General features: G+C 54.7%; 214 protein-coding genes, 12 tRNA genes and 1 riboswitch (2 of these 227 cut by a window edge). Of the genes, 121 read left to right on the top strand and 105 right to left on the bottom strand.

Going from position 1 to position 230686, the window contains the following annotated elements:
* Positions 1-55 carry the 3' portion of a flagellin gene (locus DFO56_RS02055; protein ID WP_020457171.1) on the top strand. Its footprint begins 851 nt before the window's first position, so 55 of the gene's 906 nt are visible here — the last part of the coding sequence; its start codon lies beyond the left edge, outside the window; the stop codon is at positions 53-55.
* Between the two features lie 289 nt (positions 56-344).
* Here the strand turns inward: DFO56_RS02055 and DFO56_RS02060 are convergent, their stop codons facing one another.
* The 3 genes from DFO56_RS02060 to DFO56_RS02070 form a co-directional block, all read right to left on the bottom strand.
* Entirely contained in the window at positions 345-956 is a 612-nt protein-coding gene (locus DFO56_RS02060) for a protein phosphatase CheZ (protein WP_045506523.1), read from the bottom strand.
* 248 nt (positions 957-1204) lie between these two features.
* On the bottom strand, positions 1205-2311 hold the full coding sequence (locus DFO56_RS02065) for a PQQ-dependent sugar dehydrogenase (RefSeq protein WP_045506520.1): 1107 nt from the start codon (positions 2309-2311) through the stop codon (positions 1205-1207).
* A gap of 177 nt (positions 2312-2488) precedes the next feature.
* On the bottom strand, positions 2489-2872 hold the full coding sequence (locus DFO56_RS02070; protein WP_045506517.1) for a biofilm formation regulator BssR: 384 nt from the start codon (positions 2870-2872) through the stop codon (positions 2489-2491).
* A gap of 431 nt (positions 2873-3303) precedes the next feature.
* Between DFO56_RS02070 and DFO56_RS02075 the strand changes: the two genes are divergently transcribed.
* Genes DFO56_RS02075 through DFO56_RS02085 form a run of 3 tightly spaced genes read left to right on the top strand, consistent with a single transcriptional unit; the run spans position 3304 to position 4730 of the window.
* Positions 3304-3927: a glutathione S-transferase family protein gene (locus DFO56_RS02075; protein ID WP_044489818.1), complete on the top strand. Its 624-nt coding sequence runs from the start codon at positions 3304-3306 to the stop codon at positions 3925-3927.
* Positions 3914-4312 carry an SH3 domain-containing protein gene (locus tag DFO56_RS02080; protein ID WP_233500362.1) on the top strand — a complete coding sequence of 133 codons (399 nt, stop codon included), beginning with the start codon at positions 3914-3916 and terminating at the stop codon, positions 4310-4312. Before DFO56_RS02075 ends, DFO56_RS02080 begins: the two co-directional genes overlap by 14 nt.
* Entirely contained in the window at positions 4293-4730 is a 438-nt protein-coding gene (locus tag DFO56_RS02085; RefSeq protein ID WP_045506511.1) for an NUDIX domain-containing protein, read from the top strand. Before DFO56_RS02080 ends, DFO56_RS02085 begins: the two co-directional genes overlap by 20 nt.
* Before the next feature lie 10 nt (positions 4731-4740).
* On the opposite strand, the gene DFO56_RS02090 is transcribed toward DFO56_RS02085, so the two are convergent.
* Positions 4741-5010, bottom strand: coding sequence for a hypothetical protein (locus DFO56_RS02090; RefSeq protein WP_045506508.1), 270 nt, complete (start codon positions 5008-5010; stop codon positions 4741-4743).
* A 117-nt stretch (positions 5011-5127) separates the two neighbouring features.
* Positions 5128-5601, bottom strand: coding sequence for a GNAT family N-acetyltransferase (locus DFO56_RS02095; RefSeq protein ID WP_045506505.1), 474 nt, complete (start codon positions 5599-5601; stop codon positions 5128-5130).
* Between the two features lie 206 nt (positions 5602-5807).
* Here DFO56_RS02095 and DFO56_RS02100 point away from each other — a divergent pair, with 206 nt between their 5' ends.
* Complete coding sequence (locus tag DFO56_RS02100; RefSeq protein WP_045506502.1) at positions 5808-6065, top strand: hypothetical protein; 258 nt, start codon at positions 5808-5810, stop codon at positions 6063-6065.
* Positions 6066-6094: 29 nt separating this feature from the next.
* Here the strand turns inward: DFO56_RS02100 and DFO56_RS02105 are convergent, their stop codons facing one another.
* On the bottom strand, positions 6095-7063 hold the full coding sequence (locus tag DFO56_RS02105) for an alpha/beta hydrolase (RefSeq protein ID WP_082071742.1): 969 nt from the start codon (positions 7061-7063) through the stop codon (positions 6095-6097).
* Positions 7064-7265: 202 nt separating this feature from the next.
* Between DFO56_RS02105 and DFO56_RS02110 the strand changes: the two genes are divergently transcribed.
* Together DFO56_RS02110 and DFO56_RS02115 are read left to right on the top strand one after the other, a co-directional pair.
* On the top strand, positions 7266-8300 hold the full coding sequence (locus tag DFO56_RS02110) for a serine protease (protein WP_233500363.1): 1035 nt from the start codon (positions 7266-7268) through the stop codon (positions 8298-8300).
* Positions 8301-8312: 12 nt separating this feature from the next.
* Complete coding sequence (locus DFO56_RS02115) at positions 8313-9173, top strand: hypothetical protein (RefSeq protein WP_045506496.1); 861 nt, start codon at positions 8313-8315, stop codon at positions 9171-9173.
* Positions 9174-9260: 87 nt separating this feature from the next.
* On the opposite strand, the gene DFO56_RS02120 is transcribed toward DFO56_RS02115, so the two are convergent.
* Entirely contained in the window at positions 9261-10220 is a 960-nt protein-coding gene (locus DFO56_RS02120) for a helix-turn-helix domain-containing GNAT family N-acetyltransferase (protein ID WP_114413821.1), read from the bottom strand.
* 450 nt (positions 10221-10670) lie between these two features.
* Between DFO56_RS02120 and rimO the strand changes: the two genes are divergently transcribed.
* Positions 10671-11996, top strand: a complete 1326-nt coding sequence (rimO, locus tag DFO56_RS02125; RefSeq protein ID WP_020457158.1) for a 30S ribosomal protein S12 methylthiotransferase RimO — start codon at positions 10671-10673, stop codon at positions 11994-11996.
* Positions 11997-12033: 37 nt separating this feature from the next.
* Here rimO and gsiD read toward each other — a convergent pair whose 3' ends face one another.
* From gsiD to iaaA, 5 genes are read right to left on the bottom strand one after another with little or no spacing between them, the layout of a single operon-like run.
* Positions 12034-12945 (bottom strand): glutathione ABC transporter permease GsiD, encoded by a 912-nt coding sequence (gsiD, locus tag DFO56_RS02130; protein ID WP_020457157.1) that lies wholly within the window; start codon positions 12943-12945, stop codon positions 12034-12036.
* A 2-nt stretch (positions 12946-12947) separates the two neighbouring features.
* Positions 12948-13868 carry a glutathione ABC transporter permease GsiC gene (gene gsiC / locus DFO56_RS02135; protein ID WP_020457156.1) on the bottom strand — a complete coding sequence of 307 codons (921 nt, stop codon included), beginning with the start codon at positions 13866-13868 and terminating at the stop codon, positions 12948-12950.
* 45 nt (positions 13869-13913) lie between these two features.
* Complete coding sequence (gene gsiB / locus DFO56_RS02140; RefSeq protein WP_045506492.1) at positions 13914-15455, bottom strand: glutathione ABC transporter substrate-binding protein GsiB; 1542 nt, start codon at positions 15453-15455, stop codon at positions 13914-13916.
* A gap of 33 nt (positions 15456-15488) precedes the next feature.
* On the bottom strand, positions 15489-17348 hold the full coding sequence (gene gsiA, locus DFO56_RS02145) for a glutathione ABC transporter ATP-binding protein GsiA (protein WP_170956354.1): 1860 nt from the start codon (positions 17346-17348) through the stop codon (positions 15489-15491).
* Positions 17349-17367: 19 nt separating this feature from the next.
* The gene (iaaA, locus tag DFO56_RS02150; protein WP_020457153.1) at positions 17368-18309 is read right to left on the bottom strand and encodes a beta-aspartyl-peptidase; all 942 of its coding nucleotides are present in this window, start codon (positions 18307-18309) and stop codon (positions 17368-17370) included.
* A 163-nt stretch (positions 18310-18472) separates the two neighbouring features.
* Between iaaA and moeA the strand changes: the two genes are divergently transcribed.
* From moeA to DFO56_RS02185, 6 genes are all read left to right on the top strand, one after another.
* Positions 18473-19705, top strand: coding sequence for a molybdopterin molybdotransferase MoeA (gene moeA, locus DFO56_RS02155; protein WP_045506485.1), 1233 nt, complete (start codon positions 18473-18475; stop codon positions 19703-19705).
* A gap of 2 nt (positions 19706-19707) precedes the next feature.
* Positions 19708-20460: a molybdopterin-synthase adenylyltransferase MoeB gene (gene moeB / locus DFO56_RS02160; RefSeq protein WP_045506482.1), complete on the top strand. Its 753-nt coding sequence runs from the start codon at positions 19708-19710 to the stop codon at positions 20458-20460.
* A gap of 122 nt (positions 20461-20582) precedes the next feature.
* On the top strand, positions 20583-21482 hold the full coding sequence (locus tag DFO56_RS02165; RefSeq protein ID WP_045506479.1) for a glycyl-radical enzyme activating protein: 900 nt from the start codon (positions 20583-20585) through the stop codon (positions 21480-21482).
* A 4-nt stretch (positions 21483-21486) separates the two neighbouring features.
* Complete coding sequence (locus tag DFO56_RS02170) at positions 21487-23919, top strand: formate C-acetyltransferase/glycerol dehydratase family glycyl radical enzyme (RefSeq protein WP_045506476.1); 2433 nt, start codon at positions 21487-21489, stop codon at positions 23917-23919.
* 456 nt (positions 23920-24375) lie between these two features.
* Entirely contained in the window at positions 24376-25191 is an 816-nt protein-coding gene (locus tag DFO56_RS02180) for a Cof-type HAD-IIB family hydrolase (RefSeq protein ID WP_045506473.1), read from the top strand.
* A gap of 153 nt (positions 25192-25344) precedes the next feature.
* Positions 25345-26604 (top strand): DUF1479 domain-containing protein, encoded by a 1260-nt coding sequence (locus DFO56_RS02185; RefSeq protein ID WP_045506470.1) that lies wholly within the window; start codon positions 25345-25347, stop codon positions 26602-26604.
* Here DFO56_RS02185 and DFO56_RS02190 read toward each other — a convergent pair.
* Complete coding sequence (locus tag DFO56_RS02190) at positions 26601-27674, bottom strand: LacI family DNA-binding transcriptional regulator (RefSeq protein ID WP_020457146.1); 1074 nt, start codon at positions 27672-27674, stop codon at positions 26601-26603. The genes DFO56_RS02185 and DFO56_RS02190 overlap by 4 nt on opposite strands.
* A gap of 298 nt (positions 27675-27972) precedes the next feature.
* On the opposite strand from DFO56_RS02190, the gene DFO56_RS02195 reads away from it, so the two are divergent.
* Both DFO56_RS02195 and DFO56_RS02200 read left to right on the top strand, forming a co-directional pair.
* Positions 27973-29274: an MFS transporter gene (locus DFO56_RS02195; protein ID WP_020457145.1), complete on the top strand. Its 1302-nt coding sequence runs from the start codon at positions 27973-27975 to the stop codon at positions 29272-29274.
* A gap of 15 nt (positions 29275-29289) precedes the next feature.
* A complete protein-coding gene (locus tag DFO56_RS02200) occupies positions 29290-31656 on the top strand; it encodes a TIM-barrel domain-containing protein (RefSeq protein ID WP_045506468.1) in 2367 nt (788 codons plus the stop codon).
* Between the two features lie 159 nt (positions 31657-31815).
* On the opposite strand, the gene DFO56_RS02205 is transcribed toward DFO56_RS02200, so the two are convergent.
* Positions 31816-33408: an ABC-F family ATPase gene (locus tag DFO56_RS02205; protein WP_020457143.1), complete on the bottom strand. Its 1593-nt coding sequence runs from the start codon at positions 33406-33408 to the stop codon at positions 31816-31818.
* A gap of 208 nt (positions 33409-33616) precedes the next feature.
* Between DFO56_RS02205 and ldtB the strand changes: the two genes are divergently transcribed.
* A complete protein-coding gene (gene ldtB / locus DFO56_RS02210; RefSeq protein WP_017456038.1) occupies positions 33617-34537 on the top strand; it encodes a L,D-transpeptidase in 921 nt (306 codons plus the stop codon).
* Positions 34538-34583: 46 nt separating this feature from the next.
* On the opposite strand, the gene DFO56_RS02215 is transcribed toward ldtB, so the two are convergent.
* From DFO56_RS02215 to mntR, 9 genes are all read right to left on the bottom strand, one after another.
* Positions 34584-35300 carry a GntR family transcriptional regulator gene (locus DFO56_RS02215; RefSeq protein WP_017456037.1) on the bottom strand — a complete coding sequence of 239 codons (717 nt, stop codon included), beginning with the start codon at positions 35298-35300 and terminating at the stop codon, positions 34584-34586.
* A 15-nt stretch (positions 35301-35315) separates the two neighbouring features.
* Entirely contained in the window at positions 35316-36635 is a 1320-nt protein-coding gene (locus DFO56_RS02220; RefSeq protein WP_045506465.1) for a PTS sugar transporter subunit IIC, read from the bottom strand.
* A gap of 24 nt (positions 36636-36659) precedes the next feature.
* A complete protein-coding gene (locus DFO56_RS02225; RefSeq protein ID WP_045506462.1) occupies positions 36660-38036 on the bottom strand; it encodes a glycoside hydrolase family 1 protein in 1377 nt (458 codons plus the stop codon).
* Between the two features lie 153 nt (positions 38037-38189).
* On the bottom strand, positions 38190-39236 hold the full coding sequence (locus DFO56_RS02230) for an aldo/keto reductase (protein ID WP_045506460.1): 1047 nt from the start codon (positions 39234-39236) through the stop codon (positions 38190-38192).
* 101 nt (positions 39237-39337) lie between these two features.
* A complete protein-coding gene (locus tag DFO56_RS02235; RefSeq protein ID WP_020457138.1) occupies positions 39338-40861 on the bottom strand; it encodes an efflux transporter outer membrane subunit in 1524 nt (507 codons plus the stop codon).
* Between the two features lies 1 nt (position 40862).
* On the bottom strand, positions 40863-42434 hold the full coding sequence (locus DFO56_RS02240) for a DHA2 family efflux MFS transporter permease subunit (protein WP_020457137.1): 1572 nt from the start codon (positions 42432-42434) through the stop codon (positions 40863-40865).
* On the bottom strand, positions 42431-43528 hold the full coding sequence (locus DFO56_RS02245; protein WP_017456031.1) for an HlyD family secretion protein: 1098 nt from the start codon (positions 43526-43528) through the stop codon (positions 42431-42433). Before DFO56_RS02245 ends, DFO56_RS02240 begins: the two co-directional genes overlap by 4 nt.
* Before the next feature lie 101 nt (positions 43529-43629).
* On the bottom strand, positions 43630-44739 hold the full coding sequence (locus DFO56_RS02250) for an anion transporter (protein ID WP_045506455.1): 1110 nt from the start codon (positions 44737-44739) through the stop codon (positions 43630-43632).
* A complete protein-coding gene (gene mntR, locus DFO56_RS02255) occupies positions 44736-45206 on the bottom strand; it encodes a manganese-binding transcriptional regulator MntR (RefSeq protein ID WP_045506452.1) in 471 nt (156 codons plus the stop codon). Before mntR ends, DFO56_RS02250 begins: the two co-directional genes overlap by 4 nt.
* Before the next feature lie 188 nt (positions 45207-45394).
* Between mntR and mntS the strand changes: the two genes are divergently transcribed.
* Both mntS and DFO56_RS02265 read left to right on the top strand, forming a co-directional pair.
* Positions 45395-45526 (top strand): manganase accumulation protein MntS, encoded by a 132-nt coding sequence (gene mntS, locus DFO56_RS02260; protein ID WP_045506449.1) that lies wholly within the window; start codon positions 45395-45397, stop codon positions 45524-45526.
* Positions 45527-45807: 281 nt separating this feature from the next.
* Complete coding sequence (locus DFO56_RS02265) at positions 45808-47397, top strand: phosphoethanolamine transferase (RefSeq protein WP_020457132.1); 1590 nt, start codon at positions 45808-45810, stop codon at positions 47395-47397.
* Positions 47398-47464: 67 nt separating this feature from the next.
* On the opposite strand, the gene ompX is transcribed toward DFO56_RS02265, so the two are convergent.
* The gene (gene ompX / locus DFO56_RS02270; protein ID WP_020457131.1) at positions 47465-47977 is read right to left on the bottom strand and encodes an outer membrane protein OmpX; all 513 of its coding nucleotides are present in this window, start codon (positions 47975-47977) and stop codon (positions 47465-47467) included.
* A gap of 363 nt (positions 47978-48340) precedes the next feature.
* Between ompX and rhtA the strand changes: the two genes are divergently transcribed.
* The 6 genes from rhtA to ybiO all read left to right on the top strand — a co-directional run bounded on the left by rhtA (position 48341) and on the right by ybiO (position 54954).
* Positions 48341-49228: a threonine/homoserine exporter RhtA gene (gene rhtA / locus DFO56_RS02275; RefSeq protein ID WP_020457130.1), complete on the top strand. Its 888-nt coding sequence runs from the start codon at positions 48341-48343 to the stop codon at positions 49226-49228.
* Between the two features lie 297 nt (positions 49229-49525).
* Entirely contained in the window at positions 49526-50029 is a 504-nt protein-coding gene (gene dps / locus DFO56_RS02280; protein WP_020457129.1) for a DNA starvation/stationary phase protection protein Dps, read from the top strand.
* Between the two features lie 361 nt (positions 50030-50390).
* Entirely contained in the window at positions 50391-51137 is a 747-nt protein-coding gene (gene glnH, locus DFO56_RS02290) for a glutamine ABC transporter substrate-binding protein GlnH (protein WP_020457128.1), read from the top strand.
* Positions 51138-51222: 85 nt separating this feature from the next.
* Positions 51223-51882 carry a glutamine ABC transporter permease GlnP gene (gene glnP / locus DFO56_RS02295; protein ID WP_017456022.1) on the top strand — a complete coding sequence of 220 codons (660 nt, stop codon included), beginning with the start codon at positions 51223-51225 and terminating at the stop codon, positions 51880-51882.
* Positions 51879-52601 (top strand): glutamine ABC transporter ATP-binding protein GlnQ, encoded by a 723-nt coding sequence (glnQ, locus tag DFO56_RS02300; protein WP_017456021.1) that lies wholly within the window; start codon positions 51879-51881, stop codon positions 52599-52601. Before glnP ends, glnQ begins: the two co-directional genes overlap by 4 nt.
* 115 nt (positions 52602-52716) lie before the next feature.
* Positions 52717-54954 (top strand): mechanosensitive channel protein, encoded by a 2238-nt coding sequence (gene ybiO / locus DFO56_RS02305; RefSeq protein WP_045506441.1) that lies wholly within the window; start codon positions 52717-52719, stop codon positions 54952-54954.
* Here ybiO and rlmF read toward each other — a convergent pair.
* Positions 54944-55879 (bottom strand): 23S rRNA (adenine(1618)-N(6))-methyltransferase RlmF, encoded by a 936-nt coding sequence (rlmF, locus tag DFO56_RS02310; protein WP_045506438.1) that lies wholly within the window; start codon positions 55877-55879, stop codon positions 54944-54946. The genes ybiO and rlmF overlap by 11 nt on opposite strands.
* A gap of 98 nt (positions 55880-55977) precedes the next feature.
* Between rlmF and DFO56_RS02315 the strand changes: the two genes are divergently transcribed.
* The 3 genes from DFO56_RS02315 (at position 55978) to ybiJ (ending at position 57503) form a co-directional block, all read left to right on the top strand.
* On the top strand, positions 55978-56592 hold the full coding sequence (locus tag DFO56_RS02315; protein WP_045506435.1) for a flavin reductase family protein: 615 nt from the start codon (positions 55978-55980) through the stop codon (positions 56590-56592).
* Between the two features lie 98 nt (positions 56593-56690).
* Positions 56691-56957 (top strand): DksA/TraR family C4-type zinc finger protein, encoded by a 267-nt coding sequence (locus tag DFO56_RS02320; protein ID WP_020457124.1) that lies wholly within the window; start codon positions 56691-56693, stop codon positions 56955-56957.
* 285 nt (positions 56958-57242) lie between these two features.
* Positions 57243-57503 carry a DUF1471 family protein YbiJ gene (gene ybiJ, locus DFO56_RS02325; protein ID WP_045506432.1) on the top strand — a complete coding sequence of 87 codons (261 nt, stop codon included), beginning with the start codon at positions 57243-57245 and terminating at the stop codon, positions 57501-57503.
* A 113-nt stretch (positions 57504-57616) separates the two neighbouring features.
* On the opposite strand, the gene ybiB is transcribed toward ybiJ, so the two are convergent.
* Both ybiB and dinG read right to left on the bottom strand, forming a co-directional pair.
* Positions 57617-58579: a DNA-binding protein YbiB gene (ybiB, locus tag DFO56_RS02330; RefSeq protein ID WP_045506429.1), complete on the bottom strand. Its 963-nt coding sequence runs from the start codon at positions 58577-58579 to the stop codon at positions 57617-57619.
* 25 nt (positions 58580-58604) lie between these two features.
* Positions 58605-60758 carry an ATP-dependent DNA helicase DinG gene (dinG, locus tag DFO56_RS02335; protein WP_045506426.1) on the bottom strand — a complete coding sequence of 718 codons (2154 nt, stop codon included), beginning with the start codon at positions 60756-60758 and terminating at the stop codon, positions 58605-58607.
* 331 nt (positions 60759-61089) lie between these two features.
* Between dinG and licT the strand changes: the two genes are divergently transcribed.
* From licT to DFO56_RS02365, 5 genes are all read left to right on the top strand, one after another.
* The gene (gene licT / locus DFO56_RS02345; RefSeq protein WP_020457119.1) at positions 61090-61929 is read left to right on the top strand and encodes a BglG family transcription antiterminator LicT; all 840 of its coding nucleotides are present in this window, start codon (positions 61090-61092) and stop codon (positions 61927-61929) included.
* 160 nt (positions 61930-62089) lie between these two features.
* A complete protein-coding gene (locus tag DFO56_RS02350; protein ID WP_114413823.1) occupies positions 62090-63928 on the top strand; it encodes a beta-glucoside-specific PTS transporter subunit IIABC in 1839 nt (612 codons plus the stop codon).
* A gap of 11 nt (positions 63929-63939) precedes the next feature.
* The gene (locus DFO56_RS02355) at positions 63940-65412 is read left to right on the top strand and encodes a glycoside hydrolase family 1 protein (RefSeq protein WP_045514066.1); all 1473 of its coding nucleotides are present in this window, start codon (positions 63940-63942) and stop codon (positions 65410-65412) included.
* 9 nt (positions 65413-65421) lie between these two features.
* Positions 65422-66813, top strand: coding sequence for a glycoside hydrolase family 1 protein (locus tag DFO56_RS02360; RefSeq protein ID WP_045514063.1), 1392 nt, complete (start codon positions 65422-65424; stop codon positions 66811-66813).
* 65 nt (positions 66814-66878) lie between these two features.
* On the top strand, positions 66879-67832 hold the full coding sequence (locus DFO56_RS02365) for an alpha/beta hydrolase (protein WP_045514060.1): 954 nt from the start codon (positions 66879-66881) through the stop codon (positions 67830-67832).
* On the opposite strand, the gene rhlE is transcribed toward DFO56_RS02365, so the two are convergent.
* On the bottom strand, positions 67833-69308 hold the full coding sequence (rhlE, locus tag DFO56_RS02370) for an ATP-dependent RNA helicase RhlE (RefSeq protein WP_020457114.1): 1476 nt from the start codon (positions 69306-69308) through the stop codon (positions 67833-67835).
* Positions 69309-69543: 235 nt separating this feature from the next.
* Here rhlE and cecR point away from each other — a divergent pair, with 235 nt between their 5' ends.
* The 5 genes from cecR to DFO56_RS02395 are packed head-to-tail and all read left to right on the top strand — an operon-like array spanning position 69544 to position 75184.
* Positions 69544-70218 (top strand): transcriptional regulator CecR, encoded by a 675-nt coding sequence (gene cecR / locus DFO56_RS02375; protein ID WP_045514057.1) that lies wholly within the window; start codon positions 69544-69546, stop codon positions 70216-70218.
* Complete coding sequence (gene hlyD / locus DFO56_RS02380) at positions 70218-71213, top strand: secretion protein HlyD (RefSeq protein WP_020457112.1); 996 nt, start codon at positions 70218-70220, stop codon at positions 71211-71213. The genes cecR and hlyD overlap by 1 nt, the downstream gene beginning before the upstream one ends.
* Positions 71206-72945 (top strand): ATP-binding cassette domain-containing protein, encoded by a 1740-nt coding sequence (locus DFO56_RS02385; RefSeq protein WP_045514054.1) that lies wholly within the window; start codon positions 71206-71208, stop codon positions 72943-72945. The genes hlyD and DFO56_RS02385 overlap by 8 nt, the downstream gene beginning before the upstream one ends.
* Entirely contained in the window at positions 72935-74068 is a 1134-nt protein-coding gene (locus DFO56_RS02390; protein WP_045514051.1) for an ABC transporter permease, read from the top strand. The genes DFO56_RS02385 and DFO56_RS02390 overlap by 11 nt, the downstream gene beginning before the upstream one ends.
* Positions 74069-74077: 9 nt before the next feature.
* Positions 74078-75184 carry an ABC transporter permease gene (locus DFO56_RS02395; RefSeq protein WP_045514049.1) on the top strand — a complete coding sequence of 369 codons (1107 nt, stop codon included), beginning with the start codon at positions 74078-74080 and terminating at the stop codon, positions 75182-75184.
* A 52-nt stretch (positions 75185-75236) separates the two neighbouring features.
* Here the strand turns inward: DFO56_RS02395 and DFO56_RS02400 are convergent, their stop codons facing one another.
* Positions 75237-75674 carry a YbhQ family protein gene (locus DFO56_RS02400; RefSeq protein ID WP_020457108.1) on the bottom strand — a complete coding sequence of 146 codons (438 nt, stop codon included), beginning with the start codon at positions 75672-75674 and terminating at the stop codon, positions 75237-75239.
* A 132-nt stretch (positions 75675-75806) separates the two neighbouring features.
* Here DFO56_RS02400 and DFO56_RS02405 point away from each other — a divergent pair, with 132 nt between their 5' ends.
* From DFO56_RS02405 to DFO56_RS02415, 3 genes are read left to right on the top strand one after another with little or no spacing between them, the layout of a single operon-like run.
* On the top strand, positions 75807-76568 hold the full coding sequence (locus DFO56_RS02405) for an endonuclease/exonuclease/phosphatase family protein (RefSeq protein WP_020457107.1): 762 nt from the start codon (positions 75807-75809) through the stop codon (positions 76566-76568).
* Positions 76565-77809: a cardiolipin synthase ClsB gene (gene clsB / locus DFO56_RS02410; RefSeq protein WP_020457106.1), complete on the top strand. Its 1245-nt coding sequence runs from the start codon at positions 76565-76567 to the stop codon at positions 77807-77809. The genes DFO56_RS02405 and clsB overlap by 4 nt, the downstream gene beginning before the upstream one ends.
* Positions 77806-78774: a lysylphosphatidylglycerol synthase domain-containing protein gene (locus DFO56_RS02415; protein WP_045514047.1), complete on the top strand. Its 969-nt coding sequence runs from the start codon at positions 77806-77808 to the stop codon at positions 78772-78774. Before clsB ends, DFO56_RS02415 begins: the two co-directional genes overlap by 4 nt.
* Positions 78775-78778: 4 nt before the next feature.
* On the opposite strand, the gene DFO56_RS02420 is transcribed toward DFO56_RS02415, so the two are convergent.
* The 7 genes from DFO56_RS02420 to moaA all read right to left on the bottom strand — a co-directional run bounded on the left by DFO56_RS02420 (position 78779) and on the right by moaA (position 83021).
* Entirely contained in the window at positions 78779-79480 is a 702-nt protein-coding gene (locus DFO56_RS02420; RefSeq protein WP_045514044.1) for a Bax inhibitor-1 family protein, read from the bottom strand.
* Positions 79481-79555: 75 nt separating this feature from the next.
* Positions 79556-80263 (bottom strand): Bax inhibitor-1/YccA family protein, encoded by a 708-nt coding sequence (locus tag DFO56_RS02425; protein WP_017455996.1) that lies wholly within the window; start codon positions 80261-80263, stop codon positions 79556-79558.
* 57 nt (positions 80264-80320) lie between these two features.
* Complete coding sequence (gene moaE, locus DFO56_RS02430) at positions 80321-80773, bottom strand: molybdopterin synthase catalytic subunit MoaE (protein ID WP_020457103.1); 453 nt, start codon at positions 80771-80773, stop codon at positions 80321-80323.
* A gap of 1 nt (position 80774) precedes the next feature.
* Complete coding sequence (gene moaD / locus DFO56_RS02435; RefSeq protein WP_045514041.1) at positions 80775-81020, bottom strand: molybdopterin synthase sulfur carrier subunit; 246 nt, start codon at positions 81018-81020, stop codon at positions 80775-80777.
* On the bottom strand, positions 81013-81498 hold the full coding sequence (gene moaC / locus DFO56_RS02440) for a cyclic pyranopterin monophosphate synthase MoaC (protein ID WP_045514037.1): 486 nt from the start codon (positions 81496-81498) through the stop codon (positions 81013-81015). Before moaC ends, moaD begins: the two co-directional genes overlap by 8 nt.
* Positions 81499-81501: 3 nt before the next feature.
* Positions 81502-82014, bottom strand: a complete 513-nt coding sequence (gene moaB / locus DFO56_RS02445) for a molybdenum cofactor biosynthesis protein B (RefSeq protein WP_045514033.1) — start codon at positions 82012-82014, stop codon at positions 81502-81504.
* 17 nt (positions 82015-82031) lie between these two features.
* Positions 82032-83021 (bottom strand): GTP 3',8-cyclase MoaA, encoded by a 990-nt coding sequence (gene moaA, locus DFO56_RS02450; RefSeq protein ID WP_045514030.1) that lies wholly within the window; start codon positions 83019-83021, stop codon positions 82032-82034.
* Positions 83009-83154: riboswitch (molybdenum cofactor riboswitch) on the bottom strand. (Overlaps the previous gene by 13 nt.)
* A 226-nt stretch (positions 83155-83380) precedes the next feature.
* Between moaA and yvcK the strand changes: the two genes are divergently transcribed.
* The 4 genes from yvcK to pmrB all read left to right on the top strand — a co-directional run bounded on the left by yvcK (position 83381) and on the right by pmrB (position 87799).
* Positions 83381-84289, top strand: coding sequence for a uridine diphosphate-N-acetylglucosamine-binding protein YvcK (gene yvcK / locus DFO56_RS02455; RefSeq protein WP_020457099.1), 909 nt, complete (start codon positions 83381-83383; stop codon positions 84287-84289).
* A gap of 109 nt (positions 84290-84398) precedes the next feature.
* Complete coding sequence (eptA, locus tag DFO56_RS02460; protein ID WP_045514027.1) at positions 84399-86042, top strand: phosphoethanolamine transferase EptA; 1644 nt, start codon at positions 84399-84401, stop codon at positions 86040-86042.
* Positions 86039-86710, top strand: a complete 672-nt coding sequence (pmrA, locus tag DFO56_RS02465; protein ID WP_020457097.1) for a two-component system response regulator PmrA — start codon at positions 86039-86041, stop codon at positions 86708-86710. The genes eptA and pmrA overlap by 4 nt, the downstream gene beginning before the upstream one ends.
* Positions 86711-86713: 3 nt before the next feature.
* A complete protein-coding gene (gene pmrB, locus DFO56_RS02470) occupies positions 86714-87799 on the top strand; it encodes a two-component system sensor histidine kinase PmrB (protein ID WP_045514024.1) in 1086 nt (361 codons plus the stop codon).
* Positions 87800-88012: 213 nt separating this feature from the next.
* Here pmrB and uvrB read toward each other — a convergent pair whose 3' ends face one another.
* Positions 88013-90034: an excinuclease ABC subunit UvrB gene (gene uvrB / locus DFO56_RS02475; protein WP_020457094.1), complete on the bottom strand. Its 2022-nt coding sequence runs from the start codon at positions 90032-90034 to the stop codon at positions 88013-88015.
* A 752-nt stretch (positions 90035-90786) separates the two neighbouring features.
* On the opposite strand from uvrB, the gene DFO56_RS02485 reads away from it, so the two are divergent.
* Complete coding sequence (locus DFO56_RS02485; RefSeq protein ID WP_044489598.1) at positions 90787-91509, top strand: ABC transporter ATP-binding protein; 723 nt, start codon at positions 90787-90789, stop codon at positions 91507-91509.
* On the opposite strand, the gene bioD is transcribed toward DFO56_RS02485, so the two are convergent.
* Genes bioD through bioB form a run of 4 tightly spaced genes read right to left on the bottom strand, consistent with a single transcriptional unit; the run spans position 91451 to position 95093 of the window.
* Entirely contained in the window at positions 91451-92173 is a 723-nt protein-coding gene (gene bioD / locus DFO56_RS02490) for a dethiobiotin synthase (RefSeq protein ID WP_045514021.1), read from the bottom strand. The genes DFO56_RS02485 and bioD overlap by 59 nt on opposite strands.
* Entirely contained in the window at positions 92166-92915 is a 750-nt protein-coding gene (bioC, locus tag DFO56_RS02495) for a malonyl-ACP O-methyltransferase BioC (RefSeq protein ID WP_045514017.1), read from the bottom strand. Before bioC ends, bioD begins: the two co-directional genes overlap by 8 nt.
* Positions 92902-94056, bottom strand: coding sequence for an 8-amino-7-oxononanoate synthase (bioF, locus tag DFO56_RS02500; RefSeq protein ID WP_045514015.1), 1155 nt, complete (start codon positions 94054-94056; stop codon positions 92902-92904). Before bioF ends, bioC begins: the two co-directional genes overlap by 14 nt.
* Positions 94053-95093: a biotin synthase BioB gene (gene bioB / locus DFO56_RS02505; protein WP_045514012.1), complete on the bottom strand. Its 1041-nt coding sequence runs from the start codon at positions 95091-95093 to the stop codon at positions 94053-94055. Before bioB ends, bioF begins: the two co-directional genes overlap by 4 nt.
* Positions 95094-95179: 86 nt before the next feature.
* Between bioB and bioA the strand changes: the two genes are divergently transcribed.
* From bioA to DFO56_RS02520, 3 genes are all read left to right on the top strand, one after another.
* Positions 95180-96466: an adenosylmethionine--8-amino-7-oxononanoate transaminase gene (gene bioA / locus DFO56_RS02510; protein WP_045514009.1), complete on the top strand. Its 1287-nt coding sequence runs from the start codon at positions 95180-95182 to the stop codon at positions 96464-96466.
* Positions 96467-96524: 58 nt separating this feature from the next.
* The gene (locus DFO56_RS02515) at positions 96525-97001 is read left to right on the top strand and encodes a kinase inhibitor (protein WP_045514006.1); all 477 of its coding nucleotides are present in this window, start codon (positions 96525-96527) and stop codon (positions 96999-97001) included.
* 113 nt (positions 97002-97114) lie between these two features.
* Entirely contained in the window at positions 97115-98398 is a 1284-nt protein-coding gene (locus DFO56_RS02520; protein WP_045514004.1) for a putative acyl-CoA thioester hydrolase, read from the top strand.
* Between the two features lie 61 nt (positions 98399-98459).
* On the opposite strand, the gene pgl is transcribed toward DFO56_RS02520, so the two are convergent.
* Positions 98460-99455 carry a 6-phosphogluconolactonase gene (gene pgl, locus DFO56_RS02525; RefSeq protein WP_020457085.1) on the bottom strand — a complete coding sequence of 332 codons (996 nt, stop codon included), beginning with the start codon at positions 99453-99455 and terminating at the stop codon, positions 98460-98462.
* A 156-nt stretch (positions 99456-99611) separates the two neighbouring features.
* On the opposite strand from pgl, the gene DFO56_RS02530 reads away from it, so the two are divergent.
* Positions 99612-100430 (top strand): pyridoxal phosphatase, encoded by an 819-nt coding sequence (locus DFO56_RS02530; RefSeq protein WP_045514001.1) that lies wholly within the window; start codon positions 99612-99614, stop codon positions 100428-100430.
* A gap of 110 nt (positions 100431-100540) precedes the next feature.
* Here DFO56_RS02530 and modC read toward each other — a convergent pair whose 3' ends face one another.
* The 4 genes from modC to DFO56_RS02550 all read right to left on the bottom strand — a co-directional run bounded on the left by modC (position 100541) and on the right by DFO56_RS02550 (position 103396).
* The gene (gene modC / locus DFO56_RS02535; RefSeq protein WP_045513997.1) at positions 100541-101599 is read right to left on the bottom strand and encodes a molybdenum ABC transporter ATP-binding protein ModC; all 1059 of its coding nucleotides are present in this window, start codon (positions 101597-101599) and stop codon (positions 100541-100543) included.
* A gap of 3 nt (positions 101600-101602) precedes the next feature.
* Positions 101603-102292, bottom strand: coding sequence for a molybdate ABC transporter permease subunit (gene modB / locus DFO56_RS02540; RefSeq protein WP_020457082.1), 690 nt, complete (start codon positions 102290-102292; stop codon positions 101603-101605).
* Entirely contained in the window at positions 102292-103065 is a 774-nt protein-coding gene (gene modA / locus DFO56_RS02545; RefSeq protein WP_045513994.1) for a molybdate ABC transporter substrate-binding protein, read from the bottom strand. The genes modB and modA overlap by 1 nt, the downstream gene beginning before the upstream one ends.
* Positions 103066-103246: 181 nt before the next feature.
* Entirely contained in the window at positions 103247-103396 is a 150-nt protein-coding gene (locus tag DFO56_RS02550) for an AcrZ family multidrug efflux pump-associated protein (RefSeq protein ID WP_017455971.1), read from the bottom strand.
* 164 nt (positions 103397-103560) lie between these two features.
* Between DFO56_RS02550 and modE the strand changes: the two genes are divergently transcribed.
* The 9 genes from modE (at position 103561) to gpmA (ending at position 113117) form a co-directional block, all read left to right on the top strand.
* Positions 103561-104349 carry a molybdenum-dependent transcriptional regulator gene (modE, locus tag DFO56_RS02555; protein WP_045513991.1) on the top strand — a complete coding sequence of 263 codons (789 nt, stop codon included), beginning with the start codon at positions 103561-103563 and terminating at the stop codon, positions 104347-104349.
* A 67-nt stretch (positions 104350-104416) separates the two neighbouring features.
* Positions 104417-105886, top strand: coding sequence for a molybdate ABC transporter ATP-binding protein ModF (gene modF, locus DFO56_RS02560; RefSeq protein WP_045513988.1), 1470 nt, complete (start codon positions 104417-104419; stop codon positions 105884-105886).
* A 175-nt stretch (positions 105887-106061) separates the two neighbouring features.
* The gene (locus DFO56_RS02565; RefSeq protein WP_045513985.1) at positions 106062-106982 is read left to right on the top strand and encodes a DUF2167 domain-containing protein; all 921 of its coding nucleotides are present in this window, start codon (positions 106062-106064) and stop codon (positions 106980-106982) included.
* A gap of 3 nt (positions 106983-106985) precedes the next feature.
* Complete coding sequence (locus tag DFO56_RS02570) at positions 106986-107681, top strand: site-2 protease family protein (protein ID WP_233500364.1); 696 nt, start codon at positions 106986-106988, stop codon at positions 107679-107681.
* A 217-nt stretch (positions 107682-107898) separates the two neighbouring features.
* The gene (gene galE, locus DFO56_RS02575) at positions 107899-108915 is read left to right on the top strand and encodes a UDP-glucose 4-epimerase GalE (protein WP_020457076.1); all 1017 of its coding nucleotides are present in this window, start codon (positions 107899-107901) and stop codon (positions 108913-108915) included.
* A gap of 10 nt (positions 108916-108925) precedes the next feature.
* Entirely contained in the window at positions 108926-109972 is a 1047-nt protein-coding gene (gene galT / locus DFO56_RS02580; RefSeq protein WP_045513981.1) for a galactose-1-phosphate uridylyltransferase, read from the top strand.
* 2 nt (positions 109973-109974) lie between these two features.
* Positions 109975-111123 (top strand): galactokinase, encoded by a 1149-nt coding sequence (galK, locus tag DFO56_RS02585; protein ID WP_045513978.1) that lies wholly within the window; start codon positions 109975-109977, stop codon positions 111121-111123.
* The gene (gene galM, locus DFO56_RS02590; protein WP_020457073.1) at positions 111117-112157 is read left to right on the top strand and encodes a galactose-1-epimerase; all 1041 of its coding nucleotides are present in this window, start codon (positions 111117-111119) and stop codon (positions 112155-112157) included. The genes galK and galM overlap by 7 nt, the downstream gene beginning before the upstream one ends.
* A 207-nt stretch (positions 112158-112364) precedes the next feature.
* Positions 112365-113117 (top strand): 2,3-diphosphoglycerate-dependent phosphoglycerate mutase, encoded by a 753-nt coding sequence (gene gpmA, locus DFO56_RS02595; protein ID WP_020457072.1) that lies wholly within the window; start codon positions 112365-112367, stop codon positions 113115-113117.
* 56 nt (positions 113118-113173) lie between these two features.
* Here gpmA and aroG read toward each other — a convergent pair whose 3' ends face one another.
* Positions 113174-114226, bottom strand: coding sequence for a 3-deoxy-7-phosphoheptulonate synthase AroG (aroG, locus tag DFO56_RS02600; RefSeq protein WP_045513975.1), 1053 nt, complete (start codon positions 114224-114226; stop codon positions 113174-113176).
* 318 nt (positions 114227-114544) lie between these two features.
* On the opposite strand from aroG, the gene DFO56_RS02605 reads away from it, so the two are divergent.
* Together DFO56_RS02605 and zitB are read left to right on the top strand one after the other, a co-directional pair.
* Positions 114545-114922, top strand: a complete 378-nt coding sequence (locus tag DFO56_RS02605; RefSeq protein ID WP_045513972.1) for a protein YbgS — start codon at positions 114545-114547, stop codon at positions 114920-114922.
* 127 nt (positions 114923-115049) lie between these two features.
* Positions 115050-115982, top strand: a complete 933-nt coding sequence (zitB, locus tag DFO56_RS02610) for a CDF family zinc transporter ZitB (RefSeq protein WP_045513969.1) — start codon at positions 115050-115052, stop codon at positions 115980-115982.
* On the opposite strand, the gene pnuC is transcribed toward zitB, so the two are convergent.
* The 19 genes from pnuC to DFO56_RS02705 all read right to left on the bottom strand — a co-directional run bounded on the left by pnuC (position 115979) and on the right by DFO56_RS02705 (position 129688).
* Positions 115979-116698, bottom strand: a complete 720-nt coding sequence (pnuC, locus tag DFO56_RS02615) for a nicotinamide riboside transporter PnuC (RefSeq protein ID WP_045513967.1) — start codon at positions 116696-116698, stop codon at positions 115979-115981. The genes zitB and pnuC overlap by 4 nt on opposite strands.
* A 38-nt stretch (positions 116699-116736) precedes the next feature.
* The gene (nadA, locus tag DFO56_RS02620) at positions 116737-117780 is read right to left on the bottom strand and encodes a quinolinate synthase NadA (RefSeq protein ID WP_045514069.1); all 1044 of its coding nucleotides are present in this window, start codon (positions 117778-117780) and stop codon (positions 116737-116739) included.
* A gap of 396 nt (positions 117781-118176) precedes the next feature.
* Positions 118177-118252: transfer RNA gene (locus DFO56_RS02625), tRNA-Lys, on the bottom strand.
* A 49-nt stretch (positions 118253-118301) separates the two neighbouring features.
* Positions 118302-118377 (bottom strand) — tRNA-Lys (locus DFO56_RS02630).
* Positions 118378-118515: 138 nt separating this feature from the next.
* Positions 118516-118591, bottom strand: a tRNA-Lys gene (locus tag DFO56_RS02635).
* Positions 118592-118594: 3 nt separating this feature from the next.
* Positions 118595-118670, bottom strand: a tRNA-Val gene (locus tag DFO56_RS02640).
* Between the two features lie 26 nt (positions 118671-118696).
* A tRNA-Lys gene (locus tag DFO56_RS02645) sits at positions 118697-118772 on the bottom strand.
* 163 nt (positions 118773-118935) lie between these two features.
* Complete coding sequence (gene cpoB, locus DFO56_RS02650) at positions 118936-119742, bottom strand: cell division protein CpoB (protein ID WP_020457066.1); 807 nt, start codon at positions 119740-119742, stop codon at positions 118936-118938.
* A 9-nt stretch (positions 119743-119751) separates the two neighbouring features.
* Positions 119752-120264, bottom strand: coding sequence for a peptidoglycan-associated lipoprotein Pal (gene pal / locus DFO56_RS02655; RefSeq protein WP_017455955.1), 513 nt, complete (start codon positions 120262-120264; stop codon positions 119752-119754).
* 33 nt (positions 120265-120297) lie between these two features.
* Positions 120298-121590, bottom strand: a complete 1293-nt coding sequence (tolB, locus tag DFO56_RS02660) for a Tol-Pal system beta propeller repeat protein TolB (protein WP_020457065.1) — start codon at positions 121588-121590, stop codon at positions 120298-120300.
* A 127-nt stretch (positions 121591-121717) separates the two neighbouring features.
* Positions 121718-122983: a cell envelope integrity protein TolA gene (tolA, locus tag DFO56_RS02665; protein ID WP_045509048.1), complete on the bottom strand. Its 1266-nt coding sequence runs from the start codon at positions 122981-122983 to the stop codon at positions 121718-121720.
* A gap of 39 nt (positions 122984-123022) precedes the next feature.
* On the bottom strand, positions 123023-123451 hold the full coding sequence (tolR, locus tag DFO56_RS02670) for a colicin uptake protein TolR (protein WP_020457063.1): 429 nt from the start codon (positions 123449-123451) through the stop codon (positions 123023-123025).
* Between the two features lie 3 nt (positions 123452-123454).
* Positions 123455-124147 carry a Tol-Pal system protein TolQ gene (gene tolQ / locus DFO56_RS02675; protein WP_044489595.1) on the bottom strand — a complete coding sequence of 231 codons (693 nt, stop codon included), beginning with the start codon at positions 124145-124147 and terminating at the stop codon, positions 123455-123457.
* The gene (ybgC, locus tag DFO56_RS02680) at positions 124144-124548 is read right to left on the bottom strand and encodes a tol-pal system-associated acyl-CoA thioesterase (RefSeq protein ID WP_020457061.1); all 405 of its coding nucleotides are present in this window, start codon (positions 124546-124548) and stop codon (positions 124144-124146) included. The genes tolQ and ybgC overlap by 4 nt, the downstream gene beginning before the upstream one ends.
* 148 nt (positions 124549-124696) lie before the next feature.
* Entirely contained in the window at positions 124697-124990 is a 294-nt protein-coding gene (gene ybgE, locus DFO56_RS02685) for a cyd operon protein YbgE (protein WP_020457060.1), read from the bottom strand.
* On the bottom strand, positions 124990-125103 hold the full coding sequence (cydX, locus tag DFO56_RS02690) for a cytochrome bd-I oxidase subunit CydX (protein WP_004100325.1): 114 nt from the start codon (positions 125101-125103) through the stop codon (positions 124990-124992). The genes ybgE and cydX overlap by 1 nt, the downstream gene beginning before the upstream one ends.
* 14 nt (positions 125104-125117) lie before the next feature.
* Complete coding sequence (cydB, locus tag DFO56_RS02695; RefSeq protein ID WP_020457059.1) at positions 125118-126257, bottom strand: cytochrome d ubiquinol oxidase subunit II; 1140 nt, start codon at positions 126255-126257, stop codon at positions 125118-125120.
* A 15-nt stretch (positions 126258-126272) separates the two neighbouring features.
* Positions 126273-127841, bottom strand: coding sequence for a cytochrome ubiquinol oxidase subunit I (gene cydA / locus DFO56_RS02700; RefSeq protein WP_020457058.1), 1569 nt, complete (start codon positions 127839-127841; stop codon positions 126273-126275).
* Between the two features lie 650 nt (positions 127842-128491).
* The gene (locus DFO56_RS02705) at positions 128492-129688 is read right to left on the bottom strand and encodes an MFS transporter (RefSeq protein WP_045509046.1); all 1197 of its coding nucleotides are present in this window, start codon (positions 129686-129688) and stop codon (positions 128492-128494) included.
* 88 nt (positions 129689-129776) lie between these two features.
* Here DFO56_RS02705 and DFO56_RS02710 point away from each other — a divergent pair, with 88 nt between their 5' ends.
* Complete coding sequence (locus DFO56_RS02710; RefSeq protein WP_045509045.1) at positions 129777-130214, top strand: helix-turn-helix domain-containing protein; 438 nt, start codon at positions 129777-129779, stop codon at positions 130212-130214.
* A gap of 73 nt (positions 130215-130287) precedes the next feature.
* On the opposite strand, the gene sucD is transcribed toward DFO56_RS02710, so the two are convergent.
* The 8 genes from sucD to sdhC form a co-directional block, all read right to left on the bottom strand.
* The gene (gene sucD, locus DFO56_RS02715) at positions 130288-131157 is read right to left on the bottom strand and encodes a succinate--CoA ligase subunit alpha (protein ID WP_020457055.1); all 870 of its coding nucleotides are present in this window, start codon (positions 131155-131157) and stop codon (positions 130288-130290) included.
* Positions 131157-132323 (bottom strand): ADP-forming succinate--CoA ligase subunit beta, encoded by a 1167-nt coding sequence (sucC, locus tag DFO56_RS02720; RefSeq protein ID WP_017455943.1) that lies wholly within the window; start codon positions 132321-132323, stop codon positions 131157-131159. The genes sucD and sucC overlap by 1 nt, the downstream gene beginning before the upstream one ends.
* Positions 132324-132426: 103 nt before the next feature.
* Positions 132427-133647 (bottom strand): 2-oxoglutarate dehydrogenase complex dihydrolipoyllysine-residue succinyltransferase, encoded by a 1221-nt coding sequence (gene odhB, locus DFO56_RS02725; protein WP_020457054.1) that lies wholly within the window; start codon positions 133645-133647, stop codon positions 132427-132429.
* 14 nt (positions 133648-133661) lie between these two features.
* Complete coding sequence (gene sucA / locus DFO56_RS02730; protein ID WP_045509043.1) at positions 133662-136469, bottom strand: 2-oxoglutarate dehydrogenase E1 component; 2808 nt, start codon at positions 136467-136469, stop codon at positions 133662-133664.
* Between the two features lie 376 nt (positions 136470-136845).
* The gene (locus tag DFO56_RS02740; RefSeq protein ID WP_017455940.1) at positions 136846-137562 is read right to left on the bottom strand and encodes a succinate dehydrogenase iron-sulfur subunit; all 717 of its coding nucleotides are present in this window, start codon (positions 137560-137562) and stop codon (positions 136846-136848) included.
* Positions 137563-137577: 15 nt separating this feature from the next.
* Positions 137578-139344: a succinate dehydrogenase flavoprotein subunit gene (sdhA, locus tag DFO56_RS02745; RefSeq protein ID WP_020457052.1), complete on the bottom strand. Its 1767-nt coding sequence runs from the start codon at positions 139342-139344 to the stop codon at positions 137578-137580.
* Positions 139344-139691, bottom strand: coding sequence for a succinate dehydrogenase membrane anchor subunit (gene sdhD, locus DFO56_RS02750; RefSeq protein ID WP_020457051.1), 348 nt, complete (start codon positions 139689-139691; stop codon positions 139344-139346). Before sdhD ends, sdhA begins: the two co-directional genes overlap by 1 nt.
* A complete protein-coding gene (gene sdhC, locus DFO56_RS02755; protein ID WP_017455937.1) occupies positions 139685-140089 on the bottom strand; it encodes a succinate dehydrogenase cytochrome b556 subunit in 405 nt (134 codons plus the stop codon). Before sdhC ends, sdhD begins: the two co-directional genes overlap by 7 nt.
* Positions 140090-140726: 637 nt before the next feature.
* On the opposite strand from sdhC, the gene DFO56_RS02765 reads away from it, so the two are divergent.
* Positions 140727-142013: a citrate synthase gene (locus DFO56_RS02765; RefSeq protein ID WP_017455936.1), complete on the top strand. Its 1287-nt coding sequence runs from the start codon at positions 140727-140729 to the stop codon at positions 142011-142013.
* A 46-nt stretch (positions 142014-142059) separates the two neighbouring features.
* On the opposite strand, the gene nei is transcribed toward DFO56_RS02765, so the two are convergent.
* From nei to DFO56_RS02805, 8 genes are read right to left on the bottom strand one after another with little or no spacing between them, the layout of a single operon-like run.
* On the bottom strand, positions 142060-142851 hold the full coding sequence (gene nei / locus DFO56_RS02770; RefSeq protein ID WP_045509041.1) for an endonuclease VIII: 792 nt from the start codon (positions 142849-142851) through the stop codon (positions 142060-142062).
* 14 nt (positions 142852-142865) lie between these two features.
* Positions 142866-143603 carry a 5-oxoprolinase subunit PxpA gene (gene pxpA, locus DFO56_RS02775; RefSeq protein WP_045509039.1) on the bottom strand — a complete coding sequence of 246 codons (738 nt, stop codon included), beginning with the start codon at positions 143601-143603 and terminating at the stop codon, positions 142866-142868.
* Positions 143593-144525 carry a 5-oxoprolinase subunit PxpC gene (gene pxpC, locus DFO56_RS02780; protein WP_045509037.1) on the bottom strand — a complete coding sequence of 311 codons (933 nt, stop codon included), beginning with the start codon at positions 144523-144525 and terminating at the stop codon, positions 143593-143595. Before pxpC ends, pxpA begins: the two co-directional genes overlap by 11 nt.
* Entirely contained in the window at positions 144519-145175 is a 657-nt protein-coding gene (gene pxpB / locus DFO56_RS02785) for a 5-oxoprolinase subunit PxpB (protein WP_045509034.1), read from the bottom strand. The genes pxpC and pxpB overlap by 7 nt, the downstream gene beginning before the upstream one ends.
* 11 nt (positions 145176-145186) lie before the next feature.
* On the bottom strand, positions 145187-145930 hold the full coding sequence (locus tag DFO56_RS02790; RefSeq protein WP_045509031.1) for a type 2 GTP cyclohydrolase I: 744 nt from the start codon (positions 145928-145930) through the stop codon (positions 145187-145189).
* Between the two features lie 10 nt (positions 145931-145940).
* The gene (gene phrB, locus DFO56_RS02795; RefSeq protein ID WP_045509028.1) at positions 145941-147353 is read right to left on the bottom strand and encodes a deoxyribodipyrimidine photo-lyase; all 1413 of its coding nucleotides are present in this window, start codon (positions 147351-147353) and stop codon (positions 145941-145943) included.
* 16 nt (positions 147354-147369) lie between these two features.
* A complete protein-coding gene (locus DFO56_RS25070) occupies positions 147370-147798 on the bottom strand; it encodes a DUF1722 domain-containing protein (protein WP_072051628.1) in 429 nt (142 codons plus the stop codon).
* A gap of 40 nt (positions 147799-147838) precedes the next feature.
* The gene (locus tag DFO56_RS02805) at positions 147839-148045 is read right to left on the bottom strand and encodes a YbfA family protein (protein ID WP_017455929.1); all 207 of its coding nucleotides are present in this window, start codon (positions 148043-148045) and stop codon (positions 147839-147841) included.
* A 415-nt stretch (positions 148046-148460) separates the two neighbouring features.
* Here DFO56_RS02805 and kdpF point away from each other — a divergent pair, with 415 nt between their 5' ends.
* From kdpF to DFO56_RS02840, 7 genes are read left to right on the top strand one after another with little or no spacing between them, the layout of a single operon-like run.
* Complete coding sequence (gene kdpF / locus DFO56_RS02810; RefSeq protein WP_020457044.1) at positions 148461-148550, top strand: K(+)-transporting ATPase subunit F; 90 nt, start codon at positions 148461-148463, stop codon at positions 148548-148550.
* Positions 148550-150226 (top strand): potassium-transporting ATPase subunit KdpA, encoded by a 1677-nt coding sequence (gene kdpA, locus DFO56_RS02815; RefSeq protein ID WP_045509025.1) that lies wholly within the window; start codon positions 148550-148552, stop codon positions 150224-150226. The genes kdpF and kdpA overlap by 1 nt, the downstream gene beginning before the upstream one ends.
* Positions 150227-150246: 20 nt before the next feature.
* Positions 150247-152295, top strand: coding sequence for a potassium-transporting ATPase subunit KdpB (gene kdpB, locus DFO56_RS02820; RefSeq protein ID WP_020457042.1), 2049 nt, complete (start codon positions 150247-150249; stop codon positions 152293-152295).
* A gap of 13 nt (positions 152296-152308) precedes the next feature.
* Positions 152309-152884, top strand: a complete 576-nt coding sequence (gene kdpC, locus DFO56_RS02825) for a potassium-transporting ATPase subunit KdpC (protein ID WP_045509022.1) — start codon at positions 152309-152311, stop codon at positions 152882-152884.
* 3 nt (positions 152885-152887) lie between these two features.
* A complete protein-coding gene (gene kdpD, locus DFO56_RS02830; protein WP_020457040.1) occupies positions 152888-155575 on the top strand; it encodes a two-component system sensor histidine kinase KdpD in 2688 nt (895 codons plus the stop codon).
* A complete protein-coding gene (kdpE, locus tag DFO56_RS02835) occupies positions 155572-156249 on the top strand; it encodes a two-component system response regulator KdpE (protein ID WP_045509019.1) in 678 nt (225 codons plus the stop codon). Before kdpD ends, kdpE begins: the two co-directional genes overlap by 4 nt.
* 33 nt (positions 156250-156282) lie before the next feature.
* Positions 156283-156711: an EamA family transporter gene (locus DFO56_RS02840; protein WP_017455922.1), complete on the top strand. Its 429-nt coding sequence runs from the start codon at positions 156283-156285 to the stop codon at positions 156709-156711.
* Positions 156712-156746: 35 nt separating this feature from the next.
* Here DFO56_RS02840 and DFO56_RS02845 read toward each other — a convergent pair whose 3' ends face one another.
* From DFO56_RS02845 to seqA, 3 genes are all read right to left on the bottom strand, one after another.
* Complete coding sequence (locus tag DFO56_RS02845) at positions 156747-159593, bottom strand: RHS repeat protein (protein WP_052679795.1); 2847 nt, start codon at positions 159591-159593, stop codon at positions 156747-156749.
* Between the two features lie 208 nt (positions 159594-159801).
* A complete protein-coding gene (pgm, locus tag DFO56_RS02850) occupies positions 159802-161442 on the bottom strand; it encodes a phosphoglucomutase (alpha-D-glucose-1,6-bisphosphate-dependent) (protein ID WP_020457036.1) in 1641 nt (546 codons plus the stop codon).
* 24 nt (positions 161443-161466) lie between these two features.
* Entirely contained in the window at positions 161467-162024 is a 558-nt protein-coding gene (seqA, locus tag DFO56_RS02855; RefSeq protein WP_045509016.1) for a replication initiation negative regulator SeqA, read from the bottom strand.
* A gap of 182 nt (positions 162025-162206) precedes the next feature.
* Here seqA and ybfF point away from each other — a divergent pair, with 182 nt between their 5' ends.
* The 4 genes from ybfF to fur all read left to right on the top strand — a co-directional run bounded on the left by ybfF (position 162207) and on the right by fur (position 164826).
* Complete coding sequence (ybfF, locus tag DFO56_RS02860; protein ID WP_045509066.1) at positions 162207-162980, top strand: esterase; 774 nt, start codon at positions 162207-162209, stop codon at positions 162978-162980.
* A gap of 132 nt (positions 162981-163112) precedes the next feature.
* The gene (ybfE, locus tag DFO56_RS02865) at positions 163113-163394 is read left to right on the top strand and encodes a LexA regulated protein (RefSeq protein WP_017455918.1); all 282 of its coding nucleotides are present in this window, start codon (positions 163113-163115) and stop codon (positions 163392-163394) included.
* 163 nt (positions 163395-163557) lie between these two features.
* Positions 163558-164088 (top strand): flavodoxin FldA, encoded by a 531-nt coding sequence (fldA, locus tag DFO56_RS02870; RefSeq protein ID WP_170956365.1) that lies wholly within the window; start codon positions 163558-163560, stop codon positions 164086-164088.
* A 291-nt stretch (positions 164089-164379) separates the two neighbouring features.
* Positions 164380-164826: a ferric iron uptake transcriptional regulator gene (gene fur, locus DFO56_RS02875; RefSeq protein WP_007373881.1), complete on the top strand. Its 447-nt coding sequence runs from the start codon at positions 164380-164382 to the stop codon at positions 164824-164826.
* 116 nt (positions 164827-164942) lie between these two features.
* Here the strand turns inward: fur and DFO56_RS02880 are convergent, their stop codons facing one another.
* The 5 genes from DFO56_RS02880 to nagE all read right to left on the bottom strand — a co-directional run bounded on the left by DFO56_RS02880 (position 164943) and on the right by nagE (position 173804).
* A complete protein-coding gene (locus DFO56_RS02880) occupies positions 164943-167597 on the bottom strand; it encodes a beta-N-acetylhexosaminidase (protein ID WP_045509011.1) in 2655 nt (884 codons plus the stop codon).
* A gap of 45 nt (positions 167598-167642) precedes the next feature.
* A complete protein-coding gene (gene chiP, locus DFO56_RS02885; protein ID WP_020457031.1) occupies positions 167643-169040 on the bottom strand; it encodes a chitoporin in 1398 nt (465 codons plus the stop codon).
* A gap of 448 nt (positions 169041-169488) precedes the next feature.
* Positions 169489-171156, bottom strand: coding sequence for a glutamine--tRNA ligase (gene glnS, locus DFO56_RS02890; protein ID WP_045509008.1), 1668 nt, complete (start codon positions 171154-171156; stop codon positions 169489-169491).
* 83 nt (positions 171157-171239) lie between these two features.
* Positions 171240-171671: a membrane lipoprotein lipid attachment site-containing protein gene (locus DFO56_RS02895; protein ID WP_045509005.1), complete on the bottom strand. Its 432-nt coding sequence runs from the start codon at positions 171669-171671 to the stop codon at positions 171240-171242.
* Between the two features lie 114 nt (positions 171672-171785).
* Positions 171786-173804, bottom strand: a complete 2019-nt coding sequence (gene nagE / locus DFO56_RS02900; protein WP_072051627.1) for an N-acetylglucosamine-specific PTS transporter subunit IIBC — start codon at positions 173802-173804, stop codon at positions 171786-171788.
* 331 nt (positions 173805-174135) lie between these two features.
* Between nagE and nagB the strand changes: the two genes are divergently transcribed.
* The 13 genes from nagB (at position 174136) to DFO56_RS02965 (ending at position 181730) form a co-directional block, all read left to right on the top strand.
* Positions 174136-174936 (top strand): glucosamine-6-phosphate deaminase, encoded by an 801-nt coding sequence (nagB, locus tag DFO56_RS02905; RefSeq protein ID WP_017455911.1) that lies wholly within the window; start codon positions 174136-174138, stop codon positions 174934-174936.
* 63 nt (positions 174937-174999) lie between these two features.
* Positions 175000-176148, top strand: a complete 1149-nt coding sequence (gene nagA, locus DFO56_RS02910; protein WP_045509002.1) for an N-acetylglucosamine-6-phosphate deacetylase — start codon at positions 175000-175002, stop codon at positions 176146-176148.
* A 9-nt stretch (positions 176149-176157) separates the two neighbouring features.
* Positions 176158-177378 (top strand): N-acetylglucosamine repressor, encoded by a 1221-nt coding sequence (locus DFO56_RS02915; protein ID WP_045508999.1) that lies wholly within the window; start codon positions 176158-176160, stop codon positions 177376-177378.
* Positions 177379-177420: 42 nt separating this feature from the next.
* Positions 177421-178173, top strand: coding sequence for an HAD-IIA family hydrolase (locus tag DFO56_RS02920; RefSeq protein ID WP_020457025.1), 753 nt, complete (start codon positions 177421-177423; stop codon positions 178171-178173).
* A gap of 256 nt (positions 178174-178429) precedes the next feature.
* On the top strand, positions 178430-180094 hold the full coding sequence (gene asnB / locus DFO56_RS02925) for an asparagine synthase B (RefSeq protein ID WP_045508996.1): 1665 nt from the start codon (positions 178430-178432) through the stop codon (positions 180092-180094).
* A gap of 218 nt (positions 180095-180312) precedes the next feature.
* A tRNA-Met gene (locus DFO56_RS02930) sits at positions 180313-180389 on the top strand.
* Positions 180390-180397: 8 nt separating this feature from the next.
* Positions 180398-180482: transfer RNA gene (locus DFO56_RS02935), tRNA-Leu, on the top strand.
* Between the two features lie 23 nt (positions 180483-180505).
* Positions 180506-180580, top strand: a tRNA-Gln gene (locus tag DFO56_RS02940).
* Between the two features lie 35 nt (positions 180581-180615).
* A tRNA-Gln gene (locus DFO56_RS02945) sits at positions 180616-180690 on the top strand.
* A 28-nt stretch (positions 180691-180718) separates the two neighbouring features.
* Positions 180719-180795, top strand: a tRNA-Met gene (locus tag DFO56_RS02950).
* A 45-nt stretch (positions 180796-180840) separates the two neighbouring features.
* Positions 180841-180915: transfer RNA gene (locus DFO56_RS02955), tRNA-Gln, on the top strand.
* A gap of 33 nt (positions 180916-180948) precedes the next feature.
* Positions 180949-181023, top strand: a tRNA-Gln gene (locus DFO56_RS02960).
* 119 nt (positions 181024-181142) lie between these two features.
* Positions 181143-181730: a hypothetical protein gene (locus tag DFO56_RS02965; RefSeq protein WP_045508994.1), complete on the top strand. Its 588-nt coding sequence runs from the start codon at positions 181143-181145 to the stop codon at positions 181728-181730.
* A gap of 29 nt (positions 181731-181759) precedes the next feature.
* Here DFO56_RS02965 and ubiF read toward each other — a convergent pair whose 3' ends face one another.
* The gene (gene ubiF, locus DFO56_RS02970) at positions 181760-182935 is read right to left on the bottom strand and encodes a 3-demethoxyubiquinol 3-hydroxylase (protein ID WP_045508992.1); all 1176 of its coding nucleotides are present in this window, start codon (positions 182933-182935) and stop codon (positions 181760-181762) included.
* Between the two features lie 171 nt (positions 182936-183106).
* Between ubiF and miaB the strand changes: the two genes are divergently transcribed.
* The 9 genes from miaB (at position 183107) to gltL (ending at position 192325) form a co-directional block, all read left to right on the top strand.
* Complete coding sequence (gene miaB / locus DFO56_RS02975; RefSeq protein WP_020457022.1) at positions 183107-184531, top strand: tRNA (N6-isopentenyl adenosine(37)-C2)-methylthiotransferase MiaB; 1425 nt, start codon at positions 183107-183109, stop codon at positions 184529-184531.
* A gap of 142 nt (positions 184532-184673) precedes the next feature.
* The gene (locus tag DFO56_RS02980) at positions 184674-185720 is read left to right on the top strand and encodes a PhoH family protein (RefSeq protein ID WP_045508990.1); all 1047 of its coding nucleotides are present in this window, start codon (positions 184674-184676) and stop codon (positions 185718-185720) included.
* A complete protein-coding gene (gene ybeY / locus DFO56_RS02985; protein WP_045508988.1) occupies positions 185717-186184 on the top strand; it encodes an rRNA maturation RNase YbeY in 468 nt (155 codons plus the stop codon). Before DFO56_RS02980 ends, ybeY begins: the two co-directional genes overlap by 4 nt.
* Before the next feature lie 105 nt (positions 186185-186289).
* Positions 186290-187168 carry a CNNM family magnesium/cobalt transport protein CorC gene (gene corC / locus DFO56_RS02990; RefSeq protein WP_044489811.1) on the top strand — a complete coding sequence of 293 codons (879 nt, stop codon included), beginning with the start codon at positions 186290-186292 and terminating at the stop codon, positions 187166-187168.
* Between the two features lie 5 nt (positions 187169-187173).
* Positions 187174-188712 (top strand): apolipoprotein N-acyltransferase, encoded by a 1539-nt coding sequence (gene lnt / locus DFO56_RS02995; protein ID WP_045508983.1) that lies wholly within the window; start codon positions 187174-187176, stop codon positions 188710-188712.
* A gap of 385 nt (positions 188713-189097) precedes the next feature.
* Positions 189098-190024 (top strand): amino acid ABC transporter substrate-binding protein, encoded by a 927-nt coding sequence (locus DFO56_RS03005; RefSeq protein WP_017455899.1) that lies wholly within the window; start codon positions 189098-189100, stop codon positions 190022-190024.
* 158 nt (positions 190025-190182) lie between these two features.
* Positions 190183-190923 carry an amino acid ABC transporter permease gene (locus DFO56_RS03010; RefSeq protein ID WP_020457017.1) on the top strand — a complete coding sequence of 247 codons (741 nt, stop codon included), beginning with the start codon at positions 190183-190185 and terminating at the stop codon, positions 190921-190923.
* Between the two features lie 2 nt (positions 190924-190925).
* Positions 190926-191600, top strand: a complete 675-nt coding sequence (gene gltK, locus DFO56_RS03015) for a glutamate/aspartate ABC transporter permease GltK (RefSeq protein WP_020457016.1) — start codon at positions 190926-190928, stop codon at positions 191598-191600.
* Complete coding sequence (gene gltL / locus DFO56_RS03020) at positions 191600-192325, top strand: glutamate/aspartate ABC transporter ATP-binding protein GltL (RefSeq protein ID WP_020457015.1); 726 nt, start codon at positions 191600-191602, stop codon at positions 192323-192325. Before gltK ends, gltL begins: the two co-directional genes overlap by 1 nt.
* Positions 192326-192364: 39 nt before the next feature.
* Here the strand turns inward: gltL and DFO56_RS03025 are convergent, their stop codons facing one another.
* Positions 192365-192847, bottom strand: coding sequence for a zinc ribbon-containing protein (locus tag DFO56_RS03025; RefSeq protein WP_020457014.1), 483 nt, complete (start codon positions 192845-192847; stop codon positions 192365-192367).
* Between the two features lie 235 nt (positions 192848-193082).
* On the opposite strand from DFO56_RS03025, the gene leuS reads away from it, so the two are divergent.
* The 4 genes from leuS to nadD are packed head-to-tail and all read left to right on the top strand — an operon-like array spanning position 193083 to position 197917.
* On the top strand, positions 193083-195665 hold the full coding sequence (gene leuS, locus DFO56_RS03030; RefSeq protein WP_114413825.1) for a leucine--tRNA ligase: 2583 nt from the start codon (positions 193083-193085) through the stop codon (positions 195663-195665).
* A 14-nt stretch (positions 195666-195679) separates the two neighbouring features.
* Positions 195680-196243 (top strand): LPS assembly lipoprotein LptE, encoded by a 564-nt coding sequence (gene lptE, locus DFO56_RS03035; protein ID WP_045508977.1) that lies wholly within the window; start codon positions 195680-195682, stop codon positions 196241-196243.
* Positions 196243-197274: a DNA polymerase III subunit delta gene (holA, locus tag DFO56_RS03040; protein ID WP_020457011.1), complete on the top strand. Its 1032-nt coding sequence runs from the start codon at positions 196243-196245 to the stop codon at positions 197272-197274. Before lptE ends, holA begins: the two co-directional genes overlap by 1 nt.
* 1 nt (position 197275) lies before the next feature.
* Positions 197276-197917, top strand: a complete 642-nt coding sequence (gene nadD / locus DFO56_RS03045; protein WP_114413831.1) for a nicotinate-nucleotide adenylyltransferase — start codon at positions 197276-197278, stop codon at positions 197915-197917.
* Here nadD and cobD read toward each other — a convergent pair.
* Positions 197892-198986 (bottom strand): threonine-phosphate decarboxylase CobD, encoded by a 1095-nt coding sequence (gene cobD, locus DFO56_RS03050; RefSeq protein WP_045508971.1) that lies wholly within the window; start codon positions 198984-198986, stop codon positions 197892-197894. The two genes, nadD and cobD, sit on opposite strands and share 26 nt — an antisense overlap.
* A gap of 99 nt (positions 198987-199085) precedes the next feature.
* Here cobD and DFO56_RS03055 point away from each other — a divergent pair, with 99 nt between their 5' ends.
* From DFO56_RS03055 to lipA, 11 genes are all read left to right on the top strand, one after another.
* Positions 199086-199703 carry an adenosylcobalamin/alpha-ribazole phosphatase gene (locus DFO56_RS03055; protein WP_045509062.1) on the top strand — a complete coding sequence of 206 codons (618 nt, stop codon included), beginning with the start codon at positions 199086-199088 and terminating at the stop codon, positions 199701-199703.
* A 242-nt stretch (positions 199704-199945) separates the two neighbouring features.
* Positions 199946-200263, top strand: a complete 318-nt coding sequence (gene rsfS / locus DFO56_RS03060) for a ribosome silencing factor (RefSeq protein WP_017455887.1) — start codon at positions 199946-199948, stop codon at positions 200261-200263.
* A gap of 3 nt (positions 200264-200266) precedes the next feature.
* Positions 200267-200734 carry a 23S rRNA (pseudouridine(1915)-N(3))-methyltransferase RlmH gene (gene rlmH, locus DFO56_RS03065; RefSeq protein WP_017455886.1) on the top strand — a complete coding sequence of 156 codons (468 nt, stop codon included), beginning with the start codon at positions 200267-200269 and terminating at the stop codon, positions 200732-200734.
* 29 nt (positions 200735-200763) lie between these two features.
* Positions 200764-202665 carry a peptidoglycan DD-transpeptidase MrdA gene (mrdA, locus tag DFO56_RS03070; protein ID WP_020457006.1) on the top strand — a complete coding sequence of 634 codons (1902 nt, stop codon included), beginning with the start codon at positions 200764-200766 and terminating at the stop codon, positions 202663-202665.
* 1 nt (position 202666) lies between these two features.
* The gene (gene mrdB / locus DFO56_RS03075; RefSeq protein ID WP_020457005.1) at positions 202667-203779 is read left to right on the top strand and encodes a peptidoglycan glycosyltransferase MrdB; all 1113 of its coding nucleotides are present in this window, start codon (positions 202667-202669) and stop codon (positions 203777-203779) included.
* 10 nt (positions 203780-203789) lie between these two features.
* Positions 203790-204983, top strand: a complete 1194-nt coding sequence (rlpA, locus tag DFO56_RS03080) for an endolytic peptidoglycan transglycosylase RlpA (RefSeq protein ID WP_045508968.1) — start codon at positions 203790-203792, stop codon at positions 204981-204983.
* A gap of 138 nt (positions 204984-205121) precedes the next feature.
* Entirely contained in the window at positions 205122-206333 is a 1212-nt protein-coding gene (gene dacA, locus DFO56_RS03085) for a D-alanyl-D-alanine carboxypeptidase DacA (RefSeq protein WP_020457003.1), read from the top strand.
* 104 nt (positions 206334-206437) lie between these two features.
* Positions 206438-206701 carry a DUF493 family protein YbeD gene (ybeD, locus tag DFO56_RS03090; protein WP_017455881.1) on the top strand — a complete coding sequence of 88 codons (264 nt, stop codon included), beginning with the start codon at positions 206438-206440 and terminating at the stop codon, positions 206699-206701.
* Positions 206702-206789: 88 nt separating this feature from the next.
* Entirely contained in the window at positions 206790-207431 is a 642-nt protein-coding gene (lipB, locus tag DFO56_RS03095) for a lipoyl(octanoyl) transferase LipB (RefSeq protein WP_045508965.1), read from the top strand.
* A 304-nt stretch (positions 207432-207735) separates the two neighbouring features.
* Positions 207736-208689, top strand: coding sequence for a YbeF family transcriptional regulator (locus tag DFO56_RS03100; RefSeq protein WP_045508962.1), 954 nt, complete (start codon positions 207736-207738; stop codon positions 208687-208689).
* Between the two features lie 210 nt (positions 208690-208899).
* Entirely contained in the window at positions 208900-209865 is a 966-nt protein-coding gene (gene lipA, locus DFO56_RS03105; RefSeq protein WP_020457001.1) for a lipoyl synthase, read from the top strand.
* Between the two features lie 69 nt (positions 209866-209934).
* Here the strand turns inward: lipA and tatE are convergent, their stop codons facing one another.
* Positions 209935-210129, bottom strand: coding sequence for a twin-arginine translocase subunit TatE (gene tatE / locus DFO56_RS03110; RefSeq protein WP_017455877.1), 195 nt, complete (start codon positions 210127-210129; stop codon positions 209935-209937).
* 127 nt (positions 210130-210256) lie between these two features.
* A complete protein-coding gene (locus DFO56_RS03115; RefSeq protein WP_045508961.1) occupies positions 210257-211045 on the bottom strand; it encodes a deaminated glutathione amidase in 789 nt (262 codons plus the stop codon).
* An 89-nt stretch (positions 211046-211134) separates the two neighbouring features.
* Here DFO56_RS03115 and crcB point away from each other — a divergent pair, with 89 nt between their 5' ends.
* Positions 211135-211518 (top strand): fluoride efflux transporter CrcB, encoded by a 384-nt coding sequence (gene crcB / locus DFO56_RS03120; RefSeq protein ID WP_045508959.1) that lies wholly within the window; start codon positions 211135-211137, stop codon positions 211516-211518.
* Between the two features lie 62 nt (positions 211519-211580).
* Here the strand turns inward: crcB and cspE are convergent, their stop codons facing one another.
* The 7 genes from cspE to DFO56_RS03155 all read right to left on the bottom strand — a co-directional run bounded on the left by cspE (position 211581) and on the right by DFO56_RS03155 (position 219372).
* Positions 211581-211790 (bottom strand): transcription antiterminator/RNA stability regulator CspE, encoded by a 210-nt coding sequence (gene cspE, locus DFO56_RS03125; protein ID WP_007373839.1) that lies wholly within the window; start codon positions 211788-211790, stop codon positions 211581-211583.
* Between the two features lie 192 nt (positions 211791-211982).
* Positions 211983-212516, bottom strand: coding sequence for a lipid IV(A) palmitoyltransferase PagP (pagP, locus tag DFO56_RS03130; RefSeq protein ID WP_370447791.1), 534 nt, complete (start codon positions 212514-212516; stop codon positions 211983-211985).
* Positions 212517-212716: 200 nt separating this feature from the next.
* A complete protein-coding gene (locus DFO56_RS03135; protein ID WP_045508954.1) occupies positions 212717-215836 on the bottom strand; it encodes an efflux RND transporter permease subunit in 3120 nt (1039 codons plus the stop codon).
* Entirely contained in the window at positions 215833-217290 is a 1458-nt protein-coding gene (locus DFO56_RS03140) for an efflux RND transporter periplasmic adaptor subunit (protein ID WP_045508951.1), read from the bottom strand. Before DFO56_RS03140 ends, DFO56_RS03135 begins: the two co-directional genes overlap by 4 nt.
* Entirely contained in the window at positions 217290-218543 is a 1254-nt protein-coding gene (locus DFO56_RS03145) for a TolC family protein (RefSeq protein WP_045508948.1), read from the bottom strand. Before DFO56_RS03145 ends, DFO56_RS03140 begins: the two co-directional genes overlap by 1 nt.
* 12 nt (positions 218544-218555) lie before the next feature.
* A complete protein-coding gene (locus tag DFO56_RS03150) occupies positions 218556-218906 on the bottom strand; it encodes a copper-binding protein (protein WP_233500366.1) in 351 nt (116 codons plus the stop codon).
* A gap of 55 nt (positions 218907-218961) precedes the next feature.
* Complete coding sequence (locus DFO56_RS03155; RefSeq protein ID WP_044489809.1) at positions 218962-219372, bottom strand: hypothetical protein; 411 nt, start codon at positions 219370-219372, stop codon at positions 218962-218964.
* 346 nt (positions 219373-219718) lie between these two features.
* On the opposite strand from DFO56_RS03155, the gene dcuC reads away from it, so the two are divergent.
* The 4 genes from dcuC to uspG all read left to right on the top strand — a co-directional run bounded on the left by dcuC (position 219719) and on the right by uspG (position 223123).
* A complete protein-coding gene (gene dcuC / locus DFO56_RS03160; RefSeq protein WP_045508942.1) occupies positions 219719-221095 on the top strand; it encodes an anaerobic C4-dicarboxylate transporter DcuC in 1377 nt (458 codons plus the stop codon).
* Between the two features lie 97 nt (positions 221096-221192).
* Positions 221193-221996, top strand: coding sequence for a ribonuclease I (gene rna, locus DFO56_RS03165; RefSeq protein WP_045508939.1), 804 nt, complete (start codon positions 221193-221195; stop codon positions 221994-221996).
* Positions 221997-222134: 138 nt separating this feature from the next.
* A complete protein-coding gene (gene rnk, locus DFO56_RS03170; protein ID WP_017455866.1) occupies positions 222135-222545 on the top strand; it encodes a nucleoside diphosphate kinase regulator in 411 nt (136 codons plus the stop codon).
* 149 nt (positions 222546-222694) lie between these two features.
* Positions 222695-223123: a universal stress protein UspG gene (uspG, locus tag DFO56_RS03175; protein WP_017455865.1), complete on the top strand. Its 429-nt coding sequence runs from the start codon at positions 222695-222697 to the stop codon at positions 223121-223123.
* 80 nt (positions 223124-223203) lie between these two features.
* Here uspG and ahpF read toward each other — a convergent pair whose 3' ends face one another.
* Both ahpF and ahpC read right to left on the bottom strand, forming a co-directional pair.
* Entirely contained in the window at positions 223204-224769 is a 1566-nt protein-coding gene (gene ahpF, locus DFO56_RS03180) for an alkyl hydroperoxide reductase subunit F (protein WP_045508936.1), read from the bottom strand.
* Positions 224770-225010: 241 nt separating this feature from the next.
* Positions 225011-225574, bottom strand: coding sequence for an alkyl hydroperoxide reductase subunit C (ahpC, locus tag DFO56_RS03185; RefSeq protein WP_002894394.1), 564 nt, complete (start codon positions 225572-225574; stop codon positions 225011-225013).
* 367 nt (positions 225575-225941) lie between these two features.
* On the opposite strand from ahpC, the gene dsbG reads away from it, so the two are divergent.
* Positions 225942-226688 (top strand): thiol:disulfide interchange protein DsbG, encoded by a 747-nt coding sequence (gene dsbG, locus DFO56_RS03190; RefSeq protein ID WP_020456990.1) that lies wholly within the window; start codon positions 225942-225944, stop codon positions 226686-226688.
* Between the two features lie 40 nt (positions 226689-226728).
* Here dsbG and DFO56_RS03195 read toward each other — a convergent pair whose 3' ends face one another.
* Positions 226729-227889 carry a pyridoxal phosphate-dependent aminotransferase gene (locus tag DFO56_RS03195; RefSeq protein ID WP_045508933.1) on the bottom strand — a complete coding sequence of 387 codons (1161 nt, stop codon included), beginning with the start codon at positions 227887-227889 and terminating at the stop codon, positions 226729-226731.
* Positions 227890-228005: 116 nt separating this feature from the next.
* Between DFO56_RS03195 and DFO56_RS03200 the strand changes: the two genes are divergently transcribed.
* The 4 genes from DFO56_RS03200 to DFO56_RS03215 all read left to right on the top strand — a co-directional run.
* Positions 228006-228620, top strand: a complete 615-nt coding sequence (locus DFO56_RS03200; protein ID WP_045508930.1) for a methylthioribulose 1-phosphate dehydratase — start codon at positions 228006-228008, stop codon at positions 228618-228620.
* Positions 228617-229306 (top strand): acireductone synthase, encoded by a 690-nt coding sequence (gene mtnC, locus DFO56_RS03205; RefSeq protein WP_045508928.1) that lies wholly within the window; start codon positions 228617-228619, stop codon positions 229304-229306. Before DFO56_RS03200 ends, mtnC begins: the two co-directional genes overlap by 4 nt.
* A complete protein-coding gene (locus tag DFO56_RS03210) occupies positions 229303-229845 on the top strand; it encodes an acireductone dioxygenase (RefSeq protein WP_045508926.1) in 543 nt (180 codons plus the stop codon). Before mtnC ends, DFO56_RS03210 begins: the two co-directional genes overlap by 4 nt.
* 567 nt (positions 229846-230412) lie before the next feature.
* Positions 230413-230686: the start of a DUF1349 domain-containing protein gene (locus DFO56_RS03215; protein ID WP_045508924.1), read on the top strand. The gene runs 299 nt beyond the window's last position; 274 of the gene's 573 nt are visible here — the first part of the coding sequence; the start codon lies at positions 230413-230415; its stop codon lies beyond the right edge, outside the window.

Raw genomic sequence — 230686 nt, forward strand, 5'->3', positions numbered from 1 at the left:
CGTACTGGCGCAGGCTAACCAGGTTCCGCAGACCATGCTGTCCCTGCTGCGTTAAGTTGTGTGAAATCCGCTTACCTCCTTCAGAGCGGATTTCAAAGATGTCATTCCTTGACTAACACCCGCTTTGTCATGAGGGCGGGCTTCATTGAGCATAACGAATTTATTTTTCTTTTTTATCCCGCATATGTTGATGGCATTGCGGGATTTTTTTATTTAAAGGCGTGCGTTTGTTATGCGAGATAAACAGCCAAAAAAAGTGAATGCAATAGAATTGCATTCACCAAAATAACAATTAGAGGATATCAATAAGCACAACAACGAGGGTGAAGCACTAACAAAATAAATTATAGACCAAGGCTATTCAGCAATTCGTCAATATCTTGCTCGGCTGCCTGCGGGGCTGTCGGATCAGCGCTGGCTTGCTTGATTGTCGCGCGCCCTTCTCGCGGTACGTTTTCTAACAGCACGTTCAGGAATTCTTTCTCAATATTTTCCAGCAACGCCATCATGCGCACAATAATCCGCGCCGTGGTATCCGGGAAATCTTGCGCCATCATAATTTCCCGCAGCCAGGATTTGCTGGCTTCGGTGCGCGTCGGCACAGAGCCCAGCCAATCATGCGTGGCGCGGGCAAGCGCCATCGTCTCATCGATACTTGCGGCTTCATTATGTTGCTGCCATTGCGAAAGCAGCTGGCTGGCTTGCTGGCTCAGTTGCTCCTGCAGGGGTTGTGTCAGTTCGATATAGGTGAGCGTCTTACCCGACGCCTGCGCCGTAAGATCGACTACATATTGCAAACGACTGCGCGCGTCAGGGATGGAGTTAGCCAGTTCAGCAATGGTGATATCGTGGCCTAATTCACGCAGGCTGCTTCTTAACATGCGGGTGACGTTACCAATGCGGGAAATCAATTCATAAATATCCGTCGACGTACCCGAAATACCTTGATGATGCATTATTACCTCTCCTTTAACGCATACTCTAAGATATTCAGTTATCGGCAATCGCTGCTGGCACTTAAATAAAAAAGAGCCACATAACCAAACGCTATAAAAATAAAAAATTCGGCATTTGTTTATTTAAAAATAATTAGATGAAAACGTTTATAGGAAAATAAAATATAGCTTTTATCTGTTAACGCCAGAACGGAAAATACCTACGACTAATACGCAGAATGAAGAAAGGGGAATATCCCCTTTCTGCTTCAGGAGGCCGGGCTAACTTTCCACAACGCGCCGTCGGATTCATCGGTCAGAACATAGAGATAACCGTCCGGCCCAACGCGAACATCGCGAATACGCTGCCCGCGATCGCCGAGAATACGGCCATCTTCCGTCACCTTGCCACCCTGCACGCTCATGACGATGACATTTTTATCTTTCAGCGCGCCGATAAACAGTTTGTTTTTCCACTGCGGGAAAACGTCAGCGTTGTAAAACGCCATACCGCTGACCGCCGGGGATCGTTTCCAGTAAAAGATCGGCTGCTCGGTTCCGGCGACAATCTCCCCTTTCGCTTCCGGGATCTTCAGCCCGCTGTAGTTGATACCCCAGGTGGCAATTGGCCAGCCGTAATTTTTACCCTTTTGCGGAATGTTGATCTCATCGCCGCCGCGCGGGCCATGCTCGTTGAGCCACAACGCGTTACTCCACGGGTTGATTGCCATTCCCTGCGGATTGCGAATACCGTAAGACCAGATTTCCGCTCGTGCCCCCGCTTTACCGGCAAACGGGTTATCCTGCGGCACCTTGCCCTGGTCCGTCAGCCGCACCAGCTTGCCCTGTAATTTATCCAGATCCTGCGCCGTCGAGCGCTGGTTATTCTCGCCGAGCGCAATCCATAAATAGCCTTTACCATCAAACACCAGCCGACCGCCAAAATGGTTACCGGTAGAGAGTTTCGGCTGCTGGCGAAACACCGTCCGGAAATCGTCGAGGCGTTTAAAATCCTCGCTAAGACGGCCATACCCGACCGCCGTTCCGGCTTTATCATCCTGACCGGCCTCGGCGTAGCTCAGCCACACCCGGCGCGACTGGGCAAAATCCGGTGCCAGCGCCACATCCAGCAAGCCCCCCTGCCCGTGCGCCCAGACTTCGGGAACGCCAGTAATCGGGTCGGAAATGCCCTTATCTTGTTGCCATAAACGCAGTTGCCCGCCGCGCAGGGTAATCAACATGCCGTGATTATCAGGCAGAAACGCCAGCGCCCAGGGGTGATCGAGTTTGGTTTGCAATACATCGACTTTCACCGCAGCAGGTGCGGCGCACACCGAGAGGGAGAGAAACAGAAAAAGCAGCGGGATCTGGCGCATACGGCGCTCCTTTATGCAGTTTTTTATTCTGATGAAGGGTAGACCGCGCAGCGCGGGCAGAAGCGACTTTTACATTGCCTATACACAACCGCATGCGCAGCGCGGGTGTTGCAGTAAAACCGGCGGAGCAACGTCGAGGAGGCAGGCGCAGAAAGGGGGAGTTTCCTCCCCCTGGTATCAGGCTTCTTCGAGCGGTGAATGCTCGTTCAGATACTGAATGCAGTAATTAAGCACATTCAGCGAACGTTCCAGCTTGTCGACATTCACCGAAATATAGGTGGGACAATCCTGTCGCCCGCTCATCAGACAAACAGCTGCTGAGGAGAGCGCTTCCTCGGCGCGGTATATCGCACTACGTGAGTCGCGATCCGGCATTTCGTTTAACCGTTCGCCTTTATCGCGGATCTCCAGCGCCAGGACAAAGAAGCGTTCACGCAGACGATCATTTTCGCTGACCGACATATACCCTTTCGCTTTTCGCATCTGGATATAGGCCGCAAGGTCACTTCGGGCAGCAATCAACTTCGTCAGCAGACGACGCGCAAGTTCATCAACGGTCATACATCTTCCCCCCTTGTCAGCCAGTGTAGGATCATAGTATGGTCGCTTTTTGAACAAAAGCATGCGTCCGGTCAATATTTAATTTTATCTGCCGGACCTTTACATTTCACTTAAAGTAAGCCACGCCAGCCAACCACCGTGATCGGTGATGTCCCGCGCCTCCAGCAATCCATAATTTTCACAAATGAATCAGTTAACTCGCTCTATCTCACCCGCCGCTCACTGATCCAGACTGACCCCATCACGCCCCCGCACGACTGTTCTCACCCTTACGCGTCTGCCGCCATGCATTACGCTTTATCCCGGGTGTTTGCCGCCCGCTAATATCATGAGTGACCGCGATGCGCTGGCACGCATCTGCCGGTGGTCAGAAAGCATTTGTCTGGTGTATTGTTTTTAAACGATTAATTACACGAATGGACACCTGCAACATGCTTAAAATTCTTGGCAAAACGACATCGATCAATGTGCGAAAAGTACTCTGGACCTGTGAAGAAGCCGGGCTGGATTATGTGCAGGAAGATTACGGCAGCGGTTTTGCCTCCACCGAAACGGATGAATTCCGCGCCATGAACCCTAACGCGATGGTGCCGGTACTGATAGACGACGGTTTTGTATTGTGGGAATCCAACTCGATTTGCCGTTATCTGGTGCGTAAAGCCGGGCGTGAGGATTTGCTTCCCAGTGAGCCGCAAGCCTGCGCCAACGTTGAACACTGGATGGACTGGCAGGCCACCGAGTTCAACAACGCCTGGCGTTATGTCTTCCCGGCGCTGGCACGCAAGAACCCGGACTTTAACGACCCGAAAGCCATCGCAGCAGGCATCAAAGAGTGGAATCACTGCATCGGCATTCTGGAGCAGCAATTGCAGCGCACCGGAGCATTCGCCGCAGGTGACACCTTTACGCTGGCGGATGTGGTGCTGGGGCTGTCGGTCAACCGCTGGAAGATGACGCCATTCGACCACCCGCCGGTTCCTGCCATTGACGCCTGGTTCGCGCGGTTAAACCAGCGCCCGGCATTTCTGCGCCACGGCAATAATGGCATGGTGTAAAGCGATGCCATCCCAGGCGAAAGTTATCCGCGATTACACGTCGGCGTATCCCGATCCGATTGCGGTCGGCAAAGGCGAACGCGTACTGATAAGTCATTGCGATTTGCAGTGGCGCGGCTGGGTGTGGGTGACGTTAGCCTCAGGAAAAAGTGGTTGGGCGCCGCAGCAGCTTTTCGCACCGCTGAGTGCGTATGAAGGAACAGCGCTTGATGACTATTGCGCCCATGAACTCACCGTGCGTGTCGGGGAAACGCTCACGCTTATCAAGGCGCTTAATGGTTGGTACTTCGCGCGAAAAACGGATGGAGAACAGGGTTGGGTGCCGCAGGAGCATATCAGGCTGAAGGATAAACAGAGGGAAGAAAATGACAAGAGAGCGCTATAACCTGTCGGTTGCGGTATTTGTATTGCTGCGAAAAGAGAAGCAGATTTGCATGCTTAAACGCACCGGAACAGGCTGGATGGACGGTTGCTATAGCTTACCCGCCGGTGGTCTGGAGCAGTACGAAACGCTGGGGGCAGCAGCGGCACGGGAAGCCAACGAGGAGACGGGCGTGGTAATCGCACCGGATGATCTTCAGCTGGCGCATACGCTGCACGTCTGGACAGAGAATCGCTCGTGGATGGGCCACTTTTTCAGTTGCACACGCTGGCAGGGCGAGCCGTTTATCGCCGAGCCGGAGAAACATGGCGATTTATGCTGGTACGCCATTGACGATTTACCTGAAAACACGATTGGCTATGTCAAACAGGCGATTGCGCAGATCGCCGCCGGGCAACCCTATTCAGAATACGGATGGTAAAACGCGGCACTCAGCGCCCGATTTTAGCCCGTAGCACTTTAACGCTGCGGGCTAAAAACCAGGCGATAACCAGCACAATTGTCACCAGCATTATGGTGCCTGGTGGATCCATGCCCCATTCGTAGGTATCGGTAATCATGTGGTGTCGCCAGAGCAGATCAAACAGCCAGTCCGATGACCATTGCCAGAACTGGTTAACCGGCTTGATGACAGCGCTAATAAAAAAGGCGAGCACCACATACAGCAGCCCCGCCAGAATCTTAATGATTGCCCTGCGCATCGTTTTTCCCTTTCCGGTGTTAGTAAACCGGCCGTTTTTACCAGCGCGGGAACGGCATAGCAATGGCAACACGGTGTTAACCGCATTGTCCATTTTTACCGCGATGGTGCAGGCGCGCTACTCTTTAGTCGGGTTATTCCTGCTCTTGTAGATATCCGGGCGGGCAATCGTCCACGTGTAATCGGGCCGGTTAACAGGTTCATAACCCGCCTGCGCGTACAGCCAGGGCGCGGTGGAAGTAAAGAGAACAATCCGGCGAAGTTTTTCAAAAACCGGATGCGCATGGCAGCAGGCGATTAACCATTTTCCCAGTTTTTGCCCCTGATACGCTTCCAGCACATACACATCACACAGGTAGGCGAAAGTGGCGTAATCGGTCACTAACCGGGCAAAACCTATCTGCGCATCACCATGAAACAGACCGAAATTAAGGCTATTTTGCACGGAGATCGCCACCGTTTCCCGGTCAATCCCCACCGCCCATGTTGATCGCGTCAGATAACGGTGGATCGCTGCAATATCCTGCTTTTCGGCGTCGGTTGTTACCAGGTAATTCTCTTTGCGCCATTCCTGAACGTCGAAACTTGCCATAACCCTGCCTTTATCACGTGAGGAAAACGTTCAAATTAGCATGAATTTTGCGCACCGGTGAGCGCGAGAAAAGACGAAAACCAGGGGCTTTTTTACCGGGCAAGCGAAGCGCATAGTAATAATTTATATCGTGCAGGGGTAAACGAACGTTGCCCGATGCCGATAACATAGCTGCCACCAACCGCTTCATTTACAAGGAAGATGTCATGAAAACCTATGTGTTCTACTCCAGTGACATTGCCGTGAATGTCTATGAGAAAAAAACCTTGTCCGCCGAAGAAGTGCGGCAGCTTAAAGCTGATGGCTTTCACAAAATGCCATTTGAAACCCAGGCGGAAGACGAAGCGCAGGCAATTGATCTCATGCTGGCGCATTTCAAAGAGAACCTGGAAGCGCTCGAAGAGTTCACCAAAGACTGGTGTATTCCCGCCACCATTTTCGACGCGATTTATGCATTGAGCTAAACCGCTGAAGGCCGCATTCGCGGCCTTTTTTACTCTGCTTCAGAAAGCGTCTCACCGGACACATGCAACAGCGCCGAGTGCATCGAGGCGGCAAACATCGCGCCGTGCGTCAGGCCGGGATAAAGCCGGTAAGTCGCCGGTATGCCTCTGCTACGCAGGCATGAAACCGTCTGGCTTAGGGCAGCTAACACGTCCGAGGTGGCGTTTTCGTCCTGCGTTTTTCTGTCGCCGTCGCCTTCCATAAACCACACTGATTTCTGGCGGCTCTGCGCTGTGTTGACACGCTCAAGTGCGCTCAGTAGTGCAGCGTTATTACGATCCAGCGAAGGGACGGCTGAGTAGAATGTGTGAAAGAAATCGGACGACAGAAAACTCTCCAGCACGAACAGTCCCCCGTAAGAGTGCCCCCACAGCGCCCGCTTTTGCGGGTCGATAGCGAGATCTTTTTCAGCCTGCGGGGCAATGGTCTGCTCCAGTAACCTGTGGAAAACCGCGCTACCACCACCGGTTCTGCCGCGCAGATTCTGCGGGCTACTTTGCGTTGCGGGCGTGTAGTCATACGCTCTGGCGGTTAACTCAAACGGCAGATCGGTCTGATAGCCAATCGCCACCAGCACGGGCGGATCGCGCTGCGACAGTTTTTGCAACAGCTCATCGGATAACCGGTCCATCACCGCGTTGCCATCCAGCAGATAGAGCACCGGATAACCACTGGCGGGCGGCTTTTTATTCGGGATGGCGGTCCACACTTTGTAATGGCGCTTGCCGTCGGCGGAATCAAAAGTATTAACAGTGAAATGATAAAACGCAGAGCCTTTATCGGCGATATTCGGCCCCAACGGCGTCATGTCCGGGCGAGCATAACTGTTCGCCGCGCAGAGCAACAGCAGGAGTGCCGCCAACTGGCGAGTCACTGCGCCAGGGGTCGAAAAACCGCCTGCGTTAAACGAGCTTAACCGCAGGAATATGAAGCCATTTTTAAATGAACGCGTGAACATTATCCTTCCCTGGTACAAGAAATTCATAACGAAGTTAATGCGAATCATTATTAATTGCAACCAAAAGGGCCGTTGTTGCGATTTCGCCTGATAACGGCAACAGGCTTCTTATCTGGAAACAAAAATCATACTTTCGTATGAGAAAACTTTGCACCGCAGCGTCTGATAATTCAGTCATACTCCTGCCTTCTGGATCGTTACCATGCGAGCGATACTCCCACTTCTGTTGCTCATGTTATGTAGCATTATCAATCAGGTGGGTGCGCGTGAAACTGCCATCGTCAGCAATGACGGGTTAAATATTGAGCAACTCCAGACCGATGATTTACTGAAAAAGCACCCGTTTGATAAGGGAATAAAATCAGCGGAACATGAATCAACACTGTTCAAACTGACCATCCGCAACATGCAGCAGGAGGGTATCAACCAATACCCCACGCGTAACGAAGACAACAAAATCGTCATGGAGAAACTGCATTTACCGCCAGGCAGCATTGCGGAAAATACGCCTGACTGTAATTCGGCAACGGTGAATTATTATCGTACCTATGGTGATAAAGAATCGGCGCAGTCGGTTATCAGCCGCTGTCAAAAAAAGCTGGAAAAGAATAACGTTGAGACATTTCCCTATGCCGCCAAATTTATTCCTTCGGTTGTTTATCTGCGTTCGTCATTAGAAGCGTGCAGCGGCTTTTTAATCAATAACACCACCGTTGTCACCGCGGCGCATTGTAATGTTGATACGGCTTATTTTAGTAACGGCGAATCGAGAAAAGTCAGTAAACAGAATGGCAAAGTGTGTTTTCAAACCGAGGGCAGTTATTGTGATTATGCTGTTTTAACGGTTGATAAAGTAAATATTGCCTCGCCTCCTGTTCAGTGGCAACAAGCCGACGTTAATGATGAATTATGGATACCGGGCGTTGCTATTTCTTCCCCTGATAAGATCCCCGACAATTATCAGGCCGCTAATATGGCAGCAACCGATAACCAACAAAATAAAAGCTGCAAGGTGGTTTATATCAATGATAACTGTCTTATTCATTTGTGTACGGTGCTCCAGGGCTTTTCCGGTGCGCCCATCGTCAATGTGACGAAAAGCAAAACGGAAAATAGCGTGGTTATAAGTGGCATCCATATTTCATCGGAACAAACTCTTAGTAAAAACATGTGCAAATTGAACATCGAAAAATTACTGGCTAATTACGCTGTACCGAAATCAAAACTGCCCTTTTAAGAGGTGACCCGTATGCCTGGCAAAAAAACATTCTTATTGATCAGCTCCCTTCTGGCAGGGTGTACAAGTGAGCATACAAACACCGTCAGCTATAACCCGCAAACAATAAAGGAGGGCGGAATTGAAGAGATGCGCGCGTTTATATCGGGAGATCCCTGCCCTGCGGCGTTGAATGAGGACAGAGGTTCTCCTGAAGCCGCCGCGCTATTATTAGCGGTGGCTACGCCGATCCTGAGTGAAACCCTTAAATATGGTTTTTCGCTTATATCAAAAGTTGGCAGCAATATAGCGAAGCCCTACCCGTTAAATGCCTATATTTATCCGAGTAAAACCACGCTAATTTCTAACGCGCAATGTTTAACGCTGGTTTATGGTCAGTTCGGCGGTACAGGAAAAAATAATCTGACAACGCCCGGATTACCCTATCAATATTACAATACGCCACTTCTGGCCGGGCAATTAACCAGCGTTCTCGGTTTTGCTATGCAAATTAAAATCCAGCGTAGCGAAGAGCGATTATCGTTTGTTCCGTATTCTCTTTTTTACCCCAAACAACTGCGGCCATACGGCATGAATAATCATCACGGATTAACCGTGGCGATAGATTTTGGCGGTAATGATGCCACGATCGAGTTTGATAAAGTATATGTCGGGCGTTATTACAACCAACAAGCAGTGATAACGCATGGCAAAACCATTGAGCTGGCAAAAGTGACGCCGTATACCCTGAAAATTACCGTCACGGAGGGGCCAGACAATGAAACGCTCGCCGGGCTGCTGCAAGCGGTGTCATCAAGTGATGTCGTGGCAGCGCAGCAGCAGATCCTTAAAACGTATATTGATAAAAAAATCGCCGAAAAAACGGCAAAATAAAGCGCGGGTGTAGCGGTTAATAGCCAGCCTTATCGGGAGACAAAAGGCTGTAAGCTCTGCTCCAGCCAAGCTCATAGCGCAACGGATTTAACGCTGCGCAATTTCCCCGCAGCGGGTAAATTGCTGCTCCAGCATTGTGCTTCCCCACTGTTCGCCCTGCCACTCTTTGCTCAGGGTGAAACCGAAAGATTCATAAAGGGCGCGCGCGGCGTTCAGCCCGCTGAATGTCCAGAGCTGCACCGCAGAAAACTGTTGTTCATCGCAAAACTGCATCGCTTTGGCGAGCAGTTGACGTCCCATGCCGGTGCCACGGCATTCATCATCAAGAATAAACCAGCGCAGATGCGCCTCGTTATTGCCTAAATCTTCCCCGTCAATGGCCACCGAGCCGACGATTTTGCCCTGATAAACCGCGAGCCAGATGTTATTACGCGCATTCTCCAGACGTCCGGCGAATTCGGCCAGGCCCGCAGCCACTTTGCTTTCAAAAAAATAACCGAAACCATAATGTTGCGAATAGTAGCTGGCGTGCATTTCGCTGATACGGCCAATCATTCCCGGCAGATAACCGGTGACGATTTCTGGCTTTTCACGGCCAGGACGCGGTGCGCCCTGGCGGCAGGCTTCAAGCGCGGTGGCATAGGCCGACAAGCCGCGAGCAACCGCCTCCTGTTCGGCAGCAGTCAGATGTTGCAGCGCCTCGCGCACACGCATCGCACCGTAATTGTTAATGCGCGCGACGCTCGCTTTGCCCTGCGCGGTCAACTGTAGCGTTTTATAGCGCGCATCCGCAGCCGAGGGTACGTCCTGCAATTCACCGGCGGCGATAAGCCGGCTCAGCATACGGCTGACGCTTGATTTCTCCAGCCCCAGGATCTGCACCAGCTGCGCTGCCGTCATCGCCCCCTGTTTTTCCACTTCCAGCAGAGTATGGACGGCGGAAGGAGAATAATCCGTCGCCGCAAGCGTGCTGTTCATAAAGCCCAGCTCACGCACCATCCGCCGTGATGCGGAACGGATATCGTTGATCAGTTGGTCAGCGGCCACGTTGTTTCCTCAGAGGGGAGTAGATAGTTGTGCAATACAACCATCAACAAACCAGGCTGTCAACATAGCTTTTATAGGGTCAAAAGCGCTATGACCGGACACGCGACACTACGTGTTACTACCCGGTTTCAAGAAGACTAATCCCGACGCCTGATTTTGCAGGCGCAGGGCACATATAAAGCGTAACACTACAAGCGACAAGGGTTTACAGCTAACTTACTGAATAGATTGATATTACTGGAAGCGTGCTCGCAAATCCCGATGCGGTAACACAGGAGCCGTTGATGGGGTTTCAACCCGTATTGCCGCGTCAGCTACACCTTTCCCGCCCAAAAGCCGCATGTTGCTGCTCAGAATTCCCTGCGCTCCCCCTTAATTACCCTATAAATCCAGGCGAGAGCCCTGTACAATCCCTGCCCTAAGATCCTATAACTGATTAATTTTTGAACTATGAGCAATGTGAACCTGCAGCCGAAAATCGGCTTTGTCTCTCTTGGCTGCCCAAAAAACCTGGTGGATTCCGAACGGATTCTCACCGAACTGCGCACCGAAGGTTATGACGTGGTGCCAAGCTATGACAACGCTGACATGGTTATCGTCAATACCTGCGGTTTTATCGACAGCGCGGTGCAAGAGTCGCTGGAAGCCATCGGCGAAGCGCTGAATGAAAACGGCAAAGTCATTGTGACCGGCTGCCTGGGCGCAAAAGAGGATCAGATCCGCGAAGTGCACCCGAAAGTGCTGGAGATCACCGGGCCGCACAGCTATGAGCAAGTACTGGAACATGTTCATCACTATGTGCCGAAACCAAAGCACAATCCGTTCCTGAGCCTCGTGCCGGAACAGGGCGTCAAACTGACGCCGCGCCACTACGCTTACCTGAAAATTTCCGAAGGTTGTAACCACCGCTGCACGTTCTGCATTATTCCGTCGATGCGTGGCGATCTGGTAAGCCGCCCGATTGGCGAGGTGTTAGCCGAAGCCAAACGTCTCGTCGATGCCGGTGTGAAAGAGCTGCTGGTGATCTCGCAGGACACCTCCGCTTACGGCGTGGATGTAAAACACCGCATGGGCTTTCACAACGGCGAGCCGGTGAAAACCAGCATGGTTGGCCTGTGTGAGCAACTGGCGAAACTCGGTGTCTGGACGCGTCTGCACTACGTTTACCCGTACCCGCACGTGGATGATGTCATTCCGCTGATGGCGGAAGGCAAGATCCTGCCGTATCTGGATATCCCGTTGCAGCACGCCAGCCCGCGCATTCTCAAGCTGATGAAGCGCCCCGGCGCGGTCGACAGGCAACTGGCGCGCATTAAGCAGTGGCGTGAAATCTGCCCGGAACTGACGCTGCGTTCCACCTTTATCGTCGGTTTCCCTGGCGAAACTGAAGAAGATTTCCAGATGCTGCTCGATTTCCTCCAGGAAGCGCGTCTGGATCGCGTCGGCTGCTTTAAATACAGCCCGGTAGAAGGCGCAACCGCCAACGAACTGGCCGATCAGGTGCCGGAAGAGGTGAAAGAGGAGCGCTGGAACCGCTTTATGCAACTGCAACAGCAGATCTCCGCCGAGCGCTTGCAGGAAAAAATCGGCCGCGAAATTCTGGTGATCATCGATGAAGTGGACGAAGAAGGCGCGATTGGCCGCAGCATGGCGGACGCTCCGGAAATCGACGGCGCGGTGTACCTGAACGGCGAAACCGGGGTTAAACCGGGCGACGTTGTCCGCGTGAAAGTGGAAAACGCCGACGAATACGATCTGTGGGGCTCCCGCGTTTAAGCCTTCCTTCCCTCTCCTCATACGGAGAGGGAACCTCCTATCCCTTAATCTTCGGGTCCAGCGCGTCGCGCAGGCCATCACCCAGCAGGTTAAACGCCAGCACCGTCAGAAAAATCGCCAGCGAAGGGAACAGCGCCACATGCGGCGCAATCACCATATCCGCACGCGCTTCATTGAGCATCGCGCCCCACTCCGGGGTGGGCGGCTGCGCGCCCAGGCCTAAAAATGAGAGGCTGGCGGCTGAGATAATCGACGTGCCGATACGCATGGTGAAATAGACCACAATCGACGATACCGTGCCCGGCAGAATATGGTGAAACAGGATCACCGCATCGCTGGCCCCGATGCTGCGCGCGGATTCGATAAAGGTTTGTTGCTTGAGCACCAGCGTGTTACCGCGCACCAGACGGGCAAACGCCGGCACGGAGAACACCGCCACGGCGATGATCACGTTCGCCATGCCGCTGCCCATCACCGCCACCACCGCAATCGCCAGCAGAATGCCGGGAAACGCGAACAGCACATCACAGATGCGCATAATCAGGCGATCCCACCAGCCTTCGTAGTAACCCGCCAGCAATCCCAGCACCGTACCGATGAGCGCGCCAATCAGCACCGCAAAAAGACCGGCGGCAAGCGAAATCTGCGCGCCGACCAGCACACGGCTTAAAATGTCGCGCCCCAGCGAATCGACGCCGAACCAGTGCACCAGCGACGGCCCTTCATTAAGCCGGTCATAGTCAAAATAGTTTTCCGCATCGAACGGGGCTATCCACGGGGCGACAATCGCCAACAGGATCAGCAGCAGCACAAAAATCCCGGCGGCCATCGCCAGCGGCTGGCGGCAAAAACGCCGCCAGAATTCATGCCACGGCGTGCGCACATGCCCCGGTTTGACTACGGGCATGGCGTTTAGCACCGCCTGTCGACGCCAGTTTAATAATCGCATCCTTACTTGTACCTGATCGTGGGATTAAGGGCGGCGTAGAGCACATCCACCACTAAGTTGATAAGAATAAACTCCAGCGAGAAGAGCAGTACCTCGGCCTGAATCACCGGGTAATCGCGCATCTCCACCGAGTCCACCAGCAAACGGCCCAGCCCTGGCCAGTTGAAGACTTTCTCCACCACAATGGAGCCGCCGAGCAAAAAGCCGAATTGCAGCCCCATCATGGTGACCACCGGGATGAGCGCATTGCGCAGACCATGTTTGAGAATAACCCAGCGCTCGCTTACGCCTTTGGCACGCGCGGTACGCATGTAGTCCTCGTTGAGCACGTCCACGAACGAGGCGCGGGTAAAACGCGCCATCACCGCCGCCACTGCCGCACCGAGCGTTAACGACGGCAAAATATAGTGTTGCCAGCTGTCGGCACCCACGGTCGGCAGCCAGCCGAGTTCAACCGAGAAGATCTGCATCAGCAACATACCGAGTGCAAACGCCGGGAATGACATGCCCGTTACCGCCAGCGCCATCCCCAGATGATCCGGCCAGCGGTTGCGCCATACGGCGGCGGCAATTCCCGCGCCAAGCCCAAACAGCATCGCCCAGCACATACTGGTGATAGTCAGCAGCAGCGTCGGCATAAAGCGGCTGGCGATTTCCTCCACCACCGGGCGGCGCGAGGCCATCGAGATACCAAAATCGCCTTGCAGCACATTGCCGATGTAGTGCCAGAACTGCCGCCACAGCGGTTGATCCAGCCCAAGCTGTTGGCGCACCAGCTCAATGACCTGCGCGTCGGCTTCCGGCCCGGCAATCAACCGCGCCGGATCGCCCGGCAGCAAGTGGACAAACAGAAACACCAGCACCGCCACAATCAGTAGCGTCGGGATCAGGCCCAGCAAGCGTTTAATAATATAATTTTGCATTGTGCGTTCCCTCACGCCTCCTTTTGCTCTGCGAGGTGGAGTGAGTTATTTCACCAAATCCGCGTTATCAAAACTGAACCCGGTATCGGGCATAATGTAGAAACCGGTGAGCTTCTTGTTATGTGCTGAAACCAGCTTTTCCACCACCAGCGGCACCCATGGCGACTCCTGCCAGATGAGATCCTGCGCCTGTTTGTACAACTGCTCTTTCTCCGCGGCATCCGTGGTTTTTAACGCCTCGGCCAGGTCTTTATCCACCTGCGGGTTGCTGTAAAACGCGGTGTTGAACTGCGTTGGCGGCCAGTTCCATGAGGCGAACAGCGGCGACAGCGCCCAGTCAGCTTCGCCGGTCGAGGCCGACCAGCCGGTATAGAACATGCGCACGCCGCTCTGCGCCTGCGCTTTGGCTTCCACTTCCGCTGCGCGCTGCCCGGCGTCCATCGCCGTCACCTGCACTCTAATGCCCACCTGCGCCAGTTGCTGCTGGGTAAACTGTAATACTTTCTGCGCGGTGCTGTGGTTATGAGACGACCACAAAGTGGTGCTGAACCCCTGCGGATAACCGGCCTCTTTTAGCAGTTCGCGGGCTTTTGCCGGATCGTACGGCCAGGGTTGATAGGCCTGGGAATAGGCAATAGTTGGCGGTACAACGCCGGTGGCGGGCGTCGCGAAACCGGCGAACGCCACTTTCACCAGGGCCGGGCGGTTGATAGCGTAGTTGATCGCCTCGCGCACTTTCGGGTTATCGAACGGTTTTTGCGTGACATTCATGCTGATGTAACGCTGCATAATCGACGGGCTGGCGACCAGCTCCAGCTTGCTGTTTCTTTTCAGCACTTCCGCCTGCTCGTAAGGGATGGGGAAGGCAAACTGCGCTTCGCCGGTTTGCAGCATCGCCGCGCGGGTGTTGTTGTCTACCACCGGCCGCCAGGTAATGGAGTCCAGCTTGGGTAAACCTTGCTGCCAGTACCCGGCGAATCTCTTCACTTTTACGTAATCGGTCTGGTTCCACGCTTCCAGTTCATACGGGCCGGTGCCGACCGGGTGAAAACCAATGTCGTTGCCATATTTTTGCAGCGCCGCCGGAGAAATCATGGCCGTTGCCGGGTGGGCGAGGATATTGATAAACGCGGAAAAAGGCTGCTTGAGGGTGATTTTTACCGTGTAGGCATCCACCACATCGGTTCTGGCGATATTTTTATACAGGTTATAGCGCTTCAGGCTGTTGCGCGGGTTGCTGGCGCGGTCGAGGTTCGCTTTTACCGCAGCGGCGTCAAAGTCCGTACCATCCTGGAACTTTACCCCGTGGCGCAAGTTGACGGTATAGACCATGCCGTCAGCGGAAACGCTGTAGCTTTCTGCCAGCACGTATTCCAGCTGCATATCTTTATCAAGGCCAAATAGCCCCTGATAGAACGATTTCGCCACCGCCTGCGACAGCGTGTCGTTGGCATCATACGGGTCAAGGGTAGTGAAATTGGATCCCACCGCGACAACCACATCCTTCGCCGCAACGGCCGGGATGGCGGTCAGCGCAAACATCACGCTGGCGAGTCCCCGCCAGTGCCGTGAAATGAATTGTGTCATGTTGCTCTCCTGAAGAACCCTGCCAGTGCTCAGTTAAAAACGGGATTGCGTGCTGCCGGGCGTCGAGCGGGCAACAAAATGCCCCGGCCCCACATTCTGCAACTGCACGCGTTGCATTGACTCGCCGCGTTTGCGGATATTGCTGGGCATGTCATCAGACAACAACACACGCTGCGCGTGATGGTGCGCAGGGTCGGCAACCGGCACCGCCGACATTAACTTACGTGTATACGGATGCTGCGGGTTTTCAAACACCGCCTGCCGTGGGCCGATCTCAACAATTTGCCCAAGGTACATCACCGCGACGCGGTGGCTGATGCGTTCTACCACCGCCATATCATGCGAGATAAACAGAAACGCAATGCCCATCTCACGCTGCAAATCGAGCAGTAAATTGATGATTTGCGCGCGGATCGAGACATCCAGCGCCGAAACAGATTCGTCCGCCACCACCACGCGCGGGTTGAGCGCCAGCGCCCGGGCGATGCAGATGCGCTGGCGCTGCCCGCCGGAAAACTCATGCGGGTAGCGCCAGGCATGTTCCGGCTTCAGGCCGACGCGCTCCAGCAGCCACTCCACGCGCTGCCGCCCCTCTTCTTCACCCAATAAATTGTGCACCCGCAGCGGTTCGATAATGGAATCGCCAACGGTCTGGCGCGGGTCCAGCGAGGCGTACGGATCCTGAAAAATAAACTGAATATCGCGGCGGATGCGTTTCATTTTGCTATCCGGCAGCGTATCAATGCGCTCGCCGTTAAAGGTGATAGAACCGCTCTGGTGCTCCACCAGCCGCAGCAGCGCGCGCCCGGTGGTGGATTTACCGCTGCCGGATTCGCCCACCAGCGACAGCGTTTCGCCAGGCCAGAGATCAAAACTCACCCCTTCCACAGCGTGCACCTCTTTGGTGACGCGATTAAGAATACCGCTGCGCAGCGGGAAGCGCGCCACCAGATCGCGCACCTGCAAAATCGGCTCGCCCGGCACGACTGTATCCTGCTCAATTTCCGCTTCCTGATGCGCCGGGTTTTTCGGTGAGATCAGCGGAAAACGGCGCGGCAGCGTGCTGCCGTGCATCGCCCCCAGTTTGGGCACCGCCGCCAGCAGCGCTTTGGTATACGGATGCTGCGGGTGGTTGAAAATCTGCTCAACGCTGCCGGTTTCTACCGCTTCGCCCTGGTTCATCACCAGTACGCGGTCGGCAACATCAGCGACCACGCCCATATCGTGCGTGATGAAAATCACCCCCATCGACATCTCTTTTTGCAGCACGGCGATGAGTTGCAGGATCTGCGCCTGGATCGTGACATCCAGCGCGGTGGTCGGTTCGTCGGCAATCAGCACCGCCGGGCGACAGGAGAGCGCCATGGCAATCATCACGCGCTGACGCATGCCGCCGGAAAGCTGATGTGGAAAGCTGGATAAAATCGACTGCGATTCCGGGATGCGCACCAGATCGAGCATACGCCGCGCTTCAATCATGGCGTCTTCGCGCCCCAGCTTCTGGTGCAGGCGAATTGACTCGGCGATCTGCTCGCCCACCGGAAACACCGGGTTGAGCGAGGTCATCGGCTCCTGAAAAATCATCGCGATATCCGCGCCGCGCACGCTGCGCATCTGCGATGCGCTCAGCCGGGTAAGCTCCACATTCTGCCGGTTACGCCGGGTCAGACGCATATGATCGCAGCTCACTTCGCCGCCCGCCTGCTCAATCAGGCGCAGCAACGCGAGCGCGGTAACCGATTTACCGGAGCCGGATTCGCCGACAATCGCCAGCGTTTCGCCGCGTTTAAGGGAAAAGGAGAGATGGCGAACCGCCGGGACGAGTTGCTTGTCATGGCTGAAAGCGACGTTCAGATTACTGACATCCAGCACCATGTTCGCGTCGGTTTCCATCCGCGCAACCCTACTCGCATTATTCACGATAAATGCCCACGCTTGGCGCATCGCCCGCGTAACCCCACGCGCGATACATCCCTTCACTGTTGAACGGCAACGCCACGTTACCTTCGCGATCAACCGCAATCAGCCCACCGCTACCGCCCAGCGCCGGCAGTTTTTCCATCACCACGGCGTCGCAGGCTTCCTGCAAACTCAAACCGCCGTACTCCATCAGCGCGGCGATGTCGTAAGCCGCCAGCGCGCGGATAAATACTTCGCCGGTTCCGGTGCAGGAGACCGCCACGTTGGCGTTATTGGCATAGCAACCTGCGCCGGGCAGTGGGCTGTCGCCCACGCGACCCGGTAATTTATTGGTCATGCCGCCGGTCGATGTCGCAGCCGCCAGGTTGCCCTGCTTATCCAGCGCCACCGCCCCCACGGTGCCAAATTTTTTGCTCTCATCGAGCGGCGCACCGCCATGATCCAGCACTGTGTTCCCGGCGTCGCGCGCTTCCATCAATTGTGCAAAGCGTTCCGGGGTGGAAAACAGGCTCGGCGATACCGCCTCCATACCGTGGGAAAAGGCAAACTTTTCCGCCCCTTCGCCAATCATGAAAACGTGCGGGCTGTGCTCCATCACCAGACGCGCCGCCAGTACCGGATTGCGCAAGCGGCTGACGCCCGCCACCGCGCCCGCTTGCAGTGTGTTGCCGTCCATCACGCAGGCATCCAGCTCATGGGTTTCATCGCGGGTAAATACCGCGCCGATACCGGCGTTAAATAAGGGACACTCCTCCAGCAGCCGCACCGCTTCCGTTACCACATCCAGCGCGCTTACGCCCGATTCCAGCATGCGCTGTCCGGTTTCGATAATTGACGAAAGTACATGTACGTAACGTTGCTCTTTTTCCGGGCTCATCTGCGCACGGCCGATAGCACCCGCACCGCCGTGTATTGCGATTACCGCTTTAACCATTTGTGCCGCCTGAATTTCTCTGCGCCTGGAGGGATTTCTGAATATAGAAAGTCGTTACAACGATGTAAAGCAATGTCATTACAATGGGGTAGGCGTAAGGCATGTTGAGGCCTTCTCTTTTCTGCCATAATGGCCGCTTCATCGCGTTGACTGGATATTAACTATGGAATCATCAAACGGCCTGATCTCGCTCGATACGGCCCTGTCACAGATGCTGTCACGCATTTCACCGCTGACTGAAAGCGAAACCCTGCCGCTGGTGGCCTGCTTTGGCCGCGTGGTGGCGCAAGATATTATCTCTCCGCTGAACGTACCGGGTTTTGATAACTCGGCGATGGACGGCTACGCCGTGCGGCTGGCGGAGGTACAAAGTGGTAACGCCCTGCCGGTGGCGGGTAAAGCGTTTGCCGGGCAGCCCTTCGACGGCGAGTGGCCTGCCGGCACCTGTATACGCATTATGACCGGTGCGCCGATCCCCGCCGGGTGCGATGCGGTAGTGATGCAGGAACAGACCGAACAGACCGACGCCGGTATTTGTTTTACCGCCGAGGTGCGGGCCAATCAGAATATCCGCCGCGCGGGCGAAGATATTCGACAAGGTGCCAGCGTTTTTGCGGCGGGCACAAAACTGACCGCCGCCGAGCTGCCGGTCATTGCCTCGCTGGGCATTGCCGATGTCAGTGTGCTGCGCAAAGTGCGCGTGGCGCTGTTTTCCACCGGCGACGAACTGCAACTGCCAGGCCAGCCGCTGGCTGACGGGCAAATCTACGATACCAACCGCCTATCCGTTCACCTGATGCTGAGCCAGCTCGGTTATGAGGTGATTAACCTTGGCATCGTGCCGGATGACCCGCAGAAGCTGCGCGACACCTTTATTGCTGCCGACAGCCAGGCCGATGTGGTGCTGAGCTCCGGCGGCGTGTCGGTGGGCGAAGCCGATTACACCAAAACTATTCTTGATGAACTGGGCGAAATCGCATTCTGGAAACTGGCGATCAAGCCGGGTAAACCGTTCGCCTTCGGTAAGCTCAAAAACAGCTGGTTCTGCGGCCTGCCGGGCAACCCGGTTTCCGCAACGCTCACCTTTTATCAGCTGGTACAACCGCTGCTGGCGAAACTTGCCGGTAACACCGCCGATACGCAGCCGCTGCGTTTTCGCGCCCGTGCGGCGGAGCGCCTGAAAAAGTCGCCGGGGCGTCTCGATTTTCAGCGTGGCGTGTTAAGCCGTGGCGACGATGGCACGCTGGAAGTGCGCAGCACCGGGCACCAGGGTTCACATATTTTCAGCTCCTTTAGCCAGGGCAACTGCTTTGTGGTGCTGGAGCGCGAACGTGGCAATGTCGAAGCCGGTGAATGGGTGGATGTCGAGATGTTTAACCATCTCTTCGGAGGCTAAAGATGGCTGAAGCACTCAGCGACGCGGAGATGATGCGCTATAACCGGCAGATTATTTTGCGCGGTTTTGATTTCGATGGCCAGGAGCGGTTAAAAGCCGCTCGCGTACTGGTGGTCGGGCTCGGCGGCCTCGGCTGCGCCGCCGCACAATATCTGGCCGCGGCAGGCATCGGGCAGATGACGCTGCTCGATTTTGATACCGTGGCGCTCTCCAACCTGCAACGCCAGACGCTGCACAGCGACGCGGATATCGGCGTGGCAAAAGTGGACTCGGCGCGCGAATCGTTACTGCGCATCAACCCCAATGTGCACTACACCGCCATCAACGCCCTGCTTGATGATACGGCGCTGTTCACACAGATTGCCGCACATGACCTGGTGCTGGATTGCACCGATAACGTCGCGATTCGTAACCAGCTCAACGCGGGCTGTTTCCAGCATCGCGTGCCGCTGGTTTCCGGTGCGGCCATTCGCATGGAAGGCCAGATCAGCGTCTTTACCTGGGGCGAAAACGACCCGTGCTATCGCTGTCTGAGCCGCTTGTTCGGCGATAATGCGCTGACCTGTGTCGAAGCGGGTGTCATGGCGCCGCTGGTCGGGGTGATTGGTTCGTTGCAGGCGATGGAAGCCATCAAAGTGCTGGCGCATTACGGTACGCCGGCGGCGGGAAAAATCGTGATGTACGATGCGATGACCTGCCAGTTCCGTGAAATGAAACTGCTGCGCAATTCTGCCTGCGAAGTCTGCGGGCGTTAATCTCCCTTTATTTTCCGGATGGCGCAACGTCATCCGGCATCGCGATAAAAGGTCAACTCTCGTCACGGAAACTTTCATTCGAAAGTAATTTAATCTCCATATGAAATAAATGGAGATAAAAAATGATCTTCAACATCCAGCGCTATTCCACTCATGACGGCCCGGGCATTCGCACTGTCGTGTTCCTGAAAGGCTGCTCGTTAAGCTGCCGCTGGTGCCAGAACCCGGAGAGCCGCAGCCGCACGCGGGATCTGCTATTTGACAACCGTCTGTGCCTTGCCGGGTGTGATTTATGCCAGCACGCCGCGCCAAAGGTGATCGAACGTGCGGTAAACGGTTTGGTTATTCATCGCGAAAAACTTGATGATAGACAGCTGGATGCGCTCACTGGTTGCTGCCCGACCGAGGCGCTGAGTGTCTGCGGTGAGACGCCAGATGTGGGCGATATTATGGCTACCGTTTTGCGCGATAAACCCTTTTATGACCGCAGCGGCGGCGGCATCACCCTTTCCGGCGGCGAGCCGTTTATGAACCCGCAACTGGCGCAGCAACTGCTCCAGAGCAGCCATCAGCACGGCATTCATACGGCAGTGGAAACCTGCCTGCATGTGCCGTGGCGCTATCTCGAACCGTCCCTGCCCTTTGTTGATCTGTTTCTCGCCGATTTAAAACATGTCGATGATGCCACGTTTCGCCAGTGGACCGGCGGCTCGGCAAAACGTGTGCTGGATAACCTGAAACGGCTGGCACAGGCGGGGAAAAAGCTCACCATTCGCGTGCCGCTGATCCCCGGTTTTAATGCCGATAAAGACGCCATAAGCGCCATTACCGCCTTCGCCGCCGATGAGCTGAACGTCAGCGACATTCATTTTTTGCCTTACCACACGCTGGGCATGAACAAGTATCACCTGCTCGGCGAACCCTACACCGCCCCAGAGAAGCCGCTCGACGCCCCGCAACTGCTGGCGTTTGCACAGGATTGTGCCCAGCACAAAGGGCTGACGGCGACATTACGAGGATAGAACCATGACCACGCTGCAACTCAACACCCTGACCGATCGTATAAATGCCCATAAAACCGCGCTGGTGCATATTGTGAAGCCACCGGTTTGCACCGAGCGCGCCCGGCATTACACCCAGGTTTACCAGCAGAACATGGACAAACCGCTGCCGGTACGCCGCGCGCTGGCGCTGGCGCATCACCTGGCCGAGCGTACCATCTGGATCAAGCATGACGAGCTGATTATCGGCAACCAGGCAAGCGAAGTGCGCGCTGCGCCGATCTTCCCCGAATACACCGTTTCGTGGATCGAAAAAGAGATCGATGAGCTCGCCGACCGCCCCGGCGCTGGCTTTGCGGTTAGCGAAGAGAACAAACGCGTGCTGCATGAGATCTGCCCGTGGTGGCGCGGTCAGACGGTGCAGGATCGCTGTTACGGTATGTTTACTGACGAACAAAAAGCGCTGCTGGAAACCGGCATTATCAAAGCCGAAGGCAATATGACTTCTGGCGACGCGCACCTGGCGGTGAACTTCCCACTGCTGCTGGAGCTTGGTCTTGACGGGTTGCGCCACAAAGTGGATGAACGCCGGACGCGCATCAACCTGACGGTGCTCGACGACCTGCATGGCGATCAATTCTTAAAAGCGATTGATATTGTGCTGGAAGCCGTCAGCCTGCATATCGAACGTTTTGCCGGGCTGGCGCGCCAGATGGCCGCGGAAGAGACGCGGCAAAACCGCCGCGATGAACTGCTGGCGATAGTGGAAAACTGCCTGATTATCGCCCACGAACCACCGCGCACCTTCTGGCAGGCGTTGCAGCTCTGCTACTTTATCCAGCTGATTTTGCAGATTGAATCCAACGGGCATTCGGTCTCTTTCGGACGCATGGATCAGTATCTGTATCCGTACTATCGCCGCGATGTTGAATTGCAGCAGTCATTGCCGCGCGAACAGGCCATTGAGCTGCTGCACAGTTGCTGGCTGAAACTGCTGGAAGTGAACAAAATTCGCTCCGGCTCGCATTCGAAAGCCTCGGCGGGCAGCCCGCTCTATCAGAACGTCACCATCGGCGGTCAACAGTGGCATAACGGTGAAGCGCGCGACGCGGTTAACCCGCTCTCTTACGCGATTCTGGAATCCTGCGGACGCCTGCGTTCCACTCAGCCGAACCTGAGCGTGCGTTACCACGCTGGCATGAGCAACGACTTCCTCGACGCCTGCGTGCAGGTTATTCGCTGCGGCTTTGGCATGCCCGCGTTCAATAACGATGAAATTGTCATCCCAGAATTTATCAAACTCGGCGTTGAGACCGCCGACGCCTACGACTATGCGGCCATTGGCTGCATTGAAACCGCCGTTGGCGGCAAATGGGGCTACCGCTGCACCGGCATGAGCTTTATCAACTTCGCCCGCGTGATGCTGGCGGCACTGGAAGGCGGACGCGACGCCACCAGCGGCAAAATCTTTCTGCCGCAGATCCAGGCGCTGTCGGCGGGTAATTTCCACGGCTTCGAGGAGGTGATGCAGGCGTGGGATCGGCAGATCCGTTATTACACCCGTAAATCCATTGAGATTGAGTATGTGGTCGACACCATGCTGGAAGAGAACGTGCCGGATATTCTCTGCTCCGCGCTGGTCGATGACTGCATCGAACGGGCGAAAAGCATTAAACAAGGTGGCGCGAAATATGACTGGGTGTCCGGTTTACAGGTGGGGATTGCCAATCTGGGTAACAGCCTCGCGGCGGTGAAAAAGCTGGTCTTTGACCAGGGTGTTATCGGGCAACAACAACTGGCGCAGGCACTGGCAGAAGATTTTGACGGCCTGACGCACGAACAGTTGCGCCAGCGGCTGGTCAACAGCGCGCCGAAATACGGCAACGATGATGACAGCGTGGATACGCTGCTGGTACGTGCTTATCAAACCTATATCGATGAGCTGAAGCAGTATCACAACCCGCGTTACGGTCGCGGCCCGATCGGTGGCAATTATTACGCCGGAACTTCGTCCATTTCCGCTAACGTGCCGTTTGGCGCAGCGACGATGGCGACACCGGATGGCCGCAAAGCGCATACGCCGCTGGCGGAGGGCGCAAGCCCGGCGTCCGGCACCGATCATCTGGGGCCGACGGCGGTGATAAGCTCGGTGGGTAAATTGCCGGTGGAGGCGATTCTCGGCGGGGTGTTGCTGAACCAGAAACTGAATCCGTCGACGCTGGAAAACGAGAGCGATAAGCAAAAGCTGATGGTGCTGCTGCGCACCTTCTTTGAGGTGCATAAAGGCTGGCATATTCAGTACAACATCGTGTCGCGCGAAACGCTGCTGGAGGCGAAGAAACACCCGGATCAGTATCGCGATTTGGTGGTGCGCGTCGCCGGTTATTCGGCGTTCTTTACCGCCCTGTCGCCAGATGCGCAGGACGACATTATCGCCCGTACTGAACATACCTTATAAGGTGGCGACCGGATGACCGTTATTCGTTATTAACTAACAGCCGCCTTTTGTCCGTTACTATCTGATGTTTAACCTATGGATTTCGGATTGCAGGAAGGCGGCAAGGCGGTAAGTCCCCGGGAGCTTACACAAGTAAGTGACCGGGGCGCGCCGCCGCAGCCAACACACCTGCAGTTCGAAAGACGACGGTTAAACGAACTTACAGCAGTCAGTGTCCGGCCGCACCGCCGCAGCCAACGCCCCTGCGCTTCGAAAGACGACGGGTAAACGAGCTTACATCTGTAGGTGGCCGGCCGAACCGCCGCAGACAACGCACCTGCGCTTCGAAAGACGGCGGGTAAACATCTACCCTGAGAAAAGACGACAGGTTTACTTTCGAATGAAATAAAATTTGTGCTTCCCCTCACATTATCTCTAGAATGTTTCTCGTCGCAGTTACATTCAGGAGTTCTATGTATGACCGTCAAAGTTATCGTTACCGATATGGACGGAACCTTCCTTGATGACGCCAAGCAGTACGATCGCACACGATTTATGGCGCAATTCGAGCAGCTTCGTCAGCGGAATATTGAGTTTATTGTCGCCAGCGGCAATCAGTATTACCAGCTGATCTCCTTCTTCCCGGAGCTGAAAGAGACCATTTCGTTCGTCGCGGAAAACGGCGCGCTGGTGTATGAGCACGGTCAACAGTTGTTCCACGGTGAGCTGACCCGCCACGAAGCGCAGGTGGTGATTGGCGAACTGTTAAAAGACAGCAGCCTCAACTTTGTTGCCTGCGGACTGGAAAGCGCGTACGTAAGCGAAAACGCTCCGGCAGAGTTCGTCGATCTGATGTCGAAACACTATTACCGCTTAAAGCCGGTACGCGATTTTCAGCACATTGACGATACCCTGTTCAAGTTTTCGTTGAACTTGCCGGACAGCGACATCCCGCAATTGATCGACGCTCTGCATGTCTCGCTTGACGGCATCATGAAGCCGGTCACCAGCGGCTTTGGTTTTGTCGATTTGATAATCCCTGGTCTGCATAAAGCCAACGGCATTACGCGCCTGCTTAAACGCTGGGGCATCTCACCGCAACAGTGCGTCACCATTGGCGACAGCGGTAACGACGCGGAAATGCTGCGTATGACCGATTTCTCGTTCGCCATGGGCAACGCCAGCGACGCCATTAAAGCCATTGCCCGTCATCAGACCGATGACAATAACCACCACGGCGCCCTGAATGTGATTCAGGCCGTGCTTGATAACACCGCGCCATTCAATCGCTGAACCTCTGCCGGAGCGCCCGCTCCGGCCCTTCCTGTGGCTAATTTTCCGCTTTGTGCTCCGCATCAAGTTTTTAAACTTGCATTAACTTCTTTTTAACTTATTTTATCACTTGTAAGTTAAATAACTTTCGAATGAAAGAATGAGGGGTTCAACATGGCTTTTACCAGTGAAACACTGCCCACCGATCACAAAGCATCGATTCGTCAGATGAAACAGGAATTGCGCGCGCAGATCGGCGATGTACAGCAGGTGTTTAACCGCCTGAGCGAACAGATTGCCGCCCGCGTAGCGGATATCAATGCCCTTAAAGCACAAGGCAAATCCGTGTGGCCACAAATTGCCTACAGCGACATTGCGCAAGGCAAGGTTAGCGAGGCGCAGCGGGCGCTTATCAAGCAACGCGGTTGTGCGGTCATTAAGAGGCATTTCCCGCGTGAGCAGGCGCTGGGCTGGGATCGCTCAATGCTGGATTACCTCGACCAGAACCATTTTGATGAGGTGTACAAAGGGCCTGGTGACAGCTTCTTTGGCACGCTGGAGGCCTCGCGCCCGGAAATCTACCCTATTTACTGGTCGCAGGCGCAGATGCAGGCGCGCCAGAGCGAGGAAATGGCCGCCGTGCAATCCTTCCTCAACCGCCTGTGGCGCTTCGAAAGTGAAGGCCAGCAATGGTTTGATCCGGATGTGAGCGTCATCTACCCGGATCGCATTCGCCGCCGTCCGCCGGGAACCACCTCGAAAGGCCTCGGCGCGCATACGGATTCCGGTGCGCTGGAGCGCTGGCTGCTCCCCGCTTACCAGCGTGTGTTTGCCAGCGTGTTTAGCGGCAAATTTGAGGAATATGACCCTTGGAATGCGGCGCACCGCACCGAGGTGGAAGAGTACACGGTGGATAACACCACCAAATGTTCGGTGTTCCGCACCTTCCAGGGCTGGACAGCGTTGTCGGACATGATCCCCGGACAAGGGTTGCTGCACGTGGTGCCGATCCCGGAAGCGATGGCATATATTCTGCTGCGCCCGCTGCTGGATGATGTTCCGGAAGATGAGCTGTGCGGCGTGGCGCCAGGGCGTGTATTACCGGTCTCGGAGAAGTGGCATCCGCTGCTGATGGAAGCCCTGAGCAGCATTCCGGCGCTGGAAGCCGGGGATTCCGTATGGTGGCACTGCGATGTGATCCACTCGGTTGCGCCGGTGGAAAACCAGCAAGGCTGGGGCAATGTGATGTACATTCCCGCCGCGCCGCTGTGCGCGAAAAATCTCGCGTATGCGCGCAAAGTGAAGGTCGCGCTGGAACAAGGTGCTTCGCCGGGCGATTTTCCGCGTGAGAACTACGAAAGCGACTGGTCAGGCCGCTTTACGCTGGACGACCTGAATATTCATGGTAAGCGCGCGCTGGGTATGGACGTTTAGACGTCATACAACCCTTCACGCTCCACGGCGGTACGTTGTTGCCCGGGACGTATCCGCCGTACCGATTCGCGCACCGCAAGCGTACCGTTGAGTAACAGCGAACCGGTGGTGGCCTGCGGGCGGATCAACCGCTGTTGCAGCAGGTGTACCGCCTCCACGCCAAGTTCATCACGCGGGACATGCACCGCGGTGAGCGGCACATCCTGAATCGCCGCCAGATTAAAGGCGTCAATGCTCATCACCGAGACATCCTGCGGCACGCGCAGCCCACGCTGCTGGAGCGCATGAACCGTGCCTTCCGCCATAAAATCGCCCCCGACGAGAAAGGCGGTAGGCGGTGATTTATGCGCCGGATCATCAAGCCACTCCCCTACCCGCATCCCCGCTTCTTTGGCACTAAAACTGGGAACGGTGATCAGATCCCGCTTACTTTGGAAACGCAGATTGCGCCGCTGCCAGGCCTCTTTGATGCCCGCCAGGCGCAGATCCATCGTGTAGCGACGCAGGCACATCACATTCACCACCTCGCGGTGGCCCATATCAAACAGATAATTTGCAGCAAACTCGCCGATCGTGCGGTGATCCGGCGCGATGGAAGGCAAACGCATACGCCCGTCACGGCAGTTGATTAACACGCAGGGTTTACCCATATCCGCCGCCAGGTCATGAATATGGGGATCATCAATGCCCAGCAGGATCGCCGCCTGGGTTTCCGCTGCGTTCATGCGCGCGAGAAATTCATTGGCGTCGCTGTCCAGCTCTTCCAGCGCGCAGTAGCGCAGCCGCACTTCATGGGGTGACAACGCTTTGTTAATGCTCTGGATCACCCGGTAGTAGAAGATATCGGAACGCTCATCAAAGGCCCGCTGCGGTGCGAAAACAATCAGGTTATTCAGCAACAGCCGCCCGGCGGCAATCCCCTCCATCACCCCCAGCTCACGCGCGCAGGCCAGCACTGCTGTGCGCGCTTTTTCACTGGTATTGGCTTTACCTGCCAGCACGCGGGAAACCGTGCTGGTCGACAGATTCGTACGCAGGGCAATTTCGGTGATTTTGAGCTTTTTATCCATTCTGTGATCTTGCTCCGTTTCCGAAATGGGAAAATTTTCATGAATCGAAAAGCCTGATATTCATGGCGTCAATACAAGTTTGCCGCATGTCGTCGCTGATTGATGAGAATCCTTGCACAAAATCCACTTTAGCTGCCGATTTTTCTCGCCTAACGTAAACGTGTCATACAACTTCCATACTAGTTGTAGGAACAATAACCAAAAAAATGCAGATAAATCATCATGCAAACCTGTGCGGTATAACAACTCCGCAAGAGTTTGCCCCGACTTCCCTACAAGAAGATATGCGGAGAAAAGAATGAGCCAGGGGATCAACAATGAAATGGCGGCCAGCAAGAGCCGCCGGATAGTCAAAAAATTACGCTGGTGGATGTTGGTGCTGTTTTTATTCGGCGTCACGGTGAACTACATCACCCGAAACTCGCTGGGGATTCTGGCACCGGAATTAAAAACCAGCCTCGGCATCACCACCGAACAATACTCATGGATTGTCGGCGCGTTTCAGCTGGCTTACACCATTTTCCAGCCGCTGTGTGGCTGGCTGATTGACGTGATTGGCCTGAAAGTTGGCTTTATGGTGTGCGCCATCATCTGGGCGCTGGCCTGTATTTTCCACGCTGGCGCAGGCAGTTGGGTACATCTGGCGATTTTGCGTTTCACCATGGGCGCATCGGAAGCGGCGGCTACACCGGCGAACGCCAAAACTATCGGCGAATGGTTCCCGAAATCAGAACGCCCGGTGGCTGCCGGTTGGGCGGGCGTTGGCTTCTCGATTGGTGCCATGCTGGCTCCGCCGATTATCTACTTCGCTCACGCCTCATTTGGCTGGCAGGGCGCGTTTATGTTTACCGGTGTGCTGGCGCTGCTGTGGGTGATTTTGTGGTGGGCGTTTTACCATAACCCGGACAAACACCCGAACCTCAGTAAAGACGAGCTGACCTTTATTCAGCAGGATAATGAACCACCCGCGGTCAAACTGCCCTTCTTTACCGCTCTGAAAACTGTCTCGAAAAACAAACGCTTTTACGGTATCGCCATCCCGGCGTTTATGGCAGAACCGGCCTGGGCGGTGCTGAGCTTCTGGGTGCCGCTCTATCTGGCGAAAGAACACGGTATGGATCTGAAACAGATCGCCATGTTCGCCTGGCTGCCGTTCCTCGCCGCCGATCTCGGCAGCGTCGCCAGCGGTTACCTGACCAAACTCTATACCCGCTGGTTTGGCTGCTCCCGCGTGAACTCGGTGGTTGCCAGCTCGGTGACCGGCGCATTTTTGATGATTTCGCTCGCCATTGTCGCGATTACCCGCGATCCATACATCACCATTGTGCTGATTTCGATTGGCGGTTTTGGCCATCAGATCATCTCCTGCATGTTGAGCGCGCTGGTGGTGGAATCCTTCGATAAAGGCCAGATGGCAACAGTAAATGGCATGCGCGGCTCGGCGGCGTGGATCGCCAGCTTCCTCTTCTCACTGCTGATTGGCGTCACCGCCGACAAAATTGGTTTCAACCCGCTGTTTATTGCCATGGGTTTCTTTGACCTGATTGGCGCTTGTTTCCTGGTGGCATTTATTGCTGAACGACGCGCAAAACGCGCCTGATTGTGGATGTCTGATATGAAAACCCTGAAGAACTGGACGTTACAAAACCAGGCCGCTCACCATGTTGAGCTGCTGGTAGACGGGCAACACACCCTGTGCCTGTATGTGCTGGAAGAGAACCTGTTCCGTGTGCTGCTCAAGCGTAAAGGCGAGCTGGCGCTGGACAGAACCTGGAGCATTGCGCCGAAAGATGATGTGCCGTGGGAAGGCCGCTCGCGCGACGATCTGTCGGGTTTTAGCCTGCCGCACTGGTCGCTGGCGCAACAGCACGAGACATTAACCATTGAGAGCACAAAACTGCGCGTCACAGTGCACCAGCCGCTGTGGCTGGAGTGGCACTACCGTAACGACGCGGGTGAGTGGCAATGGCTGGCGAGCGATCGTCCGACCAGCGCGTATCTGGTTAACGCCCATGGCGACGGCGTGGCGCACTATCTCAGCCGTAAAAAAGAGGAGCGTTTCTACGGCCTCGGCGAGAAGACAGGTAATCTGCAACGCAATGGTCAACGCTATGAGATGCGCAACCTTGATGCGATGGGCTATAACGCTGCCAGCACCGACCCGCTGTACAAGCATATTCCGTTTACCCTCACCCGCCGCGACGATATCAGCTACGGGCTGTTTTATGACAACCTCAGCAGTTGCTGGCTGGATCTGGGTAACGAGATCGATAACTATCACACCGCCTATCGCCGCTGGCAGGCGGAAGCGGGCGATATTGATTACTACATTTTTACCGGCGCGCGTGCGCTGGATGTTACCAAAGCGTTTGTGCGCCTCACCGGGAAAACGCTGTTCGGCCCGAAATGGAGCCTCGGTTATAGTGGCTCAACCATGCATTACACCGATGCGCCGGATGCGCAAAACCAGCTGATGAATTTTATTCGTCTGTGCGAAGAACACGCGATTCCGTGCGATTCGTTCCAGCTCTCATCCGGCTACACCTCGATTAACGGCAAGCGCTATGTCTTTAACTGGAACTACGACAAAGTGCCGCAGCCGAAGGTGATGAGCCAGGCGTTCCACGATGCGGGACTGAAACTGGCGGCGAATATCAAACCCTGTCTGTTGCAGGATCACCCGCGGTATAGCGAAGTGGCGGAGCGCGGTCTGTTTATTCGCGATTCCGAAACCGATGCGCCGGAACGTTCCAGTTTCTGGGATGACGAAGGCTCACACCTCGACTTTACCAACCCGCAGACTGTCACCTGGTGGCAGGAAGGCGTCACCACGCAACTGCTGGAGATGGGCATCGATTCGACCTGGAACGATAACAACGAGTTTGAAGTGTGGGACGGCGAAGCGCGCTGCCACGGTTTTGGCCAGCAAATTGCCATCAAACATATTCGCCCGGTGATGCCGCTGCTTATGATGCGAGCGTCGATGGAAGCGCAGCAGCGGTTTGCTCCGCAAAAGCGCCCGTACCTGATCTCCCGTTCCGGCTGCGCCGGGATGCAGCGTTATGTGCAAACCTGGAGCGGTGATAACCGTACCAACTGGGACACGTTGCGCTACAACATCCGCATGGGCGTGGGCATGAGTATGTCCGGTTTGTATAACGTGGGCCACGATGTCGGCGGTTTTTCCGGCGATAAACCGGATGCGGAGCTGTTTGTGCGTTGGGTGCAAAACGGGGTGATGCACCCGCGTTTCACCATTCATTCATGGAACGACGATCACACGGTGAATGAGCCGTGGATGTATCCGGCGATCACACCGTCGATCCGCAGCGCAATTGAGCTGCGCTACCGCCTGCTACCTTATCTCTACACGCTGCTGTGGCAGGCACATGCTGACGATGAACCGATGCTGCGCCCGACGTTCCTCGATCACGAACATGACGAGCAGACGTTCGAAGAGTGCGACGACTTCCTGCTTGGCCGCGATCTTCTGGTGGCAAGCGTCGTCGAACCCGGCCAGCGCGAGCGCGTCGTCTGGCTGCCAGCCAACAATAGCGGCTGGTACGATTTTTACACCGGTTGCTGGTATGCGCCTGGCCAGTGGGTGACGCTGGATGCGCCGCTGGAAACGCTGCCGCTGCTGGTGCGTGCCGGTGCCGGTCTGCCGCTTAGCGATCGCATCAGGCATGTTGATGCCAAAGCGGATACCACGCGTGAGCTACACCTGTTCCCGGTGAAGGGGCCCGGGCGTTCACGCGGCCTGCTGTTTGAGGATGATGGTGAGTCCTGGGGCTATAAAGAGGGCAACGCGCTGTGGCTGGAGTGGGAAATGGTTTGCTCGGGCAGCACCATTGATTTGCAGGTACATACGCGCGGCGACTATCGCCCGGCCTGGCAGGCGCTAAAAGTGACGCTACCTGCGGGTGAAAACCGCCAGTTGTTAATTAATGGCGTTGCGGCCAGCGAGTGGACGTTTGCTTAATGTGAAAAGCCCGGAAGCCATGTGCTTACCGGGTTTGCTTCACTTATTTACCTGAGTATTTCACAGCAAATCTGCGTATCTCCGGGGACTTACACAAGTCAGTGACCGGGGGGTGAAGGTGCAGCCAACACACCTGTCGCGTGAAAGACGACGGTAAATTTATTCGATACCTTTACTGCGCAAATAATCCTCATAATTCCCGGAGAAATCCACCACGCGCTGCGGCGTAATCTCAATCACGCGGGTTGCCAGCGAACTAACAAACTCACGGTCGTGGGAAACGAAGATCAATGTGCCCTGATACATCTCCAGCGCCATGTTCAGCGATTCGATGGATTCCATATCCAGGTGGTTAGTCGGTTCGTCCATAACGAGGATGTTCGGTTTTTGCATCATCAGCTTGCCGAACAGCATGCGACCTTTTTCCCCCCCGGAGAGCACTTTCGCCGGTTTCTTGATATCGTCCTGGCTGAACAGCAGACGACCGAGGATGCTGCGCACCGCTTGTTCGTCATCGCCTTCCTGTTTCCACTGGCTCATCCAGTCGAAAACGGTCAGATCGTTATCAAAGTCTTCGGCGTGATCCTGCGCGTAGTAACCGATTTGCGCGTTTTCAGACCACTTAACGGTGCCGTTATCGGGCTCAAGCTCGCCCACCAGCGTTTTCAGCATGGTGGATTTACCCACGCCGTTCGCACCCAGAATGGCGATTTTCTCACCCACTTCCAGCAGCAGATTGAAGTTCTTAAACAGCGGGCCTTCATCAAAACCTTTGCTAAGCGCTTCCACTTCCAGCGCGTTACGGAACAATTTCTTGTCCTGTTCGAAGCGGATAAACGGGTTCTGACGACTGGAGGCCTTAACCTCTTCCAGTTTGATTTTGTCGATCTGACGTGCGCGGGACGTCGCCTGGCGAGATTTAGAGGCGTTCGCGCTAAAGCGGCTGACGAACGATTGCAGATCGGCGATCTGCGCTTTTTTCTTGGCGTTATCCGCCAGCAGACGTTCACGCGCCTGCGTTGCCGCCGTCATGTATTCGTCGTAGTTGCCGGGGTAAACACGCAGCTCGCCGTAATCGAGATCCGCCATGTGCGTACAGACCATGTTAAGGAAGTGGCGGTCGTGCGAAATGATGATCATGGTGCTGTCGCGTTCGTTCAGCACCTGCTCCAGCCAGCGAATGGTGTCGATGTCCAGGTTGTTGGTCGGTTCATCGAGCAGCAGAATGTCCGGGTTGGCAAACAGCGCCTGCGCCAGTAACACACGCAGTTTCCAGCCGGGAGCGATTTCGCTCATCGGACCGTAATGCTGCTCAACCGGAATACCGACGCCGAGCAGCAGTTCGCCCGCACGCGCTTCCGCCGAGTAGCCGTCCATTTCGCCGTACTGCACTTCGAGGTCGGCCACTTTGTAGCCGTCCTCTTCGCTCATTTCCGCGAGGCCATAAATACGGTCGCGTTCCTGTTTCACTTCCCACAATTCCGCATGGCCCATGATCACCGTGTCGAGCACGCTGAACTCTTCAAAGGCAAACTGATCCTGGCGCAGCTTACCGATGCGCTCATTCGGATCGAGAGAGACGTTACCCAGCGTCGGCTCTAAATCGCCGCCGAGGATTTTCATAAAGGTGGATTTACCACTCCCGTTAGCCCCGATCAGGCCGTAACGGTTGCCGCCGCCAAATTTGACGGAGATATTTTCGAACAGCGGCTTGCTGCCGAATTGCATGGTGACGTTGCTGGTGACTAACACAGAGGTATCCTGAAATATGTGACAAACACCCTATTATGCCACAATTCCGAATTAGATTCCTGCCTGGCGTCAGGCCACTAAACTGCAAGCAAAGGGAAAAAAGTGTGATTTCGTACACATCTGAATTCCCTGGACGGTGGAATGCACATATAATGCGCTTCCTGCATTCTCAACCCAACGGCCAGTGTGGCAATAAGTCTTGCATAAGATGAACATGAAATTAACAACCCTTTTAGCGGCGGCGTTTGCTGTCGTGGGATTTTGCAAAAGCGCGTCTGCTGTTACATATCCGCTGCCGACTGATGGCAGTCGTTTGATCGGTCAGAACCAGGTCGTCACTATTCCGGAAGGCAATAACCAGCCGCTGGAATATTTTGCGGCTGAATATCAAATGGGTCTGTCCAACATGCTGGAAGCAAACCCAGGCATTGATGCCTACCTGCCGAAAGGCGGCACTGTGATGAATGTTCCACAGCAGCTGATCCTGCCGGATACGGTTCACGAAGGGATCGTGATCAACAGTGCGGAAATGCGCCTCTACTACTATCCGAAAGGCACCAACACGGTGATCGTGCTGCCAATCGGTATCGGCCAGTTGGGTAAAGACACCCCGATTGCCTGGACCACCAAAGTAGAACGTAAAAAAGCCGGTCCGACCTGGACGCCGACGGCGAAAATGCACGCGGAATATGCAGCGATGGGTCAACCGCTGCCGCCGGTTGTACCGGCTGGCCCGGATAACCCGATGGGTCTGTACGCGCTCTATATCGGCCGCCTGTACGCCATTCACGGCACCAACGCTAACTTCGGTATCGGCCTGCGCGTGAGCCACGGCTGTGTGCGTCTGCGCAACGACGACATCAAATTCCTGTTCGAAAACGTGCCGGTCGGTACGCGCGTACAGTTTATTGATGAGCCGGTAAAAGCGACCACCGAGCCGGATGGCAGCCGCTACATCGAAGTTCACAACCCGCTGTCCACCACCGAAGCGCAGTTCACCGGTGGTGAGATTGTGCCGATTGCGCTGACCAAAGCGGTGCAGGCCGTGACCAACCAGTCTGATGTTGATTCAAACGTGGTTGATCAGGCAATTCAGAACCGTTCCGGTATGCCGGTTCGTCTGAACTGATTACGGTTGATAGCATAAAAAAGCGGAGCAATGGCTCCGCTTTTTTTTACCCGTGATTCACCACAATAATGCCACCGTGATCGTAACGGTAATGACAATGGGCATATTCCAGCGGCGTGCCATCCTCCAGATAAATCACCTGCTCCACTTCCAGCACCGGATCGGTCTCTTCGCAATTCAGATACTGTTTATCTTCCGCCCAGGGTTTTAAGGCGCGCACAATGCGGTATGAACCCATAATCTTCAGCGCCAGATCGTCCTGCACATAGCGAAACACGGAGCTTTCCAGATGACCGCGGTTTAACCCCGGCACCAGGTTTACCGGCATCAGCGTAAACTCCAGCGACATCGGTTCACCTTCCAGCAACCGCAGGCGAATGAAGTCATACACCGGGTCATCCGGCCCCACCAGCAGCGAGGCCTGCTCCTTTTCCGTGGGGAAACGCAACTCGAAGCGGATGATTTTACTGGTCACTTCGCCGACGTTTTCCCAGGTTTTGGTCGCGCCAAAATAGTCGCTACCGGGTAGATCCCAGCGCGACAGTTGCAGGAAATTCTTACGGATAAACGTGCCCTGGCCCTGACGGGTATAAACCAGCCCTTCAACAATCAGCTGGCGCATCGCCTGCTGAATGGTCATCCGGCTGGTGGCAAACTCCGCCGCCAGCGCGAACTGATCCGGCAATGGCGCGCTGGCGGCGTACTGCTGGCTGAGAATGCGCCGCTTAATTTCCCGCGCGATAGTGATGTATTTTGCCGCCATAGCCTTCCTTCGTTTTTAGTCTATCCCATTGTTTCTTAAGGCCACTCTCTCGGCTATTTTGAGGAAAGGCAGGTAGAAGAATACACCAAAGATGATGATTATCAACTGAACCACCACCGCCCGCCAGTCGCCTGCGGTGGCCAGCCAGGCGCTTAAAATGGGCGGCGTTGTCCACGGGATCATCACCACACAGCGCGAGATCCAACCGAGCGTAGTACAAAGCCAGGCAAACCAAATCCCCAGCGCCGGAAGCAGCACAAACGGGATCATCAGCGGCAGGTTAAAGACGATGGGCAGACCGAAAATCACCGGTTCATTAATATTGAATAAGCCAGGCGAGATGGCGAGCCGCGCCACCTGCTTCGCCGACTGCTGCTTCGCGAAGATAAAGATGGCGATCAGCAGCGAAAGGGTGCTGCCGGTGCCGCCAATCATACCGAACGTGGGCACAAAAATACTGTTGATGATATGCGGGATTGGCTGCCCGTTGGCAAAGGCCAGCATGTTCTCGTTGGTGTTAATCAACAGCAGGGGTTCAAGGATCACGCCGTTGACCACCGTCTGGTGAATACCGAGCGTAAACAGAAAGTTACCAAAGCTATAGATAAACAGCGTGCCCGGTAAACTGGTATTAATCTGCCGCAACGGCTGCTGGATAAGCGTGGTGATAAGGTGAATCAAATCCGTGTGCAACAGGTTCGCCAGCAGCGCCGCAACAATGGCGAACAGCGAGAGGGTAATGATTGCCGGAATCAGCGAGGAGAAAGATTGCCCCACCGCCGAGGGCACATTTTCCCCGAGCGAAATAGCAAATTTCTTCACGCTGGCGACGCGGATAAACAGCTCCGTGGAGAGCAAACCAATAATTACCCCGGCGAAAATCCCCGTCGTGCCAATGTTGGTGAACGCCAGCATCTGCGTCACGCTCACCGTCGCTTTCCCGCCAACGGGCACCACATCCAGTTGCATCGGCATCATGATGATGAAACTGGAGATCGCAATGACCACCACCGACACCGGGTTGTCAAAGTTCTTATTGCGCGCCAGCGACCAGGCGGTCATCGGCGCAATTAATAACGCGGCGATATTCAGCGTGCCGTTGATCACCGCCTCGCCCCAGACTTTAAAACGCGCCAGCGTCTCCCCTTCCAGCACCCAGGGGAAAACCACGTTATTAATCAATACCGCCAGCCCGGCGAGGATAAAAATCGGCATCACCGCCGCAAACGCGTCACGCAGCGATCGCAGATGCACCTGGTTTGCCAGCCGGGCGGAGAACTCGACAAATTTATCGACGAATGACTGCATTTTCGGCGTGATGTTGCTGTCAGACATTGCGGCTACCCTCTCAATCGTTACTTACATGTCGCGGCCGTTGCTGCGAATCAGCTGTTGCAGCCAGCGATAGCTCTTTTTCGGTACGCGTTTTAAATCTTTCAGGTCGTGGTTTTCGCGATTGACGTACACCACGCCGTAGCGCTTACGCATATCGCCCTGGGAACTGAGAATGTCGATCAACCCCCAGCCGAGGTAGCCCAACACCTGTGCGCCGTCCTCAAAGATGGCGTCCTGCATCGCCTGGATATGGTCGCGGTGATAAGCAATGCGGTAATCGTCCTCAATCGGGTTAACGCCGTCCCACTCTTCAATCACGCCGATGCCGTTTTCAATCGGGAACACCGGCAAGCGCCAGTCGTTGTAATAGCGGGTAATAATGGCGCGAAAACCGAGTGGATCGATTTGCCAGCCCCATTCGGTCGCCTCAAGATACGGGTTCGCTTTATCGCCCTGTTGCAGGAAATAATTGACCGGGGTTCCCGGCGCAATGGCATCGCTGTCGAGGGTTTTGCTGGCGTAGTAACTAAACGCCATAAAGTCGTTTTTGACCCGCGCGATTTCCGCCAAATCCTCATCACGGAAGATATCGCGAAAACCTTCTCTTTCGACCACCGCCAGCACTTCCGGGCTGTACCCCTGCCCGGCATACACTCGCAGTAAGTTTTGATTGAGGAATTCGTCATATTGCGTGGCGCAAAATACATCGTGCGGTTTGCAGGTCGCCGGATAAACCAGCTGGTGCGCCAGCATGCCGCCCATTAATTTTCCGGGCTGGGTAGCGTGCAGATAATGGGTCAGCAGCACATGCGCCATCATCACATGGTGCTGAATCTGATAAAGCTCACGCAGGGTTTTCTCACCTTGCAGATAGCCACCGACCTGAAACGCGCCAGGCATGTGGTAAATATTCTGCTCGTTAAACGTCAGCCAGTACTTCACCCGGCTGCCAAAGCAGTCGATCATCTTTTTGCCGTAGCGTACAAAAGCGTCCTGCACGCGCCGGTCGGCAAAACCGTTGTACTGCTCTGCCAACGCCAGCGGCATATCAAAGTGGTAGAGGCAGATCATCGGCTCAATGCCGCGCGCCAGCAGATCGTCGATAAAGCGGTCATAAAAGGCGATACCCTCGTCATTGAACTCGCCATCACCCTGCGGGCAAACGCGGCTCCAGGAAATCTGGAAGCGGTAGCAGTTCATGCCCAGATCCTGCATCAGGTCGAAATCCTCCTGATAGCGATGGTAGGAATCAGTGGCGACTTTCCAGTCGGAGGCAAATTCGCTGGCTTCGCGAATATCGTAGACCGACATCCCTTTTCCGCCCTCGTTCCACGCGCCTTCGGTCTGCATGCTGGATACGGAGTTACCCCATAAAAAGCCGTTCGGTAACGTTTTGCTCATCGCGCTTCTCCATGACTAGTCATTTTTAAGATATGACTAGTCATATAGATAACGGCGAAAAAATGGGCAAAAGTTACGATGCGATTTTGTGACGCTATTCGAAAGAAAAGAAAAACGCGACGGGGTGAGCGTCGCGTTTGAGAGGAAGGATAATTACTGTTGTTTTAGCTGGTTACGGCGGTATTCCCCCTGACGCTCAAACATCCAGCCGGGATATTCGCGCGGCAGCGCGCTCACAGCATCCAGTTGTTGCAGTTCGTCATCGCTCAGGTGGATCGCCGTCGCCGCAATGTTATCGTCCAGTTGTTCCAGGCGTTTCGCGCCAATAATCACGCTGCTGACTACCGGCTGATGCAGCAGCCAGGCCAGCGCGATTTGCGCCACGGAAACCCCTTTGCTGTCGGCGATGGTGCGCATAACGTCCACGCAATCAAAAGCGCGGTCTTTATTCACCGGCGGGAAATCAAACGCCAGGCGGCGTCCACCGGCTTGTGCCTGACCGTCGCGGCTATATTTACCGCTCAGCAAGCCGCCCGCCAGCGGGCTCCAGACCATCAGCCCCACGCCTTCGCTCTGCATCATCGGCACCAGTTCACGTTCCAGATCGCGGCCGGCAATGGTGTAGTAAGCCTGAAGCGAGGCAAAGCGCGCCAGCCCAAGACGCTCCGAAATCCCCAGCGCTTTGGCGATTTGCCACGCTGCCCAGTTAGAGACGCCGATATAGCGCACATGCCCGTGCTGAACGAGGTTATCCAGCGCGTAAAGCGTCTCCTCGATGGGTGTAGCCGGATCAAAGCCATGTAACTGGTAGAGATCAATATGATCCAGTTGCATACGCTTGAGGCTCTCTTTCACGCTATTCATGATGTGATAGCGCGAACTGCCGCGCGAGTTCACCCCGGCGGTGCCGGTTTCGCCAAACACTTTGGTCGCGACGATAACGTTTTCACGCGGCACTTTCAGGTTTTTCAGCGCCTGGCCGGTGATCTCCTCCGAACGCCCGTCGGAATAGACGTTCGCGGTATCGATAAAGTTAATGCCGGCATCGAGCGCGCTGCCAACCAACTGCTCGGCTTGCGCCTGTTGCAACTGGCCGATTTTGCTCCACATGCTCTCGCTGTCGTCACCGCCAAACGTCATGGTGCCGAGGCACAGTTCAGAAACAAACAGTCCAGTATTACCCAGTTTTTTGTAGCGCATGATGGCGTCTCCTCATCTGTTTAGTTGACGCAGACAGTTATACGCAATCCTCTGCGGCGGCGAATGTGAGGATCCTGCCTGTTTCTTGCCCAATTCTCTGATTATCCGCGCGGCGCCTCACCAAACACTTTGTAATCAGGGAGTTGCACATTCTGATACGGTTCCCAGCCGCCACCGAGCGCTTTATACAACGCCACCAGATCGAGGCTGCTTTGTACCCGCGCCTGCTCGCGCTGCTGGCTGGCCTGCGCCAGCTGACGCTGAGCATCCAGCACATCGATAAAACTGGCGATCCCCTGACGGTAGCTGTCGGTGGCAAGCGAGAAAGCGTTTTGCAGCGCACTGAGCGTTTTATCCAGTCCCGCTTCACGCTGCTGATCGGCGCGGTAACTGACCAGCGCATTTTCCACATCACCCAGCGCACTGAGCACCGTCTGGCGATAGTTCAGCACCGCCGCGCCCTGCTCAGCACGTGCCAGCTTGACGCTGGACACCAGCCGCCCCCCCTGGAAAATGGGAATCGAAATCTGCGGTCCGAAGCTATAAAAATGGCTGCTCCAGTCGGTAAGCCAGTTGGTTTCACTGTTGCGCAGACCAAACTGGCCGCTCAGCGACAAGCTGGGAAACAACTGCGCAACCGAAACGCCAATCTGTGCCGTCGCCGCATGCAGGCTGGCTTCCGCTTCGCGAACGTCCGGGCGACGGCGCGCCAGCGTCGACGGAATTCCGGTGGGCACAATGTCCGGCAGCGCGGGTAACGGCTGCGCATTACGCAATTCGTTGTCCAGCGCACCAGGCGGTTTACCGAGCAGGATCGCTAACGCGTTCATCGCCTGGCGCTCCTGCGCTTCATATTGCGGGAGTTGCGCTTCCAGGTTGCCAACCTGGGCGCGGGCATTTTCCACATCCAGCTGTGGTGAAAGTCCGCCTTTTTGCCGGTTTTCGGTCAGCGTAAATGTCTGCTGCGCGCTGTCAATTTGTGTTTTCAGCGTACTAATGATGTTCTGCGCACCGCGCAGTTGCAGCCACGCGCGCGCCACTTCGGCTTCCAGCGACACCAGCGCATCGTTACGTTGTTCAATTGCCTGTTGTTGCTGCGCGGACGCCGCTTCTACCTGGCGTCTTACTTTGCCCCACAGATCCAGCTCCCACTGGGCATCAAAACTGCCCTGATAGAGATTTACCGGTTGGGTAAGCGCGCCAAGCGCCCCGCTGATCGCCGGGTCAGCATCCTGCAACTGGCCCTCCACGTTATGGGATTTCAGCTCACCTTCAATACCCAGTTGCTGGCGAGTCGCTTTCAGCGACCCGTTAACCGCTGGCAGAAACGCGCCACCCGCCTGGTTAATCTGCTCTCGCGCACCGGCAATGCGCAGGACGGTTTGCTGGAGCGAAAGATTATCTTTTATCGCCCGCTCAATCAGGCTGTTCAACTGCGGCGACTGGAAGGTTGTCCACCAGCGCGGATTCACCGCCTGCGAAGAGGCCTGCGATTTAACCGCTTTGTCACCCGGATCATTCCAGCGCGCAGGCGTTTGCGGTTTGGGCGCTTGGTAATCCGGCCCGACAGCACAACCGGCAAGCCACAGCGACAACAGGGTTACGGGAAAACGACACCACGTCATATTAATGTGCTCCTGCGCTGCCTTCGCTTTTGATCGGCGAAAGCAATAAACAAAAAGGAATCAGCAATAACGCCACCAAACTGAGGATGGTGAACACGTCGATATAGGCGAGAAAACGCGACTGGGCGATCATCGCTTTGTACATCTGCCCGGTAGCGCTGGTCAGCGGATCGCCGACCAGGCTGGTGAAGTTACGGATCGCCTCCGCGGATTCACGTAAAGCCTGCTGAAATTGCTCATTAAAGGGAGAGGTATGCTCTGATAAGTGCGACATATGCGCCTGCGAGCGCTCGGTGATCGCCGCCGTCGAGAGCGAAATACCAACCGATCCCGCCACGTTACGGAACATGGTAAACAGCGCTGCCGCATCGGCATTAAGCTGGCGCGGGATCGAGATAAAGGCGATGGTCGTCAACGGTACGAACAGGAAACCCAGCCCAATCGACTGGGCGCTGCGAAACAGCATCAGCGTTTCAAAGTCGATATCCGGCGCCAGCGTACGCGACCACCAGAATGAGGCGGCCAGGCAGAAAAAGCCGAAGGCGATTATCCAGCGCGTCTGCACCACCGGCATCAATTTCAGCACCAGCGGAATGGTCAGCACAATCAACACTGCGCCGGGCGACAGCACCAGCCCGGACCACGTGGCGGTGTAGCCCAGATCCTGCTGCGCCAGTTGCGGGATCACCACCGAGCTGCCATAGAGGATCATCGCCATGCCGGCCATCAGCAGGCTGGAAACCGTAAAGTTCTTGTCCGCCATGCAGCGCAAGTCGACCACCGGCTTTTTGGCATACAGCAGCCAGTAAATAGCCCCGACAATACCAATCGCAGTCAGGACGGCGAAAATACGGGTGAAATCGGAGTTGAACCAGTCTTCATCTTCACCGCGATCGAGCATCACCTGCAGACAACCCAGCCCCAGCGCAATCAGGCCAATGCCCGGCCAGTCGATGGACAATTTCTGCTTCGATTTGCGCTCCCAGGGCGGATCTTCCAGCAGCTGGTAAATCGCCAGAACCGTGATAATGCCCACCGGGATATTGATAAAAAAGACCCAGCGCCAGGAGTAGTTATCGGTTATCCAGCCGCCCAGCGTTGGCCCCAGCACCGGGGCGACAATAATGGCGATAGACGACAAACCAAAGGCTTTGCCGCGATCTTCCGGCTTGAAGTAATCCAGCAACACCGATTGCTGCGTGGGTTGCAAACCGCCGCCAAAAAAGCCCTGCAAAATACGAAACAGGATGATTTGCCACAGTTCGGTGGCAATTCCGCACAGAAACGAACAGACGGTAAACATCACAATGCAGATCAGGAAAAACTGCTTGCGCCCAAAGGTGCGGCTAAGAAAAGCGGAGATCGGCAGGACGATCCCGTTCGCCACCAGGTAGCTGGTCAGCACCCAGGTTGATTCGTCATAACTGGCGGAGAGCGACCCGGCGACGTGCGGCAGCGCCACGTTGACAATCGTGGTGTCGAGGATCTCCATAAACACCGCGAGGGTGACGACCCACGCCACCGCCCACGGGTTACTGGCGGGTTTCCAGTTCTCGTGGCTGTGATCCGTCATTCCAGTGTCACCTTCGGTTCAACGGAAAGGCCTAACGGCAACGGTTTGTTGGGATCCAGGCCTTTATCGATGACGATTTTCACCGGCACGCGCTGAACGATTTTGACAAAGTTGCCGGTCGCATTTTCTGAAGGGAAAGCGGCGAACTTCGACCCGCTGCCCTGCTGGATGCTATCGATATGCCCTTCCAGCTCCAGATCCGGCCACGCATCCACTTTGACGCTGACTTTATTCCCCGGGCGCATCCGCTCCAGCTGCGACTCTTTAAAGTTCGCTACCACCCACACATCCGGTGAGACCAGGGAAAACAACGCGGTGCCCGCCTGCACTAATGTACCGTTTTGCACATTGCGTTTGGTGATAAAGCCATCGAATGGGGCACGAACCTCCGTCCAGGATAAATTCAGATTCGCGGTTTCCAGCTGCGCTTTTGCCTGCGCCACTTGCTGCTGGCGCGCTTCGACATTGGTTTCCTGCTGGCGGATTTGCAACTGCACCTGGTCGGCAACTTCCAGCTGTGCCTGCGCGCTGGCAAGTTGTGCCTGCGCGCTACGCAACTGGGCATTGGCGCTGTCAATATTTTGTTGTGTGGTGGCACGAGGATCGACACCACGCTGACGGCGATAAGCGGCTTCGGCATTCGCCAGGTCTGCTTTTGCTTTCAGCACCTGTGCGCGCGCTTCGTCACGCTGAGCGGGATACTGCACTTTTGATAAGTCCAGTTGCGCCTGCGCCTGGTGAAGCTGTGCGATTGCCAGCCCCAGTTGCGCTTGCGCTTGGTCGCGTTGCGCGGTGGCATCGCGCGGGTCAATCGTGACCAGCAAATCCCCTTTCTTGACGCGCTGGTTATCTTTCACCCGCAACTCGGTGACGTAACCGGCCACTTTCGGCGCGATCGTCACCGCGTCGCCATCGGTAAAGGCGTCGTCTGTGGTCTCTTCATTACGGGTTAAAAACCACCACACCAGCGCAACAATTACCATCACGCCGACAACAATGGCGAGGATAATCAGTGGCTTCTTTCCGGGGCGTTTACGTGGGTTTTGGTTGTTATCGTCCTGAACATCGTCAGGATGCGTTGTGTTTTCTGCCATAGTTTCGCAACAGTCCTGTCAGGTAACGGCGCCAGGGATGCGCCGTTAACTAAAGTTAGGCGGTTGCTATACATTTGCCAGGATAAACTGACAAATCAGCACTATCTGAATAAGAGTAATCCGTATCCCACCAGCGCCGCCCACAGCAGCATCGGCATGGAATAAAGATGGAAGCGCCACCAGATGCGGCGATCGTTTGCCATACGCAGCGCGATAAGATTGGCCAGCGAACCGGGTAGCAAACCAAAGCCGCCAACATTTACCGCCCAGGCCAGCAGCGTATCCGGCGGTACATAATTGAGCAGCAAAATGGTCGCGGGCACATTACTGATAAATTGCGACAGACCAATGGCCGTCAACCACAACCCTGGAGGTGACAACTGGCTGGCACTGTTCAGCACCGCGTGCAGCGCAGGCAACTGAATAAGCAGGTGGACATCAATAAACATGGCGATAAACACCAGCAGCAGCGTCCAGTCCACACTCAGCACTACCCGCCGCGCCAGTAGCAAGAAGCCGATGGCGACAATTGCCAGCCCCCACAGCTCCTGTTTCAACTCTAGCGCGGTAATAAAGATTAAGTAGAAACCGAGGCAGCTCCACACCAGACGGGGTTGCCAGTCCGGCGTTTGCACGCCGCTATGGTAGTTAAGCGCCTTTTTCGGAAAACAGAACCAGCACAACACCAAGAGCGTAACCATCATTGCCAGCGCCAGCGGCGCCATCTGCCAGATGAACGCCGGGAAAGAGAGGCCAGAGCGTCCCCAGATAAGAATGTTTTGTGGGTTTCCGATAGGCGTTAATAACGACCCGGCATTTACCGCCAGCGCTTCAAAAATGATCAGCCGGTTAACCGGGATTTCGCACAGTTTCTTCAGCGTGATGGTCAGCGGTACCACAATAAACAGCGCCACATCATTGGTGAGAAAGGTGGAGAGGAGCGCTGCAGCCAGCACCATAAACATCGCCAGCCGACGCTGATGATGAAAACGACGCACCATACGCCGCCCAATCACATCAAAATAACCGCTCAGCTCAACCCCTTTGGTCAGCAGCATCAGGCCGCTGAGGGTAATAATGGTGTGCCAGTCGATCGCACCCGGCCAGTTTTTCGGCGCAAACGGGGCAAAAAAGCACAATGCAAAACCAATAAGCAGTAACAGATGCAGGAAACGGTCGCGCGCCAGGGCGCGGAAGAACGGCATACTCATTCAGGAGGTTGCTCATGTTGCAGGGTGAAGAGACGGAAACACTCCAGCGTTTCCTCGCTGACGTGATGTTCCATACCTTCGGCGTCGCGTCGCGCGATTTCAGGACTGACACCCAGTACCAATAAGAAACTTTCCACGATTTGGTGACGCTCGCGGCTCTCCTGCGCCAGCCTCTCACCTTCCGCAGTCAAAAAAACGCCGCGCCAGGGAATCTGTTCAATCAAGCCCACCGTTGCCAGTCTTTTTAACATTTTCGCAACCGTCGGTTGTGAAACGCCAAGGCGGGCGGCCATATCCACCTGGCGGGCTTCGCCTACTTCGCGGATCAAATCCGAAATCAGTTCAACATAGTCATCAATCAGTTCGCGACGATGTGCTTCGCGCACCTGACGAAAGCCTTCAACGTGCTCTTCTACATTTACCAGCGTCACTTTTTTTATTGTTTGCTTACCTGCGCGACGGTTCATTGTGCTTCCTCTGAAGGTGTGACACCTGTGCAGCATCATATAAGAGAAGCGCCATTGTAAACCATCCGTGAATCAGCACAAAAAATTAACGTCTTAGCCATAGCTATAGAACATAGCCTGTGCTATATCTGTATGTAATGCGTTCACCCTTCATGGAACGAAGGGCATGAAAATGGCAGGAGGTAACGATGAATGAGTTCAAGAGGTGTATGCGCGTGTTTAGTCACTCTCCCTTTAAAGTCCGTTTAATGCTGCTGAATATGTTGTCCGATATCATTACCGGCAAACCTCAGCAGGACTCCGACAAACCTTCTCACTAATGCGGCGTCGCGGTACGCCGCTTCATTTTTCTGTCACAATCCCCCGTCATACTGGCTAATTCGTCTAAAAATCAGCGTATTTTTGCTGGATTTGCAATCATTCTCTCAAAACAACCGCTTAGCCCCTGTTGACCTTCGACGCGCCTCGCTCTATCTTTGCGCTGCCCTGCACAAATTGCGGCTCGCAGATGCGGACCCCCTCCCCTCTTCACACGCACTGTCCGGCAGGTTTTGACCCTTAACGCCAGGGTGAGCACATGGCGTTTTCATGACAGTAATCTATGAGCTTAATCCTTAAAGAATCCGTTGCCTTTCGCAGCCAGACGCTCAACCCGTGGACGGGTTTCTACTTTTTACAATCGATGTTGATTAACTTCGCTCTGGGTTATGAATTTAGCGTGATGTATGCGGTTCTTTTAACCTGCGCGCTACTGATCCTCTGGCGTCATGCGCCTCGCGCGCAGAAAACCGTTATCGGGATTATCTCGCTGGTTGCCGCCTGTTATTTCCCCTTTGGTCGGGCATATGGCGCACCAAACTTCAACACGCTGCTGGCGCTGCTGTCGACCAATATGGAAGAGTCGACGGAAATTCTGACTATCTTCCCGTGGTATCACTACGCTATCGGCGTATTCATTTTTGCGCTGGGTGTTATTTCGCTGCGCCGCCGGATAATCGTGCGATCCACGCCGTGGCTGAAATGGGACACGCTGGGCACGATTGTGTGCATCGCGTCTTATTTTATTGGCCCGGTGCAAAACCATTTCAAAGGTTACGAATTCAGGATCATTGATACCGGTGTTCCGGTGCTGCGTTTCGTGCGCGATGTGGCGTTCAACTACTATGTTGTTAAAGAAGAACAGAAAAATATGGCCGCGCTCGCCAGTGTGAAAGACACCTGGACTGTGCTGGCGGTAAAACCGAAATACCATACTTACGTGGTGGTGATTGGCGAAAGCGCACGTCGTGACGCGCTGGGCGCCTTTGGCGGCCACTGGAATAACACTCCGTTTGCCAGCCAGGTGAACGGCACGCTGTTTACGGATTACATTTCCGCGAGCGGTTCAACACAAAAATCCCTTGGCCTGACGTTAAACCGCGTGGTGGATGACAAACCGCAGTATCAGGATAATTTTGTCACGCTGGCGAACCGTGCCGGTTTCCAGACGTGGTGGTTTTCTAATCAGGGGCAAATTGGCGAATACGACACCGCCATCGCCAGTATCGCTAAGCGTGCCGATGAAGTGCAGTTTTTGAAACGTGGTGACTTCGAAGCAGATAAAAACACCCGCGACGAGGATCTGTTAAAACTGACCAATCAGGTCCTGAGCACAAAACGCACCCAGCCGCAGCTGATTGTGCTGCATTTGATGGGCTCGCACCCGCAGGCCTGCGATCGCACCGGCGGCAAGTACAATGAGTTTGTGCAGTCAAAAGAGACTTCCTGCTACCTCTATTCCATCACGCAGACCGATGATTTCCTCGGGAAAATGTATTCGCAACTGGTTAATACCGGCGAAAGTTTTTCGATGGTTTACTTCTCGGATCACGGACTGGCGATTAAAGAACGCGGAAAAGAAGTGCAGTACCTGGCGCACGCCGATACTTTTCAGCAGGACTTCCAGGTGCCATTTATGGTGCTTTCCAGCGACGATACCAAACATCGGGTAATTAAAGCGCGCCGTTCAGCGAACGACTTTTTGAGTTTCTTTTCGCAGTGGACGGGGATCAGCGCAGAGCAGATTAAAAATCCTTACCGTTTTATGTCCGAGCAAAAAGCCGGGCCAGCGTACATTACCAACTTTAAGTTACAGAAAGTTGACTATAACCATCTCGGCACGGATCTCTTTGATACGCGCAGTAAGCGGTAATTTCTGAAGTAAATTGCAGATAAAAAAATCCGCCCAGTGGGCGGATTTTTTATTATCGCCGAAGCGATTAGAAGCGGTAACCAACGCCGGCAATCCAGGTGCCAACGTCTACGTTACGAATACGGCTCTGCTCGTAGGAGAAGTCCAGAGCAACGTTTTCCATCGGGTTGAACTGCAGACCAGCACCGTAAGAGAAACCGTAGTCGCTGGTATCAGACACTTTAGCGGTGTCTACAGTCTGCTGGAATTTACCGTAACCTACACCCACAACACCATAGATGCTCGCCCAGTCATTGATGCGGTAAGCCGGACCTGCGGTGATGCCATAGTACTGCGCTTTGTTATAAACGCTGCTTTCGGTGCGATCTTTTTCAGTGTAAGTAAAGGAACCGATAACACCCAGCGGGTTGTTGTCCTGCTCGTAGCGATATTTCAGGTTGAAACCGTTAGTTTTGTTAGCAATACCCTGAGCGTCGCTCTGAGCGTAACCGCCAGTTACGGTTGAAGTAGCTGCTACTGCGGAACCTGCAGAAACCGCCAGAAGTGCGGCCAGTGCTGAAAGACATGCAATTTTTTTCATAATCCACCTCAAATGTGCTTCAAGTAAATCCTACGTCCTACGCATTTAAATATATCAAAATTAGTTAAGAAACTCTTTGCGGGAATTGGGGTCTAAAGCGCCATTTGATGTAACAGAAAGTTTCCGTTACTGACCAACCCTTTCAAAAAAAAGCACTTTTCCCGCACAACGCACCATTATGCTGCGCATTTAATGGCACATTCATCCAGATAATTCTTAATTGGATAGGTTAATTAACCATCAGAGGGGAGCTATTCTACGGATTTTTCAGTTACTTTTTTTCAACAAACGCTCAACCAGCCGGGGGTAATTCAAGTAGACTGCCTCTTTTACTTTATTTGACAGAAATTGACGGGAGAAAGGATGCCTGCGCAGTCTCGTAAATTACCGGTTTGGTTGCCAGTGCTCATATTGCTGGTGGCGATGATGTCCATTCAGGGAGGCGCGTCGCTGGCGAAATCACTCTTCCCGCTGGTTGGCGCACCGGGCGTCACCGCGCTGCGTCTCGCACTTGGCACGATTATTTTGGTCGTGGTGTTTAAGCCATGGCGTTTACGTTTTACCCGTGAACAACGTCTGCCGCTGCTGTTTTATGGCCTGTCGCTCGGCGCCATGAACTATATGTTCTATTTATCAATCCAGACGATACCGCTCGGCGTTGCGGTGGCGCTGGAATTTACCGGCCCGCTGGCGGTGGCGCTTTTTGCCTCACGCCGCCCGGTGGATTTCATCTGGGTGATCCTCGCGGTACTTGGCCTCTGGTATCTGCTGCCACTGGGCGAAAATGTGTCACATGTTGACCTTACTGGCGCGGCGTTCGCCCTTGGTGCCGGCGCTTGTTGGGCAATCTATATTCTTTCCGGTCAGCGCGCCGGGGAAGAGCATGGCCCGGCGACAGTGGCGCTGGGTTCATTAATTGCGGCGGTGATTTTTGTGCCGCTTGGCGCATTCCAGGCAGGTGAAGTGCTGTGGCACTGGTCTGTTCTGCCGCTGGGGATCGCCGTGGCGATTTTATCCACCGCCCTGCCTTACTCGCTGGAAATGATCGCCCTGACGCGCTTACCGACTCGCACATTCGGCACATTGATGAGTATGGAACCGGCGATGGCGGCAATTTCCGGCATGATTTTCCTCGGTGAAACGCTAACATTCCAGCAAGCGCTGGCGCTGGCGGCGATTATTATTGCGTCGATGGGCTCGACACTCACGCTGCGTCGGGAAGCGACAGTCAAAAAAATTGATATCGGCTAAATAACTATTATTTGGCATGAGATCCTTCTTATGCCAAATATCTAACCCCGCCGCAGACATTATTTCTTACTTTTCCCTGCATCCTGCATTAAATAGAATCATTCGCATTTTAAAAATAATAAGTTATTAGAATTATCTTACATTTCATTTGATTAGTTGCGTCATCCTGAAATCCTTTCCTATATTTTATATTCGCTATCGAACTGATAGGTACAGCCAAGACTGTCAGCGAAAATCTGGTGCTATACTTAGTTTCGGTAATTTCCTGGGACACAAACATCAAGAGGATATGAGATTATGAGTACCGCTAAACTGGTTAAAACGAAAGCGTCTAATCTGCTTTATACCCGCAACGATGTATCGGATAGCGATAAAAAAGCGACCATCGAGCTGCTGAATCGCCAGGTGATCCAGTTCATTGACCTGTCTCTGATCACTAAACAGGCCCACTGGAATATGCGCGGTGCTAACTTCATTGCCGTACATGAAATGCTGGATGGCTTCCGTACTGCGCTGGTAACCCACCTTGATACCATGGCAGAGCGCGCCGTACAGCTGGGCGGTGTCGCACTGGGCACCACTCAGGTGATTAACAGCAAAACCGCGCTGAAAAGCTACCCGCTGGATATCCATAGCGTGCAGGATCACCTCAAAGAACTGGCCGATCGTTACGCGGTAGTTGCCAACGATGTGCGTAACGCCATTGGCGAAGCGAAAGACGAAGATACCGCTGATATCTTCACCGCCGCTTCCCGCGACCTGGATAAATTCTTGTGGTTCATCGAATCCAACATTGAGTAAAACATAAGTTTTGCCTATACGCCCTGCGCCTCACGCGCAGGGTTTTGCACCATTACAGTGCGTATCATTTCCCCTTTACGCCCACAAAGTTATCACTTCGTAATTACCCCATCACAAAACTGTTAATAACTGATTGTTTTCACCCCACGATCTGCGCTAAAAAAAAGCAAAACAGGCCACGCCGCCATAATGCACCAAAACAGTGACTCAAAATGGTGCACACGGCTATTGTTGCTACACTTATTGTGCAACCGGGTAAAGGTTCGCCTTTACAAAACAATAGGTTGTAAACCTGGCATGATTTTTTCATACTGCGTTCATTCTCGCAGGGGTTCGTTCCCCGGATACAAAAGGAAAAACTATGAAGTCTGTATTGAAATTTTCCCTGGCTGCACTCGCTCTCGCTTTTGCCGTCTCTTCTCAGGCTGCTGATAAAAAACTGGTTGTCGCCACCGACACTGCGTTCGTTCCTTTCGAATTCAAACAAGGTAACCAATATGTTGGTTTCGACGTGGATCTGTGGGCAGCGATCGCCAAAGAACTGAAACTGGATTACGAATTGAAACCGATGGACTTCAGCGGCATCATTCCTGCGCTGCAAACCAAAAACATCGATCTGGCGCTGGCGGGTATCACCATTACGGAAGAACGTAAAAAAGCCATCGATTTCTCTGACGGCTACTACAAAAGCGGCCTGCTGGTGATGGTGAAAGCCAACAACAACGACGTGAAAAGCGTGAAAGACCTCGATGGTAAAGTGCTGGCAGTGAAGAGCGGCACCGGTTCCGTTGACTACGCGAAAGCGAACATCAAAACCAAAGACCTGCGTCAGTTCCCGAACATCGATAACGCGTATATGGAACTGGGCACTGGCCGCGCTGACGCTGTACTGCACGACACGCCGAACATCCTGTACTTCATCAAAACTGCTGGCAACGGTCAGTTCAAAGCTGTCGGCGACTCTCTGGAAGCGCAGCAGTACGGTATTGCTTTCCCGAAAGGCAGTGATGAACTGCGCGAGAAAGTGAACGGTGCGCTGAAAACGCTGCACGACAACGGCACTTACAACGAAATCTACAAAAAATGGTTCGGCACCGAACCTAAATAATTATTAAAAAATAAAGTGTTACACCTCGGAGGCGGCTTTCGCCTCCGATGCTTTTTGTTAAAACCACGGTATACAGGAACACATCATGCAGTTTGACTGGAGCGCCATCTGGCCCGCCATTCCGCTTTTGCTTGACGGGGCCAAAATGACCTTATGGATCTCGATCCTTGGTCTGGCTGGCGGTATCGTTATCGGCCTGCTGGCCGGTTTAGCCCGTACCTATGGCGGCTGGATTTCTAACCACATCGCACTGGTATTCATCGAAGTTATTCGCGGTACGCCAATCGTCGTTCAGGTGATGTACATTTACTTCGCCTTGCCAATGGCCTTCCCCGATATTCGTATCGACACCTTCAGCGCCGCGGTGATCACCATCATGATCAACTCCGGGGCTTATATCGCCGAAATCACCCGCGGCTCCGTGCTGTCCATCCATAAAGGGTTCAGCGAAGCGGGCCAGGCGCTGGGGCTTTCCCGCGTTGAAACTATCCGCCATGTGATCATGCCGCTGGCGCTGCGTCGCATGCTGCCGCCGCTGGGTAACCAGTTGATCATCAGCATCAAAGACACGTCGCTGTTTATTGTTATCGGCGCAGCCGAATTAACCCGTCAGGGCCAGGAAATCATTGCCGGTAACTTCCGTGCGCTGGAAATCTGGACCGCCGTTGGGGTGATTTATCTGATCATTACCCAGGCGCTGAACATCGTGCTCCGCCGTCTTGAAAAAAGGATGAAAATCCTGTGATTGAATTTAAAAACGTTTCCAAGCACTTCGGTCAAACCCAGGTGCTGCACAATATCGATCTGAATATTACTCAGGGTGAAGTGGTGGTGATTATCGGGCCGTCGGGCTCCGGGAAATCGACGCTGCTGCGCTGCATTAACAAACTGGAAGAGATCACCAGCGGCGATCTGATTGTCGATGGTCTGAAAGTTAACGATCCAAAAGTGGACGAGCGCCTGATCCGCCAGGAAGCGGGCATGGTGTTCCAGCAGTTTTATCTGTTCCCGCACCTGACCGCGCTGGAAAACGTCATGTTTGGCCCGATTCGTGTACGCGGCGCAAAGAAAGAAGACGCAGAAAAACTGGCGAAAGATCTGCTGGCGAAAGTCGGTCTCGCCGAGCGAGGTCACCACTATCCGTCTGAGCTTTCCGGTGGTCAGCAGCAGCGTGTGGCGATTGCCCGCGCGCTGGCAGTCAAACCGAAAATGATGCTGTTTGATGAGCCAACCTCTGCACTCGACCCGGAACTGCGTCACGAAGTGCTGAAAGTGATGCAGGATCTGGCCGAAGAAGGCATGACTATGGTGATCGTGACCCACGAAATCGGCTTCGCCGAGAAAGTGGCCTCACGCCTGATTTTCATCGATAAAGGCCGCATTGCCGAAGATGGCAACCCTCAGCAGCTGATCGAAAATCCGCCGAGCCAGCGCCTGCAGGAATTCCTGCAACACGTCTCCTGATTTACCCCGCCCCTCCTTGCGGAGGGGCACTCCCCCAGATTCTTCTCAATTCATCGCGGCCGCGGTACGGCATCTATACTTATCATTTTGCTGGACTTTCTCACCGGAGGAGCACATGCCGTGGATCCTGCTATTGATTGGGTTGTGGTGCGCGCCGTTACAGGCTGCGACGATACCCGGCATTACCTCTGCGACAACCACGCCTGCGCCTTCCACGCAAACGAGTGAGCCTAATGTCGAGCAGAAAAAGGCCGCTTATGCCGCACTTGCGGACGTGCTGGAAAACGATGAGTCGCGCAAGGAACTGATCGATCAGCTACGCAAAGTTGCCACCGCGCCAGCACAAGAACCCGTGCCGGAACTCACCCCGCCCGAGGTGAAAGAGCAAAAAACGGTGCTGGAAAACGTAACCGAGGTGAGTGAACATTATGGCAATGCACTGGCATCCCGTTTTGCTCAGCTGTATCGCAATATCACCGGTTCGCCCCACAAAGCCTTTAACCCGCAGACCTTCAGCAACGCCGCCAGTCATTTCCTGCTACTGGCCGCGCTGGTTTTTGCTTTCTGGTTTCTTGTTCGTTTAGCGGTATCCCCGCTGTATCGCAAAATGGGCGCCTGGGGACGGCGTAAAAACCGCGACCGCAGTAACTGGTTACAACTGCCCTCAATGATTATCGGCGCGTTTATTATCGACCTGATGCTGCTGGCGTTAACAATATTTGTCGGTCAGTTGCTTAGCGCGAACCTTAACGCAGGCAACAGCACCATAGCCTTTCAACAAAGCCTGTTCCTGAACGCCTTTGCGCTGATTGAGTTTTTTAAAGCGATTTTGCGGCTGATTTTCTGCCCGCGTATTGCCGATCTGCGCCCATTTCGCATTACCGATGAAACCGCCCGCTACTGGCATATGCGTCTGAGTGCGCTGAGCAGCCTGATTGGCTACGGTTTGCTGGTTGCAGTGCCGATTATTTCCAATCAGGTAAACGTGCAGTTTGGCGCGCTGGCGAATGTGGTGATCATGCTCTGCATTACCGTATGGGCGCTGTACCTTATTTTTCATAATAAGCGGCAAATTCAGCACAACTTAATTGTGCTGGCGGATCACTCGCTGGCCTTTTTTAGCTTGTTTATCCGCGCGTTTGCGTTGATCTGGCACTGGCTCGCCAGCGCTTACTTTATTGTGTTGTTTTTCTTTTCGCTGTTTGATCCCGGTAACAGCCTGAAATTCATGATGGGTGCCACGGTCAATAGCCTGGCGATTCTGAGCATTGCTGCGTTTCTTTCTGGCGTATTGTCGCGCTGGTTGAATAAGACCATCACCCTGTCGCCACAGGTACAGCGCAACTATCCCGAACTGCAAAAACGGCTCAATGGCTGGCTCTCCGCGTCGTTAAAAGCCGCACGGATTCTGGTGGTTTGCGCAACGATCATGCTGCTGCTGAACGCCTGGGGGCTGTTTGATGTCTGGCACTGGCTGAATTACGGTGCGGGCGAGAAAACCGTCGATATCCTCATCCGTATTGCCTTGATCCTGTTCTTCTCCGCCGTGGGCTGGACCCTGCTTGCCAGTATTATTGAAAACCGGCTGGCGTCGGATATTCACGGTCGCCCGCTGCCAAGCGCGCGCACCCGCACACTGCTGACGCTGTTTCGCAATGCGCTGGCAGTGGTGATAAGTACCATAACGGTGATGATTGTGCTGTCGGAAATTGGCGTCAACATCGCGCCATTGCTGGCCGGGGCCGGGGCGCTCGGGCTGGCTATCTCGTTTGGCTCGCAAACGCTGGTGAAAGATATTATCACTGGCATTTTTATCCAGTTTGAAAACGGCATGAACACCGGGGATTTGGTCACTATCGGCCCGCTGACCGGCACCGTAGAGCGAATGTCGATTCGCTCCGTTGGCGTACGTCAGGATACTGGTGCGTACCACATTATTCCGTGGTCATCGATCACCACTTTCGCCAATTTTGTGCGCGGCATTGGCTCGGTGGTGGCGAATTACGACGTAAATCGCCAGGAGGATACCGATAAAGCGAATCAGGCGTTAAAAGATGCCGTGGCAGAACTGATGGAGCAGGAGGAGATCCGCGGCTTGATTATCGGCGAACCGTCTTTTGCCGGGCTGGTCGGGCTTACCAACACGGCCTTCACGCTTCGCGTCACCTGCACGACCCTGCCGCTGAAACAGTGGACAGTGCGTTTTGCCCTCGACACGATGGTGAAAAAGCATTTCGACCGTGCAGGCGTGCGCCCGCCGGTGCAGACATACCAGATGTTACCAGCGCCGGAAAGCGCAGCACAGCCAGTTTCACCCGCCAGCCCGCCACCGCCGGCAGAACCTACCCTTTAAAACGTGTCTGCGCCCAGCGTTTACGCTGGGCCTCATCGAGAAACGTCCAGGCGATAAAACGGCTCTGCTTCTGGCCCTGCGCCATCTCTTTTTTCATCACTTTCACTGCGCCAGTCTGGGTCAAGGCGCGATACAGCTCGGGCAGGTTATCGCCGCGAGACACCAGCGAGGTAAACCACAACACCTGGCGCGCAAACTGTTGGCTTTCAGCAATCATCTTGCTGATAAAAGCCACTTCGCCGCCTTCGCACCATAACTCCTGCTGCTGGCCGCCAAAGTTGGCCGCATCGTTAACCGACTGGCCGAGATTGCGACGCTTGCGCTCACTGCCAGCCTGCGCGCTTTGCGCGGAATCATGAAACGGTGGGTTGCAGAGAACCGCATCGTACTGCTCATTTTTATGAATAATGCCGGTAAGAACAGACGCCGGATCTTTCTGTCGACGCAACCGTACCGCACGGCTCAACCCAGGGTTGGCGTTGATGATCGCCTGTGCGCTGGCAAAGGCCTGATCGTTAACTTCGCTGCCGGTAAAACGCCAGCCGTATTCATGCGCGCCAATCAGCGGATAGATGCAGTTGGCACCAGTGCCAATATCCAGCACGCTGGCCTGCGTCGGCACCTTGCCGTCGTTGCTTTCCGCCAGCACATCCGCCAGATGGTGAACGTAATCCGCACGCCCCGGTACTGGCGGGCAGAGGAAACCGTCCGGAATATCCCATTCGCGCACGCCATAGAATTTTGCCAGCAGCGCTTTGTTCAGGGCTTTAACTGCCTGCGGATCGGCAAAATTGATGGTCGTCTCACCGTTCGGGTTAGTGGTAAGAAACGCGCGCAGTGACGGATTCACAGCGCACAGCGCGTCGAGATCGTAGCGGCTGTGGTGGCGGTTACGCGGGTGCAGACCCGGCTTCTGGGCATTCATGGCATTCTCCTGTTAGCAGCGGCGTAAGATACCCGTTGACGATGGTCGGGTAAATAAGTGAGGCTGAAGAATCTGTTTTTTAACGACCGGAAAGCTCTATGTATTTTTATGAACCTGCAAAAGGTCATGGTCTACCCCATGATCCCCTGAATGCCATTATTGGCCCGCGCCCCATCGGCTGGATCGCCTCGCTGGATGGGCAAGGCCGACGGAATCTCGCCCCATATAGTTTTTTTAACTGCTTTAATTATCGCCCGCCGATTATCGGCTTCGCCAGCAGCGGCTGGAAAGACAGCGTACGTAATATTACGGAAAGCAAAGAGTTCGTCTGGAATCTGACAACACGCGCGCTGGCCGTACCCATGAATGAAACGTCCGCTTCGTTACCACACGGCGAAGATGAGTTTGCCCGTGCGGGCCTGACGCCCGCTGCCAGCCGGGTCATCAAAACGCCACGCGTGGCGGAAAGCCCGGTCAACTTCGAATGCCGCCTCTCGCAGTGTATTCAACTGACCACCGCAGACGGGACGCCGGTTGATAGCTGGCTGGTGCTCGGTGAAGTGGTTGCCGTGCATATTGATGAGACGTTGCTGGAAAACGGCATCTACCAGACGGCAAAAGCAGAGCCGGTGCTGCGTGCGGGTGGCCCTTCAGCCTACTACGGCATTAGCGAAGCGCAGCGTTTCGATTTGACGCGCCCGGATAACCGCTAGCCTCTTCGCCGGGCAACGATTTTACCGTTCGCCCGGCCCGACATCAGCGCCGCCGGGCAGTTTGCTATAATTATGGTTTTAGCCCGGGAGAACACATTATGGCTTCAGGTTGGGCAAATGATGGCGCAGTTCAGCAGCAAATCGACAGCACCATTGATGATGCCGTCGCGCGTGCGCGCAGCGGTTTACCATCCGGCGAAAGTTTAAAGGTTTGCGAAGAGTGCGGTGAGCCAATTCCGGAAGCACGGCGTAAAGCGATTCCCGGGGTACGCTTGTGCATCACCTGTCAGCAGGAGAAAGATTTACATAATTCCACATTTTCAGGATATAATCGCAGAGGTTCGAAAGACAGCCAGCTACGTTGACCTTTCCTGACGTGTGTAACCAGCGCAAGCGGTTGCCTTTACATCCATAAAATTCCGCCCTGAACGTAGCAAAATGTGCCGCCAAAATGGATGCCAGTCCGGGCGGCGGAAAAATGCGTTATTTGCATCCTTAAATCGATTTAAATTCAATAAATTAACCTTTATTCAATTTTTTAGAATAAGGCCGTCAATTCTCTTCGGTTTTATCTCCCGCCAAAAACCGTGATACTCATCACATCGACGGAACATTGTCCCCCAAACAGAATAACCTGCGAGAGATTAACTATGAAAACCATTAAATATGCTGTTGCTGCTATCGCGCTGTCTACCCTCTCTTTCGGTGCTTTCGCGGCACAATCAGTCACCACTGCTCAGGCAGAGAACCTGAATAAAATCGGTGTTGTTTCCGCTGAAGGCGCGACCACGCTGGACGGCCTGGAAGCCAAACTGGCCGAGAAAGCACAAGCCGCTGGCGCCACGGGCTACAGCATCACGTCCGCGACAGGCAATAACAAACTGAGCGGCACCGCGGTTATCTACAAATAACCGAAAACCGTGTTTTACCCCCGGCACATTAACCCTCTGCCTGGGTGCTCCACCCTCATTAACCCTGTTGTTACCCTGTTTTGCCCGTCCAGAAATGTGACGGGCTTTTTTTATCAGAAGTTTTGCGCAACCCGCGCCAGCCCCTCTTCCAGCGTCGCCACTTCACCCGTCGCCACCAGGCAGCAGGCAAGCTGAATTTTGAGCGACTCCGGCACCGCTTCACTTCCCGCAAGGCAGCGCTCTGTCCAGCGCGCAGTGCTTTCCGCATCTTTCGCAGCACCGTCACTTACCGGCGCTACCGCATCGTCACGGGCATAAAGCACGCGTTCGCCCTGCGCATCAATCAGGTTGATTTGCGGACACCGTTGCGGGTTGGCATAAACTTCCCCTTCCGTGCCATGCATCAACAGACCGCGACCACCAATATCAGCAAAGAATTTCCCCACCCGCGTGATGTATTCCGGGTGCGAAACGCTGGATAAACGCAGCGCGGCGTCTTTTTCAAACGGCGTAGCCAGCTTCGCCAGCGTGTGCGCGCTGTTACGCACACCCATCCGCCAGCGCATCGCCAGCTGTTTTTCCAGCGGCGGGCAGAGTGCGCTCACTGGAATATAGACCGGGTGATGCCCCTCCAGCTTCGCCTGCGCCTGGCCGGCATGCAGCGTGGCATCGATCCCCAGCAGTTTGAAAATGCTCTCCGTCACCACGCGCGTCGGATCTTCAGTAACGCCATGAACCACCACCGGAAAACCGAGTTTGTTGAGCAAAATTGCCAGCAGCGGCGTCAGGTTCGCCTGCTTGCGCGCGCCGTTATAGCTGGGGATCACAATCGGCATCGGCTTTGCGACCGGCGGCGTCAGTTTCAGGGTGTGCTGCTGCATCGCCTCGTAAAAGCCGAGCATTTCCGCTTCCCCTTCCCCTTTAATACGCAGGGCTATCAAAATGCCGCCCATCTCCAGATCCGGCACTTCACCCTTCAGCATCTGCGAGTACAGACCACGAGCGGTATCGAAATCCAGATCGCGGGCGTGGTTTTTCCCACGACCAATTTCTTTAATGATTTTGCGGTAATCCATAGCGACTCCTTGCGGGCTCACATCGTTAACGGCGTTTGCGACGCTTCTGTTCTGCTTTTTTCACAGGTTTCTTCACTATAACGTCCGGCATTGCCGGTTGTGAAATAGGAAACACAGGTAGCGCGTCGAGCAGCCGTTTACCGTAGTTTTTAGTCAGCAACCGTTTATCGTAAATCACCACTTCGCCACGACAACTGTGGCTGCGAATAAGCCGCCCCACTTGCTGAATAAGGTTAAACGATGCGCTGGGCAGGCTCTGTACTTCAAAAGGATAGCGATTCAGGCTTTTCAGCCACTCGCCTTCGGTGATCACCACCGGGCTGTCGATAGGTGGGAAAGCGATTTTATGGATGTGGACCTGCGTCAGGTAATCGCCTTTGAGATCCAGCCCTTCAGCGAATGACTGCAAGCCCACCAGCACACTGCGCTCGCCATTATCGATACGTTTACGGTGCAGTTCCACCAGCCGATAGCGCGGCTGATCGCCCTGCACCAGCAGCAATAAACGCAAGTCCGCGACATAGGTTAAAAACAGCTGCATCGCGCGCTGGCTGGCGAACAGCACCAGCATCCCGGGATGCGCTTTACTCTCAACCTGCTCGCGAAACCAGGTCGCCATTTCCGCAATATGCTGCTCTTCGTTTTCCATCAGTGGCTCGTAGCGCATCTGCGGAATAACAATTTTTCCCTGCTCAACATGGTTGAACGGCGAATCAAGCGTGACAAAGCGATCCCCGGCTTTCTCTTTTAAACCACTCATCTCCTGCAGACGATTAAAACTGTTCAGCGAACGTAACGTCGCCGAGGTCACCACAATGTGCGGTACGCTGCGCCAGAGCAGCTTTTCTAACTGATCGCTTACGCGAATCCCCACGCAATGGAACAGCAGATGCAACTGCCCGTCACGCGCCTCGCGGGTAACCCATTTGGTCACCGGCGCACCGGACGCCTGCGCCATTGAGGCCAGCCGCCAAAGTTTGCTCTGACTTTCGAACATACCCAGCGCGCGGTTCATCTGCAAAATAACCCGGTGCAAACGCACAATGTCGTGGCTGCCCGTCTTCTCGCTTAAATCATTCAGAAACAGCTCTGCCAGCCCGCGCAGCATCTCCGTCAGTTTTGCCAGCCGCTGGCAAATCTCCATCACTTCATCGGGCAATTCCCCCATCGCAAAGCGATATTCCGCCTCCTGGCCCGCCGGAAGATAAAGGTTAAGAATGTTGTTAAGCGACGCGATGAGCGCGTAAAGCTCCTCGCAATGGGCGTTGAGCCGCTCCGGTGTCGCCAGCGGCGGCAGCGTTTTCGGGCGAAACTGCTCAAGGCAGGCCGCCACCAGTTTGGTGAACAGATCGAGCTGAAGCTGATACCAGGGGGCGGTGATTTCCGCCGTCATCTCCAGCGCGTCGCGCGCTACGTCCGGCAAATGGTGGCCTTCATCGAGCACCAGCAACAGGTTTTTTGGCTCCGGTAGCACCGCTTCGCTCTCCATCGCCGCCATCACCAGCGCGTGGTTGGCGACCACCACTTCCGCTTCCTGGATTTCGCGGCGTGCGACAAAAAAGGGGCATTCGCGGTAGTAGTGGCAATTACGGTTCAGGCAGCTGGCTTTATCGGTGCTGAGCCGTCGCCACAAATCATCGCTAATCGCCTTGTCAGTGTGATCGCGCAGGCCATCCCACTTGTAGCTGTCGAGATCCGCTTTCAGCGCCGCGCAACGTTTCTGCTCTTCCTGGTTACCCGGCGTCAGTTCATCGTCCAGAAACGCCAGCAGATCCTGCTGGTTCGGCTCGCTGCTTGCCAGCGCCGCCAGGTTGCGCGGACAAACATAGCGCCCACGGCCAAACGCGGCGGTAAAGCGTAAATCCGGGATGATTTTGCGCAGTAGCGGCAAATCTTTACTGAAGATCTGATCCTGCAACGCCACGTTCGCGGTGCTGACCACCAGCGTTTTTTGCTCTTCACGCGCGATGGCGATGCCCGGAATTAAGTAAGAGAGCGTTTTCCCCACGCCGGTTGGCGCTTCAATCGCCAGATGACGCCCTTCATCCCCCGCCAGCGTTTTCGCCACGTCAGCAATCATCTGCCGCTGCGGCGCGCGGGGAATAAAGTCCGGGATCTGTTGTTGCAACGCCTTATACCAGGCGGCGATCTGCGCTTTTAGCGCGGCGGTAAGGGCCATGAGGAAACCTGAAACACTGTATAAACAGCCACTATTGTGGCATTTTTAGCGCCCGTAGGGTAACCCTTTTTGCCATGCCGGAAGCGCGCCCGCATATCCTGTGCGTCATCATTCTGATACAGGATATTTTTCACAACGCCGATCACAAATTGGCAGATCCAATCACCATTGCCGTTGAGGTCGCGTTGATCATTTATTCAGGCAATGCTAGTTTTTACCTGCATTACGCTTGTTACCGAATATCGGGCAAAACCTAAATGCAGAGAATGAGGGCGACATCCGCTCGCTGCTGTATTTACGTTTTGCCCGTTTTTGTTTGCAGGAGTTGGCGATGCTGGTCAAACAAATATTAAATAATAACGTTGTCAGCGCCATTGATGAGCATGGCCTTGAGGTTATTCTGACCGGGCGCGGCTTAGGGTTTAATACCCAAAGCGGTGCCCGCGTCGATGCGCAAGCCATCGAAAAAATATTCCATTTGCAGGACTCACAAGTCTCCGCACGTTTTAAAGATCTGGTCAGCGAAGTGCCGGTGGAAATAGTGCAACTCACCGCCGATATTGTTGCGCTGGCACGATCTGCGCTTGCGCATAAATTAAGTGAAGGCCTGTACGTTACGCTGGCCGATCACCTGCACTTTGCGCTACAACGCACAGAAAAAAATGAAGTTTTGCCTAATCCGTTAGAGTGGGAAGTGCGCCATTTTTATACTGAAGAGTATGCCATTGGCCGCCAGGCGCTTGGCATGATTGTCGCGCGTACCGGCACACTATTACCCGACAGTGAAGCCTGTAGTATTGCGCTGCATATTGTGAATGCCGGGCTGAACGATACGATGGGTAAAACCACAAAAATTACACGGCTTATTTATCAGTTACAGAATATCGTTAAATACTTTTTCACCCTGCCGCTCGACGAGCACAGTCTGAATTATCAGCGTTTCATTACCCATTTAAAATTTTTCGCCCAACGGGTGATTGATGGTGTGGTGTTAAATAATGACGACGAAGAGTTATTCGCTATGGTGCAGCGTCGTTATCAAACCACCCTGAAATGCGTTGACGCGATTAACGAATTTGTCGGCAAAAATTATCACCACACGATGAGCAATTCGGAAAAACTTTACCTGACCGTGCATATCGAAAATGTGGTACAGCGGACAGAGTCGTAAGGTAACAACGTCGCGCCTGCGACCCGAAGTATGACGTGTATGAATTCTTTCCAGGCTTGTTACTGTTAAATCAGGCAAACCCCAGAAGAACAAAGCGCCGGTGGGTAACCGGTAATTGTTATGGCACCTGCCACGCAGGTGTCAGTCTGGAGGAATGACCATGAACTATCAGGATACCGCGCAGCAGATAATCAACAGGATCGGCGGCAAGGGCAATATTCTGTCACTGTTTCACTGCATCACCCGTTTGCGTTTCTTACTGAAAGATAACGACAAAGCCGATCGCGCCGCGCTGGAAGCGCTGGATGGTGTGATTGGCGTAAACATTTCCGGCGATCAATATCAACTCATCATCGGCAACGATGTCGCACCGCTGTGCGATGCCTTGCTGGCGAAATTACCGGGGGTTTCCGCCACCAGCGCAGCACAATCCGGAAAACGCCGCAACCCAGTGTCGGTGGTGCTGGAGGGGTTATCCAGTATCTTTTCACCGATCATTCCTGCAATTGCCGGGGCCGGTATTCTGAAAGGTGTGCTGGCATTGATGGTGGCAATGCACTGGCTGGAAACCAGTAATCAGACATACCAAATCCTGCTCGCCATCAGCGATGGCGTGTTCTACTTCATGCCGCTGGCGCTGGCCTTCAGCGCGGCGAGTAAATTTGGCGCGAATCCTTACGTGGCGGTTGCGCTGGCTGCCGCCCTCTTCCACCCGGCGATTCAGACACTGTTTAAATCTGGCGCGCCAGTCCATTTTATGAGCCTGCCGGTGCCGACGGTGAATTACGCCTCAACGGTGATCCCAATTCTGCTCGCCGTCTGGCTGCTTAGCCGGGTGGAAAAGCTGATAGATCGCATCATGCCCGGCGTGCTGAAAACCATGTTCGTGCCGTTGCTCAGCCTGGTTATCGTCACACCCATCACCTTGATTGCCATCGGCCCGTTGGGGATTTTCGCCGGGAACGTACTCTCCAGCGGCATTATCTGGCTGGTGGAAAACGCCGGGATCGTGGCGGGCGTGGTGGTTGGCGGCACGCTGTCGATGATCATCATCACCGGTATGCACTACGTGCTGGTGCCTATCATGATCAACAACATCAGCACCATGGGCTTCGATCCGTTCAAAATTCTTTTTTATGTCGCCAACCTCGGCCAGGCGGGCGCGGCATTTGGCGTGTTCCTGCGCGCCCGCGACAAGAAATTGAAATCACTGGCGTTAAGTACCAGTTTCAGCGCCGTGATGGGCATTACCGAACCGGCGATGTACGGCATCAACATTCGCTACAAACGCCCGTTTGCCGCAGCGCTTATTGGCGGTGCCTGCGGCGGCGGTTTTGCAATGGCGATGGGCGTCAAAACCTACGCCTTCGCGCTGAGCGGTTTGCCCGGCCTGCCGGCGCTGGTTGGCCCGACGTTTATGTGGGCACTGGTCAGCATCGCTATCTCTTTTGTCTGCGCGGCAGTTGTCACCGTGGTGCTTGGTTTTGAAGAAACCGTGGTGGCAGGCGTTAGTCCGATGCCGGTTGCGCGCAGCGAAGAGAGGCTCTTCGCGCCGGTCAGCGGCGAGTTAAAACCGCTTAATAGCTTAAGCGACCCGGTGTTTGCTGATGAAATTTTCGGTAAAGGGATCGCCATCTATCCCACCAGCGGCGAGCTGCGTTCTCCGGTCAACGGCACGGTGGAATCCCTGTTTGAAACCCATCACGCGCTGGCGCTGCAAAGCGATACCGGGGCGGAGATCCTGATCCATATCGGCATCGATACGGTGAAACTCGGCGGCAAACACTTCACCAGCCATATAGCTGCCGGGCAAAACGTGGAGGTCGGTGATTTGCTGGTGAGCTTCGATCTGGCGGCATTGCAGGCCGCAGGCATCGATCCCAGCGTGATTGTGGTGGTCACTAACAGCGAACAATACGGCGATATCAGCCCGGTAAAAGCCAATGGCGATGTCGCCAGCCGGGACGCATTTCTCACACTGACCGCAAACGCGGCGTAAGGAGCAGAGGCATGGCATTTTCGAAAGCATTTCCGGAAGGGTTTTTATGGGGTGGCGCAACCGCTGCTAACCAACTGGAAGGCGCGTGGAATGTAGGCGGCAAAGGGCTTTCCGTGTCGGATGTTTACACTTTTGATAGCAACACGCCGCGTGAGCGCTGGCTCGATCAGTGGCTGGGCATGACCCACGCGCAGATACGGGAAGCGCAGGATCCGCACAGCAAAAAATATTATCCGAAGCGCAAGGGCAACGACTTTTACCACCGTTTTAAAGAGGATATCGCGCTGTTCGCCGGCATGGGTTTTAAATGCTTCCGCATGTCGATTGCCTGGACGCGCATTTTCCCGCGCGGCGATGAAACCACGCCCAACGAAGCGGGGCTGAAATTTTACGATGAAGTGTTCGACACGCTGCTGGCGCACGGCATCGAGCCGATTGTTTCGCTCTCGCACTATGAAATGCCGCTGGCGCTGGTGACCGATTACGGCGGCTGGCCGAACCGCCAGCTGGTAGATTTCTATGTGCGTTTCGCCACCACGGTATTCACCCGCTATCGCAAGAAAGTGAAGTACTGGATGACCTTTAACGAGATCAACTGCGTGAAGCATCACCCGTATGTCAGCGTGGGGGTGATCGAAGAGGACAACCCGCATCTGGAGCAGGATAAATACCAGGGTGCGCATCACCAGTTTGTCGCCAGTGCCCTTGCGACCAAAGCCTGCCACAACATAATTCCCGGCTCGCAGGTCGGCTGCATGATCAGCTACCAGATGCTCTACCCGCACACCTGCCATCCGGATGATTTGCAGGCGTGTGAAGAGATGCAGCGCGTGTCGCTGTTCTTTAGCGATGTGCAGGCGCACGGTTATTACCCTGCCTACACCGACCGCATGCTGGCCGAAAAAGGCGTGACGCTGCAAAAAGTGGACGGCGATGATGAGATCCTGCGCCAGCACCCGGTCGATTTCGTCTCCTTTAGTTATTACATGTCGAGCACCGTCAGTGCGCACCCGGAAACGCTGGAAGGCACAGAAGGCAACCTGGTCACCGGCGGCATCCGCAACCCCTATCTGCCCACCAGTCAGTGGGGCTGGCAAATCGATCCGAAAGGGCTGCGCCTGGCACTCAATCAGCTCTATGACCGTTACCAGAAGCCGCTGTTCATTGCCGAAAACGGCCTTGGCGCGGTGGACGCCATTAACCCGGATGGTTCCATCGATGACGATTATCGCATCGATTATCTGCGCCAGCACGTTGAGCAGATGAAAGAGGCCATCGCCGATGGCGTGGATCTGTTCGGTTATACCTGGTGGGGCCCCATTGATGTGGTCAGCGCGGGCACGGCGCAAATCTCCAAACGCTACGGCTTTATCTATGTCGACCAGGACGATATGGGCAACGGCACGCAGGCGCGTTCGCTGAAGAAAAGCTACCACTGGTATAAAAAACTGATCGCCTCGAACGGCGAAGACTTAGCCGATTAAGGAGTAGATATGTCTGTTTTTCCAAAAGATTTCTTATGGGGCGGCGCGATTGCCGCCAACCAGGCGGAAGGGGCGTGGAATGAAGACGGCAAAGGGCCGTCCATCGCCGATGTGGTACGCGGCGGTATCGCCTCCGGCAAACACGATGCGGTGATTGACCCCAACCTTTACTATGCCAGCCACGACGCGGTGGACTTTTACCACCGCTACAAAGAGGACGTGGCGCTGTTCGCCGAAATGGGTTTTACGTGCTTTCGCACCTCGATTGCCTGGTCGCGCATTTTCCCGCGCGGCGATGAAACCACACCCAACGAAGCCGGTTTAGCATTTTATGATTCGCTGTTCGATGAGCTGCGAAAGTATGGCATTGAGCCGGTTATCACCCTCTCGCACTACGAAACGCCGCTGGCGCTGTATCAGGAGTATGGCGGCTGGAAAAACCGCCAGTTGATTGGCTTTTTTAGCCGCTACTGCGAAACGGTATTTCGCCGCTACAAAGGCAAGGTCAAATACTGGATGACCTTCAACGAGCTGAACAACATGAACCGCATGCCGTTCGCCACCGGCGCGGTGGATGCCGATGCCGGTGCGCAGGCGATCTGGCAGGCCAATCATCACCAGTTTGTCGCTAACGCGCTGGCCAACAAGTTGTGCCACGAGATCATCCCTGAGGCGAAAATCGGCTGCATGTTGTCGCTGAGCACCGTCTACCCGGCAACCAGCAACCCGCAAGACATCTTCTCGACCATGCAGTTACGCCGCCGTTCGCTGTTCTTCTCGGATGTGATGATGCTCGGGCAATACCCGGCGTATGCGCCGCGTCTGTTCCGCGAACTGGGCGTCAAGCTGGAGATAGCCGATGGCGACCTGCAACTGCTGGCAGAGTACCCTTCAGACTACCTCGGCTTTAGCTACTACCGCAGCGTGCTGCACCAGGCAGGCGGCCAGTTCCGCATTGATACCGGCGGCACGGCCGGGCTGGACAACCCGTATCTGGAGAAAACTGAATGGGGCTGGCCGATTGACCCGCAAGGTTTTCGCATCGTTTGTAACGAGCTGGCGGATCGCTACCGTAAGCCACTGTTCGTTGTTGAAAACGGTTATGGCGGCGTGGATGAACCCGACGCCAGCGGGCAAATTAACGATGACGCCCGCATCGATTATGGCCGTCGCCATATCCAGGCCATGGCGGAAGCGATTGACGATGGCTGCGACATTATGGGCTACACGTGGTGGGGGCCAATCGACATTGTCAGCGCCGGGACGGGTGAGATGAAAAAACGCTACGGCTTTATCTATGTCGACAAGGACAACGACGGCCGCGGTACGCTCACGCGCAGTAAGAAGAAGAGTTTTGCCTGGTATCAACAGGTTATCGCCAGCAATGGCGAAGTGCTGTAAGGTTAAAACCGGGAAGCGCTGCGGCGCTTCTCTTATTTTGGCCTGTTGACGATAAAGGTTCACACATGAGTACATGGCATCTGGTTGACCCCGAGCTTCGCCCCGCCCTGCAATCCTGGACACCTTCCACACTGAACGCCGACGCCCTTCCCGCCATACGCGAGCCGCGCCAGCAAGCCGCGCTGCAGGCCATGCATCTTGATGATGGGCTTTCACTGGCGATGCACGAACAGCACATTGCGGGTGCCCACGGTGAACCCGCCGTGCGCGTGCGCGTGATCACGCCAACGATACGTCGCACCAACCGGATGGGGATTTTGCATCTGCACGGCGGCGGTCATCTGTTTGGCAGCCCCGAACAATCTTTGTCGCTCACCCGCCCGACAGCCGCGCGCCATGACTGCGTTGTCGTCTCTGTCGATTACCGCTTGTCACCGGAGCACCGCTTTCCCGGTTCGCTTAATGACTGCTATGCCGCGCTGGTGTGGATGGCGGAAAACGCGGCGCAATTAGGCATCGATGCCAACAATATCGGCCTGATGGGCGACAGCGCCGGCGCGGGTGTTGCCGCCGCTCTGGCGCTGCTGGCGCGCGATCGCAAAGGGCCGCAACTGGCGTTTCAGAACCTGATGTTCCCGATGCTCGATGATCGTACGGTGGTGGAGACGGAACGAAACCCGGTGACGGGCGAATTTATCTGGACGCGGGAAAACAATGCGTTTGGCTGGCGTGCGCTGCTGGGGTGTGAACCCGGAAGCGTTGACGTATCGCCGTATGCCGCTCCGGCGCGCGCCGATGATCTGGCAGGGCTACCGCCGACCTGGATAGGCGTTGGCACGCTGGATCTGTTTCTTGATGAAGATATGGCGTATGCGCAGCGGTTAATACGTGCGGGAGTGGAGGTGGAGTTGAATGTCTGGCCGGGGGCATATCACGGTTTTAATTCCGACCCGCAGGCGAGCATCGCACAGCGGGCCAGAGAGACGCGCCAGAACTGGCTGGCGCGTTTTAACAGCTAATTACTCGGCGGCAGAAGGCTTACGCGGGCGACGACGGCGAGACGGGTTGCCCGCCGGCGCCGCACCGCCATCAAGACGGCGTCCACCTGCCGGTTTAGCGGCTCCGCCATCCAGACGACGACCACCGGCCGGCTTCGCGCCGCCTTCAGCACGGCGTCCCCCCTCCTGCTTCGCAGCGCCACCTTCGGCGCGGCGCGGGGAGCGCGGTTTTTGTCCTTCGCCTTCACTGCGGCGCGGCGCAGACTGACCACGGCCACCGCCGCCCTGCCCGCGTCCACTGCCCTGACGACCGCCGCCCTGGCCGCGACCATTCTGAATCGGCTCGGCTTTGATCGACGGATCCGGCTCATAGCCTGCCAGCGCAATGCGCGGGATCTCTTTTTTCAGCAGGCGTTCGATATCGCGCAGCAGTTTATGTTCGTCCACACATACCAGCGACAGCGCTTCGCCGGTCGCCGCTGCCCGGCCGGTACGGCCAATACGGTGCACGTAATCTTCCGGCACGTTCGGCAGTTCGTAGTTCACCACATGCGGCAACTCTTCAATGTCGAGCCCACGCGCCGCGATGTCGGTCGCCACCAGCACACGAATGTCGCCAGATTTGAAATCCGCCAGCGCACGCGTACGCGCCCCCTGGCTCTTATTGCCGTGGATCGCCGCGCTGGTGATGCCGTCTTTATTAAGCTGCTCTGCCAGGTGGTTAGCGCCGTGTTTCGTGCGGGTGAAGACCAGCACCTGCTGCCAGTTGCCCTCGCCAATCATCTGCGACAGCAGTTCCCGTTTGCGTTTTTTATCGACGAAATGCACATGCTGCGTCACCTGCTCAGAAGCGGTGTTGCGGCGCGCCACTTCGATTTCCAGTGGATTACGCAGCAGCTTTTCCGCCAGCTGTTTGATCTCATCAGAGAAGGTCGCGGAGAACAGCAGGTTCTGACGCTTCGGCGGCAGTTTTGCCAGCACGCGGCGAATATCGTGAATAAAGCCCATATCCAGCATGCGGTCGGCTTCGTCGAGCACCAGAATTTCCACGCTATCGAGTTTCAGCGCGTTCTGGTGTTCCAGATCCAGCAGGCGCCCCGGTGTCGCCACCAGGATGTCAACGCCGCCGCGCAGCTTCATCATCTGCGGGTTAATGCTCACGCCGCCGAATACTACCAGCGAGCGGATATTCAGGTATTTGCTGTACTCCTGAACGTTTTCACCCACCTGCGCCGCCAGTTCGCGGGTAGGCGTTAAGATCAGCGCCCGGATCGGGCGACGGCCTTTGGCGTGCGGCTCGTTTTGAATCAGGCGTTGCAACAGCGGCAGCGTAAAACCGGCAGTTTTACCGGTGCCGGTCTGGGCGCTCGCCATCAGATCGCGGCCTTGCAGCACCGCCGGGATAGCCTGCTGCTGAATAGGGGTCGGCTGAAGATAACCCTGCTCGGCAACAGCGCGCAGGATTTCCGGGTTCAGGCCAAGGGCATCAAAAGACATAACAACTCCACACCGCCCCGACCTGTGAACAGGTGTAGTTTTCGAGGAGATAATAATTTGGCTGATGACAAAAACCACAATGTCATGAAGGGGCGGAGTGTATCAGCTTTTGTGATCACACGCATAAAATATCCCTCCGGGTACGGAATGCGTGATATTAACGCACCGCTAACTGGACAAGCCTAAAATTTAGCCATAAAGTTAATCAATCGATTGATTAACTTTCATCACCGCCATGCATACAACACCGACCACCAGCCGGGGCGAACAGGCCCGAAACCAGCTGATTGCCGCCGCGCTGGCACAGTTTGGTGAATATGGCTTGCATGCCACCACGCGGGATATCGCCGCACAAGCCGGGCAGAACATCGCCGCGATCACTTACTATTTTGGCTCAAAAGAGGATTTATATCTCGCCTGCGCGCAGTGGATCGCCGATTTTATCAGCGACAATTTTCGCCCGCATGTGCAGGCCGCCGAAGAGCTGTTCGCCCAGCCCGTGCCGGATAAAGCCGCTATTCGCGAGCTGATCCACCGCGCCTGTAAAAACATGATTGTGCTGCTCACTCATGACGAGACGCTCAACCTGAGCAAATTTATCTCCCGCGAACAGCTCTCGCCGACGCGCGCTTACCAGTTGGTGCATGACCAGGTGATTGCGCCGCTGCACAGCCACTTTACGGCACTGCTCGCCGCCTACACCGGGCGCGACGCCAAAGATACGCAAACCATTATTCATACCCATGCGCTTATCGGCCAGATCCTCGCCTTTCGCCTCGGGCGGGAAACCATTTTGCTGCGCGCCGGATGGACGCAGTTTGATGAAGAGAAAGCGACACAGATTTATCAGGTCATCACCTGTCATATCGATCTTATCTTGCAAGGATTAACGAACAGGAGTTCAACGTGATGAAAAAACCCATCGTCGTGGTAGTGATAGTTGTGGTGGTACTGGCCGCGCTGGGCGGCGGCTGGATGTGGTATCAAAGCAAACAAGACCGCACGCTCACCCTGTACGGGAATGTCGACATTCGCACGGTGAATTTAAGTTTCCGCGTTGGCGGGCGGCTCTCTGCGCTGAACGTGGATGAAGGGGATGCGATAAGCGCCGGGCAAACACTTGGCGAAATAGATAAAGCACCCTATGAAAACGCGCTGTTGCAGGCACAAGCCAATGTCGCAACGGCACAAGCAAAATACTCGCTGGCGACTGCCGGTTACCGTGATGAAGAGATAGCCCAGGCCGTCGCCGCCGTGCGTCAGGCACAAGCGGCATATGATTACGCGCAGAACTTCTTTCAGCGCCAGCAGGGACTGATGAAAAGCCGGGCGATTTCGGCAAACGACCTGGAAAATGCCCGCTCCTCACGGGATCAGGCCCAGGCAACGCTGAAATCGGCACAAGATAAACTGAGCCAGTACCGCGCCGGTAATCGCCCGCAGGAAATCGCCCAGGCAAAAGCCAGCCTGGAACAAGCCGAAGCCGCGCTGGCACAGGCGCAACTGGATCTGCATGACACCACGCTTATCGCGCCGAGTAACGGCACCGTGCTGACGCGCGCTGTCGAACCCGGCAGCATGCTCAGCGCCGGAAGCACTGTATTAACCCTCTCCTTGACCCGCCCGGTATGGGTTCGCGCCTACGTGGGTGAACGCAATTTGCACCAGGCACAGCCGGGGCAAGAGGTTTTGCTGTATACCGATGGCCGCCCGGATAAGCCTTATCACGGCAAAATTGGCTTTGTTTCACCCACCGCCGAATTCACGCCCAAAACCGTCGAAACCCCGGATTTGCGTACCGATCTGGTCTATCGCCTGCGCATTATTGTGACCGATGCCGATGACAGCCTGCGCCAGGGGATGCCTGTTACGCTGCGCTTTAGCGGCGAGGCGCGCCATGAGTGACGCGGCTATCCATCTGCGCGGGTTAGTAAAGCGCTTTGCCGGAATGGAAAAACCCGCCGTCGCGCGGCTGGATTGTGAGATCAAAGCGGGATATGTCACCGGCCTTGTCGGGCCGGATGGCGCCGGAAAAACCACGTTGATGCGCATCCTTGCCGGGCTGATGCGCCCGGATGAAGGCAGCGCGCGCGTCATGGGCCTCGACCCCATCGCCAATGACAGCGAACTGCATGCCATGCTCGGCTATATGCCGCAGAAGTTTGGCCTGTATGAAGATTTGACGGTCATGGAAAACCTGAATCTGTATGCCGATTTGCGCAGCGTTACCGGCGAGCAGCGCCGTCAGACGTTTGCGCGGCTGCTGGAGTTCACCGCCCTCGCCCCGTTTACCGGGCGGCTGGCTGGGAAACTCTCCGGCGGCATGAAACAGAAGCTGGGGCTGGCCTGTACGCTGGTCGGCGAACCGAAAGTGCTGTTGCTGGATGAGCCGGGTGTCGGTGTCGATCCGATTTCCCGTCGCGAACTGTGGCAGATGGTGCATGAACTGGCCGGCGACGGCATGCTGATCCTCTGGAGCACCTCCTACCTTGATGAAGCCGAGCAGTGCCGCGATGTGTTGCTGATGAACGAAGGCGAACTGCTGTATCAGGGCGAACCGAAAGCACTGACGCAAACCATGGCCGGGCGCAGCTTCCTCGTCACCAGTTCAGAGGAGAACAACCGCCGTCTGCTGCGGCGTATCCTGCGGCAGCCGCAGGTCAGCGACGGCATGATCCAGGGCCGCTCGGTGCGTATGATCCTGAAAAAAGGGGCGCAGCCCGAGGATCTGCGGCAGGCAGAAAAGATGCCCGCTCTGGAGATCGAGGAGACCGCGCCGCGCTTTGAAGATGCTTTTATCGACCTGCTTGGCGGCGCGGGCACTTCCGAATCGCCACTGGGGGCGATTCTGCATACGGTGGAAGGCAGCGCGGAAGAGACGGTAATTGAAGCCAAATCGCTGACCAAAAAGTTTGGCGATTTCGCCGCCACCGATAATGTCAATTTCGCCGTCAAACGCGGGGAGATTTTTGGCCTGCTCGGCCCGAACGGCGCGGGGAAATCCACTACCTTCAAAATGATGTGCGGTTTGCTGGTGCCGACGGATGGCCAGGCGCTGGTGCTGAATATGGATCTGAAAGTCAGCTCCGGCAAAGCGCGCCAGCATCTGGGGTATATGGCGCAGAAGTTCTCCCTGTACGGCAACCTGACGGTCGAACAAAACCTGCGCTTCTTTTCCGGCGTCTACGGCCTGCGCGGGCGGCCGCAGAACGAGAAAATCGACCGCATGAGCGAGGCTTTCGGGCTGAAAAGTATCGCCAGTCATGCCACCGATGAACTACCGCTCGGCTTTAAGCAGCGGCTGGCGCTGGCCTGCTCGCTGATGCATGAGCCGGACATTTTGTTTCTGGATGAGCCCACCTCCGGTGTCGATCCGCTGACGCGGCGCGAGTTCTGGCTGCATATCAACAGCATGGTGGAAAAAGGCGTCACCGTAATGGTGACCACCCACTTTATGGATGAAGCGGAGTATTGCGATCGCATTGGGCTGGTCTATCGCGGGAAGTTAATTGCCAGCGGCACGCCGGATGCGCTGAAGGCGCAAACCGCCGATGCGGATCACCCGGACCCGACAATGGAGCACGCGTTTATTACACTTATCCATAACTGGGATAAGGAGCACCACGATGAGCGTTAAAGCCCTCTCCTGGCGGCGCGTACGCGCGTTATGCGTCAAAGAGACGCGCCAGATTGTGCGTGACCCGAGTAGCTGGCTGATTGCGGTGGTGATCCCGCTGCTGCTGCTGTTTATTTTCGGTTACGGTATTAATCTCGATTCCAGCAAACTGCGCGTAGGCGTACTGCTTGAACAGCACAGCGAAGAGGCGCTCGATTTTACCCATACGCTGACCGGTTCGCCCTATATTGATGCCACCATCAGCGATAACCGCCAGCAGCTGATTCAGATGATGCAGGCCGGGCGCATTCGCGGGCTGGTGGTGATCCCGGTGAACTTCGCCGCGCAAATGGCGCGCCCTGGCGACAGCGCGCCGGTGCAGGTGATAACCGATGGCAGCGAACCGAACACCGCTAACTTTGTGCAGGGGTATGTCGAAGGCATCTGGCAACTCTGGCAGCAGCAACGCGCGGAAGACAGCGGGCAGACCTTTAAGCCTTTGATCGATGTGCAAACGCGCTACTGGTTTAACCCGGCGGCTATCAGCCAGCATTTTATTATCCCTGGTGCGGTGACCATTATCATGACGGTGATTGGCGCGATCCTCACCTCGCTGGTGGTGGCACGCGAGTGGGAGCGTGGCACCATGGAAGCGCTGCTCTCCACCGAAATCACCCGCGCGGAACTGCTGCTGTGCAAACTCATTCCCTATTACTTTCTTGGCATGCTGGCGATGGGGCTGTGCATGCTGGTGTCGGTATTTATTCTCGGCGTGCCGTATCGCGGCTCGCTGCTGATCCTCTTTTTGATTACCAGCCTGTTTTTGCTCAGCACCTTAGGCATGGGGCTGTTGATTTCTACCGTCACACGCAATCAATTTAACGCCGCGCAGGTGGCGCTTAACGCCGCGTTTTTACCGTCGATTATGCTGTCCGGTTTTATTTTCCAGATAGACAGCATGCCCGCGATTATCCGCGTGGTGACGTACATTATTCCAGCTCGCTACTTTGTCAGCACCCTGCAAAGCCTGTTTCTGGCGGGCAATATCCCGGTGGTGCTGCTGGTGAATGTGCTGTTTTTAATCGCCTCGGCGGTGATGTTTATTGGCCTGACGTGGCTGAAAACCAAACGCAGACTGGATTAAGGAAAAGCCATGTTTTACCGTTTACTGACGCTTATCCGCAAAGAGTTGCAATCGCTGCTGCGCGAGCCGCAGACCCGCGCCATTTTGATCCTGCCGGTGCTGATTCAGGTGCTACTGTTTCCTTTCGCCGCCACGCTGGAAGTGACCAACGCCACCATCGCCATCTATAACGAAGATAACGGCAAACACGCCGTCGAACTGACCCAGCGTTTTGCCCGCGCGAAAGCCTTTACCCATGTGTTATTGCTGAACAGCCCGCAAGAAATTCGCCCCACCATCGACACGCAAAAAGCGCTGTTGCTGGTGCGCTTCCCGGCGGATTTCTCGCGCAATCTCGACAGCGGCATTACCGCGCCGATGCAGTTGATTCTGGACGGGCGTAACTCGAACAGCGCGCAAATCGCCGCCAATTATTTACAGCAGATCGTCAAAGCGTATCAACAGGAGCTGCTCAGCGGGCGGGAAAAACAGAACAACAGCGAACTGGTGGTACGCAACTGGTATAACCCGAATCTTGATTACAAATGGTTTGTGGTGCCGTCGCTGATTGCGATGATTACCACCATCGGCGTGATGATTGTTACCTCGCTGTCGGTGGCGCGTGAACGCGAGCAAGGCACGCTCGATCAATTGCTGGTTTCACCGCTGGCGACGTGGCAAATCTTTGTCGGTAAAGCGGTGCCGGCGCTGATTGTCGCCACGTTCCAGGCAACGATTGTGCTCGGCGTGGGTATTCTGGCGTATAAAATTCCCTTCGCCGGTTCGCTGCTGCTGTTCTATTTCACCATGCTGGTGTATGGCTTGTCGCTGGTGGGTTTTGGCTTGCTGATTTCGTCGCTCTGTTCAACCCAGCAGCAGGCGTTTATTGGCGTGTTTGTCTTTATGATGCCGGCGATTTTGCTCTCCGGTTATGTGTCGCCGGTGGAGAATATGCCGGTCTGGTTGCAGGATCTCACCTGGGCGAATCCAATCCGCCACTTTACCGATATTACCAAGCAGATTTACCTGAAGGACGCCAGCTTTACCATTGTCTGGCAGAGTTTGTGGCCGCTGCTGGTGATTGCGGCGACCACCGGTTCAGCGGCGTATGCGCTGTTCAGGCGCAAAATCATGTGACGGGTTTTCAGCTTACGTACGGGCAGGTTTGCTTGCCCGTCTGTTTGACTGCTTAGCGGTGATCGTGAGAGTTGGCTGCGTTACCGCGTTGATGCAGGCCGAAAGATTTAGCAGGCAGTTTTCTCTCTTTGGTTAGCAGCGACACCACCGCCGGTCCCGCGAGGATCGCCAGCCCGACAACCGCCAGCAAATAGTTATTTTGCAATACGCGGGAGAGCAGCCAGATAACAATCAGCGACGCGCCAAAATACCAGGTGGTGGTCAGCTCCTCCAGCACATCGCCGAACTCGCGCCAGCGCGCTTCATGGTGGCGCTGGAGAAACAGCATCAGCAGCACGGAGATGCCATACAGCACACACAGCCCTAAGCCAACACGCACCAGCATGCCGCTCATCCAGCCCATCACCAGCAGCGTTACAATCAGTACGTGCAACATAATCTGCCAGCAACTCAGGCCAGTCGCGACACGAACACGTTGTTGCCACTTCATGGCTTCTCTCCTGAAGGATTTTTATCTGTATGAAGAGTACTCGTATTTACGGAAAATTCCGTAACCCCGCCCTTTTTTGTGACAGGGACTACAATTTATTTTCACGAGGAGAGTGACGCTGGCAGGAGAGTTATGACCCAACACGCGCGAAATTTTTCATTAAAAGTGCTCACCATTAATACCCATAAAGGCTTCACCGCGTTTAATCGCCGCTTTATTTTGCCCGAGCTGCGCGACGCGGTGCGTACCGTTAGCGCCGACATCGTCTGCCTGCAAGAGGTGATGGGCGCGCATGAAGTTCACCCGTTGCATGTGGAAAACTGGCCGGACACCACCCATTACGAATTCCTTGCCGATACCATGTGGAGCGATTACGCCTACGGGCGCAATGCGGTTTACCCGGAAGGACATCATGGCAATGCGGTGCTCTCCCGCTTTCCGATTGAGCATTATGAAAATCGCGACGTCTCCGTTGACGGCAGCGAAAAGCGCGGCCTGCTCTACTGCCGCATTATGCCGCCGGATCTGGGTCATGCGTTGCATGTGATTTGTGTCCACCTCGGGCTGCGGGAAGCGCACCGCCAGGCACAACTGACCATGCTGGCGGAGTGGGTCAATGGGCTGCCGGAAAACGAACCGGTGGTGGTCGCTGGCGACTTTAACGACTGGCGGCAAAAAGCCAATCACCCGTTAAAAACGCAGGCCGGGCTGGAGGAGATCTTCACCCGCGCGCATGGCCGCCCTGCCCGCACGTTTCCGGTGAGCCTGCCGCTGCTGCGCCTCGATCGTATTTATGTGAAAAACGCGAACGCCAGCGCACCGACCGCGTTGCCGCTGCGTAACTGGCGTCATTTGTCCGATCATGCCCCACTGAGCGCGGAGATCCATCTATGAAATGTAGCTGGCGGGAAGGTAATCGCATTCAGTTGCTGGAAAACGGGGATAACTATTACCCCGCGCTGTTTGACGCCATCGATCATGCAAAACAGCGCGTTATTCTGGAAACCTTTATCTGGTTTGAAGACGATGTTGGACGTCAGTTGCAGCAGGTGCTGCTGCGTGCTGCCCAGCGTGGGATCAGCATTGAAGTGCTGCTGGACGGCTACGGTTCGCCGGATCTGAGCGAACCGTTTGTCAGTGCGCTGACCTCGGCGGGGGTAATTTTCCGTTACTACGATCCCGGCCCACGGCTGTTCGGCATGCGCACCAATCTCTTTCGCCGCATGCACCGCAAAATCGTGGTAATCGATAACACGGTGGCGTTTGTTGGCGGCATTAACTACTCGGCAGAGCACGTCACCAGCTACGGCCCGGAAGCGAAGCAGGATTACGCCGTGCGGGTTGAAGGCCCGGTGGTGCTGGATATTTTGCAATTTGAACTGGAGAACCTGCCGGATAACGCACCGGTGAAACGCTGGTGGCGCAAACGCCGCCATCGCCCGGAGGAGAACCGCAAACCCGGCGAAGCGCAGGCGCTGTTTGTCTGGCGCGATAATGATGATCACCGCGACGACATTGAACGCCACTACCTGAAAATGCTGGCGAATGCGCGCCGCGAAGTGATCATCGCCAACGCCTACTTCTTCCCCGGCTACCGGTTGTTGCACGCCATGCGCAGCGCCGCCCGGCGTGGTGTCAGCGTAAAACTGATTGTGCAGGGTGAACCAGATATGCCGATTGTGAAAGTTGGTGCGGAGCTGCTTTATAACTATCTGCTGAAAGGTGGTGTCCAGGTGTATGAATATCGCCGCCGCCCGCTGCATGGCAAAGTGGCGCTGATGGACGATCACTGGGCCACTATCGGCTCCAGCAATCTTGATCCGCTGAGCCTGTCGCTCAACCTTGAAGCCAATCTGATTATTCATGACCGCGTGTTTAACCAGACGCTACGCGACAATTTGCAGGGGCTGATTAATAACGACTGCGTGCGGGTAAATGAGTCCATGGCGCCGAAACGAACGTGGTGGAACCTCGGAAAAAGCGTGGTGGTGTTCCACTTTTTACGCCACTTCCCGGCGATGGTCGGCTGGCTACCGGCGCATACGCCAAGGCTGGCCGAGGTGGAGCCGCCCGTTCAGCCCGAAATCGAAACCCAGGATCGGACTGAAGCGCAGCACTCAGGGGTGAAACCATGACATCACGCTCACATCCGCGCTGGCGGCTGGCGAAAAGAGTCCTCACGGTCCTGTTCTTTATTGCTGTTGTGGTACTGCTGGTGCTGTATGCACAAAAAGTGAACTGGGATGATGTCTGGAAAGTCATTCGCGACTATAACCGCACCGCGCTGCTGAGCGCCGTCGCACTGGTGGTAATCAGCTACCTGCTATACGGCTGCTATGATTTGCTCGGCCGTGCTTACTGCGGGCACAAGCTGGCAAAACGCCAGGTGATGCTGGTGTCGTTTATCTGTTATGCCTTTAACCTGACGCTCAGCACGTGGGTGGGCGGCATCGGTATGCGCTACCGACTTTACTCACGTCTTGGCCTGCCGGGGAGCACGATTACCCGCATTTTCTCACTGAGTATTACCACCAACTGGCTGGGCTACATTTTGCTCGGCGGGGTGATTTTTACCTTCGGCGTGGTGCAGATCCCGGCGCACTGGTATATCGACGACACGACGTTGCGCATTGTCGGCGTGGTGTTGCTGCTGGTGATCGCGGTTTACCTGTGGGGCTGCGCATTCGCCAAACGCCGCCATCTGACGATTAAAGGCCACAAGCTGGTGCTGCCATCGTGGAAATTTGCCGTTGCGCAGTTGGCTATTTCCAGCGCCAACTGGATAGCCATGGGGGCGATTATCTGGCTGTTGATGGGCATGCAGGCCGATTTCTTCTTCGTGCTTGGCGTGTTGCTGGTCAGCAGTATCGCAGGTGTGATTGTGCATATTCCGGCGGGGATCGGCGTGCTCGAAGCGGTGTTCATCGCCCTGCTCGCCAGCGAGCACGTTTCACAAGGCATGATTATCGCCGCCCTGCTCGCCTACCGCGTACTTTACTACTTCCTGCCGCTGCTGCTGGCGCTGGTTTGCTACCTGTTACTGGAGAGCCGGGCGAAAAAGCTGCGGGCGAAAAACGAAAAAGCGATGGCGCAGCAGTAAGTTTTTAGCGCGAGCTGGTGCCAGGTAAGAGATACGACAGCAGTTCCAGCGTTCTGAAAAACGCGGTGATGACCCCAAGCCAGATAGCCAGTGCGCCACGGATCGCACTGCTCTGCACGGTGGTAAATTCGCGGGCGTAGAGCTCGCGCGCGCTTACGGCGATGGACTTGCTTTTGTATGCGCTCACGGCGCTAAAGAACAGCACCGCCATTATGCTACCGAACCACAGTAACAGACCGCTGTGACGCAGGCTGTTTACGGCTATCGCCAGCAACAAACCTGCCAGCGCCATCAGCCAGTAGTAACCGCTGCCGCGCAGGGATGAACCGGCAAAATGGGCAATCGCTGCGCCAAGCAGATACATGCCGCCGGTAATCGCCAGATGGACGATAATCCCGGCGAGCGGAAACAGGCTGGCGAGCAACAAGCCCGAGAGGATACTCATCAGCGCCAGACCGGCTAACGCCAGCCAGGTATTGAAGCGGTCAAAAAGAACGTTGAGCACCAGGGCGGCGACAAACCAGAGGATCACCAGCAGCACAATAATCGCGCTGTGTTCGGTAAACGCGCGGATCGCCATGACATCCAGCACCAGCCAGGCCGTCGCGATACTCAGCGCCATTCCTGCCGCCAGCCATAAGCAAATATTGACCATCAGCTCTGCAGGCGCGACCTGTGCAGGCTGGATCCAGCCAAAGGGTTTCAACGGGTTCCTCCCTGAATAGCGGCTGTCCGCAAGGCAAAAAAATCCCGGCAAATGCCGGGATCGTGAAGCGGGATATTAACGGCGGTTGCCGAAAATACGCAACAGCATCAGGAACAGGTTGATGAAGTCGAGGTACAGCGTCAGCGCGCCGAGAATGGAGGATTTACGCAGCTGCGACGCGTCGCGAACATCGATTTGCTGACCGATATTTTTCAGCTTCTGCGTGTCGTAGGCGGTCAGACCAACGAAAATCACCACCCCGATATAAGTTACTGCCCACATCAGCGCTTCACTTTTCAGCCAGAAGTTGACCAGTGAGGCCAGCAGAATACCAATCAGCCCCATAAACAGCATGCTGCCGAGGCCGCTGAGATCGCGTTTGGTGGTGTAACCATACAGGCTCATCGCGCCAAACATCCCGGCGGTGACGACAAAGGTGGCGGCGATAGATTGCGCGGTGTAGACCAGCAAAATACTGGAAATTGTTAGCCCGGTTAACGCCGAATAGAGCATAAACAGCGTGGTTGCCAGCCCGGCGCTCAACTTATGAATCAGCCCGGAGAGCACAAACACCACCGCCAGTTGCGCAATCACCAGGCCAAAGAAGGTTATCTGGCTGGAAAAGACGAACGACATGATGGCTTCGCTGCGCGCGGCGTACCAGGCGACAAACGCCGTCAGCAGCAGGCCGCAGGTCATCCAGCCATATACCTGCGCCATATACGTTTGTAAGCCGGTACGGCTGTGCTGAACAATTGAATCAGAACGAGGGAAACGGTCCATAATCACTCCAGATTGATGGGTTAGCCTTTTAAGGTTAACACATCCCTGCTCAACGGATTACCAACGTTTCGCCGCCTGCTGGTCGCTGTCGCGGGCTTCCACCCAGCGATCGCCTTCCGGCGTCGCCTCTCGTTTCCAGAACGGCGCGCGGGTTTTCAGGTAATCCATAATGAATTGTCCGGCGTCAAACGCGCTGCTGCGGTGCGCGCTGGCCACACCAACAAAGACAATTTCGTCGCCCGGCCACAATTCGCCCACACGGTGATATACGGTGACACGCCCGAGCGGCCAACGGCTGCGCGCTTCATCAACGATCTCCGCCAGCGATTTTTCCGTCATACCCGGATAGTGCTCCAGCGTTAACGCACTGACGCTGTCACCTAAATTGTGATTGCGCACTTTACCGGTAAACGTCACTACCGCGCCGTCTTCATCGCACGCCGCCAGCCAGGCGTATTCATCGCCGACGCTGAACGTCGCATGATCGACGCAAATTCGCGTTTCGCTCATTTCAGCCCCCGGTGACCGGCGGGAAGAAAGCGACTTCATCGCCGCTTTGCAACGGATGGTCAAAACTGACCAGCGTCTGATTCACCGCCGCCAGCAATTTGCCCTCTTCCAGCGCCAGCGCCCAGCGCTCGCCCTGTGCGGCCAGATGCTGGCGCAGCGCTTCCACAGAGCTAAAAGACGTTTCAATGGTGGTGCTGTCGCAGCCAACCAGTTCGCGCACCTGCGCGAAAAAAAGGACTTTAATCATTGCTATCCGCCCTGAAATCACCCGATTTGCCGCCGCTTTTCGCCAGCAGGCGCACCGGGCCAATCACCATATCTTTTTGTACCGCTTTGCACATATCGTAAATAGTTAACGCGGCCACCGAAGCGGCGGTCAGCGCTTCCATCTCCACACCGGTTTTGCCACTCAGGCGGCATACGGCTTCGATACGTACGCGATTATGTTCCGGCTCGGCCTGCAACTGCACTTCGACTTTGCTCAACAATAGCGGGTGGCACAGGGGGATCAGCTCCCAGGTGCGTTTCGCCGCTTGGATCCCGGCGATACGCGCAGTGGCAAAGACATCGCCTTTATGGTGGCTACCGTCGACGATCATCGCCAGCGTTTGCGGCAGCATGGTGACAAACGCTTCAGCGCGCGCTTCACGGACGGTTTCCGCTTTGGCGGAGACATCCACCATATGCGCTTCGCCGTCGGCGTTAATATGGGTCAGTTGTGACATAACTTATTTCTTAAGATGGGGATAGAAATTACACGGGCGCGTACGCGCATCCAGCTGCGGCGCAATAATATTGTCCCATGCGGTGCGGCAGGCTTTGGTCGAACCGGGCATGGCAAAAATCAACGTCTTATTCGCTATACCGGCGACAGCGCGGGATTGCAGCGTCGCGGTGCCGATCTCTTCAAACGAGAGCATGCGGAACACTTCGCCAAACCCTTCGACTTCACGGTCGAACAGCGGCAATAACGCTTCCGGCACCTGGTCGCCTTCCGTCAAACCGGTGCCGCCGGTGATCAATACGACTTGCACATCATCGCTTGCGATCCACGCGGAAACCTGGGCGCGAATGGCGTAACGGTTCTCTTTGACGATGGCTTTATCGACCAGTTGATGACCGGCTTCATGCGCGGCGTCGCGCAGCCAGTGACCGGATGTATCGTCTTCTTCACCGCGACGGCTGGAGACCGTCAAAATAGCTAGCCTGACCGGGATAAACTCAGCGCTGACCTGGCTCATGTCATTCTCCTTGCGGTTTAACCGCCGATGTATGAAAGGTTTTGCGTAATGCCTGTATTGCCCTGATGCAGGAAGTGCGTCTGCTTTTTGTGCGTTAACGCCACCGCAATACGCTGTTCAAGCATCGCCTGCTGCGCATCGTCTTGCAGCAGATCGCGCAGATTCACGCCGCCATCGCCAAACAGGCACAGATGCAGTTTACCGGTCGAGGAGACGCGCAGACGGTTGCAACTGGCGCAGAAATCTTTTTCATACGGCATGATAAGGCCGATCTCCCCCTCGTAATCCGGGTGGCAGAAAACCTGTGCCGGGCCGTCGCTGCGCTGGCGCAACTGGTGGATCCAGCCGCGTTTAAGTAGCTCATCGCGCAGCACCATGCCGGAGATATGGTGGTTGCGAAAAAGCTCGCTGCCCTCGCCGGTTTCCATCAGTTCAATAAAGCGTAGCTGGATGGGACGCGATTTGATCCACGCCAGAAAGGTGTCGAGCTGATGATGGTTCACATCGCGCATCAGCACGGTGTTGACTTTGACTTTAGCAAACCCGGCGCTGAAGGCGGCATCGATACCGTCCATCACCTGGCGGAATTTATCCTGTCCGGTAATGGCGTGAAATTGCCGCGCATCGAGACTGTCGACGCTGACGTTGATGGCGGTAAGCCCCGCCTTGCGCCACTGGGCCGCGTCACGTGCAAGGCGGTAGCCATTGGTAGTGACGGCGATTTGTCGGATAGCGCTGTTTTCACGCACCGCCGCAATGATGTCGGTAAAATCGCGGCGCAGGGAGGGCTCCCCGCCGGTCAGGCGCACTTTCTCCGTGCCCATCGCGCTAAACGCACGCGTCACCCGGCGAATTTCTTCGACGCTCAGGAAGCCATTATTGTTGACGCCGCTCGGCTTATAGCCGTCGGGCAGACAGTAGGTGCAACGGAAATTGCACACATCGGTGATCGACAAACGCAAGTAATAGAACTTACGCGCGAACGCATCGGTAAGTTGTGAGGCCATGTACACCTTTCCAAGTACGGGAGATGCAGTCATTTCTTTCTGCACCCTGGCAGCAGAACCGTTCGGTTTTGCTACGGCCAAAGCACCATGTCGTGAGAGTTAGGTTGCTTAGGCTTGAGTGTATGTTTTGTCAGTAACGCTAAAATTGCTTAAGCGATAGTAGCGCGAACGTCGGGCTTTCGCTATCACGATCATCGCTATATAAACAGATACATAGCGTCATGATCATGCACTTTCGCTACAGAGTACGCGAAAATCGCCTTTTTGCTTTGATATGTGTCATTTTCCTTCCTGCGCGGCATCGTCTTTTGGTGGTATTTAGGCTAACGTAGCGCGGTAAATTTTGATAAGGAACCATTATGCGTAATCGCACACTTGCAGACCTGGATCGTGTTGTCGCCCTCGGCGGCGGGCATGGCCTCGGGCGTGTGATGTCTTCGCTTGCCTCGTTGGGATCGCGACTTACCGGCATTGTCACCACCACCGATAATGGCGGCTCAACCGGGCGTATTCGCCGCTCTGAAGGCGGAATAGCCTGGGGCGATATGCGTAATTGTTTAAACCAGCTCATCACGGAACCGAGTGTAGCCTCGGCGATGTTTGAGTACCGTTTTAGCGGTAACGGCGAACTTTCCGGGCATAACCTCGGAAATTTAATGTTAAAGGCGCTCGATCACCTGAGTGTGCGGCCTCTGGAAGCGATCAATTTAATTCGCAATTTATTAAAGGTGGACGCGTTTTTGATCCCGATGTCTGAGCAACCCGTCGATTTAATGGCGACAGACAGTGAAGGGCATCAGGTTTATGGCGAGGTCAACATTGACCAGCTTCACGCGCCAATCCAGGAGTTAATGCTGTTTCCGAAGGTGCATGCCACTCGCGAAGCAGTACAGGCAATCGCAGAAGCGGATTTGATTATCATCGGCCCAGGCAGCTTTTACACCAGCCTGCTGCCGCTGCTGCTGCTCGACGATCTGGCACAGGCGTTACGCCGTACACCCGCGCCGGTCGTTTACATTGGCAACCTTGGTAAAGAACTCAGCCCGGCCGCCGCCAGCCTGACGCTGGCAGACAAACTGGCGATTATGGAGCAGTACGTCGGTAAAAAAATTATCGATGCCGCCATTGTTGGCCCGAAAGTCGACACGCAAGCCGTTAGCGATCGGTTAATTATTCAGGAAGTGCTGGAAGCCAGCGATATTCCCTACCGCCACGACCGGCATCTGCTGCGCGTCGCGCTGGAAAAAGCGGTGCAACATTTGGGTTAAGAGGCGGACGGCGGGAATTTTTTCTCCCGCCAGTGCTTTGCTTAATTTCTTAAGGTTGTCTTAAAAATCGGCTGTCAGCATAGCGCTACTTTCATTGCAGGATCAGAGTATGCGTATGCTTCACCTTCGTCGGCCAACTTTAAGCCGCCTCCATTTTCTTCTGCTCTTCGCCGCTTATATTGCGCTGGGCCTGAATATTGCGTTTTATCATCAGGCATTCACTTTATTGCCGGTGAACTCATTGCATAGCTGGCTGGTTTTCCTTTCCATGCCACTGGTTGCTTTCAGCGTCATTAATATTGTGTTGTCTCTGGCGTCGTTTGTGCGTCTTGACCGCCTGGTTATCTCACTCTTTGTGCTGGTGAGTTCGGCGGCGCAGTATTTCATTTCGACGTTTGGCATTATTATCGACCGTTCAATGATCACCAATATTCTCGACACCACGCCGGCGGAAAGTTTCGCCCTGCTGTCGACCAAACTGGTGCTGACGCTGCTGCTGACCGGCATTCTGGCCGTGGTTATCGCCTGGTGGATTAAAATAAAACCCGCCCGCTCCGCGTTACGCAGCGTAATGTTGCGCGTTGCCAGCATTATTATTTCTGTGCTGGTTATCGTGGCGGTGGCGCTGCTGTTTTATAAAGATTACGCCTCGCTGTTTCGCAATAATAAAGAGCTGGTGAAAACACTCAGCCCGTCAAACTCCATTACGGCTTCACTGTCGTGGTATTCCCATAACCGCACCGCCAATCTGCCGCTGGTGAGAATTGGCGAAGATGCGCGTCAACGCCCGGAAATGCAGCGCGGTCCGCACAAAAACCTCACAATTCTGGTGCTGGGTGAAACTTCGCGTGCGGCGAACTTTTCACTCGGCGGGTATGAGCGTGAAACCAACCCGTTGTTAAAACAGGATAATGTTATTTACTTTCAGAACACCGCTTCCTGTGGGACGGCGACCGCCGTCTCCGTACCGTGCATGTTCTCCGGTATGACACGCGCCCATTATGACGATCAACTGGCGGCGCATCAGGAAGGGTTGCTGGATATTATCCAACGTGCGGGAATTAACGTGCTGTGGAATGAGAACGACGGTGGCTGTAAAGGCGCATGCGATCGTGTTCCGCATCAGGATATGACGCAATTAAACTTGCCGGATTACTGTATTAAAGGCGAATGCCAGGATGAGATCTTATTCCACGATCTCGCCAGTTATATCGATAAATTGCAGGGTGACGGGGTGATTGTATTACACACCATCGGCAGCCACGGGCCGACGTATTACAACCGCTACCCGGCGCAGTTCCGTAAATTTACGCCGACCTGCGATACCAATGAAATTCAGACCTGCTCACAGCAGCAGTTGATCAATACCTACGACAACACCATTTTGTACGTCGATTATATTGTTGATAAAGCAATAAAATTGCTGCAATCGAAGCAGGATAAATTCACCACCAGCCTGGTTTATCTCTCCGATCACGGTGAGTCGCTTGGCGAAAATGGCGTTTACTTGCACGGCCTGCCGTACTCCATTGCGCCGGAAACACAAAAACATGTTCCGCTGCTGATTTGGCTGTCGCAGGAGTATCAAACGCGTTATGGCGTGAACAGTCAGTGTCTGCAAAAAAATGCGCGGGAGAAGGCAGTTTCACAGGACAACCTCTTCCCGACGATGTTGGGTATACTGGGTGTCAGCACGAAAGAGTACCGTGCTGAAGACGATCTTTTAACCGCGTGCCGGGGGCAGTTGAAATGAAGATTCTGGTGGTTGAAGATGATGCTCTGCTGTTGCAGGGGTTGATTCTGGCGATGCAAAGCGAAGGGTACGCCTGCGATGGCGTCTCTACCGCGCATGAAGCTGCGCTGTGTCTGGCAAACGGCCATTACAGCCTGCTGGTGCTCGATTTGGGTCTGCCGGATGAAGACGGTTTGCATCTGCTCACCCGGCTGCGCCGCGAAAAATATACGTTGCCGGTATTGATCCTCACCGCCCGCGATACGCTTGAAGATCGCGTGGCAGGGCTGGATACCGGTGCAGACGACTACCTAGTCAAACCCTTTGCGCTGGACGAGCTGAACGCCCGCATTCGCGCGCTGCTGCGCCGTCATAATAATCAGGGCGATAACGAAATCAGCCACGGTAATCTGACGCTGAATGTGACCCGCCGCCAGGCGTGGCTGGATAACCAGTTGCTGGAGCTGACGCCAAAAGAGTACGCCCTGCTGTCGCGCCTGATGCTGAAAGCCGAAAGCCCGGTACACCGGGAGATCCTCTATAACGATATTTACAACTGGGATAACGAACCGTCGACGAATACGCTGGAAGTGCATATCCATAATTTACGCGACAAAATCGGTAAATCGCGTATCCGTACCGTGCGCGGGTTTGGCTATATGCTGGTACAACCGCAGGAACGGAGCTGATTGATGGCGCTCTTCAATTTCAGGCGCTGGAGCATGCGCCGCCGTTTGTTACTCACCATCGGTGGCATTCTGGTGTTTTGCCAGTTGGTCAGCGTGTTCTGGCTGTGGCATGAAAGCGAAGAGCAAATCCAGCTGCTGGTGCAGGCAGCCATTCATAATCACAACAACCGCAAACATATCGAGCATGAAGTCCGCGAAGCAGTGGCCAGCCTGCTGGTGCCAAGCCTGTTGATCATCGGGCTGGCGCTGCTGCTCTGTATGCAGGCGGTGAAAGCCATTACCCGTCCGCTGCTTGAGCTGCAGGAAGAGCTGAATAAACGCACACCGAACAACCTGCAACCCATCACGCTCAACAACAGCGTCAGCGAAGTGGAAGCGGTTACCTCATCGATTAACGAGCTGGTCTCCCGCCTGACGCTAACCCTCGACAGGGAGCGGCTGTTTACCGCCGACGTTGCCCATGAGCTGCGCACGCCGCTGGCGGGGTTACGTCTGCATCTGGAATTGATGGCGAAAACCAGCGGCATCAACGTCGACCCGCTGGTGCAGCGCCTTGAGCAAATGACGGAAAACATTGCCCAGCTATTACTGCTGGCGCGCGTCGGGCAGTCTTTCTCCGCAGGGAGTTACCAGCAGGTGATGCTGTTGCAGGATGTGGTGCAACCCATGCGCAGTGAACTGGAACAGATGCTGACCGCGCGCGAACAGACGCTGGAAATTGCAGAGCCAGAAAGGGACATTGCGGTTGCCGGTGACGCCACGCTGCTGCGGCTGCTGGTGAGAAACCTGGTGGAGAACGCCCACCGCTATAGCCCGGCAGGATCGGCCATTACCGTACGTATCGAAAACGCTGCCGCACCGGTACTGGCGGTGGAAGATGAAGGGCCGGGCATTGATGAAAGTCGCAGCGGAGAGCTCAGTAAAGCCTTCGTGCGTATGGACAGCCGCTATGGCGGCGCGGGCCTGGGATTAAGCATTGTGTCGCGTATCGCGCAACTGCATGACGCGCAGTTCTTTTTGCACAACCGGCTGACGCAATGTGGCGTACGGGCGTGGGTAAAATTTCTCCCCGGCGCCCGCCAGGCATAAATCAGTAGGTCAGCACCCACAGACGGGCAAAAACAATCACTAACGCCAGCGCGAAAGCGACAGCGAAAAACTCACGAACCTTAAATTGTTGCATCAGATTGCCCTCCAGAATACCGGTGGGCAGTGTGTCAGGCGTAGGTTAAGCCAACATTAAGAGAGCCCGGACAGGCTCTCTTTTTTGTTATTTTGTGCTGTCATGTCATCGCACGGATTTCAGGATGCGGCAATAAACAGATCGCGCAACTGGTGCAACTGGTCGCGTACTTTCGCCGCTTCTTCGAACTCCAGATTTTGCGCATGCTGCATCATCTGACCTTCCAGTTCGTGGATTTTCTGCTGCAGCGCTTTCGGCGAGAGCGCCAGTTCAGCCGCTTCCACCTGCGCGGGCGTGCGCGTTTTACCACGGCCTTTCGCGCGCGTCTTCGCCAGCCCTTCGCCAAGCGCCAGAATATCCACCACTTTCTTGTTCAGACCCTGTGGCGTAATACCGTGTTCTTCGTTATAGCGCTGCTGTTTCTCACGACGACGCTCGGTTTCGCCAATCGCTTTCGCCATCGACGGTGTGATCTTGTCGCCATACAGAATCGCTTTACCGTTGATGTTACGTGCGGCACGGCCAATCGTCTGGATAAGTGAGCGCTCAGAACGCAGGAAGCCCTCTTTGTCGGCATCCAGAATCGCCACCAGCGAGACTTCCGGCATATCCAGCCCCTCACGCAGCAAGTTGATACCGACCAGCACATCGAACTCGCCAAGGCGCAAATCGCGGATAATCTCCATACGTTCAACGGTGTCGATATCCGAGTGCAGATAACGCACCCGCTCGCCATGCTCTTCCAGATATTCGGTGAGATCTTCCGCCATGCGTTTGGTCAGCGTCGTCACCAGAACACGTTCGTTAATCGCGGCGCGCTGGCGAATTTCAGAGAGCAAATCGTCCACCTGAGTCGCCACCGGACGCACTTCAATTACCGGATCGAGCAGCCCTGTCGGGCGCACCACCTGATCAATCACTTCGCTACCCGATTTCTCCAGCTCGTAATTGCCCGGTGTCGCCGATACATAAATCGACTGCGGTGCCAGCGCTTCAAACTCTTCAAATTTTAACGGTCGGTTATCCAGCGCCGACGGCAGGCGGAAACCGTACTCCACCAGCGTCTCTTTACGCGCGCGGTCGCCGCGATACATCCCGCCGATCTGCGGAATGGTCACGTGGGATTCATCGATTACCAGCAGCCCATCAGCTGGCAGGTAGTCGAACAGCGTCGGCGGCGGCTCGCCCGGCCCGCGCCCGGAAAGATAGCGCGAGTAGTTTTCAATCCCCGAGCAGTAGCCCAGCTCGTTCATCATCTCCAGATCGAACTGCGTACGCTGGCTGAGCCGCTGCTCTTCCAGCAGTTTATTGTTTTCCAGCAGCGTTTTACGACGTTCCGCCAGTTCAACTTTGATCTCCTCCATCGCCTGCACGATCCGCTCGCGCGGCGTCACATAGTGCGTTTTTGGGTAGATGGTGAAGCGCTGGATGCCCGACTCAATATGGCCGGTCAGCGGATCGAACAGCGACAGGCGCTCAACTTCTTCATCGAATAATTCGATACGCAGCGCCAGATCATCAGATTCCGCCGGGAAGACATCGATAACTTCGCCGCGTACGCGAAAAGTGCCGCGCTGGAACGCCTGATCGTTGCGGGTATATTGCAGCTCCGCCAGACGACGCAGGATCGCGCGTTGATCGATGATCATGCCCTTAGTCAGGTGCAGCATCATTTTCAGGTAGAGATCCGGATCGCCCAGACCGTAGATCGCGGAAACGGAGGCCACCACAATCACATCGCGACGCTCCAGCAGCGCCTTCGTCGCTGACAGACGCATCTGCTCGATATGCTCGTTCACCGAGGCATCTTTTTCGATAAAAGTGTCAGAACTTGGCACATACGCTTCCGGCTGGTAGTAGTCGTAGTAAGAGACGAAGTACTCAACCGCGTTCTCCGGGAAGAACTCTTTCATTTCACCATACAGCTGCGCGGCCAGCGTTTTGTTCGGTGCCAGCACCATTGTCGGGCGCTGGAGATCGGCAATCACATTGGCGACGGTGAATGTCTTCCCTGAACCCGTCACCCCGAGCAGCGTCTGGTGCGCCAGGCCGTCTTCCAGACCTTCCTTGAGGCGGCGGATAGCTTCAGGCTGATCGCCGGAAGGACGAAAAGCGGAATTCAGTTTGAACGGTTTACTCATGAACGGCTACCTGATGAAGGAATGAGCGGGCAGGTAACACATTTTACTCACCCTGTTCACTTTTGCCAATAAATAACACTGGATGAAAAAACAGTAGCAAAACAGGCAATCTGTACTACTCCCCGTTAGGGCACCGCTTCTCCCCTCAAATTTCAGCGCGGACAAGATAAAACACTAACCCTTTCAGGTTATCCCCAAAATTTTTCCTCTTTTAACATTTGTCAAGCGAGCCTTTGAAAGTTTTGTGGCAGCGGGTGACACTTTTCTTACAGGCATTGCTTTTATATAACCTTTTGATTATTAAAAATAATCTTAAAAAGACGTGTTTAACACCAATTCAGGCGCAACCCGCGTCCTCTCTCGCTTGCCGCATGTTTTCTAACTCTAATACACAAGGTTATCCACAGGAATAGTGGATAACTGCCGCCAGGCCGGATACCTCGCCTTCCCGCCAAATCCCATTTAGTCCCAGGCGGGCGCCGCTAAAAATTTTTTATCTTTTCTTTTTGATAATTATCGGCAAACGAAACGCAGGATCCGCATGAGATCGTTCTCACAAATCCAGCCATTACTGCACCACAACTCAACACTGCAAGCACTGGCAAAGTGCAGAATTTTTACCTGGCTTCTTCCCTCCTCACGTTTTAAAAGCCACTTTTCTCAGCGGCATCCGAAAAAAAAGCCTTTTTTATGTTCTGGCAAGCCTTTTGCAGAATCATCAAAGTCATCAGAGCCGAAACAAGGAGCGGACAATGTTGAGCTTACGGGCAGTAAACCAGTATTACGGTAATCAGCATACATTGTGGAATGTCGACCTCGATTTATCCCCCGGGGTCTGCACATCAGTTATTGGGTTGCCAGGCATGGGCAAGACGACACTGGTGAATTGCATCACCGGCTATTTACCCATTGAAAGCGGCAGCATGATTTGGCAGGAAGCGGGCGCACCGCCGCGCGACTTGCTCTCTTTGCAAGCCGAACACCGCAGCGCCATCGGCATCAGCTATGTGCCGCAGGACAGGCGGATTTTTTCGCAACTCACCATTGAGGAAAATCTGCATGTCGCGATGCGCGCCGGCAGTGAACCGGGCAGCGCAGTGCGGCGGGATATTTACGATTTGTTCCCTGAACTGTATGAGCTGCGCCAGGTACGTGGCGCGGAGTTGTCAGAAGATAACCAACAACAACTGGCGATGGCGCGGGCGCTGGTTACGCACCCACGGCTGTTGATCCTGGATGAGCCAACGCGCGGTCTTGGGCAGGCTTTTATTCATAAACTGGGCAATTTGATCGTGCGGCTCAACCAGGAGTTTGGCATGACCATTTTGTTGGCTGAACAGCACTTATCATTTATTCGCCGGGTCGCCGACCGTTTCTGCCTGCTGCACCGCGGGCGCAATGTCGCGCAGGGCGACGTTAAACTGCTTGATGATCCACTGCTCTCAAAGTGGATGACACCGGAGTCAGGACACTGAGATCAAGATAATGACCCGTTTTTTCTTTTTCCGGTGCGTGGGCAAACCAGGGAATTTCGCCAATCAGCGGAGCCTGCATCACGCGCCGAAGCGTTGCCAGATACTCCGGGTGTCGCCTTCCCGGCTGCACCACATCGTTAGCAATCCAGCCCGCCAGCCGTAACCCCGCCTGACGCACCGCTTGTGCGGTTAACATGGCATGGTTGATACAGCCAAGTTTTACACCAACGACCAGAATCACCGGCAACTGCTCCTGCACCACCCAGTCGGCGAAAGTGAGCGTCTCTGAAAGCGGCGTAAACCAGCCCCCCGCCCCTTCCACCAATAGCCACTCCGCCTGTGTTTCCAGCGCGCGTAGCCCGGCGGACATCACCCGCGCATCAATGGGTTCACCCACATCGGCACTCACAATATGCGGTGATGTGGGTTCTGCGAAGGTATACGGATTGACGGTCTTATACGCCATCGGCAGGCTGCTGTGGTGCTGCAGCGCCAGCGCATCGCTGTTGCGTAACCCGTCTGCGGTCATCTCACTCCCGGAAGCCACCGGTTTATAACCCGCGCTGCGTAAACCACGCAGATTTGCCGCCTGCAAAAGCGCGCAGCTGGCGACAGTTTTCCCGACTTCCGTATCCGTACCGGTCACAAAATAGCGTTCAATCACGGGCGATCACTCCCCAAAAAAGATGGTAAGTCAGCGGGCATTTGCCCTGCTGTTGCGGCCAGGCCAGCTGCAAGCGTTGCAGTTTGCCGCGTGTCAGCCCCTGCTGCCTGCCCGCGTGTAAATGTGTTGCGCCAATACCTTTTAGCGAACGCAGCGCCGCAGTGGCATCGTCAAAGTGCAAGGTTATCGTCTCGACGCCACTGCGCAGCCGCCAGCCACGCAAAGCCTGTCCGATAGCTGGCAAGGTTAAAAAACGGTTGGCGTGCGGATGGTCGTCAATCGCGCGCCACGCCTGGTTCAGCTCCGGCAGTGATGCCGCGACCAGTGTCGTAAAAGCAACACAACCGCCGGGTTGAGTCACGCGATACAACTCCCCGACAGCCTGGCGCAAATCATCACACCACTGCACCGCCAGGTTGCTCCAGACCAGTGAAAATTGCGCATCCGCCAGCGGCATGGCCTCAATATCGCCTCTGACATAGCGCTGCGCGCTGTGCTGACGGCGCGCCTCATCGAGCATATTCGCCGAGAGATCCAACGCCGTTACCTCACCGCCCTGCCCGCGCCAGTAGCGGCTCATTACGCCGGGCCCACAACCGGCGTCCAGCACCTGAGCAGGCGTGACAGCGCCCAACTTAGATAACAGCAGATCGGCGCTCCGGCGCTGCAATTCGTCGTGCTGAGTATAACTGTGCGCCGCGCGGCCAAAAGCAGCGGCGACCGCCTGTTTATTCACCGTCATGCAAAGCCTCCAGCAAACGGTCGATATCATCGAACTGGTGCTCTGCCGTCAGCGTCAGGCGTAACCGCGCTGTGCCCGGCGGTACGGTGGGCGGGCGAATCGCTGTCACCCAACAGCCGCGCTGACGCAAGCGTTCAGCCAGCCGCAATGCGCGGCTATTTTCACCCACAATCAGTGGCTGGATTGCGCTGGTGGAATCCGTCATCGTGACGGATTCATATGCCACACTGTGACGAAAATGGGCAATCAGCGCCGCCAGTTTTTCACGCCGCGCTTTCCCCTCGTCGCTACGAATAACCTGCAATGCCGCGCCAAGCGCCACCGCCTGTGCGGGAGGCATCGAGGTGCTGTAAATCAGGTGGCGGGCAAATTGCAGCAGGTAATCCGCCACCGTGTCACTGCACAACACCGCCGCACCACTGACGCCAAAGCCTTTGCCGAAGGTCACCACCAGCACGTGCGGCTTGATGCCCTGCAGGTGACAACTGCCGCGCCCCTGCTCGCCCACCACGCCAATGCCGTGGGCATCATCCACCATCAACCAGGCCCGCGCTTCCCGCGTGGCATCAGCAACCGCCACCAGCGGTGCACTGTCGCCATCCATGCTGAAGACGCCCTCGGTCACCACCAGTTGCTGCCCGGCAAGCGGTTTTGCCAGCAGCGTGGTCAGTTGCCCGATATCGTTATGCGCGAAACGCCGCAGCTGCGCCGGGCTGTGGCTGGCGGCTTCCAGCAGTGATGCGTGGCTTAATTTGTCAGCGACAATCCTGTCCTCTTTGCCCGTCAGCGCAGCAATGACCGCCTGATTAGCGGCAAAACCAGAGATAAACAGCAACGCGCGCGAGTAACCAAGCCAGTCGGCCAGCGCCTCCTCCAGTTCCCGGTGCGCGGTGGTGTAGCCGCTGACATGACCGGAGCCACCGCTACCCACGCCATAACGTTCCGCGCCCTGTTGCCAGGCGCGGATCACGGCAGGATGTTGGCTTAAACCGAGGTAATCATTACTGGAGAAGTTGCAAAAGCGCTGCTCGCCAAGTGTGAGCCAGCGCCCCGCGCCCTGCGAGACGGCACGCCTTGTGCGCAGCGCATCTGCCGCGCGACGCTCATCCAGAGCGGCATCAATACGCTGTTGCCAGCTCATACGGCTGCCGCGTTGTAATACTGGTCGGTATCGGCGTGTAACAACTGTTGCTCAAGCTGCTGCTGTTGCTCGTTGTCGCCGTTCAGCACCGCCGTCTGCTGCGGGTTCAGGCCGAGCTTACGGAACAGTTGCAGATCTTTATCCTCTTCCGGGTTCGGCGTGGTAAGCAGCTTGCAGCCGTAGAAAATGGAGTTCGCCCCGGCCATAAAGCACATCGCCTGAGTCTGCTCGTTCATCTGCTCGCGCCCGGCAGAAAGACGCACATGCGAAGTCGGCATCATGATGCGCGCAACCGCAATGGTGCGGATAAAGTCAAAGGCGTCGACGTCCTCGTTATCCGCCAGCGGCGTCCCTTTTACTTTGACCAGCATATTGATCGGCACGCTTTCCGGCGGTGTTGGCAGGTTCGCCAGTTGCAATAACAGACCGGCGCGATCGTTGACCGTTTCACCAAGACCAACAATGCCGCCAGAGCAAACTTTGATGCCCGCGTCGCGCACTTTATCCAGCGTATCGAGGCGCTCCTGATAGGTGCGCGTGGTGATGATATTGCCGTAAAACTCCGGCGAGGTATCAAGGTTGTGGTTGTAGTAATCCAGACCCGCTGAAGCCAGGCGTTGCGCCTGATTTTCGTTGAGCGTGCCGAGCGTCATGCAGGCTTCCAGCCCCAGCGCTTTTACCCCTTCGACCATTTTTTCGAGGTAGGGCATATCGCGATCGTGCGGGTTTTTCCACGCCGCGCCCATGCAGAAACGCGTCGATCCCGCGCGTTTCGCCTGGCGGGCGGATTCCAGCACCTGTTCAACTTCCATTAACCGTTCGGACTCCAGCCCGGTTTTATACCGCGCGCTCTGCGGGCAGTATTTGCAATCTTCCGGGCAGGCACCGGTTTTAATCGACAGCAAGGTGCTGACCTGAACCTGGCGCGGATCGAAATGCTGGCGGTGAACCTGCTGCGCTTCAAACAGCAGTTCAAGGAGGGGTTTTTCAAACAGCGCGGTCACTTGCGACATTGTCCAGCGTGCGTGGTGAGCCATCGGGCATCTCCAAAGGGTGTTGTAAAATCGTTATTCGGTGTAGACTCGTAAACCTAAAACTTTTTAATTTGGTTTACAAGTCGATTATGACCCTGGACGATCTCGCCTTTGACACGCGACATATCTGGCACCCTTACACCTCCATGACCTCCCCGCTGCCGGTTTACCCGGTGCAGTCCGCACAAGGTTGCGAGCTGATACTCAGCAGCGGCGAACATCTGATTGACGGCATGTCCTCCTGGTGGGCGGCAATTCACGGCTACGGGCACCCGGTAATTAACGCAGCGATGAAAGCGCAAATCGATTCGGTATCCCACGTGATGTTTGGCGGCATCACTCACCCGCCAGCGATTGACCTGTGCCGCAAGCTGGTGGCGATGACACCAGAAGCGCTGGAGTGCGTCTTTCTGGCCGATTCCGGCTCCGTGGCGGTGGAAGTGGCAATGAAGATGGCGCTGCAATACTGGCAGGCGAAAGGCGAGCCGCGACAGCGTTTTCTCACCTTCCGTAACGGCTATCACGGCGACACGTTTGGCGCGATGTCGGTCTGCGATCCGGATAACTCCATGCACAGCCTGTGGAAAGGCTATTTGCCGGAAAACCTGTTTGCGCCCGCGCCGCAAAGCCGCTTTGACGGCGAATGGGACGAGCGTGACATGGTGGCCTTCGCACGCCTGATGGCGGCGCATCGCCACGAAATAGCAGCAGTGATCCTCGAACCTATTGTTCAGGGCGCGGGCGGCATGCGTATCTATCACCCGGAGTGGCTTAAGCGAGTGCGCAAGATGTGCGACCGGGAAGGCATTCTGTTGATTGCCGATGAAATCGCCACCGGTTTTGGTCGCACCGGCAAGCTGTTTGCCTGCGAACATGCCGGGATCGCCCCGGACATTCTGTGTCTTGGCAAAGCGCTGACCGGCGGCACAATGACGCTTTCGGCAACGCTCACCACCCGCAACGTGGCAGAGACCATCAGCAACGGTGAAGCAGGCTGCTTTATGCACGGGCCAACGTTTATGGGCAACCCGCTGGCCTGCGCGGCCGCCAACGCCAGTCTCGGGATTTTGCAAAGTGGCGCGTGGCAAACGCAGGTGGCGGCGATTGAAGCGCAGTTAAACGCGGAGCTGGCACCCGCGCGCGAAGCGGCCAATGTCGCCGATGTGCGCGTGCTGGGAGCCATCGGCGTGGTGGAAACCCGTTCGCCAGTTAATATGGCGGCCCTACAACGCTTCTTTGTTGAACAAGGCGTATGGGTACGCCCGTTTGGCCGGCTTATCTACCTGATGCCGCCCTATATCATCACCCCGGAGCAGCTCTCCCGTCTGACCCGCGCCGTCAATGCCGCCGTGCTGCGCGATGACCTTTTTGCCTGAGGTTTTGCCGGGGATCGGCTACACTTCCCGGCACGCATGAAAAGCAGAAGGAGTGCATATGAAGTTGGTCAGCCATGATTTACGCGACGGCGAAAAGCTGCCGCATCGCCAGGTGTTCAACGGTATGGGCTACGACGGCGACAATATCTCCCCGCATCTGGCGTGGGATGAGGTACCTGCCGGCACCAAAAGTTTTGTTGTGACTTGCTACGATCCGGATGCACCAACCGGCTCCGGCTGGTGGCACTGGGTAGTTGCGAACCTTCCCGCTGATACACGCGTGCTGCCGCAAGGCGCCGGTTCCGGTCTGGCGGCATTGCCGGATGGCGCAGTGCAGACACGCACCGATTTCGGCAAAGCCGGTTACGGCGGTGCCGCACCGCCGAAAGGCGAAACGCACCGTTATATCTTTACCGTCTATGCGCTGGACGTAGAGCGCATTGAGGTCGATGAAAATGCCAGCGGCGCGATGGTCGGTTTTAACGTCCATTTCCATACGCTTTCCAGCGCCTCAATTACTGCCCTTTTTAGCTAAAAAGAAGGGATTTACAGCCGATTGTACAAATCGGCTTCCCGTTTCGCTCAACTTAGTATAAAAAAGCAGGCTTTGAAGTCCTCTTTCAACTTTTGCATAGTCTGGAGCTCCCCTTGAACACATCATCGGTTTCCCGTCTGGCGCTGGCGCTCGCTTTTGGCGTGACACTGACCGCCTGTAGCTCAACCCCGCCGGCGGAACGTCCGTCTGAACAGAAAGCGCCTGGCACCGCCGCGCGCCCGATCCTCAGCGCAGGTGAAGCGAAAAACTTTGTAGCGGACCGCTATTTTACCGCCATGACGCCGGATAACGCGGCATGGAAACCGGTCGCCATCCGTCTGCCGGAAAAAGCGAACTTCGTGGTCGGCCCGGCCGGTACGCCGGGTGTGACACATACCACCATTCAGGCAGCGGTAGACGCGGCAATCAACAAACACGCCAGCGATCGTCAGTACATCGCGGTGATGCCGGGTGAATATGAAGGTACGGTTTATGTGCCTGCCGCGTCCGGCAGCGTGACCATTTACGGTACCGGCGAGAAAGCGCTGGATGTGAAAATCAAACAGGCTATTGATGCCGAAATGGACCCGAACAGCTGGCGTCGTCTGGTCAATCCGTCGGGCAAATACATGCCGGGCAAACCGGCGTGGTATATGTTCGATAACTGCCAGAGCAAACGTACCGCAACTGTCGGCGTAATGTGTTCTGCGGTCTTCTGGTCACAGAATAACGGCCTGCAACTGCAAAACCTGACCATTGAAAATACGCTGGGTGACAGCGTTGACGCGGGTAACCACCAGGCGGTGGCGCTGCGCAGCGATGGCGATAAAGTGCAGATCAACAACGTCAATATTCTGGGTCGCCAGAACACCTTCTTTGTTACCAACAGCGGCGTAGATAACACCCTGCGTACCGATCGCCAGACCCGTACGCTGGTGACCAACAGCTATCTTGAAGGCGATGTCGATATCGTGGCCGGTCGCGGCGCGGTGGTGTTTGATAACACTGACTTCCGCGTAGTGAACTCGCGCACCCAGCAGGAAGGTTATGTGTTCGCACCAGCCACCCTGTCTAACCTGTATTACGGTTTCCTCGCCGTCAACAGCCGCTTTAACGCCGCCGGTAACGGTGTGGCACAGCTCGGTCGTTCACTGGATGTTGATGGCAACACCAACGGCCAGGTGGTGATCCGCGATAGCGTAATCAACGAAGGCTTTAACGTGGCGAAACCGTGGACCGATGCCGCTGTTTCCGGCCGTGCTTATTCCGGTAACACCGGAACCGTTGACGATAAAGGCAACGTGCAGCGCGAGCTGAACAACCCGCAGTTCAACCGCATGTGGGAGTTCAACAACCGCGGCGTTGGTAGCCAGGTTGTGGCGATGCCGAAGAAATAAGCCGCTCCTGATAAGAAAAAACCTCGCCGTGGCGAGGTTTTTTTATGCGCGACATGCAGCATCAGAACGCGTTAACCACCACCCACATTGGCCCCTGACCTACCGCATAGCGGGATTTCTCGGTCAGCAACCCTTGCTCGCCGCTGATCTCGTACACCGCAATGTGGTGCGATTTCTGCCCGGCGGCAATCAGGTATTGACCGCGATTATCAATATTGAAGCCGCGCGGCTGCGTTTCCGTTGGCTGGAAGCCTTCGATCGCCAGCACGCTACCATCTTCCGAAACGCTGAACACGGTGATAATGCTGGCGGTACGGTCGCAGGTATAAAGATGGCGACCATCCGGCGTGATATGAATATCCGCCGCCCAGCGCGTGTCGCTGAAATCCGCAGGCATCATATCCAGCGTCTGCACACACTCGATGTTGCCATGCGCATCGCTGAGCTGCCAGACATCGACTGAACCGTTGAGTTCATTGACGCAGTAGGCAAAACGCTGGTTCGGATGAAACACCATATGACGCGGGCCAGCGCCCTCAACGGTGGTGACCTCCGCTGGCTCCTGCGCCGTCAGATTGCCGTCATCGGCCAGCGTAAACAGGCAGATGCGATCCTGTTTCAGTGCCGGTGTCCATAGAGTGCGGTTGTCCGGGGAGATATTCGCCGAGTGGCACCCTTCCAGCCCTTCCACCACGTCAACCGTCCCGGTCGGCAGGCCATCGTCCAGACGGACGACGCTCACACTGCCCGCGTTGTAGGACGCGCTGAACAGGAAGCGCCCGCTGCGATCGGTTGAGATATGCGTCGGGCTGCCCGGCAGCGGCGATTCCGCCGCGAAAGTCAGGGCGCCATCATCCGGCGCGATACGATACGCGATAACGCGAAATTCAGGGCGAACCCCGACATAGAGGTAACGTTTATCCGGGCTGACAACCATCGGCTGCACCTGGCCGGGCACATCCACCACCTGGACAAGCGTCAGGCTACCTTCAGAGTTCAGGCGCCAGACGTGGATCTGCTGGCTTTCCGGGCTGGCGGTATAAACGGTTTGTTTCATGAACGCTCCTCTCCTCTAATTCTTTTTTGCATTAAGTAACCAGGATAGCTGCTTTTGTTGGTTGATGCTGAATTTTACCCGGAGATTTTGCGCAGCCGGTGACCCGGTGTACCATCCCCCGACATTTGAATTTCAACATCGACCACGGAATACGATATGACTTCGCGCGTGATTGCACTGGATTTAGACGGTACGCTACTGACCCCGAAAAAAACGCTTCTGCCCTCATCCCTTGAAGCGCTGGCTCGCGCAAAAGCCGCCGGTCATCAACTGATTATCGTGACAGGTCGGCATCATGTTGCCATCCACCCTTTTTATCAGGCACTGGCGCTGGATACACCTGCAATTTGTTGTAATGGCACTTATTTGTATGATTATCATGCAAAAAAAGTGTTAAGCGCCGATCCGTTGCCGGTTTTACAGGCGCAGCAGTTGATCACACTGCTTGCTGAGCACGCGGTTCACGGTCTGATGTACGTCGACAACGCCATGCTGTATGAAAAGCCAACCGGCCATGTTGAGCGCACCAACACCTGGGCGCAACAGTTGCCGCCAGAGCAGCGCCCGGTCTTCCGGCAAGTGGCTTCCCTGCGCACAGCGGCACAGGAGGTAGAGGCTATCTGGAAATTCGCGCTCACCGATACCGACACGCAGAAACTGAAAAATTTTGCCCACCACGTGGAGCAAACGCTGGGGCTGGAGTGCGAATGGTCATGGCATGATCAAGTCGATATCGCCCGCGCGGGCAACAGCAAAGGCAAACGTCTGAGCGAATGGGTGGCGTCACAGGGGCTATCGATGAAGGACGTGGTGGCGTTTGGTGATAACTATAACGATATCAGCATGCTGGAAGCCGCTGGTGTCGGCGTGGCGATGGGCAATGCCGATGACGCGGTAAAAGCCCATGCTAACGTGGTGATTGGCGACAACACCGTCGACAGCATTGCGCAATTTATCTACAAAGAACTGCTGTAAACCCCCGTCCGGATTAGCCGGGTGAAAAGCTTATGCTCCTGCGTCAGGGGCTAATACCGGGCGCGGGCTGATGACCGCCCACAATGCATCGCAGGCGGCGCATCCGGCGATCAGGCGGTTATCGACACGCTTTTGATTTGCGCATATAACCACTGACCCGGCTTCACGGCCAGCTCATCTCTGGCCCACGGACTGATGCGCGCCCACAGGGTGCGGCTGCCTACTTCCAGTTGCACTTCCACCTGGCCGTCGATATCAAAACATTGCGCCACTTTCGCACGCAGAATATTACGGATACTGGTATTCATCGGCGGCTGCAGCACCAGCGAAACATCTGTCGCCTGAATACGGATCCGCAGCGCGCTTTGCAGCGGAAGGTCGACCTTGTTAACCCAAATATGCTGATCACCAAGCGCCAGCGCCGTCATCGCATAGTGCGGATGGTGCTCCAGCACCACCACTTTCAACACGCTACTTTGCTGCTCCGCCGGTAACCACGGGTTCATCACGCGGCTGCCCCAGACATCTTCCAGGCTGCCGAAGGCTTTTACTTCTCCCGCCTCCAGCACCATCACTTTATCTGCCAGATGCAGGATTTCATCCAGGGAGTGGCTGACGTACAGCATTGGAATATTGATCTCCCGGGCCAGCCGTTGCAGGTACGGCAGCAACTCGCGCTTACGAGGAATATCCAGCGACGCCAGCGGTTCATCCAACAGCAGCAATTCCGGCGCGGTTAACAGCGCACGGCCAATCGCCACACGCTGCTTTTCGCCGCCGGAAAGCCCACCGGGTAAACGATCCAGCAACGGTTCAATACCGAGTAACGCCACCAGTTTGTCGAACTGACCAGCCATGGATTTGGCCATGCCGTAACGCAGGTTGCCGCGCACTTTGTAATGGGGAAACAGCCGCGCGTCCTGGAAAACATAGCCGACACGCCGCTTCTCCGGCGGCAGGCAAATCTTGCTTTCGGTATCAAACAGCACGCGATTATTCAGCGCTATCCGCCCTTGCTGTGGGTGTGTCAGGCCGCCAATCGCGTTGATCAACGAGGTTTTCCCGGCGCCCGAAACGCCAAAAATCGCGGTGATGCCGCTGGCAGGCAGCGTTTCAGCAATGCGTAAGCGATGCGTACCCAGTGTCTGGGTGAAATTGAGTTCCAGCATAACTTACCTCCCTGTCCTTTCGCGGCTAATGCGGGCCAGCCATTCGGAAACCAACAGCGAAACCAGTGCCAGCACTATCGAGATAATACATAACCGCGCCGCCGCGCCTTCACCGCCGGGCGTCTGAATCAGGGTGTACATTGCAGAGGGAATGGTGCGGGTTTCGCCCGGAATATTGGAAACAAAGGTGATCGTCGCGCCAAATTCACCCAGTGAACGGGCAAAGGCCAGCACCGTGCCAACGATAATTCCCGGCAAAGTAAGCGGTAACGTAATGGTGAGAAAAACGCGCCAGCGCCCGGCACCTAACGTGCGGGCTGCCTGCTCCAGTTTGGTATCTACGCCCTCCAGCGCCAGACGGATAGCGCGCACCATCAGCGGGAACGACATCACCGCTGCGGCCAGCACCGCGCCGCGCCAGCTAAAGGCAAAGGTGATACCAAACCAGTCATACAACCACTGACCAATGAAACCACGTCGCCCCATCGCCACCAGTAATAAATACCCCACTACCACCGGCGGCAGCACCAGCGGCAGGTGCAGCACACTGTCGAGCAGCGCTTTGCCCGGAAACGTGCAGCGCACCAGCAGCCAGGCAAAAAAGATCCCAAACGGCAAACTGAAAACCACTGCCAGGGATGAGACTTTCAGGCTCAGCAATACCGCCTGCCATTCGGGATCCGTCAATATCATTAGTGCGTAGTAAATCCGTAACGTTTAAAGATTTCAGAAGCCTGCGGGCCTTTCAGATAGTCATAAAACGCCGTTACCGTCGCGTTTTTATGGCCGTCGATAATAGCCAGCGGGTACTCAACTTTTTGGTGTGAATCTTCCGGGAAGGTCCCGACCACTTTCACCCCTTTACTGGCAACCGCGTCCGAGCCGTAGACAATGCCAAGCGGCGCTTCGCTGCGCTCCACCAGCGCCAGCGCACCGCGCACATCTTCCGCCGGAGCCAGCTTCGGCGACAGGGTTTCCCATGCGCCCAGTTTGTTCAACGCTTCTTTGGCATAAATCCCCGCCGGAACATGTTCCGGGTCGCCAACGGCCAGACGCCCGCCTTTCAGCAGACTGTTCCAGTCGGTTTTAGCATTAATAACGATATCGCCCTGCGCACTGTTTTTGGGTGCCACAACCACCAGGCTGTTACCGAGCAGTGTTGCGCGGGTTGCGGTATCGATAGCTTTTTTATCTACTGCGTAATCCATCCATTTCTGATCGGCTGAAATAAACAGATCCGCTGGCGCTCCCGCTTCGATCTGGCGCGCCAGAGTAGAAGAAGAAGCAAACGAGGAGACCACCTCAACGTTTTTCTCTTTTTTATAGGCCGCCGCAATATCCTGCATTGCGTTGGTCAGTGATGCCGCTGCAAAAACGGTAATTTTACCTTCATCCGCCAGCGCATGCCCGGCAACGGAGAGCGTTAATGTCGCCGCGGCAAAAAGGCGTAACCATGTACGTGCCATCTGGAACTCCTGTGAGTGTCGTTATATACGTAAAAACATAACGATATTACCAGAGTTTCCCGGCGGTTAGGTAATACCCATCAAGAATTAGCAACCTATATAAATATATCGGCAGGAAGTAAGGAGATCTTGAATATCTGACAGATAAACGCCCGCGAAAGCGGGCGTTTGCAAGAGAGGATCAGCGTTGCTGACGGCTTTGGTCGCGGCGACCGACGCCAGAAAACACGTTAAACACTTCACCCAGACCATAAATCAGCCCCAGAATAATCGCCATCACGACAGGCACCATGACGACGGCAAACACCAGGCTTTTCAACAACTCAAACATAGTCGTCTCCAGAAATTGTGAACGAGGCATTCTAGCCTGATTCAGGTGATAAACACTCGCCTTTTGTGCGATTGGCCTCGCAGCGTTATGCGCATTCACCGGCATCAGGCTAGGCGTAGTGACGGTTTTCCTTCACAATAGTTCTTTTGCCAGGACATTGCGTAATGCAGGCTGAAATTCTCCTCACACTCAAACTCCAGCAGCGCCTTTTTGCCGATCCGCGCCGTATTTCTCTGCTCAAGCAGATTGTTGAAACCGGCTCCATCAGCCAGGGCGCGAAGAACGCCGGTATCAGTTATAAAAGCGCCTGGGATGCCATTAATGAGATGAACCAACTCAGCGAACAGACGCTGGTTGACCGCGCGACCGGCGGCAAAGGCGGTGGCGGCGCAGTGGTGACGCGCTACGGGCAGCGCTTAATTGAGCTTTACGATCTGCTGGCGCAAATCCAGCAAAAAGCGTTTGACGTGCTGAGTGATGATGACGCCCTGCCTTTAAACAGCCTGCTGGCGGCGATTTCGCGTTTCTCGTTGCAGACCAGCGCCCGCAATCAGTGGTTTGGCACCATTACCGCGCGCGACCACGCCCACGTGCAGCAACATGTCGACGTGCTGCTGGCAGACGGTGAAACCCGCCTCAAAGTCGCTATTACCGCGCAAAGCAGCGAACGCCTGGGCCTCGACGAAGGCAAAGAGGTGCTGGTGCTGCTGAAAGCGCCGTGGGTGAGCATTACGCAGGATGCCAAACGCGCCGCGCAGGCCGATAACCAGCTTACCGGGCGCATCAGCCATATTGAGCGCGGCGAGCAGCAAAGTGAGGTGCTGATGACGCTGCCTGACGGCCAGTTGCTCTGCGCCACCGTGCCGACGCAAGAGATGGATAATTTGCAGGAACAGAGCGAAGTGACCGCATATTTTAATGCCGATCGCGTGATTATCGCCACGTTATGCTAATCGCATTGACAAGATAGCCCATTGCACGTATCCCTGAGTTTCTACGCTGCAATAAATGGGATACATAATGTCATCATTGCAAATTTCGCAAGGCACGTTTCGTCTTAGCGACACCCGCACGCTGCACATTGAACACTTGGCGCTATGCGCTGGCGAAAGCTGGGCTTTTGTCGGCGCGAATGGCAGCGGCAAGTCAGCGCTGGCTCGCGCGCTGGCGGGGGAATTGACCTTACTGAAAGGTGAACGCCAGTGCCAGTTTACCCGCCTCACCCGCCTCTCTTTTGAGCAGTTGCAAAAGCTGGTCATCGACGAGTGGCAGCGCAATAACACCGATATGCTCAGCCCCGATGAAGAGGATACCGGGCGTACCACCGCCGAGATTATTCAGGATGAAGTGCAAGACGCGCAGCGCTGCGCACAACTGGCGGCGCAGTTTGGCATCTCGCATCTGCTGGAGAGGCGCTTTAAATACCTTTCGACCGGCGAAACCCGGAAAACGCTGCTCTGCCAGGCCCTGATGGCCGAACCGGATTTACTGATCCTTGACGAGCCTTTCGACGGGCTTGACGTCCATTCACGCCAGCAACTGGCAGAACTGCTCGCGCGCCTCAATGCTGATGGCTTTACGCTGGTGCTGGTGCTGAACCGCTTTGATGAGATCCCGGACTTCGTACAACACGCCGGGGTTCTGGTGGATTGCTCGCTCACAGAGACCGGAGAAAAAGCAACCCTGCTGCAACAAGCGTTGATCGCCCAGTTAGCCCACAGCGAAAAATTATCCGGTATCACGTTGCCGGAACCGGATGCGCCCCCGGCGCGCGAAACATTGAACGCAGACGCGCCGCTTATCGTGCTGAACGATGGCGTCGTCTCTTATAACGACCGGCCAATCATCGATCACCTTTCATGGACGGTAAAGCCCGGCGAGCACTGGCAGATCGTCGGCCCGAACGGCGCGGGCAAATCGACACTATTAAGCCTGATAACCGGCGATCATCCGCAGGGCTACAGCAACGATTTGTCCCTGTTTGGCCGTCGTCGCGGCAGCGGTGAAACCATCTGGGATATCAAAAAGCATATTGGCTATGTCAGCAGCAGCCTGCATCTGGATTACCGCGTCAGCACCAACGTGCGCAATGTGATCCTCTCTGGCTATTTCGACTCGATTGGCATTTACCAGGCCGTTTCGGATAAGCAGCACAAACTGGCACAGCGCTGGCTGGATATTTTAGGTTTCGATGCGCGCACCGCCGACGCACCGTTTAATAGCCTCTCCTGGGGTCAGCAGCGGCTGGCGCTGATTGTGCGTGCGCTGGTCAAGCACCCAACGCTGCTCATTCTTGATGAACCGTTACAGGGTCTTGATCCTTTAAACCGCCAGCTTATTCGCCGCTTTGTTGATGTATTAATTAGCGAAGGTGAAACCCAGTTGTTATTTGTTTCGCACCACGCCGGAGACGCGCCCGCTTGTATTACCCACCGGCTTGAATTTGTACCAGAGGGCGACGGATATCGTTATCAACTTACACCACAATAATTAGGGGGATGGTTCCATTTCGCCGGATATGATGTAATAGCCCCGCTTTAAATAAGCAACATAATAACGATCTCTGACTGGTCAGTTGGCAACATAAAATTGTCGGCGGCCAGTTTTTGTTATGGCAAGAAAAAAGCCCGTCGATGGACGCCGGGTAAAAAATTACGGGACTATGATGAATCAATTCCTCCGCATGACCCGCGCCATTTCTCTGGCTGCGGCGCTGTTACTGGGTTTCGGCAGTGCCGCTGTCGCCGATGAGAATGCGCAAACACCCGCCTCCGGTCAGGAAGCACAATTAAAGCAAGCCGTTGAAAATATGCAGCGTGCCAGTATTCACGGCCCGCATAAAATTGATCTCGGTAATCAGGCGATTCTGAACCTGCCTGAAGGTTTCGCTTATATTCCATCGCAGCAGGCAGCGGTATTTATGCGTGCGCTGGGCAACCATGTTGATAACAACTCTTTTTATGGGCTGGTATTTAGCAATGATATTTCGGGCTTTGTTTCCATTGAATATGCCAATGCCGGTTATATCAAAGATGACGATGCCAAAGACTGGGACGCCGACGAACTGCTGAGTAATTTGCAGGAGGGCACCAAAGCCGGCAATAAAGAGCGTAGTGAAAAAGGCATCCCGCCAATTGAAGTGTTGGGTTGGGTAGAAAAACCCACCTACGAGGCGGCCACGCATCGCCTGATTTGGTCTGCGGCAATCCGCGATATTGGCAGCAATGTGCCGGAAAAAGAACAAGGGGTTAACTACAACACCTATCTGCTGGGTCGTGAAGGTTATCTGTCGTTAAACCTGGTAACCGATCGCGGCACCGTTGAGCAGGAAAAACCGCTCGCCAAAACGTTACTCAATGCCGTGACCTTTAACGACGGCAAAAAATACAGCGATTTTAATGCTTCTACCGACAAGATTGCCGAATATGGCCTGGCGGCGCTGATTGGCGGCCTGGCGGCAAAAAAACTGGGCCTGCTGGCGCTTATCGGTGTGACGCTGCTGAAGTTCTGGAAACTTGGCCTGATCGCCGTGGCAGCATTCGGCATGGGTGTGAAAAAAATGCTGTTTCGCAAAAAAGCCGAGTAAGCCATGAGCATGCTCTTGCTGCTGCTTAAAGGGGCCAGCCTCGGGAAGTTTTTCCTTTCCGGGGCCACCATGCTGCTGTCGATCGCTACCTATGCGCTCGCCTTCGGCTGGCCTTATGCGACAGGGTTTGTGGTGCTGCTGTTTTGCCATGAGCTGGGACACTATCTGGCGGCGCGTCAACGTGGTTTAGCGACGGGATTACCGATGTTTATCCCCTTCGTGGGTGCCTGGATCACGTTGAAAGATGAACTGCCAGATGCGGAAACCGAAGCCTGGGTCGGCATTGCCGGCCCGCTGCTCGGCTCGCTTGCCGCCCTCGGTTGCTACTATCTGGCGGAGTATTTCCACAGTTCGCTATTGATGGCGGTGGCCTATTCAGGTTTTGTGCTTAATCTGTTTAACCTGATCCCCGTGCCACCGCTGGATGGCGGGCGCATTACCGTCGCCATCTCGCGCAAGATCTGGTATCTGGGCATTCCCGTACTGCTGGGTTTCTTTTATCTTCACCCGAGCCCGCTGTTACTGCTGGTGTGCTTTCTCGCGGCATCACAAATCTGGGCACGGCGCCATGATCAACCGAATCTCGACACGCTGACCCCTGGCAAACGTCTGGAATATACGCTTTTGTACTTCGGGCTGATTGCCTGGCTCTCCCTGATGACTTATAACCTCCACGAGGCGTTATCCGGCTTTCGCTGACGCCGCCTGCGTTGCTGCACCGCAGTGACACCATTTTTAAGACTTTTTACTTGCGTCGGACGAACCCCGCTATTGCGGGGTTTTTCTGGCGTTTACCCCACAAACCGGCTGGCAGAAAATTGAGTGTAAACGATTCCACTAATTTATCCCATGTCACAGTTTTCACCTCTCTGTTATGCTAAGGTTTGTTCATATCAAATGCTTTATGGAGGGAAATATGCGAGTTCTGGTTACAGGTGGTAGCGGTTACATTGGAAGTCATACCTGCGTCCAACTGCTGCAAAACGGCCACGACGTTATCATTCTCGACAATCTCTGTAACAGTAAGCGCAGCGTGCTCAATGAGATTGAGCGCTTTGGCGGAAAAGCCGCGCTGTTCGTTGAAGGCGACATTCGCGATGAAGCGCTGCTCGCAGAGATCCTGCACGATCATGCTATTGAAGCGGTGATTCATTTCGCCGGGCTGAAAGCCGTTGGTGAATCCGTAGCGAAGCCGCTGGAGTATTACGACAACAACGTCAACGGCACGTTGCGCCTGATTAACGCGATGCGCGCCGCGAATGTTAAAAACTTCATTTTCAGCTCCTCCGCCACCGTTTACGGCGACCAGCCGAAAATCCCTTACGTGGAAAGCTTTCCGACCGGCACGCCGCAAAGTCCCTATGGTAAAAGCAAGCTGATGGTGGAACAGATCCTCACCGACCTGCAAAAAGCGCAGCCGGAGTGGAGCATTGCGCTGCTGCGCTATTTCAACCCGGTTGGCGCCCATCCGTCAGGCGATATGGGCGAAGATCCGCAGGGCATCCCGAACAACCTGATGCCGTATATCGCCCAGGTTGCGGTTGGCCGCCGCGATTCACTGGCAATTTTCGGCAGTGATTACCCGACGCCAGACGGCACCGGCGTGCGGGATTACATCCATGTGATGGATCTGGCGGACGGGCATGTTGCGGCCATGCAACAACTGGCCGGCAAACCGGGCGTGCATATTTATAACCTTGGCGCGGGCGTCGGCAGCAGCGTGCTGGATGTGGTGAACGCCTTCAGTAAAGCCTGCGGCAAACCGGTGGCCTGGCACTATGCGCCGCGCCGCGAGGGCGATCTCCCGGCTTACTGGGCCGATGCCAGCAAAGCGGATAAAGAGCTGAACTGGCGCGTAACCCGTACGCTTGACGAAATGGCAGAAGATACCTGGCGCTGGCAGTCACGCCACCCGCAGGGCTATCCCGATTAAAGGAATGGTAATGACGCAATTTAATCCGGTCGATCACCCGCATCGCCGTTATAACCCGCTGACCGGCCAGTGGATCCTGGTTTCTCCGCACCGCGCAAAACGCCCCTGGCAAGGGGCGCAAGAGACGCCTGCGAAACAAACCCTGCCGGCGCACGATCCGGACTGTTTCCTCTGCCCGGGCAATACCCGCGTAACCGGGGATAAAAATCCGGATTACACCAGCACTTATGTGTTCACCAACGACTTCGCCGCGTTGATGACCGATACGCCAGACGCGCCGGTAAGCGACGATCCGCTGATGCGCAGCCAGAGTGCGCGCGGCACCAGCCGGGTGATTTGTTTCTCGCCGGATCACAGCAAAACGCTGCCGGAACTGAGCGTGGATGCGCTGGAAGCGGTGGTGAAAACCTGGCAACAGCAAACCGCTGAGCTGGGCCAGCAGTACCCGTGGGTACAGGTGTTTGAAAATAAAGGTGCGGCGATGGGTTGTTCCAACCCGCATCCGCACGGGCAAGTCTGGGCCAACAGCTTCCTGCCGAATGAAGTGGATCGTGAAGATCGCCTGCAACGCGACTATTTCGCCCGGTATCACTCCCCGATGTTGCTGGACTACGTAAAGCGCGAGCTGAACGATGGCAGCCGTACGGTGGTGGAAACGGAGCACTGGCTGGCAGTCGTTCCTTACTGGGCGGCGTGGCCGTTTGAAACCTTGCTGCTGCCGAAAGCGCAGGTACAGCGCATCACTGATTTAAGCGATGAACAGCGCCGCGATTTAGCGCTGGCATTGAAAAAACTGACCAGCCGTTATGACAACCTGTTCCAGTGCTCGTTCCCCTACTCGATGGGCTGGCACGGCGCGCCATTTAACGGCGAAGAGAATGACCACTGGCAACTGCACGCGCATTTCTACCCGCCGCTGCTGCGCTCCGCCACGGTGCGTAAATTTATGGTCGGCTATGAAATGCTGGCCGAAACCCAGCGTGACCTGACGGCGGAGCAAGCCGCCGAACGTCTGCGCGCGGTCAGTGATATCCATTTTCGCGAATCCGGAGAATAACAATGAGTCTGAAAGAGAACACACAATCCCTGTTTGCTGAAAAATTCGGCTACCCTGCCACCCACACAATTCAGGCACCGGGTCGTGTGAACCTGATTGGCGAACACACCGACTATAACGACGGTTTTGTTCTGCCGTGCGCCATTGATTACCAGACGGTGATCAGCTGCGCACCGCGTACTGACCGCATCGTTCGGGTAATTGCCGCCGATTATGACAACCAGAGCGATGAGTTCTCGCTGGATGCGCCAATTGTGACCCACGACAGCCAGCAGTGGTCGAACTACGTGCGCGGCGTGGTAAAACACCTGCAAAAACGCGATGCCAGTTTTGGCGGCGCGGATCTGGTTATCAGCGGCAATGTGCCACAGGGTGCGGGCCTGAGTTCTTCTGCCTCGCTGGAAGTGGCGGTCGGTACGGTGTTCCAGCAGCTTTATCATCTGCCGCTGGATGGCGCGCAAATTGCCCTCAATGGTCAGGAAGCGGAAAACCAGTTTGTCGGCTGTAACTGCGGCATCATGGATCAGCTTATCTCGGCGCTGGGCAAAAAAGGCAGCGCGCTGCTGATCGATTGCCGTTCGCTTGGCACCAAAGCGGTGTCGATGCCGGAAGGCGTGGCGATCGTCATCATTAACAGTAACTTTAAACGCACCCTGGTTGGCAGCGAGTACAACACGCGCCGCGAGCAGTGCGAAACCGGCGCGCGCTTCTTCCAGCAAAAAGCGCTGCGCGATGTCAGCATTGATCAGTTCAATGCGGTGGCGCATGAGCTGGATCCGCTGGTCGCCAAACGCGTGCGCCACGTGCTGACCGAAAACACCCGTACCGTGGAAGCCGCGGCTGCGCTGGAGAAAGGCGATCTGCAACGCATGGGCGTGCTGATGGCAGAATCCCACGCATCAATGCGTGATGATTTTGAAATTACCGTCCCGCAGATCGATACGCTGGTTGAGATTGTCAAAACGACCATTGGTGACCAGGGCGGCGTGCGCATGACCGGCGGCGGTTTCGGCGGTTGCATCGTCGCGCTGATGCCAGAAAACCTCGTACCGGCAGTCAAAAAGGCTGTTGAGAGCCAGTACGAAGCGAAAACCGGTATCAAAGAAACCTTCTATGTTTGCAAACCTTCACAGGGAGCAGGACAGTGCTAAACGAAGCTTCTGCAGCAGCCCCGGACGGGCTGCCCTTTCGCCTGATCACCCTGCGCAATAGCGCCGGGATGGTGGTGACATTGATGGACTGGGGCGCGACGCTGTTATCTGCGCGCGTACCGTTAAAAGATGGTTCCGTGCGTGAAGCGCTGCTGGGCTGCGCCACACCGGAACACTACCTGCAACAGACAGCGTATCTCGGCGCGTCGGTCGGCCGTTACGCCAACCGTATTGCCAAAAGCCGGTTCACGCTGGATGGCCACACCTATACGTTGACGCCCAGCCAGGGTGAAAACCAGCTGCATGGCGGCCCGGAAGGGTTCGATAAACGGCGCTGGTTGATAGAGCGGCAAAATGATAACGAAGTGGTCTTTGTCCTGAATTCAGCGGATGGCGACCAGGGATTCCCGGGTAACGTTCATACCCGGGCGCATTTCCGACTCGGCGACGATAACCGTCTCGCCATTGAATACCGGGCAACGACTGACAAACCGTGCCCGATCAACCTGACTAACCACGCTTATTTTAACCTTGATGGTGAGCAGTCGGATGTTCGCAACCACACGTTGCAACTGCTCGCGGATGCTTATCTACCGGTCGATGAGATGGGCATTCCGACAGACGGGTTAAAAGACGTTGAGCGGACCAGTTTTGATTTCCGTACCCCGAAAACCGTGGCGCAGGATTTTCTGGCTGAGGACGATCAGCGCGTGGTGAAAGGTTACGACCATGCTTTTTTATTGCAGGCAAAAGGCGACGTCAGCCAGCCCGCCGCGCAGTTGTGGTCGGCGGACAAACAGCTGCAAATGACGGTGTATACCAGCGCGCCTGCGCTCCAGTTCTATTCCGGTAATTATCTGGAAGGAACGCCTGCGCGCGGCGGCAAAACCTATGACGCGTGGCAGGGCCTGGCGCTGGAGAGCGAGTTTTTGCCCGACAGCCCGAACCGTCCGGATTTCCCGCAGCCGGACTGCTTCTTACTGCCTGGCGACGTTTATGTCAGCCTGACGGAATACCACTTTATTGCGCAGTAATCCCCCCGCCCTCCTGCCGGAGGGCTTTTTTTACCCGTTTTGCTGAAATATGCGCCACTTATCGACAAAACCATAACCCCTGATTCACAAGCACCTTACACTCGGCGGCTATTTTCGCTATGGTTAAGGGTAACCGTTGCCGGGAGCACCTCCACGGCAATATAATGAGAATTGTTATCATTCAATCAGGCTCACAGGAGTAAGTGTATGGCTGTTACTAAGCTGGTTCTGGTTCGTCATGGCGAAAGCCAGTGGAACAACGAAAACCGCTTCACCGGTTGGTACGATGTTGATCTGTCCGAAAAAGGCGTTGGCGAAGCAAAAGCGGCAGGCAAACTGCTGAAAGAGGAAGGCTACACCTTCGATTTTGCTTATACCTCTGTGCTGAAACGTGCCATCCATACGCTGTGGAACGTGCTGGACGAGCTGGATCAGGCGTGGTTACCGGTAGAGAAAAGCTGGAAACTCAACGAGCGTCATTACGGTGCGTTGCAGGGTCTGAACAAAGCTGAAACCGCTGAAAAATATGGTGACGAGCAAGTTAAACAGTGGCGTCGTGGCTTTGCTGTTACACCGCCGGCGCTGACCAAAGATGACGAACGTTACCCGGGTCACGATCCGCGCTACGCAAAACTGACCGATGCCGAGCTGCCGCAGACCGAAAGCCTGGCGCTGACCATCGATCGCGTGATCCCTTACTGGAACGACACCATTCTGCCGCGCCTGAAAAGCGGTGAGCGCGTGATCATCGCCGCTCACGGTAACTCCCTGCGCGCGCTGGTGAAATACCTCGATAACATGAGCGAAGAAGAGATCCTCGAACTGAACATCCCGACTGGCGTACCGCTGGTTTACGAGTTCGACGAAAACTTCAAACCGTTGAAACACTACTACCTGGGTAACGCAGACGAGATCGCTGCAAAAGCTGCTGCGGTAGCAAACCAGGGTAAAGCGAAGTAAGTTTTCGCTGATAAAAAAAGCGTGGAAAATTCCACGCTTTTTTATTTGTGCAACCGTTAACTGCGGCGCGCTTTCACTGCCGCCGCGAGCTGGCGCAAAATAGTTTCGGTATCGTCCCAGCCGATGCAGGCGTCGGTAACACTTTTACCGTACACCAGCGGTTCACCGCTCTCCAGGCTCTGGTTGCCTTCCACCAGATGGCTTTCAATCATCACACCGATAATGGCTTTTTCACCGCTTGCGATCTGCTGGCACACATCCGCGCCCACTTCCATTTGCTTCTTGAACTGCTTGCTGGAGTTAGCATGACTGAAGTCAATCATCACCTGCGGCTCCAGGCCCGCTTTCTGCAGACCCACTTTTACTTCCGCGACATGTTTCGCGCTGTAGTTTGGCTCTTTACCGCCGCGCAGAATGATGTGGCAATCACCGTTACCGGCGGTGTTTACAATGGCGGAGTGGCCCCATTTGGTGACGGATAAGAAGCAGTGCGGCGCACCTGCGGCGTTAATCGCGTCAATGGCGACTTTAATGGTGCCATCGGTGCCGTTTTTGAACCCCACCGGGCATGAGAGGCCGGAAGCCAGCTCGCGATGCACCTGCGATTCCGTCGTACGCGCGCCAATCGCTCCCCAGCTCATCAGATCGGCCATGTATTGCGGGGTGATCATATCGAGGAACTCCCCCGCCGCCGGTAAACCGCTGTCATTAATTTCCAGCAGCAGCTTACGCGCAATACGCAAACCGTCGTTAATCCGGAAACTGTTATCCATGTGCGGATCGTTAATCAGCCCTTTCCAGCCCACTGTGGTACGCGGTTTTTCGAAGTAAACGCGCATAACGATTTCTAAATCGTCTTTTAACGCTTCACGCAAAGCCAGCAGGCGCGAAGCATACTCTTTCGCCGCCGCAGGATCGTGAATGGAGCACGGACCGATAACCACCAGCAGACGATCATCATTTCCACGCAGGATTTTATGAATCGCTTTGCGGGCATGCGAAACCGTATTGGCGGCGGTTTCAGTGGCGGGAAATTTTTCAAGGAGTGCTACTGGAGGTAATAACTCATTGATCTCTTTAATACGTAAATCGTCGTTCTGATAATTCATGTTCGTTCCAGTCTGGCCATACTTTTTTTGATGAATGCAATCTTTCCAATCTATCTCGTCGGCGGCGAAGTGTAAACGCGATTTTACACTTCGACCGGATAATTCCTGGAATGCGGCCAAATCGCGTTAAAAAGTAGCGAGTGGTGATATCAGCGCTACACTTTTTAACTGTTAACACTACTATTTTTCATTTTATCGCTATTCTATGCTGCCATACCGCGCATGAATGGTATCTTTAACCACTGAGCGTGATAATTCGTTCGCGCTGCTTTTACCAGCCTCAACGGCGGTAAAAACGACCGGAACAGGAGCATCATGATGAAAATGAATAAATTAGCGACACTTTTACTGACGACGACGCTGACTTTCGCAGGTGGCGCAGCCTACGCGGCCGACGCAGCCTCTTCTACCGAGAGTAACGGTGATGCCAATGCCGCAGCGGCTGCAGGCCAACCGGCACCGGACGCCAAACAGAATGTTGCGCCAAACAATGTGGATAACAGCCAGATCAACAGCGGTAGCATGAATACCAACTCGACCTCTCAACACAGCGCTAAGCAGCATATGAGCAAAGATCAGGTGCATAAAAACACCATGTGTAAAGATGGCCGCTGCCCGGATGTGAACAAAAAGGTTGAAACCGAAAGCGGTAACAACCATAGCGTCGATAAGAAAACCGACGGCACAACCCAGTAAAATCCGGTGCATTAATCATCAGGGAGAGCTTCGGCTCTCCTTACTTTTTTCTCTCCCGTCTCCCCCGCAAACTGAAAAATCTGTAATGATGTAAGGCGTTAAAATAATTACAAGGAACGACCTGTCCATGGCGCATTCACACTCGCACACTCCCGCTGATGCCAACGCCCGCCGCCTGCTGCTGGCGTTTATCGTTACTGCCGTTTTTATGGTTATCGAAGTGGTCGGCGGCCTGGTTTCCGGATCGCTGGCGCTGCTGGCCGATGCCGGCCATATGCTGACGGACGCCGCCGCGCTGCTTTTTGCGTTATTAGCGGTTTACTTTGCGCGCCAGCCACCCAGCGCTAACCGTACGTTTGGCTGGCTACGTTTGACCACGCTTGCAGCATTCATCAATGCGCTGGCGCTGGTGCTGATTACCGTGTGGATTGTCTGGGAAGCGATTCAGCGTTTCACCCATCCGCAGCCCGTTGCAGGCTTAACCATGATGGTGATTGCGATTGCCGGGCTTGTGGCCAACGTGCTGGCGTTCTGGTTACTGCACCGGGGAAGCGAGGAGAAGAACCTGAATGTCCGTGCTGCCGCACTGCATGTGCTGGGGGACTTACTCGGTTCTGTCGGAGCCATCGCTGCGGCACTGGTGATTTTGTTCACCGGCTGGACGCCGATTGACCCGATACTTTCGGTGCTGGTTTCCGCGCTGGTGTTACGCAGCGCCTGGCGGCTAATGAAAGAGAGCGTTAACGAGTTGCTGGAAGGTGCGCCGGGCTCGATGGATATTGGCGCGCTACAGCGACATCTGCGACGTGCTATTCCGGAGGTGCGTGATGTTCACCACGTGCATGTCTGGCTGGTGGGTGAAAAACCGCTCATGACGCTGCATGTGCAGGTGATCCCACCGCGCGACCATGACAAGCTGCTGGGTGAGATCCACCACTTTCTGGCACATCATTATGAGATTGAGCATGCAACGGTGCAGATGGAGTACCAGCCCTGTAGCGGGCCAGACTGCCATCTGGGCGAGGCGCAGCCTGAGCACCACCATTCACACTCGCATTAATGCGAAAGCGCGTGAGAACCCCGCTCACGCGCGCTGTTAATCCACATTCTACTGCCGTTAAGAGCGATAAAGGTCAGGATCAGATACTCCAGCGACATCGCCCAGACGCCCTGCAGTGCGAAAATCACCACGCTTATCACGTTAATCACCACCCACAGCAGCCAGTTCTCAACGTATTTGCGCGTCATCAGGATCATCGCCACGATGGAGAGCACCATCATGCAGGAGTCCCAGAACGGGAACGCATCGGGCTGCAATTGCGGCATGACCACATTCAGCCCTAAGGTTTGCATGACGGCCACGGCAATTTTCGTCAGGAATGCAAAGACCAGATCGATAAAGAAAGTCATCAAACCAATCGCCACCACGCATACCGCCAGCCAGCTCATCGCTTTGGGTAACGGTAGCCAGCGGATTTGCAATTCAGCTTCATTCTGCGAGGTTTGCCGTGACCAGGCATACCAGCCATAAATGTTGGCGGCAAAGAAAAACAGCTGCAGCAGTAAGCTGGCATACAGCTGGATCTGGAAGAAAATAATCGCAAACAGCGTCACGTTGATCAGACCAAACGCGTAATTACTGATCTTCTCAAGGCTGGCGAGCCAGATACACAATAAACCGGCCAGTGTGCCTGTGGCTTCAATCCATGAAAGATCGTACCCACCGGTGCCAATCGGGATATGCACCAGGATGTTCTGCGTACTAAAAAAATCCATTCTTTCCCCACAGCGTATTGCTACGCATTGATTATTCACTAAGAACGTAGTGTAGCCGCAAAATCGAGCATACGGTTAAGCGGCAGCAGCGCGCCTTCACGCAGCGCGGCATCAACGTGGATTTCATGCTCCGCGCCACCATTTTCCAGGCTTTCAGCGATAGCTTTCAGACCGTTCATCGCCATCCATGGGCAATGCGCGCAACTGCGGCACGTCGCCCCCTCACCCGCGGTTGGCGCTTCCAGTAACTCTTTTTCCGGCACGGCCTGCTGCATTTTGTAAAAGATACCGCGATCGGTCGCGACGATAAGTTGCTTATTCGGCAGTGTTTTTGCCGCAGCGATAAGCTGGCTGGTTGAGCCGACTGCATCTGCCAGATTCACGACTGACTGCGGCGATTCAGGATGCACGAGGATGGCAGCATCAGGATAGAGCGCTTTCATGCGCGTCAGCGCCTGCGTTTTAAATTCGTCATGCACGATGCACGCACCCTGCCAGCACAGCACATCCGCACCAGTCTGTTTTTGTACATAGTTGCCGAGATGACGATCCGGAGCCCAGATAATTTTCTCGCCAAGGCTGTCGAGATGCTCAATTAACTCTACCGCAATACTTGAGGTTACAACCCAGTCGGCACGCGCTTTCACGGCAGCAGAGGTGTTGGCGTAAACCACCACGGTGCGATCCGGGTGCGCATCGCAAAAGGCGCTGAACTCTTCAACCGGACAGCCGAGATCAAGCGAGCATTCCGCATGCAATGTCGGCATCAGGATGGTTTTTTCAGGGCTGAGGATTTTGGCGGTTTCCCCCATAAAACGTACGCCAGCCACCAGCAGCGTTGAGGCGGAATGTCTGGCACCGAAACGCGCCATCTCCAGTGAATCAGAGATACAACCGCCGGTCTCCTCCGCCAGTTGCTGAATTTCCGGGTCGGTATAGTAGTGTGCAACCATCACCGCATCCCGCTCTTTGAGCAAGCGCTTGATTTTCTCGCGGTAAAACTGCTTCTCGTGCAGGTTTAGCGGTGCGGGTTTAGGCGGGAACGGATAGATTGCGGTTTCAGGATCAAACATTACGCTCATCATGCTTACTCGTTTTGCTTGCTTAACTTAATTACCAGAACAACGCAAATGCGTGACGTCATTAGCGCACCGGTGTTTTATATACTAAACAAGATAGCTGATTGGACAAAAAATGTCGTGGGGAATTTTTGTGGAATAGCAGAAAGCAAAAAAGCGCTGCCGGCGCCATATTTATAGTGGTGGGTGACCGCTTTGCTCGCCCTTCGGGTCGTCGCCGCAAGCGGCGACCTTGTCTCACTACGTGAGACCCGAACCTGCTGCAGAGTTACTCATTTCATCCTGAGACTCGTCCTGCGGTCCAACGCTGCGCGCTGTTCAAAATTGATCCTGACAATTTTGTCGAATCTTCAACTCCGGCAGAAAGCAAAAAAGCGCCTTTAGGGCGCTTTTTTACATTGGTGGGTCGTGCAGGATTCGAACCTGCGACCAATTGATTAAAAGTCAACTGCTCTACCAACTGAGCTAACGACCCCTTTCGGGATTGTTCTTCGAAGTTAACCGGCGCCAATATGATGTTAAATTGGTGGGTCGTGCAGGATTCGAACCTGCGACCAATTGATTAAAAGTCAACTGCTCTACCAACTGAGCTAACGACCCATACGGGTAGCGACTTCGAAGATAATTTTATCTGTGACCACATTACGTGGCTGATCGTGCAGGATGGCTCGCTTTTAGCCGGACGCTGCTGACGCAACGTTATCCTTCACGTTTAACACCATTGGATGGATGTTAAATTGGTGGGTCGTGCAGGATTCGAACCTGCGACCAATTGATTAAAAGTCAACTGCTCTACCAACTGAGCTAACGACCCGAGTGGTGGGTGATGACGGGATCGAACCGCCGACCCCCTCCTTGTAAGGGAGGTGCTCTCCCAGCTGAGCTAATCACCCGATACTACGCTGGATACTGCTTTACGTGGTGGGTCGTGCAGGATTCGAACCTGCGACCAATTGATTAAAAGTCAACTGCTCTACCAACTGAGCTAACGACCCACTTTGCGTTGCTTCTGGTCTGTATGATATCCCTTGGCAACGGCGGCATATATTACTGATTTAAGAATTCAGCGCAACAACAATTTCGATGAATATCACTTAACTGCTTATGATTCATGCGACAAGACCAGAAAAAGCTCGATTTCTGGTCATGTGCTATGCATTACATCGAACCAAGACGTTTTTGCGCTTGTTTAGCACCTTCGGTACCAGGGTATTTACTGACCACCTGCTGGTAGACCGCTTTCGCTTTTGCTGTATCCCCTTTGTCTTGCATAATCACGCCGACCTTGTACATAGCGTCTGGCGCTTTAGGCGACTTCGGGAAATTTTTCACCACTGAAGCGAAGTAATAAGCAGCATCGTCTTTTTTGCCCTTGTTGTAATTCAACTGCCCGAGCCAGTAGTTGGCATTCGGTATGTAGGTTGAATCAGGGTATTTTTTGACGAAATTCTGGAATGCAGCGATAGCTTCATCCTGGTGGGATTTATCCTGCACCAGCGCAACCGCAGCATTGTAATCGGTATTGGCATCACCACTTTGTACGGGCGCGCCAGTATTCGCCGCCCCCGTGTTGGCACCAGAATCCGCTGCCGGAGCCTGCGTTGCCGCCCCGCTCTGATCGCCGGATGTCTGCTGCGTCTGCCCCGCCGCACCGCCACTGCTAAGATTGCCTATCTGCTGCAAAATTTGCTGTTGGCGTTCAACCACCTGGTTCAGTTGATATTGATTTTCCTGGATTTGCCCACGAAGCGTATCAATATCGGCCTGATTATCGGAGAGTTGTTGCTGGAGTTGAGTTAAAAGCTGGCTGTGAGCATTGGAAATACGCTCGAGTTGAGTGACGCGGTCTTCGACCGAGCCTGAGCCGACACTACTGATTGGCGCCTGAGCATTAGCGGCCCAGGGGGCCGCTATGCCAACCAGTAACGACAGACTCAACAGATGATGTCTGAAGTTACTGCTCATGCAATTCTCTTAGTAAACCAGTACGGCGCGACGGTTTTTAGCGTAAGCCGCTTCGTCGTGACCCAGTACTGCAGGTTTTTCTTTACCGTAAGAAACGATGGAGATCTGGTCAGCGGAAACGCCTTTACCCTGCAGGTACATTTTAACGGCGTTAGCACGACGTTCGCCCAGGGAGATGTTGTATTCCGGAGTACCACGTTCGTCAGCGTGACCTTCAACGGTAACTTTGTAGGACGGGTTGCTACGCAGGAAGTTAGCGTGAGCATCCAGCATCGCTGCGAAGTCAGAACGGATGTCATATTTGTCCAGATCGAAGTAAACAATGTTGTTCTGCTGCAGTTGTTGCATTTGCAGACGCGCTTGTTCTTCGGAGGACATGTTACCGCTACCGTTCATGCCAGTGCCAGCACCCATCATGCCTTCGCCGCTCTGGTCGCTTGCATTCTTGTGAGAAGAACATGCAGCGATCGCCATTACAGGCAGAGCCAGCATCAGGCCTTTCAGCACTTTGTTCAGTTGCATTTCTTTGATTCCTTTATAATCAATTATTTATTATTACAGATACGGAGACCAGGCAGGGAATTTAACCTGTCCATCAGTCGCCGGAATACGCGCTTTGAAACGCCCATCTGTAGAAACCAGATTCAGCACGGATCCCATCCCCTGAGAAGAGCTGTAGATTACCATTGTGCCGTTAGGTGCCAGACTTGGCGTTTCATCCAGGAACGTTGACGTCAGAACCTGTACGCCACCCGCTTCCAGATCTTGTTTAGCGATGTGCTGCTGACCACCGTCAGAGCTAACCATCACCATAAATTTGCCGTCGCTGCTGATATCCGCGTCCTGGTTCTGAGAACCCTGCCATGAGATACGCTGTGCTGCGCCGCCATTAAGACCCACTTTATAAACCTGCGGACGCCCAGCCTGGTCAGAAGTGAATGCCAGGGTTTGGCTATCCGGGAACCAGGTCGGCTCCGTATTGTTGCTGCGACCATCGGTCACCTGGCGGATCTGGCCAGAACCAATGTCCATTACGTAAATGTTCAGGCTACCGGTTTTCGACAGTGCGAATGCCAGTTTAGAACCGTCCGGCGAGAACGCCGGTGCGCCGTTGTGACGCGGGAACGAAGCAACCTGACGAACACTGCCGTTAGCCAGTGTCTGGATAACCAGTGCAGAACGACCGCTTTCAAACGTCACGTATGCCAGTTTTGAGCCATCTGGTGACCATGCCGGAGACATCAGCGGCTGCGGAGATTTATGCACCAGGAACTGGTTGTAACCGTCATAGTCGGAAACGCGCAGTTCATACGGGAACTGGCTGTTAGCGGTCTGCACAACATAAGCAATACGGGTACGGAACGCGCCTTTAATGCCGGTCAGTTTCTGGAACACTTCGTCACTGGCAGCGTGAGCGGCGTAACGCAGCCACTGTTTGTTCACTTTAAAGGAGTTTTGCGCCAGTACCGTTCCCGGTGCGCCACCGGTATCCACCAGCTGATAAGCGACATTGTAGCTGCCATCAGGATTCGGGGTCACCTGGCCGACAACCACCGCGTCAATGCCCAGAGCTGACCACGCTGCTGGCTGCACTTCCTGAGCGCTGCCAGGCTGCTGCGGCAGACGTGAACGATCGAGTGGATTGAATTTGCCGCTGTTGCGCAGATCCGCAGCAACGATACCACCAGCATCCTCAGGCGCAGCGCCAGGCCCAGCCCACTGGAAAGGCACAACGCCGATCGGGCGTGCCGAGTCCACCCCCTGGGTGATCTCGATACGTACTTCTGCGTGCAGCACAGCTGCCCACAGCATTAGAAAACCAAATGCAACACGTAATGCCTGCTTCATCATATCTCCCTTATCCGGGCGGAAAACCCGCGATAATTTAGCAGAATTTTAACAAACTCAATAGACAATACTATCAATGCTCAATGTCAACCGTAGCTGCTGATCTACCCTTGTAAAGGAAAGAACATTACAGTTTGAAGTCTAACTTGGCATCTTTTACTCGTTCATAAACAGCCTGGCTCGGCGGTTTAGGAATTCTGGCCGTTTTAGCGGCAGTCAATGCAGCCTGGCATAAGGCAGGATCGCCACCTTCCGAAGTAATATCACGCAGCGTTCCATCAGGTCCGAGATTAATATGGAGAACGCAAGACTTACCACGGTACAAATCTGATCCGTAAAGACGGCTTTCAATCGCGACCTGGATTTGTTTTGCATACGCACTAATATCCGTACCTGTTGCACCACCATTAGCGCCGGATTGTCCTGAATCTTTTGCTGGCTGGCCATTCCCTTTCGCTCCACCACCCGTTTTCGGTGCATTCTTACCGGAGCTTAAATCACCAAACAGATCGTCAACGCCTGCGGCATCTGCTTTCTCGGCGGCGGCTTTCTTGGCGGCTGCGGCCTTCTCTGCAGCCGCTTTTTTATCGGCAGCGGCTTTTGCTGCTGCAGCTTTTTTCTCGGCGGCAGCTTTTTCAGCGGCGGCTTTTTCGGCTGCAGCCTTTTCAGCAGCCGCTTTCTCCGCTGCGGCGGCTTTCTCCGCTGCCGCTTTTTCGGCGGCAGCTTGTTTAGCCGCTTCAGCCTGCGCTTTTTTCGCGGCTTCGGCCTCGGCTTTTTTCTTCGCATCAGCAGCTGCTTTCGCCGCTTCCGCTTCGGCTTTTTTCTGTGCGTCTGCGGCAGCTTTCGCGGCTTCGGCTTCCGCTTTTTTCTTCGCGTCGGCAGCCGCTTTCTTCGCAGCTTCTTCTGCTGCTTTTGCCTGCGCGTCCGCTTTTGCTTTTGCGTCAGCTGCGGCTTTCGCGGCCGCCTCTTCAGCTTGTTTCTGCTGCTGTTGAGCCTGTTTTGCCGCCTCTTCCGCTTTTTTCTGCTGCTCAGCCTGTTCGCGCGCCGCTTCCTGCGCCTGTAAACGCTCCTGCTCCAGCTGTTTTAAATGCTCCTGCTCGGCAGCCTGCTTTTCACGCAGCTCTTCCGCTTGCTGTTGCGCCTGTTTTTCACGCTGCTCTTTGGCGCGCTGCGCACTGGCTTGCTGCTGCTGCTGGCGGTTGTAATTTTCCACCACAGCGCCCGGATCGACCATCACCGCATCAATCGCAGAGCCACCGCCACCGCCTGAAGAAGCATCAATATGCTCATCAAACGAGCTCCAGATCAGCAGCGCCACAAGAATTACGTGTAGCACAGCCGAAATGATTATTGCTCGCTTAAGCTTGTCGTTTTGTACGGTTGCCTTTGACACTCTCGGTTCCCAAAAACTGTCCGCCTGTTAAGCCGGTGCTCAGATAGGCTGCGTCATCAAGCCGACTGATTTCACACCCGCGCTATGTAACAGGTTCAGCGCTTTAATGATTTCATCGTACGGCACATCTTTCGCCCCGCCGATTAAGAACACGGTTTTCGGATTGGATTGCAGGCGACGCTGCGCCTCCGCAATCACCTGCTCCGGCGGCAGTTGATCCATACGATCTTTTTCCACCACCACGCTGTACTGTCCGATACCGGAAACCTCAATAATGACCGGAGGATCGTCATTGGTACTGACGGTTTGCGACTGTGTCGCATCCGGCAGATCAACCTCTACGCTTTGCGTAATGATCGGTGCCGTCGCCATAAAGATCAGCAGCAGCACCAGCAACACGTCCAGCAACGGTACGATGTTGATTTCAGACTTGAGGTCACGACGGCCCCGTCCACGCGATCTGGCCATGGCTTACTCCTTGCTGCTGTCGCTGCTGGCAAATGCCTGGCGATGCAGAATAGCCGTGAACTCTTCCATAAAGTTGTCGTAATTCAGTTCCAGTTTGTTCACACGCTGGTTCAGTCGGTTATAAGCCATAACCGCAGGAATGGCTGCAAACAGACCGATAGCTGTTGCGATCAACGCTTCGGCGATACCAGGCGCAACCATTTGCAGCGTAGCCTGCTTCACCGCGCCCAGCGCGATAAAGGCATGCATGATCCCCCATACCGTACCGAACAGGCCGATATACGGGCTAATAGAACCTACGGTACCAAGGAAAGGAATATGGTTTTCCAGCGTTTCCAGTTCGCGGTTCATCGAAATACGCATCGCTCTTGATGCCCCTTCAACAATCGCTTCTGGCGCGTGGCTATTTGCGCGGTGCAGACGGGCAAACTCTTTGAAACCGCTATAAAAAATTTGTTCCGAACCGCTTAAATTATCACGGCGTCCCTGGCTTTCCTGATACAGACGAGACAGTTCAATACCGGACCAAAACTTGTCTTCGAAGGCTTCCGCTTCGCGCCCTGCAGCGTTGAGGATGCGCGTTCTCTGGATAATAATGGCCCAGGATGCGATAGAAAAACCAATCAAAATCAACATGATAAGTTTGACCAGAAGGCTAGCCTTCAGGAACAAATCAAGGATGTTCATGTCAGTCACTGCTTAAACTCCGCGACAATAGACTTGGGAAGCGCACGAGGCTTCATTAAGAGTGGATCAACACAGACAATCAGCGCTTCAGCTTCGTTCAGCACTTTATTCTCTGCATTGACAATCCGCTGCGAGAAAACCATCGAGGTTCCGCGCATTGATGTAATTTCCGTTTGGACTTCGAGCATGTCGTCGAGTCTGGCGGGTGCAAAATACTCCAACGTCATTTTGCGTACCACTAACGCAATGCGTTCAGCCAGCAGAGCCTGTTGACTCAAGTGATGGTGACGCAGCATCTCAGTGCGGGCTCTTTCATAAAAAGCAACGTAGTTGGCATGGTAAACCATGCCACCGACATCGGTATCTTCGTAATAGACCCGAACCGGCCATCGAAACAGCGTTGTATTCACTTTACATCCCGGTAATGCAAAAAAAGTTAGAGCTTTTAAACTTCGCTACTATACGCGCGGGCAAGATGCTTTGGAATGGGTTGAGGTAAACGGAGAGTAAAAATTTATGGGCTTTTGCAAGCCCATGAGGATAGCGGATATTTCTTATTCAAAAGAAGAAGAAAACAAGCCCGGCAAGCATTACGACAAAAGCGACTGGCGGGCAGAAAAAACCCTGCCAGTGAAGCGCGCGCGGGCGAAAGCCAACACCGTGAACAACACCGGCGCATACCGCCCACATTAATAACAGCCCGTGCCAAATCTCCAGCTCGCTGGTTTTGGCCGCGAAACGGGAGGGATCCCAGAAGATACAGCCCGCCAGCAGTAATGCCATTATTAAGGAAAGGGCCCTTAACGGGCCCTTGTCCATTACCGCATAGAGTTTTGCGATAATTTTTTCCATCAGTGTTCTTCTTTCCCGGCTTTGGTCGCTTCAACATGTTCCAGCGCCAGCGCGGTAATCACTCCGAAAGCACAGGCAAGAAGCGTTCCTAAAATCCATGCGAAATACCACATATTCTGCTCCTTACTTAATACATAGAGTGGGTATTGCTTTCAATGTGCTCTTTGGTGATGCGACCGAACATTTTCCAGTAACACCAGATGGTGTAAAGCAGGACAATCGGTACAAAAACCAGCGCCACATAGGTCATCAAGTTCAGCGTCAGCTGCGTCGATGTCGCGTCCCACATGGTCAGGCTTGCTTTCAGCATGGTGCTTGACGGCATGATGAACGGGAACATCGCGATACCCGCAGTCAGGATGATGCATGCCAGCGTCAGTGAAGAGAACACGAACGCCCAGGCGGCTTTATCCAGACGCGCCGTCAGCACGGTCAGCAGTGGCAACACCACACCCAGCGCCGGCACCAGCCACAACACAGGCATGTTGTTGAAGTTAGTCAGCCAGGCTCCCGCCTGTACCGCCACTTCTTTGGTCAACGGGTTAGACGCGGCATGATGATCTATCGCGGAAGTCACCACGTAACCGTCGATACCGTAAACCACCCACACGCCCGCCAGTGCGAAGCAAACCAGCGTAACCAGCGCGGCAATTTGCACCGTGGCACGGGCACGCAGATGCAGTTCGCCAACGGTACGCATTTGCAGGTATGTCGCGCCCTGGGTCAGGATCATCGCCACGCTCACCACGCCGGCCAACAGACCAAACGGATTCAGCAACTGGAAGAAGTTACCGGTGTAGAACAGGCGCATATCGTTATCAAGATGGAACGGCACACCCTGCAGCAGGTTGCCGAATGCCACACCGATCACCAACGGCGGAACAAAGCTGCCGATGAAAATGCCCCAGTCCCACATGCCACGCCAGCGCATATCTTCAATCTTCGAGCGGTAATCAAAACCAACCGGACGGAAGAACAGTGAAGCGAGCACAAGGATCATCGCCACATAAAAACCGGAGAACGCGGCAGCGTAAACCATCGGCCAGGCCGCAAACAGCGCGCCACCAGCGGTGATCAGCCAAACCTGGTTACCGTCCCAGTGCGGCGCGATGGAGTTGATCATCACGCGGCGTTCGGTGTCGCTACGACCCAGCACGCGGGTCAACATCCCCACGCCCATGTCGAAGCCGTCGGTGACCGCAAAACCAATCAGCAGAATGCCAACCAGCAGCCACCAGATAAAACGTAATATTTCATAATCAATCATTTGACGACTCCTGTCTTAGCGTGCCGGCTGAGAAGCCACGGTGGACTGCTCGTAGTGATAGCGACCTGTTTTCAGACTGCTCGGCCCAAGGCGAGCAAATTTGAACATCAGGAACACTTCCGCCACCATAAACAGCGTATAAAGGCCGCAAATCAGAATCATGGAGAACAGCAGATCGCCAACAGTCAGCGATGAGTTCGCAACCGCGGTCGGCAACACTTCACCAATCGCCCACGGCTGACGGCCGTACTCGGCAACAAACCAGCCCGCTTCAATAGCAATCCACGGCAGCGGGATGCCATACAGCGCAGCGCGCAGCAGCCATTTTTTCTCACCGATGCGATTACGAATCACGGTCCAGAAAGAGGCAGCGATAATCAGCAGCATCAGCACGCCAGCGGCCACCATTATACGGAACGCGAAGTACAGCGGCGCAACGCGCGGGATGGAGTCTTTGGTCGCTTGCTTGATCTGCGCTTCGGTCGCGTCTGCCACATTCGGCGTATAGCGTTTCAGCAGCAGGCCATAACCAAGATCTTTCTTGATGTTATTGAACTGGTCACGAAGGGCCTGATCAGTAGAACCTGCGCGCAGTTGCTCCAGCAACTGATACGCTTTCATACCGTTACGGATGCGCTCTTCGTGCTGCACCATCAGATCTTTAAGACCAATAACCGGCGTATCAACAGAACGGGTGGCGATGATGCCCAGCGCGTATGGGATCTGGATAGCAAATTTGTTCTCTTGCTTATCCTGGTCCGGCACGCCAAACAGGGTAAACGCCGCCGGTGCAGGCTGGGTTTCCCATTCGGCTTCAATCGCAGCCAGTTTGGTTTTTTGCACGTCACCCATTTCGTAACCGGATTCGTCACCCAGCACGATAACAGACAGCACTGCGGCCATACCGAAGCTGGCAGCAATAGCGAAGGAGCGTTTAGCAAAAGCGATGTCGCGACCGCGCAGCAGATAGTAGGAGCTGATACCGAGGATAAAGATGGCACCGCAGGTATAACCAGACGCAACAGTGTGAACGAATTTCACCTGCGCTACCGGGTTAAGTACCAGTTCGGCGAAGCTCACCATCTCCATACGCATGGTTTCAAAGTTGAAATCAGAAGCAACCGGGTTTTGCATCCAGCCGTTTGCCACCAGAATCCACAGTGCGGACAAGTTGGAGCCAAGAGCCACCAGCCAGGTCACTGCCATGTGCTGTACTTTGCCCAGACGATCCCAACCGAAGAAAAACAGACCTACAAACGTAGACTCGAGGAAGAAGGCCATCAGACCTTCAATGGCCAGCGGCGCACCGAAGATATCCCCAACATAATGGGAATAGTAAGACCAGTTAGTCCCGAACTGGAACTCCATCGTCAGACCGGTAGCCACGCCCAGTGCGAAGTTGATACCAAACAACTTGCCCCAGAACTTGGTCATATCTTTATAAATCTGTTTGCCGGAGAGGACGTAGACCGTTTCCATAATTGCCAGCAGGAACGCCATACCGAGCGTCAGTGGCACAAACAGAAAGTGGTACATCGCGGTCAAGGCAAACTGTAAGCGCGACAGTTCGACTATATCTAACATTATGACTCCTTGCTCATCGCATGAAGACTCCGAGAGTAAACCCCGTTAGCGAAGGTTCACACGCATGCCCCAATACAAAATTGCTGCACTGTTTTATTCACGTCACATAAAGCGTGACAATGAATGAAAAAAGTTACAACCAGGTTAATAAAAAACTCGAATTGATCTCTCGAATATATTACTCCGCAAACCCCTTACAATAAAAAGGTTTTTATTGAGTTAGTTTTACGTTTTTCGACAGTGATCAATTTATAGCGAATTTACCACTTTTGCACCAATTTGATCGGCGACAATTTAACGATTTTCAGCATCTTTTCCAAGCTTTTAAATATTGATTTAAATCAATTTTATTCAGCATTGTTAATTTTGTATCCGGTGTAGAATCACAGTAAAAACATTGTTAACAACATGTTCATTTTAACGCCATTCATGGTTATCAATCGGCGGGTAAAGATAAATAATGGCGACTTTATTTAACGTTTATCATTCATGTAAAAAATGAGACAACCGCGGCAACTTAAAGGGGGCGTAAAATTAGAGCGGATGATTATCTTGTTTATTTTACAATTATTTCACTTTCGCGATTATCATACTTAACACCGCGCAGTGATTATTCGTTATATTTCCTGGGGCATTAATACCCTTTTATTTTACAGGTTATTACTGACAAGCATCCAGCGCCGGGTTGCCCCCCAGACGATAAGCGCCAGCAACGTTACTGCTGCGCCAAGCAAGCAAACCCCCTGCCAGCCGAAAACAGCATAAATCGCCGTCGTTGCCATGGCACCCAGTCCGCTGCCGAGAGCGTAAAACAGCATATACAACGCCACCAGTCTGCCGTGTTGCGAGGCATGGGTACGCAAAATCAGGCTCTGGTTGGTAACATGCAGCGCCTGGCCGCCAAGATCGAGCAAAACAATGCCGAGGATAAATAACGCCAGAGAGTGTTGTAACTGTGATAGCGGCCACCAGGCCAGCAGCAACAAGAGGAGCGCCAGTAAACTCGTGCGCTGCGCATTGCCGCGATCTGCTTCGCGCCCGGCTTTTGCCGCTACCAGCGCGCCCGCAACGCCCACCAAGGCAAACAAGCCAATTACCGTATGGGAGAAACCAAACGGTGCGGTACTTAACGGCAGCACCATTGCGCTCCAGAAAATATTAAAAGCGGCAAACATCAACAACGCCAGCACACCACGGATTTGCAATACGCGATCCGTGCGTAACAGACCCAGCATTGAGGCCATCAAACGTAACCAACTGACAGAAATCATCGCGCTGCGCATAACAGGTAACCGCCGCCAGAGCAGCAGCAATAACACCAGCATCAGCGATGCCGAGACGCCATAAACCGCGCGCCAGCCCGCTAAATCGCTAATAACACCGGCAAAAACTCGCGCTAATAGCAGGCCGATAAAAACGCCGCCTTGCGCCGCACCCACTACCCTGCCCCGTTCCTGTTCATTAGCAATGCTGGCTGCGCTGGCAATCAACCCTTGTGTCATTGCCGTGCCCAGCAACCCTGTTGCCAACATGCCGGCAAGCAACACCGCTGCCGATTGTGCCAGCGCGACAGCGGCGAGCGCACCCACCAGCGCCAGCAACTGCACCAACAATAACCGACGTCGCTCAACAAGATCGCCTAATGGCACCAACAGCAGTAAGGCCAGCGCCGATCCCACTTGCGTCGCCGTCACCACGCCGCCGACAGCTGCCTGGCTAATAGCAAAGCTCTGTGCCAGTGCATCCAGCAACGGCTGTGCGTAATAGACATTCGCCACACATAGACCGCTGGCCACGGCAAACAGGGCGATGACACTGCGCGGCGTTGCCTGTGCGTTTTTATTCATACTTCCATCCTGGTTGCAAAACGAAACTAGTTGAAGGGTAGATAAACCAGTTTTAAAATGCAACCAGAATGCTAACCGGAGATTCACCATGCCACTGAATACTCAACCTTGCCCCGTCGCGCGTTCTGTCGATTTGATTGGCGATCGCTGGGCACTCCTTATCGTGCGTGACGCTTTTGATGGCGCGCGACGTTTTGGCGATTTTCAGCGAGGTCTTGGCGTGGCGCGCAATATTCTTACCGACAGGCTACGCAAACTGGTGGAAGCGGGTATTTTCACCACGCAGCCAGCGTCAGACGGCACGGCGTATCAGGAGTATGTGCTGACCAAAAAAGGCGAGTCGCTGTTTCCGGTGGTCGTGGCGCTACGCCAGTGGGGCGAACAGTATCTTTTCGCGCCGAACGAGCCGCATTCCGTGTTGATTGATAGCCAAAGCGGCGAAGTCATTCCGCCGATGCAACCGCAGGCGGCAGACGGGCGTATCCTTAGTGCGGCAAACACGCAGGTACGTAAACTGCAGCCATAAAAAAGGCCGCTACGGGAGCGGCCAACCATGTCGAAAGGATACTTGCTCCCCTACATGGAGGAGCAATGAGGTTTTATTTGATAACAGATTTCAGCGCTTCGCCGATATCGGCAAGGCTACGTACGGTTTTCACACCCGCCGCTTCCAGAGCAGCGAATTTCTCATCTGCAGTGCCTTTACCACCGGCAATGATGGCGCCTGCGTGGCCCATACGTTTGCCTTTCGGCGCGGTCACACCAGCGATATAACCCACAACCGGTTTGGTCACATGATCTTTAATATACGCCGCAGCTTCTTCTTCCGCGCTGCCGCCGATCTCACCGATCATTACAATCGCTTCGGTCTGCGGATCTTCCTGGAACAGTTTCAGGATATCGATAAAGTTTGAACCCGGGATCGGGTCACCGCCGATGCCTACACAGGTGGACTGGCCGAAACCGTAATCCGTGGTCTGTTTAACCGCTTCATAGGTCAGCGTACCGGAACGGGAAACAATACCGACTTTACCAGGCTTATGAATATGGCCAGGCATGATACCGATTTTGCACTCGCCTGGGGTGATAACACCCGGGCAGTTCGGGCCAATCATGCGCACGCCAGCTTCGTCCAGCTTCACTTTCACCGTCAGCATATCCAGCGTCGGAATACCTTCAGTAATGGTGATAATCAGTTTAATGCCCGCGTCGATGGCTTCGAGGATCGAGTCTTTGCAGAACGGTGCCGGAACATAGATCACGGTAGCCGTCGCGCCAGTTGCTTCAACCGCTTCGCGCACGGTGTTAAACACCGGCAGGCCAAGGTGCGTGGTGCCGCCTTTGCCTGGCGTAACGCCGCCAACCATCTGGGTGCCATAGGCAATTGCCTGCTCGGAGTGGAAAGTCCCCTGGCTTCCGGTGAAGCCCTGGCAGATAACTTTGGTGTTCTTATCAATCAAAACAGACATTATTTCCCCTCCACTGCGGCAACAACCTGCTGTGCTGCATCCGTCAGACTTTTCGCTGCAATAATATTCAGGCCGCTGTCCGCCAGGCGTTTCGCGCCCAGTTCAGCATTGTTACCTTCCAGACGCACAACCACCGGTACGTTAACACCGACTTCTTCTACCGCGCCGATGATACCGTCAGCGATCAGGTCGCAACGCACGATACCGCCGAAGATGTTAACCAGTACCGCTTTCACGTTCTCATCGGAAAGGATAATTTTGAACGCTTCGGTCACGCGCTCTTTGGTCGCGCCGCCGCCCACATCCAGGAAGTTCGCCGGTTCGCCACCGTGCAGTTTCACGATGTCCATGGTGCCCATCGCCAGACCTGCGCCGTTGACCATACAGCCGATGTTGCCATCCAGTGCAACATAGTTCAGTTCCCAGTGCGCCGCCTGCGCTTCGCGCGGATCTTCCTGCGACTGGTCGCGCATTTCGCGCAGTTCCGGCTGGCGGAACAGAGCGTTGCCGTCAGCACCCAGTTTGCCGTCGAGGCAGATCAGATCGCCCTGTTTGGTGATAACCAGCGGGTTGATTTCAATCAGCGCCAGATCGCGCTCAAGGAAAATGGTCGCCAGCCCCATGAAAATCTTGGTGAATTGCTGAACCTGCTTGCCTTCCAGACCCAGTTTGAACGCCAGGTCACGCCCCTGATACGGCATCGGGCCGGTCAGCGGGTCGATGGTGGTTTTGTGGATCAGGTGCGGGGTCTCTTCCGCCACTTTCTCGATTTCCACGCCACCTTCGGTGGAGGCCATGAACACGACACGGCGAGAGCTACGGTCAACCACCGCGCCCAGATACAGCTCTTTGTCGATATCGGTTGCCGCTTCAACCAGAATCTGGTTTACCGGCTGGCCGTTCGCGTCTGTTTGGTAGGTCACCAGGCGTTTGCCCAGCCAGTTTTCCGCGAAGGCGCGAATATCTTCTTTGCTGTTGACGACTTTTACGCCGCCCGCTTTACCACGGCCGCCGGCATGGACCTGGCATTTAACCACCCAAGGGCCTGCACCGATTTTGGATGCCGCTTCTTCGGCTTCACGCGGGGTAGTACAGGCGTAACCAACCGGAGTCGGCAGACCTGACCGGGCAAACAGTTGTTTCGCCTGATACTCGTGTAAGTTCATGTGTTCTATCCATCCTTCATTTAATTTGTCACGCCGGATGACGGCCTACAAAGCAGGTGTTCGTTATAGTGGCCCGGCAACGGACGTCGCCGGGCTAAGGACACTAGACGTCCAGCAGCAAGCGAGTCGGATCTTCCAGCAGCTCTTTGATGGCTACCAGGAAACCAACGGATTCGCGACCGTCAATCAGACGGTGATCGTAAGAGAGCGCCAGGTACATCATCGGCAGGATCTCAACCTTGCCATCAACCGCCATCGGGCGATCTTTAATGGCGTGCATGCCGAGGATCGCGCTCTGCGGCGGGTTGATGATCGGTGTAGACATCAGCGAACCGAACACCCCACCGTTGGTGATGGTGAAGTTACCGCCAGTCAGATCGTCAACGGTCAGTTTGCCGTCACGGCCTTTCACTGCCAGCTCTTTGATTTTCTTCTCGATATCCGCCATGCCCAGCGTATCGACATCGCGCAGCACCGGTGTTACCAGACCACGCGGCGTGGAAACCGCCATGCTGACATCGAAATAGTTGTGGTAAACCACGTCATCGCCATCGATGGATGCGTTCACTTCCGGGTAGCGTTTCAGCGCTTCAACCACTGCTTTCACGTAGAAAGACATAAAGCCCAGGCGGATACCGTGACGTTTTTCAAACGCGTCACCGTACTGCTTACGCAGATCCATAATCGGCTTCATGTTGACTTCGTTGAACGTCGTCAGCATGGCGGTAGAGTTTTTCGCTTCCAGCAGACGCTCGGCAACGCGTTTGCGCAGACGGGTCATCGGCACGCGTTTTTCGGTGCGGCCAGCCAGCGGTGCCACCGGGGCGCTCGCCGGAGCAGCAGCTGGTTTTTCCTCTTTCGCCGGTGCTTTCGCCAGATGTTTCTCAACATCTTCGCGTGTAATACGACCGCCAACGCCCGTGCCTTTGATAGCGCTGGCTTCGAGGTTGTGCTCAGCCAGCAGGCGACGGATCGCCGGGCTCAGTGCGTCATTGTTTTGCTCTTCCAGCGAGGCCTGCTGGCGCTGTGCCGGCGTGGACTCTTTCTCTTCAGATTTGGCACTGCTCTCTTTACCAGAGCTGTTGCCCTCTTTCAGGCGGCCCAGGATCTGGCGGGAGGTCACAGTGGTGCCTTCATCTTCCAGCACCGCGTCCAGAATACCGTCTGCCGACGCCGGTACTTCCAGTACCACTTTGTCAGTTTCGATTTCGACCAACACTTCGTCGCGTCGTACGCTATCGCCTGGTTTTTTGTGCCAGGTCGCAACGGTCGCGTCAGCAACGGACTCGGGCAGATCGGGAACAAGAATATCTACGCTACTCATTATTTATCCTTTAATTAATCGACGTTCAGCGCGTCATTTACCAGATCTTGTTGCTGTTTCTGGTGAACGGACAGGTATCCCACCGCCGGAGAGGCGGAGGCCGGGCGACCTGCATAACGCAGAGCGGCCCCAAACGGAATCACATCACGGAAATGATGCTGGCTGCAGTACCAGGCGCCCTGGTTAAGCGGCTCTTCCTGGCACCAGACAAAATCATGTACGTGAGCGTAAGGTTTCAGCGCTTCCTGCACCGACTGGTGCGGGAACGGGTAAAGCTGTTCGATACGCACAATCGCGACATCTTTCTGGTCGTTTTTACGACGCTGTTCCAGCAGATCATAATAGACCTTACCGGAGCAAAGGATCACGCGCTTAACGCCTTGCGGATCAAGATCATCCACTTCGCCAATCGCCGGCATAAAGGTGCCGTTCGCCAACTCATCCAGCGTGGAAACCGCCTGCGGATGACGCAGCAGCGACTTCGGCGACATCACCACCAGCGGACGACGCATACCGCGCAGCGCCTGGCGACGCAGCATGTGGTAAACCTGCGCCGGGGTAGACGGCACGCAGACCTGCATATTTTGCTCAGCACACAGTTGCAGATAACGCTCCAGACGCGCGGAGGAGTGCTCCGGGCCCTGGCCTTCATAACCGTGCGGCAGCAGCATCACCAGGCCACACATACGGCCCCATTTCTGCTCGCCGGAGCTGATGAACTGGTCGATAACCACTTGCGCGCCGTTGGCGAAATCGCCGAACTGCGCTTCCCAGATGGTCAGCGTGCGCGGTTCTGCCGTGGCATACCCATATTCAAACGCCAGTACCGCTTCTTCGGAGAGCACGGAGTCCCACACGCGGAACGCCCCCTGCGAATTGTGTACATGGCTCAGCGGCGTATAGGTAGAACCGTTCGCCTGGTTGTGGATCACCGCATGGCGATGGAAGAAGGTGCCGCGGCCGGAGTCTTCACCGGACAAACGTACCGGAATCCCTTCATCCACCAGCGTGGCATACGCCAGTGTTTCTGCGCCACCCCAGTCGAACAACTTCTCGCCGCTCGCCATCAACTGGCGGTCAGCGTAAATCTTCGCCACGCGGGACTGCATTTCGATGGCTTCCGGCACCGTACTGATGCGTTTTGCCAGCTCCTGCAAGCGCTTCATTTCCACCTTGTTCGGGTAGCTCTCATCCCACTCGTGGTTGAGGTACGGCGACCAGGTAAAGGAGTGCATATTCATCGGACGCCATTCGGCGACCACACACTCACCCGCATCCAGCGCATCGCGGTACAGGTTTACCATTTCGGTGGCATCTTCCAGCGTAATGGTTTTTTCCTGCTCCAGGCGATCGGCGTAGATTTTGCGCGGCGTCGGGTGTTTTTTGATTTTCTGGTACATCAGCGGCTGGGTTGCGCTCGGCTCGTCGGCTTCGTTGTGGCCGTGACGGCGGTAGCACACCAGGTCGATAAAGACATCGCGTTTGAAAGTATTACGGAAGTCGAGCGCCAGGCGAGTGACGAACGCCACGGCTTCCGGATCGTCCGCATTAACGTGGAAAATCGGCGCCTGCACCATCTTACCGATGTCGGTACAGTATGGCGTAGAGCGCGCATCCAGCGGGTTCGAGGTGGTGAAGCCCACCTGGTTGTTAATGACGATACGCACCGTGCCACCCACTTCGTAGCCGCGTGCTTTCGACATGTTCAGGGTTTCCTGCACCACGCCCTGGCCCGCAACGGCGGCGTCGCCGTGAATGGTGATTGGCAGCACTTTATTGCTGCTCGGTTCGTCAAGGCGGTCAAGACGCGCACGAACGGAACCGATAACCACCGGGCTGACAATCTCGAGGTGTGACGGGTTAAACGCCAGCGCCAGGTGTACCAGGCCGCCTTCCGTTTCCACGTCGGACGAGAAGCCCATGTGGTATTTCACGTCGCCGGTGCCGAGGTGTTCTTTATGTTTACCGGCGAATTCGTCAAACAGATCCTGCGGCTGTTTACCCAGCACGTTAACCAGTACGTTCAGACGTCCGCGGTGCGCCATACCCAGCACCACTTCACGGGTACCGCTCTTGCCCGCATGACGGATCATCTCTTTGAGCATCGGCACCAGCGCATCGCCGCCTTCCAGCGAGAAGCGTTTCGCACCGGGGAATTTCGCGCCCAGATAACGTTCAAGACCTTCTGCGGCCGTCAGTTCAGTCAGGAAGCGTTTTTTCTCTTCGCTGCTGAAGCTGGATTTACCGGCTGCTGATTCGATGCGTTGCTGGATCCAGCGCTTCTCTTCGGTGCTGGTGATATGCATATATTCCGCACCGATCGAACCGCAATAGGTCTCTTTCAGTGCGTTAATCAATTCGCCCAGCGGCATGGTGTCTTTGCCAATCGCAAAAGACCCCACGTTAAAGCTGTTCTGGAAATCGGCTTCCGTCAGATCGTGATAAGCCGGATCGAGATCGGGAACCCTCTCTTGCTGCCACAATCCCAGCGGATCGAGGTTCGCATGTTGATGACCACGAAAACGGTATGCGTTGATAAGTTGCAGGACTTTAACCTGCTTCACATTGGTGTCGGGGTCGGAAATAGAGGAAGAGTAACGTGAAGCATCTTTCGCCAGCTGACGGAAATAATCACGCGTCTTGGAGTGGAACTGATCCGGTTTGACTCCGGTGCCCGGTAACTGCTGGAACATAGAACGCCAGTTTGCATCTACCGAGTCAGGATCGGTTAAGAAGTCTTCATAGAGCTGTTCTATCCAGCTCTGGTTAGACCCAGAGAGGTAAGAAGAGTCCAGCCAGGCTTTCATTGCGCCGTTCTGCATCGTGATCCCTTAAGCATTGTTATGCTTACTTCGCCGTGGATAACTACGACGTACACCCGTTAGCGCACGTCCCAGGGTTCACTTGCGGGCTCTTGGTGGCCCGCGAAGGAACCTTTAAAAACTGCCTAATCTTCGCTGTCCGGGCTGCGACTGCGTTGGCTACCTTTGCTTACCCTGGTCACATCGTTGACTATGCTCCCAGGGATGCGCTCAGTTGCCGCCTTGTCTCGCACCAGACATCTCGATTATGTCTACTGTGGCGGTTTTTAAAGGTTTCCTGCTTCCTTGTTACCCGGCGGCGCTAACGCTGCCGGGCAAAAAAAACATCACTATTAATGTAGGCCGGATACGCGTCAGCGCCATCCGGCACTGACATTTATGCGCTTCGTTGCAACAACATCGACTTAATATGGCCGATGGCGCGCGTCGGGTTCAGCCCTTTCGGGCATACACTGACGCAGTTCATAATGCTGTGGCAGCGGAATACGCTGAAAGCATCGCTTAACCCTTCCAGACGGTTATCGGTTTCCGTATCGCGGCTATCGATCAGGAAACGGTACGCCGCCAGCAGACCGGCCGGGCCGATAAATTTGTCCGGGTTCCACCAGAACGACGGGCAAGATGTCGAGCAGCAAGCGCAGAGAATACATTCATACAAACCGTCGAGTTTTTCACGCTGGTCAGGTGACTGTAAGTGCTCTCTTGCTGGCGGATTTTGCCCATTATTCAATAAGTAAGGCTTAATCTTCTCATATTGGGCGTAGAATTGTCCCATGTCCACCACCAAATCGCGGATTACCGGCAGACCAGGCAGAGGACGGATCACAATCTTCTGTTTGCCGTTGCCCAGAGCGGAAATCGGGGTGATACACGCCAGACCATTCTTACCGTTCATGTTCAAACCATCTGAACCACACACCCCTTCACGGCAGGAGCGGCGGAACGACAGCGTAGGATCTTTTTCTTTCAGCTGCATTAACGCATCCAGCAGCATCATGTCACGCCCTTCTTCGCCCTCCAGGGTGTAATCCTGCATGCGCGGCGCGTCATCAACGTCCGGGTTATAGCGATAAATCGAAAATTCGAGTTTCATTATCCTGTCTCCGCATTAATAAGTACGAATCTTCGGCGGGAATGCCGGACGCAGTTTCGGTTCCATATTGACGCTGCGACGCGTCATGGACTCCGTTTCTGGCAGATACAGGGAATGGCACAGCCAGTTTTCGTCGTCACGATCCGGATAGTCGAAGCGGCTGTGTGCGCCACGGCTCTCAGTACGGAAGTTTGCGGAGACCGCCGTTGCATACGCGGTTTCCATCAGGTTATCCAGCTCCAGGCACTCAACGCGCTGGGTGTTAAATTCGGTGGAGGTATCGTCCAGACGGGCGTTTTTCAGACGTTCGCGGATCACTTTCAGTTGCTCAAGCCCTTTCGCCATCGCATCGCCTTCGCGGAAGACCGAGAAGTTATGCTGCATACACTCTTGCAGCGCTTTACGAATGGTGACCGGATCTTCGCCATTGCGGTTGTTGTTCCAGCGGTTGAGGCGCTCAAGGGAACCTTCGATATCAGACTCGCTGGCATCGCGCAGCGCGCCCTGCTCGGCGATCGACTCTTGTAAATGCAGACCTGCCGCGCGACCGAACACCACCAGATCCAGCAGCGAGTTTCCGCCCAGACGGTTAGCACCGTGTACGGATACGCAGGCAATTTCACCTACGGCAAACAGCCCCGGAATGACGACATCTTCGCCCTTCTCGTTCACCGTCAGCGCCTGGCCAGTAACTTTGGTCGGAATACCGCCCATCATATAGTGGCAAGTCGGGATGACCGGGATCGGCTCTTTCACCGGGTCGACGTGTGCGAAGGTGCGCGACAGTTCAAGGATCCCCGGCAGGCGCGATTCCAGCACCTCTTTACCCAGGTGATCGAGTTTCAGTTTCGCGTGCGGGCCCCACGGGCCGTCACAGCCGCGACCTTCACGGATTTCGATCATGATGGAACGCGCCACCACATCACGACCCGCCAGGTCTTTGGCGTTTGGCGCATAACGCTCCATAAAGCGCTCGCCATGTTTGTTCAACAGGTAACCGCCTTCACCGCGGCAACCTTCCGTTACCAGCACACCCGCGCCCGCGATACCGGTCGGGTGGAACTGCCACATTTCCATATCCTGCACCGGTACGCCTGCGCGCAGCGCCATACCCACGCCGTCGCCAGTATTGATATGTGCGTTGGTGGTGGACTGGTAAATACGGCCCGCGCCGCCGGTCGCCAGCACGGTTGCACGCGCTTTGAAGTAGACCACTTCACCGGTTTCAATGCACAGTGCGGTACAACCCACCACGGCACCATCCTGGTTTTTCACCAGATCCAGCGCGTACCACTCGGAAAAGATCGTCGTGTGATTTTTCAGGTTTTGCTGATAAAGGGTGTGCAACAGCGCATGACCGGTGCGGTCCGCTGCGGCTGCCGTGCGCGCCGCCTGCTCGCCGCCGAAGTTTTTCGACTGGCCGCCAAACGGGCGTTGATAGATACGGCCATCATCGAGACGGGAGAACGGCAGCCCCATATGTTCCAGCTCAAGAATCGCTTCCGGGCCGGTTTTACACATATATTCAATGGCATCCTGGTCACCGATGTAATCGGAACCTTTTACCGTGTCGTACATGTGCCATTCCCAGTTATCTTCATGGGTATTACCCAGCGCAACGGTAATACCGCCCTGCGCAGATACGGTGTGAGAACGGGTTGGAAAGACTTTAGAGAGCAGCGCACAGGTTTGCCCGCTCTGGGAAATTTGCAGCGCCGCGCGCATACCTGCGCCACCGGCACCAATAACAACAGCATCAAATTCTCTGACTGGCAGTTTCATTACACACCCCACACCACAACGAATCCATAAATCACGTAAGCCGCGAGTGCAACGACGATAGCCAGTTGCAGAACCAGGCGCACAGCCAGCGGTTTAACGTAGTCGGTCAACACCTGCCACATGCCAATCCAGGCATGGATCAGAATCGAAAACAGCGCCAGCAGCGTGAAGACTTTCGTGAAAGCGGAGGAGAAAAACCCAGTCCATACCACCCAGGTCAGATCGCCGTGCGTGGCAAAAAAACCGACCATATAGATGATGTATAACGTCAGGACGATGGCAGTAGCACGGACAAGAATAAAATCATGTACGCCGTTGCGTCCTAATGCGGAGGCGTTGCTTACCATACGAGGACTCCTGCGAGAATTGAAAGCACGACAGTGATTGCAAAAGAGAGATTAGCGGAACGCTTTCCCGCTTCGAAGGTTTCTTCCAGCCAGCCAAAATCCATTAACATATGGCGAATACCGCCCACAGCGTGATAAGCCAGCGCTGTCAGGATGCCCCAGAAAATGAATTTAACGAAAAAGCTGCTCATGATGGCAGAGGCGGTCAGGAAGCCCTCTTCGGACGACAGCGACAGGCCCAATAACCACAGCAGAATGCCAACCGCCACGAAAGTAATGACGCCGGAAACGCGGTGGAGAATGGAAGCTATAGCCGTAACAGGAAACCGAATTGTTGTCAGATCCAGATTGACAGGTCTTTGTTTTTTCACATTTTTTATCATGAATAACGCCCACATGCTATTCTTATAGTTTCCTTCCTCCGGTCTGCGTGCGGGTCAGACAGCGTCCTTTTCTATAACTGCTCGTCATGCAAAAAATTAGCTTCCAGATGCTAAACGACAGGTTACAACGCTGGGTGGCTCGGGATTGCAGGGGTATTCCGGAGACCTGGCGGCAGTATAGGTCGTTCACAAAATCATTACAATTAACCTACATATAGTTTGTCGGGTTTTATGCAGAACAGTGACCCCCATCACGATAACAACATTCTTTTAAATTTTAATCATCTGATTTGACAAAAGTTAAACATTCTTGTTACAAACTACGCCAGAAAGGGCTTATAATTCGCAAAAGTTATGGGGTCTTACTTTCACCTGAGAATAAGTTATGTAACAGTGTGATGGTATTGACCGATGTAATCAGGACAGTTATTAGTGATATACAGGTTTGATAAATTCGGACTGCTAAGACGCTGATTTGCTGTTTTTTCACTGTGTTTTCAATGTGTACTTGCACGCGCCCATCGCTCTGTACCCTGGTACCTCCTCTCAACAGAGCTGCGAGCTAAATAACAAACTGGTAACGTTGACGGGCAGTTGAATGCAAATCCGGTGACTGGCGGTCTTAAGCAATAAGGCGCTAAGGAGACCGTAAATGGCTGATAAGAAAGCAACCATCACCTACAATGGTGACGCTGCTATTGAACTGGATGTGCTAAAAGGCACGCTCGGTCAGGATGTGATTGATATCCGTAGTCTCGGTTCAAAAGGGGTATTCACTTTTGACCCAGGTTTTACCTCTACCGCATCATGCGAATCGAAAATCACCTTTATCGACGGTGACGAAGGTATTCTGCTGCACCGTGGTTTCCCTATCGACCAACTGGCGACCGAATCCAACTATCTGGAAGTCTGCTACATTCTGCTGTACGGCGAAAAACCGACGCAGGAACAGTTTGACGAATTCAAACTGACCGTAACGCGCCATACCATGATCCATGAGCAGATCACCCGTCTGTTCCACGGTTTCCGTCGCGACTCGCACCCAATGGCGGTGCTGTGCGGTGTGACCGGCGCGCTGGCCGCGTTCTACCATGACTCACTGGATGTTAACAATCCGCGTCACCGCGAGATTGCCGCGTTCCGCCTGCTGTCGAAAATGCCGACCGTTGCGGCGATGTGTTACAAATATTCCATTGGTCAGCCGTTCGTCTACCCGCAGAATAACCTCTCCTACGCCGGTAACTTCCTGCACATGATGTTCTCCACGCCGTGTGAACCGTATGAAGTGAACCCGGTGCTGGAACGCGCAATGGACCGCATCCTGATCCTGCACGCCGACCATGAACAAAACGCTTCCACCTCTACCGTGCGTACCGCTGGCTCTTCTGGCGCGAACCCGTTCGCCTGTATCGCTGCGGGTATCGCCTCCCTGTGGGGACCGGCACACGGCGGCGCCAACGAAGCTGCGCTGAAGATGCTGGAAGAGATCAGTACCGTGAAACACATTCCGGAATTCCTGCGCCGCGCCAAAGACAAAAACGATTCGTTCCGTCTGATGGGCTTCGGTCACCGTGTCTACAAGAACTATGACCCGCGCGCGACCGTGATGCGTGAAACCTGCCACGAAGTGCTGCGTGAGCTGGGCACCAAAGATGATCTGCTGGAAGTGGCGATGGAGCTTGAGCACATTGCGCTCAACGACCCGTACTTTATCGAACGTAAGCTCTACCCGAACGTCGACTTCTACTCCGGTATCATTCTGAAAGCGATGGGTATTCCTTCTTCCATGTTTACCGTTATCTTCGCGATGGCGCGTACCGTGGGCTGGATTGCACACTGGAACGAAATGCACGACGACGGCATCAAAATTGCCCGTCCGCGCCAGTTGTACACCGGTTATGAAAAACGCGAGTTCAGCTCCGATCTGAAAAAAGATTGATAGCTAACCCGCAGAAAAAAACGCGCCTTCAGGCGCGTTTTTTATTTTAATGCTGACAAGCCGGGCACCAGTAAAACGGCCGGGACGACATGGTGGTTTTCGCAATTATCCCGCCGCAACGCTCGCACGGTTCGCCTGCGCGATGAAACACCTTAAAGCGAAACAGCGCGCCGTGGTGTTTATTCTCATCCACCACGCCGCGTGTCTGGTACGATAAACGCGGAATATCCAGCAGCGCATGCGCTAACACCTCAAGTTGCTCTTCGCTTAGCTGCGAAGCGTTACGCTGCGGTGCCAGGGCGCTTTGCCAGAGAATTTCGACGCGCAGGTAATTTCCCAGCCCGGCAAGAAAGGCCTGATCGAGCAATAACCCGGAAAACTGGCGACGGCGAAAACGGGGAGATAACAACCGCGCTTTTACCTGCTCCACGGTTAGCGTCATATCCAGCACATCCGGGCCAACACGCTGTAAAAACGGATGCTGCGCCAGTTGTTCCGGTGTGAGTAACGCAATGTCCGACGCGCTGTACAGCAAAATCGCCTTTTGCTCCGTTTGCAGCCGCACACGCAGCACACGGTTGGTTTGCGGGATCTCACCTGCCCCGACCACGCGCCAGACGCCGTAAAGCTGGTTATGGCTGTAAAGCGTCAGTCCACCGGAAAAATGCGTCAGAAGCGCTTTTCCCCGCGTTTCAATGTTCTCAACGTACTGCCCCACAAGATCAGCGGCGAAACCTTTCAACGACGGCAGGCCAAACCAGACATCTGTCAATGGTTTGCCTTTAACAGCGGCTTCAAGCGTATCCGCCGCCCGGCGGATCTCCGGTCCTTCCGGCATAAAAACTCCTTGCGTTAGTGGGCGGAAATCATCACACCACGTTGGGCAAAGGCACCGTGTAAGCGGCGGGCAAACAGCAGCGCGTGCTCGCCATCACCATGCAGGCACACCGTTTGCGCCTGCACATTAACAAACTCACCGGTGACACACCTCACCCGCCCTTCCAGCACCATCTCCAGCGTTTGCGCCAGCGCCAGATTGTCATCATCAATCAGTGCGGCAGGCTCACTGCGCGGCACCAGCCGACCATCGCGAAGGTAGCCGCGATCGGCAAACACCTCCTGGCGCGTACGCAAACCATAACGCTCTCCGGCACGAATTAACTCGCTGCCCGCCAGCCCAACCAGAATCAATGCGGGATCCGCATCGTAAACCGCTCCGGCAATGGCATCGGCCAGCGCCACGTCATCCGCCGCCTGGTTGTAGAGCATACCGTGCGGTTTCACATGGTGCAGTTTGCCGCCTTCGGCACGCACCATCGCCGCCAGGGCACCAATTTGATACAGCATCTGCGCATAAACAATATCCGGTGGCAGGTGCATCGGCGTACGGCCAAAATTCTCCCGATCCGGAAAAGAGGGATGGGCGCCCACCGCCACGCCGTTACGCAATGCTTCGCGCACACAGCTCAGCATGGTTTGCGCATCGCCTGCGTGGAAACCGCAGGCGATATTGGCGGAAGAAACAAGCTGGAGTAGCGCCGCATCGTTGCCGCAGCCTTCGCCGAGATCGGCGTTTAAATCAATCTTCATTGTGCAGACGCCATGCCAGTTGATCGAGATAGATACGCTGCTCGCGCCGCGCCTTCAGTGCCTGATCCAGCGAGCACTGGACAAAGTGTATCGGCTGCCCGAGTGGGATTTGCGCCAGATGGTACATATCCGCCTCGATAATGCAGGCAATTCGCGGGTATCCACCTGTGGTCTGGGCATCATTCATCAGCACTATCGGTTGCCCGTTAGAGGGAACCTGCACCACGCCCGGCAACAAGCCGTGGGAAAGCAGTTCGCGTGACGTAGTGCGCACCAGCGGCTGGCCCTGCAAACGATAACCCATGCGGTTACTCTGCGGGCTTATCTGCCACGGCAAACGCCAGAGCGCCTCCTGCGAGGCGCTGTCAAATTCGTGATACTCCGGCCCTGGCAACGCGCGAATACGGTTGCCCCACAGCAACTGTTTTACCCCTTGCTGCGTGTGAAAATGACGGACAGGTTCGCCCAGTGGCAACACATCGCCATCGCGCAATAATCGCCCTTCCAGCCCGCCGATAGCGGTTTTCAGATCGGTACTGACCGAGCCCATCACCGCAGGTACTGCAAAGCTACCCGCTATCGCCAGGTAACTGCGCACGCCATGCAGCGGCCTTTTCAGCACCAGCCGCTGCCCGGCTTTTGCCGCAAATCGCCAGCCGGTCCACACCGCTTTACCGTCAAGTTTCGCCTCACAGCCTGCGCCAGTGAGCGCAAACCAGACATCGCGACCAAACTCCACTTCGCACTGACCAAAGGTGATTTCCAGTGCCGCCGCCTCCGGCGCGTTTCCCACCAGCGCATTGGCAATTTGCAACGCGGGTTCGTCCAGCGCGCCACAATAACTGACGCCGGACTGGCGCAAGCCAATACGTTTGCCGCCCTGCAAGGTGGTATACATTCCCGCGCGGATAATTTTCAGCATACGCCCTCCTTGCGCGGCACAAACCGCAGTGTATCGCCCGGACGTAATAGTACCGGCTCCGGCAAGCGCGGGTTGAACAGCGCCAAATCGGTACGGCCAATCAGGTTCCAGCCGCCGGGCGTTTCCAGTGGGTAAATGCCGGTTTGCGCGCCGCCAATGGCGACAGAGCCGGCGGGAACGCTCACTCGCGGTTCAGCGCGGCGCGGTGTGGCGAGCGCCTCCGGCATCCCGCCCAGATAAGGGAAACCAGGCTGGAAGCCAAGAAACCACACCACGTAATCGATAGAAGCATGCAGCTCAACAACCTGCTTTTCCGTCATCCGGCAGTGTTCCGCCACCAGCCCCAGATCCGGCCCGGCCGCTTTGCCGTACAGCACCGGGATCTCAATGGATCGTGACTCGGGCTCCAGCGCCTCGCTCTCTTCCCACCAGCGCTGTAAACGCTCAATCGCGTCGAGCGCCAGCGAATGCGGATCGCGCAGCACCACCGTAATGTTATTCATCCCCGGAATGGCTTCCACCACGTCCGGCACGTCCACCAGCCGCTGCGTCAGCCGCCAGATACGCTTTTGCGTCGCCAGTTGTACCGGAGGCTCCAGCTCCAGCACCACCGCGCTTTCACCTAACAAATAACACCGTGCTCGCTGCACTTGTACTCTCCTTACGCCGGGTTCGGAATATCGATAAACGTGACGTCAAGATCGGTATTTTCATTCAGCCAGTCGCTGAGCGCGCGAATACCGCCGCGCTCGGTAGCGTGGTGACCCGCAGAGTAGAAATGCAGCCCCTGTTCACGGGCAGAGTGAATGGTCTGCTCGGAGACTTCGCCGGTGATAAACGCATCAACACCGAAACGGGCCGCTTTATCAATAAAACCCTGCCCGCCGCCGGTACACCAGGCAACGCGGGTGATTTTTTCCGGCCCGGTATCACCACACCACAGCGGCTTGCGCCCGAGACGCGCTTCAATCCACGACGCCAGCTCCAGCCCCGGAACCGGCATGGAGAGTTCGCCCCACGGCAGCAGCTCTTCAATTTCGCCCATTACGTTAATGCCGAGCAACGCCGCCAGTTGAGCGTTATTGCCAAGCTCCGGGTGCGCATCGAGCGGCAGGTGCCAGCCGTACAGGTTGATGTCATTGGCCAGTAACGTTTTCAGGCGATTACGCTTCATCCCGCGAATGATCGGCGCTTCGTTTTTCCAGAAATAACCGTGGTGCACAATCACCGCGTCCGCCTGCTGGCGTACCGCTTCGTCCAGCAATGCCTGGCTTGCGGTCACGCCGGTGATAATTTTCTGTACCGTTTCCCGCCCCTCAACCTGTAGCCCGTTCGGGCCGTAATCACTGAACGCCGCACTGTTAAGTTTTTCGTTAATCAGTTTTTCCAGCTCGGTATTTTTCATCATCACTCCTTTACGCTTTACGGGCAGCTTCATAGGCCGCCAGCGTGGCGGTACGCGCCTGTTTATGGTCAACAATCGGGCGGGGATAATCGAGTTTTACCCCGTGTTTATCCGCCCAGTCCCAGGGTTGATGCACCGATTTTTCCGGCACATTTTTCAGCTCCGGTAGCCAGTGGCGAATAAACGCGCCGTCAGCATCAAACCGTTCGCCCTGCGTGGTCGGGTTAAAAATTCGAAAATAGGGAGCCGCATCGGTGCCCGTCGAGGCCGCCCACTGCCAGCCGCCATTGTTTGCCGCGAAATCGCCATCGATTAACTGCGACATAAAATAACGCTCCCCATGGCGCCAGTCGATAAGTAAGTCCTTGACCAGAAAGCTCGCGGTTATCATCCGTAAGCGGTTGTGCATCCAGCCGGTGGCGTTCAACTGGCGCATCGCCGCATCAACAATAGGGTAGCCGGTATTGCCGCGTTGCCAGGCTTGCAGATGCCCGGCGTTTTCCTGCCACTGCACCTTATCAGTCCAGGCTATAAAAGGACGATGCTTACAGAGTGCCGGATGATAGGTCATCAGATGGCGATAAAATTCGCGCCAAATCAGCTCATTCAGCCACACGGCTCCCGGTCCGCCGTCGAGCGCCCGCGGTTGTTCAGCCAACAGACGATGCAGGCACTGGCGCGGTGATAAAGCGCCAGTCGCCAGACACGCTGACAAGCGGCTGGTGCCTTCGATTGACGGGAAATCGCGCTGCTGCTCATACGCCGCCGCCTGCTGCTGGCAAAACTGACGAAGCCGCGCGAGAGCGCTTTTCTCATCGGCCGGGAACAGGTTTTCGTCAAATTCCTGCTGTGGATAATCAAGCGTAATCGGTTCTACTGCGACCTCGACGCCTTCACGCGGGTGCGGTGCGGCGACACACTGAGGCAGATCCGCTTTCAGCCGACGCAGAAAGGCATTTTTAAAGGGCGTAAAAACTTTATACATCTCATGATTGCCGGTCATCACGCTACCAGGTGCCAGCATCACGCTGTCGTCAAAACCCTGGCAGGCAACATTTGGCAATGCCTTTTCGACGGCCGCGTCACGCTGTCGCTCGTTAAATTCGTATTGATAGTTATAAAAAAGATGGCTGACTTGCTCGCGCCCACAGACATCCACCACCGTTTGTACGCTGTCGGTAAAATCTGCCGCTTCCCGGTAGATCAACGGAATGCCCTTTTCCGCCAGCGCCTGCTGCAAGGCGTTGAGATGCGCATTGAGACAGGCAGCCTGGCGTGGCGCCATATTATGTTGCCGCCACTGTGCCGGCGTGGCGATAAACAGGGCTTTTACCTGCGCGTTATCGCTGCGACAGGCAGCAGCAAGCGCAAGATTGTCGTGCACGCGCAAATCCGCGCGAAACCAGACCAGATGGGTGGTCATACCGCTCCTAATGTCCTTAATGTAAGCACCGCGCCTTTAGCCGGGAGTTAACATGGCGTAGCCCGGCCAGGGACGCGTCGGGAAATTCAACCATATAGTGTTTGAGTAAGGTCTTCGGTGCAAGCCGTGGCTGGGGTCGCTGGCGGTAACATTCAATCAGCGTGGAGAGGGCTGGCTGCTGGCGTGCATAAAGCGTTTGATAAAAACCAGGCATCAACGCCCTGGTATGATTGCGCCGCGTGGTTAGCGCCAGGCGGGTCGGAGCAAATATCTGCCGGGCAGAGAGCGACTTAGCCGCGAGCGCAAGCCCTGTATAACAACCGTAAAAAAAGACAGGTTTCCCGGACAAACAGGCAAGAATGCCAGCGGGGATGTTCTCGCGCTTTACGGCTCGTTTTTCTACCCCGGTAAGGGTAGTCACAGGCCGCAGGTAAAAAAAAGCCACCGCAAAAGCGGTGGCGATGAGGTTTGCTGTGTGTCGTCGATTAATAAAAGTCGCAGGCTACTTTCTCTGCCTGCTCCATCCACACCGGTTTATCGCTGGTTTTTGCCCAGACGCGATGCAGATAGCTATAAAAACGTGCGCGGTCTTTCCAGAACAACATTACCGGCAACGCCAGCACACCCGCCAGAACGGCGAAAGCACGTCGCATCAACACAATATGAGCCGGAAACGCTTTGTATGTGTCCATAATTCTCTCCCCTTTGTCAGGCCGGTAAGCAGCACCGGAAAATAATTAGCCCCCACTGAAACTCACTAACGTAAAAACCAGGGCGGCACTGAAATCTGGTTAAAATAGTACCGTTTTGTTTGTAATTTTACTACTCATCCGACCACTATTTTTTGTCAATTTAAGCTTTATTTACATTGAGCCGGTAAATAAGTTACGAAATGGTTAAATTAATACTAACCATCAGTTAAATTGTGGATTATTTGATAAACAGGGTTGCCCAGGGAAAGGGGCAACGCGCATTCACACCACTCCCCCGGCTCATTCCGCGCGATTTTTATATTTTTTTTACACCTCGCCCGCCGATTTTTGCGAAATCTTTGCGTCGAAAATTCTACTTTTTCTGCACATCGTTAAATCACCCCGGAGGTGGATTGTGAGTGCAGGCGTAGTAATCGGCATCGTGCTGGTTTTCCTGTTATTGGGCTATCTGGTTTATGCCCTGATCAACGCGGAGGCTTTCTGATGGCCGCTCAGGCGTTTCTTCTGATTGCCAGCTTTCTGCTGGTATTGTTTATCCTCGCGCGCCCGCTCGGTTCGCTGCTGGCGAAAATGATCGCCGGGCAGCCGCTGCCCGGCGTGCGCGGTGTGGAAAACCTCCTCTGGCGCGGGCTTGGTATCGATACCCGTGAAATGAACTGGCGGCACTATTTACTGGCGATTTTGTGGCTGAACATCTTCGGCCTGGTGCTGCTGTTTGCGATGCTGATGCTGCAAGGCTTTCTGCCGCTTAACCCACAAAACCTGCCGGGGCTCTCCTGGCACCTGGCGCTGAACACCGCCGTCAGCTTTATCTCTAACACCAACTGGCAGGCGTACTCCGGGGAGAGCACCCTGAGCTATTTCAGCCAGATGGCGGGACTGACGGTACAAAACTTCTTATCCGCCGCGACGGGTATTGCTGTGGTCTTTGCGCTGATCCGCGCTTTTTCACGTCGCAGTATGGAGACGCTCGGTAACGCCTGGGTCGATATCACGCGCATCACCCTGTGGCTGTTGCTGCCCATCGCACTGCTGATTGCGCTGTTTTTTATTCAGCAAGGGGCGCTGCAAAACTTTTCGCCGTACCAGGCTTATACCTCGCTGGAAGGTGTGCAACACCTGATGCCGATGGGGCCTGTCGCGTCGCAAGAAGCGATAAAAATGCTCGGCACCAACGGCGGCGGCTTCTTTAACGCCAACTCGTCGCATCCGTTTGAAAACCCTACAGCCTTAACCAATTTTGTGCAGATGCTGGCGATCTTCCTGATCCCGGCGGCGCTGTGCTTCGCTTTTGGCGATGCGGTCGGCGATCGCCGCCAGGGACACATGTTGCTGTGGGCAATGTCGATTATTTTCGTCATCTGCGCCGGGATTGTGATGTGGGCGGAGTTGCAGGGTAACCCGCACTTCCTGACGCTCGGCGGCGACAGCGCCATCAATATGGAAGGGAAAGAGAGCCGTTTCGGCATTCTGGCAAGTAGCTTGTACGCCGTGGTCACCACCGCGGCCTCTTGCGGCGCGGTCAACGCCATGCATGACTCGTTTACCGCGCTTGGCGGCATGATCCCGATGTGGCTGATGCAGATTGGCGAAGTGGTGTTCGGCGGCGTGGGTTCGGGTCTGTACGGCATGCTGCTGTTTGTACTGCTGGCGGTGTTTATCGCCGGGCTGATGATTGGCCGCACACCTGAATTCCTCGGCAAGAAAATCGATGTGCGTGAAATGAAAATGACCGCGCTGGCGATCCTCGTCACCCCGGCTCTGGTGCTGATTGGCACCGCACTGGCGATGATGACCGACGCCGGTCGCAGCGGCATGTTCAACCCCGGTATTCACGGCTTTAGCGAAGTGCTGTACGCCGTCTCATCTGCCGCCAATAACAACGGCAGCGCCTTTGCGGGCTTAAGCGCCAATACGCCGTTCTGGAACTGTTTGCTGGCGTTCTGCATGTTCTTTGGCCGCTTTGGTGTGATTGTGCCGGTGATGGCGATTGCCGGTTCGCTGGTGGCGAAGAAAATTCAACCGACCAGCTCCGGCACGCTGCCAACGCATGGTGCGCTGTTCATCGGCCTGCTGATCGGCACCGTGTTACTGGTCGGCGCTTTAACCTTTATTCCAGCCCTGGCGCTTGGCCCGGTGGCGGAATACCTGCAATTTTAAGAGTGGCGGAGACGCGTTATATGAGTCGTAAACAACTGGCGCTTTTCGAACCGAATCTTGTTCGTCAGGCGCTGATGGATTCCGTGACCAAGTTAAGCCCGCATGTACAGTGGCGTAACCCGGTAATGTTTATTGTCTGGATTGGCAGCGTGTTAACTACCCTGCTGGCGCTGGCAATGGCGACCGGTCATCTCGACGGCAGCGCGTGGTTCACCGGCGCGATCAGCGTGTGGCTGTGGGTGACGGTTCTGTTCGCCAACTTCGCCGAAGCGCTGGCCGAAGGCCGCAGTAAAGCGCAGGCCAACAGCCTGAAAGGGGTGAAAAAGACTGCGTTTGCCCGCAAACTTCGCGCCCCGCAGCATGACGCGCAAATCGACCACATTCCGGCGGAAGATCTGCGCAAAGGCGACATCGTGCTGGTGGAAGCAGGCGACATTATCCCCTGCGATGGCGAAGTGATCGAAGGCGGCGCGTCGGTGGATGAGAGCGCGATCACCGGGGAATCCGCACCGGTGATTCGTGAGTCCGGCGGCGATTTCGCCTCAGTAACCGGCGGTACGCGCATTCTCTCTGACTGGCTGGTGATCCAGTGCAGCGTTAACCCCGGCGAAACCTTCCTTGATCGCATGATCGCGATGGTGGAAGGCGCGCAGCGGCGTAAAACGCCGAACGAAATCGCGCTGACCATTTTGCTGGTGGCGCTGACGATTGTGTTCCTGCTGGCAACGGCAACGCTGTGGCCCTTCTCCGTGTACGGCGGCACGCCGGTGAGTGTCACCGTGCTGGTTGCCCTGCTGGTATGTCTCATCCCAACCACTATCGGCGGACTGCTTTCCGCGATTGGTGTCGCGGGGATGAGCCGCATGCTGGGGGCAAACGTGATTGCCACCAGCGGTCGCGCGGTGGAAGCGGCGGGCGATGTCGATGTGTTATTGCTGGATAAAACCGGCACCATCACGCTGGGTAACCGCCAGGCGTCAGACTTCCTGCCCGCCCGGGGCGTGGATGAAAAAACGCTGGCCGATGCCGCACAACTCTCCTCGCTGGCGGACGAAACGCCGGAAGGCCGCAGTATTGTTATTCTGGCGAAACAGCGCTTTAACCTGCGCGAGCGCGACATGCAGAGTCTGCAAGCGACTTTTGTGCCGTTCACCGCGCAAACCCGGATGAGCGGGATTAACGTGCAGGACCGGATGATCCGCAAAGGTTCCGTCGATGCTATTCGCCGCCATATCGAAGCAAATGGTGGTCAGTTCCCGGCTGATGTCGAAGCGCTGGTCGAACGCGTGGCGCGCCAGGGAGCAACGCCGCTGGTGGTTGCCGAAGGGGCAAAAGTGCTGGGCGTGATTGCGCTGAAAGATATCGTCAAAGGCGGCATAAAAGAGCGTTTTGCCCAGTTACGCAAAATGGGTATTAAAACGGTGATGATCACCGGTGATAACCGCCTGACCGCCGCCGCGATTGCCGCTGAAGCGGGTGTCGACGATTTTCTGGCCGAAGCGACACCGGAAGCCAAACTGGCGCTGATCCGCCAGTATCAGGCAGAAGGCCGGCTGGTAGCGATGACCGGCGATGGCACCAACGACGCCCCCGCGCTGGCGCAGGCGGATGTGGCGGTCGCGATGAACTCCGGTACGCAGGCGGCGAAAGAAGCGGGCAACATGGTGGATTTGGATTCCAACCCCACCAAGCTGATTGAAGTGGTGCATATCGGCAAACAGATGCTGATGACGCGTGGTTCGCTGACCACCTTCAGTATCGCTAACGATGTGGCGAAGTACTTCGCCATTATCCCGGCAGCGTTTGCGGCGACCTATCCGCAACTGAATATGCTCAACGTGATGCACCTGCACTCCCCGGCGTCGGCAATTTTGAGTGCCGTTATTTTTAACGCGCTGGTGATTGTGTTTCTGATCCCACTGGCATTGAAAGGGGTGAGCTACAAACCGCTGACCGCCTCTGCCATGCTGCGTCGCAACCTGTGGATCTACGGGCTGGGCGGTTTGATCGTGCCGTTTATTGGCATCAAAGCGATCGACCTTATTCTCACGCTGTTCGGCCTGGTGTAAGAGGAAGATAAAAATGGCTTTATTACGTCCCGCATTTCTGCTTTTGATACTCTTTACCCTGATTACCGGCGGGCTTTATCCGCTGCTGACTACCGCGCTGGGGCAGTGGTGGTTTCACGATCAGGCCAACGGCTCACTTATTCGTGAAGGCGACAATGTGCGTGGCTCTCGCCTGTTAGGCCAGGATTTTACCCAGTCGGGATATTTTCATGGTCGCCCTTCCGCCACGGCGGACGCGCCTTATAATCCTATGGCGTCCGGCGGCAGTAACCTGGCGGGTAGCAACCCGGAGCTGGATAAAGAAGTGGCGCAGCGCGTCGCGCAACTGCGGGCCGACAACCCGCAAGCGGATACGCATGTACCGGTAGAACTCATTACCTCCTCGGCCAGCGGCCTTGATGGTCAGTTATCTCCGCAGGCCGCGGAATGGCAGATCCCGCGGGTGGCGCAGGCGCGTAACCTGCCGGTGCAGGTGGTGGCGAAACTGGTGGCGCAGCACACGTCAACGCCGCTGGTGAATTTTATCGGCCAACCGGTGGTGAATGTGGTGGAACTTAATCTGGCGCTGGATGCGCTCAAGGACAAATAAAGCATGACTGATGAGCCTTTGCGCCCCAATCCCGACCGCCTGCTGGAGCATGCCGCCACCGCGCACCGGGGCAAGCTAAAAGTCTTTTTCGGCGCCTGCGCCGGGGTGGGGAAAACCTTTGCGATGCTGCAGGAAGCACAGCGGCTGCGGGCGCAAGGGCTGGATATTCTGATTGGCGTCGTGGAAACCCACGGTCGAAAAGAGACCGCCGCGCTGCTGGAGGGGCTGGCAACGCAGCCCGCCCGGCGTATTCACCATCGCGGACGCTTAATTCAGGAGTTTGATCTTGACGCCGCCCTTGCGCGGCGTCCGGCGCTTATTTTGATGGACGAGCTGGCACACAGTAACGCGCCCGGCTCGCGCCACCCGAAACGCTGGCAGGATGTCGAAGAGCTGCTGGAAGCGGGAATTGATGTTTTTACCACCGTCAACGTTCAGCACCTTGAAAGCCTGAACGACGTGGTCAGCGGCGTGACCGGGATTCAGGTGCGCGAAACGGTGCCGGACCCCTTCTTTGACAGCGCCGATGAAGTGGTGCTGGTGGATTTACCGCCGGATGACCTGCGCCAGCGTCTGCACGAAGGCAAAGTCTATATTGGCGGTCAGGCGGAACGCGCGATTGAGCACTTCTTCCGTAAAGGCAACCTGATTGCCCTGCGCGAACTGGCGCTGCGCCGCACAGCCGATCGGGTGGATGACCAAATGCGCGCCTGGCGCGACCGCCAGGGCGAAGAAAAAGTCTGGCACACGCGTGATGCGATTTTGCTTTGCGTCGGCCACGGCGCAGGCAATGAGAAGCTGATCCGCACTGCCGCACGCCTGGCGGCCAAGCTCGGCAGCGCCTGGCATGCGGTATATGTCGAAACCCCAACGTTGCATAAACTGCCGGAGCCGCAGCGGCGGGCGATTTTAAGTTCGCTGCGCCTGGCGCAGGAGCTGGGCGCAGAAACCGCCACCCTTTCCGATCCGGCGGAAGACCGCGCCATTTTGCGTTACGCGCGCGAACATAATCTCGGCAAAATTCTGATTGGCAGACGCAACAAACGCCACTGGTGGAGCCGGGAATCCTTTGCCGACAGGCTCGCCAGGCGCGCGCCGGATCTCGACCTGGTGATTATCGCGCTGGAAGATGCGCCGACTCCCCTGCCCGCCCGCGCCGGGGATATTCGCCCGTTTATGGATCGCTTTCGCGTGCAGCTTAAAGGCTGTCTCGTCGCGCTTGCGCTTTGCGCCGCCATTACCCTGATAGCTATGCAGTGGCTGACGGCATTTGATGCCGCCAACCTGGTGATGATCTATCTGCTTGGCGTGGTGCTGGTGGCGCTGTTTTTTGGCCGCTGGCCCTCCGCTTTCGCCACGGTAATTAATGTTGTCAGCTTCGATCTCTTTTTCATTGCCCCGCGCGGCACGCTGGCGGTGTCCGATGTGCAGTACCTGCTGACTTTTGGCGTAATGCTGACGGTAGGCCTGGTAATAGGCAACCTGACGGCCGGTGTTCGTTACCAGGCGCGCGTGGCGCGCTACCGGGAGCAGCGCACCCGACATCTGTATGAGATGTCAAAAGCGCTGGCGGTTGGGCGCAGTAATCAGGATATCGCCGCGACCAGCGAAACCTTTATCCACTCCACGTTTAATGCGCGCAGCAAACTGCTGTTGCCGGACAGCCACGGCCAGCTGGCGGCTGTGACGCAGACGCACGGCATGACGCCGTGGGATGACGCCATCGCCCGCTGGAGCTTTGATAAAGGCCAGCCTGCTGGCGCGGGCACCGATACGCTGCCCGGCGTGCCGTATCAAATTTTGCCGCTAAAAAGCGATCAAAAAACCCATGGCTTGTTGATTGTTGAACCGGCGAATCTGCGCCAGTTAATGATCCCGGAACAGCAGCGCCTGCTGGAAACCTTCACCCTGCTGGTCGCCAGCGCGCTGGAGCGCCAGGCATTAGCCACCAGCGAAGAGCAGGCGCGGCTTGCCAGCGAGCGCGAAAGCATTCGCAACTCGTTGCTGGCGGCGCTGTCTCACGATCTGCGCACGCCGCTGACCGTGCTGTTTGGTCAGGCGGAGATCCTCACACTGGATCTGGCGAGCGAAGGTTCAGCACATGCGCCGCAAGCTAACGAAATCCGCCAGCATGTGCTGAACACCACGCGGCTGGTGAACAATTTGCTGGATATGGCGCGTATCCAGTCCGGCGGCTTTAACCTGAAAAAAGAGTGGCTGACCCTCGAAGAGGTGATTGGCAGTGCGTTGCGAACGCTGGAGCCAGGGCTTGGCGGCCAGCATATTGCGCTCGACCTGCCCGATCCGCTGATGCTGGTGCATGTTGACGGCCCGTTGTTTGAGCGCGTGTTGATTAATCTGCTGGAAAATGCGGTGAAATATGCCGGGCATCGCGCCGAAATCGGCATTACCGCGCACAGCACGCCGGATCAGTTAACGCTGGATGTGTGGGATAACGGGCCGGGGATCCCAGCAGGTCAGGAAGCGGCGATTTTCGATAAATTTGCCCGCGGAACCAAAGAGTCTGCCATTCCCGGCGTTGGGCTGGGGCTGGCGATTTGCCAGGCGATTGTTGAGGTGCATGGCGGCACTATCGCTGCCCGCAACCGTCCGCAAGGCGGCGCGCTGTTTTGTGTTACACTTCCACGGGAAACACCGCCGCAACTGGATGAATTACCTGAGGATCTGTGATCAACGTTCTGATTGTTGAAGATGAACAAGCTATCCGCCGTTTTCTGCGCACCGCGCTGGAAGCCGAAGGGCTGCGCGTCCATGAAGCAGAAACACTTCAGCGCGGGTTAATTGAAGCCGCCACCCGCAAGCCAGATCTGGTGATCCTTGATTTAGGGTTGCCGGACGGTGACGGGCTCGACTTTATTCGTGATCTGCGCCAGTGGAGCAAAATGCCGGTGATTGTGCTCTCTGCGCGTACTGAAGAGAGCGACAAGATCGCCGCGCTGGATGCGGGTGCCGACGATTATCTCAGCAAGCCGTTTGGCATTGGCGAATTGCAGGCGCGCCTGCGCGTCGCGCTGCGCCGCCATGCCGCAGCCACACCTGATGAGCCGGTGGTCACTTTTTCAGATATCCGCGTCGATCTGGCTAACCGCCGCATCCAACGCGGTGAGGAAGAGCTTCATCTCACACCGATTGAGTTTCGCCTGCTGGCAGTGCTGCTCAATAACCACGGGAAAGTCCTGACGCAGCGCCAGCTGCTTAGCCAGGTCTGGGGTCCTAACGCCGTGGAACACAGCCATTACCTGCGCATTTATATGGGACATTTGCGGCAAAAGCTGGAGGTCGATCCGGCGCGCCCTCGCCATTTACTGACGGAAACAGGTATCGGCTACCGGTTTATGCTCTGACGGCGTATCCTTCTGATTTTTGGGAGGGGAATCATGAGTGCCTGGTTAATTTATGCCTTGCTGTCGGCGCTGACCGCCGCGCTGGTCGCCATTTTCGGCAAAATCGGTTTACAACATCTTGATGCCAATACCGCCACCGCCATCCGTGCGGTGGTGATGGCGATTTTTTTGGTTGGCGTGGTGGTGGTTCAGGGCAAGCTGTCGCTGATTTCGACGGTATTCGCCGATAAAAAAGCGTTGCTGTTTGTGGTGCTAAGCGGCGTAGCCGGTGCGCTGTCGTGGCTGTTCTACTTTATGGCGATCAAAACCGGGAATGTATCGCGCGTAGCGCCGATTGATAAGCTCAGCGTAGTATTTGCGGTGATTCTGGCGGTGGTGCTGTTTGGCGAGAAAGTTTCTCTCATTTCTGGCGCGGGTGTGGCGTTGATTACCGCCGGTGCGCTGATGGTGGCGCTGGGGTAATTAAAAACAGGCTCCGGGAGGAGCCTGTGCGAATATTATCGGGATATTTGACGATTAAACATTCGGGAGAAAAGGCCGCCTTTCTTCGTTGGGGTTGTAGGAGGTGAATTAGGTAACCTCATCTTAAATACAATCCGTTGAGTGGAGGGTTTATCCTTCGTCTGATAGGTTAATAGTCTGCTACCTGAAGCATCGAAATTCGTCGCGTCAAGATATGTCGTTTGTTCGACTGTCGCGCTAAAAATCCCCTCTGCCAGATATTCTTCAGTATCCATATTTTTCATTTCGAACTGTTGCCTGGAGGTGATGCGGTACACATCCCCCTCATGAACGATCAAATGTTCAGGTTTGCTGTCACGTTTAGCCGAAAACGTGTTGTCATCATCAACACGCCTCACGCCATAAAGCTCAATAGCAATATCTGCAAGGTGCCCCTGATGAGCCACCGTAGAAAGGATTTTTTTATTTTGCGGAGAGAAAAACTGATCAACGTCTGCCGCTGAGAATGGAATATCCATACCGAGTGCGGCATAGGAAGTAGTGTAAACAGAGCGATGGAGATCTTTGGCAAATGCCTCAGAAACAGCAGCCCCTTCTTCAACCAATTCTGATTCGTGCGTGGGCTGAAAATGAGGGATTTTACGTTCCCAACTGACAGTGATACTACGCGAGCTGGTTTCACTCCCCTCAGAAGCGGGTTCATCCTGGATATTTCCTCTCACTATCACCGGGTTGTTTTCCGATTCGATAAAGCTATCTGGTACATGAAGTAATCGATCCAGTGCAGCGAATTCATTATTACCGATCAGTTCCCCGAAACTTCTGGAAGCTAAGATCGGCGCTCGCCCATCCGGATCTTTTAGCGTCAACGGATTGTTATGTACCATGCAGTATAAATTTAGCCCTCCCTCTGGGTCCGCACTGAGCCAACGTCCGCCCCACGGCTGATAATAGCGATAGCCGTAATAATACAACCCTGTGGCATCCAGCTCTTTGCTCGAATAACGTAAGGTTTTGTAGCTGACTTCCGTCTGATTACGGGCCACCAGTAGCGCCGTGCCGCCGAAGGGATAATACTCTTCCTGACTAATGAGGTATCCGTCCCCATCGACCTCCAACTGGCAGCTACCGATCAGGTTGCCATAGCTCCAGCGTAGTTGGTCATTTGCGCTAATATCGCCTGGTAAGCCACTTTCCCAATGCAATGCCCTCACTTGTACCTGGTCGGCAACGCTGGTAGTGATCACCTGTAAATTCTCCGTCACGGTGCCACCATTGGTGGTTGTTCGCCATTCAAGACCAGGCAGGTAAATCACCTTTTGTGACCGATTACCGCCACCAGTCTGTTGACTAGCCACTTTGATAATACGTTGGCTGCGGGCATCGTAACGATAGCTTTCGCTGTCATCGCTGCCACTGTTGCGCACGACTGGCACAACTTTCTGTAGTTCGCCTCGCGGGGTCCAGGTCAGTGGCTGACCAGAGAAGAGAACGGTTTGCTGACCGCCATAGGTGAATAGAGTATCTACTTGCGCAGGATCCTCTGTCAGACTACTCAACACGGCCCGATTGCTACTATTGCTGACAGTCATCGTCGTGGTATAGCTATTGCCGGAGGCGGGTGCGCTTTGTTGAATCTGTATCAGATTGTTGCCGGTATCATAACTGTATGTGCGGCTGTAGTTAGTGTAAGTAGCATCATCGAAGGAAGAAAACACAGGGAGAGCACTGCTTTGTTGCCTTGCATCCGCCATTTCACGACCAGTTGCCCTGATCAATTGATACAGGCTGTCATAGCTGTAAGTACACCTGGGCACGATTTCTTGATTACGCCAGAAGCGTGTCTCTTCTGCATCGTTGCTGACCACCAGTACATTACCTACTGGATCATATTCATAACGCAAATCTTGCAGTACTTTCGCACCGGAAGGGTGAGTCGTTGGACGCTCGGTTTTAATACCAACCAGGCGCTGAGTTTCCTTTTCGTAGGTCCAGGTCGTCAACACACCATTACCGTGTAGTTCTACGAGCTTTTGCCCTGCGGCAGAATAGGTTATTGATGTGACAATGGGCTGCTCTTTACCACCGTTGATTGTCAGCCAACACGATTTCACCAATCCTGCCACATCGTAAGCAATGCGTTGCACATTGCCGACAGCATCAATGGTGGCGAGGACACTTCCGATGGCATCAACGGTAGTCAACGTGGTGTAATTCTCACTCGCCAACGAATCGTTCCAGACAGAAACATCACTGCCCTGCCAGTCTGCAAAAGTATTTGCATCTTCAGCACCCCGCAACAATCTGCGTGTAACGGATAGCGGAACGCCATGAAGTGAAAAAACCTCCACCTGGACCAGTCCTACGGGATCATAATGGCTGATACACTGGCCAGAGAGATTATTATCCTGCTCACTTTGCGTATTGCTACCGTAGACAAATCTTTCCATTACTCGAGCATTATCTCCCGCTACCTGCTCCGTCAAACTCAGCAAGCGGCCAGGCAAAGTACTTTTCTCATACTGCCAGGAGCGGGTCAGTGAACGCTCACGTTCACCATGGAAACCAATATTTGTAACGGAAAGAAAAATACGTCCGGCATTGTCGTTCAACGCAATTGTGGTTCCCGCATCAGAACTCTGCTCACAGAGTACATGCCCTAACAAATCGGTCATGTAGATAAAATTCACCTCCCCGTTAACATATAAACGAGGGTCTGCACTCTGTTGCAAAAAGCCCCGCGCATTGAACCCATGCCTGGCTATACGTTCGCTGGTAACTGCCGGGGTGTCTGGGTGCCGGCAGTACGCAATATTGCGGACATTTAGTCCACGATTATCAAGGACTTTGACTGACGGGGTTTTTCCAAAAATCGTCAACATAAGCATTCTCCTGTCGTTTTTATCGAGGCGCTAAATCTGCGGATCGCTTCAAAATGAGTTAATGGCAAAATAATAAAGTTCGCCACTCAAGCACAGGAAAGGAGGGGAAAGTCACTGGGGTAACATCTTAAAAAACAAAACAAAAAAACGGGAACGCTAAACGTTCCCGTACAAATTAAGATTTTTCATTACCCTGGGGGTATTTGAGCTATGCGTTTTTCAGCACTTCGCTGACAATCTCTACCGCTTCTTTTTCGATCTGCTTACGGTGTTCAGCACCGAGGAAGCTTTCACAGTAGATTTTGTAGGCGTCTTCGGTACCTGACGGACGCGCGGCGAACCAGCCGTTGTCGGTCATCACTTTCAGCCCGCCAATGGATGCGCCGTTGCCCGGTGCCGCAGTAAGACGCGCGGTAATCGGGTCACCAGCGAGGGTGCTGGCGCTAACCATTTCCGGAGAAAGCTTAGACAGTGCCGCTTTCTGTGCGGAAGAGGCGGAAGCCTGCAAACGGTTGTAGCTCGGCGCACCGAAACGTTCTGCCAGCTCATCGTAGTGCTGCTGCGGGTTTTTCCCGGTGACGGCGGTGATTTCCGCAGCCAGCAGGCACATGATGATGCCGTCTTTATCCGTTGACCACGGGGTGCCGTCGAAACGCAGGAAAGAAGCACCCGCGCTCTCTTCGCCACCGAAGCCGAAGCTGCCATCGTGCAGACCATCAACAAACCATTTAAAGCCGACCGGAACTTCCACCAGCTTACGACCCAGATCATTCACCACGCGGTCGATCATCGCCGAGGAAACCAGCGTTTTACCAACGGCAACGTCTTTGCCCCACTGCGGACGGTGCTGGAACAGGTAGTTGATCGCCACCGCCAGGTAGTGGTTCGGGTTCATCAGACCAGCCGGAGTAACAATGCCATGACGGTCGTAGTCCGGATCGTTGGCGAAGGCCAGATCGAACTTGTCACGCAGCGCCAGCAAGCCCGCCATGGCACACTCGGAGGAGCAATCCATACGGATAACGCCATCTTTATCGAGATGCATGAAGCGGAACGTCTGATCGACCTGATCGTTAACAATGGTCAAATCCAGCTTGTAGTGCTCAGCAATACGTTTCCAGTACTCGATACCGGAGCCGCCCAGCGGGTCAACACCCAGTTTCAGGCCCGCTTTCTGGATAGCCGCCATATCGACGATATCCGCCAGCCCTTCAATAAACGGCTGTACCAGATCTTTTTCCGTCACATGACCAGACGCCAGCGCGGCATCAAGCGTAATGCGTTTTACGCCTTTCAGGCCATCTGCCAGCAGTGCGTTAGCGCGATCCTCGACCACTTTGGTGACGTTGGTATCAGCCGGGCCACCATTGGGTGGGTTATATTTGATACCACCATCTTCCGGTGGGTTATGCGACGGCGTAATAACGATACCGTCCGCCTGCGCGCCGCCGTTTTTGTTGTGAACCAGGATAGCGTTTGAGACGGCAGGCGTCGGCGTGAAGCCGTTATTTTCCTGCACGATAATGTCCACACCGTTGGCTGCCAGCACTTCCAGCACAGAGATAAACGCCGGTTCAGACAGCGCGTGGGTATCTTTACCCACATAGCACGGGCCGGTAATACCGTTTTTCGCACGCTCTTCGGCGATAGCCTGAGCGATGGCGAGGATATGCTGCTCGTTGAAGCTGTGGCGACCTGCGCTGCCACGGTGGCCGGATGTTCCGAACTTCACCGCATGTTCTGAATTTCCGACTTCCGGTTTCAGCACGTAATACTGCGCAGTAAGCTGCGCGACGTTGATTAAATCGCCCTGTTGTGCAGGTTGACCCGCACGCGGATGGTTAGCCATTGCCTGGTCCTTTCAATGCAAGGATTAAATTGTGCCGCAAACTTTTTCAATCAATTCCGCGGGGAACTGCATTGATTGCATGATGTGCTCGATCATGCTGCATTTACGACCCGTATTGGTATTAGTGATGACCCAGTAAGGGGTGTTCGGCACCTGTTTCGGCTTGGTTTGATTGCCGTTTTGCAAAAGCGTTTGCTCGTTCGCGGCAAAGTATACGCGGGTGCGCCCATGCAGAGACTCGGTGGACTCCGTAAACCCTTTTTCATCCAGTAAGTAGAGTGTAGACAGCACCAGCAGGAAACGATTGACCGCCTTTTTCTGCTCGGCATATTCATCAGACAGAAGCAGCTCGCGAACGGCACGGACTTTGTCTTTGGCGGTGTTGGTCGGTTTACTCCCTTCAACGGTGCTGACAGTACGCGTCTCTTTTACCGGCGCGAGGGAAGCGGCAGGCTGTGATGATTGAGGTACGGCGGAAAATTTTAACATACGCCGTAAAATGTCGGATGCGCTCTCGCCAATGTGCTTCGTGTGGCTGGCAATATAACTGTAGAGCTCATCATCAACTTCGATCGTTTTCATCTTAATCCAGTGCGATATCTTATCTGAATACAAGTGTTGGGATTATAAAGTGAAATCTCAACAGCGGATAGCGTCAAACCAGGATGGCGGCAAAACTAAGAGTAATTCTTAACCTTGCGGCCGGGCGGCAGAATGTTCAACATAATAACCTAACCCGAATGAGTGAAAAAAAGAACTTTGCCATGAAATTGAATACGCGCGCGCAAACTGCGCAACATCCGCACAACAATTCTCCGATCGTACTTGTTCACGGTCTTTTTGGTAGCCTCGATAACCTTGGCGTGCTCGCCCGTGAGCTGGTTCAGGATCATGATGTGTTGCAAGTGGATATGCGTAACCACGGTCTTTCAGAACGCGCTTCAGAAATGAACTACCCGGCCATGGCGCAGGATCTGCTGGATACGCTGGATGCCCATCAGCTCGATAAAGCGACCTTTATTGGCCACTCCATGGGCGGTAAAGCGGTGATGGCGTTAACAGCGCTTGCGCCGGAGCGTATTGATCAACTGGTGGCGATTGATATTGCACCAGTGGATTACCAGGTGCGACGCCATGACGAAATTTTTGCCGCCATCAATGCGGTGAGCGATGCCGGGGCATCCACTCGCCAGCAAGCCGCGGCCCTGATGCGCGAACATATAAATGAAGAAGGTGTCATTCAGTTCCTGCTGAAATCCTTTGTCGACGGCGCATGGCGTTTCAATGTGCCGGTGTTATGGGATCAATACCCGCATATTGTCGGCTGGGAAACGATTCCTGCATGGCATAAACCGACCCTGTTTGTTCGCGGAGGAAACTCCCCTTACGTCACTGAAGCCTACCGTGACGCGCTGCTGGCGCAGTTCCCGCAGGCGCGAGCACATGTGATTGCAGGTGCAGGTCATTGGGTACATGCCGAGAAACCCGATGCGGTTTTGCGCGCTATCCGTCGCTATCTCGCTGAAAAGACAAATTGATTAAAAAGGCGGCGACTGGTCGTTTCAACGCGCCCGGTCGTTGGCGTGTCCGTTGTGCTGATGTATGATGGCGCGCTATTCAGCCCGGGCGCGCCGCCCGATTGCTTGTTTTTCCCGTAGTATGCTTAGACCATGGCTAAAGAACAAACGGACCGTACGACACTAGATCTGTTCGCGAATGAGCGTCGCCCGGGACGGCCGAAGACAAACCCGCTCTCGCGCGATGAACAGTTGCGCATCAATAAACGCAATCAGCTAAAACGCGATAAAGTTCGTGGGCTTAAGCGTGTCGAATTAAAACTTAACGTGGAAGCCGTCGATGCGTTAAACGAACTGGCAGAAGCGCGAGATATGAGCCGCAGCGAGCTTATCGAAGAGATGCTGCTGGCGCAGCTGAAAGCTTTGCGCGGCTAGCGAATCCTCCGAAACATCATCGAAATAACACTTTCATGTGTCATACAGTGCAGTCCGACGCGATAGCAGTTTCCGCGTGCTTCCCTGTTCTGCTATGATTGCCCTTATCTGTGGGCGTAGCGCCATCACCATACTCATTAAGTTTCAAGAGGTTATTTTACTCATGGCAATTACAGGCATTTTCTTCGGCAGCGACACCGGTAACACCGAAAACATCGCGAAAATGATTCAGAGTCAGCTTGGTAAAGACGTTGCCGACGTACATGACATTGCCAAGAGCAGCAAAGAAGATATCGAAGGGTATGACATTCTGTTGCTCGGCATCCCTACCTGGTACTATGGTGAAGCGCAGTGCGACTGGGATGACTTTTTCCCGACGCTGGAAGAGATCGACTTTAACGGTAAATTAGTTGCGCTGTTCGGCTGTGGCGACCAGGAAGATTACGCGGAATACTTCTGCGATGCACTGGGCACCATTCGCGATATCATCGAACCGCGCGGCGCGACCATCGTTGGCCACTGGCCGACTGCGGGCTACCATTTTGAAGCCTCTAAAGGTCTCGCGGACGACGACCACTTCGTTGGCCTGGCGATTGACGAAGACCGTCAACCCGAGATGACCTCAGAACGCGTACAGAAATGGGTAAAACAGGTTCGTGAAGAGCTGCACCTGGACGATATCATTAACGCCTGATTTTCTACGGCGTAATCTGTGGGTTACGCCGTATTAATAGATAAAAGCAATGGAAATAATTGCTACAAATTTTTAACTTTTTTCTCCATCGCTGTACAATGAGCCCTGCTAAACTGGGTGCCGTCGCAAAGGACTTTGCTGGCGACACCACGTTTTATAAGCTTACTTTACTTGAGGGCTTGCAGTTTTCATCCAGCCATGGCAGTTCTATAATGAGACGCATTACCCCAGGTGCATTCCTTATAACTTCCGCTAAGGAAGTGAATCGTATAGCAACAGGACAGATTCCGCATGACTGACAACAATACCGCATTAAAGAAGGCCGGCCTGAAAGTCACGCTTCCTCGGTTAAAAATCCTTGAAGTGCTTCAGGAACCGGATAACCATCATGTCAGTGCGGAAGATTTATACAAACGACTGATCGACATGGGCGAAGAGATCGGGCTGGCAACGGTTTACCGTGTACTGAACCAGTTTGACGACGCCGGGATTGTGACCCGTCATAACTTCGAAGGCGGCAAGTCCGTTTTTGAACTGACTCAGCAACATCACCACGATCACCTGATCTGCCTCGATTGCGGCAAGGTGATTGAATTTAGTGATGACTCCATTGAAGCGCGTCAGCGTGAAATTGCCGCGAAACACGGCATTCGCCTGACTAACCACAGTCTTTACCTTTACGGCCACTGCGCCGAAGGTGACTGCCGCGAAGATGAACACGCGCACGACGCGAAATAACTGCTTTTGAAACCTAAAAAGCCAGCCTGACGGTTGGCTTTTTTTTGCCTGCAACATCGGCAATAAAAGAAAAAACCCGGCAAGCTCGCGCCACCGGGTTTAATCGCTGCATCACATTACGCTTTTACGCTATCGACACGGCTAAAGCGTTTACCGTCCGGGCTGGCGGTGCGCACCTGCACTTCCCCGCTCACCTGCGGACGCGCTTTATCGTCGTAGCGCTGCCAGTTTTTGCCACCGTCGGTTGAGAACTCAACCACCATGCCAGGGAAGCTGGTATTGGCTTCAAGTTTTCCACCGACCACGCGCGCGCCCGGTACTGGCAGGCGGTAATGAACCCCGGCCTTATCCAGTTTCGCCAGTTCGCGATGACCTAACAGGTTCGCAAAGCGTTGCCAGTCACGTTCCAGCGCTTTCACATCCACCAGATGTGTCACGCCGCCTTTGTATTCACGTCCGGCTTTGTAATCCTGCTCCCAGCCCGCACGATGCCATGCGCGTTCAGCCACCGAAACCATACGTGGATAGATCATGTACTCCATCTGGTTATCGGTGCGCACCACTTCGCTCCACAGCTGCGCGGAAAGGCCATACGCGCCAGGCCACGGTTTATCGGACTTCGCGCTAAACGGGTTGCCATCACGATCGAGCGAGGTTTCCGCGTTCTGCGGCATGTTGTCCGGGGCGAAGCTGAAAATCTTACGTTCATCGCTAAAACGCGTGCCCCAGTAATAGCCGCTTTCCGCCGGGTTGACCTCATTCGGGAAGTCGAGATACACATAATCAGGATTGGAGACGACAACACGGAAGCCTTTGTTCGCCCAGTCATTCACCGAATCAAAACCGCCCCAGTAGAGCGTATCCCAGAAGTTAACATTGACATGATCGGTGGCGAACACCGACGCGTCTTTGGCATCTTTCAAACCGTCCTGCCACGCCTGCATAGTATCAATGCCGTGCGCTTTCACCAGCTTGCTGACTTCCACACCGAAATAGCTGGAGAGATGTTCAACATCGGCAACTTTGCCCTCTTTGATCATCGCCTGGCAGGCTTGCGATTTCGCCCATGGCTTATCCTGATTGCTCTGATCGATAATGCCTTTGCCCGCTTCCGGTTTTTTCTGATCCGTATAACCTGCGCCCAGATAGATATTTTTCGCTTCGTCACCGCCAAAATGCCAGGTATTCAGCGGCAGCCCGGCTTCTTTATGCATTTGCTGGATTTCACCAATCACTTTGTCCACAAAGTTACGCGACGAATCAAGGCACGGATTGAGATAGCCGGTACGGTTATAGAACTGCACACCGGTGGTGTTCGAGGTGTCTGTCGGATCCAGCAGACGATATTGATTCGCCTCTTTCTCTTTGCCCGCTTTCATCAGGCGATCGTAACGCGCTTCCATCGCGATCACCGCTGCACGCGCATGAGCTGGCATATCGATTTCCGGGATCACTTCAATCTGTCGCGCTTTGGCGTATTTGAGGATCTCAATGTAATCCGCACGGCTAAAGTGGCCGCTGCCGTTGTTGTTACTGTCCGGCCCGGAGCCCAACTGTGGCAACAGACACGTTTTCTCACTCAAATCATGACAACGTTTGCTGCCGATATCGGTCAGTTCCGGCAAGCCGGGGATCTCAATACGCCAGCCTTCATCATCCGTAAGATGGAAATGGAATTTGTTGAGTTTGTACGCCGACATCTGATCCAACAGACGCAGCACCGCCGCTTTACTGTGGAAGTTGCGACCGACATCCAACTGAATGCCGCGATAGTCAAAACGCGGCGCATCTTTCGCTTCAAGCGCGGCAATCTTCATCTCGCCCGTCGCAGGAACGAGCGACAGCAGCGATTGCAGACCGTAGAACACGCCCGCCTGATCGTAGCCGGTCACCACGGTTTCCTTCGTGCCAATGTGCAGACGGTACGCGCCAGAAACCGCCTCATCGCCGCTAAAGACGTTGCTGGCAATTTCAGTCCGCAGCGGATAATTGCCCTCTTTCACCCCCAGCAATGCAAAACGCGATTTTACTGCATCCTGTGCATCGGCACTGAGCGCTGAGAGATCCAGCTTCACGCCCTTACTCAGGTCGACATCCTGCCCGTGGATGTTAACGTGCTGCGGTGTTGGCACAATCTGACCACGTAGCGATGCGAGGTTTAGCGTTTTCACATCGCTATTTTTCTCAAAACGCGCCTCGGCAGTCATCAGGATATTTTTGTCGCCCGGCGTACGTTTCCACTGATTATCAAGCGGCGTAACGAAGCGGGATAAATCTTCCGTGTCCGTATTAGCAATGACTTTCGCCGTCGCGCCGTCGGCGGTGACGTACCAGCGCGGCAACACATCGGTGATAAACAGCTGCCAGTATTCATTGATAATCGGGATCTCTATCGCCTGCCTGGCCGGGAAACCGGTGAATTTGTCGGTCGGTTCCAGCTTATGCAGGTCGCCCATAATGTGGGTTACTTTGAACTGCTCGTTTGCTACCTCCAGCACCGGGCGAATGCTGTGAAAATAGATGGCCCACGCTTTGTCGGTTACCGCGTCGCCATTATTGGTCAGTGTGATCACCGCTTTGTTGCAGGAGGCCCAATCGGCGCCGAGTTTCGCGCAGTCAACGCCGTGTTGCGCGGCGAAATTATCTTTCACCGCATAGTTAAGATGAAACTGGCTGATAGCATCCACGGTACTCTGATTCGCCAGCGCCGCAGTGCTGCCCAGCATCGCCAGTACGGCACTGGCGAGCATACTTAAACGAATTGTTTTCATTACGTATTCCTTGTAGTTTGCCGGGCCGAACCCGGCATGCGCTCATCAGAAAATGGTAAACGGTGCGATAACCATAAACTTCACATCGCGCTCATCCTGGAAGATGTTGCCATAACCGCCGCTGTAGCTCGGGATGTCGGAATGGTTGTCGTACTGGGTGAAGTGCAATTTGAACATCGTGCCTTTCGCACGCCCTTCCTGCAGGGTGTAAATTGCATCGAGGCTGTAAGAAGACTCTTTCAGGCGGTAGTTCGGATCGTAATAGGCATCTGGCGTTGCCATATCTGCGGGTTTCGCATCCCAGGCGTAAGCGTAAGACGCGCCCACCGTCCAGCCCGGCAGGTTCCAGTTTTTCAGGTCGTACATCGCACCGAAGAACACCGCTTTTTCGCCGTTGGCGTTAAAGTCAGAGCGGTTATCCCACCAGATATCCAGCCGACCGTTGGATGAAGCGTAAGTCGGCGTCATACGTTGCAGGAAGTAGCCCTGCTGGCCATCCGCTTTTACCCACGTTCCTTCCAGACGCAGATCGACCTGCCCCACTTTGTAGCCAAATGTCAGCGCCTGCAGCCACGCCGTGCCGTCATAAATATCGTTTACGCCGCCATTACTGACTTTGTCGCGTGTGCCATAGAACTGGTAACTGGTGCTCAGCGGGCTGCCCGCGATATCGAATTTGTAGCTGGCTTTTGCGAAATATTGATCGACATACCCCTGAGCCTGACCAAACGCGGCTTCCAGGATCAGATCGTTTTTAAAGTCATATTTCGCGCCAACCGAATGCAGGTAATCAACTTTGGTCTTTTTATCGTTTTGATAGAACTTGTCCATCTCGATATGCCACGGCGATTTGTACTCGTTGGTCCACATGTAGGAGAAACTCAACGCCCCGGCATCGCCGTAGTCAAAATTCGCCCCGGCTTCAGCGCCCTGATAAGTGCCTGGCATAAAGCTCCAGTGCGGCGCTAACAGCGTCTGGCCGGTTGGCTGGATGTAACCTGCGCGCGCCCATACCGGGCCATATTTAAATTTCGCCGCGGCTTTATACAGGCTGACCCCGCTCTTATCACCTGACCAGTCTTCTTTGTAGGCTTTATTGCTGGAGGAGAAAGCGATTTCGTTCGGATGCGCGCTGTCGCCGTTTTCCGCCATCTCGATGGCGGTGAAGGCAGCAATATCCAGACCAAACATATCGGCGGCGTAACCGGACTGGAAATCCAGGTTCGCGTTCCATGTCGAGTGGGAAAGGTTGGTTTTGTATTTATCTTCCAGAACATCTTTGCGGTCACGTTCACGCTGCCAGTAATAGATACCGCCGGTGAGCGTGGAATCATCGATAAAGCCTGCTGCATGAGCCTGTGGAGAGACAACCCAGCCCGACATTGCTGTGACACCGGCGATTGCCAGCGCCAGCGTACTACGTTTGCCACTAAACGTACGCATGAGTGATTCCTTCTAGACGTATTAAAAAATCGCCGGAGATGACGAAAAAAGGTCAAATAGTTTAGGTAGTTACGAACCCCCCCGAATTCACTACCGACTTAAGACTATTTTTCGCGACGCGAATTATCAATGTTTTTTAGCGGCAAAATGACAGGATTATGACGAAGAGCACATATTCCGTAGTGTTTTGAAACATGTTACATAAAACAGGAAAACAACAAATAAAAATCGGAAAAACAAAGATATTAATACTAATTGATAGCGATTACACATTAGAATCGACTTTTAAAACCACAAAAATGCTTTCCATCTGTTCAGTAAAAGCATCAATGAGAAGACATATTAATTCGCGTCGCGAATGTATATAAAGTGTAACAAGCTAATGGATAAGCAAAAAAAAGCGCCGCTGAAAGCGGCGCTTTAACCCAATGGTTTCTGGTTGACTTACTCAGTCGCCGATTTTCGCCCAGGTATCGCGCAGACCCACTGTGCGGTTGAACACCGGTTTGGAAGCGGTTGCATGACGGCTATCGAGGCAGAAATAACCTTCACGTTCGAACTGGTAAGCTTTGCCCGCCTCTGCTTCTTTCAATGACGGTTCGGCGTAGCCTTGCTTAATAACCAGCGATTCCGGGTTGATGGTCGACAGGAAATCTTCGGCCGCCCCCGGATTCGGGACGCTGAACAGACGATCATAAAGGCGGATTTCGACCGACAGCGCATGCTGTGCGCTCACCCAGTGAATAACCCCTTTCACTTTGCGACCATCGGCCGGATCTTTGCTCAGCGTGTCCGCATCGTAAGAACAGAAAATAGTGGTGATGTTGCCGTCGGCATCTTTCTCCACACGTTCTGCTTTGATGACGTAAGCGTTACGCAGACGAACCTCTTTACCCAGTACCAGACGCTTGTACTGTTTGTTGGCTTCTTCGCGGAAATCTGCGCGATCGATCCAGATTTCACCGCTAAACGGCACGTCACGTGTGCCCATTTCCGGCTTATTCGGATGGTTCGGCATGCTAACGATTTCGCTGCTGCCCTGCGGGTAATTTTCGATAACCAGCTTCACCGGATCGATAACCGCCATTGCACGCGGTGCGTTTTCATTCAGATCTTCACGGATGCAGGACTCCAGAGAAGCCATCTCAATGGTGTTGTCCTGTTTGGTGACGCCGATACGTTTGCAGAATTCGCGGATAGAGCCTGCGGTGTAACCACGGCGGCGCAGACCGGAGATGGTCGGCATACGCGGATCGTCCCAGCCTTCAACATGCTTGTCAGTGACCAGCAGGTTCAGCTTGCGCTTGGACATCACAGTGTATTCCAGATTCAGGCGCGAAAATTCGTACTGGCGCGGGTGAACCGGAATGGTGATGTTATCCAGCACCCAGTCATACAGACGGCGGTTATCCTGGAATTCCAGCGTACACAGTGAATGAGTAATGCCTTCCAGCGCATCGCTGATGCAGTGGGTAAAGTCGTACATCGGGTAAATGCACCACTTGTTACCGGTCTGGTGATGTTCGGCGAATTTAATGCGATACAGCACCGGATCGCGCATCACGATAAACGGCGACGCCATATCGATCTTCGCACGCAGGCACGCTTTACCCTCTTCGAAGCCACCCGCGCGCATTTTTTCAAACAGCGCCAGGTTCTCTTCCACGCTGCGATCGCGATACGGGCTGTTCTTACCTGGTGCCGTCAGCGTACCGCGATATTCGCGGATCTCATCAGCGGAGAGCTCGTCAACGTAGGCCAGGCCTTTGTTGATAAGCTCGATCGCGTATTCGTACAGCTTGTCGAAATAATCCGAGGAGTAGCAGATATCGCCAGACCAGTGAAAGCCCAACCATTGCACGTCGTTCTTAATAGATTCAACGTATTCGATGTCTTCTTTTGCAGGGTTTGTGTCATCGAAACGCAGGTTGCACTGCCCCTGGTAATCCTGGGCGATACCAAAGTTCAGGCAGATCGATTTCGCGTGGCCAATGTGCAAATAACCATTTGGCTCCGGCGGAAAACGGGTATGGACGGTAGTGTGCTTACCACTGGCCAGATCTTCATCAATGATCTGGCGAATAAAGTTAGTCGGGCGGGCTTCTGCCTCACTCATCACAGGTTCCTCAAGGCGTAAACAACGTATAACGGCATATGATCTAATAAGAGGACGCAGGAAACAACCTTTACTTATACAAATCACTGATGCCCGGAAGAAAGGTATTCAGCTACGTCCTGCGCTTGTCGGCAGCGTAAATCTTGCGTGGTCGGTTTAAGGATGACCGGGCTCGCTATCTCATCGCCCTCGCCTTTTTGCGGAACATAACCCGGCGCTTCAATACACCAGCCCCACGAATAGAAATTCGTCCCGTGCAAAAAGAAAATCATATTTTCCCACTGGGATTTTTTCTCCACGTCGATATGGCCTTGCCGATCGGCTCGAAACGCTTCCGGCGGCGGATAGTACCCCGGCGGTGAACGCCCGGTGCTGACCCACATCATTGCCGTTGAGATCGGTTCCCCGGCCGGATTACGCACATCCACTTCATAGTGTGGACGCAGCGTGGCGTAACGTGGAATACAGCCGCTTAACGTCAGTGCGATAAAGAACGCGCAAATTATCCTTTTCATATCATCCCCTTGATAAAAGCGACATCAGTATGGCACTGATTAAATGCAAGGCAAAAAAAAGCGGCGGAGGATATTCCCCCGCCGCTTAAGGCATGAAAGCTTACTCAGGAGCTATTAGCCTTTAATTTCATACAGCGGAGTCTGACCAGCAACCACCGCGCCCTGCGCCTTGATAACCAGACCGCTAAAGTCGTCGATATTGCTGACCACCACCGGGCTAATCATTGAACGGGCATTCGCGTTGAGGTATTCCAGATCCATTTCGAGGATCGGCTGTCCCGCTACCACTTCCGCACCTTCTTCAACCAGGCGAGTAAAGCCCTGGCCGCCCAGCGCCACGGTATCAATGCCCATATGGACAACGATTTCCGCACCTTTCTCGGTTTCCAGGCAGAAGGCATGGTTAGTGTTGAAAATTTTCACAATGGTGCCCGCAGCCGGAGAAACTACGGTTTTATCCGTCGGTTTCACTGCCACGCCATCACCCACGGCTTTGCTGGCAAAGGCTTCATCCGGCACTTGATCCAGCGCCACCAGTTCACCGGTTACAGGCGATACCAATTCAGCGATGGTTGTCGCGTTCGGTACCGCCTGCGGCTTTACCGATGCCGCCGGAGCCGCTGCCGGAGCAGCATTGGCTGCAGCCGGGACATCACCTGCCGTTCTCATCGCGTCGGCAATTTTTTCCGCCACGAAACCAACGATAATCTGCACGCCGGTTTTGTTCAGGCGAATAACGCCTGAGGCGCCAAGACGTTTCGCCATGGATTCGTTCACCAGCGAAGAGTCTTTCACCGTTAAACGCAGACGAGTGATACAGGCGTCAATACCGGTCAGGTTAGAAGACCCCCCAATCGCGGCGATATACTGACGCGCCAGGCCACTCACATCCTGCTCGGTGTTACCGCTGACATTCATATCCTGACCATCCGCTTCGTCGCCGGAAACAGCCAGTTCGCGACCCGGAGTCAGCATGTTGAACTTGGTGATAGCGAAACGGAAAACCACGTAATAGATAACGAAGAACACCAGACCTTGCGGGATCAGCATCCACCACTGGGTCGCCAGCGGGTTGCGCGAGGAGAGCACCATATCCACCAGACCGGCGCTGAAGCCGAAACCGGCAATCCAGTGCATGCTCGCGGCGATAAATACGGAGATCCCTGTCAGCACTGCATGGATCACATACAGTACCGGCGCAACGAACATAAAGGAGAATTCCAGCGGTTCAGTGATACCGGTAAAGAACGAGGCAAACGCGCCCGCCATCATGATACCCAGAACTTTGGCTTTATTTTCCGGACGTGCACAGTGGTAAATCGCCAGCGCCGCGCCCGGCAGGCCGAACATCATGATCGGGAAGAAACCTGCCTGGTAACGGCCAGTGATACCGACCACCGCTTTACCGGCTTCAATAGACTGCGCGCCACCAAGGAAGTTAGGAATATCGTTAATACCTGCTACGTCAAACCAGAACACAGAGTTGAGCGCGTGGTGCAAACCGACCGGAATTAACAGGCGGTTAAAGAAGGCGTAAACGCCAGCGCCCACGGAGCCGAGTTTCTGAATGCTTTCACCAAATTCCACCAGACCGCTAAACACGACCGGCCAGATATACATCATGATGAAAGCAACAACGATCATCACAAACGAGGTGAGGATCGGCACCAGACGGCGACCGCTAAAGAAGGAGAGCGCTTTCGGCAGCTCAACGCTGCTAAAGCGGTTATAGAGTTCAGCGGCAATAATCCCCACCAGAATACCGACGAACTGGTTTTTGATTTTGCCAAACGCGGCCGGAACTTGATCCGCAGGGATTTTTTGGATCATTGCCACTGCTGCCGGTGAACAGAGCGTGGTCAGAACCAGGAAGCCGACAAAGCCAGCCAGCGCCGCAGCACCATCTTTGTCTTTTGACATACCGTAAGCGACACCCACCGCGAACAGCACGCCCATGTTATCGATAATGGCGGAGCCGGACTGGATGAAAAACGCCGCCAGTGCGTTTTGACCACCCCAGCCAACCGGGTCAATCCAGTACCCGACACCCATCAGAATTGCCGCCGCAGGCAGCGTGGCGACAGGCACCATTAGCGCACGGCCGATCTTTTGCAGATAACCTAGAATACTCACTTTTATTCCCCCTATGAACCCGATGAGAGCTCACTGAAACAGTCGTTTTTTATTGTGTCACTAACCCTGAAATCACGGCTATTTTCTCACTACCTGACAGAGTGTGTGAAAAATTAATTCGCCTCGCAAATTAAAAGCGTATTTTCTGTGATTAAAATCACTAAGTATCGTCAATCACCCTCCCAATCACTGGCAAACAGGTAAAACTTATTTTATGATTAAAAATATCAGGACGGATTGCTCCCTTCTCTCTGGCGCGAACCAGGTTACGCTTAACGCTGAGTTAGCACGCATTCCGCCAACTTTCTTCATTTAACTTTAGAGGTGAACAATGAGACTGATTCCCCTGGCGACAGCTGAACAAGTCGGCAAATGGGCAGCCCGCCATATCGTCAATCGTATCAACGCGTTCAAACCAACCGCAGACCGTCCGTTTATTCTCGGCTTACCAACCGGTGGAACTCCGCTCACCGCGTACAAAGCGTTAGTTGAGATGCACAAAGCAGGCCAGGTTAGTTTCCAGCATGTTGTCACCTTTAACATGGATGAGTATGTCGGCTTGCCGAAAGATCACCCGGAAAGCTACCACAGCTTTATGCACCGAAATTTCTTCGATCACGTTGATATTCCGGCTGAAAATATTAACCTGCTTGATGGCAACGCGCCGGATATTGACGCAGAATGTCGCCGTTATGAAGAAAAAATCCGCTCTTACGGCAAAATTCACCTGTTTATGGGTGGCGTAGGCAACGATGGGCACATCGCGTTTAACGAACCGGCGTCTTCGCTGGCCTCGCGCACCCGTATTAAAACCCTGACCCATGACACTCGCGTGGCGAACTCTCGCTTCTTTGACGGCGACGTTAATCAGGTGCCGAAATACGCACTGACCGTTGGCGTGGGTACGCTGTTGGATGCGGAAGAGGTGATGATCCTGGTGCTCGGCGGCGTGAAAGCGCAGGCGCTGCAGGCGGCTGTTGAGGGCAACGTTAACCACATGTGGACCATCAGTTGCCTGCAGTTACACCCGAAAGCCGTCATCGTCTGTGACGAACCGTCCACGATGGAGCTGAAAGTGAAAACGTTGAAATACTTCAACGAGTTAGAAGCGGAAAATATTAAAGGTCTGTAAGTCAGTTCCCGCTCCGCGAGGCGGATCCTGCGGAGCGGTATACCTAGTTAACCGGGGGTCGTTATGTATGCTTTAACCCAGGGCCGAATCTACACCGGCCATGAAATTCTGGATGACCATGCGCTGGTCATCGCCAATGGTCTGATTGAACGCCTTTGTCCGCTGGCTGAGCTGCCAACAGGAATTGAACAACGCTCGCTGAATGGTGCCATCCTTGCCCCCGGTTTTATCGACGTGCAGCTCAACGGCTGTGGCGGCGTACAGTTTAACGACACCGCAGAAGCCGTTAGCGTAAAAACGCTGGAAATCATGCAGCAGGCAAATGAGAAATCCGGCTGCACCAGCTACCTGCCGACGCTGATTACCACCAGCGATGAATTAATGAAACAGGGCGTGCAGGTAATGCGCGATTACCTGGCTAAATACCCAAATCAGGCGCTGGGCCTTCATCTGGAAGGGCCGTGGCTGAATATTGTTAAAAAAGGCACGCACAACCCGGAATTCGTGCGTAAACCGGATCCGGCGTTAGTCGACTTCCTGTGCCAGAACGCCGATGTGATCACCAAAGTTACGCTGGCCCCGGAAATGGCGGGCACCGAGGTGATTCGCCAGTTAGCTGATGCGGGCATTGTGGTTTCTGCCGGTCACTCCAATGCAACGTTAAAAGAAGCAAAAGCCGGTTTCCGCGCCGGGATCACGTTCGCCACACATTTATATAATGCCATGCCGTATATTACCGGCCGTGAACCCGGTCTGGCAGGCGCAGTGCTTGATGACACAGACGTTTACTGCGGCGTGATTGCAGATGGCCTGCATGTCGATTACGTTAATATCCGTAATGCTAAGCGATTGAAAGGCGACAAACTTTGCCTGGTAACTGACGCGACAGCGCCAGCAGGCGCGAATATTGAGCAGTTCATTTTTGCTGGCAAAACAATATACTACCGTAATGGACTGTGCGTGGACGAAAACGGAACGCTGAGCGGTTCCTCCCTGACGATGATCGAAGGGGTGCGAAATCTGGTAGAGCATGTCGGCATTGCGCTGGATGAAGCGCTGCGTATGGCAACCCTCTACCCCGCTCGCGCCATTGGCGTTGACGAAAAGCTGGGAAGTCTCGCCGCGGGGAAAGTGGCGAACCTGACGGCGTTCACGCGCGATTATAAAATCATCAAGACCATCGTTAATGGCAACGAGGTCGTCACTGCATAAAGAGACGGTATGACATCAGGCGGACAAGCTCAAATCGGTAACGTTGACCTCGTAAAGCAGCTTAACAGCGCGGCGGTTTACCGCCTGATTGACCAACACGGCCCCATTTCGCGCATTCAGATTGCCGAACAAAGCCAGCTTGCTCCCGCCAGCGTGACAAAAATCACGCGCCAGCTCATCGAACGCGGGCTGATCAAAGAAGTCGATCAGCAGGCCTCCACCGGGGGCCGCCGCGCTATCTCCATTGTTACCGAAACCCGCAGTTTCCAGGCTATCGGCGTGCGCCTCGGGCGTTACGACACCACACTGACCTTGTACGATTTAAGCAGCAAAGTGCTGGCGGAAGAGCATTACCCGCTGCCCGAACGTACCCAGGAAACGCTGGAACACGCGCTGCTCAATACCATCAGCCACTTTATTGAAACCAGCCAGCGTAAGATCCGCGAACTGATCGCGATTTCCGTTATTCTGCCGGGCCTGGTAGACCCGGAAAGCGGTGTGATTCGCTATATGCCGCATATTCAGGTTGAAAACTGGGCGCTGGTGGAAACCCTTGAAGAACGTTTCAAATTGACCTGTTTTGTCGGGCATGACATTCGCAGTCTGGCGCTGGCCGAGCACTATTTTGGGGCAAGCCAGGATTGTGAAGACTCCATTCTGGTGCGCGTGCACCGCGGGACGGGCGCCGGGATTATCTCTAACGGGCGCATTTTTATCGGTCGTAACGGCAACGTCGGCGAAATTGGACACGTGCAAGTCGAGCCACTGGGCGAACGCTGCCACTGTGGCAATTTTGGCTGTCTGGAAACTATCGCCGCCAATGCCGCAATAGAACACCGCGTTCGTCACCTGCTGGAACAGGGCTACCAGAGCCGCCTGACGCTGGAAGATTGCTCTATCAAAACCATCTGCAAAGCCGCCAACAAAGGCGATGCGCTGGCCTGTGAAGTGATTGAATATGTTGGTCGCCATTTGGGTAAAACCATCGCCATTGCCATTAACCTGTTTAACCCGCAGAAAGTGGTGATCGCCGGGGAAATTGTTGACGCAGAAAAAGTGCTGCTCCCGGCCATTGAGGCGTGCATTAACACTCAGGCGTTAAAAGCGTTTCGCAAAAACTTGCCGGTGGTGCCTTCCGCGCTGGATCACCGCTCGGCGATCGGCGCGTTTGCGCTGGTAAAACGCGCTATGCTGAACGGTCTGCTGCTGCAACGTTTGCTGGAAAACTAACAGCGTCTATCGTTAATACTTATTTTTTTATCCGGACAGTCCATGACCATTCAGAATGTAATCTGTGATATTGACGGCGTGCTGATGCACGACAACGTTGCCGTACCGGGTGCTGCGGAGTTTATCTCCCGCATCCTTGAAAAAGGCATGCCGCTGGTACTACTGACCAACTACCCTTCGCAAACGGGCCAGGATCTGGCGAACCGCTTTGTCTCCGCGGGGATTGATGTGCCTGCCAGCGTCTTTTATACCTCGGCGATGGCGACCGCTGATTTTCTTAAACGCCAGGAAGGGAAAAAAGCCTATGTGGTGGGCGAAGGCGCACTGATCCACGAGCTTTACAAAGCTGGTTTTACCATTACCGATATCAACCCGGATTTTGTCATCGTTGGCGAGACCCGCTCCTATAACTGGGAAATGATGCATAAAGCAGCGTTCTTCGTGGCGAACGGCGCGCGCTTTATCGCCACCAACCCTGACACCCACGGTCGTGGATACTACCCAGCCTGCGGTGCGCTGTGTGCAGGTATTGAAAAAATTTCCGGCCGCAAACCTTTCTATGTCGGCAAACCCAGTCCATGGATTATCCGTGCGGCGCTCAACACTATGCAGGCGCATTCCGAACAGACGGTGATTGTGGGCGATAACCTGCGCACCGATATCCTGGCGGGTTTCCAGGCCGGGCTTGAAACTATCCTGGTACTCTCTGGTGTGTCACGCATCGATGATATCGACAGTATGCCGTTTCGCCCGTCGTGGATTTACCCCTCGGTCGCGGAAATCGACGTTATCTAAACTTCACCACGTCTTCGGGCGTGTTTTTTTATTTTCGCCCCTGTCAAAAAGAACACCATTCAATAAAAAGCGCATTATTTTGCCGATTCATCAATAACAGAGTCTTATGCATACTCTTTTTTCAGCATTCAATAATCATCATTGCACTTTTTACTTTCAGCGCGGTAAAAGGCTTGCGCGCTGCCCCGTTTTTGCGGCATTTTGACTGCAAGCACACAACATTACAGCTTTGCATTCAAGGTTAACGGAGAAGTCTATGTGTTCAATTTTTGGCGTACTGGATATTAAAACCGACGCAGTCGAATTACGTAAAAAAGCGCTGGAATTATCCCGACTGATGCGCCACCGCGGCCCGGACTGGTCCGGTGTTTATGCAAGTGATAAAGCCATTCTGGCGCATGAACGTCTGTCTATTGTTGACGTTAACGCCGGGGCACAGCCGCTCTACAACGAGAAGAAAACACATGCGCTGGCAGTGAACGGTGAAATTTATAACCACCAGGCGCTACGCGCAGAATATGGCGACCGTTACTCATTCCAGACCGGTTCTGACTGTGAAGTGATCCTCGCGCTGTATCAGGAAAAAGGGCCGGAATTCCTCGACGACTTGCAAGGTATGTTCGCTTTCGCCCTGTACGACAGTGAAAAAGATGCTTACCTGATTGGCCGCGACCATATCGGCATTATCCCGCTGTATATGGGGCACGACGAACACGGCAACCTGTACGTGGCGTCAGAAATGAAAGCGCTGGTGCCGGTTTGCCGCACCATTAAAGAGTTCCCGGCAGGCAGCTACCTGTGGAGCAAAGACGGTGAAATCCGCTCTTATTATCAGCGCGACTGGTTTGACTACGATGCAGTAAAAGACAACGTGACCGACAAAGCGGAACTGCGCCAGGCGCTGGAAGACGCGGTGAAAAGCCACCTGATGTCCGATGTGCCGTACGGCGTGCTGCTTTCGGGTGGTCTGGATTCTTCGGTGATTTCCGCGATCACCAAAAAATTCGCCGCCCGTCGCGTTGAAGATCAGGAGAAATCAGAAGCCTGGTGGCCGCAACTGCACTCCTTCGCTGTGGGTCTGAAAGGCGCGCCGGATCTGAAAGCGGCGCAGGAAGTCGCCAACCATCTTGGCACCGTGCACCATGAAATTCATTTCACCGTGCAGGAAGGACTGGATGCGATTCGCGATGTGATTTACCACATCGAAACCTATGACGTGACGACGATTCGTGCCTCGACGCCGATGTATCTGATGTCCCGTAAAATCAAAGCGATGGGCATAAAAATGGTGCTCTCCGGCGAAGGTTCCGATGAAGTGTTTGGCGGTTATCTCTATTTCCATAAAGCGCCGGATGCCAAAGAGCTGCACGAAGAAACCGTGCGTAAACTGCAGGCCCTGCATATGTTTGACTGCGCCCGTGCAAACAAAGCGATGTCCGCCTGGGGCGTGGAGGCGCGTGTACCGTTCCTGGATAAAAAATTCCTCGACGTGGCGATGCGTATCAACCCGGAAGACAAAATGTGCGGCAGCAACGGCAAAATGGAGAAACACATTCTGCGCGAATGTTTTGAGTCCTACCTGCCGGCAAGCGTGGCATGGCGCCAGAAAGAGCAGTTCTCCGACGGCGTGGGTTATAGCTGGATCGATACGCTGAAAGAAGTTGCGGCGCAGCAGGTTACGGATCAACAACTGGCAACGGCCAGCTACCGTTTCCCGTACAACACGCCAGCATCGAAAGAAGCGTATCTGTACCGCGAAATTTTTGAAGAGCTGTTCCCGCTGGCAAGCGCGGCGGAATGTGTTCCCGGCGGCCCGTCCGTTGCCTGTTCTTCCGCAAAAGCGTTCGAATGGGACGAAGCCTTCAAAACCATGAACGATCCGTCAGGTCGCGCGGTTGGTATTCACCAGTCAGCTTATTAATAAGTAATGGTTATTCTTACAGGCCCTGCGGGGCCTGTTGTTTTTTGTGCGCTGATTTAATGAATAAAATCAATTTTCGCCCAATAAAGCGTCATGCTGTTCGCAACCTAACCAAACAGTCACATTCCGGCAATTTTCGATGAAAAAGGTATTGACGCTGTAAGGCCCAATACGCATAATGCGCCCCGCAACGCCGATAAGGTAACGCGAAAAAAGATGGCTACGTAGCTCAGCTGGTTAGAGCACAGCACTCATAATGCTGGGGTCACAGGTTCGATTCCCGTCGTAGCCACCATCTTTTTTGCGGGAGTGGCGAAATTGGTAGACGCACCAGATTTAGGTTCTGGCGCCGCAAGGTGTGCGAGTTCAAGTCTCGCCTCCCGCACCATTCCCAGGTAAGCGTTGCACGGATGGGGTATCGCCAAGCGGTAAGGCACCGGTTTTTGATACCGGCATTCCCTGGTTCGAATCCAGGTACCCCAGCCATCTCTTCTTCGACTCCTGCGAAACGCACTAGTCGTTGGGGTATCGCCAAGCGGTAAGGCACCGGTTTTTGATACCGGCATTCCCTGGTTCGAATCCAGGTACCCCAGCCAGTCGATGACTGGAAAAGCAGTAAAACTTGGCTACGTAGCTCAGCTGGTTAGAGCACAGCACTCATAATGCTGGGGTCACAGGTTCGATTCCCGTCGTAGCCACCATATTTAAGGTCTAATGTTAAGACGTTAAACCTGAAAAAGATTTGTTGGGGTATCGCCAAGCGGTAAGGCAGTGGATTCTGATTCCACCATCCCGAGGTTCGAATCCTCGTACCCCAGCCATCTCAAAGACGTTTGCTTTCGCGAACGCACTTTTGGGGTATCGCCAAGCGGTAAGGCAGTGGATTCTGATTCCACCATTCCGAGGTTCGAATCCTCGTACCCCAGCCAACAAAACAAAAAAGCTCGCTTCGGCGGGCTTTTTTGTTTTCTGCACATCCCCGGATGTTGGTAGTTAATCACTGCATAAACCGTATGGTAATTTACCCGCCTCTCTCCTCTGAGCCGGCATGATGAACTATCAAAACACTGCCCTGTTAATTTATGCCCCGCTGTATGTACTCTTTGTGGTGACCGGTTTCGGTCTTGCTTTTATGGGCCTCTCCGCGCCGATCTTTTATGGCCTCTGTATGGGGTTGATCTTCCCGGTCGTCATATCCATGCGTCTGCATACGCTGAGCGAAAGCGGCCAGGCCCTGCTGCTGAAGGAGACAATTCACTGGACGGTGTATGTGCAGGGCATTCCGGTGCAGGAAACACGCTCATCGCTGAAAAATCCCTGCTTCTCTACGCCACAGCGCCTTCAGCAATTCTGTATGCGGACACTGCTCGCCAGGCTCGTGCTGCAAGTTGTGTCTGTCGCGCTAGTGGTGCAGCAGGCCAGCGCAAACCCGATCTCCCCTGGCTATGGAGCGGCAGCCTTCGTGGCGCTGATTATTCTGCTGGTGCCGCTTTACCGCACAGTGCTGTTGCTGCGCAAAATGCACAATGGCCAATGGGCGCTGCAACAGCTTGAAGGAATTGACGGGTATCAGGCCTTTTTTATCGACAAAAAAGGCGCGCACACGGCACTGGATAAGTTATTGGCCATTATGTGAGTACTGTGGGCGCTGCGCCCGCAGACCTTTTACAATCCTAATGCGTACTTCAGCGCCTGCCGTTTCAGCACACCGGCGCGATCTGCCGCCATCAGGCCGATATTGCGCAGCAGCCGCACCGGGCCGAGGGTGTTACTGAACCCGGCGTAAAACAGATCCATTCCGCTTTGCATAATAAAGTTATCCGCCATACGTCGCGTCTGATAACGCTTCAACACCGCATGGCTGGTCCAGGCTTCCGCCTGCGTACGCGCGCTGCTCAATACATCCAGCAGCGCATCCACATCGCGATACCCCAGATTAACGCCCTGCCCGGCCAACGGATGAATGGTATGCGCTGCGTCGCCCACCAGCGCCAGCCCCGGCCTGACATACTGCAGCGCATGGCGGCGAGTCAGCGGAAAAGAGGCCGCAGCAACCGGTTTAACGGCACCTAAGCGCGCCGGGAAATGTCGGGCAATCTCCTGCTCCAGTTGCGCCATCGTTAATGTCTGCAACTGACGAATACGCGCCGGGCTGTCATACCACACCAGCGATGCCCAGTTATCAAACAGCGGTAAAAAGGCATGCGGACCAGCAGGCGTGAAATGTTGCCAGGTGCTGTCACCCGCTTCGTGTTCGCACTGAACGGTGATCAACATGCAGGATTGCTGATACTGCCAGGCGTGAATGCCAATTCCCGCCGCTTGTCGTACCCAGGAATTCGCGCCATCGGCCCCTACCACCAGTTTCGCGGTTAACGTATCACCATCCGCAAACGTTAATTGCTGATGCGCATCGTGCGCATGCAGCGCGGTTAATTCTTTCGCCGTAAGTAGCGTTACCTGCGGGTGCGCCTGTAACGCCTCCCACAGCGCACGCTGGAGCACCGTGTTTTCCACCATGTAACCGAGCAGCGGCAACTTCAGCTCGCGAGCGTCGAACAGCACATGCGCATTTTCCCACTCCCAGGTTTCCAGTTGCCGATAAGGGTGACAGCGCATAGCCTGAATGCTCTCCCAGACGCCCAGCCCGCGCAGCAACGCCACCGATGCGGCACTGATTGCCGAAATACGTACGTCCGGCGGTAACGTTGCATCAAACGCCGCGGGTTCCTGTTTTTCAATCACGGTCACGGCAAAACCATGTTGCGCCAGCCCCAGCGCCAGCGCTCCGCCGACCATTCCGCCGCCAACGATGGCAACTTCAGTGGATTGATTTGTCATGGCTATTTGTCCTTCAACGAGAATCCGTTAAGTTTACCGGATTTTTTACCCCGTGAGGCTGACAACCGTCATACTGGTCAGCACGCGACCAAAGCATTACAATACGCGGCCTGCAATCCTGGCTGATACCCGTCATACTCAGGGTATACGAACTTAAGCAAGAGCAAGTCGATGACAAAAAAACTCCACATAAAAACCTGGGGCTGTCAGATGAACGAATACGATTCATCGAAGATGGCCGATCTGCTGGATGCCACGCACGGCTATCAACTGACCGAGGTGGCGGAAGAAGCGGATGTGCTGCTGCTTAATACCTGCTCAATCCGTGAAAAGGCTCAGGAAAAAGTCTTCCATCAGTTGGGCCGCTGGAAGCTGCTGAAAGAGAAAAACCCCGATCTGATTATCGGTGTTGGCGGCTGCGTGGCGTCTCAGGAAGGCGATCATATTCGCCAGCGCGCGCACTATGTCGACATTATTTTTGGGCCGCAAACCCTGCACCGCTTGCCGGAAATGATTAACTCCGTGCGCGGCACCCGTAGCCCGGTAGTCGATATCAGCTTCCCGGAAATTGAAAAATTCGACCGTTTGCCGGAACCGCGCGCCGAAGGTCCGACTGCGTTTGTATCGATCATGGAAGGCTGTAACAAATACTGTACTTACTGCGTGGTGCCTTATACCCGTGGTGAAGAAGTCAGCCGCCCTGCCGATGACATCCTGTTTGAGATCGCGCAACTGGCGGCGCAGGGCGTGCGTGAAGTGAACCTGCTCGGCCAGAACGTGAACGCCTGGCGCGGTGAGAACTTTGACGGCAGTATCGGCACCTTTGCCGAACTGCTGCGTCTGGTGGCGGCGATTGATGGTATCGATCGCATCCGTTTCACCACCAGCCACCCTATTGAGTTCACCGATGACATCATTGACGTCTATCGCGACACGCCGGAGCTGGTGAGCTTCCTGCATCTGCCGGTGCAAAGTGGTTCTGACCGCATACTGAATCTGATGAGCCGCACGCATACCGCGCTGGAATACAAAGCGATCATCCGTAAACTACGCGAGGCGCGCCCGGACATTCAGATTAGCTCCGACTTTATCGTCGGTTTCCCGGGTGAGACCACCGAAGATTTCGAAAAAACCATGAAGCTGATTGCCGATGTTAACTTCGACATGAGCTACAGCTTTATCTTCTCCGCACGCCCGGGCACGCCCGCTGCCGATATGGTAGATGATGTGCCGGAAGAGGAGAAAAAACAGCGCCTGTACATTCTGCAAGAGCGTATTAACCAGCAGGCGATGGCCTGGAGCCGCCGTATGCTTGGCACGACGCAGCGCATCCTGGTGGAAGGGACTTCTCGTAAGAACATCATGGAGCTGTCCGGCCGCACCGAAAATAACCGCGTGGTGAACTTCGAAGGCAAGCCAGAGATGATCGGTAAATTTGTCGATGTGGAAATCGTTGATGTCTACCCGAACTCCCTGCGCGGCGTGCTGGTGCGTACCGAAGAAGAAATGGGTCTGCGCGTGGTGGAATCGCCACAATCTGTTATTGCCCGTACGCGTAAAGAGAACGACCTCGGCGTCGGTCTGTACCAACCGTAATACCACCGGCCTGCCATTTCTGGCAGGCCTTGCTTTTCCCCTCGCCGGCCCCAACATCTTGCGCAATGCTTGCGACTTCTTTATATGCCGTGAATAATTCCCTAATGGGCATAGCCCTCGACACATCGAAAAGAGGAACAGTTTGAATATAGATACGCGTGAAATTACCCTTGAGCCAGCGGACAACGCACGTCTGCTAAGTCTGTGCGGCCCGTTTGACGACAACATCAAACAACTGGAGCGGCGACTGGGCATCGAAATCAACCGCCGCGATAATCACTTCAAACTCACCGGACGCGAAATTTGCGTTAATGCCGCCGCCGATATTCTGCGCACCCTGTATGTCGATACCGCGCCGATGCGCGGCCAGATCCAGGATATCGAACCGGAACAGATCCATCTGGCTATCAAAGAAGCGCGCGTGCTGGAGCAGAGCGCCGAGAGCGTGCCGGAGTACGGCAAAGCGATTCATATCAAGACCAAGCGTGGTGTGATTAAACCGCGCACGCCGAACCAGGCGCAGTACGTCGCCAATATGCTCGATCACGACATCACCTTCGGCGTTGGCCCGGCGGGAACCGGTAAAACTTACCTCGCGGTCGCCGCAGCAGTGGATGCACTGGAACGTCAGGAAGTACGCCGCATTCTGCTGACGCGCCCGGCGGTAGAAGCAGGTGAAAAACTCGGCTTCCTGCCCGGCGATCTCAGCCAAAAAGTCGATCCTTATCTGCGCCCGCTGTATGACGCGCTGTTTGAAATGATTGGCTTTGAACGCGTCGAAAAGCTGATAGAGCGCAACGTCATTGAAGTCGCGCCGTTAGCCTATATGCGCGGCCGTACGCTAAACGACGCGTTTATCATTCTTGATGAGAGCCAGAACACCACCATCGAACAGATGAAGATGTTCCTGACGCGTATTGGCTTTAACTCCAAAGCGGTGATTACCGGCGATGTCACGCAGATTGACCTGCCGCGCAATACCAAGTCCGGTCTGCGTCACGCCATTGAAGTGCTGGCGAACGTCGACGAAATCAGCTTTAACTTCTTCCACAGCGAAGATGTGGTGCGCCATCCGGTGGTTGCCCGTATCGTTATCGCCTATGAAGCCTGGGAAGAGGCCGAACAGAAACGTAAAGCAGAACTGGCCGCCGAGCGCAAACGCGAAGCCCAGGAGCAGGAGCAAAAATGAGTCAGGTGATCCTTGATCTACAGCTGGCGTGTGAAGATAACAGCGGCCTGCCGGAAGAAGCGCAGTTCCAGAAGTGGCTTGACGCCGTTATCCCGCAGTTTCAGGAAGAAGCGGAAGTCACCATTCGCGTGGTCGACAATGCGGAAAGCCATGAACTGAACCTGACCTACCGCGGGAAAGATAAGCCGACTAACGTGCTCTCTTTCCCGTTTGAAGCGCCGCCGGGTATCGAAATGCCGCTGCTTGGCGATTTGATCATTTGCCGCCAGGTTGTGGAACAGGAAGCCCAGGAGCAAGGCAAACCACTGGACGCACACTGGGCGCACATGGTGGTGCACGGTAGTTTACACCTGCTCGGTTACGATCATATTGAGGATGATGAAGCCGAAGAGATGGAAGGGATCGAGACAGAGATAATGCTTGCTCTGGGCTATGAGGATCCGTACATTTCCGAGAAAGAGTAAGTTGGCGCGCAGATTGCTGCGCGCCACTCGCTAAAAATGCCGTCCGGCGCTGAGTTTACGCGCGACGAGCGACAGATTAACCAACACGAGAACCCACACGACGCCATGAGCGACGATAACTCACACAGTAGCGACAACACCACCAACAAAAAGGGATTCTTCTCCCTTTTACTCAGCCAGCTCTTTCACGGCGAACCGAAAAACCGTGATGAACTGCTGGAACTGATCCGAGACTCCGGGCAGAACGAGCTTATCGACAACGATACGCGCGACATGCTGGAAGGGGTAATGGATATTGCGGACCAGCGCGTTCGCGACATCATGATCCCCCGCTCCCAAATGATTACCCTGAAACGCAACCAGACGCTGGACGAATGTCTCGATGTCATTATCGAGTCTGCCCACTCGCGTTTCCCGGTGATTAGCGAAGATAAAGATCACATCGAAGGGATCCTGATGGCTAAGGATTTGCTGCCTTTTATGCGCAGCGACGCCGAAGCGTTCAGCATGGAAAAAGTGTTACGCCAGGCGGTAGTGGTGCCGGAAAGCAAGCGTGTTGATCGCATGCTGAAAGAGTTCCGTTCCCAGCGCTACCATATGGCTATCGTTATTGATGAGTTCGGCGGCGTTTCTGGCCTGGTAACGATTGAAGATATTCTCGAGCTTATTGTCGGCGAAATCGAAGACGAATATGACGAAGAAGAGGATATCGATTTCCGCCAGCTTAGCCGCCACACATGGACAGTACGCGCACTGGCGCCGATTGAAGATTTCAATGAAACCTTCGGCACCCACTTCAGTGATGATGAAGTAGACACTATTGGCGGTCTGGTGATGCAGGCGTTTGGTCACTTGCCTGCGCGCGGCGAATCGATTGACATTGATGGTTACCAATTCAAGGTCGCTATGGCTGATAGTCGACGTATTATTCAGGTCCATGTCAGAATGCCGGATGATTCTCCGCAACCGAAACTGGATGAGTAATGTAAATGGTATTTGCCGCATTGTTTGAGCGCCAGCGCATACGTCTGCTGCTGGCGTTGTTATTCGGAGCCAGCGGAACGCTGGCTTTTTCTCCTTATGACTTCTGGCCCGCCGCACTTATCTCTCTGATTGGTCTACAGGGTTTAACCCTGAATCGCCGCCCGTTGCAAGCTGCCTGGATTGGTTATTTCTGGGGGCTTGGCCTGTTTGGCAGCGGTGTGCACTGGGTATATGTCAGCATCGCCCAGTTTGGCGGCATGCCTGGCCCGGTTAATATATTCCTCGTGGTGCTGCTGGCGGCCTATCTGTCGCTCTACACCGGGCTGTTCGCCGGTATTTTGTCGCGTCTGTGGCCGCATACAACCTGGTTGCGCCTGGCCGTTGCCGCGCCGGTCGTCTGGCAAATTACCGAGTTCCTGCGCGGCTGGGTGCTGACCGGTTTCCCGTGGCTCCAGTTTGGTTACAGCCAGATAGATGGGCCGCTGAAAGGTCTTGCGCCGGTGCTTGGCGTTGAAGCAATCAATTTCTTACTGATGGTGGTGAGCGGTCTGGTGGTACTGGCGATAGCGCAGCGTCGCTTGCGCCCGCTGGTTGTCGCCGTCGTGCTGTTCGCTCTGCCCTTCCCGCTGCGTTATATCCAGTGGTATCAACTGCTGCCGGAGCGCACCACTCAGGTGTCGATGGTGCAGGGGAATATTCCACAATCAATGAAGTGGGACGAAAACCAGCTGCTCAATACGCTGAAAATCTACAGCGAAGCCAGTGAGCAGGTGATGGGTAAATCGCAGCTGATTATCTGGCCGGAGTCTGCCATTCCGGATCTGGAAATTAACCAGCAACGCTTTTTAAGCGCCATGGATAATCTGCTGCGGGCAAACAACAGTACGCTTATCACCGGGATTGTCGATTCACGTCTCAATAAGCAAAACCGTTACGATACCTACAACACCATCATTACACTGGGCAAAGACAACGCTTATAGCTACAGCTCAAGCGATCGCTACAACAAAAACCATCTGGTACCGTTTGGCGAGTTTGTACCTCTGGAGTCGATTCTGCGTCCGCTGGCACCCTTCTTCGATTTGCCGATGTCCTCATTCAGCCGTGGCGCTTATGTACAGCCTCCGCTGTCGGCGCATGGGCTAACGCTGACGGCGGCAATCTGCTACGAAATCATCCTTGGCGAGCAGGTACGTGATAATTTCCGTCCGGATACCGATTTCTTGCTGACCATCTCGAACGATGCCTGGTTCGGCAAATCCATCGGCCCGTGGCAGCACTTCCAGATGGCGCGGATGCGTGCGCTGGAACTGGCGCGCCCGCTGTTGCGGAGCACCAATAATGGCATCACGGCGGTCATTGGCCCGCAGGGTGAAATCCAGGCGATGATCCCGCAATTTACTCGTGAAGTATTAACCGCGAAGGTGACGCCAACCTCTGGTCTCACGCCGTATGCCCGCACGGGTAACTGGCCGCTGTGGATTATCACCGCCTTGCTGGGTTTTGGCGCCCTTGTGATGGGCTTACGTCAGCGCCGACGTTAATCCCTCTCCTCGTTGTTCTGCCCGGTGGCGATCTGCTTGCCGGGCATCCTCTCTTCGCTACACAAAATTTACGATTAGGCCGTTTTGGCATGCGGTTTGCTTATATCTATCAGGCAGCTATGTAATCCGCTTATGTGCAACTTATGTCGCACCAGCAGGAAACAGTAGCAGCACCATTCTGGTGCAATGGAAGATTTTTGCCTCTAAACGGTGCGGCGCGCCTCGCAAAAATAAACAATACCGCAGCAAAATCTTTACATTAAGCCAGACTGAATGTAACAAACACACACGACACTGCACGATATTGTCGCAGAACAACAAAAACACAATACACACAATGGGTATCAATACGCGTCTCTGGCGCTGACGATAAAGGAGTCTGGATATGCAATTACGTAAACTGGCCGCCGCGATGCTGGTGATGGGACTGTCCGCCGGTCTGGTGCATGCTGAAGATGCAAAACCTGCCGACGCAGCGCCGGCTGATCAACAAGCTACACTGGCTAAAATTGCTAAAAACGGCGTTATCGTCGTCGGTCACCGCGAATCTTCCGTACCGTTCTCCTACTACGACAATGAACAAAAAGTCGTGGGTTACTCCCAGGACTACTCCAACGCTATCGTTGAAGCGGTGAAGAAAAAACTGAATAAGCCGGATCTGGCGGTAAAACTGATTCCAATCACTTCACAAAACCGTATCCCGCTGCTGCAAAACGGCACCTTCGATTTTGAGTGTGGTTCCACCACCAATAACGTTGAACGTCAGAAACAAGCGGCGTTCTCTGACACCATTTTCGTGGTTGGCACACGTCTGCTGACCAAAAAAGGCGGCCCGATTAAAGACTTCGCCGACCTGAAAGGCAAAGCGGTTGTTGTGACTTCCGGCACTACCTCAGAAATCCTGCTGAACAAGCTGAACGATGAGAAGAAAATGGATATGCGCATTATTAGCGCGAAAGACCATGGCGACTCGTTCCGTACGCTGGAAAGCGGTCGTGCGGTAGCCTTTATGATGGATGACGCGCTGCTGGCGGGTGAACGTGCGAAAGCGAAAAAACCGGACAACTGGGACATCGTTGGCACGCCGCAATCAAAAGAAGCCTATGGCTGTATGCTGCGTAAAAACGATCCTGAGTTCAAAAAGCTGATGGATGACACCATCGCTCAGTTGCAGACATCCGGTGCGGCGGAAAAATCCTTCGATAAATGGTTTAAAAACCCAATTCCGCCAAAAAACATGAACCTCAATTTCGATCTCTCTGACGATATGAAAGCGCTGTTCAAAGAACCGAATGACAAAGCTCTGAACTAATTAAAACCATTAGGGGCGGGTTTACCTGCCCTCTCGATTGTCGAAGTAGCACGGACAGACTATATGCTGAGTGGTCGTTCCCCACTCAACACGAAAACTCGCTCTTCACACAATCTTCGAGGGTAGCGCTGCTACCCTTTTTTTTCCGGAGTAGATTTATGTCCATAGACTGGAACTGGGGGATCTTCCTGCAACAGGCCCCGTTCGGCAACACCACCTATCTTGGCTGGCTATGGAGTGGTTTTCAGGTCACTATCGCGCTTTCCGTGACGGCCTGGATTATCGCTTTTCTGGTCGGTTCCCTGTTTGGCATTCTGCGTACCGTCCCTAACCGTTTCTTGTCCGGCATTGGCACCCTTTATGTCGAACTGTTCCGCAACGTGCCGCTGATTGTGCAGTTTTTTACCTGGTACCTGGTGGTACCGGAACTACTGCCAGAAGATATCGGCATGTGGTTCAAATCAGAACTGGATCCGAATATCCAGTTCTTCCTCTCATCAATGATCTGCCTTGGGCTGTTTACCGCCGCTCGCGTTTGCGAGCAGGTACGCGCCGCGATTCAGTCGCTACCGCGCGGGCAAAAAAATGCCGGTCTGGCAATGGGGCTGACGCTGCCGCAAACCTACCGTTATGTATTGCTGCCAAATGCCTATCGCGTGATTGTGCCGCCGATGACCTCGGAAATGATGAACCTGGTGAAAAACTCGGCCATCGCCTCCACTATCGGCCTGGTCGATATGGCCGCGCAGGCGGGGAAACTGCTGGATTACTCGGCACATGCATGGGAATCCTTCACTGCCATCACCGTCGCGTATGTGGTGATTAACGCCATCATCATGCTGGCGATGAACCTGGTTGAACGCAAAATTCGCCTGCCGGGCAATATGGGGGGCAAATAATCATGTATGAGTTTGACTGGAGTTCTGTGATCCCTTCCCTGCCCTATCTGTGGGCCGGGCTGGTGGTGACGCTGAAAATCACCGCTATCGCTATTGTGGTCGGCATAATCTGGGGAACGCTGCTGGCGGTGATGCGCCTGTCGACTTTCGCCCCGCTGCGCTGGTTCGCCAAGAGCTACGTGAACGTGTTCCGCTCCATTCCCCTGGTCATGGTGCTGCTGTGGTTCTATCTGATTGTGCCGGGCTTTCTGCAAAACGTGCTTGGCCTGTCACCGAAAACCGATATCCGCCTGATTTCCGCGATGGTGGCCTTTTCAATGTTTGAAGCGGCCTACTATTCAGAAATCATTCGCGCCGGCATCCAGAGTATCTCCCGCGGGCAGTCCAGTGCCGCACTGGCGCTGGGGATGACGCACTGGCAGTCGATGAAGCTCATCATCCTGCCGCAGGCGTTTCGCGCCATGGTGCCGCTGCTGCTTACGCAGGGGATCGTCCTGTTCCAGGATACCTCGCTGGTGTATGTCCTGAGTCTGGCGGACTTCTTCCGCACGGCCTCAACAATTGGCGAGCGTGATGGAACGCAGGTCGAAATGATCCTGTTTGCCGGTGCAGTTTATTTTGTTATCAGTCTTAGTGCTTCGCTGTTGGTCAGCTGGCTGAAGAAAAGGACCGTCTAATGATTTCCCTGAAAAATGTTTCTAAATGGTATGGTCACTTTCAGGTGTTGACCGATTGCTCCACCGAAGTGAAAAAAGGCGAAGTGGTGGTGGTTTGTGGGCCGTCCGGCTCCGGTAAATCCACGCTGATTAAAACCGTCAATGGTCTGGAACCGGTGCAAAAAGGCGAGATTCTCGTCAACGGCACCAAAGTGAATGACAAGAAAACCGATCTGGCAAAGCTGCGTTCTCACGTCGGGATGGTGTTTCAGCACTTTGAACTGTTCCCGCACCTGTCGATTATCGAAAACCTGACGCTGGCGCAGGTAAAAGTGCTCAAACGTGATAAAGCCGCCGCACGGGAAAAAGGGCTCAAGCTGCTGGAGCGCGTTGGTTTGTCAGCGCATGCGAATAAGTTTCCGGCGCAGCTCTCCGGCGGCCAGCAGCAACGTGTGGCGATTGCCCGTGCGCTCTGTATGGATCCGGTGGCGATGCTGTTTGATGAGCCGACTTCCGCACTCGATCCAGAGATGATCAACGAAGTGCTGGATGTCATGGTTGAACTGGCAAACGAAGGCATGACGATGATGGTGGTGACCCACGAAATGGGCTTTGCCCGCAAAGTGGCGAACCGGGTAATCTTTATGGATGAAGGGAAAATTGTCGAGGATTCAGAGAAAGACGCCTTCTTCGATAATCCGAAATCCGAACGTGCAAAAGACTTCCTCGCAAAAATCCTGCATTAACAACCTGCGCCTGCCCGCTCCGGGCAGGCGCTTTCTGGATTATGGTTCGAACGGGCGGCGCTGGAATTGGTCATGTCCGCATTTCGGGCATAACGGCAACACATCCGGCGTATAGACCGCCAGATGAAAGTGGCACTTCTCGCAGACCAGATTCCCGAGTCCTACCACTTCGCCGCTGTGATACACACCGTGGTGATTGAGATCCTGGAACACTTCACGCCACTCAAGCTGCGTTTTATCGGTGATATCCGCCAGTTCCTGCCAGATACTCTCTTTAATCACCCGCATAAATACGCTGTCGGTGACTTCTTCCTGGCTTTCGCTGTAACTGAGGGCGAACTCCTCCAGATCGCGGCGAATGGCGCGCATCAGCTCGTCAACCTCGGTGCGCGTTAACTCACCGGTCTTCGCCACGCGCAGGCGCGCTTGTTCAACCAGGGCGTCAATATCACGCTCTCCATTGCGTAGACGCTCGGTCAACGCCGCCACCAGTTCACGGTAAAAATGAGCAACCTTGTTCATCGTTTCGCCTCCCGGTTCAGTAACTCTCTCTAATGGTAGACGTTATTTCTTACTCGCTGTGCCGACTCGCCCGCACTGTCGACAAAAAATTCGCCGCCAACGGCTGCGGCAATTTCATTCCCGCCTCGCGGAAAGGCTGTTTTGAGAGTGGCGTTTGGGCTATGCTATGCCTTTCGAAAAATCACGTAACAACGCTACATTTGTAGCTGTAGCAAAAACAGGACTACTGGCTGCCATGCAAGAGCAATACCGCCCGGAAGAGATAGAATCCAAAGTACAGCGCCACTGGGAAGAGAAGCGCACATTTGAAGTCACTGAAGACGAGAGCAAAGAGAAATACTATTGCTTGTCGATGCTCCCCTATCCTTCTGGCCGACTACACATGGGCCACGTCCGTAACTACACCATCGGCGATGTGATCTCCCGTTATCAGCGCATGCTGGGTAAAAACGTGCTGCAGCCGATTGGCTGGGATGCGTTTGGTCTGCCAGCTGAAGGCGCGGCGGTAAAAAATAACACCGCACCGGCACCATGGACTTACGACAACATCGCGTACATGAAAAACCAGCTCAAAATGCTGGGTTTCGGCTATGACTGGAGCCGCGAGCTGGCGACCTGCACCCCGGAATATTACCGTTGGGAACAGAAGTTCTTCACCGAGCTGTACAAAAAAGGTCTCGTCTATAAGAAAACCTCCGCGGTGAACTGGTGCCCGAACGATCAGACCGTGCTGGCGAACGAACAAGTTATCGACGGCTGCTGCTGGCGCTGCGATACCAAAGTTGAACGCAAAGAGATCCCGCAGTGGTTTATTAAAATCACCGCTTACGCTGACGAGCTGCTGAATGACCTGGATAATCTGGATCATTGGCCGGATACGGTGAAAACCATGCAGCGCAACTGGATTGGCCGTTCTGAAGGCGTGGAGATCACGTTCGACGTACAGAACAGCGACCAGAAACTGACGGTCTACACCACGCGCCCGGACACATTTATCGGCGCAACCTATCTGGCCGTTGCGGCAGGCCATCCGCTGGCGCAGCAAGCTGCCGCGAGCAAACCGGAGCTGGCGTCCTTTATCGACGAATGCCGTAACACCAAAGTTGCGGAAGCCGATATGGCGACGATGGAGAAAAAAGGCGTTGATACCGGCCTTAAAGCCATTCACCCGCTGACCGGGGAAGCGATTCCGGTATGGGCGGCAAACTTTGTGCTGATGGAATACGGCACCGGTGCGGTGATGGCCGTTCCGGGTCACGATCAGCGCGACTACGAATTTGCCACGAAATACAATCTGCCGATCAAGGCGGTCATCCTCAACGCTGACGGCAGCGCGCCGGATCTGAGCGAACAAGCGATGACCGAAAAAGGCGTGCTGTTTAACTCTGGCGAATTCGACGGTCTCGACTTTAACGCTGCTTTTAACGCCATTGCCGACAAACTGGCGGCCAAAGGCGTGGGCGAGCGCAAAGTGAATTTCCGTCTGCGCGACTGGGGCGTTTCCCGTCAGCGTTACTGGGGCGCGCCCATCCCGATGGTGACGCTGGAAGATGGCACCGTTATTCCAACGCCGGAAGATCAACTGCCGGTTATCCTGCCGGAAGATGTTGTCATGGACGGTATCACCAGCCCGATTAAAGCCGATCCTGAGTGGGCGAAAACCACCGTCAACGGCCAACCGGCGCTGCGCGAAACCGATACCTTCGACACCTTTATGGAGTCTTCCTGGTACTATGCGCGTTACACCTGCCCGCAGCACAACGAAGGCATGCTGGACCCGAAAGCGGCAAATTACTGGCTGCCGGTAGATATTTATATTGGCGGCATCGAACACGCCATCATGCACCTGCTCTACTTCCGCTTCTTCCACAAACTGATGCGCGACGCGGGCATGGTGAACTCCGATGAGCCGGCGAAACAGCTGCTGTGCCAGGGCATGGTACTGGCCGATGCGTTCTATTACGTGGGTGAAAACGGCGAGCGTAACTGGGTTTCGCCGAAAGATGCCATTGTTGAACGTGACGAGAAAGGGCGCATTGTCAAAGCGACCGATCCGGCGGGCCACGAGCTGGTTTATACCGGCATGAGCAAAATGTCCAAGTCGAAAAACAACGGTATCGACCCGCAGGAAATGGTTGAGCGTTACGGCGCGGACACCGTGCGTCTGTTCATGATGTTTGCATCGCCAGCCGATATGACACTGGAGTGGCAGGAATCCGGCGTAGAGGGCGCGAACCGCTTCCTGAAACGCGTCTGGAAACTGGTTTATGAACACACCGCTCGGGGTGCTGTTGCCGCACTGGATCTGGCTGCGCTGAGTGAAGATCAGCAAGCCCTGCGCCGCGACGTGCATAAAACCATCGCGAAAGTTTCCGATGATATTGGTCGTCGTCAGACTTTCAACACCGCTATCGCGGCGATTATGGAGCTGATGAACAAACTGGCGAAAGCGCCGCAGGAGAGCGAGCAGGATCGCGCCTTAATGCAGGAAGCCCTGCTGGCGGTGGTACGTATGCTTAACCCGTTCACCCCACACGCCAGCTTCACGCTGTGGCAGGAACTGGGCGGCGAAGGCGACATCGACAACGCACCGTGGCCGGTAGCTGATGAGAAAGCGATGGTTGAAAACACCACGCTGGTTGTCGTCCAGGTCAATGGTAAAGTGCGTGGTAAAATTACTGTTGCCGTTGACGCGACGGAAGAACAGGTGCGTGAACGCGCAGGCCAGGAACATCTGGTAGCAAAATATCTTGATGGCGTGACCGTGCGTAAAGTGATTTACGTACCGGGTAAACTGCTTAATCTGGTCGTTGGCTAAGCGCGGGAGGAAGCGTGCGATATCTGGCTACATTGTTCGTATCACTGGCGGTGCTTATCACCGCCGGATGTGGCTGGCATCTGCGTAATACCACGCAGGTGCCGAGCGAAATGAAAACGATGTTCTTTGATTCCGGGGATCCGAATGGCCCACTGAGCCGCGCGATCCGCAGCCAGTTGCGCCTGAATGGCGTCGAACTGTTGGAGAAAACGTCCACACGTCAGGATGTGCCTTCTTTGCGTCTTGGTGCCGTAACGTTCTCCCGTGACACGGCTTCTGTTTTCCAGGATGGCCGAACTGCGGAATATCAAATGGTGCTGACCGTAAACGCCAGCGTACTGATCCCGGGTCATGATATTTACCCGATCAATACCAAAGTTTATCGTTCCTTCTTTGATAACCCGCAAACGGCACTGGCGAAAGCCGCAGAGCAGGAGATGATCGTTCAGGAGATGTACGACAAAGCAGCCGAACAACTGATTCGTAAGCTGCCTAGCGTACATACGGCAGATGCGAAAAGCACGCAGGACGCCGCCACCTCGACGACTGGCTCCTCTTCCACGCAACCGGGTAGCTAATGCTCAGGTTGTATCCGGAACAACTCCGCGCGCAGCTTAATGAAGGGCTGCGCGCGGCGTATTTACTCCTCGGTAATGATCCGCTGCTGTTGCAAGAGAGCCAGGACGCCGTGCGTCAGGTCGCCGCTGAACAGGGTTTCATCGAACACCATACCTTTACACTGGATGCCAGCACGGATTGGGATGCGATTTTCTCCATCTGCCAGGCATTGAGTCTGTTCGCCAGCCGCCAGACGTTACTGTTACAGCTGCCCGAAAATGGCCCAAACGCGGCTATCAATGAACAGCTGGCAAAGCTGGTTAGCCTGCTGCATGACGACCTCATTTTGACGGTGCGCGGGAACAAGCTGACCAAAGCGCAGGAAAACGCGGCATGGATAACGCAGTTAAATAATCGTGCCGTGCAGGTAAGCTGCCAGACGCCGGAGCAGGCGAATCTGCCGCGCTGGGTTGCCGCCAGAGCAAAGCAAAACAAACTGGAACTGGACGACGCCGCCAATCAGTTACTTTGTTATTGCTACGAAGGAAACTTACTGGCACTGGCACAAGCGCTGGAACGCCTGGCGCTACTGTGGCCGGATGGCAAACTCACCCTGCCCCGTGTGGAACATGCGGTAAACGACGCGGCGCACTTCACACCCTTCCACTGGGTTGATGCGCTACTTGCCGGGAAAAGCAAACGCGCGTTGCACATTCTCACCCAGTTGCGACTGGAAGCGTGTGAGCCGGTGATCCTGCTGCGTACCGTGCAACGGGAATTGCTGTTGCTGGTGACATTGAAACGCCAGTCAGCACACACGCCATTGCGTGCGCTGTTTGACAAGCATCGGGTGTGGCAAAACCGCCGGGGTGTCACGGGCGATGCGCTTAATCGCCTGAGCCTCGATCAGTTACGCCAGGCAGTCCATTTGCTGAGCCGCATTGAGTTGATTGTGAAGCAGGATTTTGGGCAGTCGGTCTGGGCCGAGCTTGAAGGGCTTTCTCTGCTACTCTGTCATAAGGCACTGGCAGACGTTTTTATTGATGGTTGATATGAATCAGTTGCAGGCACTGTTTGGCGGTACATTCGATCCGGTCCATTATGGACACCTGAAACCTGTGGAAGCGCTGGCGAACCAGATTGGCCTTTCCAGGGTGATCATCATGCCCAATAACGTGCCGCCGCACCGTGCACAACCGGAGGCCAGCAGCCAGCAACGCAAAAAAATGGTCGAGCTGGCCATTGCCGACAAGCCCTTATTCACCCTTGATGAGCGCGAACTTCGCCGCGACACCCCATCATATACGGCGCAAACCTTACAGGAGTGGCGGGAAGAGCAAGGTACGCAACACCCACTGGCGTTTATCATTGGCCAGGATTCACTGCTCACCTTCCCCACCTGGCATCACTACGAGACCATTCTGGATAACTGCCATCTGATTGTCTGCCGCCGCCCGGGTTACCCGCTGACGATGGAGCAGGACGCGCACCAGCAATGGCTGGAAGCCCATCTCACCACCAATCCTGAAGAGCTGCATGTTTTACCCGCCGGACGGATTTACCTTGCCGAAACGCCGTGGTTCAACATTTCGGCAACGCTTATCCGTGAACGGCTGGAGCACGGTGAAAAGTGTGATGATCTGCTCCCTGAGTCCGTCCTGGCATATATCAACGAGCAGGGTTTGTACCGCTGATCACCGCCGTCATGGCAGCGATGAGCCGATCATTCTCCCTTTCGCTTCGCACCGCCACACGATAATAGCGCGCATCGAGCCCTGGATAATTGGCGCAGCTACGAATCAAAATGTGGCGGGAAAGCAAGGCCTGTTGTAACTCCAGACCCGGCACGTCACAGCGCAAAAAAAGATAGTTTGCACAGCCAGGCCAGACCGTTAACCCCGGCAGCACACCAAGCGCGGCGAACAGACGCGGACGTTCATTATTGAGCCAGTTCCAGCTTGCCTGCTGATAGTCACTGTCCTGCAAAATCACCTCACCGGCGAGCGCGGCAAAGGCATTGATGGACCATGGCATCTGCGCATCGCGCATAGACCGGACTTGCTGTTCGTTGCTGCCCAGCACATACCCCAGTCGCAGGCCAGGAATGGCGTAAAACTTGGTGAGTGAACGCAGCACCCAAACGTGCGGATTGTTTGCCAGATAAGGAATAAAACCTTCGCGTTCGGCAATAAAATCCATGAAGGCTTCGTCGAGGACAAGCGTAATTCCCAGCGATTTACAACGGGCGGCAATCGCGTGCAGCAGAGCCTCGTCCGGCAACAAACCGGTGGGGTTATTGGGTGTACAGAGAAATAAACAGTCGAGATCGGCGGTCAGCGCGCCCAGCAACGCATCAGTAAGCTGCCAGCCATCAGTCTCACGTAATTGATAGTCGCGAATCTCGCAGTCCACCAACGCCAGCGCCCGGCGATACTCGGCAAACCCAGGCGTTATCAGCATCGCTTGACGTGGCTTAAGCATGTTGACCAGCGCAAAGATCGCTTCCGTTTCACCATTTCCGGCAAGTATCCATGAAGCAGGCACCTGGTGATGAGCCGCCAGTACCTGATGCAGACGCTGATACTCAACATCCGGGTAGCGCTCGGCGAGCGACAGATTATTTTGCAACGCGTGTTTAAGCGATGCTGGCATGCCAGCCGGATTAATGTTGGCACTGAAATCAAGCAACTGCTCCGCTGATATCCCCAACAGCTCTGCCGCCTCACGCGTGTTGCCACCATGCGCACTGTGAAACAAAGCCATCTTCCGCTCCGGTTAAAAGCCGTTATCTTAAACGAAAAAGAGGCCGTGATTGAGGGCGCGATGGTAAACTTTGCGCACAAATCCAGACGGGAGACCATCATGCGACTCTGGCTGATACGCCATGGAGAAACCGAAGCGAATGTCGCCGGGCTTTATAGCGGTCATTCACCGACTCCGCTGACGCCCAAGGGGCTGGCGCAGGCGAAAACTCTGCGCGATTTACTCGCTCATGTACCCTTCGATTATGTGCTGTGTAGCGAACTGGAGCGCGCGCAGCAGACGGCCGCACGCGTGCTGGAATCGCGCACGCTGACCGTTCATACCACACCATTACTTAATGAGATGTTTTTTGGCGACTGGGAAATGCGCCATCATCGCGATTTAACGCGAGAAGATCCGCAAAGCTATGCCGCCTGGTGTACCGACTGGCAGCACGCCGTTCCAACCAATGGTGAAGGATTTCAGGCATTTTCTGCACGAATTGAGCAAGTTATTGCGCTCGTTGCCGATATAAAAAGTCAGCACAAGAATGTGTTGATCGCCAGCCATCAGGGAGTGTTGAGTTTGTTGATCGCCCGTTTGCTTAACATGCCTGCTGCATCACTGTGGCATTTTCGTGTTGATCAAGGGTGCTGGAGCGCTATTGATATCCATGATGATTTCGCCACGCTGCGGGTATTAAATAGCCGGGCAGCATGGCACGCGGACGATGCATAGTCTGTTTTTCATGCATCCTATTCACACCGCTGATTCGGTCATTGACACGCCCTCACAGGCTGTTATCCTCCGCGCGCAGAAATTGTTTTACAAAAATGGCAATGCATTCACGCGCCCGTGATGGGATGATAGCCAACTTTTAAACTTGCCGGGTCTCTCATACCCCGACAATCGATGCAGTTCAGGTATAATGTCAGGCCGTTCATTAACAGTACATTTTTCATTCACCCCAGGGGGAACACTTGCAGGGTAAAGCACTCCAGGATTTTGTTATCGACAAAATTGATGACCTGAAAGGTCAGGATATCGTCGCCATTGACGTTCAGGGTAAATCCAGTATCACCGACTGCATGATTATCTGCACCGGTACATCTACGCGTCACGTTATCTCTATTGCGGATCATGTGGTGCAGGAATCGCGCGCCGCCGGCATGATGCCGTTGGGTGTCGAAGGTGAAAGCGCCGCGGACTGGGTCGTTGTCGATTTAGGCGATGTAATTGTCCACGTCATGCAGGAAGAGAGCCGTCGCCTGTATGAACTGGAAAAACTCTGGGGTTAATGCGTGAAACTGCAACTGGTCGCCGTCGGCACGAAAATGCCGGACTGGGTACAGACAGGTTTTAGTGAATACCTGCGCCGCTTTCCAAAAGATATGCCGTTCGAGTTAATCGAGATTCCGGCGGGAAAGCGCGGCAAGAACGCAGATATCAAACGCATTCTCGATAAAGAGGGTGAACTGATGCTGGCCGCGGCTGGCAAAAATCGTATCGTTACCCTCGATATTCCGGGCAAACCCTGGGATACGCCGCAGCTGGCAAACGAACTGGAACGCTGGAAGCAAGACGGGCGCGATGTCAGCTTGCTTATTGGCGGGCCGGAAGGGTTATCCCCGGCCTGCAAAGCGGCGGCAGAACAAAGTTGGTCACTCTCTGCGCTAACGTTACCTCACCCGCTGGTGCGCGTGCTGGTTGCCGAAAGCCTGTATCGCGCATGGAGTATTACCACCAACCATCCTTATCACCGTGAGTAACGACGAGTCTTGGGTAGATTAAGCAGCGGATGAAATTACAGAATTCTTTTCGCGACTATACGGCTGAGTCCGCGCTGTTTGTGCGCCGGGCGCTGGTCGCTTTTACGGGGATTTTGCTGCTTACCGGCGTGCTGGTAGCCAACCTTTATAACCTGCAAATCGTCCGTTTTGCGGACTACCAGACCCGCTCCAACGAAAACCGCATCAAGCTGGTGCCTATCGCGCCAAGCCGCGGCATTATCTACGATCGCAACGGTACGCCGCTGGCGCTGAACCGCACCATCTATCAGGTCGAGATGATGCCGGAGAAAGTTGATGATGTGCAGCAAACGCTGGATGCTCTGCGCGATGTGGTGGATCTGAATGACGACGATATTGCCAACTTCAAAAAAGAGCGCTCACGCTCGCACCGCTTCACCTCAATCCCGGTAAAAACTAACCTGACGGAAGTTCAGGTGGCGCGCTTTGCGGTGAACCAGTACCGTTTTCCCGGCGTTGAGGTCAAGGGCTATAAGCGCCGCTTTTATCCGTATGGTTCTGCGCTGACGCACGTTATTGGCTACGTGTCGAAAATTAACGATAAAGATGTCGAACGGCTGGATAAAGAGGGCAAGCTGGCAAACTACGCTGCCACCCACGATATCGGTAAACTGGGTATTGAGCGTTATTACGAAGATGTGCTGCACGGTCAGACCGGTTATGAAGAGGTGGAAGTCAACAACCGCGGCCGCGTGATCCGTCAGCTCAAAGAGGTGCCGCCGCAGGCCGGTCACGATATCTACCTGACGCTGGATTTAAAACTCCAGCAATATATTGAAACGCTGCTCGCCGGTAGCCGTGCCGCCGTGGTCGTGACCGATCCACGCAATGGCAGCATTCTCGCGCTGGTGTCGATGCCAAGCTACGACCCGAACCTGTTTGTCGATGGCATTTCCAGCAAAGATTACTCTTCACTGTTAAACGACCCAAATACGCCGCTGATCAACCGCGCCACACAAGGGGTTTACCCGCCTGCGTCGACGGTAAAACCGTATGTGGCCGTTTCCGCACTCAGCGCCGGGGTGATCACGCGCAATACCAGCTTGTTCGATCCCGGCTGGTGGCAATTACCCGGCTCGGAAAAACGTTACCGCGACTGGAAAAAATGGGGTCACGGCCACCTGAATGTTACCAAGTCGCTGGAAGAGTCCGCCGATACCTTCTTCTATCAGGTCGCCTATGATATGGGCATTGACCGCCTGGCAGAATGGATGGGCAAATTTGGCTACGGTCACTATACCGGCGTTGACCTCTCGGAAGAGCGCGCCGGGAACATGCCAACCCGCGAATGGAAACTGAAGCGCTTTAAAAAGCCGTGGTATCAGGGCGATACCATTCCAGTAGGGATCGGCCAGGGTTACTGGACAGCAACGCCATTGCAGATGAACAAAGCGATGATGACACTGATCAATGATGGCGTTGTTAAAGTGCCGCACCTGCTGATGAGCACGGTAGAAGATGGCAAACAAGTGCCGTGGCAACAGCCTGCCCAGCCGCCGGTGGGTGATATTCACTCTGGCTACTGGGAGATTGCCAAAGACGGGATGTATGGAGTAGCCAACCGTCCGAACGGTACGGGTCATAAGTATTTCGCCAACGCGCCGTACAAAGTTGCGGCGAAATCCGGTACCGCCCAGGTCTTTGGCTTGAAAGCCAACGAAACCTATAACGCCCACCGTATTGCCGAACGTCTGCGCGACCATAAACTGATGACGGCATTCGCCCCTTACGACAACCCGCAGGTCGCCGTCGCCGTCATTCTGGAAAACGGTGGCGCTGGTCCGGCGGTGGGTACGATTATGCGCCAGATCCTCGATCACATTATGCTTGGCGATAACAACACCGAGCTGCCAACGGAAAACCCGTCCACGGCAGCAGTGGAGGACCAATAACATGACGGATAATCCGAACAAGAAATCGTTCTGGGATAAAATCCACATCGATCCGGTGCTGCTGCTGATTATCCTTGCGCTGCTGTTTTACAGCGCGATCGTTATCTGGAGCGCCAGCGGCCAGGATATCGGTATGACCGAGCGCAAAATCGGCCAAATCGCCATGGGGCTGATTATCATGGTTATCCTGGCGCAGGTGCCGCCACGCGTTTATGAAGGTTGGGCGCCCTATCTCTACATTTTCTGCGTCGTGTTGCTTGTCGCGGTGGATGCTTTCGGCGCTATCTCAAAAGGCGCGCAGCGCTGGCTCGATTTGGGCGTGGTGCGTTTCCAGCCTTCGGAAATAGCCAAAATAGCCGTACCGTTGATGGTGGCGCGCTTTATTAACCGCGATGTCTGCCCGCCTTCGCTGAAAAATACCGCAATCGCGCTGGCGCTGATTTTCGTGCCGACGCTGCTGGTGGCGGCGCAACCGGATTTGGGAACCTCGATCCTCGTGGTGCTCTCCGGGCTGTTTGTGCTGTTTCTTTCCGGGTTAAGCTGGCGATTGATTGGCATTGCCGCAGTGCTGGTAGCGGCATTTATCCCGGTGTTGTGGTTCTTCCTGATGCATGATTATCAGCGCCAGCGCGTGATGATGCTGCTCGATCCGGAAACCGATCCGCTCGGCGCGGGCTATCATATTATTCAGTCAAAAATCGCCATCGGCTCTGGCGGTCTGAGCGGTAAAGGCTGGCTGCATGGAACCCAGTCGCAACTGGAGTTTCTGCCCGAACGCCATACCGACTTTATCTTTGCCGTGCTGGCAGAAGAGCTGGGCCTCATCGGCATCCTGATTTTGCTGGCGCTATATGTGTTGCTGATTATGCGTGGGCTGTGGATTGCCGCCCGGGCGCAAACCACGTTCGGACGCGTTATGGCCGGTGGTTTAATGTTGATTTTGTTCGTTTATGTGTTCGTAAATATTGGTATGGTGAGTGGTATCCTGCCAGTGGTGGGCGTTCCGCTGCCACTGATCAGTTACGGGGGTTCTGCCCTGATCGTACTCATGGCCGGGTTTGGTATCGTTATGTCGATCCATACCCACAGGAAAATGTTGTCAAAGAGCGTATAAGAGGTGGGCAATGCGTAAGCAATGGCTTGGGATCTGCATAGCAGCAGGATTACTGGCGGCATGTTCGAACGATGATGGTCAGCAGCAGACGACCGTAGCGCCGCAACCTGCGGTGTGTAACGGCCCTGTCGTTGAAATCAGCGGTGCGGAGCCTCATTACGAAGCGCCTGTCGCCACGGCGAATCAGGATTATGAACGCGACGGTAAGCGCTACAAAATCGTGCAGAATCCGGCGAACTTTAGCCAGGCGGGTTTTGCGGCGATTTACGATGCCGAACCCGGCAGTAATTTGACCGCCTCCGGCGAAGCGTTCGATCCGATGCAGCTTACCGCAGCACATCCGACGCTGCCCATTCCGAGCTATGCGCGTATCACTAACCTGGCGAATGGTCGCATGATCGTGGTGCGTATTAACGATCGCGGGCCCTACGGTAACGATCGCGTAATTTCCCTGTCTCGCGCGGCAGCGGATCGACTGAATACCTCCAATAACACCAAAGTGCGTATCGATCCGATTATCGTTGCGCAGGATGGTTCCCTTTCCGGCCCGGGTATGGCATGTACGAAAGTTGCACAGCAAACCTACGCCTTGCCAGCGCGTCCCGATCTTGGCGGCGGTCTCGGCAGTGTCTCTTCGGCTCCGCAGCCTGAAGAACCGCAGGGCAATGTACACGCGATCAGCAATGATACGCTGAAAAGCGACGACACCACTGCTGCGCCGGTACGTAGCGGTGGCTTCCTGGGCGCGCCGACCCCACTCGCCTCTGGCGTACTGGAAGGAAGCGCTAATACTTCCACCGCGACAACAGCGCAACCTGCAACAACATCTGTGACGCCAACGGCTACGCCGGCCGCGCAGACTGCTCCGGCTGCGCAAACGTACACACCGACGCGCACTTCGCCCGTTACAGCACCGGGTTCGGTACAGGGCAACGTACATACGGCCGCGCCTGCCAGCAGCGCTGCGGCGGCAAGCAGTGGCGGTTATATGGTGCAGGTGGGAGCCGTCAGCGATCAGACCCGTGCTCAGCAATATCAGCAGCGCCTGGCGCAGCAGTTTGCGGTTCCTGGCCGCGTCACGCAAAACGGTGCTGTCTGGCGCGTACAGTTAGGGCCGTTCAGCAACAAAGCGGACGCCAGCGCGTTGCAGCAACGTCTGCAAAACGAGGCGCAATTGCAGTCATTTGTCACGAATGCCCAGTAAACTTGCGAAGGTGTCTGACTTTGTCAACTTATGTCAGCAACATTAACAAAGTCATGCTGAAAGTCAGATGCCTGCATGTATAGCTTTTGCTATAGTAAGGCACTTTTTTAACTCCATCACGGATGTCGTTGTTCGACCATGAAGACCACTTTTTCCGTTCGTTTTATGCAGCGCCTGGCGCTCACCACGGCGCTGACTGCAGCCTCTCTTTCCGCTGCGCATGCCGATGACCTGAATATTAAGACCATGATCCCGGGCGTTCCGCAGATTGACGCGGAATCCTATATCCTGATCGACTATAACTCCGGCAAAGTGCTGGCTGAGCAAAACGCCGATGCGCGCCGCGATCCGGCAAGTCTGACCAAAATGATGACCAGCTATGTCATTGGCCAGGCCATGAAAGCGGGCAAATTTAAAGACAGCGATCTGGTCACGATTGGTAACGACGCCTGGGCGACCGGCAACCCGGTGTTCCGTGGCTCTTCCCTGATGTTTCTGAAACCTGGTATGCAAGTGCCGGTTTCCCAGTTGATCCGTGGTATCAACCTGCAATCCGGTAACGATGCCTGCGTGGCGATGGCCGATTATGTGGCGGGCAGCCAGGACGCGTTTGTCGGCCTGATGAATAACTATGTGAAAGCACTGGGCCTGCAAAACAGTCATTTCCAGACCGTACATGGCCTGGATGCTGATGGTCAGTACAGCTCCGCGCGTGACATGGCGCTGATTGGTCAGGCACTGATCCGCGATGTGCCGAACGAATACTCCATTTATAAAGAGAAAGAGTTCACCTTTAACGGCATTCGTCAGACCAACCGTAATGGCCTGCTGTGGGATAACAGCCTGAATGTTGACGGGATTAAAACCGGTCATACCGATAAAGCGGGTTATAACCTGGTGGCGTCAGCGACCGAAGGCCAGATGCGCCTGATATCTGCTGTAATGGGTGGTCGCACGTTTAAAGGCCGTGAAACCGAAAGCAAGAAACTGCTGACCTGGGGCTTCCGTTTCTTTGAAACTGTAAGCCCAATTAAAGCCGGTAAAGAGTTTGCTTCAGAGCCTGCATGGTTTGGCGACAGCGATCGTGCTTCGCTGGGTGTTGATAAAGACGTGTACCTGACCATTCCGCGCGGCCGTATGAAAGATCTGAAAGCCAGCTATGTGCTGAATACCAGCGAGCTGCACGCACCGCTGCAGAAAAATCAGGTGGTTGGCTCTATTAACTTCCAGCTGGATGGTAAAACCATCGAACAGCGCCCGCTGGTGGTGCTGCAGGAGATCCCGGAAGGTAATTTCTTCGGCAAAATCATTGATTACATTAAATTGATGTTCCATCACTGGTTTGGCTAAAAATCGAACACTTGAAAGTGTGATTTCCATCCCCATATACTTAGCATCTCAGAAAAACTCCTGCCCTTGCGGCAGGAGTTCTTATTTTTTACGCCGGAGCTGACATGAAAACCAATCTTAAAGAACTGCTTGAATTCCCGACTCCTTTTACTTACAAAGTGATGGGTCTGGCGAAACCAGAGCTGGTTGATCTGGTGGTTGAAGTGGTACAGCGCCATGCGCCAGGTGATTACTCTCCGCAGGTAAAACCGAGCAGCAAAGGCAATTACCACTCGGTATCCATCACCATTAACGCTACGCATATTGAGCAAGTTGAGACGCTGTACGAAGAACTCGGCAATATCGAAATTGTTCGTATGGTGCTGTAATTGTTCATCACGTTACCCGGAGCCATTCGGGTAACGTTTTCGCTGTGATATACTTCCCCCACTCTTTTTCTCCCCCGGGGATGCCGTTTTGTCTCAGGACACCATTCTTATCCGCAATCTTGGTTTGCAGCCTTATGATCCGATTTCTCTGGCAATGCATGAATTCACTGATACTCGCGACGAGACGACGCCGGATGAAATCTGGCTGGTAGAACACCATCCCGTCTTTACGCAAGGCCAGGCCGGCAAAGCCGAACATGTGCTCGCCCCGGGGGATATTCCTGTGATCCAGAGCGATCGCGGCGGCCAGGTAACCTACCATGGACCAGGCCAGCAGGTGATGTATGTATTAATTAATCTGAAGCGGCGCAAAGTAGGCGTGCGCGAACTTGTCACATTGCTGGAAAATACGGTTATCAATACGCTGGCCACACTCGGGATTAACGCACAGGCGCGCGCTGACGCACCGGGTGTATATGTGCAAGGCAAGAAAATTTGTTCCCTGGGTCTGCGGATCCGTAAAGGGTGCTCATTCCATGGCCTGGCGCTGAATATCGATATGGATTTGGCGCCGTTTATGCGCATCAATCCTTGCGGTTACGCCGGTATGGAAATGACCCAGGTCAGCCAACTGGTGGAAAATAGCGATATGGATAAATTAAGGACGATTCTTATCCAGCAATTTTTAGCGCTACTAAACAATCCACCGCATCAATATATGAGCGCTTAATATATCATGTATAGAAGCCCGCATTTTGTGCGGGTAGTTATTTATTTGGCCTGTTAGCGCTTTACAATAGAAGCCATATTCTCTATTTTCAACCTGCCTGCTTTGTCGGGAAAATTAGCATTAAAGCACGTTGCCAGGCTTTGTATACACGCTCCAGTCCAATCTTTTTTTAGTGTATTGTCTGGCCTCGCGATGAAAAACTACGTCATGATGACGAGAGACAGGATGTTTACTCAAGTTAATAATCAACAAAAAAAATAAATTCAACTATCATTCAGATTTTGAATGAATACGGAGCACAAGCGTGGATAATAATAACCTGCAGGAAAAGCGAATAACCGTGCGCCCCGACGATGATAAGCCGCAAGTCTTCAGAACGCTGCGCAATATTGATCTCAATTTACTGACTATTTTTGAGGCAGTATATGTGCACAAAGGGATAGTCAACGCGGCGAAAGTGCTCAATTTAACGCCTTCCGCAATTAGCCAGTCCATTCAAAAATTACGCGCAATATTTCCCGATCCGCTTTTCATTCGTAAAGGTCAGGGCGTGACGCCTACGGCTTATGCTTCCCATCTGCACGAATATATCAGCCAGGGACTGGAGTCTATTCTTGGCGCATTAGATCTGACCGGCAGCTATGACAAACAACGTACGATTACCATCGGCACGCCACCATCGATTGGTGCATTAGTTATACCTGTTATCTTCCAGGCAATAAAAGAGAGTTCGCCGCATCTGATGATGCGTAATATTCCTGTTAACGATGCGGAAAGCCAGCTCAGCCAGTTTCAAACCGATTTAATTATTGATACGCATATTGCAGGCTCTCGTACCATTAATCATCACGTCCTCTATAGCGACCGTGTCATGCTGGTTTGCCGCAAAGGGCACCCTTGTTTAAATGGGCCGATTAATGAAGCGGTTTTACAGCAGTACGAACATACGCTGCTCATGCTGGAAGGGCAAAATCTTAGCGGGCTGCGCCAGCGTGTACAGGATCTTTTCCCTGAGCGTCAGGTAAGCTTCAGTAGTTACAATATGTTTACGATTGCGGCACTGATCGGCAACAGCGATATGCTGGGATTAATGCCATCGCGGCTGTTTACGTTATTCAGTGGCTGTTGGCCGCTGGTTGAAATTGATTATCCGCCAATCAGTAACGAGCACCTTGAAATCTCGCTTTTTTACAATAAGTTGAGCCTGCGTGACCCGGTGCTGGAAAGCGTTATTAACGTTATACGACGGGCTTTTTAACGCCCGTCCGTGCCAGGCGAAAGCGCTAACCCTTATTGGTCATTTGGCACAAAACAACAACTATTTTACAAATTGCCCCGTTGTCAGGCTGCTTTCTATCCCCCATCAATGGTATACTGCACGCAAGTTAATTCAAAAATAGTTGATAAATACAACATTCATTTGAATTGAAATGCTTACTTCGTTATCCGCAACTGGAACACGCACGCTATGAGTAAACCCATTGTGATGGAACGCGGTGTTAAGTACCGCGATGCCGATAAAATGGCGCTTATCCCGGTTAAAAATGTGGCGACAGAGCGCGAAGCTCTGTTAAGAAAACCGGAATGGATGAAAATCAAACTCCCGGCCGACTCCTCCCGTATCCAGGGTATTAAAGCAGCCATGCGCAAAAACGGGCTGCACTCTGTGTGCGAAGAGGCTTCCTGCCCGAACCTTGCTGAGTGTTTCAACCACGGTACGGCAACCTTTATGATCCTTGGTGCTATCTGCACGCGCCGTTGCCCATTCTGCGATGTGGCACACGGACGTCCTGTGGCACCGGATGCCAACGAACCGCAAAAACTGGCGCAGACCATTGCTGATATGGCGCTGCGTTATGTGGTTATCACCTCTGTAGACCGTGACGATTTGCGTGATGGCGGTGCTCAGCATTTTGCTGATTGCATTACCGCCATCCGTGAAAAAAGCCCATCGATCAAAATCGAAACGCTGGTGCCGGATTTCCGTGGCCGCATGGATCGTGCGTTGGATATACTCACCGCCACGCCGCCGGATGTCTTTAACCACAATCTGGAGAACGTGCCGCGTATTTACCGCCAGGTTCGCCCGGGCGCGGATTATAACTGGTCGCTGAAACTTCTGGAGCGTTTTAAAGAAGCGCATCCGGAAATCCCCACAAAATCCGGTCTGATGGTTGGCTTAGGTGAAACCAACGCAGAGATCATTGAGGTTATGCGCGATCTGCGCCGTCATGGCGTGACGATGCTGACGCTGGGCCAATATTTACAGCCAAGCCGCCACCACCTGCCGGTACAGCGCTATGTCAGCCCGGATGAGTTTGACGAAATGAAAGAGGAAGCACTGGCGATGGGCTTTACCCATGCGGCGTGTGGCCCGTTCGTTCGTTCCTCTTACCATGCCGATTTGCAGGCAAAAGGCGTGGAAGTGAAGTAATACTTGCTTACACAGCAGACAAAAAAACCGGCTTCTGCGCCGGTTTTTTTTCGCCTGTCAAAGCCGCTGTTACTCTTTGTGAGAGAGTTTTTCTGCTGTGACTTCGTCAGCTTTTTTCGCTGCATCATCATCGTTCATGGCTTTTTTAAAGCCTTTGATGGCTGCGCCCAGGTCACCACCGAGCGTACGCAATTTTTTGGTTCCAAACAGCAGAACAACCAGTGCGGCCACAACCAGCAGTTTGGTAATACTAATCTCACCCATAGATACCTTCTTTCGTAAAACAGGCTGCATAAAACGCCATTATAACCGGACTTCATTAACGGTCATTCGACGCGCGCACACAATAGCAATGTGTAACGAGATGAATCAAGTGTTGTTTAAAAAAACATCACAATAAATGCGGTGCAGCGAAACGGCGATTACGTAACACCGGCAGTGCCTCGCGCGTCTGCACCACACGTTCAGGCGATACCTCGGCGAAAATAAGCTGTGGCGCTTGCGCCGCCGCCGCAACCGTCACGCCCTGCGGATCAACGACCCGGCTCTGCCCGATATTTTTATTGCCGCATTCGCCTGCCGCGACAATATAACATGTTGTGTCCAGCGCCCTTGCCGAGAGCAGCGTCGCCCAGTGCTGCTCCTTGAGGGGACCGCGTACCCAGGCGGCAGGCAACACCAGCAGTTCTGCCCCCTGCAATGCCAGCGACAAAGCCAGCTCCGGGAAACGCAGATCGTAGCACGTCATCAACCCGACCTTCATGCCCTCCACCTCAATCAACGGCGGAATATCGCGCCCGGCGTCCACCCGCGCAGATTCCTGCATGTTGAATGCGTCATACAAATGCAGCTTGGCATACTGCGCGATCACCTCTCCACCGCGCAATACCACCAGCGTATTAACTGCCCTGCCCTCGGTTGACGGAACATGCACCGTCAACACCGTCGTCAACGCATTACGCTGGCTCTCCGTACGCAACAGGCTCAGAAAGCCGCCATCAAGCGTCTGCGCCGATTTGACCGAAAGGTGTGGGTCAGCATCATCTCTTGCCAGTAATGCCTCTGGCAGCACCAGCAGCGACGCCTGACGCGCTACCGCCTGTGCCATCAACGTAACACACGTCTGCGCATTGGTCCGCCAGTCTGGCGTGACCGCAAATTGCCCGGCTGCAACAATCATCTTTAGTCCTCTCGCTTCGTCACGATAGCCAGAAAATAGCCGCGACGCTAAACTCAACACTCTAACAAATCAAATAGCAGGATCTCACGGTGTTACAACTTCTTTTAGCGGTATTTATTGGCGGTGGAACCGGCAGCGTTGCGCGCTGGATGTTAAGCATGAAACTTAATCCGGCGCATCAGGCGATCCCTGTTGGGACGCTCACCGCCAACCTGCTCGGCGCGTTTATTATCGGTATGGGGTTAGCGTGGTTCAATCGGATGACGCACATCGATCCCGTCTGGAAAGTGCTGTTAACCACCGGTTTTTGTGGCGGTCTGACTACCTTTTCTACCTTTTCCGCAGAAGTGGTGTTCTTGTTACAGGAGGGGCGAATTAACTGGGCGCTGCTGAACGTGGCGGTAAACCTGCTGGGCTCGTTTGCTATGACGGCACTGGCGTTTTGGCTATTTTCCTCAGGTAATGCAAACTGAAAGGATAAAAAAACCCGCCTTGCGGCGGGTTTTGGAATTCTTACTGTACGTACGTAGCTGAATTAAACAGGCATTACGTTCGCAGCAGATGGGCCTTTGGCACCGTTAGTGATTTCAAACTCAACGCGCTGACCTTCAGCCAGGGTTTTGAAACCATTGCTCTGGATTGCAGAGAAGTGTACGAACACGTCTTTGCTGCCATCTTCCGGAGTAATGAAACCGAATCCTTTGGATTCATTAAACCACTTAACGTTACCTTTAATCTTAGACATCAAAATTACCTTTACATGAAAAATCGACACAAATGCTGTGTCGGGTATCAGTACAACAATTGTGACGACTTTTGTCCAGTCGTTATTCGTGAAAAAGTGATAAATGTCGCTAACTTTTTTGCAAAAGTGAGTTTATTCCGCGTTTTAGGCGATGATGAAAATTTGTACATCGCGTTAACACCTCGTTTGCAGCTAAAACTGAAAGCGCATCCAGGCAAAGTAAACGTTCCCGTTGTTATAGGTGCCCGGAATGTAGGTCATCTGGAAGGTCGCCGGGCCATAACCGACAGATGCCAGCGGCAACAGCACCGGAACGGGAATGTACTTCCAGTTATCACGCGCGGTAAACCCGGCCGTATAACCCAATCCCAGACGGAAGTTATCATCTGCCAGCGGACGCCATGTTTTCTCCCATCCGTAGCCGCCAATCGGCTCCCATTTGTTAAATGAATCTTTAAATGCCATCAGATAGAGGCCGTGCCAGTTCCCTTTTTCGTCCCAGCGTGACTGACCAAAACCCGCGCCCCATGGACGTTCGTTATAGCGGTCCGTTTTCTCCTTGTCATAGGCGAAACGCGCATGCCAGGTGATAGCAGGAACATAGAGATCATAATGCTCTGGCTGCTGCCAGGTTTGCTTCACATTGTCAGTAAAAGTCGAGAACCAGGAATTCTCTGCAGCAAGCGCTGTGGTAACCACCGAAAACTGGCAAAATAAAGACAAAATAATAGCTAAAAACTTCTTATTTACAGACACCGTATTTATTCCATGTTATGCAACAACGTATATTCTTGGGCATGTTATCTGAATGGTTCCTTAACAAGATCGGATTAATTCTGAAAAAACCTACGGAATAATCGCAGTATTACGTCACTAAACACAGAATATCGTTCAATGCGCCCCATCACAGGGGCGCAAAAAAGCGACTAACGTTTGCGATGCAGTAAGAAATAAACTGCCGGGATAACCAACATCGACAGCAAAGGTGCCGTTATCATGCCGCCAATCATCGGCGCAGCGATACGGCTCATCACCTCCGAACCGCTGCCACCGCCCCACATAATGGGAAGCAGCCCCGCCATTATCGTCGCAACCGTCATTACCTTTGGCCGCACGCGGAGTACCGCACCTTCATGGATTGCCTGTAGCAGTACCTTATTTCCCCCCTCCGGTTCACGTGTGCGATATTTCTTAAGCGCGTGATTAAGATAGAGCACCATAATAACGCCGAACTCTGCCGCCACGCCGGCCAGAGCAATAAAACCGACCGCCCCCGCCACGGATAAATTATATCCCAGCAGCCACAATAACCAGACACCGCCAATCAACGAGAATGGTAATGTCCCCATTATTAACAGGGCATCAGATATACGCTTAAAGGTAATAAATAGCAGGACGAAGATAATCATTAGCGTTACCGGCAAAACGATTTTCAATTTTGCCGTGGCGCGTTCCAGATATTCAAACTGTCCGGACCACGAGAGCGTGACCCCCTGCGGCAGTTTCACCTGCTGCGCTACACGCTGCTGCATCTCGTCCACTGCCGATTTCAAATCGCGACCGCGCAGGTCAACGTAGATCCAGTTTGAGAGGCGCGCGTTCTCGCTTTTCAGCATGGGCGGCCCCTCTTTCACCACGATATCCGCCAGTTCACCTAACGCGATCTGGCTGCCATTTTCGGTGATCACCGGCAATTTACGCAAATCATCGACGTTATCCCGTATTTCTCGCGGGTAACGTACATTGACAGGATATCGCTCCCGCCCCTGCAGCACTTCGCCAATATTTTCCCCACCAACCAGCGTAGAGACCAGCGATTGCAACTCTTTTACCGACACACCATAACGCGCAGCCTGCTGCCGGTTAATGTTGATATCGACGTAGCGCCCCCCCGCCAGACGCTCGGCCAGTGCCGATGTTACGCCTGGCACTGTTTTCACCACCTGCTCGATTTGCTGCGCCACCCGTTCAATATCAGCAATATTATTTCCGTTCACCTTAATCCCCACCGGGCTTTTGATCCCGGTTGCCAGCATATCCAGGCGGTTACGGATAGGCGGCACCCAGACATTGGCAATGCCCGGCACCCTGACGGTTTTATCCAGTTCTTCCACCAGTTTTTCCGGCGTCATGCCTGGCCGCCACTGGTCGCGTGGTTTAAAGCGAATAGTGGTTTCCAGCATGGTTAATGGGGCAGGATCGGTCGCGCTCTCTGCTCGGCCTGCTTTACCAAACACGCTCGCCACTTCCGGCACGCTTTTAATCAGCCGGTCAGTCTGCTGCAATAAACGCCCGGCTTCCCGCGCAGAGATCCCCGGTAACGTCGACGGCATATACAGTAAATCGCCTTCGTTGAGCGGCGGCATAAACTCACTGCCCAGCCGACTCAACGGCCATAACGTTGCCAGCAACAGCAACAACGCCACCGCCAGTGTCGCTTTCGGCCACGCCAGCACTTTATCCAGCAGTGGCTCATACAGGCGAATCAGGAAACGGTTAATGGGGTTGGCTTTCTCATCAGGGATCTTGCCGCGAATAAACAAGCCCATCAGCACCGGAACCAGCGTGATACCAAGCCCGGCCGCTACAGCCATCGCCCAGCTCTTGGTGAATGCCAGCGGCGAGAACATACGCCCTTCCTGCGCTTCGAGTGAAAACACAGGAATAAACGACAGGGTAATGATCAGCAGGCTGCAAAATAACGCCGGCCCCACTTCGACTGCAGCCTGTTCTGAAAAATGCCAGTAATCCGCTCCGGTCGGCTGTCGATCAGGGTTATCGTGCCGCCACTGCTCCATCACCTTGTGCATATTCTCAATCATCACAATGGCCGCATCCACCATCGCACCGATAGCAATCGCAATCCCGCCCAGCGACATGATATTGGCGTTGATGCCCTGGTAATGCATGACGATAAACGCGCCGAGGATCCCCAGCGGCAGTGACACAATTGCCACTAATGCCGAACGGAAATGGAACAGGAACAGCGTGCAAACCAGCGCAACAACGATAAATTCCTCAATCAATTTATGCGTCAGCGTTTCAACCGCGCTCTCAATCAGCGTCGAGCGATCATAAACCGGTACGATCGCCACACCGTCGGGCAGCGTTTTTTGCACCTCGCTGAGTTTCGCTTTCACCGCATGAATGGTATCGAGCGCGTTTTTGCCATAACGCATAACGATAATGCCGCCCGCGACTTCACCTTCGCCATTATATTCCGCCACGCCGCGGCGTAGCTCAGGCCCCAGGCGCACCGTCGCTACATCTGAAAGCATCACCGGTACACCATCCCGGCTGGCGATCACTATCTGGCGAAAATCTGCCAGTTGCCGCAGGTAACCGGTGGTACGCACCATAAATTCGGCTTCTCCCATCTCCAGCAGCGCACCGCCGCTCTCCTGGTTCGCCGCCTGCACAGCGCTGACGATCTGTTCATGGGTAATATTCAGCGCCCGCATTTTCGCGGGATCCGGCACAATCTGATATTGCCGAACCATACCGCCAACACTTGCCACTTCCGCAACGTTCGGCACGGTTTTAAGTTCAAATTTCAGCGTCCAGTCCTGCAACGCGCGCAAATCCGCCAGATTATGTTTACCGCTGCGATCCACCAGCGCGTACTCATAAATCCAGCCCACACCGGTTGCATCCGGCCCTAACCCAACGTTCACGCCCGCAGGCAATGAAGACTGGATTTGGCTTAAGTTCTCCAGCACACGAGAACGCGCCCAGTAGAGATCGGTATCATCATCAAACAGCACATAGACATAGGCATCGCCAAACATCGAATAGCCGCGCACCGTTTTCGCCCCCGGCACGGAAAGCATGGCGGTAGTCAACGGATAAGTCACTTGATCTTCAATAAGTTGCGGCGCTTTACCCGGATAGCTGGCACGAATAATCACCTGTACATCAGAGAGATCCGGCAGAGCATCCAGCGGCGCGCGCTGGATTGACCAAATCCCCCAGCCGGTGAGCACCAGCGCGGCCAGCAGGATTAACAAGCGGTTACGCAGCGAGGCGCGAATCACGGCAGCAATCATTTCATCGTCTCCTGCGTGGGCATCAGATGAGTAATGACAGCACCCTGCTCGTCATCGAGCGTAAAGCTGAACATCACCTTATCGCCCACTTTGATGGCGGGTTCAGGCTGTTTAAGAACGAAGTCCATCGTCATCGCTCCCCAGTTCAGCGCCGGAATCGGCTGGTGCGACAGCGTGATGCTACCAGCATCAATTGCTTTCACCACACCGGTTGCGTCGTAGGTTTGCACTTTCTTCGCGGGAGTTTGCGGCGCCTGTTGGTGCGGCAGTGCGCTACGCAAGCTCGCTTCTGAGTCAATCAGGAACTGGCCGGAGGTCACGACCTTATCGCCCTCCTGTAATCCGGACAGCACTTCGGTCCAGCCCTCTGCCTTACGCCCGGTAGTGACGTTAACGGCCTGGAAATGCCCGTCACCCGTCGCCAGTAACACGCGGCTTGCCGCACCGGTTTCAATCAGTGCCTCTTCCGGAATAGCCAGTACCGCGGGTTGTTGTTGCGCCGATGCAGGCTGCGTTACGGTCAGGAACATGCCGGGTTTAAGTTTTTGCTGTGGGTTATCCAGCACGATACGCGCTTTCAGCGTCCGGGTGGTGGTTTCAAGCTGCGGCAACAACTCACTGACGCGGCCGTGAAACTGCTCACCCGGCCAACTACCCGATGTGGCAATAATTTCGCTACCCGCAGTAAGCGCCTGCGCCTGGCTTTGCGGGTAATCGACCACCAGCCAGACAGGATCAAGGTTCGCCAGCTCAAAGAGAACTTGCGTAGCGGCAACTTGCGCGCCTTCACGGGAATCAAGTTTCACCACATAGCCGTCGCGATCGGCGCGCAGCGTGAGCCGGGTTTGCGGTTTCCCGCTACGCTCAACCGCGCGAATAATGGCATCCGGCATAAATTGCAACGCCAGCCGCTCGCGGGCGGCGCGTGTCAGTTCACCATCGCCCAACTGGCGCACCGCCAGATACTCCTGCTGCGCCGTTGTCCATTGAGGGATCCACAGTTGCGCCAGCGCTTCGCCTTTCTTCACCCACTGTTGCGGCGCGCGAACAAACAGTTTTTCCACCACGCCCGCCGCCGGAGACGGCACGCTCTGAATGCTGCGCTCATCGGTGGTTACCGTGGCAAAGGCGGAAAACGCGTCAGCAAGCGCGCGTTTTTCCACCTTCGCCGTCGTCATCCCCAGGTTTTGCTGCTGCTGCGCACTGACGCTAACACCGCCGCTGGCAGGTGTTTCATCGGCATAACGCGGCACCAGCGGCATATCCATAAACGGGGATTTACCCGGCTTGTCAAAACGCTGATCCGGCACCATCGGATCGTACCAGTAGAGCACTTTTCGTTGTGTTGTTTGCTCGCCTGAAGCCGCAGGCGCACTATGCTGGCGACCGGCGAAATACCCTACGCCCGCCGCCAGGCAAGCCGTAATCGCGATGGCTAAAATCGTTTTTTTCATTACCTTAACTCCTGCGGGATCAGCCAGCGGATTGCGGCCCATTTCTGCGCCATCTCTTTCTCGGCCTGGTTCGCGGCCAGTTCGCTATCGAGCACATTACGCCGGGCCTCCAGTAACCCGGAGAGATCCGATTGCCCCGAACGGTATTGCGCCGCCAGTAACGTGGCTCGCTGACGAACCAGCGGCAGCACCTCGTCACGCTGGCGCATCCACAGCGTTTGCGCGGCGTTATATTCGGCAATGAGCGAATGCAGCTGTGCGGCGTGATCGCGCTCAGCCAGCGCCAACTGGTCGTTAGCCTGCATAGTGCGGGAAACATCAGCGGCGTGATCTTTATCCTGACGGTGCGACTGGAACAGCGGCAGATCGACGGTAAACATCACCCCGGCCATATCTTCATACCCTTCGGCGCGGCGTCCGTACCACACTTCCACCTCGACATCCGGAATGGCGGCAATGGCGGATTCGGCGGAACGGGCTTTCGCGCTGTTAGCCATACTGGCCGCAGCGATAATGTCCGGATGCTGCGCAATGCCCTGCTCCAGCGTTTTTTCATCCGCAGGCAGACGTTGATACCGTGGAAGCTCGCCGGAAACGGCACTCACATCCTCGCCAGTCAACTGCGCCAGGCGAGTTTGTGCCAGGTGCACATCGCGTTCGGCGAGCGTGAGCTTGTCGCGCATTGCACTCAGGCCAACCCGGAAAGCCAGCACGCTGTCAGGTGCAGCATTGCCCGCTCCCACGCTGGCGCGCTGCGCGCCCTGCTGGCGTTCGGTTTCTGCCAGCAGTTTGCGCGCGGTCTGCAACGCCTGTTGTGAAAGCGCTAAGTCGAGCCACGCCTGGGCGGTGTCGCGCTGTAAATTGGCGCGCACGACGGCAGATTTGGCGCTAACACTTTGCGCTTCGGCTAACAACGTATCGGCTTTACGATCGCGTTTTTCGGCGCTGACATACTGCTGCATGATCCCGATCCGCTGCATCGTCATCCCTTCGCGGGTTAAACGGCGATCGTTGTTGCCCTGTACCGGGACGTTTTCAATACCAAATTTCAGCTTCGGGTCGGGTAACTGGCGGGCAGAATCTGCCATCGCATCCAGCGCCTGCGCTTCGTTGCGGTTAGCGGAAAGTTCGGCGGAATAGCGCTCAGCGGCGGCAAGGGTTTGCGTCAGCGTCAGTGACTCCGCCTGCGCGGCGGAGCACATCAGTCCAAGCAACACCCCGCCGAGCCGCAGGCTCAGCGAGTAACGTTTCATTGTTGCCCCCGGTTAGCGTTGCGGCGTTAATGAAACGAGCTGGTAGCCGTTTTCGCTTTGCACAAAGCTGAACTCGACCTTATCGCCCACGTTCACCGGTGCAAACGTGCTGCCTTTGGCCAGGGCAAACTGCATGGTCATTGGCGGCCAGTTCAGCGCGGGAACAGCGTGATGGGCAATAGAAATCGCATCGGGGGTAATTTTCTTGATAACGCCCTGGCTTTGATAGGTCTGCGCTTGAGCGTGCATGGCACCATGCGAAGACATATCGTGCATGCCGTGCATTGCGGGCATATCTTCCGCGTAAGCGGCAAGGGAGAAAAACAGCACGCCAGAGAGCATGCAAAGAAGAGAAGAACGCATAATAAAACTCCTGTTAAACAATGAAATTAATAAAATTCAATGGATTAACAGGTTTTTATTCACGGAACCGGCAAAAACGAATCGTTGCCGGCGGGCCTATAGCGGGAGGGGTTAACGACCATCCGTCATGCGCGACGGGGGAACAAACAGGTTCAGCGACCACCAGCGTCAGCGAAACGGGCAGCGCTACCAGTGAAGCGTTATCGGTATCTTTTTGCGCCAGATCCGGTACACAATGCTTTTCGCACAGCGGCGTTTTCATCATGTCCATATGCGGCGCGCTGTCCGACATCATCATTCGATGGTCCATATGCTGAACCAGCATATGTTCACCCTGCACGCTGACACTGCAGTCATGGGAAGCGAGCGCCACCTGGCTTTGAATCAGCAGCCAACCAAACGCCAAAAGCAGCATCAATAGATGCCGCTTAATAAAGCGCAATCGGTATAGCCAGCCTGCGTGCATAACGTCGCCATGGGTGAAAGGAAAGTAACGGCGAGTATAAGCAGCATTATTTTTAATTTTAAAGCGTTTTTTAACTAATTTACGCCCGGAAATAAAGCGCAACCGAAACCGTTAAATTTATTAACTTATTAGCGCCTTTTAAATAACAAATTTATCATTTCCTATTAATCCCAATTATTGCTTAAGCAGTATTAATTAAGTGGGGTGATAACAATTTGACGCGATTATTCGCTCAACACATCGCTTTGTTGATTTTAATCATCTACCCGCTGGCTATTATTCGGCACATTGCGTTGCCAGTTTTTTTACTTACTTTTCATTCAGGTCAACCTCCGGGGCCAACAACATGTTATTAACACTCATTGAACTGCTGATAGGCGTGGTGGTGATTGTCGGCGTGGCGCGCTACATCATCAAAGGCTACTCCGCCACCGGCGTGCTGTTTGTCGGCGGTCTGGCGCTATTAATTGTCAGCGCGCTGATGGGCCACAAAATATTACCAGGCAGCGCCACCAGCACTGGCTATAGCGCTACCGATATTGTCGAATACATTAAAATCCTGCTGATGAGTCGCGGTGGCGATCTCGGCATGATGATCATGATGCTGTGCGGGTTTGCCGCTTATATGACCCACATCGGCGCCAATGATATGGTGGTGAAGCTGGCTTCGCGGCCGCTGCGCTTTATCAACTCGCCTTACCTGCTGATGATTGCCGCCTATTTTGTCGCTTGCCTGATGTCGCTGGCGGTCTCTTCCGCAACCGGCCTTGGCGTGCTGTTGATGGCAACGTTGTTCCCGGTGATGGTCAACGTCGGTATCAGCCGTGGTGCGGCAGCAGCCATTTGTGCTTCTCCGGCGGCAATCATTCTTTCGCCCACCTCCGGTGACGTAGTGTTGGCCGCGAAAGCCGCAGAGATGCCGCTTATCGACTTCGCGTTTAAAACCACCCTGCCCATCTCTATCGCGGCGATTATTGCCATGGCGATTGCCCACTTTTTCTGGCAGCGCTACCTGGATAAAAAAGAGCATATCGTCAGCGAAATGCTGGATGTGAAAGACATCACCACCAGTGCGCCTACTTTCTACGCCATTCTGCCGTTTACGCCGATTATCGGCGTGCTGATTTTCGACGGCAAATGGGGCCCGGAACTGCATATCATCACCATTCTGGTGATTTGTATGTTGCTGGCGGCAGTGCTGGAATTTTTACGTGGTTTCAATACACAAAACGTCTTTTCCGGGCTGGAAGTGGCTTATCGCGGTATGGCTGACGCGTTTGCTGGCGTGGTGATGTTGCTGGTCGCCGCCGGGGTTTTCGCCCAGGGCTTAAGCACCATTGGCTTTATCCAGAGCCTGATTTCGATTGCCACCTCGTTCGGTTCAGCGAGCATTATTTTGATGCTGGTGCTGGTCACGCTGACCATGCTGGCGGCAATGACCACCGGTTCCGGTAACGCGCCGTTCTACGCCTTTGTCGAGATGATCCCGAAACTGGCGCACGAATCCGGTATCAACCCGGCTTACCTGTCGATTCCAATGTTGCAGGCGTCCAATCTTGGTCGCACCATATCTCCGGTTTCCGGCGTGGTAGTTGCCGTGGCGGGGATGGCGAACATATCCCCGTTTGAAGTGGTAAAACGGACTTCGGTACCAGTGATCGTCGGTCTGATTGTGGTGATCATCGCCACCGAAGTATTAGTCCCGGGTGTCGCAGTACATTAATTTATAAATGCCATTTATGAAAAAGCGCCTGCCCGGCGCTTTTTTTATGGTTTAATAACGCATGGCAATTACCCGGATACATCCATCAGGAACCGATATGTTTATAAAGGGATTCTTCACCTGCGCAAGCCTTGCCGCAACGCTGTTCTCCGTCGCTTATGCCGCACCGCTCAAGCCCACACAGTATGGTGACTTTGACCGCTATGTTCTGGCGCTCCCCTGGCAAACCGGTTTTTGCCAGAGCCTGCACGCGCAAGGTCGCAATGAGCCCGATGAGTGCCGACCGCAAAAAGAACCCGCCAACAAAGCCGATTATCTGACCGTGCATGGCCTGTGGCCTGGCCTGCCGAAATCCATCGCTGCGCGCGGTGTCGACGAGCGCCGCTGGATGCGCTTCGGCTGCGCTACACGCCCGATTCCAAACATGCCGGAGGCGAAAGCCAGCCAGAAATGCGCCGCGGCGGAAACCGGCTTGTCGCTGGAAGTCGCCAATAAACTCAACGCTGTGATGCCGGGCGCGGGCAGTACCACCTGCCTTGAGCGTTATGAATATGCCAAGCACGGCGTCTGTTTTGGCTTCGATCCGGACGACTATTTCGGCGCGATGGTACGCCTGGACACGGAAATCAAACAGAGCGCGCTCGGCCAGTTTCTGGCTGAAAACTACGGGAAAACCGTCACCCGTGACGCATTCAACGCCGCCGTCGCGAAAGCGTATGGCGATCAAAGCGTAAAAGCGGTGAAACTGACCTGTAGCGGCAACCCGGCGTGGCTGACGGAAATGCAGATCGCCATCAAAGCCGGGGCGATAAATGCACCGCTCGCAGCCACCTCTTTGCTGCCGCAACCGCACCCCGGCAACTGCGGAAACAGCTTCGTGATTGATAAAGCGGGCTACTGATAAATCATAATTCCGGCAAATGTGCGCGGCATCACTTCACAGCGCGCTGCCGTGTCAGTATTATCCCCTTTAGACAAACCCTCGCTGCCAGTCGGCGAGGGTTTTTCTTTGGATCAATCACCTGACATGGAGTACCAGATGTCCAGACCTGCCATTATCATTAATGAGCGAGACGCCGAGCGCCTCGACCGTCTGCTTGAGCAGCCCGCTCACGCTAACCTGCCGGTCGCGGATGCGCTAAATGAAGAGTTGGATCGCGCCCAGATGTGCGCACCAGAAGCGATGCCACATGATGTGGTGACGATGAACAGCACGGTAAAATTCCGTGAGCTGAAAAGCGGTGAAGAGCGCGTGCGCACGCTGGTTTATCCGGCGAATGTGACCGACAGCGCCAGCCAGCTTTCGGTGCTTGCGCCTGTCGGCGCAGCGCTACTGGGTTTGCGCGTTGGCGATACCATTCACTGGGAACTGCCGGGCGGCACCACCACCGACCTTGAAGTGCTCGAACTGCTGTACCAGCCCGAAGCCGCAGGCGATTTCATGCGCTAAGCCCCGCCCTGCGTTGTTATGCAGAGGATGCGCCCGCATCCTCTTTCCGTTCCCGCCCGTTTATTCTTCAGATTTGCCATCCAGGCAGCAAAATATTCCTCCCGTTTATGATTCAATCAGAAGGACATAATCTACAGGGAGAAACGTTTATGTATCAGACAATCATTATGCCGGTCGATGTTTTCGAAATGGAGTTAAGCGACAAAGCCGTGCGTCACGCTGAATTTCTCGCGCAGAGTGAAGGCGTTATCCATCTTTTGCATGTACTACCCGCCTCTGCCAGCCTGAGTCTGCACCGTTTCGCCGCTGATATACGCCGTTTCGAAGAGCATCTGCATCAGGAAGCGCAAACACGCCTTAGTACCATGATCACGCACTTTCACATTGATTCTTCACGCATTCATGTTCATGTCCGTTCAGGGAACGTGCGCGATGTGGTCAATGAGTTAGCCGAAGAGTTGAATGCCGATATGGTGGTGATTGCCTCGCGCAATCCGTCCATCTCCACCCATCTGCTCGGCTCGAACGCCGCGAATATCGTGCGCCACGCGCACATTCCGGTGCTGGTGGTGAGATAAAGACGCTCTGGCGTAAAAAAAGAGGCTACCAACGGTAGCCTCTTTACATTTGCAGGTATTGTTTACTTTCTTATTTTTGCTTACGCAGTTTTCGTGCGGATAAGGTAGTCAAAGGAACTCAGAGAGGCTTTGGCACCTTCACCCGTGGCAATAATGATCTGTTTGTACGGCACCGTGGTGCAGTCACCGGCGGCAAACACGCCTTTCACGCTGGTTTCGCATTTCGCGTCGATAATAATTTCGCCCATGCGGTTGCGCTCAATCGCGCCTTCCAGCCAGGTGGTGTTCGGCAGCAGACCAATCTGCACAAAAATCCCCGCCAGCGCCACGCTGTGAACATCGCCGCTCACACGATCGCGGTACTCAAGACCGGTCACTTTGCTGCCGTCGCCTTTCACTTCGGTAGTCTGCGCGTTCAGAATAATGTCGACGTTTTTCAGGCTGCGCACTTTGTCCTGCAACACCTGGTCAGCTTTCATTTCCGGGGCGAATTCAAGCAATGTTACGTGCTCGACAATCCCCGCCAGATCGATAGCCGCTTCCACACCGGAGTTACCACCGCCGATCACCGCCACGCGCTTGCCTTTAAACAGCGGGCCGTCGCAGTGCGGGCAGTAAGTCACACCTTTGGTGCGATATTGATCTTCGCCCGGCACATTCATGTTGCGCCATTTCGCGCCGGTGGCAATGATAATGCTGCGCGCTTTCAGTACCGCGCCGGACGCGGTTTCAATCTGGTGCAGACCGCCTTCCACCGCCGCAGGCACCAGTTTGCTGGCGCTCTGGCTATCAATTACATCGACGTTGTAATCCGAGACGTGCGCTTTCAGCGCGCCCGCCAGTTTCTGGCCTTCTGTTTTCGGCACAGAAATGTAGTTTTCAATATCAACAGTATCCAGTACCTGGCCGCCGAAACGCTCGCCCATCAGGCCGGTACGAATGCCTTTACGCGCTGAGTAAACCGCCGCCGCCGCACCCGCCGGGCCGGAACCGACAATCAGCACGTCGTAAGCGTCACGCTTGTTCAGCTCTTCCGCCGCGCGTTTTTCCGCACCGGTATCAATTTTGGCGACAATTTCGCTCAGCGTCATACGCCCCTGACCGAACTCCTGGCCGTTAACGAACACGGCCGGCACACCCATCACGTTACGATCGGTGATTTCGTTCTGGAACGTACCGCCATCAATCGCCGTGTGTTTAATGCGCGGGTTCAGCACCGCCATCAGGTTCAGCGCCTGTACCACGTCCGGGCAGTTATGGCAGGAGAGCGAATAGTAGGTTTCAAACTCAAAGTCGCCGTCGAGATCGCGGATCTGCTCAAGCAGCGCCTGCGCCTCTTTTGACGGATGACCACCGGTCCACAGCAGCGCCAGCACCAGAGAAGTAAATTCGTGACCCAGCGGCGAACCGGCAAAACGCGGGCCGTTATGCGAGCCAGGGTTAGTGATCAGGAACGACGGTTTACGCACCGCCAGGCTATTGTCTTCTTTAAAGGAGACCTTGTCTGACAGTTCAGCGATTTCGCCCAGCAGTTCTTTGATTTCTGCCGATTTCGCGCTGTCATCCAGCGTAGCAATCAGCTCAACAGGTTTAGTCAGTTTCTCAAGGTAGGCCTTGAGTTGGGTTTTCATAGTAGTGTCGAGCATAACGTTCTCCCTTAAAACATCATCATGCAAGCCGAATTGTTTAAGGCTGCATCAATGCAACTTGCATCATGGTGCTGAATAAAACGGGCACCCAAAAGTACCCGTTTGCCAGATAATTTCCCCAGTATTTCGCGCCAGAGCAAGGCGGCTGGCCTGAGAGTCCCGGGGGGCTTACAGCAGTAAGTGACCGGGGCGAGCAGGCGACGCCAACGCCGCTATGGCGTGAAAGACGACAGGAAATTTAGATTTTACCAACCAGATCCAGGGACGGAGCCAACGTCGCTTCACCCTCTTTCCATTTCGCCGGGCACACTTCACCTGGGTGAGAAGCCACGTACTGTGCTGCTTTGATTTTACGCAGCAGGTCAGATGCGTCGCGGCCGATGCCTTCAGCGGTGACTTCGATAGCCTGGATGATGCCCTGCGGGTCAACAACGAAGGTGGCGCGATCGGCCAGACCTTCATCTTCACGCATGTTGTCGAAGTTACGGGTCAGGGCGCCAGTCGGGTCGCCGATCATCGCGTATTTGATTTTCGCGATGGTTTCGGAGCTGCTGTGCCACGCTTTGTGGGTGAAGTGGGTATCGGTGGAAACAGAGTAAACGTCCACGCCCAGTTTCTGCAGCTCTTCGTAGTGGTCAGCCACGTCGCCCAGTTCAGTCGGGCATACGAAGGTGAAGTCAGCCGGGTAGAAGAAGAAGACGCTCCAGCGGCCTTCGGTATCTTTCTCGGTTACTTCGATGAACTCACCGTTTTTGAACGCCTGGTTTTTAAAAGGTTTAATCTTGGTATTAATTAAGGACATCTATACTTCCTCCGTGTTTTCGTTGGGGTGTAAGTTAACGAACTTCGATTGATTGAGCCAATGCGTTTGCTTTATCAAATCAATAAGTGTTAGCTAACAACCCGCAACGAGCAACCTTGTGAACGGCTGAATTGCCAAAAGTAAAAAGGCCACCGCGACGGGTGGCCTCGATACCTGAAATACCCGTGGGTAACTTCAGCGCCAGCAAGCTGGCTTTGCGTTGCGCTCATAACCTGTTGGTCATCAAGCGTTGTTGATTACACCACTGCGGGCACGTGAGGACAATGCCTTGCCCGGCGGTCTTACCGATGGTTGTGATAGGTTTTCTCTACCCTTGCTCTTTCCCACTGTTTTTATAAGGATTTTTATGCTCAAGCGCCTGTTAATGCTGACCCTGCTCCCGCTGACTCTGCACGCCGAAGAACTGCCTGCGCCGGTAAAAGCCATTGAAAAACAAGGCATCACCATCATTAAATCCTTCGACGCGCCGGGCGGCATGAAAGGCTATCTCGGTAAATATCAGGAAATGGGCGTCACCATTTATGTCACGCCGGACGGCAAACACGCTATCTCCGGCTACATGTACGACGATGCAGGCACCAACCTGAGCGAAAAGCTGATCGCCAAAGAGATTTACGCTCCGGCAGGCCGTGCACTGTGGCAGCAGATGGAAAAAGCCGACTGGCTGCTGGATGGCAAAAAAGAGGCACCGCGCGTGGTGTACGTCTTTGCCGACCCGTATTGCCCGTACTGCAAACAGTTCTGGCAGCAGGCACGCCCGTGGGTGGAATCCGGCAAAGTGCAGATCCGCACGCTACTGGTTGGCGTGATCAAACCGGAAAGCCCGGCAGCCGCAGCAGCGATTATGAGCGCGCAGGATCCGGCAAAAAGCTGGCACGACTTTGAGCAGTCGAACGGCAAAATGGCGCTGACGTTACCGAAAAGCGTACCGCCGGAAATGATGAAAAAGCTCAACATCAACCAGAAAATCATGGACGATCTCGGTGCGAACGCCACGCCTGCCATTTACTACATGAATGAAGACAATGTGTTGCAGCAGGAAGTCGGTTTGCCGGACGCGGAAAAACTGAACACGATTATGGGCGAGAAGTAAAAGCAGTCACGGCGGCGCAGGCAGCACCGCCGTTAACCTGTTACAGCTTACACAGGCGCTCTGCCGCCGCCAGCAGCGTCGATTCCTGTTTCGCGAAGCACAGACGAATCAGTTTGTGCGGGAAAGGATCGGCGCAGAACACCGACAGCGGGATCGCCGCCACGCCAACTTCTTTGGTCAGCCACTGGCAGAAACTCACATCGTCCAGAGCGGAAATCGCACTGTAATCCGCCAGCAGGAAGTAGGTGCCTTCGCACGGCAAAATCTCCAGCTTGCTGCGGCTGAGCGCATTGACCAGCACATCGCGCCGCGCGCGGTAAAACTCCGGTAGCTCACGATAATGTTCCGGCTCGGCGCGCAGCATATCCGCCAGAGCCAGTTGCGCCGGAGTATTCACCGAGAACGTCAGATACTGATGAACCTTGCGCAGCTCCGCGCTGATGGCGGCAGGCGCCACGCAGTAGCCCACTTTCCAGCCCGTCATATGGTAGGTTTTGCCAAATGACGACACCGCCACCGCCCGCTCGCGCAATTGCGGATGCGCCAGCACGCTGGCATGGCCCTCTTCGGCAAAACAGATATGCTCGTAGACTTCATCGCTCAGCACATAGATTTCGCGTTCGGCAATCGCCTGCCACAACGCAGCGAAATCCGCCTTTTGCCACACCGTCGCCGACGGGTTGTGCGGCGTGTTCAAAATCACCAGCCGCGTGCGGTCGCTGAGCAGCCCCGCAAACTGCTGCCAGTCGACGCGAAAATGCGGCGGTTGCAGCGCAATGCGTTTCAGCACCCCGCCGGATAGCTCGACCGCTGGCGCATAACTGTCATAGCTCGGATCAAAGCAGATCACCTCATCACCCTGGCGCACCAGCGCAGTAATCGCCGCGTACAACGCTTCGGTCGCCCCGGCGGTGACGGTGATATCGGTATTCACATCCGGTTTATGCCCGTACAACGCGGCCGTTTTATCGGCAATCGCTTCACGCAGCGCCTGCACACCGGTCATCGGCGCGTACTGATTCGCCCCCTGCGCCACATGAAACGCCAGCCGCTCCTGCAAATAGCGTGGGCCGTCGAAATCCGGGAAGCCTTGCGACAGATTAATCGCCTGGTGCTGCTGCGCCAGGGCGCTCATTTGCGTAAAGATGGTAGTGCCAAGCGCGGGAAGTTTACTTTGTGGAATCAGTGCGTTATTGCTCATTATTAGCTGCCTGCCTGTTATACGCGTGTTGCCGCCACTATAACACGATGCTAGTATTTGGCAATCAAGACGCTTAGACGTCTATACGATAACAATATTCCTTATAAGGAAGGGTGATGACAGACAACCTGCAACTCCAACAACTCGTTGCCGCCTGCCACTGGATAGGCGCGAAAGGCTGGGCACCCGCCACCGGCGGGAATATGTCCGTACGCCAGGACGCCGACTGGTGCTGGCTGAGCGAATCCGGCAAAGACAAAGGCAGCCTGACCACGGCGGATTTTTTGCAGGTGTCGATTGCCGATAACCATGCCCCTTCCGGTCGTAAACCCTCGGCGGAAACTGGCCTGCACACCTTGATTTACCGCCTCTACCCGCAGGCCAACGCAGTGCTGCACGTACACACTGTGAACGCGACGGTGCTGTCTCGGGTGGAGAAATCCCCTGCCCTGCTGCTGAACGGTTTTGAGATGCAAAAATCCCTGAGCGGCCAGACCACGCACCTGGACACCGTGCCGGTGGCCATTTTCGACAACGACCAGGATATCGACGCGCTGGCGGCTCGCATCGCCGACTATGCGCAGACCCATCCGCTGCGCTATGGTTTTCTGCTGCGTGGCCACGGGCTAACCTGCTGGGGGCGCGATGTCGCCGAAGCCCGCCGCCACCTGGAAGGGCTGGAGTTTTTATTTGAATGCGAAATGCAGCGTCGCCTGCTGGAGAGACCATGATCCGCGCTATCGTTACCGATATTGAAGGCACCACCAGTGATATCCGCTTTGTGCACAACGTCCTGTTCCCTTACGCCCGCGAGCGCCTGGCAGCGTTTGTCACAGCCGAGCAGTACAACGAACCGGTGAGTACGATCCTGGATAACCTGCGGGAAGAGATCGCCCGGCCACAAGCCAGCACCGCCGAACTGATTGACGTGCTGTTTGCTTTTATGGATGAAGATCGCAAATCAACGGCGCTGAAAGCGTTGCAGGGCATCATCTGGCGCGACGGTTATGTGAACGGCGATTTCAAAGGCCACCTTTACCCGGACGTATTGCCCCAGCTTGAGAAATGGAAAGCGCAGGCTATTGATCTGTATGTATATTCCTCTGGCTCGATTGCAGCGCAAAAACTGTTATTTGGCTACAGCGACGAAGGTGATATTACTCCTCTGTTCAGCGGGTATTTCGACACGCTGGTTGGCGCGAAACGCGATGTGCAGTCGTACCGCAATATTGCTGCGCAGATTGGGTTGCCGCCCGCGTCCATTTTGTTCCTCTCCGATATTCACCAGGAGCTGGACGCCGCCGAAGCGGCAGGTTTTCGCACCACGCAACTGATTCGCGGCGATGATGACGCAGCCAGCCATCATTACCAGGTTCCCTCTTTCAGCAACATTAAGCCGGAGCAGATCCCTTCATGAGCGCACTGACGATTTACACCGATACCGATGCCAGCACGCCGGTGTGGCACAGCACCGACTCCACAGAGATCCAGCAAAAACTGAACGCCAAAGGTGTGCGTTTTGAACGCTGGCAGGCCGACCGCGATCTCGGCGCAAACCCGACACCGGAGACGGTGATCACCGCTTACCAGCACGCCATCGACAAACTGGTGGCCGAGAAAGGTTATCAAAGCTGGGATGTGATCAGCCTGCGCGCCGACAACCCGCAGAAAGAGGCGATGCGTGCCAAGTTCCTCAATGAACATACGCACGGCGAAGATGAAGTGCGCTTCTTTGTGGAAGGCGCGGGCTTGTTTTGCCTGCACATCGGCAGCGACGTTTACCAGGTGCTGTGTGAGAAAAACGACCTGATTTCCGTCCCCGCCGGAACCCCGCACTGGTTTGATATGGGCTCAGAGCCGAACTTCACCGCCATCCGGATTTTTGATAATCCAGAGGGGTGGATCGCGCAGTTTACCGGCAGTGAAATTGCGGGTGGGTATCCGCGGTTGGCGTGATAATAAGGCTCCTTTTGGAGCCCTATTTTTAGATTTTCATGGTGGCTATCTAACCTCCATACAGGCATCTAAGGGATCACTTTTTTGTATATCACGTCGATCCCATTCCCAACGCAGCAACCGCTTGCTACACCCTGCTTTGTTGGCGCGCCATCTTCTTTCATCGCATCAAATGACTGAGCGGAAAATCGCCGCAGAAGAGTATCTGATCTAACCTATACGGCTTCCACTACGCGCAGTTAACGCTTTTGGGAGCCTGCCCGGTTCACGCTTTTTTAAGCGCCTTTATGATGCACGGATATTCTTCTGAATAGACACAAGCCACTTACTCACCTCCTTTTGCTAAGCCAAAACCCCCATATCCCTGCAAGCCTTCATTCCTGAATGGGATACGTTTTTTGGAGCGCAGTGTTTTACGGGAAAAAACGATATCTCATTATTTTCACAACGCCTTTGTTACGACGAAACATTTGTGATCCCTGCGTAATAGACCGCGCCCCGCACTGGCAATCTCCCCCGCCACCGGCGACACTCTTTAAGCCGCCAGCACAGATAAAGGAGCGAAACATGACGGGTGATTTTTACTGGATTAACGAACCGCAGCAGTGGCGTGAAACGCAGGGCAAAATGGAAGTGGTCACGGATGGCAGCACCGATTTCTGGCGCAAGACCTGGTACGGGTTTGAGCGCTTCAGCGGCCACGGTTTTGTGCGCGATGTGACGGGTGATTTCACCTTTCAGGTACGGATTCAGGCGCGTTTTTCCGAGCTGTATGACCAGGCGGGCGTGTTGTTGGTCGCGGACGAACAGAACTGGCTAAAAGCCGGGATTGAGTTTAATG

The organism is Kosakonia sp. AG348 (assembly GCF_003337365.1).
In the GTDB taxonomy this organism is placed as follows: domain Bacteria; phylum Pseudomonadota; class Gammaproteobacteria; order Enterobacterales; family Enterobacteriaceae; genus Kosakonia.

Coding starts and splice junctions, on each gene's coding strand:
- DFO56_RS02060 (WP_045506523.1), bottom strand. CDS start 956: ATGCATCATCAAGGTATTTCGGGTACGTCGACGGATATTTATGAATTG.
- DFO56_RS02065 (WP_045506520.1), bottom strand. CDS start 2,311: ATGCGCCAGATCCCGCTGCTTTTTCTGTTTCTCTCCCTCTCGGTGTGC.
- DFO56_RS02070 (WP_045506517.1), bottom strand. CDS start 2,872: ATGACCGTTGATGAACTTGCGCGTCGTCTGCTGACGAAGTTGATTGCT.
- DFO56_RS02075 (WP_044489818.1), top strand. CDS start 3,304: ATGCTTAAAATTCTTGGCAAAACGACATCGATCAATGTGCGAAAAGTA.
- DFO56_RS02080 (WP_233500362.1), top strand. CDS start 3,914: ATGGCATGGTGTAAAGCGATGCCATCCCAGGCGAAAGTTATCCGCGAT.
- DFO56_RS02085 (WP_045506511.1), top strand. CDS start 4,293: ATGACAAGAGAGCGCTATAACCTGTCGGTTGCGGTATTTGTATTGCTG.
- DFO56_RS02090 (WP_045506508.1), bottom strand. CDS start 5,010: ATGCGCAGGGCAATCATTAAGATTCTGGCGGGGCTGCTGTATGTGGTG.
- DFO56_RS02095 (WP_045506505.1), bottom strand. CDS start 5,601: ATGGCAAGTTTCGACGTTCAGGAATGGCGCAAAGAGAATTACCTGGTA.
- DFO56_RS02100 (WP_045506502.1), top strand. CDS start 5,808: ATGAAAACCTATGTGTTCTACTCCAGTGACATTGCCGTGAATGTCTAT.
- DFO56_RS02105 (WP_082071742.1), bottom strand. CDS start 7,063: ATGTTCACGCGTTCATTTAAAAATGGCTTCATATTCCTGCGGTTAAGC.
- DFO56_RS02110 (WP_233500363.1), top strand. CDS start 7,266: ATGCGAGCGATACTCCCACTTCTGTTGCTCATGTTATGTAGCATTATC.
- DFO56_RS02115 (WP_045506496.1), top strand. CDS start 8,313: ATGCCTGGCAAAAAAACATTCTTATTGATCAGCTCCCTTCTGGCAGGG.
- rimO (WP_020457158.1), top strand. CDS start 10,671: ATGAGCAATGTGAACCTGCAGCCGAAAATCGGCTTTGTCTCTCTTGGC.
- gsiD (WP_020457157.1), bottom strand. CDS start 12,945: ATGCGATTATTAAACTGGCGTCGACAGGCGGTGCTAAACGCCATGCCC.
- gsiC (WP_020457156.1), bottom strand. CDS start 13,868: ATGCAAAATTATATTATTAAACGCTTGCTGGGCCTGATCCCGACGCTA.
- gsiB (WP_045506492.1), bottom strand. CDS start 15,455: ATGACACAATTCATTTCACGGCACTGGCGGGGACTCGCCAGCGTGATG.
- gsiA (WP_170956354.1), bottom strand. CDS start 17,348: ATGGAAACCGACGCGAACATGGTGCTGGATGTCAGTAATCTGAACGTC.
- iaaA (WP_020457153.1), bottom strand. CDS start 18,309: ATGGTTAAAGCGGTAATCGCAATACACGGCGGTGCGGGTGCTATCGGC.
- moeA (WP_045506485.1), top strand. CDS start 18,473: ATGGAATCATCAAACGGCCTGATCTCGCTCGATACGGCCCTGTCACAG.
- moeB (WP_045506482.1), top strand. CDS start 19,708: ATGGCTGAAGCACTCAGCGACGCGGAGATGATGCGCTATAACCGGCAG.
- DFO56_RS02165 (WP_045506479.1), top strand. CDS start 20,583: ATGATCTTCAACATCCAGCGCTATTCCACTCATGACGGCCCGGGCATT.
- DFO56_RS02170 (WP_045506476.1), top strand. CDS start 21,487: ATGACCACGCTGCAACTCAACACCCTGACCGATCGTATAAATGCCCAT.
- DFO56_RS02180 (WP_045506473.1), top strand. CDS start 24,376: ATGACCGTCAAAGTTATCGTTACCGATATGGACGGAACCTTCCTTGAT.
- DFO56_RS02185 (WP_045506470.1), top strand. CDS start 25,345: ATGGCTTTTACCAGTGAAACACTGCCCACCGATCACAAAGCATCGATT.
- DFO56_RS02190 (WP_020457146.1), bottom strand. CDS start 27,674: ATGGATAAAAAGCTCAAAATCACCGAAATTGCCCTGCGTACGAATCTG.
- DFO56_RS02195 (WP_020457145.1), top strand. CDS start 27,973: ATGAGCCAGGGGATCAACAATGAAATGGCGGCCAGCAAGAGCCGCCGG.
- DFO56_RS02200 (WP_045506468.1), top strand. CDS start 29,290: ATGAAAACCCTGAAGAACTGGACGTTACAAAACCAGGCCGCTCACCAT.
- ldtB (WP_017456038.1), top strand. CDS start 33,617: ATGAACATGAAATTAACAACCCTTTTAGCGGCGGCGTTTGCTGTCGTG.
- DFO56_RS02215 (WP_017456037.1), bottom strand. CDS start 35,300: ATGGCGGCAAAATACATCACTATCGCGCGGGAAATTAAGCGGCGCATT.
- DFO56_RS02220 (WP_045506465.1), bottom strand. CDS start 36,635: ATGTCTGACAGCAACATCACGCCGAAAATGCAGTCATTCGTCGATAAA.
- DFO56_RS02225 (WP_045506462.1), bottom strand. CDS start 38,036: ATGAGCAAAACGTTACCGAACGGCTTTTTATGGGGTAACTCCGTATCC.
- DFO56_RS02230 (WP_045506460.1), bottom strand. CDS start 39,236: ATGCGCTACAAAAAACTGGGTAATACTGGACTGTTTGTTTCTGAACTG.
- DFO56_RS02235 (WP_020457138.1), bottom strand. CDS start 40,861: ATGACGTGGTGTCGTTTTCCCGTAACCCTGTTGTCGCTGTGGCTTGCC.
- DFO56_RS02240 (WP_020457137.1), bottom strand. CDS start 42,434: ATGACGGATCACAGCCACGAGAACTGGAAACCCGCCAGTAACCCGTGG.
- DFO56_RS02245 (WP_017456031.1), bottom strand. CDS start 43,528: ATGGCAGAAAACACAACGCATCCTGACGATGTTCAGGACGATAACAAC.
- DFO56_RS02250 (WP_045506455.1), bottom strand. CDS start 44,739: ATGAGTATGCCGTTCTTCCGCGCCCTGGCGCGCGACCGTTTCCTGCAT.
- mntR (WP_045506452.1), bottom strand. CDS start 45,206: ATGAACCGTCGCGCAGGTAAGCAAACAATAAAAAAAGTGACGCTGGTA.
- mntS (WP_045506449.1), top strand. CDS start 45,395: ATGAATGAGTTCAAGAGGTGTATGCGCGTGTTTAGTCACTCTCCCTTT.
- DFO56_RS02265 (WP_020457132.1), top strand. CDS start 45,808: ATGAGCTTAATCCTTAAAGAATCCGTTGCCTTTCGCAGCCAGACGCTC.
- ompX (WP_020457131.1), bottom strand. CDS start 47,977: ATGAAAAAAATTGCATGTCTTTCAGCACTGGCCGCACTTCTGGCGGTT.
- rhtA (WP_020457130.1), top strand. CDS start 48,341: ATGCCTGCGCAGTCTCGTAAATTACCGGTTTGGTTGCCAGTGCTCATA.
- dps (WP_020457129.1), top strand. CDS start 49,526: ATGAGTACCGCTAAACTGGTTAAAACGAAAGCGTCTAATCTGCTTTAT.
- glnH (WP_020457128.1), top strand. CDS start 50,391: ATGAAGTCTGTATTGAAATTTTCCCTGGCTGCACTCGCTCTCGCTTTT.
- glnP (WP_017456022.1), top strand. CDS start 51,223: ATGCAGTTTGACTGGAGCGCCATCTGGCCCGCCATTCCGCTTTTGCTT.
- ybiO (WP_045506441.1), top strand. CDS start 52,717: ATGCCGTGGATCCTGCTATTGATTGGGTTGTGGTGCGCGCCGTTACAG.
- rlmF (WP_045506438.1), bottom strand. CDS start 55,879: ATGAATGCCCAGAAGCCGGGTCTGCACCCGCGTAACCGCCACCACAGC.
- DFO56_RS02315 (WP_045506435.1), top strand. CDS start 55,978: ATGTATTTTTATGAACCTGCAAAAGGTCATGGTCTACCCCATGATCCC.
- DFO56_RS02320 (WP_020457124.1), top strand. CDS start 56,691: ATGGCTTCAGGTTGGGCAAATGATGGCGCAGTTCAGCAGCAAATCGAC.
- ybiJ (WP_045506432.1), top strand. CDS start 57,243: ATGAAAACCATTAAATATGCTGTTGCTGCTATCGCGCTGTCTACCCTC.
- ybiB (WP_045506429.1), bottom strand. CDS start 58,579: ATGGATTACCGCAAAATCATTAAAGAAATTGGTCGTGGGAAAAACCAC.
- dinG (WP_045506426.1), bottom strand. CDS start 60,758: ATGGCCCTTACCGCCGCGCTAAAAGCGCAGATCGCCGCCTGGTATAAG.
- licT (WP_020457119.1), top strand. CDS start 61,090: ATGCTGGTCAAACAAATATTAAATAATAACGTTGTCAGCGCCATTGAT.
- DFO56_RS02350 (WP_114413823.1), top strand. CDS start 62,090: ATGAACTATCAGGATACCGCGCAGCAGATAATCAACAGGATCGGCGGC.
- DFO56_RS02355 (WP_045514066.1), top strand. CDS start 63,940: ATGGCATTTTCGAAAGCATTTCCGGAAGGGTTTTTATGGGGTGGCGCA.
- DFO56_RS02360 (WP_045514063.1), top strand. CDS start 65,422: ATGTCTGTTTTTCCAAAAGATTTCTTATGGGGCGGCGCGATTGCCGCC.
- DFO56_RS02365 (WP_045514060.1), top strand. CDS start 66,879: ATGAGTACATGGCATCTGGTTGACCCCGAGCTTCGCCCCGCCCTGCAA.
- rhlE (WP_020457114.1), bottom strand. CDS start 69,308: ATGTCTTTTGATGCCCTTGGCCTGAACCCGGAAATCCTGCGCGCTGTT.
- cecR (WP_045514057.1), top strand. CDS start 69,544: ATGCATACAACACCGACCACCAGCCGGGGCGAACAGGCCCGAAACCAG.
- hlyD (WP_020457112.1), top strand. CDS start 70,218: ATGAAAAAACCCATCGTCGTGGTAGTGATAGTTGTGGTGGTACTGGCC.
- DFO56_RS02385 (WP_045514054.1), top strand. CDS start 71,206: ATGAGTGACGCGGCTATCCATCTGCGCGGGTTAGTAAAGCGCTTTGCC.
- DFO56_RS02390 (WP_045514051.1), top strand. CDS start 72,935: ATGAGCGTTAAAGCCCTCTCCTGGCGGCGCGTACGCGCGTTATGCGTC.
- DFO56_RS02395 (WP_045514049.1), top strand. CDS start 74,078: ATGTTTTACCGTTTACTGACGCTTATCCGCAAAGAGTTGCAATCGCTG.
- DFO56_RS02400 (WP_020457108.1), bottom strand. CDS start 75,674: ATGAAGTGGCAACAACGTGTTCGTGTCGCGACTGGCCTGAGTTGCTGG.
- DFO56_RS02405 (WP_020457107.1), top strand. CDS start 75,807: ATGACCCAACACGCGCGAAATTTTTCATTAAAAGTGCTCACCATTAAT.
- clsB (WP_020457106.1), top strand. CDS start 76,565: ATGAAATGTAGCTGGCGGGAAGGTAATCGCATTCAGTTGCTGGAAAAC.
- DFO56_RS02415 (WP_045514047.1), top strand. CDS start 77,806: ATGACATCACGCTCACATCCGCGCTGGCGGCTGGCGAAAAGAGTCCTC.
- DFO56_RS02425 (WP_017455996.1), bottom strand. CDS start 80,263: ATGGACCGTTTCCCTCGTTCTGATTCAATTGTTCAGCACAGCCGTACC.
- moaE (WP_020457103.1), bottom strand. CDS start 80,773: ATGAGCGAAACGCGAATTTGCGTCGATCATGCGACGTTCAGCGTCGGC.
- moaD (WP_045514041.1), bottom strand. CDS start 81,020: ATGATTAAAGTCCTTTTTTTCGCGCAGGTGCGCGAACTGGTTGGCTGC.
- moaC (WP_045514037.1), bottom strand. CDS start 81,498: ATGTCACAACTGACCCATATTAACGCCGACGGCGAAGCGCATATGGTG.
- moaB (WP_045514033.1), bottom strand. CDS start 82,014: ATGAGCCAGGTCAGCGCTGAGTTTATCCCGGTCAGGCTAGCTATTTTG.
- moaA (WP_045514030.1), bottom strand. CDS start 83,021: ATGGCCTCACAACTTACCGATGCGTTCGCGCGTAAGTTCTATTACTTG.
- yvcK (WP_020457099.1), top strand. CDS start 83,381: ATGCGTAATCGCACACTTGCAGACCTGGATCGTGTTGTCGCCCTCGGC.
- eptA (WP_045514027.1), top strand. CDS start 84,399: ATGCGTATGCTTCACCTTCGTCGGCCAACTTTAAGCCGCCTCCATTTT.
- pmrA (WP_020457097.1), top strand. CDS start 86,039: ATGAAGATTCTGGTGGTTGAAGATGATGCTCTGCTGTTGCAGGGGTTG.
- pmrB (WP_045514024.1), top strand. CDS start 86,714: ATGGCGCTCTTCAATTTCAGGCGCTGGAGCATGCGCCGCCGTTTGTTA.
- uvrB (WP_020457094.1), bottom strand. CDS start 90,034: ATGAGTAAACCGTTCAAACTGAATTCCGCTTTTCGTCCTTCCGGCGAT.
- DFO56_RS02485 (WP_044489598.1), top strand. CDS start 90,787: ATGTTGAGCTTACGGGCAGTAAACCAGTATTACGGTAATCAGCATACA.
- bioC (WP_045514017.1), bottom strand. CDS start 92,915: ATGACGGTGAATAAACAGGCGGTCGCCGCTGCTTTTGGCCGCGCGGCG.
- bioF (WP_045514015.1), bottom strand. CDS start 94,056: ATGAGCTGGCAACAGCGTATTGATGCCGCTCTGGATGAGCGTCGCGCG.
- bioB (WP_045514012.1), bottom strand. CDS start 95,093: ATGGCTCACCACGCACGCTGGACAATGTCGCAAGTGACCGCGCTGTTT.
- bioA (WP_045514009.1), top strand. CDS start 95,180: ATGACCCTGGACGATCTCGCCTTTGACACGCGACATATCTGGCACCCT.
- DFO56_RS02515 (WP_045514006.1), top strand. CDS start 96,525: ATGAAGTTGGTCAGCCATGATTTACGCGACGGCGAAAAGCTGCCGCAT.
- pgl (WP_020457085.1), bottom strand. CDS start 99,455: ATGAAACAAACCGTTTATACCGCCAGCCCGGAAAGCCAGCAGATCCAC.
- DFO56_RS02530 (WP_045514001.1), top strand. CDS start 99,612: ATGACTTCGCGCGTGATTGCACTGGATTTAGACGGTACGCTACTGACC.
- modC (WP_045513997.1), bottom strand. CDS start 101,599: ATGCTGGAACTCAATTTCACCCAGACACTGGGTACGCATCGCTTACGC.
- modB (WP_020457082.1), bottom strand. CDS start 102,292: ATGATATTGACGGATCCCGAATGGCAGGCGGTATTGCTGAGCCTGAAA.
- modA (WP_045513994.1), bottom strand. CDS start 103,065: ATGGCACGTACATGGTTACGCCTTTTTGCCGCGGCGACATTAACGCTC.
- DFO56_RS02550 (WP_017455971.1), bottom strand. CDS start 103,396: ATGTTTGAGTTGTTGAAAAGCCTGGTGTTTGCCGTCGTCATGGTGCCT.
- modE (WP_045513991.1), top strand. CDS start 103,561: ATGCAGGCTGAAATTCTCCTCACACTCAAACTCCAGCAGCGCCTTTTT.
- modF (WP_045513988.1), top strand. CDS start 104,417: ATGTCATCATTGCAAATTTCGCAAGGCACGTTTCGTCTTAGCGACACC.
- DFO56_RS02565 (WP_045513985.1), top strand. CDS start 106,062: ATGAATCAATTCCTCCGCATGACCCGCGCCATTTCTCTGGCTGCGGCG.
- DFO56_RS02570 (WP_233500364.1), top strand. CDS start 106,986: ATGAGCATGCTCTTGCTGCTGCTTAAAGGGGCCAGCCTCGGGAAGTTT.
- galE (WP_020457076.1), top strand. CDS start 107,899: ATGCGAGTTCTGGTTACAGGTGGTAGCGGTTACATTGGAAGTCATACC.
- galT (WP_045513981.1), top strand. CDS start 108,926: ATGACGCAATTTAATCCGGTCGATCACCCGCATCGCCGTTATAACCCG.
- galK (WP_045513978.1), top strand. CDS start 109,975: ATGAGTCTGAAAGAGAACACACAATCCCTGTTTGCTGAAAAATTCGGC.
- gpmA (WP_020457072.1), top strand. CDS start 112,365: ATGGCTGTTACTAAGCTGGTTCTGGTTCGTCATGGCGAAAGCCAGTGG.
- aroG (WP_045513975.1), bottom strand. CDS start 114,226: ATGAATTATCAGAACGACGATTTACGTATTAAAGAGATCAATGAGTTA.
- DFO56_RS02605 (WP_045513972.1), top strand. CDS start 114,545: ATGAAAATGAATAAATTAGCGACACTTTTACTGACGACGACGCTGACT.
- zitB (WP_045513969.1), top strand. CDS start 115,050: ATGGCGCATTCACACTCGCACACTCCCGCTGATGCCAACGCCCGCCGC.
- pnuC (WP_045513967.1), bottom strand. CDS start 116,698: ATGGATTTTTTTAGTACGCAGAACATCCTGGTGCATATCCCGATTGGC.
- nadA (WP_045514069.1), bottom strand. CDS start 117,780: ATGAGCGTAATGTTTGATCCTGAAACCGCAATCTATCCGTTCCCGCCT.
- cpoB (WP_020457066.1), bottom strand. CDS start 119,742: ATGAGCAGTAACTTCAGACATCATCTGTTGAGTCTGTCGTTACTGGTT.
- pal (WP_017455955.1), bottom strand. CDS start 120,264: ATGCAACTGAACAAAGTGCTGAAAGGCCTGATGCTGGCTCTGCCTGTA.
- tolB (WP_020457065.1), bottom strand. CDS start 121,590: ATGAAGCAGGCATTACGTGTTGCATTTGGTTTTCTAATGCTGTGGGCA.
- tolR (WP_020457063.1), bottom strand. CDS start 123,451: ATGGCCAGATCGCGTGGACGGGGCCGTCGTGACCTCAAGTCTGAAATC.
- ybgE (WP_020457060.1), bottom strand. CDS start 124,990: ATGGAAAAAATTATCGCAAAACTCTATGCGGTAATGGACAAGGGCCCG.
- cydX (WP_004100325.1), bottom strand. CDS start 125,103: ATGTGGTATTTCGCATGGATTTTAGGAACGCTTCTTGCCTGTGCTTTC.
- cydB (WP_020457059.1), bottom strand. CDS start 126,257: ATGATTGATTATGAAATATTACGTTTTATCTGGTGGCTGCTGGTTGGC.
- cydA (WP_020457058.1), bottom strand. CDS start 127,841: ATGTTAGATATAGTCGAACTGTCGCGCTTACAGTTTGCCTTGACCGCG.
- DFO56_RS02705 (WP_045509046.1), bottom strand. CDS start 129,688: ATGAATAAAAACGCACAGGCAACGCCGCGCAGTGTCATCGCCCTGTTT.
- DFO56_RS02710 (WP_045509045.1), top strand. CDS start 129,777: ATGCCACTGAATACTCAACCTTGCCCCGTCGCGCGTTCTGTCGATTTG.
- sucD (WP_020457055.1), bottom strand. CDS start 131,157: ATGTCTGTTTTGATTGATAAGAACACCAAAGTTATCTGCCAGGGCTTC.
- sucC (WP_017455943.1), bottom strand. CDS start 132,323: ATGAACTTACACGAGTATCAGGCGAAACAACTGTTTGCCCGGTCAGGT.
- odhB (WP_020457054.1), bottom strand. CDS start 133,647: ATGAGTAGCGTAGATATTCTTGTTCCCGATCTGCCCGAGTCCGTTGCT.
- sucA (WP_045509043.1), bottom strand. CDS start 136,469: ATGCAGAACGGCGCAATGAAAGCCTGGCTGGACTCTTCTTACCTCTCT.
- DFO56_RS02740 (WP_017455940.1), bottom strand. CDS start 137,562: ATGAAACTCGAATTTTCGATTTATCGCTATAACCCGGACGTTGATGAC.
- sdhA (WP_020457052.1), bottom strand. CDS start 139,344: ATGAAACTGCCAGTCAGAGAATTTGATGCTGTTGTTATTGGTGCCGGT.
- sdhD (WP_020457051.1), bottom strand. CDS start 139,691: ATGGTAAGCAACGCCTCCGCATTAGGACGCAACGGCGTACATGATTTT.
- sdhC (WP_017455937.1), bottom strand. CDS start 140,089: ATGTGGGCGTTATTCATGATAAAAAATGTGAAAAAACAAAGACCTGTC.
- DFO56_RS02765 (WP_017455936.1), top strand. CDS start 140,727: ATGGCTGATAAGAAAGCAACCATCACCTACAATGGTGACGCTGCTATT.
- nei (WP_045509041.1), bottom strand. CDS start 142,851: ATGCCGGAAGGACCGGAGATCCGCCGGGCGGCGGATACGCTTGAAGCC.
- pxpA (WP_045509039.1), bottom strand. CDS start 143,603: ATGAAGATTGATTTAAACGCCGATCTCGGCGAAGGCTGCGGCAACGAT.
- pxpC (WP_045509037.1), bottom strand. CDS start 144,525: ATGCTGAAAATTATCCGCGCGGGAATGTATACCACCTTGCAGGGCGGC.
- DFO56_RS02790 (WP_045509031.1), bottom strand. CDS start 145,930: ATGAAAAATACCGAGCTGGAAAAACTGATTAACGAAAAACTTAACAGT.
- phrB (WP_045509028.1), bottom strand. CDS start 147,353: ATGACCACCCATCTGGTCTGGTTTCGCGCGGATTTGCGCGTGCACGAC.
- DFO56_RS02805 (WP_017455929.1), bottom strand. CDS start 148,045: ATGGACACATACAAAGCGTTTCCGGCTCATATTGTGTTGATGCGACGT.
- kdpA (WP_045509025.1), top strand. CDS start 148,550: ATGGCCGCTCAGGCGTTTCTTCTGATTGCCAGCTTTCTGCTGGTATTG.
- kdpB (WP_020457042.1), top strand. CDS start 150,247: ATGAGTCGTAAACAACTGGCGCTTTTCGAACCGAATCTTGTTCGTCAG.
- kdpC (WP_045509022.1), top strand. CDS start 152,309: ATGGCTTTATTACGTCCCGCATTTCTGCTTTTGATACTCTTTACCCTG.
- kdpD (WP_020457040.1), top strand. CDS start 152,888: ATGACTGATGAGCCTTTGCGCCCCAATCCCGACCGCCTGCTGGAGCAT.
- DFO56_RS02840 (WP_017455922.1), top strand. CDS start 156,283: ATGAGTGCCTGGTTAATTTATGCCTTGCTGTCGGCGCTGACCGCCGCG.
- DFO56_RS02845 (WP_052679795.1), bottom strand. CDS start 159,593: ATGTTGACGATTTTTGGAAAAACCCCGTCAGTCAAAGTCCTTGATAAT.
- pgm (WP_020457036.1), bottom strand. CDS start 161,442: ATGGCTAACCATCCGCGTGCGGGTCAACCTGCACAACAGGGCGATTTA.
- seqA (WP_045509016.1), bottom strand. CDS start 162,024: ATGAAAACGATCGAAGTTGATGATGAGCTCTACAGTTATATTGCCAGC.
- ybfF (WP_045509066.1), top strand. CDS start 162,207: ATGAAATTGAATACGCGCGCGCAAACTGCGCAACATCCGCACAACAAT.
- ybfE (WP_017455918.1), top strand. CDS start 163,113: ATGGCTAAAGAACAAACGGACCGTACGACACTAGATCTGTTCGCGAAT.
- fldA (WP_170956365.1), top strand. CDS start 163,558: ATGGCAATTACAGGCATTTTCTTCGGCAGCGACACCGGTAACACCGAA.
- fur (WP_007373881.1), top strand. CDS start 164,380: ATGACTGACAACAATACCGCATTAAAGAAGGCCGGCCTGAAAGTCACG.
- DFO56_RS02880 (WP_045509011.1), bottom strand. CDS start 167,597: ATGAAAACAATTCGTTTAAGTATGCTCGCCAGTGCCGTACTGGCGATG.
- chiP (WP_020457031.1), bottom strand. CDS start 169,040: ATGCGTACGTTTAGTGGCAAACGTAGTACGCTGGCGCTGGCAATCGCC.
- glnS (WP_045509008.1), bottom strand. CDS start 171,156: ATGAGTGAGGCAGAAGCCCGCCCGACTAACTTTATTCGCCAGATCATT.
- DFO56_RS02895 (WP_045509005.1), bottom strand. CDS start 171,671: ATGAAAAGGATAATTTGCGCGTTCTTTATCGCACTGACGTTAAGCGGC.
- nagB (WP_017455911.1), top strand. CDS start 174,136: ATGAGACTGATTCCCCTGGCGACAGCTGAACAAGTCGGCAAATGGGCA.
- nagA (WP_045509002.1), top strand. CDS start 175,000: ATGTATGCTTTAACCCAGGGCCGAATCTACACCGGCCATGAAATTCTG.
- DFO56_RS02915 (WP_045508999.1), top strand. CDS start 176,158: ATGACATCAGGCGGACAAGCTCAAATCGGTAACGTTGACCTCGTAAAG.
- DFO56_RS02920 (WP_020457025.1), top strand. CDS start 177,421: ATGACCATTCAGAATGTAATCTGTGATATTGACGGCGTGCTGATGCAC.
- asnB (WP_045508996.1), top strand. CDS start 178,430: ATGTGTTCAATTTTTGGCGTACTGGATATTAAAACCGACGCAGTCGAA.
- DFO56_RS02965 (WP_045508994.1), top strand. CDS start 181,143: ATGATGAACTATCAAAACACTGCCCTGTTAATTTATGCCCCGCTGTAT.
- ubiF (WP_045508992.1), bottom strand. CDS start 182,935: ATGACAAATCAATCCACTGAAGTTGCCATCGTTGGCGGCGGAATGGTC.
- miaB (WP_020457022.1), top strand. CDS start 183,107: ATGACAAAAAAACTCCACATAAAAACCTGGGGCTGTCAGATGAACGAA.
- ybeY (WP_045508988.1), top strand. CDS start 185,717: ATGAGTCAGGTGATCCTTGATCTACAGCTGGCGTGTGAAGATAACAGC.
- corC (WP_044489811.1), top strand. CDS start 186,290: ATGAGCGACGATAACTCACACAGTAGCGACAACACCACCAACAAAAAG.
- lnt (WP_045508983.1), top strand. CDS start 187,174: ATGGTATTTGCCGCATTGTTTGAGCGCCAGCGCATACGTCTGCTGCTG.
- DFO56_RS03005 (WP_017455899.1), top strand. CDS start 189,098: ATGCAATTACGTAAACTGGCCGCCGCGATGCTGGTGATGGGACTGTCC.
- DFO56_RS03010 (WP_020457017.1), top strand. CDS start 190,183: ATGTCCATAGACTGGAACTGGGGGATCTTCCTGCAACAGGCCCCGTTC.
- gltK (WP_020457016.1), top strand. CDS start 190,926: ATGTATGAGTTTGACTGGAGTTCTGTGATCCCTTCCCTGCCCTATCTG.
- gltL (WP_020457015.1), top strand. CDS start 191,600: ATGATTTCCCTGAAAAATGTTTCTAAATGGTATGGTCACTTTCAGGTG.
- DFO56_RS03025 (WP_020457014.1), bottom strand. CDS start 192,847: ATGAACAAGGTTGCTCATTTTTACCGTGAACTGGTGGCGGCGTTGACC.
- leuS (WP_114413825.1), top strand. CDS start 193,083: ATGCAAGAGCAATACCGCCCGGAAGAGATAGAATCCAAAGTACAGCGC.
- holA (WP_020457011.1), top strand. CDS start 196,243: ATGCTCAGGTTGTATCCGGAACAACTCCGCGCGCAGCTTAATGAAGGG.
- nadD (WP_114413831.1), top strand. CDS start 197,276: ATGAATCAGTTGCAGGCACTGTTTGGCGGTACATTCGATCCGGTCCAT.
- cobD (WP_045508971.1), bottom strand. CDS start 198,986: ATGGCTTTGTTTCACAGTGCGCATGGTGGCAACACGCGTGAGGCGGCA.
- DFO56_RS03055 (WP_045509062.1), top strand. CDS start 199,086: ATGCGACTCTGGCTGATACGCCATGGAGAAACCGAAGCGAATGTCGCC.
- mrdA (WP_020457006.1), top strand. CDS start 200,764: ATGAAATTACAGAATTCTTTTCGCGACTATACGGCTGAGTCCGCGCTG.
- mrdB (WP_020457005.1), top strand. CDS start 202,667: ATGACGGATAATCCGAACAAGAAATCGTTCTGGGATAAAATCCACATC.
- rlpA (WP_045508968.1), top strand. CDS start 203,790: ATGCGTAAGCAATGGCTTGGGATCTGCATAGCAGCAGGATTACTGGCG.
- dacA (WP_020457003.1), top strand. CDS start 205,122: ATGAAGACCACTTTTTCCGTTCGTTTTATGCAGCGCCTGGCGCTCACC.
- ybeD (WP_017455881.1), top strand. CDS start 206,438: ATGAAAACCAATCTTAAAGAACTGCTTGAATTCCCGACTCCTTTTACT.
- lipA (WP_020457001.1), top strand. CDS start 208,900: ATGAGTAAACCCATTGTGATGGAACGCGGTGTTAAGTACCGCGATGCC.
- tatE (WP_017455877.1), bottom strand. CDS start 210,129: ATGGGTGAGATTAGTATTACCAAACTGCTGGTTGTGGCCGCACTGGTT.
- DFO56_RS03115 (WP_045508961.1), bottom strand. CDS start 211,045: ATGATTGTTGCAGCCGGGCAATTTGCGGTCACGCCAGACTGGCGGACC.
- cspE (WP_007373839.1), bottom strand. CDS start 211,790: ATGTCTAAGATTAAAGGTAACGTTAAGTGGTTTAATGAATCCAAAGGA.
- DFO56_RS03135 (WP_045508954.1), bottom strand. CDS start 215,836: ATGATTGCTGCCGTGATTCGCGCCTCGCTGCGTAACCGCTTGTTAATC.
- DFO56_RS03140 (WP_045508951.1), bottom strand. CDS start 217,290: ATGAAAAAAACGATTTTAGCCATCGCGATTACGGCTTGCCTGGCGGCG.
- DFO56_RS03145 (WP_045508948.1), bottom strand. CDS start 218,543: ATGAAACGTTACTCGCTGAGCCTGCGGCTCGGCGGGGTGTTGCTTGGA.
- DFO56_RS03150 (WP_233500366.1), bottom strand. CDS start 218,906: ATGCGTTCTTCTCTTCTTTGCATGCTCTCTGGCGTGCTGTTTTTCTCC.
- DFO56_RS03155 (WP_044489809.1), bottom strand. CDS start 219,372: ATGCACGCAGGCTGGCTATACCGATTGCGCTTTATTAAGCGGCATCTA.
- dcuC (WP_045508942.1), top strand. CDS start 219,719: ATGTTATTAACACTCATTGAACTGCTGATAGGCGTGGTGGTGATTGTC.
- rna (WP_045508939.1), top strand. CDS start 221,193: ATGTTTATAAAGGGATTCTTCACCTGCGCAAGCCTTGCCGCAACGCTG.
- rnk (WP_017455866.1), top strand. CDS start 222,135: ATGTCCAGACCTGCCATTATCATTAATGAGCGAGACGCCGAGCGCCTC.
- uspG (WP_017455865.1), top strand. CDS start 222,695: ATGTATCAGACAATCATTATGCCGGTCGATGTTTTCGAAATGGAGTTA.
- ahpF (WP_045508936.1), bottom strand. CDS start 224,769: ATGCTCGACACTACTATGAAAACCCAACTCAAGGCCTACCTTGAGAAA.
- ahpC (WP_002894394.1), bottom strand. CDS start 225,574: ATGTCCTTAATTAATACCAAGATTAAACCTTTTAAAAACCAGGCGTTC.
- dsbG (WP_020456990.1), top strand. CDS start 225,942: ATGCTCAAGCGCCTGTTAATGCTGACCCTGCTCCCGCTGACTCTGCAC.
- DFO56_RS03195 (WP_045508933.1), bottom strand. CDS start 227,889: ATGAGCAATAACGCACTGATTCCACAAAGTAAACTTCCCGCGCTTGGC.
- DFO56_RS03200 (WP_045508930.1), top strand. CDS start 228,006: ATGACAGACAACCTGCAACTCCAACAACTCGTTGCCGCCTGCCACTGG.
- mtnC (WP_045508928.1), top strand. CDS start 228,617: ATGATCCGCGCTATCGTTACCGATATTGAAGGCACCACCAGTGATATC.
- DFO56_RS03210 (WP_045508926.1), top strand. CDS start 229,303: ATGAGCGCACTGACGATTTACACCGATACCGATGCCAGCACGCCGGTG.